At 45.1% G+C, this 230,686-nt stretch carries 253 protein-coding genes and 2 tRNA genes (2 of these 255 only partly in view); 69 read left to right on the forward strand and 186 right to left on the reverse strand.

Going from position 1 to position 230,686, the window contains the following annotated elements; translation table 11 throughout:
- From ACY2IG_RS09375 to ACY2IG_RS09385, 3 genes are all read left to right on the forward strand, one after another.
- Positions 1-112, forward strand: the final stretch of a protein-coding gene (locus ACY2IG_RS09375) for an SDR family NAD(P)-dependent oxidoreductase (RefSeq protein WP_329468551.1). The gene continues 656 nt to the left of window position 1, outside the view; 112 of the gene's 768 nt are visible here — the last part of the coding sequence; its start codon lies off the left edge, out of view; its stop codon occupies positions 110-112.
- A gap of 62 nt (positions 113-174) precedes the next feature.
- Positions 175-972 carry an SDR family NAD(P)-dependent oxidoreductase gene (locus ACY2IG_RS09380; protein WP_462617799.1) on the forward strand — a complete coding sequence of 266 codons (798 nt, stop codon included), beginning with the start codon at positions 175-177 and terminating at the stop codon, positions 970-972.
- A gap of 26 nt (positions 973-998) precedes the next feature.
- Positions 999-2,024, forward strand: a complete 1,026-nt coding sequence (locus ACY2IG_RS09385) for a phosphotransferase enzyme family protein (protein ID WP_462617800.1) — start codon at positions 999-1,001, stop codon at positions 2,022-2,024.
- 17 nt (positions 2,025-2,041) lie between these two features.
- Here the strand turns inward: ACY2IG_RS09385 and ACY2IG_RS09390 are convergent, their stop codons facing one another.
- Positions 2,042-3,289: a polysaccharide deacetylase family protein gene (locus tag ACY2IG_RS09390; RefSeq protein WP_329468558.1), complete on the reverse strand. Its 1,248-nt coding sequence runs from the start codon at positions 3,287-3,289 to the stop codon at positions 2,042-2,044.
- 192 nt (positions 3,290-3,481) lie between these two features.
- On the opposite strand from ACY2IG_RS09390, the gene ACY2IG_RS09395 reads away from it, so the two are divergent.
- Together ACY2IG_RS09395 and ACY2IG_RS09400 are read left to right on the forward strand one after the other, a co-directional pair.
- The gene (locus ACY2IG_RS09395; protein ID WP_462617801.1) at positions 3,482-4,897 is read left to right on the forward strand and encodes an NAD-dependent succinate-semialdehyde dehydrogenase; all 1,416 of its coding nucleotides are present in this window, start codon (positions 3,482-3,484) and stop codon (positions 4,895-4,897) included.
- Positions 4,898-5,054: 157 nt separating this feature from the next.
- Positions 5,055-5,510, forward strand: coding sequence for an NUDIX hydrolase (locus ACY2IG_RS09400; RefSeq protein ID WP_313490656.1), 456 nt, complete (start codon positions 5,055-5,057; stop codon positions 5,508-5,510).
- An 11-nt stretch (positions 5,511-5,521) separates the two neighbouring features.
- Here ACY2IG_RS09400 and ACY2IG_RS09405 read toward each other — a convergent pair whose 3' ends face one another.
- Positions 5,522-5,941, reverse strand: coding sequence for a carboxymuconolactone decarboxylase family protein (locus tag ACY2IG_RS09405; RefSeq protein ID WP_035407609.1), 420 nt, complete (start codon positions 5,939-5,941; stop codon positions 5,522-5,524).
- A gap of 119 nt (positions 5,942-6,060) precedes the next feature.
- Between ACY2IG_RS09405 and ACY2IG_RS09410 the strand changes: the two genes are divergently transcribed.
- Positions 6,061-6,492, forward strand: coding sequence for an Lrp/AsnC family transcriptional regulator (locus tag ACY2IG_RS09410; RefSeq protein ID WP_035407606.1), 432 nt, complete (start codon positions 6,061-6,063; stop codon positions 6,490-6,492).
- Between the two features lie 52 nt (positions 6,493-6,544).
- On the opposite strand, the gene ACY2IG_RS09415 is transcribed toward ACY2IG_RS09410, so the two are convergent.
- Positions 6,545-8,560, reverse strand: a complete 2,016-nt coding sequence (locus tag ACY2IG_RS09415) for a Na+/H+ antiporter (RefSeq protein WP_462617802.1) — start codon at positions 8,558-8,560, stop codon at positions 6,545-6,547.
- 56 nt (positions 8,561-8,616) lie between these two features.
- Entirely contained in the window at positions 8,617-9,525 is a 909-nt protein-coding gene (locus ACY2IG_RS09420) for a helix-turn-helix transcriptional regulator (RefSeq protein ID WP_462617803.1), read from the reverse strand.
- 82 nt (positions 9,526-9,607) lie between these two features.
- On the opposite strand from ACY2IG_RS09420, the gene ACY2IG_RS09425 reads away from it, so the two are divergent.
- Complete coding sequence (locus ACY2IG_RS09425) at positions 9,608-10,132, forward strand: dihydrofolate reductase family protein (protein ID WP_462617804.1); 525 nt, start codon at positions 9,608-9,610, stop codon at positions 10,130-10,132.
- Positions 10,133-10,185: 53 nt separating this feature from the next.
- Here the strand turns inward: ACY2IG_RS09425 and ACY2IG_RS09430 are convergent, their stop codons facing one another.
- The 4 genes from ACY2IG_RS09430 to ACY2IG_RS09445 form a co-directional block, all read right to left on the reverse strand.
- Positions 10,186-11,406 (reverse strand): cation:proton antiporter, encoded by a 1,221-nt coding sequence (locus tag ACY2IG_RS09430; RefSeq protein WP_462617805.1) that lies wholly within the window; start codon positions 11,404-11,406, stop codon positions 10,186-10,188.
- A gap of 3 nt (positions 11,407-11,409) precedes the next feature.
- Positions 11,410-11,910, reverse strand: coding sequence for a cation:proton antiporter regulatory subunit (locus tag ACY2IG_RS09435; protein WP_214728206.1), 501 nt, complete (start codon positions 11,908-11,910; stop codon positions 11,410-11,412).
- Positions 11,911-11,936: 26 nt separating this feature from the next.
- Complete coding sequence (locus ACY2IG_RS09440) at positions 11,937-12,155, reverse strand: AbrB/MazE/SpoVT family DNA-binding domain-containing protein (protein WP_035407592.1); 219 nt, start codon at positions 12,153-12,155, stop codon at positions 11,937-11,939.
- A 269-nt stretch (positions 12,156-12,424) separates the two neighbouring features.
- A complete protein-coding gene (locus ACY2IG_RS09445; RefSeq protein WP_462617806.1) occupies positions 12,425-12,994 on the reverse strand; it encodes a GNAT family N-acetyltransferase in 570 nt (189 codons plus the stop codon).
- Between the two features lie 130 nt (positions 12,995-13,124).
- Between ACY2IG_RS09445 and ACY2IG_RS09450 the strand changes: the two genes are divergently transcribed.
- Positions 13,125-14,336 (forward strand): MFS transporter, encoded by a 1,212-nt coding sequence (locus ACY2IG_RS09450; RefSeq protein WP_462617807.1) that lies wholly within the window; start codon positions 13,125-13,127, stop codon positions 14,334-14,336.
- Between the two features lie 16 nt (positions 14,337-14,352).
- Here ACY2IG_RS09450 and ACY2IG_RS09455 read toward each other — a convergent pair whose 3' ends face one another.
- The 3 genes from ACY2IG_RS09455 to ACY2IG_RS09465 all read right to left on the reverse strand — a co-directional run bounded on the left by ACY2IG_RS09455 (position 14,353) and on the right by ACY2IG_RS09465 (position 18,390).
- Positions 14,353-14,910 carry a ribonuclease FAU-1 family protein gene (locus ACY2IG_RS09455; protein WP_462617808.1) on the reverse strand — a complete coding sequence of 186 codons (558 nt, stop codon included), beginning with the start codon at positions 14,908-14,910 and terminating at the stop codon, positions 14,353-14,355.
- A gap of 105 nt (positions 14,911-15,015) precedes the next feature.
- Positions 15,016-16,473 (reverse strand): 6-phospho-beta-glucosidase BglA, encoded by a 1,458-nt coding sequence (gene bglA, locus ACY2IG_RS09460; protein WP_290750871.1) that lies wholly within the window; start codon positions 16,471-16,473, stop codon positions 15,016-15,018.
- 24 nt (positions 16,474-16,497) lie between these two features.
- Positions 16,498-18,390, reverse strand: a complete 1,893-nt coding sequence (locus ACY2IG_RS09465) for a beta-glucoside-specific PTS transporter subunit IIABC (protein WP_462617809.1) — start codon at positions 18,388-18,390, stop codon at positions 16,498-16,500.
- A 166-nt stretch (positions 18,391-18,556) separates the two neighbouring features.
- On the opposite strand from ACY2IG_RS09465, the gene ACY2IG_RS09470 reads away from it, so the two are divergent.
- Both ACY2IG_RS09470 and ACY2IG_RS09475 read left to right on the forward strand, forming a co-directional pair.
- Complete coding sequence (locus ACY2IG_RS09470; protein ID WP_035407572.1) at positions 18,557-19,267, forward strand: GntR family transcriptional regulator; 711 nt, start codon at positions 18,557-18,559, stop codon at positions 19,265-19,267.
- 18 nt (positions 19,268-19,285) lie between these two features.
- Positions 19,286-19,741, forward strand: a complete 456-nt coding sequence (locus tag ACY2IG_RS09475; RefSeq protein ID WP_035407569.1) for a hypothetical protein — start codon at positions 19,286-19,288, stop codon at positions 19,739-19,741.
- An 86-nt stretch (positions 19,742-19,827) separates the two neighbouring features.
- On the opposite strand, the gene ACY2IG_RS09480 is transcribed toward ACY2IG_RS09475, so the two are convergent.
- Entirely contained in the window at positions 19,828-20,169 is a 342-nt protein-coding gene (locus tag ACY2IG_RS09480; protein WP_462617810.1) for a hypothetical protein, read from the reverse strand.
- 324 nt (positions 20,170-20,493) lie between these two features.
- Between ACY2IG_RS09480 and ACY2IG_RS09485 the strand changes: the two genes are divergently transcribed.
- Complete coding sequence (locus tag ACY2IG_RS09485) at positions 20,494-21,879, forward strand: MFS transporter (RefSeq protein WP_035407564.1); 1,386 nt, start codon at positions 20,494-20,496, stop codon at positions 21,877-21,879.
- A 42-nt stretch (positions 21,880-21,921) separates the two neighbouring features.
- Here the strand turns inward: ACY2IG_RS09485 and ACY2IG_RS09490 are convergent, their stop codons facing one another.
- The 5 genes from ACY2IG_RS09490 to ACY2IG_RS09510 all read right to left on the reverse strand — a co-directional run bounded on the left by ACY2IG_RS09490 (position 21,922) and on the right by ACY2IG_RS09510 (position 25,541).
- A complete protein-coding gene (locus ACY2IG_RS09490; RefSeq protein ID WP_462617811.1) occupies positions 21,922-22,554 on the reverse strand; it encodes an HAD hydrolase-like protein in 633 nt (210 codons plus the stop codon).
- Entirely contained in the window at positions 22,551-23,045 is a 495-nt protein-coding gene (locus ACY2IG_RS09495; RefSeq protein WP_035407558.1) for an AAA family ATPase, read from the reverse strand. Before ACY2IG_RS09495 ends, ACY2IG_RS09490 begins: the two co-directional genes overlap by 4 nt.
- On the reverse strand, positions 23,042-23,854 hold the full coding sequence (locus ACY2IG_RS09500; protein WP_308101667.1) for an MBL fold metallo-hydrolase: 813 nt from the start codon (positions 23,852-23,854) through the stop codon (positions 23,042-23,044). The genes ACY2IG_RS09495 and ACY2IG_RS09500 overlap by 4 nt, the downstream gene beginning before the upstream one ends.
- A gap of 529 nt (positions 23,855-24,383) precedes the next feature.
- Entirely contained in the window at positions 24,384-24,812 is a 429-nt protein-coding gene (locus ACY2IG_RS09505; protein WP_056061808.1) for a hypothetical protein, read from the reverse strand.
- 327 nt (positions 24,813-25,139) lie between these two features.
- Positions 25,140-25,541, reverse strand: coding sequence for an RrF2 family transcriptional regulator (locus ACY2IG_RS09510; RefSeq protein WP_462617812.1), 402 nt, complete (start codon positions 25,539-25,541; stop codon positions 25,140-25,142).
- A gap of 289 nt (positions 25,542-25,830) precedes the next feature.
- Between ACY2IG_RS09510 and ACY2IG_RS09515 the strand changes: the two genes are divergently transcribed.
- The 8 genes from ACY2IG_RS09515 (at position 25,831) to ACY2IG_RS09550 (ending at position 32,812) form a co-directional block, all read left to right on the forward strand.
- Positions 25,831-28,146, forward strand: a complete 2,316-nt coding sequence (locus tag ACY2IG_RS09515) for a sensor histidine kinase (protein WP_308101670.1) — start codon at positions 25,831-25,833, stop codon at positions 28,144-28,146.
- Positions 28,136-28,441, forward strand: coding sequence for a hypothetical protein (locus ACY2IG_RS09520; protein WP_035407545.1), 306 nt, complete (start codon positions 28,136-28,138; stop codon positions 28,439-28,441). The genes ACY2IG_RS09515 and ACY2IG_RS09520 overlap by 11 nt, the downstream gene beginning before the upstream one ends.
- 12 nt (positions 28,442-28,453) lie before the next feature.
- Positions 28,454-29,008, forward strand: coding sequence for a cysteine hydrolase family protein (locus tag ACY2IG_RS09525; protein ID WP_462617813.1), 555 nt, complete (start codon positions 28,454-28,456; stop codon positions 29,006-29,008).
- A 2-nt stretch (positions 29,009-29,010) separates the two neighbouring features.
- The gene (locus ACY2IG_RS09530; protein WP_462617814.1) at positions 29,011-30,150 is read left to right on the forward strand and encodes a M14 family metallopeptidase; all 1,140 of its coding nucleotides are present in this window, start codon (positions 29,011-29,013) and stop codon (positions 30,148-30,150) included.
- Between the two features lie 83 nt (positions 30,151-30,233).
- Positions 30,234-31,115 (forward strand): manganese catalase, encoded by an 882-nt coding sequence (locus ACY2IG_RS09535; protein WP_462617815.1) that lies wholly within the window; start codon positions 30,234-30,236, stop codon positions 31,113-31,115.
- 5 nt (positions 31,116-31,120) lie between these two features.
- Positions 31,121-31,339: a hypothetical protein gene (locus tag ACY2IG_RS09540; RefSeq protein WP_056061826.1), complete on the forward strand. Its 219-nt coding sequence runs from the start codon at positions 31,121-31,123 to the stop codon at positions 31,337-31,339.
- Positions 31,332-31,625, forward strand: a complete 294-nt coding sequence (locus ACY2IG_RS09545; protein ID WP_056061829.1) for a spore coat protein — start codon at positions 31,332-31,334, stop codon at positions 31,623-31,625. The genes ACY2IG_RS09540 and ACY2IG_RS09545 overlap by 8 nt, the downstream gene beginning before the upstream one ends.
- 74 nt (positions 31,626-31,699) lie before the next feature.
- A complete protein-coding gene (locus ACY2IG_RS09550) occupies positions 31,700-32,812 on the forward strand; it encodes a hypothetical protein (protein WP_462617816.1) in 1,113 nt (370 codons plus the stop codon).
- 44 nt (positions 32,813-32,856) lie between these two features.
- On the opposite strand, the gene ACY2IG_RS09555 is transcribed toward ACY2IG_RS09550, so the two are convergent.
- Complete coding sequence (locus tag ACY2IG_RS09555; protein WP_056061834.1) at positions 32,857-33,246, reverse strand: thiol-disulfide oxidoreductase DCC family protein; 390 nt, start codon at positions 33,244-33,246, stop codon at positions 32,857-32,859.
- A gap of 188 nt (positions 33,247-33,434) precedes the next feature.
- Here ACY2IG_RS09555 and ACY2IG_RS09560 point away from each other — a divergent pair, with 188 nt between their 5' ends.
- Complete coding sequence (locus ACY2IG_RS09560) at positions 33,435-34,184, forward strand: SDR family oxidoreductase (protein WP_156358985.1); 750 nt, start codon at positions 33,435-33,437, stop codon at positions 34,182-34,184.
- A 55-nt stretch (positions 34,185-34,239) separates the two neighbouring features.
- Here ACY2IG_RS09560 and ACY2IG_RS09565 read toward each other — a convergent pair whose 3' ends face one another.
- The 4 genes from ACY2IG_RS09565 to ACY2IG_RS09580 are packed head-to-tail and all read right to left on the reverse strand — an operon-like array spanning position 34,240 to position 35,978.
- Positions 34,240-34,698 carry an NUDIX hydrolase gene (locus tag ACY2IG_RS09565; RefSeq protein ID WP_035407531.1) on the reverse strand — a complete coding sequence of 153 codons (459 nt, stop codon included), beginning with the start codon at positions 34,696-34,698 and terminating at the stop codon, positions 34,240-34,242.
- Complete coding sequence (locus ACY2IG_RS09570) at positions 34,670-35,395, reverse strand: alpha/beta fold hydrolase (RefSeq protein WP_290786623.1); 726 nt, start codon at positions 35,393-35,395, stop codon at positions 34,670-34,672. Before ACY2IG_RS09570 ends, ACY2IG_RS09565 begins: the two co-directional genes overlap by 29 nt.
- Positions 35,385-35,798: an RDD family protein gene (locus tag ACY2IG_RS09575; RefSeq protein WP_056061846.1), complete on the reverse strand. Its 414-nt coding sequence runs from the start codon at positions 35,796-35,798 to the stop codon at positions 35,385-35,387. The genes ACY2IG_RS09570 and ACY2IG_RS09575 overlap by 11 nt, the downstream gene beginning before the upstream one ends.
- 12 nt (positions 35,799-35,810) lie before the next feature.
- Positions 35,811-35,978 carry a hypothetical protein gene (locus ACY2IG_RS09580; RefSeq protein ID WP_308101675.1) on the reverse strand — a complete coding sequence of 56 codons (168 nt, stop codon included), beginning with the start codon at positions 35,976-35,978 and terminating at the stop codon, positions 35,811-35,813.
- A gap of 120 nt (positions 35,979-36,098) precedes the next feature.
- Between ACY2IG_RS09580 and ACY2IG_RS09585 the strand changes: the two genes are divergently transcribed.
- Complete coding sequence (locus ACY2IG_RS09585) at positions 36,099-37,022, forward strand: zinc-dependent alcohol dehydrogenase (protein ID WP_462617817.1); 924 nt, start codon at positions 36,099-36,101, stop codon at positions 37,020-37,022.
- Here ACY2IG_RS09585 and ACY2IG_RS09590 read toward each other — a convergent pair.
- Both ACY2IG_RS09590 and ACY2IG_RS09595 read right to left on the reverse strand, forming a co-directional pair.
- A complete protein-coding gene (locus ACY2IG_RS09590; RefSeq protein WP_462617818.1) occupies positions 37,004-37,600 on the reverse strand; it encodes a hypothetical protein in 597 nt (198 codons plus the stop codon). The two genes, ACY2IG_RS09585 and ACY2IG_RS09590, sit on opposite strands and share 19 nt — an antisense overlap.
- Entirely contained in the window at positions 37,601-38,332 is a 732-nt protein-coding gene (locus ACY2IG_RS09595; RefSeq protein WP_462617819.1) for a DUF5694 domain-containing protein, read from the reverse strand. It lies immediately after the preceding gene.
- A 109-nt stretch (positions 38,333-38,441) separates the two neighbouring features.
- On the opposite strand from ACY2IG_RS09595, the gene ACY2IG_RS09600 reads away from it, so the two are divergent.
- Positions 38,442-38,795 carry a hypothetical protein gene (locus ACY2IG_RS09600; RefSeq protein ID WP_462617820.1) on the forward strand — a complete coding sequence of 118 codons (354 nt, stop codon included), beginning with the start codon at positions 38,442-38,444 and terminating at the stop codon, positions 38,793-38,795.
- Positions 38,796-39,141: 346 nt separating this feature from the next.
- Here ACY2IG_RS09600 and ACY2IG_RS09605 read toward each other — a convergent pair whose 3' ends face one another.
- A complete protein-coding gene (locus ACY2IG_RS09605) occupies positions 39,142-40,494 on the reverse strand; it encodes a phenylacetate--CoA ligase family protein (protein ID WP_462617821.1) in 1,353 nt (450 codons plus the stop codon).
- Positions 40,495-40,666: 172 nt separating this feature from the next.
- On the opposite strand from ACY2IG_RS09605, the gene ACY2IG_RS09610 reads away from it, so the two are divergent.
- The gene (locus ACY2IG_RS09610; RefSeq protein WP_462617822.1) at positions 40,667-41,521 is read left to right on the forward strand and encodes a GyrI-like domain-containing protein; all 855 of its coding nucleotides are present in this window, start codon (positions 40,667-40,669) and stop codon (positions 41,519-41,521) included.
- A 55-nt stretch (positions 41,522-41,576) separates the two neighbouring features.
- Here ACY2IG_RS09610 and ACY2IG_RS09615 read toward each other — a convergent pair whose 3' ends face one another.
- Both ACY2IG_RS09615 and ACY2IG_RS09620 read right to left on the reverse strand, forming a co-directional pair.
- The gene (locus ACY2IG_RS09615; RefSeq protein ID WP_462617823.1) at positions 41,577-42,926 is read right to left on the reverse strand and encodes a phenylacetate--CoA ligase family protein; all 1,350 of its coding nucleotides are present in this window, start codon (positions 42,924-42,926) and stop codon (positions 41,577-41,579) included.
- A gap of 249 nt (positions 42,927-43,175) precedes the next feature.
- Entirely contained in the window at positions 43,176-43,565 is a 390-nt protein-coding gene (locus ACY2IG_RS09620) for a hypothetical protein (protein ID WP_035407503.1), read from the reverse strand.
- Positions 43,566-43,725: 160 nt separating this feature from the next.
- Here ACY2IG_RS09620 and ACY2IG_RS09625 point away from each other — a divergent pair, with 160 nt between their 5' ends.
- Together ACY2IG_RS09625 and ACY2IG_RS09630 are read left to right on the forward strand one after the other, a co-directional pair.
- A complete protein-coding gene (locus tag ACY2IG_RS09625; RefSeq protein WP_308101682.1) occupies positions 43,726-45,150 on the forward strand; it encodes an NAD(P)H-binding protein in 1,425 nt (474 codons plus the stop codon).
- Positions 45,151-45,271: 121 nt separating this feature from the next.
- The gene (locus tag ACY2IG_RS09630) at positions 45,272-48,859 is read left to right on the forward strand and encodes a dynamin family protein (RefSeq protein WP_462617824.1); all 3,588 of its coding nucleotides are present in this window, start codon (positions 45,272-45,274) and stop codon (positions 48,857-48,859) included.
- A gap of 60 nt (positions 48,860-48,919) precedes the next feature.
- Here ACY2IG_RS09630 and ACY2IG_RS09635 read toward each other — a convergent pair whose 3' ends face one another.
- The 3 genes from ACY2IG_RS09635 to ACY2IG_RS09645 form a co-directional block, all read right to left on the reverse strand.
- Entirely contained in the window at positions 48,920-49,828 is a 909-nt protein-coding gene (locus ACY2IG_RS09635; RefSeq protein WP_035407494.1) for a LysR family transcriptional regulator, read from the reverse strand.
- A gap of 12 nt (positions 49,829-49,840) precedes the next feature.
- The gene (gene corA, locus ACY2IG_RS09640; RefSeq protein WP_462617825.1) at positions 49,841-50,791 is read right to left on the reverse strand and encodes a magnesium/cobalt transporter CorA; all 951 of its coding nucleotides are present in this window, start codon (positions 50,789-50,791) and stop codon (positions 49,841-49,843) included.
- A 95-nt stretch (positions 50,792-50,886) separates the two neighbouring features.
- Positions 50,887-51,435 (reverse strand): hypothetical protein, encoded by a 549-nt coding sequence (locus tag ACY2IG_RS09645; RefSeq protein WP_035407488.1) that lies wholly within the window; start codon positions 51,433-51,435, stop codon positions 50,887-50,889.
- Positions 51,436-51,719: 284 nt separating this feature from the next.
- Between ACY2IG_RS09645 and ACY2IG_RS09650 the strand changes: the two genes are divergently transcribed.
- Positions 51,720-52,838: an NAD(P)/FAD-dependent oxidoreductase gene (locus ACY2IG_RS09650; protein ID WP_035407485.1), complete on the forward strand. Its 1,119-nt coding sequence runs from the start codon at positions 51,720-51,722 to the stop codon at positions 52,836-52,838.
- Between the two features lie 39 nt (positions 52,839-52,877).
- Positions 52,878-53,201: a hypothetical protein gene (locus ACY2IG_RS09655; protein ID WP_056061877.1), complete on the forward strand. Its 324-nt coding sequence runs from the start codon at positions 52,878-52,880 to the stop codon at positions 53,199-53,201.
- Between the two features lie 84 nt (positions 53,202-53,285).
- Here ACY2IG_RS09655 and egtD read toward each other — a convergent pair whose 3' ends face one another.
- From egtD to ACY2IG_RS09680, 5 genes are all read right to left on the reverse strand, one after another.
- A complete protein-coding gene (egtD, locus tag ACY2IG_RS09660) occupies positions 53,286-54,242 on the reverse strand; it encodes an L-histidine N(alpha)-methyltransferase (protein WP_056061879.1) in 957 nt (318 codons plus the stop codon).
- Positions 54,242-55,522 carry an ergothioneine biosynthesis protein EgtB gene (gene egtB, locus ACY2IG_RS09665; protein ID WP_056061882.1) on the reverse strand — a complete coding sequence of 427 codons (1,281 nt, stop codon included), beginning with the start codon at positions 55,520-55,522 and terminating at the stop codon, positions 54,242-54,244. The genes egtD and egtB overlap by 1 nt, the downstream gene beginning before the upstream one ends.
- Positions 55,523-55,646: 124 nt before the next feature.
- A complete protein-coding gene (guaC, locus tag ACY2IG_RS09670; RefSeq protein WP_035407471.1) occupies positions 55,647-56,630 on the reverse strand; it encodes a GMP reductase in 984 nt (327 codons plus the stop codon).
- A gap of 158 nt (positions 56,631-56,788) precedes the next feature.
- Positions 56,789-57,295 (reverse strand): NUDIX domain-containing protein, encoded by a 507-nt coding sequence (locus tag ACY2IG_RS09675; RefSeq protein WP_329468639.1) that lies wholly within the window; start codon positions 57,293-57,295, stop codon positions 56,789-56,791.
- Positions 57,282-57,839: a GNAT family N-acetyltransferase gene (locus tag ACY2IG_RS09680; RefSeq protein ID WP_329468641.1), complete on the reverse strand. Its 558-nt coding sequence runs from the start codon at positions 57,837-57,839 to the stop codon at positions 57,282-57,284. Before ACY2IG_RS09680 ends, ACY2IG_RS09675 begins: the two co-directional genes overlap by 14 nt.
- Positions 57,840-57,981: 142 nt before the next feature.
- Between ACY2IG_RS09680 and ACY2IG_RS09685 the strand changes: the two genes are divergently transcribed.
- The 6 genes from ACY2IG_RS09685 to ACY2IG_RS09710 all read left to right on the forward strand — a co-directional run bounded on the left by ACY2IG_RS09685 (position 57,982) and on the right by ACY2IG_RS09710 (position 62,709).
- The gene (locus ACY2IG_RS09685; protein WP_056062036.1) at positions 57,982-58,239 is read left to right on the forward strand and encodes an RNA polymerase sigma factor; all 258 of its coding nucleotides are present in this window, start codon (positions 57,982-57,984) and stop codon (positions 58,237-58,239) included.
- 257 nt (positions 58,240-58,496) lie between these two features.
- Positions 58,497-58,697, forward strand: coding sequence for a cold-shock protein (locus tag ACY2IG_RS09690; protein ID WP_023468529.1), 201 nt, complete (start codon positions 58,497-58,499; stop codon positions 58,695-58,697).
- An 82-nt stretch (positions 58,698-58,779) separates the two neighbouring features.
- On the forward strand, positions 58,780-59,145 hold the full coding sequence (locus ACY2IG_RS09695; protein ID WP_035407460.1) for a nuclear transport factor 2 family protein: 366 nt from the start codon (positions 58,780-58,782) through the stop codon (positions 59,143-59,145).
- A gap of 124 nt (positions 59,146-59,269) precedes the next feature.
- On the forward strand, positions 59,270-60,334 hold the full coding sequence (serC, locus tag ACY2IG_RS09700; protein ID WP_329468650.1) for a 3-phosphoserine/phosphohydroxythreonine transaminase: 1,065 nt from the start codon (positions 59,270-59,272) through the stop codon (positions 60,332-60,334).
- Complete coding sequence (locus ACY2IG_RS09705; protein WP_056062043.1) at positions 60,335-61,492, forward strand: phosphoglycerate dehydrogenase; 1,158 nt, start codon at positions 60,335-60,337, stop codon at positions 61,490-61,492.
- 14 nt (positions 61,493-61,506) lie between these two features.
- On the forward strand, positions 61,507-62,709 hold the full coding sequence (locus tag ACY2IG_RS09710) for a DUF1015 domain-containing protein (protein ID WP_462617826.1): 1,203 nt from the start codon (positions 61,507-61,509) through the stop codon (positions 62,707-62,709).
- Between the two features lie 55 nt (positions 62,710-62,764).
- On the opposite strand, the gene ACY2IG_RS09715 is transcribed toward ACY2IG_RS09710, so the two are convergent.
- Positions 62,765-64,537: a glycoside hydrolase family 13 protein gene (locus ACY2IG_RS09715; RefSeq protein WP_462617827.1), complete on the reverse strand. Its 1,773-nt coding sequence runs from the start codon at positions 64,535-64,537 to the stop codon at positions 62,765-62,767.
- A gap of 209 nt (positions 64,538-64,746) precedes the next feature.
- Between ACY2IG_RS09715 and ACY2IG_RS09720 the strand changes: the two genes are divergently transcribed.
- Positions 64,747-65,460: a YebC/PmpR family DNA-binding transcriptional regulator gene (locus tag ACY2IG_RS09720; RefSeq protein WP_308101692.1), complete on the forward strand. Its 714-nt coding sequence runs from the start codon at positions 64,747-64,749 to the stop codon at positions 65,458-65,460.
- 243 nt (positions 65,461-65,703) lie between these two features.
- Positions 65,704-65,997: a hypothetical protein gene (locus tag ACY2IG_RS09725; RefSeq protein WP_035407444.1), complete on the forward strand. Its 294-nt coding sequence runs from the start codon at positions 65,704-65,706 to the stop codon at positions 65,995-65,997.
- Between the two features lie 39 nt (positions 65,998-66,036).
- Here the strand turns inward: ACY2IG_RS09725 and ACY2IG_RS09730 are convergent, their stop codons facing one another.
- On the reverse strand, positions 66,037-66,288 hold the full coding sequence (locus ACY2IG_RS09730; protein ID WP_056062056.1) for a hypothetical protein: 252 nt from the start codon (positions 66,286-66,288) through the stop codon (positions 66,037-66,039).
- Positions 66,289-66,645: 357 nt separating this feature from the next.
- Between ACY2IG_RS09730 and ACY2IG_RS09735 the strand changes: the two genes are divergently transcribed.
- From ACY2IG_RS09735 to mnhG, 7 genes are read left to right on the forward strand one after another with little or no spacing between them, the layout of a single operon-like run.
- Complete coding sequence (locus tag ACY2IG_RS09735) at positions 66,646-69,051, forward strand: Na+/H+ antiporter subunit A (RefSeq protein WP_462617828.1); 2,406 nt, start codon at positions 66,646-66,648, stop codon at positions 69,049-69,051.
- On the forward strand, positions 69,048-69,488 hold the full coding sequence (locus ACY2IG_RS09740; RefSeq protein ID WP_462617829.1) for a Na(+)/H(+) antiporter subunit B: 441 nt from the start codon (positions 69,048-69,050) through the stop codon (positions 69,486-69,488). Before ACY2IG_RS09735 ends, ACY2IG_RS09740 begins: the two co-directional genes overlap by 4 nt.
- A 1-nt stretch (position 69,489) precedes the next feature.
- Complete coding sequence (locus tag ACY2IG_RS09745) at positions 69,490-69,831, forward strand: Na(+)/H(+) antiporter subunit C (protein ID WP_023468540.1); 342 nt, start codon at positions 69,490-69,492, stop codon at positions 69,829-69,831.
- Entirely contained in the window at positions 69,824-71,311 is a 1,488-nt protein-coding gene (locus ACY2IG_RS09750; RefSeq protein WP_462617830.1) for a Na+/H+ antiporter subunit D, read from the forward strand. Before ACY2IG_RS09745 ends, ACY2IG_RS09750 begins: the two co-directional genes overlap by 8 nt.
- Positions 71,312-71,314: 3 nt before the next feature.
- Entirely contained in the window at positions 71,315-71,791 is a 477-nt protein-coding gene (locus ACY2IG_RS09755) for a Na+/H+ antiporter subunit E (RefSeq protein ID WP_308101697.1), read from the forward strand.
- A 47-nt stretch (positions 71,792-71,838) separates the two neighbouring features.
- Positions 71,839-72,075 carry a Na(+)/H(+) antiporter subunit F1 gene (locus tag ACY2IG_RS09760; protein WP_369792030.1) on the forward strand — a complete coding sequence of 79 codons (237 nt, stop codon included), beginning with the start codon at positions 71,839-71,841 and terminating at the stop codon, positions 72,073-72,075.
- The gene (mnhG, locus tag ACY2IG_RS09765; protein ID WP_035407423.1) at positions 72,059-72,433 is read left to right on the forward strand and encodes a monovalent cation/H(+) antiporter subunit G; all 375 of its coding nucleotides are present in this window, start codon (positions 72,059-72,061) and stop codon (positions 72,431-72,433) included. The genes ACY2IG_RS09760 and mnhG overlap by 17 nt, the downstream gene beginning before the upstream one ends.
- 54 nt (positions 72,434-72,487) lie before the next feature.
- Here the strand turns inward: mnhG and ACY2IG_RS09770 are convergent, their stop codons facing one another.
- The 22 genes from ACY2IG_RS09770 to gltB all read right to left on the reverse strand — a co-directional run bounded on the left by ACY2IG_RS09770 (position 72,488) and on the right by gltB (position 99,039).
- A complete protein-coding gene (locus ACY2IG_RS09770) occupies positions 72,488-72,931 on the reverse strand; it encodes an Rrf2 family transcriptional regulator (protein ID WP_035407421.1) in 444 nt (147 codons plus the stop codon).
- Between the two features lie 220 nt (positions 72,932-73,151).
- Positions 73,152-74,057 (reverse strand): glycerophosphodiester phosphodiesterase, encoded by a 906-nt coding sequence (locus ACY2IG_RS09775; protein WP_462618721.1) that lies wholly within the window; start codon positions 74,055-74,057, stop codon positions 73,152-73,154.
- A gap of 156 nt (positions 74,058-74,213) precedes the next feature.
- On the reverse strand, positions 74,214-75,470 hold the full coding sequence (odhB, locus tag ACY2IG_RS09780; RefSeq protein ID WP_462617831.1) for a 2-oxoglutarate dehydrogenase complex dihydrolipoyllysine-residue succinyltransferase: 1,257 nt from the start codon (positions 75,468-75,470) through the stop codon (positions 74,214-74,216).
- 35 nt (positions 75,471-75,505) lie between these two features.
- On the reverse strand, positions 75,506-78,346 hold the full coding sequence (locus ACY2IG_RS09785) for a 2-oxoglutarate dehydrogenase E1 component (protein ID WP_462617832.1): 2,841 nt from the start codon (positions 78,344-78,346) through the stop codon (positions 75,506-75,508).
- 313 nt (positions 78,347-78,659) lie between these two features.
- A complete protein-coding gene (locus tag ACY2IG_RS09790) occupies positions 78,660-79,388 on the reverse strand; it encodes an amino acid ABC transporter ATP-binding protein (protein WP_035407405.1) in 729 nt (242 codons plus the stop codon).
- On the reverse strand, positions 79,385-80,029 hold the full coding sequence (locus ACY2IG_RS09795; protein ID WP_035407403.1) for an amino acid ABC transporter permease: 645 nt from the start codon (positions 80,027-80,029) through the stop codon (positions 79,385-79,387). Before ACY2IG_RS09795 ends, ACY2IG_RS09790 begins: the two co-directional genes overlap by 4 nt.
- A gap of 31 nt (positions 80,030-80,060) precedes the next feature.
- On the reverse strand, positions 80,061-80,828 hold the full coding sequence (locus ACY2IG_RS09800; RefSeq protein ID WP_035407400.1) for a transporter substrate-binding domain-containing protein: 768 nt from the start codon (positions 80,826-80,828) through the stop codon (positions 80,061-80,063).
- A 202-nt stretch (positions 80,829-81,030) separates the two neighbouring features.
- Positions 81,031-81,114 (reverse strand) — tRNA-Leu (locus tag ACY2IG_RS09805).
- Positions 81,115-81,156: 42 nt separating this feature from the next.
- A complete protein-coding gene (locus ACY2IG_RS09810) occupies positions 81,157-82,089 on the reverse strand; it encodes an alpha/beta hydrolase (RefSeq protein WP_029341930.1) in 933 nt (310 codons plus the stop codon).
- A gap of 21 nt (positions 82,090-82,110) precedes the next feature.
- Positions 82,111-82,452 carry a hypothetical protein gene (locus ACY2IG_RS09815; RefSeq protein WP_023468553.1) on the reverse strand — a complete coding sequence of 114 codons (342 nt, stop codon included), beginning with the start codon at positions 82,450-82,452 and terminating at the stop codon, positions 82,111-82,113.
- A 15-nt stretch (positions 82,453-82,467) separates the two neighbouring features.
- On the reverse strand, positions 82,468-83,478 hold the full coding sequence (locus tag ACY2IG_RS09820) for a S66 family peptidase (protein WP_462617833.1): 1,011 nt from the start codon (positions 83,476-83,478) through the stop codon (positions 82,468-82,470).
- Between the two features lie 187 nt (positions 83,479-83,665).
- A complete protein-coding gene (locus ACY2IG_RS09825) occupies positions 83,666-84,028 on the reverse strand; it encodes a DUF779 domain-containing protein (RefSeq protein ID WP_023468555.1) in 363 nt (120 codons plus the stop codon).
- Positions 84,029-84,050: 22 nt separating this feature from the next.
- Positions 84,051-85,571, reverse strand: coding sequence for an aldehyde dehydrogenase (gene adh / locus ACY2IG_RS09830; RefSeq protein ID WP_056062075.1), 1,521 nt, complete (start codon positions 85,569-85,571; stop codon positions 84,051-84,053).
- A 196-nt stretch (positions 85,572-85,767) separates the two neighbouring features.
- The gene (locus tag ACY2IG_RS09835) at positions 85,768-86,292 is read right to left on the reverse strand and encodes a TraR/DksA C4-type zinc finger protein (RefSeq protein ID WP_462617834.1); all 525 of its coding nucleotides are present in this window, start codon (positions 86,290-86,292) and stop codon (positions 85,768-85,770) included.
- 68 nt (positions 86,293-86,360) lie between these two features.
- A complete protein-coding gene (locus ACY2IG_RS09840; protein WP_035407387.1) occupies positions 86,361-87,158 on the reverse strand; it encodes a hypothetical protein in 798 nt (265 codons plus the stop codon).
- Positions 87,159-87,404: 246 nt separating this feature from the next.
- Complete coding sequence (locus ACY2IG_RS09845) at positions 87,405-88,547, reverse strand: mannitol-1-phosphate 5-dehydrogenase (RefSeq protein ID WP_462617835.1); 1,143 nt, start codon at positions 88,545-88,547, stop codon at positions 87,405-87,407.
- Positions 88,548-88,549: 2 nt separating this feature from the next.
- On the reverse strand, positions 88,550-88,987 hold the full coding sequence (locus ACY2IG_RS09850) for a PTS sugar transporter subunit IIA (protein ID WP_200934376.1): 438 nt from the start codon (positions 88,985-88,987) through the stop codon (positions 88,550-88,552).
- A gap of 34 nt (positions 88,988-89,021) precedes the next feature.
- Positions 89,022-90,452, reverse strand: a complete 1,431-nt coding sequence (locus ACY2IG_RS09855) for a PTS mannitol transporter subunit IICB (RefSeq protein WP_035407382.1) — start codon at positions 90,450-90,452, stop codon at positions 89,022-89,024.
- 194 nt (positions 90,453-90,646) lie between these two features.
- Complete coding sequence (locus tag ACY2IG_RS09860; RefSeq protein ID WP_290786595.1) at positions 90,647-92,659, reverse strand: BglG family transcription antiterminator; 2,013 nt, start codon at positions 92,657-92,659, stop codon at positions 90,647-90,649.
- Positions 92,652-92,945 (reverse strand): PTS sugar transporter subunit IIB, encoded by a 294-nt coding sequence (locus ACY2IG_RS09865; protein ID WP_462617836.1) that lies wholly within the window; start codon positions 92,943-92,945, stop codon positions 92,652-92,654. The genes ACY2IG_RS09860 and ACY2IG_RS09865 overlap by 8 nt, the downstream gene beginning before the upstream one ends.
- 158 nt (positions 92,946-93,103) lie before the next feature.
- Positions 93,104-94,570 (reverse strand): glutamate synthase subunit beta, encoded by a 1,467-nt coding sequence (locus tag ACY2IG_RS09870; protein ID WP_462617837.1) that lies wholly within the window; start codon positions 94,568-94,570, stop codon positions 93,104-93,106.
- Positions 94,567-99,039, reverse strand: a complete 4,473-nt coding sequence (gltB, locus tag ACY2IG_RS09875) for a glutamate synthase large subunit (RefSeq protein ID WP_462617838.1) — start codon at positions 99,037-99,039, stop codon at positions 94,567-94,569. Before gltB ends, ACY2IG_RS09870 begins: the two co-directional genes overlap by 4 nt.
- 294 nt (positions 99,040-99,333) lie before the next feature.
- Between gltB and ACY2IG_RS09880 the strand changes: the two genes are divergently transcribed.
- Positions 99,334-100,176 carry a transporter substrate-binding domain-containing protein gene (locus tag ACY2IG_RS09880; RefSeq protein ID WP_035407369.1) on the forward strand — a complete coding sequence of 281 codons (843 nt, stop codon included), beginning with the start codon at positions 99,334-99,336 and terminating at the stop codon, positions 100,174-100,176.
- A complete protein-coding gene (locus ACY2IG_RS09885; RefSeq protein ID WP_035407367.1) occupies positions 100,176-100,856 on the forward strand; it encodes an amino acid ABC transporter permease in 681 nt (226 codons plus the stop codon). The genes ACY2IG_RS09880 and ACY2IG_RS09885 overlap by 1 nt, the downstream gene beginning before the upstream one ends.
- 83 nt (positions 100,857-100,939) lie before the next feature.
- On the opposite strand, the gene ACY2IG_RS09890 is transcribed toward ACY2IG_RS09885, so the two are convergent.
- A complete protein-coding gene (locus ACY2IG_RS09890) occupies positions 100,940-102,781 on the reverse strand; it encodes a putative bifunctional diguanylate cyclase/phosphodiesterase (protein WP_462617839.1) in 1,842 nt (613 codons plus the stop codon).
- Positions 102,782-102,926: 145 nt separating this feature from the next.
- On the opposite strand from ACY2IG_RS09890, the gene ACY2IG_RS09895 reads away from it, so the two are divergent.
- Entirely contained in the window at positions 102,927-103,556 is a 630-nt protein-coding gene (locus ACY2IG_RS09895) for an FMN-dependent NADH-azoreductase (RefSeq protein ID WP_462617840.1), read from the forward strand.
- Here the strand turns inward: ACY2IG_RS09895 and ACY2IG_RS09900 are convergent.
- From ACY2IG_RS09900 to ACY2IG_RS09930, 7 genes are all read right to left on the reverse strand, one after another.
- Complete coding sequence (locus ACY2IG_RS09900; RefSeq protein WP_462617841.1) at positions 103,553-104,428, reverse strand: helix-turn-helix domain-containing protein; 876 nt, start codon at positions 104,426-104,428, stop codon at positions 103,553-103,555. The genes ACY2IG_RS09895 and ACY2IG_RS09900 overlap by 4 nt on opposite strands.
- Before the next feature lie 28 nt (positions 104,429-104,456).
- Entirely contained in the window at positions 104,457-105,323 is an 867-nt protein-coding gene (locus ACY2IG_RS09905) for a helix-turn-helix domain-containing protein (protein ID WP_462617842.1), read from the reverse strand.
- A 36-nt stretch (positions 105,324-105,359) separates the two neighbouring features.
- A complete protein-coding gene (locus tag ACY2IG_RS09910) occupies positions 105,360-106,241 on the reverse strand; it encodes a helix-turn-helix domain-containing protein (protein WP_462617843.1) in 882 nt (293 codons plus the stop codon).
- An 83-nt stretch (positions 106,242-106,324) separates the two neighbouring features.
- A complete protein-coding gene (locus ACY2IG_RS09915; RefSeq protein WP_056062100.1) occupies positions 106,325-107,215 on the reverse strand; it encodes a helix-turn-helix domain-containing protein in 891 nt (296 codons plus the stop codon).
- A 7-nt stretch (positions 107,216-107,222) separates the two neighbouring features.
- Positions 107,223-108,110, reverse strand: coding sequence for a helix-turn-helix domain-containing protein (locus ACY2IG_RS09920; RefSeq protein ID WP_290751079.1), 888 nt, complete (start codon positions 108,108-108,110; stop codon positions 107,223-107,225).
- A gap of 88 nt (positions 108,111-108,198) precedes the next feature.
- Positions 108,199-108,269, reverse strand: a tRNA-Thr gene (locus ACY2IG_RS09925).
- Positions 108,270-108,354: 85 nt separating this feature from the next.
- A complete protein-coding gene (locus tag ACY2IG_RS09930) occupies positions 108,355-108,552 on the reverse strand; it encodes a hypothetical protein (RefSeq protein WP_035407347.1) in 198 nt (65 codons plus the stop codon).
- Positions 108,553-108,708: 156 nt separating this feature from the next.
- Between ACY2IG_RS09930 and ACY2IG_RS09935 the strand changes: the two genes are divergently transcribed.
- Together ACY2IG_RS09935 and putP are read left to right on the forward strand one after the other, a co-directional pair.
- Positions 108,709-109,884, forward strand: coding sequence for a MalY/PatB family protein (locus ACY2IG_RS09935; protein ID WP_462617844.1), 1,176 nt, complete (start codon positions 108,709-108,711; stop codon positions 109,882-109,884).
- Between the two features lie 260 nt (positions 109,885-110,144).
- Positions 110,145-111,617 carry a sodium/proline symporter PutP gene (putP, locus tag ACY2IG_RS09940; RefSeq protein ID WP_290751086.1) on the forward strand — a complete coding sequence of 491 codons (1,473 nt, stop codon included), beginning with the start codon at positions 110,145-110,147 and terminating at the stop codon, positions 111,615-111,617.
- A 53-nt stretch (positions 111,618-111,670) separates the two neighbouring features.
- Here putP and ACY2IG_RS09945 read toward each other — a convergent pair whose 3' ends face one another.
- Positions 111,671-112,462 carry a class I SAM-dependent methyltransferase gene (locus tag ACY2IG_RS09945; protein ID WP_462617845.1) on the reverse strand — a complete coding sequence of 264 codons (792 nt, stop codon included), beginning with the start codon at positions 112,460-112,462 and terminating at the stop codon, positions 111,671-111,673.
- A gap of 40 nt (positions 112,463-112,502) precedes the next feature.
- Positions 112,503-112,817, reverse strand: coding sequence for a hypothetical protein (locus tag ACY2IG_RS09950; protein WP_023468579.1), 315 nt, complete (start codon positions 112,815-112,817; stop codon positions 112,503-112,505).
- 202 nt (positions 112,818-113,019) lie between these two features.
- Here ACY2IG_RS09950 and ACY2IG_RS09955 point away from each other — a divergent pair, with 202 nt between their 5' ends.
- The 3 genes from ACY2IG_RS09955 to ACY2IG_RS09965 all read left to right on the forward strand — a co-directional run bounded on the left by ACY2IG_RS09955 (position 113,020) and on the right by ACY2IG_RS09965 (position 114,756).
- On the forward strand, positions 113,020-113,502 hold the full coding sequence (locus ACY2IG_RS09955; RefSeq protein ID WP_035407341.1) for a GNAT family N-acetyltransferase: 483 nt from the start codon (positions 113,020-113,022) through the stop codon (positions 113,500-113,502).
- 126 nt (positions 113,503-113,628) lie between these two features.
- Positions 113,629-114,327 carry a queuosine precursor transporter gene (locus ACY2IG_RS09960; RefSeq protein WP_035407338.1) on the forward strand — a complete coding sequence of 233 codons (699 nt, stop codon included), beginning with the start codon at positions 113,629-113,631 and terminating at the stop codon, positions 114,325-114,327.
- A 57-nt stretch (positions 114,328-114,384) separates the two neighbouring features.
- The gene (locus ACY2IG_RS09965; protein ID WP_035407335.1) at positions 114,385-114,756 is read left to right on the forward strand and encodes a PilZ domain-containing protein; all 372 of its coding nucleotides are present in this window, start codon (positions 114,385-114,387) and stop codon (positions 114,754-114,756) included.
- Between the two features lie 52 nt (positions 114,757-114,808).
- Here ACY2IG_RS09965 and ACY2IG_RS09970 read toward each other — a convergent pair whose 3' ends face one another.
- A complete protein-coding gene (locus ACY2IG_RS09970) occupies positions 114,809-116,479 on the reverse strand; it encodes a glycoside hydrolase family 13 protein (RefSeq protein WP_462617846.1) in 1,671 nt (556 codons plus the stop codon).
- Positions 116,480-116,704: 225 nt separating this feature from the next.
- Between ACY2IG_RS09970 and ACY2IG_RS09975 the strand changes: the two genes are divergently transcribed.
- The 3 genes from ACY2IG_RS09975 to ACY2IG_RS09985 are packed head-to-tail and all read left to right on the forward strand — an operon-like array spanning position 116,705 to position 118,647.
- Entirely contained in the window at positions 116,705-117,322 is a 618-nt protein-coding gene (locus ACY2IG_RS09975; protein ID WP_290786570.1) for a hypothetical protein, read from the forward strand.
- Between the two features lie 51 nt (positions 117,323-117,373).
- Positions 117,374-118,168 (forward strand): thymidylate synthase, encoded by a 795-nt coding sequence (locus ACY2IG_RS09980; RefSeq protein WP_029341960.1) that lies wholly within the window; start codon positions 117,374-117,376, stop codon positions 118,166-118,168.
- Positions 118,165-118,647, forward strand: coding sequence for a dihydrofolate reductase (locus tag ACY2IG_RS09985; RefSeq protein ID WP_290775028.1), 483 nt, complete (start codon positions 118,165-118,167; stop codon positions 118,645-118,647). Before ACY2IG_RS09980 ends, ACY2IG_RS09985 begins: the two co-directional genes overlap by 4 nt.
- A 46-nt stretch (positions 118,648-118,693) precedes the next feature.
- Here the strand turns inward: ACY2IG_RS09985 and ACY2IG_RS09990 are convergent, their stop codons facing one another.
- Entirely contained in the window at positions 118,694-120,211 is a 1,518-nt protein-coding gene (locus ACY2IG_RS09990) for a diguanylate cyclase (RefSeq protein WP_462617847.1), read from the reverse strand.
- 81 nt (positions 120,212-120,292) lie between these two features.
- Positions 120,293-121,687 (reverse strand): class II fumarate hydratase, encoded by a 1,395-nt coding sequence (gene fumC / locus ACY2IG_RS09995; RefSeq protein ID WP_035407319.1) that lies wholly within the window; start codon positions 121,685-121,687, stop codon positions 120,293-120,295.
- Positions 121,688-121,802: 115 nt separating this feature from the next.
- Between fumC and ACY2IG_RS10000 the strand changes: the two genes are divergently transcribed.
- Positions 121,803-123,107 (forward strand): hemolysin family protein, encoded by a 1,305-nt coding sequence (locus tag ACY2IG_RS10000; RefSeq protein WP_035407316.1) that lies wholly within the window; start codon positions 121,803-121,805, stop codon positions 123,105-123,107.
- Between the two features lie 22 nt (positions 123,108-123,129).
- Here the strand turns inward: ACY2IG_RS10000 and ACY2IG_RS10005 are convergent, their stop codons facing one another.
- From ACY2IG_RS10005 to ACY2IG_RS10015, 3 genes are read right to left on the reverse strand one after another with little or no spacing between them, the layout of a single operon-like run.
- Complete coding sequence (locus ACY2IG_RS10005) at positions 123,130-123,531, reverse strand: reverse transcriptase-like protein (protein WP_035407314.1); 402 nt, start codon at positions 123,529-123,531, stop codon at positions 123,130-123,132.
- On the reverse strand, positions 123,524-124,483 hold the full coding sequence (locus ACY2IG_RS10010) for a CobW family GTP-binding protein (protein WP_035407311.1): 960 nt from the start codon (positions 124,481-124,483) through the stop codon (positions 123,524-123,526). The genes ACY2IG_RS10005 and ACY2IG_RS10010 overlap by 8 nt, the downstream gene beginning before the upstream one ends.
- Before the next feature lie 11 nt (positions 124,484-124,494).
- On the reverse strand, positions 124,495-125,685 hold the full coding sequence (locus tag ACY2IG_RS10015) for an HD domain-containing protein (RefSeq protein WP_214854342.1): 1,191 nt from the start codon (positions 125,683-125,685) through the stop codon (positions 124,495-124,497).
- A 142-nt stretch (positions 125,686-125,827) separates the two neighbouring features.
- On the opposite strand from ACY2IG_RS10015, the gene ACY2IG_RS10020 reads away from it, so the two are divergent.
- Positions 125,828-126,313, forward strand: a complete 486-nt coding sequence (locus ACY2IG_RS10020) for a hypothetical protein (RefSeq protein WP_368914744.1) — start codon at positions 125,828-125,830, stop codon at positions 126,311-126,313.
- A gap of 270 nt (positions 126,314-126,583) precedes the next feature.
- Here the strand turns inward: ACY2IG_RS10020 and ACY2IG_RS10025 are convergent, their stop codons facing one another.
- The 11 genes from ACY2IG_RS10025 to yvfG all read right to left on the reverse strand — a co-directional run bounded on the left by ACY2IG_RS10025 (position 126,584) and on the right by yvfG (position 136,285).
- Positions 126,584-127,150 carry a deoxycytidylate deaminase gene (locus ACY2IG_RS10025; RefSeq protein ID WP_290775019.1) on the reverse strand — a complete coding sequence of 189 codons (567 nt, stop codon included), beginning with the start codon at positions 127,148-127,150 and terminating at the stop codon, positions 126,584-126,586.
- A 49-nt stretch (positions 127,151-127,199) separates the two neighbouring features.
- Positions 127,200-128,408, reverse strand: a complete 1,209-nt coding sequence (locus ACY2IG_RS10030; RefSeq protein WP_035407301.1) for a toxic anion resistance protein — start codon at positions 128,406-128,408, stop codon at positions 127,200-127,202.
- Complete coding sequence (locus ACY2IG_RS10035) at positions 128,395-129,138, reverse strand: 5-bromo-4-chloroindolyl phosphate hydrolysis family protein (protein WP_035407298.1); 744 nt, start codon at positions 129,136-129,138, stop codon at positions 128,395-128,397. Before ACY2IG_RS10035 ends, ACY2IG_RS10030 begins: the two co-directional genes overlap by 14 nt.
- 254 nt (positions 129,139-129,392) lie before the next feature.
- The gene (locus ACY2IG_RS10040) at positions 129,393-130,736 is read right to left on the reverse strand and encodes a sodium-dependent transporter (protein ID WP_035407296.1); all 1,344 of its coding nucleotides are present in this window, start codon (positions 130,734-130,736) and stop codon (positions 129,393-129,395) included.
- Positions 130,737-130,907: 171 nt separating this feature from the next.
- The gene (locus ACY2IG_RS10045) at positions 130,908-131,780 is read right to left on the reverse strand and encodes a diacylglycerol/lipid kinase family protein (protein WP_056062134.1); all 873 of its coding nucleotides are present in this window, start codon (positions 131,778-131,780) and stop codon (positions 130,908-130,910) included.
- Positions 131,777-133,294 (reverse strand): ABC transporter permease/substrate-binding protein, encoded by a 1,518-nt coding sequence (locus ACY2IG_RS10050; protein WP_056062137.1) that lies wholly within the window; start codon positions 133,292-133,294, stop codon positions 131,777-131,779. Before ACY2IG_RS10050 ends, ACY2IG_RS10045 begins: the two co-directional genes overlap by 4 nt.
- Entirely contained in the window at positions 133,291-134,022 is a 732-nt protein-coding gene (locus ACY2IG_RS10055) for an ABC transporter ATP-binding protein (RefSeq protein WP_035407287.1), read from the reverse strand. Before ACY2IG_RS10055 ends, ACY2IG_RS10050 begins: the two co-directional genes overlap by 4 nt.
- Positions 134,023-134,210: 188 nt before the next feature.
- The gene (locus tag ACY2IG_RS10060; RefSeq protein WP_035407284.1) at positions 134,211-134,834 is read right to left on the reverse strand and encodes a 3D domain-containing protein; all 624 of its coding nucleotides are present in this window, start codon (positions 134,832-134,834) and stop codon (positions 134,211-134,213) included.
- Positions 134,835-135,185: 351 nt separating this feature from the next.
- Positions 135,186-135,395 carry a hypothetical protein gene (locus tag ACY2IG_RS10065; protein ID WP_023468601.1) on the reverse strand — a complete coding sequence of 70 codons (210 nt, stop codon included), beginning with the start codon at positions 135,393-135,395 and terminating at the stop codon, positions 135,186-135,188.
- 60 nt (positions 135,396-135,455) lie between these two features.
- Positions 135,456-136,067: an NUDIX hydrolase gene (locus ACY2IG_RS10070; RefSeq protein WP_035407281.1), complete on the reverse strand. Its 612-nt coding sequence runs from the start codon at positions 136,065-136,067 to the stop codon at positions 135,456-135,458.
- A complete protein-coding gene (yvfG, locus tag ACY2IG_RS10075; RefSeq protein ID WP_035407279.1) occupies positions 136,064-136,285 on the reverse strand; it encodes a protein YvfG in 222 nt (73 codons plus the stop codon). Before yvfG ends, ACY2IG_RS10070 begins: the two co-directional genes overlap by 4 nt.
- An 88-nt stretch (positions 136,286-136,373) precedes the next feature.
- Between yvfG and ACY2IG_RS10080 the strand changes: the two genes are divergently transcribed.
- Both ACY2IG_RS10080 and ACY2IG_RS10085 read left to right on the forward strand, forming a co-directional pair.
- Positions 136,374-137,948 carry an FAD-dependent monooxygenase gene (locus ACY2IG_RS10080; RefSeq protein WP_035407276.1) on the forward strand — a complete coding sequence of 525 codons (1,575 nt, stop codon included), beginning with the start codon at positions 136,374-136,376 and terminating at the stop codon, positions 137,946-137,948.
- 33 nt (positions 137,949-137,981) lie between these two features.
- The gene (locus ACY2IG_RS10085; RefSeq protein ID WP_035407272.1) at positions 137,982-138,299 is read left to right on the forward strand and encodes a hypothetical protein; all 318 of its coding nucleotides are present in this window, start codon (positions 137,982-137,984) and stop codon (positions 138,297-138,299) included.
- Between the two features lie 43 nt (positions 138,300-138,342).
- On the opposite strand, the gene ACY2IG_RS10090 is transcribed toward ACY2IG_RS10085, so the two are convergent.
- From ACY2IG_RS10090 to recU, 7 genes are all read right to left on the reverse strand, one after another.
- Positions 138,343-138,897, reverse strand: a complete 555-nt coding sequence (locus tag ACY2IG_RS10090) for a nuclease-related domain-containing protein (RefSeq protein ID WP_462617848.1) — start codon at positions 138,895-138,897, stop codon at positions 138,343-138,345.
- A gap of 128 nt (positions 138,898-139,025) precedes the next feature.
- The gene (gene gpsB / locus ACY2IG_RS10095) at positions 139,026-139,340 is read right to left on the reverse strand and encodes a cell division regulator GpsB (protein WP_035407267.1); all 315 of its coding nucleotides are present in this window, start codon (positions 139,338-139,340) and stop codon (positions 139,026-139,028) included.
- Between the two features lie 5 nt (positions 139,341-139,345).
- On the reverse strand, positions 139,346-139,906 hold the full coding sequence (locus ACY2IG_RS10100) for an SLOG family protein (protein ID WP_035407264.1): 561 nt from the start codon (positions 139,904-139,906) through the stop codon (positions 139,346-139,348).
- Complete coding sequence (locus ACY2IG_RS10105; RefSeq protein WP_462617849.1) at positions 139,903-141,087, reverse strand: ribonuclease H-like domain-containing protein; 1,185 nt, start codon at positions 141,085-141,087, stop codon at positions 139,903-139,905. Before ACY2IG_RS10105 ends, ACY2IG_RS10100 begins: the two co-directional genes overlap by 4 nt.
- Positions 141,088-141,104: 17 nt before the next feature.
- Complete coding sequence (locus tag ACY2IG_RS10110) at positions 141,105-143,369, reverse strand: DEAD/DEAH box helicase (RefSeq protein ID WP_462617850.1); 2,265 nt, start codon at positions 143,367-143,369, stop codon at positions 141,105-141,107.
- Positions 143,370-143,466: 97 nt separating this feature from the next.
- Entirely contained in the window at positions 143,467-146,163 is a 2,697-nt protein-coding gene (locus ACY2IG_RS10115) for a PBP1A family penicillin-binding protein (protein ID WP_462617851.1), read from the reverse strand.
- A gap of 20 nt (positions 146,164-146,183) precedes the next feature.
- Positions 146,184-146,810, reverse strand: coding sequence for a Holliday junction resolvase RecU (gene recU / locus ACY2IG_RS10120; protein ID WP_035409519.1), 627 nt, complete (start codon positions 146,808-146,810; stop codon positions 146,184-146,186).
- A 74-nt stretch (positions 146,811-146,884) separates the two neighbouring features.
- Here recU and ACY2IG_RS10125 point away from each other — a divergent pair, with 74 nt between their 5' ends.
- The 4 genes from ACY2IG_RS10125 to ACY2IG_RS10140 all read left to right on the forward strand — a co-directional run bounded on the left by ACY2IG_RS10125 (position 146,885) and on the right by ACY2IG_RS10140 (position 148,923).
- On the forward strand, positions 146,885-147,187 hold the full coding sequence (locus ACY2IG_RS10125; RefSeq protein ID WP_023468613.1) for a DUF1798 family protein: 303 nt from the start codon (positions 146,885-146,887) through the stop codon (positions 147,185-147,187).
- A 173-nt stretch (positions 147,188-147,360) separates the two neighbouring features.
- Complete coding sequence (locus tag ACY2IG_RS10130) at positions 147,361-147,492, forward strand: hypothetical protein (protein WP_285801428.1); 132 nt, start codon at positions 147,361-147,363, stop codon at positions 147,490-147,492.
- Positions 147,493-147,725: 233 nt separating this feature from the next.
- A complete protein-coding gene (locus ACY2IG_RS10135; RefSeq protein ID WP_462617852.1) occupies positions 147,726-147,926 on the forward strand; it encodes a hypothetical protein in 201 nt (66 codons plus the stop codon).
- Between the two features lie 196 nt (positions 147,927-148,122).
- On the forward strand, positions 148,123-148,923 hold the full coding sequence (locus tag ACY2IG_RS10140) for a hypothetical protein (RefSeq protein ID WP_462617853.1): 801 nt from the start codon (positions 148,123-148,125) through the stop codon (positions 148,921-148,923).
- Positions 148,924-148,941: 18 nt separating this feature from the next.
- On the opposite strand, the gene ACY2IG_RS10145 is transcribed toward ACY2IG_RS10140, so the two are convergent.
- From ACY2IG_RS10145 to ACY2IG_RS10375, 47 genes are all read right to left on the reverse strand, one after another.
- On the reverse strand, positions 148,942-149,625 hold the full coding sequence (locus ACY2IG_RS10145) for a peptidoglycan-binding protein (protein WP_462617854.1): 684 nt from the start codon (positions 149,623-149,625) through the stop codon (positions 148,942-148,944).
- Complete coding sequence (locus tag ACY2IG_RS10150; protein ID WP_462617855.1) at positions 149,625-150,143, reverse strand: phage holin family protein; 519 nt, start codon at positions 150,141-150,143, stop codon at positions 149,625-149,627. Before ACY2IG_RS10150 ends, ACY2IG_RS10145 begins: the two co-directional genes overlap by 1 nt.
- Positions 150,144-150,228: 85 nt before the next feature.
- Positions 150,229-150,375: a hypothetical protein gene (locus ACY2IG_RS10155; RefSeq protein ID WP_462617856.1), complete on the reverse strand. Its 147-nt coding sequence runs from the start codon at positions 150,373-150,375 to the stop codon at positions 150,229-150,231.
- A 34-nt stretch (positions 150,376-150,409) separates the two neighbouring features.
- Complete coding sequence (locus ACY2IG_RS10160) at positions 150,410-150,697, reverse strand: hypothetical protein (RefSeq protein ID WP_462617857.1); 288 nt, start codon at positions 150,695-150,697, stop codon at positions 150,410-150,412.
- A 15-nt stretch (positions 150,698-150,712) separates the two neighbouring features.
- Positions 150,713-152,941, reverse strand: coding sequence for a pyocin knob domain-containing protein (locus ACY2IG_RS10165; protein WP_462617858.1), 2,229 nt, complete (start codon positions 152,939-152,941; stop codon positions 150,713-150,715).
- A gap of 16 nt (positions 152,942-152,957) precedes the next feature.
- Complete coding sequence (locus ACY2IG_RS10170) at positions 152,958-153,584, reverse strand: hypothetical protein (RefSeq protein WP_462617859.1); 627 nt, start codon at positions 153,582-153,584, stop codon at positions 152,958-152,960.
- A 17-nt stretch (positions 153,585-153,601) separates the two neighbouring features.
- On the reverse strand, positions 153,602-154,771 hold the full coding sequence (locus ACY2IG_RS10175; protein WP_462617860.1) for a baseplate J/gp47 family protein: 1,170 nt from the start codon (positions 154,769-154,771) through the stop codon (positions 153,602-153,604).
- The gene (locus tag ACY2IG_RS10180) at positions 154,771-155,124 is read right to left on the reverse strand and encodes a hypothetical protein (RefSeq protein WP_462617861.1); all 354 of its coding nucleotides are present in this window, start codon (positions 155,122-155,124) and stop codon (positions 154,771-154,773) included. Before ACY2IG_RS10180 ends, ACY2IG_RS10175 begins: the two co-directional genes overlap by 1 nt.
- Positions 155,121-155,465, reverse strand: coding sequence for a Gp138 family membrane-puncturing spike protein (locus ACY2IG_RS10185; protein WP_462617862.1), 345 nt, complete (start codon positions 155,463-155,465; stop codon positions 155,121-155,123). The genes ACY2IG_RS10180 and ACY2IG_RS10185 overlap by 4 nt, the downstream gene beginning before the upstream one ends.
- Positions 155,465-156,352: a phage protein gene (locus ACY2IG_RS10190; protein WP_462617863.1), complete on the reverse strand. Its 888-nt coding sequence runs from the start codon at positions 156,350-156,352 to the stop codon at positions 155,465-155,467. The genes ACY2IG_RS10185 and ACY2IG_RS10190 overlap by 1 nt, the downstream gene beginning before the upstream one ends.
- Complete coding sequence (locus ACY2IG_RS10195) at positions 156,339-156,713, reverse strand: phage baseplate plug family protein (RefSeq protein WP_462617864.1); 375 nt, start codon at positions 156,711-156,713, stop codon at positions 156,339-156,341. Before ACY2IG_RS10195 ends, ACY2IG_RS10190 begins: the two co-directional genes overlap by 14 nt.
- 28 nt (positions 156,714-156,741) lie before the next feature.
- On the reverse strand, positions 156,742-157,308 hold the full coding sequence (locus ACY2IG_RS10200) for a LysM peptidoglycan-binding domain-containing protein (RefSeq protein WP_462617865.1): 567 nt from the start codon (positions 157,306-157,308) through the stop codon (positions 156,742-156,744).
- Positions 157,308-160,751, reverse strand: a complete 3,444-nt coding sequence (locus ACY2IG_RS10205) for a phage tail protein (protein ID WP_462617866.1) — start codon at positions 160,749-160,751, stop codon at positions 157,308-157,310. Before ACY2IG_RS10205 ends, ACY2IG_RS10200 begins: the two co-directional genes overlap by 1 nt.
- 13 nt (positions 160,752-160,764) lie before the next feature.
- On the reverse strand, positions 160,765-160,887 hold the full coding sequence (locus ACY2IG_RS10210) for a hypothetical protein (protein WP_462617867.1): 123 nt from the start codon (positions 160,885-160,887) through the stop codon (positions 160,765-160,767).
- A 64-nt stretch (positions 160,888-160,951) separates the two neighbouring features.
- On the reverse strand, positions 160,952-161,224 hold the full coding sequence (locus ACY2IG_RS10215) for a hypothetical protein (RefSeq protein ID WP_462617868.1): 273 nt from the start codon (positions 161,222-161,224) through the stop codon (positions 160,952-160,954).
- 92 nt (positions 161,225-161,316) lie between these two features.
- Positions 161,317-161,709: a phage structural protein gene (locus ACY2IG_RS10220; protein WP_462617869.1), complete on the reverse strand. Its 393-nt coding sequence runs from the start codon at positions 161,707-161,709 to the stop codon at positions 161,317-161,319.
- Between the two features lie 22 nt (positions 161,710-161,731).
- Positions 161,732-162,721, reverse strand: coding sequence for a DUF3383 family protein (locus tag ACY2IG_RS10225; RefSeq protein WP_462617870.1), 990 nt, complete (start codon positions 162,719-162,721; stop codon positions 161,732-161,734).
- Positions 162,722-162,736: 15 nt separating this feature from the next.
- A complete protein-coding gene (locus tag ACY2IG_RS10230) occupies positions 162,737-163,192 on the reverse strand; it encodes a phage neck terminator protein (RefSeq protein WP_462617871.1) in 456 nt (151 codons plus the stop codon).
- Entirely contained in the window at positions 163,192-163,554 is a 363-nt protein-coding gene (locus tag ACY2IG_RS10235) for a head-tail adaptor protein (RefSeq protein ID WP_462617872.1), read from the reverse strand. Before ACY2IG_RS10235 ends, ACY2IG_RS10230 begins: the two co-directional genes overlap by 1 nt.
- An 11-nt stretch (positions 163,555-163,565) precedes the next feature.
- On the reverse strand, positions 163,566-164,057 hold the full coding sequence (locus tag ACY2IG_RS10240; protein WP_462617873.1) for a hypothetical protein: 492 nt from the start codon (positions 164,055-164,057) through the stop codon (positions 163,566-163,568).
- A 21-nt stretch (positions 164,058-164,078) separates the two neighbouring features.
- Positions 164,079-164,438 (reverse strand): head-tail connector protein, encoded by a 360-nt coding sequence (locus tag ACY2IG_RS10245; protein ID WP_462617874.1) that lies wholly within the window; start codon positions 164,436-164,438, stop codon positions 164,079-164,081.
- A 2-nt stretch (positions 164,439-164,440) separates the two neighbouring features.
- Entirely contained in the window at positions 164,441-164,686 is a 246-nt protein-coding gene (locus tag ACY2IG_RS10250) for a hypothetical protein (protein ID WP_462617875.1), read from the reverse strand.
- Between the two features lie 23 nt (positions 164,687-164,709).
- Positions 164,710-165,675 (reverse strand): phage major capsid protein, encoded by a 966-nt coding sequence (locus ACY2IG_RS10255; RefSeq protein ID WP_462617876.1) that lies wholly within the window; start codon positions 165,673-165,675, stop codon positions 164,710-164,712.
- A 20-nt stretch (positions 165,676-165,695) separates the two neighbouring features.
- Positions 165,696-166,346: a hypothetical protein gene (locus ACY2IG_RS10260; RefSeq protein WP_462617877.1), complete on the reverse strand. Its 651-nt coding sequence runs from the start codon at positions 166,344-166,346 to the stop codon at positions 165,696-165,698.
- 94 nt (positions 166,347-166,440) lie between these two features.
- A complete protein-coding gene (locus ACY2IG_RS10265; RefSeq protein ID WP_462617878.1) occupies positions 166,441-167,361 on the reverse strand; it encodes a phage minor head protein in 921 nt (306 codons plus the stop codon).
- Positions 167,361-168,812, reverse strand: a complete 1,452-nt coding sequence (locus ACY2IG_RS10270) for a phage portal protein (RefSeq protein ID WP_462617879.1) — start codon at positions 168,810-168,812, stop codon at positions 167,361-167,363. Before ACY2IG_RS10270 ends, ACY2IG_RS10265 begins: the two co-directional genes overlap by 1 nt.
- Before the next feature lie 12 nt (positions 168,813-168,824).
- A complete protein-coding gene (locus ACY2IG_RS10275) occupies positions 168,825-170,087 on the reverse strand; it encodes a PBSX family phage terminase large subunit (protein ID WP_462617880.1) in 1,263 nt (420 codons plus the stop codon).
- The gene (locus ACY2IG_RS10280; RefSeq protein ID WP_462617881.1) at positions 170,084-170,521 is read right to left on the reverse strand and encodes a terminase small subunit; all 438 of its coding nucleotides are present in this window, start codon (positions 170,519-170,521) and stop codon (positions 170,084-170,086) included. Before ACY2IG_RS10280 ends, ACY2IG_RS10275 begins: the two co-directional genes overlap by 4 nt.
- A gap of 102 nt (positions 170,522-170,623) precedes the next feature.
- Positions 170,624-171,061, reverse strand: a complete 438-nt coding sequence (locus ACY2IG_RS10285) for a hypothetical protein (RefSeq protein ID WP_462617882.1) — start codon at positions 171,059-171,061, stop codon at positions 170,624-170,626.
- Positions 171,062-171,697: 636 nt separating this feature from the next.
- A complete protein-coding gene (locus ACY2IG_RS10290; RefSeq protein ID WP_462617883.1) occupies positions 171,698-172,201 on the reverse strand; it encodes a hypothetical protein in 504 nt (167 codons plus the stop codon).
- Between the two features lie 33 nt (positions 172,202-172,234).
- Positions 172,235-173,191, reverse strand: a complete 957-nt coding sequence (locus tag ACY2IG_RS10295; protein ID WP_462617884.1) for an SH3 domain-containing protein — start codon at positions 173,189-173,191, stop codon at positions 172,235-172,237.
- Positions 173,192-173,381: 190 nt separating this feature from the next.
- On the reverse strand, positions 173,382-174,095 hold the full coding sequence (locus ACY2IG_RS10300; protein ID WP_462617885.1) for a hypothetical protein: 714 nt from the start codon (positions 174,093-174,095) through the stop codon (positions 173,382-173,384).
- 39 nt (positions 174,096-174,134) lie between these two features.
- Positions 174,135-174,557, reverse strand: a complete 423-nt coding sequence (locus tag ACY2IG_RS10305) for a replication terminator protein (protein ID WP_462617886.1) — start codon at positions 174,555-174,557, stop codon at positions 174,135-174,137.
- A 74-nt stretch (positions 174,558-174,631) separates the two neighbouring features.
- Complete coding sequence (locus ACY2IG_RS10310; RefSeq protein ID WP_462617887.1) at positions 174,632-175,075, reverse strand: hypothetical protein; 444 nt, start codon at positions 175,073-175,075, stop codon at positions 174,632-174,634.
- A gap of 23 nt (positions 175,076-175,098) precedes the next feature.
- A complete protein-coding gene (locus ACY2IG_RS10315; protein ID WP_462617888.1) occupies positions 175,099-175,257 on the reverse strand; it encodes a hypothetical protein in 159 nt (52 codons plus the stop codon).
- Positions 175,233-175,469: a hypothetical protein gene (locus ACY2IG_RS10320; RefSeq protein WP_462617889.1), complete on the reverse strand. Its 237-nt coding sequence runs from the start codon at positions 175,467-175,469 to the stop codon at positions 175,233-175,235. Before ACY2IG_RS10320 ends, ACY2IG_RS10315 begins: the two co-directional genes overlap by 25 nt.
- Positions 175,466-175,699, reverse strand: a complete 234-nt coding sequence (locus ACY2IG_RS10325; protein WP_462617890.1) for a hypothetical protein — start codon at positions 175,697-175,699, stop codon at positions 175,466-175,468. Before ACY2IG_RS10325 ends, ACY2IG_RS10320 begins: the two co-directional genes overlap by 4 nt.
- Positions 175,700-175,710: 11 nt before the next feature.
- On the reverse strand, positions 175,711-176,610 hold the full coding sequence (locus ACY2IG_RS10330) for a helix-turn-helix domain-containing protein (protein WP_462617891.1): 900 nt from the start codon (positions 176,608-176,610) through the stop codon (positions 175,711-175,713).
- A gap of 10 nt (positions 176,611-176,620) precedes the next feature.
- Positions 176,621-177,505 carry a recombination protein RecT gene (gene recT / locus ACY2IG_RS10335; RefSeq protein ID WP_462617892.1) on the reverse strand — a complete coding sequence of 295 codons (885 nt, stop codon included), beginning with the start codon at positions 177,503-177,505 and terminating at the stop codon, positions 176,621-176,623.
- A 2-nt stretch (positions 177,506-177,507) separates the two neighbouring features.
- Complete coding sequence (locus tag ACY2IG_RS10340; protein ID WP_462617893.1) at positions 177,508-178,485, reverse strand: YqaJ viral recombinase family nuclease; 978 nt, start codon at positions 178,483-178,485, stop codon at positions 177,508-177,510.
- Between the two features lie 12 nt (positions 178,486-178,497).
- Positions 178,498-178,632, reverse strand: coding sequence for a hypothetical protein (locus ACY2IG_RS10345; RefSeq protein ID WP_462617894.1), 135 nt, complete (start codon positions 178,630-178,632; stop codon positions 178,498-178,500).
- Positions 178,629-178,877: a hypothetical protein gene (locus tag ACY2IG_RS10350; protein ID WP_462617895.1), complete on the reverse strand. Its 249-nt coding sequence runs from the start codon at positions 178,875-178,877 to the stop codon at positions 178,629-178,631. The genes ACY2IG_RS10345 and ACY2IG_RS10350 overlap by 4 nt, the downstream gene beginning before the upstream one ends.
- A 52-nt stretch (positions 178,878-178,929) precedes the next feature.
- On the reverse strand, positions 178,930-179,079 hold the full coding sequence (locus ACY2IG_RS10355) for a hypothetical protein (protein ID WP_214857962.1): 150 nt from the start codon (positions 179,077-179,079) through the stop codon (positions 178,930-178,932).
- 102 nt (positions 179,080-179,181) lie between these two features.
- On the reverse strand, positions 179,182-179,481 hold the full coding sequence (locus ACY2IG_RS10360) for a hypothetical protein (RefSeq protein ID WP_462617896.1): 300 nt from the start codon (positions 179,479-179,481) through the stop codon (positions 179,182-179,184).
- Entirely contained in the window at positions 179,468-179,761 is a 294-nt protein-coding gene (locus ACY2IG_RS10365) for a helix-turn-helix domain-containing protein (RefSeq protein ID WP_462617897.1), read from the reverse strand. Before ACY2IG_RS10365 ends, ACY2IG_RS10360 begins: the two co-directional genes overlap by 14 nt.
- A gap of 16 nt (positions 179,762-179,777) precedes the next feature.
- The gene (locus ACY2IG_RS10370) at positions 179,778-180,455 is read right to left on the reverse strand and encodes a BRO family protein (RefSeq protein WP_462617898.1); all 678 of its coding nucleotides are present in this window, start codon (positions 180,453-180,455) and stop codon (positions 179,778-179,780) included.
- Between the two features lie 35 nt (positions 180,456-180,490).
- Entirely contained in the window at positions 180,491-180,727 is a 237-nt protein-coding gene (locus ACY2IG_RS10375) for a helix-turn-helix domain-containing protein (protein ID WP_268024257.1), read from the reverse strand.
- Positions 180,728-180,917: 190 nt separating this feature from the next.
- On the opposite strand from ACY2IG_RS10375, the gene ACY2IG_RS10380 reads away from it, so the two are divergent.
- Together ACY2IG_RS10380 and ACY2IG_RS10385 are read left to right on the forward strand one after the other, a co-directional pair.
- Positions 180,918-181,313 (forward strand): helix-turn-helix domain-containing protein, encoded by a 396-nt coding sequence (locus ACY2IG_RS10380; protein WP_462617899.1) that lies wholly within the window; start codon positions 180,918-180,920, stop codon positions 181,311-181,313.
- A gap of 509 nt (positions 181,314-181,822) precedes the next feature.
- The gene (locus tag ACY2IG_RS10385; protein WP_462617900.1) at positions 181,823-182,455 is read left to right on the forward strand and encodes a DUF4352 domain-containing protein; all 633 of its coding nucleotides are present in this window, start codon (positions 181,823-181,825) and stop codon (positions 182,453-182,455) included.
- Between the two features lie 57 nt (positions 182,456-182,512).
- Here the strand turns inward: ACY2IG_RS10385 and ACY2IG_RS10390 are convergent, their stop codons facing one another.
- Positions 182,513-182,701 (reverse strand): hypothetical protein, encoded by a 189-nt coding sequence (locus tag ACY2IG_RS10390; RefSeq protein WP_462617901.1) that lies wholly within the window; start codon positions 182,699-182,701, stop codon positions 182,513-182,515.
- Between the two features lie 45 nt (positions 182,702-182,746).
- On the opposite strand from ACY2IG_RS10390, the gene ACY2IG_RS10395 reads away from it, so the two are divergent.
- Positions 182,747-183,670, forward strand: coding sequence for a hypothetical protein (locus ACY2IG_RS10395; RefSeq protein WP_462617902.1), 924 nt, complete (start codon positions 182,747-182,749; stop codon positions 183,668-183,670).
- Positions 183,671-183,828: 158 nt separating this feature from the next.
- A complete protein-coding gene (locus tag ACY2IG_RS10400) occupies positions 183,829-185,085 on the forward strand; it encodes an ATP-binding protein (RefSeq protein ID WP_462617903.1) in 1,257 nt (418 codons plus the stop codon).
- Between the two features lie 275 nt (positions 185,086-185,360).
- Here ACY2IG_RS10400 and ACY2IG_RS10405 read toward each other — a convergent pair whose 3' ends face one another.
- Entirely contained in the window at positions 185,361-186,989 is a 1,629-nt protein-coding gene (locus ACY2IG_RS10405; protein WP_462617904.1) for an SIR2 family protein, read from the reverse strand.
- 278 nt (positions 186,990-187,267) lie between these two features.
- Here ACY2IG_RS10405 and ACY2IG_RS10410 point away from each other — a divergent pair, with 278 nt between their 5' ends.
- Entirely contained in the window at positions 187,268-188,389 is a 1,122-nt protein-coding gene (locus ACY2IG_RS10410; RefSeq protein WP_462617905.1) for a tyrosine-type recombinase/integrase, read from the forward strand.
- A 47-nt stretch (positions 188,390-188,436) separates the two neighbouring features.
- Positions 188,437-189,327 carry a DUF3800 domain-containing protein gene (locus ACY2IG_RS10415; RefSeq protein ID WP_462617906.1) on the forward strand — a complete coding sequence of 297 codons (891 nt, stop codon included), beginning with the start codon at positions 188,437-188,439 and terminating at the stop codon, positions 189,325-189,327.
- A gap of 39 nt (positions 189,328-189,366) precedes the next feature.
- Here ACY2IG_RS10415 and nth read toward each other — a convergent pair whose 3' ends face one another.
- The 13 genes from nth to bshA all read right to left on the reverse strand — a co-directional run bounded on the left by nth (position 189,367) and on the right by bshA (position 202,316).
- Positions 189,367-190,023, reverse strand: a complete 657-nt coding sequence (gene nth / locus ACY2IG_RS10420) for an endonuclease III (protein ID WP_023468615.1) — start codon at positions 190,021-190,023, stop codon at positions 189,367-189,369.
- A gap of 4 nt (positions 190,024-190,027) precedes the next feature.
- Positions 190,028-190,606 carry a DnaD domain-containing protein gene (locus ACY2IG_RS10425; protein WP_023468616.1) on the reverse strand — a complete coding sequence of 193 codons (579 nt, stop codon included), beginning with the start codon at positions 190,604-190,606 and terminating at the stop codon, positions 190,028-190,030.
- Positions 190,607-190,681: 75 nt separating this feature from the next.
- Positions 190,682-191,980, reverse strand: coding sequence for an asparagine--tRNA ligase (gene asnS / locus ACY2IG_RS10430; protein WP_462617907.1), 1,299 nt, complete (start codon positions 191,978-191,980; stop codon positions 190,682-190,684).
- Between the two features lie 20 nt (positions 191,981-192,000).
- Positions 192,001-193,182 (reverse strand): pyridoxal phosphate-dependent aminotransferase, encoded by a 1,182-nt coding sequence (locus ACY2IG_RS10435; RefSeq protein WP_290774998.1) that lies wholly within the window; start codon positions 193,180-193,182, stop codon positions 192,001-192,003.
- Positions 193,183-193,196: 14 nt separating this feature from the next.
- Positions 193,197-193,664: a hypothetical protein gene (locus ACY2IG_RS10440; RefSeq protein ID WP_056062159.1), complete on the reverse strand. Its 468-nt coding sequence runs from the start codon at positions 193,662-193,664 to the stop codon at positions 193,197-193,199.
- Entirely contained in the window at positions 193,661-193,831 is a 171-nt protein-coding gene (locus tag ACY2IG_RS10445; protein WP_012370646.1) for a YpmA family protein, read from the reverse strand. The genes ACY2IG_RS10440 and ACY2IG_RS10445 overlap by 4 nt, the downstream gene beginning before the upstream one ends.
- Positions 193,832-193,893: 62 nt before the next feature.
- A complete protein-coding gene (gene dinG, locus ACY2IG_RS10450) occupies positions 193,894-196,707 on the reverse strand; it encodes an ATP-dependent DNA helicase DinG (RefSeq protein ID WP_308101722.1) in 2,814 nt (937 codons plus the stop codon).
- A gap of 104 nt (positions 196,708-196,811) precedes the next feature.
- Positions 196,812-197,195, reverse strand: coding sequence for an aspartate 1-decarboxylase (gene panD / locus ACY2IG_RS10455; RefSeq protein ID WP_029341994.1), 384 nt, complete (start codon positions 197,193-197,195; stop codon positions 196,812-196,814).
- A 2-nt stretch (positions 197,196-197,197) separates the two neighbouring features.
- Positions 197,198-198,028, reverse strand: a complete 831-nt coding sequence (panC, locus tag ACY2IG_RS10460; protein ID WP_462617908.1) for a pantoate--beta-alanine ligase — start codon at positions 198,026-198,028, stop codon at positions 197,198-197,200.
- Positions 198,025-198,864, reverse strand: coding sequence for a 3-methyl-2-oxobutanoate hydroxymethyltransferase (panB, locus tag ACY2IG_RS10465; protein ID WP_035407228.1), 840 nt, complete (start codon positions 198,862-198,864; stop codon positions 198,025-198,027). Before panB ends, panC begins: the two co-directional genes overlap by 4 nt.
- A 248-nt stretch (positions 198,865-199,112) precedes the next feature.
- A complete protein-coding gene (locus tag ACY2IG_RS10470; protein WP_290751195.1) occupies positions 199,113-200,084 on the reverse strand; it encodes a biotin--[acetyl-CoA-carboxylase] ligase in 972 nt (323 codons plus the stop codon).
- A complete protein-coding gene (locus tag ACY2IG_RS10475) occupies positions 200,054-201,187 on the reverse strand; it encodes a CCA tRNA nucleotidyltransferase (RefSeq protein WP_462617909.1) in 1,134 nt (377 codons plus the stop codon). The genes ACY2IG_RS10470 and ACY2IG_RS10475 overlap by 31 nt, the downstream gene beginning before the upstream one ends.
- Entirely contained in the window at positions 201,174-202,316 is a 1,143-nt protein-coding gene (gene bshA, locus ACY2IG_RS10480) for an N-acetyl-alpha-D-glucosaminyl L-malate synthase BshA (RefSeq protein ID WP_035407220.1), read from the reverse strand. Before bshA ends, ACY2IG_RS10475 begins: the two co-directional genes overlap by 14 nt.
- 170 nt (positions 202,317-202,486) lie before the next feature.
- On the opposite strand from bshA, the gene ACY2IG_RS10485 reads away from it, so the two are divergent.
- Entirely contained in the window at positions 202,487-203,374 is an 888-nt protein-coding gene (locus ACY2IG_RS10485; RefSeq protein WP_035407218.1) for a YitT family protein, read from the forward strand.
- Between the two features lie 41 nt (positions 203,375-203,415).
- Here ACY2IG_RS10485 and ACY2IG_RS10490 read toward each other — a convergent pair whose 3' ends face one another.
- From ACY2IG_RS10490 to prsW, 26 genes are all read right to left on the reverse strand, one after another.
- Complete coding sequence (locus tag ACY2IG_RS10490; protein ID WP_035407205.1) at positions 203,416-204,096, reverse strand: zinc metallopeptidase; 681 nt, start codon at positions 204,094-204,096, stop codon at positions 203,416-203,418.
- Between the two features lie 44 nt (positions 204,097-204,140).
- The gene (locus ACY2IG_RS10495) at positions 204,141-204,743 is read right to left on the reverse strand and encodes a DUF1405 domain-containing protein (protein WP_035407193.1); all 603 of its coding nucleotides are present in this window, start codon (positions 204,741-204,743) and stop codon (positions 204,141-204,143) included.
- Positions 204,744-204,797: 54 nt separating this feature from the next.
- The gene (locus ACY2IG_RS10500) at positions 204,798-205,589 is read right to left on the reverse strand and encodes a menaquinol-cytochrome c reductase cytochrome b/c subunit (RefSeq protein ID WP_035407183.1); all 792 of its coding nucleotides are present in this window, start codon (positions 205,587-205,589) and stop codon (positions 204,798-204,800) included.
- A gap of 40 nt (positions 205,590-205,629) precedes the next feature.
- Entirely contained in the window at positions 205,630-206,301 is a 672-nt protein-coding gene (gene qcrB / locus ACY2IG_RS10505; RefSeq protein WP_012370658.1) for a menaquinol-cytochrome c reductase cytochrome b subunit, read from the reverse strand.
- A 3-nt stretch (positions 206,302-206,304) separates the two neighbouring features.
- Complete coding sequence (locus tag ACY2IG_RS10510) at positions 206,305-206,811, reverse strand: ubiquinol-cytochrome c reductase iron-sulfur subunit (RefSeq protein WP_035396830.1); 507 nt, start codon at positions 206,809-206,811, stop codon at positions 206,305-206,307.
- A gap of 104 nt (positions 206,812-206,915) precedes the next feature.
- Positions 206,916-207,356, reverse strand: coding sequence for a DUF2487 family protein (locus ACY2IG_RS10515; RefSeq protein WP_035407181.1), 441 nt, complete (start codon positions 207,354-207,356; stop codon positions 206,916-206,918).
- Positions 207,357-207,539: 183 nt separating this feature from the next.
- Positions 207,540-208,070, reverse strand: a complete 531-nt coding sequence (locus ACY2IG_RS10520; RefSeq protein WP_035407179.1) for a ReoY family proteolytic degradation factor — start codon at positions 208,068-208,070, stop codon at positions 207,540-207,542.
- A 28-nt stretch (positions 208,071-208,098) separates the two neighbouring features.
- Positions 208,099-209,385, reverse strand: a complete 1,287-nt coding sequence (locus tag ACY2IG_RS10525) for a tetratricopeptide repeat protein (RefSeq protein WP_231496842.1) — start codon at positions 209,383-209,385, stop codon at positions 208,099-208,101.
- Between the two features lie 11 nt (positions 209,386-209,396).
- The gene (gene aroA, locus ACY2IG_RS10530; protein WP_462617910.1) at positions 209,397-210,653 is read right to left on the reverse strand and encodes a 3-phosphoshikimate 1-carboxyvinyltransferase; all 1,257 of its coding nucleotides are present in this window, start codon (positions 210,651-210,653) and stop codon (positions 209,397-209,399) included.
- Positions 210,644-211,705: a 3-dehydroquinate synthase gene (gene aroB / locus ACY2IG_RS10535; RefSeq protein ID WP_035407175.1), complete on the reverse strand. Its 1,062-nt coding sequence runs from the start codon at positions 211,703-211,705 to the stop codon at positions 210,644-210,646. The genes aroA and aroB overlap by 10 nt, the downstream gene beginning before the upstream one ends.
- Positions 211,702-212,856, reverse strand: coding sequence for a chorismate synthase (aroC, locus tag ACY2IG_RS10540; RefSeq protein ID WP_462617911.1), 1,155 nt, complete (start codon positions 212,854-212,856; stop codon positions 211,702-211,704). The genes aroB and aroC overlap by 4 nt, the downstream gene beginning before the upstream one ends.
- Before the next feature lie 19 nt (positions 212,857-212,875).
- On the reverse strand, positions 212,876-213,652 hold the full coding sequence (locus ACY2IG_RS10545; protein ID WP_290774980.1) for a CheR family methyltransferase: 777 nt from the start codon (positions 213,650-213,652) through the stop codon (positions 212,876-212,878).
- A 192-nt stretch (positions 213,653-213,844) separates the two neighbouring features.
- Entirely contained in the window at positions 213,845-214,261 is a 417-nt protein-coding gene (gene ndk / locus ACY2IG_RS10550) for a nucleoside-diphosphate kinase (RefSeq protein WP_035407166.1), read from the reverse strand.
- Between the two features lie 93 nt (positions 214,262-214,354).
- On the reverse strand, positions 214,355-215,317 hold the full coding sequence (locus ACY2IG_RS10555) for a polyprenyl synthetase family protein (protein WP_035407163.1): 963 nt from the start codon (positions 215,315-215,317) through the stop codon (positions 214,355-214,357).
- A 1-nt stretch (position 215,318) separates the two neighbouring features.
- The gene (locus tag ACY2IG_RS10560; RefSeq protein ID WP_035407160.1) at positions 215,319-216,026 is read right to left on the reverse strand and encodes a demethylmenaquinone methyltransferase; all 708 of its coding nucleotides are present in this window, start codon (positions 216,024-216,026) and stop codon (positions 215,319-215,321) included.
- Between the two features lie 22 nt (positions 216,027-216,048).
- Positions 216,049-216,627 carry a heptaprenyl diphosphate synthase component 1 gene (locus ACY2IG_RS10565; RefSeq protein ID WP_035407157.1) on the reverse strand — a complete coding sequence of 193 codons (579 nt, stop codon included), beginning with the start codon at positions 216,625-216,627 and terminating at the stop codon, positions 216,049-216,051.
- A gap of 140 nt (positions 216,628-216,767) precedes the next feature.
- A complete protein-coding gene (locus ACY2IG_RS10570) occupies positions 216,768-217,040 on the reverse strand; it encodes an HU family DNA-binding protein (RefSeq protein ID WP_012370671.1) in 273 nt (90 codons plus the stop codon).
- A gap of 85 nt (positions 217,041-217,125) precedes the next feature.
- The gene (locus ACY2IG_RS10575) at positions 217,126-217,860 is read right to left on the reverse strand and encodes a hypothetical protein (RefSeq protein ID WP_035407154.1); all 735 of its coding nucleotides are present in this window, start codon (positions 217,858-217,860) and stop codon (positions 217,126-217,128) included.
- Positions 217,857-218,033, reverse strand: a complete 177-nt coding sequence (locus ACY2IG_RS10580; protein WP_023468644.1) for a DUF2768 domain-containing protein — start codon at positions 218,031-218,033, stop codon at positions 217,857-217,859. The genes ACY2IG_RS10575 and ACY2IG_RS10580 overlap by 4 nt, the downstream gene beginning before the upstream one ends.
- A gap of 39 nt (positions 218,034-218,072) precedes the next feature.
- Entirely contained in the window at positions 218,073-219,098 is a 1,026-nt protein-coding gene (locus tag ACY2IG_RS10585; protein WP_035407152.1) for an NAD(P)H-dependent glycerol-3-phosphate dehydrogenase, read from the reverse strand.
- A gap of 14 nt (positions 219,099-219,112) precedes the next feature.
- Positions 219,113-220,423: a ribosome biogenesis GTPase Der gene (der, locus tag ACY2IG_RS10590; protein ID WP_029342014.1), complete on the reverse strand. Its 1,311-nt coding sequence runs from the start codon at positions 220,421-220,423 to the stop codon at positions 219,113-219,115.
- A 123-nt stretch (positions 220,424-220,546) separates the two neighbouring features.
- The gene (gene rpsA / locus ACY2IG_RS10595; protein WP_056062180.1) at positions 220,547-221,680 is read right to left on the reverse strand and encodes a 30S ribosomal protein S1; all 1,134 of its coding nucleotides are present in this window, start codon (positions 221,678-221,680) and stop codon (positions 220,547-220,549) included.
- A 102-nt stretch (positions 221,681-221,782) separates the two neighbouring features.
- Entirely contained in the window at positions 221,783-222,382 is a 600-nt protein-coding gene (locus ACY2IG_RS10600; protein ID WP_035407149.1) for a lysophospholipid acyltransferase family protein, read from the reverse strand.
- On the reverse strand, positions 222,379-223,053 hold the full coding sequence (gene cmk / locus ACY2IG_RS10605; protein ID WP_035407146.1) for a (d)CMP kinase: 675 nt from the start codon (positions 223,051-223,053) through the stop codon (positions 222,379-222,381). The genes ACY2IG_RS10600 and cmk overlap by 4 nt, the downstream gene beginning before the upstream one ends.
- A gap of 76 nt (positions 223,054-223,129) precedes the next feature.
- Positions 223,130-223,786: a flagellar brake protein gene (locus tag ACY2IG_RS10610; protein WP_035407143.1), complete on the reverse strand. Its 657-nt coding sequence runs from the start codon at positions 223,784-223,786 to the stop codon at positions 223,130-223,132.
- A gap of 19 nt (positions 223,787-223,805) precedes the next feature.
- Positions 223,806-224,483, reverse strand: a complete 678-nt coding sequence (prsW, locus tag ACY2IG_RS10615) for a glutamic-type intramembrane protease PrsW (RefSeq protein WP_056062183.1) — start codon at positions 224,481-224,483, stop codon at positions 223,806-223,808.
- A gap of 167 nt (positions 224,484-224,650) precedes the next feature.
- Here prsW and ACY2IG_RS10620 point away from each other — a divergent pair, with 167 nt between their 5' ends.
- Positions 224,651-225,619 carry an asparaginase gene (locus ACY2IG_RS10620; protein WP_056062186.1) on the forward strand — a complete coding sequence of 323 codons (969 nt, stop codon included), beginning with the start codon at positions 224,651-224,653 and terminating at the stop codon, positions 225,617-225,619.
- A 51-nt stretch (positions 225,620-225,670) separates the two neighbouring features.
- Here ACY2IG_RS10620 and ACY2IG_RS10625 read toward each other — a convergent pair whose 3' ends face one another.
- The 5 genes from ACY2IG_RS10625 to ACY2IG_RS10645 all read right to left on the reverse strand — a co-directional run.
- Positions 225,671-226,660 carry a YpdA family putative bacillithiol disulfide reductase gene (locus tag ACY2IG_RS10625; RefSeq protein ID WP_056062188.1) on the reverse strand — a complete coding sequence of 330 codons (990 nt, stop codon included), beginning with the start codon at positions 226,658-226,660 and terminating at the stop codon, positions 225,671-225,673.
- Between the two features lie 130 nt (positions 226,661-226,790).
- Positions 226,791-228,056: a Glu/Leu/Phe/Val family dehydrogenase gene (locus tag ACY2IG_RS10630; RefSeq protein WP_035407132.1), complete on the reverse strand. Its 1,266-nt coding sequence runs from the start codon at positions 228,054-228,056 to the stop codon at positions 226,791-226,793.
- Between the two features lie 146 nt (positions 228,057-228,202).
- Positions 228,203-229,135: a D-alanine--D-alanine ligase gene (locus ACY2IG_RS10635; RefSeq protein ID WP_056062191.1), complete on the reverse strand. Its 933-nt coding sequence runs from the start codon at positions 229,133-229,135 to the stop codon at positions 228,203-228,205.
- 139 nt (positions 229,136-229,274) lie between these two features.
- Positions 229,275-229,865 (reverse strand): adaptor protein MecA, encoded by a 591-nt coding sequence (locus ACY2IG_RS10640; protein WP_462617912.1) that lies wholly within the window; start codon positions 229,863-229,865, stop codon positions 229,275-229,277.
- Between the two features lie 57 nt (positions 229,866-229,922).
- On the reverse strand, positions 229,923-230,686 hold the 3' portion of the coding sequence (locus tag ACY2IG_RS10645; RefSeq protein ID WP_035407123.1) for a MerR family transcriptional regulator. The gene runs 121 nt beyond the window's last position; only the last 764 of its 885 coding nucleotides appear in the window; the start codon falls outside the window, past its right edge; its stop codon occupies positions 229,923-229,925.

Raw genomic sequence — 230,686 nt, forward strand, 5'->3', positions numbered from 1 at the left:
TGAATTAGAAGAGCTCGTTGGTCCAGTTGTCTTCTTATCATCTGCCGCTGCCCGTTACGTGACGGGACAAACACTTTATGTTGATGGCGGGATGACGATTAAAGGTTTTTAAAACAGAAGAAGACGGATGCGCATCTGCCCATCCGCCTTCTCATATCTGAAAGGAGTTTCATCATGCCAAAACGTATTGCACTCGTAGCTGGTGCCTCCCGTGGCGCCGGACGTGGCATCGCTTATGCTTTAGGTGACGCCGGAATGATTGTTTACGTCACGGGACGAAGTACGAATGAACAGACGACGGACAATCGTAGCGAGACGATCGAAGAGACGGCTGCTGGTGTCACGGCACGCGACGGACTTGGCATCCCGGTCGTTTGTGACCATACAAGTCTTGATGATATCGATCGTCTCATTCAGCAGATCCAACATCAACATGGTCGAATCGATCTCCTCATCAATTGTGTATTCGGTGGTTCGGAAAGCCACTTGCCGTCCGGAACCGGACGACGGTTTTGGGAGCGACCACCGGAACATTGGGACGCGATGATGTCCGCCGGACCAAAAGCGTATTTGTGGACGATTCGGGCTGCGATGCCATTACTGCAACAGAGTCCAGCCGCGCTCGTCATCAATTTGACGTCATTCACACCAGATCAGGTGGCCGGAAATCTTTATTATGATTTGGCGATGCAAACGATTAATCGGATGACGCACGTCATGGCGCAAGAGTTAGCTCAAACAACTATCTCTGTCATCGCGCTCTGCCCCGGTTTCATGCGGACCGAACGGGTTGTCGATGCCGGTTTCGCGAGTGCCGCGACTGAATCGACGACCTATATCGGACGAGCCGTTACAGCGCTGATGGCGGATGACGATGTTAGACGTTATTCTGGACAAGCCGTCTTCGTTGCCGATCTCGCGAAGACCTATCACTTTACGGATCAGGACGGGACGCAGCCACTACCGTTTTGACCTATACCGTCAGAGGAGTGTAAACTATGTGTCCTGAAGATAATCAATTGATTTCGCTCGCTTTATCACGATTTGGGATTTCATATGATTCTGCTCTAGATCATTCAATCTCTTTATCGACTTTCGGAATTCATGGTGACAAACATTATCGAATAATCTGTAATAGTAACGCTTATTCTTTACGCCTTCTTGCGGATGATCGATATAGTTCTGAGACAGAACTTGCCTCTGCATCTGATTTGAATCAGCAATTATACGTAACTGATAGGATACGTGAACACGGACTCCCCTTCATGAAACGCGTTCAACCGACAACTGACTCAAATACATTTTCAATGATTCAGGATGATGCTGGTCAAGCATGGCGCTGTGTCCTCTTTGATTGGATAGACGGCACACATATTACTGCACAAACCAAATCATCAGCGTCAAAAATGGGTGCGTTGCTAAGACAACTACATGATATACCGGTCGATTCGCAATTTTCTTTTCCGGTCGTTGACCATACCGTCGCCTATCAAAAATGGCATCATGATTTATCAAAGGTGGATACTGTCATCACCTCAATAGAACAACAAAGGTTAGGTAACTATCTCGATCTCGTCCAGTTTCATATCTATCAGGCACAACGCAGATCGAAGAACGATATGCTACCTGTTTTATCAACAGACCTCAATGCACTAAATATCTTATGGAGGAACGATCATATCGTCGGAATCATTGATCATGAACATATCGGTTACTCTGATCGTATACAAGACCTCGCATGGATCCTTAAATGGTATGCACGAAATGAAGGGATTCATTCTTTTAGCGTGTCTCCTGAACTAGTGCAAGCGATTTTAGAAAACTATGACATGAATATTTTTGATCACGATGATTTTGTTCGACTTGAATCCTTACTCTGGCTTTCGGGTTGTTTCAATTTCCATTTCGTTCAACAAACATTCAACCTTTTATCTGATTCTATCGTTACAAACGAGGAATTGAGCAATCACCTAGAACGTTACCTTCAAAGAGGAAAAGCTCTCGTCTCACTACTAGCAAGATGATCAATCGAAGGACCAGGTCACTTCCGTTCCGGTCGTACTGAATCAAAGACCTCTTTCGCATCAAAGAATGGATCGAGTACGCTCGTCTTTCCAGCAACGGCTTGGCGTAAACGAATCCCATCAACGTTGATCCGGGCTTGGCGGAAGTAGTCGGGACCAATTTGCTTCCACGCATGTTGACTCGCATCGACATTAAAGAAATAGCGGAACCCGCTATCGATGAGCAAACGATATTTCTCACCCGAATAATCGTGCCAATCCCCGACATCACTGCCGTACGGATAAATCAATTGCGTCGTTTTTCCGATCAGCGGTGCAACGTCTTGTTTGTAGCGTTTAAGATCCGCGCGAATCGTCGTGACTGATTCTTTCCCGACCCAAATATGTCCGTACGTATGACTCGCGAACTGCCAGCCGTCCTGTTTTAATGCGACAGCGGTCTGCTTCGCTTGATTTCGTGCCGTTTCAACCTTTTCATTGTGTCCGTATTGATTGTAGGAGGAACGATAACCGAGCACCCCGTTGTAACCTGTGATGCCGAGCAACCCTTTTGCTCCTTTATAGGAAAAGTCAGGATGAGACTGGACGAACGCATCAACGAGCGGTACGAGATCATAAGCACCATCCGGCTTTCCGACCATCTCGTTGACGATTTTACCATCCTTCACTTTCAAATTCTTCGCAAATCCATCCCCTTCCATGTATTCATAATAATTGACGTCGTCCTGAGAAAGAACGAGCGGTTGTTTTCCTTTTGGTAAACGGACGGGTGTCTCGACGATCTTCCCGTTCATCTCTTTTGCTAAATCCGTCGGTCGGACGAGTACATAGTTGTTTTTGTACAATGCATCCAAGATTCGTTCGAACTCCTGTTGCGTCACCATGTAATCATCGTATCCTGCTTCCTTCCGGTCGCCGTCAAATGCTCGTTTTGGATCGGCAATCAATGAATGGAAAAAGAGATGCGGCACAGGTTTCGTCACAGGCAGGAGCGCCTGCTTTTTCTGTTCGTATTCTTTCGTTCTTTGTATCGTCTCTTTTGTGCGTACAGGTTTTAATACCTTGATTGCTCGCTCATAATCGTACTGGGCAGCGTAACGCTCAGCACGCTGTATCGTCTTTTCTATGTATGCTTGCTGAGTAGCTTGCCTTTTTTGTTCAGTTTCTCGTGGTTTTTCAGACTTTTTCTCGGCGACTTCGCTTCCCCCACATCCACTTAGTAGTAAACTTAGCACCACACCGCTAATGATCCAGTTCCGTTTCATGTCTTTCGACTCCTTCATTAATTTTGACATTTTCATTCTCTATTATTTTAACTGTTCCCGATTGTTCAGTCGATTAACTATTTTTCGAGTCATTCCGTTTCGTTATGACTGTCCATCCAAAGCGGAACTTCCGTTCACTCGTCTTGAGGTGTTTAATAAAGAACGTAACGAAATTCACGGAGGTGCAACAAGATGATTGAAAAGAACTTAATTAATGGGGAATGGTACGATAAGTCAGAAACGATTCCGGTCTATGACCCAGCAACGAAAGCGTTACTCGGACATGTTCCGGCCAGTTCAGCGGAAGACGCACAACGTTCCGTTGATGCAGCGAGCGAAGCATTCGTGAAGTGGTCAAACGAAACCGCAGACATACGTGCGAATTTAGTCGACGCCTGGTATCGCTTGATCAACGAACACCGCGAGGAACTCGCCCGAATCATGACGACGGAACAAGGGAAACCGTATGTCGAAGCGCTCGGTGAAGTCGATTACGGCAATCAATATGTCCGTTGGTACGCTGAAGAAGCACGTCGGATTTACGGTGAAACGATTCCGGCTTCCGTTCCAGGAAAGCGACTGTTCGTCGAAAAAGAACCGGTTGGTGTCGTTGCAGCAATCACACCGTGGAACTTCCCGGCAGCGATGATCACACGTAAACTCGCACCGGCTCTTGCAGCAGGTTGTACGATCGTCCTTAAACCATCGGAAGAGACACCGTTTACGGCACTTCGCCTCGTTGAACTAGCACAAGAAGCAGGTATCCCCAAAGGTGTCATCAACGTGCTAACAGGTGATGCAGCAACCATTAGTGGCGTCTGGCAAGCAGATTCCCGTGTTCGCAAAATCACGTTCACAGGTTCAACAGCCGTCGGGAAATTGATCATGCGTCAAGCAGCCGATACGATGAAAAAACTATCACTTGAACTCGGTGGTCACGCACCCTTCATCGTCACGGAAAATGCGGATCTCGATAAAGCTGTCGAAGGGGCAATGCGTTCAAAATTCCGCAACGGTGGTCAAGCGTGTGTCGCGACGAACCGTTTCTATGTGCAAGCATCTGTCCTTGATGCATTCACGGAAAAATTCACAGCAGCCGTCAAACAACTACAAGTCGGGAACGGCATGGACGCTGACTCGACAGTTGGTCCATTGATCAATGCGAAAGCCGTTGCAAAAGTCAAAGCACACATCGATGACGCTGTCGCAAAAGGAGCAACGATCCTGACTGGTGGTACGATTGACGAATCGGTCGGCTACTTCGTCACACCGACCGTGCTTGCGAATGTCACGGAAGATATGCTTTGCATGCAGGAAGAGACGTTTGGTCCGCTCGCACCGATCTCTGTCTTTGAGACACTTGATGAAGTCATCGAACGGGCGAACAACACACCATACGGACTTGCGGCTTACGCGTTCTCTGAACGCATCGATGAAGCATTGATGCTCGGAAAACGACTCGAATACGGGATCGTCGGTCTGAACGATGGTGCGCCATCAGCTGCACAAGCCCCATTTGGTGGCTATAAAGAGAGTGGTCTTGGCCGTGAAGGTGGCGTCTACGGCATCGAAGATTATCTCGAAGTCAAATACTTGTCGCTCGGTTAATCCATCAGACATTTCGTTTGAAGCGAACCATCTTTATTCATAGGTAACCCCTCATTTCTAAATCGAAATGAGGGGTTTTTGTACGGCTGATGCTTACATACTATTTTGTAAGGTATGATTGAATTCAAATGATTATACGAAAAGGAGTGATTAAACAATGGATGTCATCACCTTCGGGCAGAAAGAACAGAATCAACACTACATCACGAGATCTGCTGTTTATGCGGTCATGTGCGATCCTCAAACAGATAAAATCGCCGTCATTCAAAAAAAGGACGGCAAGTTGTTTCTTCCGGGTGGCGGTATTGAAGCCAATGAGACGCCAGAAGAATGTTTAAAAAGAGAGGTACTTGAAGAAACGGGAATGGACGTCAATATCGGTGATTTCATCGGACGAGCCAATCAATATTTCTATTCACAAAATGAAACGACATATTATTTGAACGAAGGGCAGTTCTATCGTTGTGATGCTGGAGAGGAAGTACAAAGTCCAATCGAGGATGATCATGTCTTACAATGGATCGATCCGGCTGATGCAATCGATCATCTATTTCATGAACATCAAAGATGGACTGTTCAGAATGCACTAAAGAAAAAATATAAAAGTGTGTAAAAAAAGTAAAATCAGGGACTATCAATTGGCTGTAAATTCATGATTGCTCCGTAGTATTGAGATGCTGTACAAAACGTAATGAATGCACATAATTCACTGATTTCTGGAATAGTAAATGTTTCATTCATGAGTAAAAATATTGAATCAGGGATATTTCCTTTCACCTTTAAAAAAAGATCTGCAAATCCAGTTGCTAAAATCATTTTTTCATCCATCATTTTTTTCTTTGGCTTTCCTTTTGCCTTGCAATATGCACATCCATTTGATTGCGCTAATGTTCTTCTAACTTGTTCTTTCACATCCGAACTTAAGGCTCCCTCTTCAATCAAATCTTTTTCTAGCCTTGTCCAACTGGATAAGATTTTAGGATTATGACCTAGTAATTTTTGAAATGGTGTTTCTCCTATTTGGGATAAAGGTATTTTTGTCATTTTATTCACTCCTTCTACAATAATTTTATATAATGATTAAAAATTATCACATTTCATTTGAAACAAATATCGAACTAATACTTTATATCCAACAACTTATTTTGAAGGAGGATTTACATTTGAAAATCGATATGATTGATCGACAAATATTAAATGAACTGGCTCAAGATAGTCGACTGTCGATGCGTTCATTAGCTAAACGAATTAATTTATCAGCTCCTTCCGTAACAGAGCGTGTCCGACAAATGGAATCTTTTGGACTCATTAAAGAATACAGTTTAAAAATCGATTACGAAAAGCTAGGTTCTCCTATTGAATGTTTAGTAGAAGCAACCATTAAAGAAGGACGGTACGATTCATTTAAAAATCATATTCAGCAACTTACTAACGTTGACTTTTGTTATCGAATATCTGGTGATTCTTGCTTCATGCTAAAATTACATTTCCAAACGTTTCAAGAGGCAGAATTTTTTATAGAACAAATCCATCCTTATGCGCATACAGTTACTCGTTTTATTTTTTCAGAAGTTGGCACTCAAGTCGTGATATAAAAAAAGACAAGAAGAGCATTAAAAGTTTGCTCTTCTTGTCTTTTTTTAAATATTATTCAACGTATTCGTAGAGAACGACACTCTCGATATAGTGAATGAAGCGGCGTAACTCCTTCTCCTCTTCGTTCGAGAGATCCCCTTCTTTTGACATATTGGCGATTTCAAGACGCTGGACTTCGATGGCTTTCAAGCAGAGCTCTTCCTTCTGCTGATCGACGTCCTTGCCACCGATTGGTGATGACCAACGCGTATGTTTGAAACGAAGTCGTTTATAGAACTCAAGCACACTTTGAACGACGTCTGGTGGATAAGACGTGCGGCAATTCTCGAGACGTTCGATGACTGTGCCCATGACCTTTTCATACAGATCATGCTCGACTTGCGTCATTTGAATTAACGCATCCGACGACATGTTCGATCGTTTCCGTTTCCACCACAATTTACGAATCGGCTGGACGATCTGGAAACGCGAATCCTTACCGATCGCCTTGCGACGATTTTCAATCGAGCGGAAAACATCCTTTTTCAGCAGATCCGGCACCTTGTTCTCAGCGACGAAACGTTTTGATTCTTCCTTTTCCCACTGGACGGCTTCAAGACGAAGTGCCTTCAACTGATCATTGAATTGATCGAGCTCTTCTTGACTTTTTTCCTGCGCGCGCAACAACCGGAGCATCACATGATACTCATTGAGTAAATCAAACGCAACGACCGCATTGTCTTCGTCCGTCACTTGTTTGATCTCTGAGATCGCCCGGCGAATCATCCGTTGTTTTTGGGCATTCAGGTCGAGTGCGATCGGCGTTGCCGCCTCACCACGGTTCAATACCGGTAAGAGAATCGTCGCGAGAACGAGCGTATAGATGATGACACCCGCTGCAAGGAAGATAATCAATGAGCGTTCCGGGAAGGCTTCGCCGGACTCCGTCAAGAACGGTAATGACAAGACCCCGACCATCGTGATCGTTCCGCGAACCCCGACTAGTGTCGTAATCAAATCCTGCTTAAAGACCGGTCGACGATGATCGCGGTCCTCTTTTTTAAAGAACCGATGATCGAACCAATTGAAGAACATCGTCCAGACGAGACGGATCGCGAGAATGAATGAACCGATCTCGATGACATATAGCATCAGACGCCAGTTGTTGATCGCGTCATCCGCAAAAATCTCGCGTGTCGCTTCTGGCAACGTCAAACCGAGCAATAAGAAGATAATCCCGTTTAACGTATACGCAATCATCGTCCAGATGTTATCCGTCAACGTCTGCTCTTGCGCAAAGAACGTTTCTGTTCGTTCTTTGATCAAGGCATGCAAGATACCACCTGTGACGACGGCGATGACGCCTGATGCATGAAATCCTTCTTCAGCAACGAAGAAGATGATAAATGGTGTCAGGATTTGCAGTAAAGCGTAGAAGACGACATCTTCAATACCCGCTCGACGCAAGCGTACCTTGAGAAAGTTCATCGTGAGCGAAATCAACAATCCGATCAAGGCTCCAACGAAGAACATGTAAAAGAACTCTGTTGTCGCACTCTGAATCGAGAAGTAACCCGTGACAACAGCGGCAACAGCATAACTGAACGCGACTAATCCCGATGCATCATTAATCAGCGATTCTCCGCGAACGAGTGTCAAGATTTGTTCTGGAATCTGGACACGTTTTGCAATTCCGTTGACGGCAATTGGATCCGTTGGCGATAAGATTGCGGCTAAGGCAAACGCAGCAGCGACTGGAATGACCGGAATCAACCAATTGATGAAGTACCCTCCGATGATCGTCGTCAACAAGACGAGGATGATTGCATTACCGAAGATTGCTGTTCGCATCCGCCATAAATCTTCACGCGGAAAATGAGAACTATCGTTATAAAGTAACGGAGCAATAAATAACAGGAGGAACCATTCGGATTCGACCTCAATCGTCAAGCCACTCATCAGGAGAGCGGCGACGGTTCCGGCAATGATTTGGATCAAAGCCGTTGGGATGAAACGGATGTAATGTCCGACGACTTGCGTCAGTAAGATGAGCGCAAGCATCAATAAAATCAGTGATAGTGTTTCCATGGAAGACCCCTTCCTCTATTGTTTCTTTCTAGCTATATCGTAACATAGTTTTTTGATCAATTCTGTCCGAACGGCTTATCGGACTGTTGCACAGCAATCATTTTTTCTGCTTGACGAATCAATTGTTCGCGGAGATCCTGCGGTTCTATGACTCGAACTTCCGGACCGAGCCGCATCAATTGTCGTCCTAAAAAAGTGAGCTCGCGAATCGGAATTTGCCATGTTCGGTCACGACGAAGAGGTAAAATGCCTTCGAGCATTCGTTCACCTAAAGAAGTTAATTCTAGTTTCACCGTCGTCATCGGTACATGTGTCGTGTTCTTTTCTAAATCAGAAAAGGTCAAATCAGTTGCTGGCAACTCATGAAGCGATACACCTAGAACTCGGTCGACACGGAACTGCCGAAATCCACGGTCAGTCCGTCCATAAAAATACCAACGATTGTGTTCGAACGATAAGCCGATCGGATCCACTACGATCGACTTTTGACCTTTTGTCGTCTCATAGAGAATATTCCCCATACGTCCGCTCTCTAAAAGGTCGAGTAACGCAGGATTTTGCGGTGACGGTGGTGTATCGACCGCTTGAAAGCGAAAGCGGTCTTTCCATTTTACAATCTGTTGCTCCGTCATCTTCGGTAACTCGTTCGCATAGCGTTCAGCGACTTCCTGGCGGATCGTCCCGAACGGAAAATCTGGAATCTGACCGACCCATTCGAGTAGCATGAACAAGACAATCGTCTCTTCATTTGTCAAAACGAGTGGCGGCATGTTCCGGTGCGGCAGCATCCGGTAGCCCCCGGCTACGCCCGGTTCACTGTAAATCGGATAACCATTTGCTTCAAGTACCGTCATGTCTCGTTGAATCGTCCGGATCGATACCTTACATTCTTCCGCCAGCATACGTGCAGAAAAGTGTTCCCCCCGGTTTAATAAACGGACCAAACGCCATTGTCTCGTATTCATAAAGTTCCTCCTCAAATGACGACATCTTTTGTCGTCATTATACGCTAAGATGAAGTCACACAAATCTTAAGGAGGAATTTTAATGTCTCAATCTACGACCGTACTGTATATCGCTTGTAGTCTTGATGGAAAAATTGCTAGACACGATGGTTCCCTCGACTGGTTATTTGCTGTTGCTGGAGACGGTGATAATGGCTATCAAGCTTTTTATGAACAGATTGGTGCCGTCATCATGGGTCGAAAAACGTATGAGGAAGTCCTTCAACTCAGCGAGACGTATCCATACGCGGATATTCCAAGTTATATTTACAGCCGGACGCAACGAACGTCAGAGACGGTCACCTATACGGATGAACCGCTCGATCAATTACTTGAGCGGATCACACCGACAATTGATGGCAAGGTCTGGCTTGTTGGTGGCGGCGAATTGATTCAAGAAGCGCTACGGTTACAGTGCGTCAGTTCAATCGAACTCGCGATTGCCCCTGTCATTCTCGGAACGGGTATCCCGTTATTCCCAGAAGGAACCGTTGAAACGAAACTTCACTTGAAGGGCAGTCGTCAATCGGGACAATTCCTGATGGCGACATATGATGTCTTGACTTAAACAAAACAACAGCCAGTTCGAGAAATCCGAACTGGCTGTTCGTTTACATCGTATTACGCATTTTTCTTTGTCTTTTTCTCTTTCGGTTCCGTCCATTTGAAGATTTTATTCATGAAGTTGTAAATGCGTTTCGATTCCTTCGTCATCAACGGTCCAAGAATCGCGAGAATCAAGACATATAAGGCAGAGAATGGTGACAAGATATCCATCAATCCACCGGCGATTCCGAGATTTGCGACGATGATCGAGAACTCCCCGCGCGAGACAATCGTCAAGCCGATGTTCGAGGATGCTTTGTGTGACAAGCCTGCTTTACGCCCCGCAATCATTCCCGCGACATAGTTTCCGACAATCGTGATGACGACAGCACCAAGTGCGAGCCAGACAGCATCTAAGAGCATCGTCGGATCGATACTCAATCCGAAACTAAAGAAGAAGATGGCGCCGAAGAAGTCACGGAACGGTACGACAAGATGTTCAATCCGCTCTCCTTGATCGGTTTCCGAGAAAACGAGACCGAGTAACAAGGCACCAATTGCTTCTGCGACATGAATCGTTTCCGAAAAACCAGCAACGAAGAACAGGGAAGCAAAGACAACGATGATGAAGACTTCATCCGAAGCGATTTTTAGCATTTTGTTCAAGAGTGGTGTCGCTTTTCGAGCAATGATGAAGAACAACAACATATACCCAAGAGCAATCAAAATCGATGTGACAGAAGACATTAAGGTTGTTCCGTCACCAAGCAAGAGTCCAGATAAAACAGACAAGTAAACTGCTAGGAAAATATCCTCGAACATAATGATTCCAAGGATCAATTCTGTCTCCGTATTACCAGTCCGACGTAAGTCGACTAAGACTTTTGCGACGATCGCACTCGAGGAAATCGTGATGATTCCAGCGATGATCAACACTTCGTAAAGTGGGAACCCGGCGATGAATCCATAGAGTAGACCACCCGTAAAGTTAATGGATAAATAAATCGTTCCACTCGTAACGATTGATTTCCCAGACCGGATCAATTTACCAATCGAGAACTCGAGTCCGAGATAGAATAAAAGGAACAGGACACCGATTCGTCCGAGAAAACTGATGAACTCAGCACTTTCGATGAACTTGAAGTCTAGTATCCCGATTGTCGGAGCGTGCGGTCCAACAATCATTCCTAAAACAATTAAAAACGGAATGATCGAGAAGTTAAGTTTGTTCGCGAGCAACGCCGCGATCGCCACTAAGATAAGCGCGGTACCGACTTCAAATATGAGATGATCCATATATTATCCGCCTCCTTCGATTGAGAATAATGCTTTCGTGATGTGACGGACGTTTTGACGCTCACCTGATAAGACGATCGTATCTCCCACTTCAAGACGCGTTTCTGGTCCAGGATTCAGCGATTTTGAACGGTCATGCTTGAGCACGGCAATAATCGAGATATCATACTGGTTGCGGACATCGAGTTCTCCGATCGTTCGATTGTTGACTTTTGAATCCTGACCGACTTTAAACCATTCGATCACAAGATCATCAAATGCTAATTCGATTTTTTCGAGATCTTTCGGCTTATAAGACAGTCCTCCGAGAATTCCTGCCATTTGACGAGCTTCTGCGTCATTAAACGTCACACTCGAGATGCTCTCATCAAAATCATCGTCATCATAATGATGGACCTCTCGACGTCCGTCGTCGTGAACGATGACGACCACCTTATCTCCTCGTGTCGTGATGCCTTCGAACTTCCGCCCGATTCCTGGTAAATCTACTTCTCGCATATCCATGTTATATTTCCTCCTATTTTTAAATTTTACAAATGGTGATTCGCTTTGTGGATGAGCGCCTTGAACGTCTCATCACTCAATATATCTTGAAGATCATGCAGCTGTTTCAAATCCGCTTTCGCCATGATGACAAATCCGTCCTCCTCAATGAATGCCACGCGATCTCCTTCCTCCACTTGCAAGGCTTGCCTAATTTTTTTAGGAATGGTGATCTGTCCTTTTGACGTTAACTTTGATAGCTCCATTACGAACTTCCTTCTTCCTGTGTTTTTCTTGTATTCCTTACTTCCTTACTTTTCTTATTTCCAATATATCATAAAATTAAACTTATTCCGAGTGTTTTGCTTTGAATTAAAATTTAAAAAATGCATAAAGAAAAAACGCATCCTAAGCTGAGTGGATGCGTTCGTTCTTCATATCGTTCTATTAGAAGGAATCGAGCAGGCTCTATTTCCGGTAGTAACATAATCAATCGTTGTCCGATATAGGCATGCATTAGCCGTGAACCCATCTCTTACCTTCCTTCATAATCACTACGTATGATCGCATAAATCTTTAAATCCCAGAAACGCTCTTTAACGTACAAAGCACTCCGAGAGACGCCTTCAAATGTCATGCCGATCTTTTCCATGACACGAGCTGATCCGTCATTCGCAACAAAACAGCGTGCTTGAATACGTTCAAGACCGAGCGTCTCGAAACCGTACTGCACAAGACGCGCTGCTGCTTCCGGTATCAAACCCTTTCCCCAGTAGTCGCGCGACAGCGCATAACCGAGTTCTGCTTGGTGTTGCTCAAACGACACTTTGATGAAATCAATCGTGCCGATAACTCGACCGCTTGCTTTGTCTTCAATCGCCCAAGGTGCAGGATTACCTTGTTCGTATTGTCGGAGGATGTATTCGACGAATTTCTCCGAATCCGCGAACGTCTCATGGGCATACCAGCTGACATATCGTGCCGTCTCTTCGTCTTTCGTATAGGCATAGATATCTGCTGCATCTTCTATGCGAACTGGACGCAAACGGAGTCGCTCTGTTTCAAGTACAGGTAATGCTCGATATAAGCCGAGGGTTGATATCATAAACAAGTCCTTCTTTCTTTGATTTTTTCCAAGTATACCCACTCATCAGTAAAAAGTATAGAGATATACGAAAACGTTATCAGAATTTTCTGGTACACTATTGGGAAATGATGTAAGGAAGGATGATGTCATGTCTTCTCGTGAACGGACGCTCCTAAGCGCTCTCGGTATCTCACAGTTCGGCGACTTCATTTATCTTGTTGCGATTAACGTTTATATTTATCGCTTAACCGGCTCCGCGTCCGCTGTTGCTACGCTTTGGATCATCAGCCCGGCCGTCTCACTCGTCATCAAGTCGTTCGCAGGTAGTTGGGTCGACCGATCCGACTTACGTCGCTTATTGATTCAGACCGATCTACTCCGTGCAATCTTGATTGGCATTTTGCCATTTCTACCACTATCCATGCTCTACATCAACTTGCTTGCCTTAGCCGTCATTAAATCTATCGTCGAACCAGCGACCTTAACCTATATCACGACGCTTGTACCGAAAGACGACCGGACATCATTTAATGCCTATCGTAGTCTGATCACGTCTGGTGCTTTTTTAATTGGTCCGGCTCTCGCTGGTGGACTCTTATATGTCGCTTCTGCTGACGTTGCGATTTGGCTCAATGCCGTCTCATTCCTCGGATCAGCGGTTCTGTTGATGCGGTTGCCGCGTTTTTCCGCTTCGGTCGATCGAGGGATGCAGCTACAAGACATCCTGTCCGATTGGCGGCTTGTCTATCAGTTCAGTAAAGACGCGCATTACGTGACTGGATTGTATGTCCTCGCGATGCTAATGATGATTGCGACGCTTGCACTCGATACGCAAGAAGTCGTCTTTTTACAGCGAAGCATCGGCTTATCAGAAACCGACTACGGCTTACTCATGAGCCTGACGGGGATTGGTTCTGTTGCCGGTAGCTGGATCGTCGCTCGCTACGCTAAAACCCTTTCCGTTCGGACGATGCTGACGATTGGCTATACGTTTGTCGCTATCGGTTATATGCTGTACGCAAATGCAAATTCGTTTTCAATCGTCTGTATCGGTTTCTTGTTACTCGGTTGTTTCCACGCATTTGCGGGGACCGGTTTCCTAACGTTCCAACAGACGAATATTCCACTACACTTAATGGGACGCTTTACGAGTCTTTACGGAGTCGGTGTCAGTCTGCTACAGATTCTAGCAATCGTCGCGATCGGTCTGCTCGGTGACATCTGGTCGATTCGCTTCAGTACGATTCTATTTGCCTGCCTCCTCGTGATCGTGACAATCTGTTTTCTCGGATTGGTTCTCCTCCCGAGCAAGCAACGGTACTTTACGACGAACGAAGTTGAAGCAGAACGACACGCTTAAAAAACAGGGAACCCCGTCAACGCGGTGTTCCCTGTTTAAATTGCTGTTCTAGCCGTTCTTTTATCACTTCTGCGTGTGTGACGAGCAGAAAAGTTCCATTTTGTAGTTGTTTCTGCAATTGTTTAGCTTCCACCCAAGCGAGCGTGTATTCCGCTTCTGAGATAATCCCTTGCTCCTGCGCTGCTTCCAGTTCGTCCGCATCGACTAATAAGACTTCTCCTGATGGCAAAACGATCAGATCGAGAAACAGATCCTCCCAGTAGACTCGTCCGTCCTCCACTCCGGTACGAAGACAAATATCGATATAGGTTTGTACCAACTGACTTGTGGCGTCAAACATCGAGGTCACGGCATGATGAGCATCGCTTGGGAATTGTTGTACCCAGACGTAACCAGCGTCAGCGATTCGAATCGTTTCGTCACCATAACGGACATCTAACGGTGAAGCGACTTCAATCAGTTGAAGAAGTGTCACATGTCCGTTAAACACTTCGTTTTCTACTTGTTCATGAACATAGTGTCGTTGTGTGATGCGACGCCAGTCATGTCGATCGGCATAGCGTTTTTTGATCATTTACCGGTCCCCCGTTTTTTCCTTAGTGTGCCATACCCCACTACTTTTTCATTCTAATTCTTAAAAAAAAGAGGCAACGGATTTTTTCCGTTACCCCTTACATCATCATTTGGCCGTCTCTGAACTGTGTAACGCAGCACCGTTCGTCTCGATGACGTGACGGTACCAATCGAACGAATCCTTTTTCATCCGTTCCATTGATCCTTTGCCCTCGTTATCCCGGTCGACATAGATCATGCCGTAGCGCTTTTTCATCTCTCCTGTCGTAAAAGAGACAATGTCGATGACGCCCCACGGCGTGTAGCCGATCAATTCGACGCCATCTTCGAGCACGGCTGCTTTGAACGCTTCGATATGCGCACGCAAGTAATCGATTCGCGCCGTGTCATGAATCTGACCATCCTCGATTGTATCAATCGCACCAAAGCCGTTCTCGACGATGAACAACGGAATCTGGTAGCGGTCATAGAGACGATTCATCGCATAGCGCAGACCAACCGGATCAATCGCCCAGCCCCAGTCGCTCGACTGGATATATGGGTTCTCGACACCATTCGCGAGACCACCGTTGACGATGTTGCCCGTGTTATTGACGACAGCATCATGTTTGACGGTCGTCGACATGTAGTAACTGAATCCAAGATAGTCGACCGTACCGTTTCGCAAGATTTCTGAGTCACCGTCTAGGATCGGAATATCATACCCTTCCCGTTTGAACTCATTCAACGCATAAGACGGATAGTAGCCGCGGACTTGGACGTCCGGGAAGAAATAGCGCTGACGCATCGATGTCTCAGCGAGCAAAATGTCTTCCGGGTGCGATGAGTACGGATAGATTGGTACGTGCGAAACCATTGCTCCGATCTCGAAGTCTGGGTTGATCGCTTTCCCTTTTGCGACGGCAAGCGCACTTGCGAGCAATTCATGGTGTCCCGTTTGATACATGACTTCCATCGCGTTTTCTTCCGGATCGAGGAGGACACCTGAATTCGTCCAAAGGAACAGTGGATTGCTGACATCCATCTTGTTATTGATCTCATTGAACGTCATCCAGTACTTGACCTTGTCTTTATAGCGCGTGAAACAGACTTCTGCGAATTTCTCGAAGAACAATGCTACTTTCCGATTACGGAAACCGCCATATTCACGCGCAAGGTGAAGTGGCATCTCAAAATGCGACAATGTAATAATTGGCTCAATGCCGTATTTCAGTAATTCATCGAAGACATCATCATAAAACTTCAGTCCTTCTTCGTTCGGTTCAGCTTCGTCTCCATTCGGGAAAATCCGACTCCAACCGATCGATGTCCGAAGACACTTCAGTCCCATTTCAGCGAACAATGCGATATCTTCTTTATAACGGTGATAGAAATCAATCGCCTCGTGGTTCGGATAGAATTCATTCTCCTCTACTTGATCCGTGATACGTCGTGCGACGCCGTGTGCTCCTGCCGTCAATACATCAACGACGCTCGGTCCTTTGCCACCAGCGTTCCAGCCACCCTCGAATTGATGCGCTGCTAGCGCACCGCCCCATAGAAAATCGTTTGGTAATGTCTTCATCTTCATGTCCTCCTTCTTTTTCTCTTACTTGATGATCGTCAAAATCTGTGTATTTGCCGTCGTGACCGTCTCGTCCGTCGGTAGAATTTGCGCATAACTCTGTGTGTTCGTAATGATGATCGGCGTAATCGTCTCGAGTCCATGTGTCTCAATCGCTGTCGTATCAAACGTCATGAGGAGATCACCTGTCGTCACCGCCTCACCTTCTTTGACGTGAAGTGTAAACGGTTTGCCGTCAAGTGTCACCGTCTCAAGACCGACATGGATCAAAACTTCGACGCCACTCGTTGACCGTAGCCCGATTGCGTGACCGGACGGGGCAATCATGACGATAGTCCCATCAAATGGTGCGGTTACCACATTGCCAGTTGGACGAATTGCTACTCCCTGACCCATTGCCCCCGAAGCAAAGACGGGATCCGGTACATCCGATAAGGCAACAATTGTTCCTTCAAGCGGTGCACGCAGCGTCTCTTCGTTCGTTAGTGTCGCACTGACTTCTTGTTCAGCAACAGGGGTCGCTGTCGTTTCCGTTGCGACGACAGGTGATGCTTGTTCACCGAAACCGAATACTTGAATCAAGACAATCGGCAGGATCAAGGCAATCGCTGTTCCAATCAATAAACCGATGATGGACGACGGGTAGTCGGAATCGATTCCGTTGACGAGCGTCAATGGTCCCGGTAATCCGGCGTAAGCAAAGTAATACGGTTTAAAGAAACTCGCCGTGACGGCGCCGATCGCACCAGAGATACAACCGTAGATGAATGGTTTCTTAAAACGAAGCGTCACACCATAGATGGCTGGTTCTGTAATGCCGAAGATACCTGTTAGTCCTGCTGAGATACCAACTTTTTTCGTTTCTTTGTTGCGTGCTTTCAAGATGACGCCGATGACAGCACCGATTTGCGCGATGACGGCAATCGTTTGATACGCCTGGAATGAATCACGACCATATTGTTCGAAGTTCGCAAGCACCATCGGCGTGACACCCCAGTGGACACCGAAGATGACGATGACTTGCCAGAAGCCACCAATGATGAGACCAGCGACCGCAGGAGCATTCTCTGCTAGGTAGTTATACCCGTTTGCAATCCCTTCTGCACCAAGTGTCGTAATTGGTCCGATCAAGAGAATCGTGAATGGAACCATCAACACCATACTAAAGAATGGCACGAACAATGGACGAACGACTTCGTGGATCGTCTTGTTCAGGAATCGTTCGACGTAGGACAAAATCCAGACGAGGAATAATGGAGGTAAGACCGATGATGTATAAGTTGTTCCGGATAAAGCAATTCCTAGAAACGTGATGGATTCACCTGCAGTAATGCGCGCCGCGATGTCTGCCCATGTTGGACTGACCAGTGCCGCACTACACGCAACGGCAATGAATGCATTGACTTTAAAATGGTTCGCTGCCGTGATGGCAATGAAAATTGGCAAGAACGTAAAAGGCGCCCACGAGATAAAGCTGAAGACTTCATAAGTGCCCGTCTTCGCGAATGCCGGAAAAGCAAGTGTCGCTAAAATCAATGTTCCCTGCAGAATCCCTGCTGCAGCTAAGATATAAACGAACGGTGCAAATACGGCTGACATCGTCGCTATGATTCGGTTAAGGACCGTCCCTTTCGGTGCCTCTTCCGTGTCCGGTTGCTCTAGATCGACGAGTTTCACAAATTCTTGATGGACTTCTCCAACGTGTTGACCAATGACGATTTGAAATTGCCCGCCAGACTCAACGACTGTAATGACGCCAGGTAATGCACTGACCGTTTCTTTGGCTACTGGATCTGAACGTTTTAAGACAAGACGAAGTCGTGTAGCGCATCGAACAGCACTGATGATATTCTCTTCTCCTCCGACCGCTTCTAAAATCGAGTGCGCCAGTTTTTGATAATCGCGAACCTTGCCCATATTGTGTACCTCCCCTGAATATGACGCGTTGAATACCCTTTCATTTTAATTGTACATGCACAATTAATCAATACATAAATAATTTAATTAACTATTCTATTTTGGAGACATCAATAATATGCTAAACTCACATTAGAAATCAGTTCGTGAGAAAAGAAGGTGTCCTATGCTGAAATACCAGCAAACTGCCGATGAAATCGAGCAATACATAGAAAAACATGAGTTAAAGCAAGGCGACAAACTACCCATCCTCGAAGAACTAATCCGGCAGTTCGCTGTCAGTAAAACGACGATGACAAAATCACTCGAATTGCTTGAACGAAAAGGCATCATCTTTCAAGTCCGTGGAAGCGGGATTTTTGTCCGTAAGACGAATCGGACCGGCTATATTCGACTGTTCTCGACTCAAGGATTCAAGCAGAATCTCGTCGGTCATACAATTGAGTCAACTGTTCTCGTACTCGAACCAATCGATGCAACGGATAATATCGCGAAGAATCTTGGGATCGAATCGGGTGAAACAGTCTATTACGTTAAGCGAATCCGTTTCATTGACGGCAAAATCCTCTGTCTCGAAGAGTCTTATTATCGTCAATCGATCGTTCCGTACTTAAATCGCGAAATCGTCGAACAATCGATCTTCGAATACTTAGAGACAGCACTCCAATTGAACATTGGATTCTCGGATATGTACATGCACGTCGGGAAATTAAGCGCAGAGACGGCTCGTCATCTGGATCTCGCCGAGGGCGATCCTGGATTGACGATCGAGACAGTCTTTCACTTAACGAATGGTCGTCCGTTCGACTATTCCGTCATCACCTACCACTACGAACATTCACACTTCGTCGTCCAGGCGAACGGACTATATTTATGAGGAACGGAGCAAACTTGAATGAATCGTGAACTTATTCAATACTATGGAATGCTCATCCTCGGAATCATTACACTTTTTGGCGGCGTTTTTTTTACGATTAGTACATGGAAAGACTCAACAGAATCATTTAAAACCAAACTTCAATTCATCTTGATCACGTTATTTGGAGTTGGACTACTCTACTGGACGGTTCCTAGCCTTACGCAGATCGTTTTCAAGAACCATGCTGTCATCAAAGGTGACTGTTATGTAGAGGAAAACTCGGGCAAGACTCACTCCATTTCTATTATTTTCGACTCAACAGAGGATTATGAGGATTTCACCTTCCTAGAAAATCCGGAATTAGGAGCGTACGGAGAAGACGTGCCCTATTATTGTCGCGTCATTTCAACGAAGAATCATCAGTTCCCGATTTCCTATAAAATTTATGATTCTAAGACCCATAAACAACTCTCCTCTTCTAAAGACGATTAAAACAAAAAGGATTGCATGAGCCAGTGCCATGCAATCCTTTTGAAGTTCTTACAGCAATGATCCAATCATGGCCTCATTTTGTGATTTTATAATCGAATGTCTTCTTTACTAGAATTTTCGAGGTACAGTTCCCCATCAAATGTCGTCAAGGCAACCACTTTCCCTTCTTTTTCATACCACGCGGTTGCGCCTTCACGATCAAGTTCTTCCCAACCGGCTTGTCGGATCCGAGTTCTATACAGTAAACCCGGTCCATCGGTTTCCGAGACAAGTCGAGTTTTGATCTTCCACTCACCTTGTTTTTCAATTGCCGTAGCAAATCGCGGCACCGGAAAACCAGATACTTGTGATTCTTTAAAACTGACATACCAACCACCAATTATTACAATGAGACCGATAACCAGAATTGCGATCCATTTCTTTTTCATATGTACTCCTCCTTCACTTTTCCATCTGAGTTTTTAACTTACCAAAATATGGTCCTCCTGCCCTCCTTCTATAGGCGGATTACTGATTTTTTAAATTATGAAAACACATGAAAATTGTTTCGATTTTAAGAAAACATCTAAAAAAATTTCAATTTTTTTCATAAAAAATGCACACCCCTGTTCGTCCTTAGAGCATCAACGGTTTGACAACCCCCGGCATAGAGCCGTTTTCAGTCATTTTCAATTGGTTAAGCACATTGGTAACTTGACTTCATTTCTCCCTATGGTACGATACAAACTTATCAAAGGGAGTGAACAGAACTTATGAAATTCAGAAAAGAAAAAGTCAATGTCGTTGACATGCAGCAAACCAAAAAGAGTGTCTACGCGACCGGAATTGGGAATGCGATGGAATGGTTCGATTTTGGTCTTTATTCCTATCTCGCAATCATCATCAGTCAAAACTTCTTTAGCGCTGTTGAAAATGATGAACTGAAGCTTGTCTTTACTTTTGCGACCTTTGCGATCGCTTTTTTAATGCGACCAATCGGCGGAATCGTCTTTGGACGCATCGGAGATCGACTTGGACGGAAGGTCGTCTTAACGACGACAATTGTTATGATGGCCGGTTCAACGCTTATCATCGGATTATTACCGACCTACGATCAAATTGGAATTTGGGCACCCATCCTTTTACTATTAGCCCGCATCTTACAAGGGTTCTCGACTGGCGGAGAATATGCCGGAGCAATGGTCTACATTGCCGAGTCGTCACCTGATAACAAACGGAGTGCTCTTGGAAGTGGTCTTGAAATCGGAACACTCGGTGGGTACATTCTTGCCTCATTACTTGCTACAACACTTTTTGTCACTTTATCAGATGATCAAATGGCATCTTGGGGATGGCGGATTCCATTCATCCTTGGAGCACCACTCGGTTTATTCGGTCTCTATTTACGTCGTCATTTGGATGAGTCGCCAATCTTCGAAAATGAGATTAATGAAAATACAGAAGAACCCGCGACATTCCGCGAAATCTTACGCGATCATAAGCGTGATATCATCCTTTGTTTCATTGCCGTCGCGTTCTTCAACATTACGAACTATATGCTCTTGTCCTACATGCCATCATACCTTGATGAAGTCATTGGTATGTCAAGTTCGACAAGTACGATTCTCATCACCGGTGTCATGGTGATCATGATTCCACTCGCTTATTTCTTCGGAAAACTAAGTGATAAAAAAGGCAATCGCAATATCGTCCTCTTCGCGTTAGCAGGACTATCGTTGCTTTCGATCCTGTCGTTCTTCTTGATTGGTCTTAAACCACTCTTGTTCGTCGGAATCGGAATCTTCATCCTCGGATTCTTCTTGGCGATCTTTGAAGGAACGATGCCTAGTCTCCTACCAAGTATCTTCTATACGGATGTCCGCTACCGGACACTATCCGTGACGTTCAATGTCTCGGTCTCGATCTTCGGTGGAACGACGCCACTCGTTTCGACTTGGCTCGTCCATGAGACGCAAAATCCGCTCGCTCCTGCTTTCTATCTAACAGCAGTCAGCGTCATCGGGTTCGTCACGTTCTTCTTCCTCTTTAAAAATACAGCCGGTAAAGCACTTAAAGGATCGCATCCGACTGTATCGAGTGAAAAAGAAGTCGCGTCGATCGCAAAAAAACCAGACGATGCCCTTTGGTGGGCAGAATAATTGCTACAAGTAAGAGCCGTCTTCCGCAGAAGACGGCTCTTTTTAGTAGACAGCACTCAGCTCTGTTACGATTCGGTCCGCGACTACGAGTTCCTGCTCTTGCGCAAAATCGAACTGGCAACCGATTGCTACTAGTCCGTTCGCTTGCGCCGCTTTGAAATCGGACAATCGGTCGCCGACGACGTATCCGGACGAGATGTCGTGCGTCTTACAAATCTCTCGTACGAGTGCTGATTTATCGCCGGAACGAATGTCTTCAATGCTATAGACATGATCGATATACGCCTCAAGACCATACGTCGTTACGATCGCTGATAGGTAGGACGGCCACCCGTTACTAGCGATATAGACCGAGTGACCCGCTTGTTTCAAACGAGCGAGCAACTCGACCGTTCCTGGATATAGACAACCATGCCCGGACTTGACTGCCTGCTCTAAGCTATGTCGAAACTTTTGATCCACAACCTGTTGGTCTGCGGCTGAAAAATCCGGAAGTAATGTCTCCCATACTTTCGGTAGCGAGACGCCCATGATCTTCTGATAGAGCGCGAGTGGAGTCTCTCCTTCCCAGCGCCCCGTCTGACGCAATTCATGAAAGCCCTCTTCTAACGTATGCGCAAGCACAGCATTTGTTTGAAACAATGTTCCATCCATGTCAAAAATATAGTGTGTCATTGACTCTCTCCTATCTGCTCACGCTTTATTATCTGAATCATGGCTTCTATGGATCTATCCTCAGCAATCAGACGATCCGTCGGGCGGTGATCCTGATCAATCCACCAGCGTTTCATATCCGTCTCAGAAAACTCCGTCGGCTGGCGCATTGCGTGGCGACGAACGGTTTCTTCGAATGAAACGTCAAAATAATATGCCACGTACCGTGAAGTAAAGCGTCGTTCCAACCGGTCAATCATCTCACCGTACCAATCCTGTGCGAGAATTCCTTCTAGTAGAATCGTCGCATGACGTCCGTCAGCAAGTCCAACCAACTCCTCGATCCAGCGAATCGTCGGATTTCCTGGTCCATCTTTTACGTTCAACATTTCTCTACGGATGACATCTTGCGAAAACAGGATACTATCCGGTAAGACCGATCGTAATGCCTTAGCTAGCGTCGTTTTTCCACTACCGGAGTTCCCGCGGATGACAATCAAACGCGACTTCATGTCGTGAACCAGTCTCCGTTCAAGGCAGCAATGTACCGCTCTGCAGAGCGCGCTACAGCTTCAGACGCACCGGTTTCGATCTTCCGATAAAAGGCGTCATATAATTTTTCAAAGCGAAGCGGGCGTATCGTTTCTGCCATGCGCGCGACCGTCTTTGCAGGAAGCGGAATCATATTCGGATAACTGTACATGAAACTGACCCATGCCCGATCGGCAACGATTCGAATGATGTCTCCTGTCAACAAAAGTCCTGCTGACGCATCTTTTCGTTCACAGATGACTGCTCCTTTGAAGTGACCACCGACGCGATGTAACATCAAATCTTCCGTTAACTCCAAGCGTTCACCACTCCAGAATACGATGCGCTCACTTGGTCGCGTCACGAACGACGCATCGTCTTCATGAATATAGATCGGTACGTCAAAAGCCTCTGCCCATTCGACTTGTGTCGCGTAATAATGCGGATGTGATAAAGCGATCGCCTGAAGCCCGCCTAATTCGTCAAGCTGCTCTTTCGTTGCGGAATCAAGATATGTAATGCAGTCCCATAACAGGTTAAACGATTTTCCTTGGACGAGATATGCCGTTTGACCGATGCCGAATGCTGGTGTCGTCTGAATCGCATAGACACCTGCTCCGTCGTCCATAATGATATTTTGGTACGTTCCTGACGCTTGCATGGCAGCGAGTGTCGTCCATGTTTGACCGGTCGGATTGACATACTGTCGTTCTTCTAAGCAAATCGGACACGTTTCGCGATGCGGATTGATTTGTTCGACACCACACGTCGTACAGATGATGGTTTCCATATCATCATTCCTTTCCAATTCGTAAATGATTTTCCTGATACATCATAACATATTCCAATTATAGGGATTAAGATGTGCTCGCTGAAATGAACATGTATGAAAAATGAAGCATGAGATTATTATGTCGATTTCGTTTCCTCTCATTGTGCACTGTTTGAACACTGTCTTTTAGATGTAAAACGTTTCGCCGCTTGGTATCACTAGTTACTTCAGCTGCCGTTTGATTCGTTATGTGTCACGTCAACTGTCTATAATAATCCCTTCGAAGGTCCAGCTCGTTTAACGCTCAATGATCACACGAATGACGCAATAGATCGACATCCTCCTTCACCACATGCCTTGTTTAATTATTATACGACGGACATTGATGCATCTTATCAGTTCGTCCGACCACTACAAGCATTTATCATTTATGACATTAAATGTTTCGATGATTTTGCTTACTTTATTCCAACGGCAACGTCTTAATGCTCTGCAGAAGATAAGACAAAAGCAGGTCGAACCACTGATGTGGCTCGACCTGCTTTATTTAATAAGACGTTCGATCGTCATTTATGACGCTTTGAAAATGTTCTGTGAATCGATTGATCGCTTCTTCTGTATCAAGATTTCCAGAAAACCAGATCTTTTTGTCTTCTGAAAATGTAAGATGCAATGAGTCGTCTATTGTTGACTCCACTTTAAGTGTAGCAATCGTATCTGACTTCATTAATGTCTTTTGTGATAGAGTGACCAGTTCATTCGTCAACGTTTCGCGTGTATCTTCTGACGTCTTTTCCTGGAGAAGATCAACTGTCTTATGAAGCAATACGGCTTTTGAGACTCGCGATAGATTCAACTCTCGAATTTCAAACATGTAGGCGTTCTCATGTTCATGCTGACGCTGGACGATGAATCGTGGAGAATGCACTAAATGTTGAACGAAGTGAACGAACATTTCGATGGTCATTTCGGACATACCGAAACCCTCCCTTTTGCATGGATCAACGGACGAATGCCTTTAATCCTTTATGTGAATGGACAGTAAGAGTCCTGTATGAAATCAAGCAGGTGAATTGGGGAAAAAACCTCCCTTCTGTAAAGTTATACCACAAAAACAAGTACAAAGTGTACATGTTTATGTTTCAAAACTAAGATTCGAATAGCCTCCGAATCTTGTTTATAGTAACATAAAAGATACTAGTTTTAATCATAATTAACATACTCATTTGATAAAAAACTATATGACTGAATTATGTACACGGATGAAGAGTCAGAGATCATCTATCCCTCTCTGACTCTTACATCAGTCATTCATCGTTGGCGCGATTAAATCTTGTAACGTGTATGCCTGCAGCGCATCCGTAAAGGACGTGAATGCTTGATCGAACGCTTGTCGTGTGTTTTGCAAACTACCATTTTTATTTGGAACTGTCACATTTTCAAGATAGGATACTTCTTCAAATAAATGAACGATTTCTCCTAACGTAATCGTTTCTGGGGATTTTGCTAATTTGAAACCTCCATTACGACCTTGTACGGAAATGATGAGACCAAACCTGCTCAATGAATGGACAATCTTCATCAAATGATTTTTAGAAATATCATAATGGTTTGCCACTTCTTGAATTTGTACGAGTCGAGTCGGATGCGACGCTGCGAAAATAAGCACACGAATGGCATAGTCCGTAGAGCGAGTCATCTTCATCCATTTCACCTTCTTTTTCTTTCCTTTATATAGACATAGTACAGAAGCTCACTCATTTTCACAATCAATAGTATGGCTTAAAGTGTCGTTCATAGTGATTTTGCACATATGTATATCTTTTATCTTAAAGGATATGAAGTGTCAAAATCTAGGGATTTCTCGGAAAAAGTAAAATGATATTTTAATTCGATGAAGTAAATCATTCAGACTATTCAATGTCTATGATAAGATTCTTTTAAACATGTACGTTTCAAGTTTGTTTATATATTTGTTAGAAAGAGGTTTAGTCATGAAGTGGCTCTCATCAAGTATGTTCCACCGGTTTTATATTTTATTGTTTTCAAACTTCTTAATTTTTGCAAGCATCGGCGTCTTGACATTTTACTTCGCTCAAAAAGAGCTAGAGCAACACCGAACTTCATCACAGAAGATTACATTACAAAAAACGCAAGCTCGCACGCTTTGGAATGAAGCACAACAAGTCAATCTCCAAGTCCAACAAATCGATTTTAATGATCAAGATGATCTTAAGCAGGTCAATAAAAGATTGAAACGTTTACAAAAAAACGTTGAATCGTTCAGTCAACGTTATTCAGATCCATCAGACGACCGATTTTCGCATCAACTCGTTCAATTTTCAAGATTTTTGGAACAGGAAGTCACTTTGCAAATACCTACGGATAATCAAAAGCTGGTTCAGCAGTCTGACTTCGTCGTTAACGACTACTTTCGAATGATTCATAATGAAGAGAAAAACGCACAGCAGTCGCTACAACAAAGAACCGCTGAAGTATTACGCTACGCCTTTGGTGTGATGATCATCGCTTTTTGTCTTCTCAGTTACTTGATTTTAAGACTTGTGCGGTCTTTTCGAACAGATTTACTCGATCTCGTCGATCAAACGAAACAGCCTGATCGATTGGAACAGAATGATTTTCAGAACCGTTACGATGAGATTGGTACACTTGGGCGATCGATGCAACAAATGACGACGTTGCTCGCATTTGAACACCAGCAAACACAAGTTGCTAATTTACAACTTCAAGAGTCTTTATACCAACAAAAAACAATCGAGCGACAACTTCAATTTCAAAATCAGTTAGCCACTCAAATTTTGCGTCATCAATCTACTTCAGGTCTTCACACCTGGCTACAAGTAATCGGTAGTCATTTTCGGGCGGCTCATATCTATTTTTCACCGCAGTCGGAGAATTTTGAACCTGTCCATATCGCACTATCAGACGAACCAATTTATGACAAAGAACGGTTGGAGTTAGAAGCGAAGACCGAGCTAGATACATCCATCCATCTAATCGAGAAGGAGCAGTTGACGTTATGTGCTCTCCCTTTACACAGTCCGTCAAAATTCATTGGTTCATTGACGTTACAATTTCATCATCGTTTTACTGAGACTGTCGCACTTCAGAAAACGACTCATTTATTAAATATCGGGTTGATGCGATTGCTTGATGACATCCGTATAAAAGAACACCATCAATTGATTCAGCGCATTTTAAATGGTTTACGAGAAGCTATCTTATTCGTCGATGTGACGAATACGAATATCTTTACGAATCGCGTGTTTCATCAATTATTTCCGAACTGGTCACCTTCTGAAAACCAATCTGAAAACTTAGCATTCGTCATCGAAGCCTTCGAACCGTTGATTCTCGAAACAGAGGCGTTATATGCATATGTCGAACAAATCAAAGCAGGCTTTGACCACGCATCAGTTATTCCAGCTCAGGATTTTTCAATGCCAGACGATCGTCATTTACGACTTTACACAGAATTTTTACCCGAACGTCAAGGTATTCTATTTGTTTTTCGTGAACGCACAGTTGAAGTCAACCATGCTAAAAAGGAGCAAAACTTCATTTCGGTTTTATCACATGAGCTTCGAACGCCACTTGCATCCATCGAAGGGTTCAGTGAATTAATGTTACACCGGTCGTTATCTCCTTCAAAACAGCGAAAATATTTAGAAACCATGCGGAGTGAGACACAGCGACTCAGTCAACTGTTAACCGAATTCCTAGATTATCAGCGACTTAGTCATCAAAAAGAATCCTATCAGTTAGAATCATTTTGCATCGAACATATGCTCATCGAGTTAACAGAGTGGTTGAACGTTGCGACATCGACGCATCATTTACAAATCCAAACTGACGGTCCTTGCCTGATTACGGCTGACCAAGAAAAAATCCGGAGGGTCTTATTAAACATCTTAAATAATGCGATAAAATACTCTCCCGTTGATTCAAATATCCAAATCTCGTTAGCGTGCTGTGAAGCTGAAATCGTCATCACCATTAGCGACGACGGATATGGTATCCCAAAACAAGATCTTCCCTACCTCTTTGATCCGTATTACCGTGTCGAACAAGCAGACCACCTCCAAGTTCAAGGAACAGGTCTCGGTTTACCGATTTGTAAGGAAATCATCGAAGCGCATGGTGGGAGAATCACCGTTCATTCAGAAATCGGAAAAGGATCTGACTTTTTTATCCGTTTACCTCGTGATGAAGAGTGGAACACAACCAATAACATGTACAATAACAGTATGAATAATCTACAACTAGGAAGTGAAGAACGTGGAAGCTGATTTAAATCAAATCGTTCACTGTTTAAATCAAGATTTTAAACAGCATAAAACTGTCTTCAGTGCAATGGCACTGAAAGAAACCAACCCCTGCATCGTCTTGATGGAGGATCACCGCAAAAGACGATTGAATGATGCTTTGTATCAATACTCTGATTTCATCGCTGAATTGGAATCACTTATTTATCGCTGTTTAATTGATGTCCGGGGAGCCCGTGAATCAGCCTCCCCTTCCGAGATTTTTATCTCTAAAGCCCAACTCTATTCGCCTTATCATTATTTGATTACTTTTTTATGAGAGGAGTCCACCATGACTGTTCAAGAAAATACAGCATTGTTGATTATTGACGTCATTAATAAGATGGATTTTGAAGGAGCTGAGCAGTTAATGCAACAAACGCTCCCTATCCTCTCACCACTCACAAAATTAAAACAACATTGTAAACGTCAAAATATTCCCGTGATTTACGTTAATGACAATTTTGGTCTGTGGCAGGAAAACGTCACTCAAATCATTGATGAGTGCCGCGGGGGTCTTGGGGATGTACTCATCGAAGCACTGCATCCAGAAGAGCATGATTACTTCATCATCAAGCCCAAGCACTCAGGTTTTTTCGGTACTCAGCTCGATATTTTATTGAAGCATTTGGATGTCTCGCGTCTTATCATCACCGGTCTAACGACCGATATGTGTATCTTATTTACAGCAAATGACGCCTATATGCGGGAATATGCCATTCATGTCCCTGCAGACTGTACGGCAGCAGAAACCGCTGTCGCAAAAGATCATGCCTTAGAAATTCTCAGTTCGACATTATCACTGGATTGCTCCTCGAGTTCATGCTTGATGAATAAGGAGGAATAACCATGCTTCATTATTTTTCTGGAACGTATGAATCAGCACGCCAACGTTTCAATGAGACTGCACAGTGCATTCTTTCTCAGCATTATCCGAAGCTAACGCATGATTCACTGGAACAACAAGCGTCACTCTATTCCGATTGGTGGCACGGCCAGTCCGGTAATAATTCAACATTACTGATCTTAACCAGTGGATTACATGGAATCGAAGGGTACGCAGGGAGTGCCATGCAGCTTCAGTTTTTATCAGACCATATGAAACAGGTAAATACGGGAGAAGTCGATATTTTGCTGATCCATGGTATTAATGCATATGGGATGAAACATCATCGAAAAGAAACACAGCATAACCTCAATTTAAATCGAAACGCGATTCACGATTTTTCAAAGGCAGATTTACGCAATCCGGGTTTTGATGAGTTGCAATCTTTGTTTATAAAACGGTCAGGTTCAGGACGGCGTCTGGATTATATACCGTTTACACTGCATGTCTTATACGACTTGCTTCGTCTAGGTCCACACGCTTTTTTAAAGGCTGCGACACTTGGACAATTCAAGCATCCGACCGGATTCTATTATGGCGGACATACGCAAGACGCTTACTTCTCCGATGTGTTAAGTCGGCTCGTCGATACACTATCTGCTTACCAACATGTTGTGATGCTCGACTGCCATACGGGTTATGGACCAGCGGGTCAAGTCCAACTCGTCATGTCATCGGAAGATCCACGACACGCTAAGGAGGTAGAAGCATACACACGTTATCCGATCGTCGATCAACCACGAGATCAACAGTTTTATGCAATCGAAGGAGAATGGTTAAATTATCTGTATGAAGAAACAAAAAAGCGGCACATCGGTTTTTTAGGTTTAACCGTAGAATGTGGGACGCTTGGAAAGCACCCTTTTGCCCTACTCCGAACGTTAAAAGCAACGATTGATGAAAATCGTCTCTTTTTCAATCAAGCAGTTGCCCCTCGACGGATTAGAGAGCGATTCGACACACTTTACATCCCTAAAAGCAAGCAATGGCGACGGTCCATCTTGAACGAGACATCCTTCATCTTTAACAACATCACTGAGTGGATCAATGATCCTAAAAGTCATTCTTTGATTAAACGTTCACTTCAACCTATCGAAAAATAAGGTAAAACAGGTTTGAAAGAAACTGATTAAGGTATATAACATGTGTAACTCGCATATGTTTAAAACTTAAAGGGGGTCTTTTCATGTTTCGCCATCAAAAAGAATTACAATTCGAAGTCAAGGTTGATCGACCCGATCCAAAGCTTGCTCGGGCCGTGCAAGAGGTACTCGGTGGACAATTCGGTGAGATGACGGTCATGATGCAATATCTTTTCCAAGGCTTCAATTGCCGTGGTGAAGAAAAGTACAAGGATATGCTGATGGATATCGGGACGGAAGAAATCGGACACGTTGAAATGCTGTGTTCCCTCATTTCTCAATTGCTCGACGGGGCGTCACCGGATGATCAGGCAGAAGCTGCCAAAGATCCAGCGACGGCAGCAATTCTCGGGGGGATGAATCCACAGCATCTTCTTGTCAGCGGTCTCGGTGGACTGCCATCGAACGCCAACGGCATTCCGTGGAACGGATCTTATATCGTCGCGAGCGGTAACTTATTGGCAGACATGCGTTCGAATCTACATGCTGAATCACAGGGTCGTCTTCAGGTCGCTCGCCTCTATCATATGACGACGGATGAAGGCGTTCGCGCTACCTTCCGTAAGATGCTCGCTCGCGACCGGTATCACCAGTATCAATGGATGGCTGCGATCGAAGAACTGGAGACGAAAAACGGAGTTGTCGTGCCTGCTACTTTCGCACCGGAAGATGAGATGGAAGCGCAACCGCATGCTTATGAGTTCTGGGACCTATCGGAAGGCACAGCTTCAAAAGAAGGTCGCTGGGCTCAAGGGGAAGCGCAGGATGGAACCGGTGAATTCGTTCATCTAGAAAATCCTGCACCGCAAGGAAATATTCCGAATATGAAGGTACCGGCACACAAACTTCACCACGACCTAGCAGAAAAAACAGGAATGCAAAACGTCAAAGATACTGTCAAACGTATGTTACATGATGAGGAGTGAGATCGATGGCTAAATCACCACTTGCAATCCATGAAACACTCGAAATCCATGAAATCATGACGATGAAACAAGCCTGTCTCGTTAAAGCTGTTGCCGTACGTTCTTTCGTCAAAGATGAGACGCTTGAAAAATTGATTGCTCAAGACATTAAAGATAGCGAACAAGCATTAAACGATTTACAAAAGCTATTGGCAGATCATGAAGGAGGCGGTTTGCATGAATGAAGCTCTTCAATCCATTAGCCGTCCCAGTAAAAAACGCGACGAGTTGATTGCGACAGACTTCTTGATCAGCAGCAAATCACTTGTCCGCGCTTATGCTGTTGCAATTACGGAAACGGCTTCTCCTGACGTTCGAAAAGTCTTGACTGAACAGTTGAACAAAGCCATTCAGACTCACGCAGCAATCGCCGGATACATGATCGATCATGAGATGTATCACGCGCATGACTTGAAAAAACAATTAAAACACGATCAAGAAAAACTAGAAGTCGCTAAAGGCTTACTATGACGTTCCCCCTTCCCTTCTGATTTTGAAGTGGAAGGGGTTTTCTTTCAGAATTCGTGTAAGGAGCGATCAGTCTCATGATTGACATCAATCATATTCAAATCAAACAAAGTGGAGAAACTGTTTGCCTCACCTGGGAAGGGACAAGTAACGTCCGTCTCTTATTAAATGGTAGACCGTGTTTCATTCAGAACTCGAATAGCTATCAAACGGAGACACTTCCTTTATTTGAGCCTTTGTCATTCGAACTGATCGATTCAGATTCGAAGACACGTATCGTCACCGCTCTTGTCTCAAGTACAGATGATTTGTTCTGGAACCGAAAAATGACTGTCCTGATCCAACAAGATCATGCTGTCCGACTGTTGTGGGGTGAAATCCCAGAGGTATCGCATTATACGGTATTTCAAGATGGGCATCGATTAGGTCAAACTGCGTCACCTGAATGGCAAGGAACGATTAACCCTGAACAATTTACACGTTTCGAAATCCGGGTGCTCCGTCCTATTTCCAGAAAATCGATGCCGTTCGCACGGATGATTGAGACGTTCGCCCGCGTTACGAATCAGATAAAACAGGAACAAGACCGGGAACGAGAATTCGAACAGTTCGTGCTCTATTTTTCTTTGTACCCGCTATCCGCTTCACATACGAAGGTTTCTTCTTACCGATTGCGTGTACTGACGTTCATTGCTCCTCCGATTCTCATGAACCCGAATCCGTTTTCTCCGCATCGTTATTTCGAAGGCGATGCGCGACAATATTCGCCTTTTTCAAAAGAGTATCGTACCTTTACAGAAGTCCTGACATTTGATGGTGAAACCACTCATCAACTATCAAAACAAGCAAACCCTACCCGATCTTTTGATGCTCGTCATCAGTTATATCGAGAAGATGTAGCGTCGACTCAGCGGGTCTATTTATCAGATCAATCAAAAGCACGATATACGCTCCACCACTCTGTCGGCAATCCGCTCGTCGTCTCACCTAATATCGACTACGAAATCAAGGTAGCGCATCATGCAAATCTTTGGCGTATCGCAGGAACACATCTCCAATCACCGCACCATGAAGTATATCTGGATGAAGGAGACGATTGTTTTGAAACAATCCACCAAGCCCATGACTTAGGTTTAAGTTTCCTCGGCAACCCGTTGCCAAGTTGTCACTGGTTGCATGTGACCAACTAATGAACAGAAGAAAACCGCGACCGATTCGTCGCGGTTTTTCATATTTAGTCGTGAAATCGAGCACGTGTCTCCGGAGACGGCAGTGCACACTGCTGCTTTTGTCCAAACCAACGATGACGATTGTTTGCAACGAAATCATAGATGCGATCCCGGAGTGAACGTGGAACAATGCGAAGCACTCTCAACAGACGCCATCCACCTCCTAAATGACCGGCAATCCGTAACGCAGCATCCGATTTGATATACGGTACACCCCGGTCAATTACGACGACACTGTCAATCGTTTCCGGGAGATGGTGGCGCTTTACGAGTTCTTGCCCTGTCTCCCCTTGTAACGATGCAAAATCATGGTACCCCTGGTCTCGTTTTAAGATGAACTGGACGCTCGCGTCACAGAGATTGCATTCTCCATCGAATAAGACGATTGCTTTCATGATTGATTCACCCTTCCCTACCTGTTTAACGAATGATTTTGTACACTTTTCCTTTACCACACTTTGGGTATAAACATGCAATTATTTAGTATGTTAAATCATGATAACGCTTTCTCTTCTTCTCTTCATTCCGTTATACTGATTCTGTAAACATTTGATTTTTACAAATCCATCTACTTAAAAGGAGCATATATATGACAAAACGATCGATTGCCATCGTGACCGGTGCCAGTCAGACACGCGACATCGGAGCTGCAATCTGCCGCCAACTTGTCTCTTCCGGACATGACCTGGTCTTTACTTATTTTAAAGCAACAGCGGATTGGGCGGCTAGTTTTACAACCGAACTCGAAAATCAAGGTGCCCGAGTCCTTGCGATTGAACTTGATTTAAGTCAATCAGATGCTGCTGACGAGTTATTCGCACGCATAGAAGATGTTGGAGCACCAAGCATCCTGATCAATAACGCTGCTCATTCGACAATGACAGATTGGCAAACGCTCGATGCAGCAAGCCTCGACCAACACTATGCCGTTAATCTCCGGGCACCGCTATTACTCGCGACACGTTTTACAAAGCGATTTGCTGAAGCACATCTAACTTCCGGTCGTATCATCCAATTGACGTCCGGACAAGACCTCGGTCCAATGCCTGACGAGATTGCGTACGCTACGACGAAAGGTGCATTGTCAACATTTACGAAGACGTATGCGGCAGCCGTAGCACCGCTTGGTATCACCGTTAATGCCATCAATCCGGGTCCGACTGACTCGACTTGGATGGATGAAGCAACACGGACAGCGCTTAAACCTAGTTTTCCATTTGGGCGAATCGGTGCGCCGGAAGATGTTGCACGATTGATTCAATTCCTCGTTAGTCCAGACGGTGGCTGGGTGACCGGACAAGTCATTCATTCCGAAGGCGGATTCGAACGCTAAACGTGTAGCATGCAAAAACATCCCTCTGACGTCAAAATCAGAAGGATGTTTTTCATTATCGAAAGACCGGACCCATTTCCGTCAAAAAATCGTTCCAGGCGACTTGATGCAAGTCGCTATAGAGTTCTGGCATCTGGTCTCTTTCAAAAAAGGCAATGTCCAATGATTCATTGGAGTCGATCGTTAACTGTCCTCCATTGACTTGGCAAACAAAAAAATGAACGATTGGTTGGGCGACATCCCCATTCGGATAAATCTCTTCGTACTGCGAATAAACACCACTCAAACGTTCAATCGCGACATGAATTCCGGTCTCTTCGAAAATCTCACGCTTGGCTGCTTCGACAATCGACTCTCCGAGTTCCAGTGCGCCGCCGGGAAAGCCCCACGCTTGTTGCTGCCGCCGTTTTTGTAGAAGAATGCGTCCCTCTTCGTCGAAGACGATGCCACCTGCAAAGTTCAACATCACTTTTTCCTGACCGACCTTACTGCGGAGAAAACGTATATAGTCCATCTGTCGCCCCTTGAAGTTTGACTTGCTTCACCCAGACAATCAGTTGTTCGATCATCGCCTCCGTCACAGTATGATTCACACCCGGAAAAACACATAATTCAGTCGTTTGCGTCATACCTGCTTGAACTGCTGTTACGTGATAGTACTGCTGGATTGATAGTGGAATAATGTCATCAGCATCCCCGTGCAGGAGCAAACGCGGACGCTCATCCATCACATCGATCGGATCGATCTTCCATGGTACATCTGTTTCTTTGATAGCAGGTCGTCCGTCGCGCGTGCGGAATTGATGCTCCGCTTCAAGAAAGGCGCCGCCCCCATTGATCGCAATGAGCGCTTTAATCGGCAAACGCGCCATGATTCCGTGGGCAATGAACCCACCCATCGAGACGCCGATCGCGATCACATCTGAAACATGCCAGCCTGATTGTTCGATGATAGCTGTCGCTTCCTTGATCGATTGTTCAACGACCGTCCAAAAATAGGTCGTCGATACTTCTGGATCAAACGGATGATCAAACGGTTCACGTTGATCGTGTCGAATAAGTTCCGGGATAAAGACATCGAACCCTTCTTCAGATAATTGTCGTGCAAACTCTAGATAAGAAACAGCCGTACCGCCCCAACCATGGTAGAGTAGAATGGCTCCTGTTGGGTGAGAGGAGCGGACGCTATGGACATGAAAATCAAGCTTCATTTTTTAGCTTCTCCTGATTCAAGTGGACGATCGTTCTCGCAAAGTCATCTTCCGGTAATCGTTGTCCGTTCTCGAGAAAAGGTTTCCAGTACGGTCGAATCTTAAACAACGAAACCGTATCGCGATAAACTGTTCGACGGACGATTTGTTTCGTCGTCAACGGCAATCCGTTCTCGCTCTCGACCTGAATACCACAGATCTGACCACCAATCGTTTTTCCGTTCAACAGTTTTAATTGCGCGACTTCTCCTAGAAAACTGATCGTCGGTTGTGTCACGACGGCGTGAACGACTTCTGACTTCACACGTCGTAATACCGTTTTTTCGATGACGACGGAAAGTCCGAGATAGACAGCCTGGTTGATGATATACGCACCGATTCGTCGTTTTGTTGTTGAGTGCATGGATGATCCTCCTTATACGTTAAAATAGACGACAGCGCCGAGTGCACTGACAGCAATCAAATAAAAGACGATCGCGAGTCGTTTGTTTGCGGTAGAGATATCTTTTCGGACGAGGATTTTACTATACCGATACGTCAAGAATGCGAACACGAGCAATGCCAAAATCAATAATGGTTCCATTCGACCTCCCCCTTCCCTTACTTATTCTACCTCATTTCTGGTTTCGAATTGTTATATTTTACAAGTAAATTGAGGTATACTTACACATATTTGATTCTTTATTGAAATGGGGTTTGCATTTTGAACACTACAACGACCTGCTGTCTCGTTGAGCTGAAGAAGCCTGGTTATCTCGTTCGGAACCTACCGCCGCTCGGCATCCATGACGTCCACGTCCGCACCCTTGCCGGTGCCATCAGTATCGGTGCTGAACTTCCGCAATGGCTTGAACAAGATATGACTGAAACCGATTATGGCTATCCGCTCGAGACCGGATATGAAAGTTACGGTAAGGTGCTTGCTGTTGGTGACGCGGTCCAAACCGTCAAACCCGGTGATCGGGTCGTCGGCTTCTATGGTCATCAAGATCAAGCGGTCGTACCTGAGTCGAAGGTCATTTTGGTTCCTGCTTATGTCTCACCACGTGAAGCCTTGCTACTGATTCTATCTTGTGACGCGGCAAAAGGCGTCCGAAAACTGACATTGACGCCCGACACGAGAGTCTTAGTTTCTGGAATGGGTACGATCGGTTTGCTGACGGTACATTACTTACGGCATTACGTTAACGTTCGCCAGACAGATATCATCGAGCCGCTCGCCTCCCGAGCTGAATTAGCACGTCAATTAGGCGCACACATCGTCACGCCGGATTCAGATACGTATGACGCCGCCATCGAATGTTCCGGACGTCAAGCGGCCTTTGCCGAACTTCAATCCGCTGTCCGTCCTCATGGTGCAATCTGCGTCTTATCGGACGGCAACCGTGAATCTTTGACGTTGACGCCCGCGTTTCACGCAAAGGAACTTCAGATCATTGCATCGAGTGACGGTTGGAACTACCGGCAGCACGCAGACTGGCTTTTTTCCAACGATTGTCACGCAACATTACCCGATTTGTTCGAACAGGAAACTTCGTTTTCGGAGCTCGCCAACTGCTTCGCTGCCTTAATGGCATCGACCGATCTCCCGATCAAAGTCTTCATTGATTATGAGCAGACGAGCTGAACACCGTTCGGATCCGTGCCTGCTAGCGATCCGTCGGAAAAGACTGCTTCTTGCAAGACGGTCTTCTCCCCGCGGACGGTTTGAATTTGCGGAACCGGTTGATCGAACAGTTTCGCTAAATCCGCCTCTAATCCTTCGAGCGGCGTCGCTAGGATCAGACGCTCAAGTGTCGTTCCATCCGTATCCGCAATCGCATCTTCATGGATTTGCAGTTCAATCCGTAATCCGTATGGTGTCTGCAAGAACGTCCGACGCTCATTCGGTTGGACTGTAAACGAAAGTGTTTCTGCACGGTCAAGGATCATTTGCAAGTCATCTGATTGAATCAAAAATCCGATGTGGTCGAAGCGAATGACCTTCCCGTACCCGATAGTCACGTTCACTGCCCCGCGTTTCATTTCAATGATCCGAAACACAATCTTATCCGTTCGAAAATCGTTCCATGTCAGAGGTGGATTAAACGAAGAAAATTCTCCATTTTTCTTCCCAATGCGCTGGGAAACGTGAAATCCGCGTGCTGTATACCAGGCTTCTGTTTCCTCCAAATGTGGTGTCCAAATATGGTAGTGAAATAGCATTTACATACACTCCTTATCGTTGTTCCAATCGCTCCATGTCATCACTACAACTTGGTTCGATTCATTTAAGTATTGTCTTAATAGCGGAAGATGCGCAGCACCGTACAAACAGACGATTCGCTCGGTCGTCTGGGCAAGTTGCAGTAGACGATCGGCAATCTTTTGATTACGGGCATGCCAGTAGCATTCGATCCAAATCCGCCCGTTTTCCAGCTGTTCGATTTGATCGTAGACCTTAGCGGACGCTGCAATCGTCTCTTCAGCGTGCAATCGATCGAGCCATTCGGAAAAGGATAACTGCTCCATCGCGTTCTCTAACTGTTCAGTCCGCTCCATCTCAGCAGTGACGATCGTCTCGAAAGCTTCCGGATGATGTGAACGGACTATTCCTAAATCCGGTACGCCTGGTACGATTTCGTTCCAATCGATTCCATGCAATTGTGCTAATCCTGCCATCCGGGCTAGGCGAAAGCCGATTTGTTGCCGTTCATTAGCGGTTAAATCACTCTCGTGTTGATAGGTGTCATATGTATGTTGCAGGTCACTCATGCGTTCAGGTGACGTTTCAAGAGCAATGCAAGTCGGTTGAAATCTGTTCAATCGAACAACGACTTCCTTAACTTCCTGTTGCCGTCTCTCTGATGCGACATCAAAAATTACTGGACGAATCAGATCACCATTTGCCGGTCGATCAAGATGGAACATGCCTAACAGTAAAATCTGGGGCTTCATCTACATTCCTCCTTTTCCTTATTTTACCTTATATTTGGTAAAGGAAGCGACCTTTACCTATTATGAATTTACGTTACCATTCAACAAATACTCATATAAGGAGGTTCCGATGAAAAGGATATTCATCATTGTGTTCATTGGATTTTTATTCGGATGCAATCAAACCGGTATAGAGGATGAAACTAGTTATGCCATGATCGTCATTGTGAACAATAAAGAATATAACGGAACAGAAGCTGAATTGGACGCATCTAAACAACAAGGAGAAAAAATTAGTACGATACTAAAGAAAACAAAAGCATACGAAATGCCCCAAGCGAACAGTCAATCGAATCTCTTTTCAGTCGGATCCACCATCTATGCTGTTAAAGGAACAGAAGATTTCATCATCGTAAAAGACAAAGAAAATAAAAAATGGCTTTTACAAAAGGTAAGGGATATCGAAAAAAATCTAAATCAATGAGGCACTTTAACACTTTTAACGTGGTACATCTTTAGAAATACTATCAGCGGAGATGTTTTTTACTTTTACACGAGGTATGGTGAGAAGAAATTAGAAAGGGGCTGACTCAAAAGTCAGTTTCTACAAAGATAAGGGTGGTAAAATAATGATCTGCCACCCTTATCTCATAACCAAAAGAATGACGCGTTTCACGCAACTCTTACAGGAAAAAGCGCATCTTTGCGCTGTCAGAGACAAACAAGACCCGCTTTCCTGCTTGAATGAAACAGGAAAACTGGCTCGTGTCTCGCCTGAAGACAGGGCGTGAAAAGACACGTCATTCTTTTTTTGGGTCAACCTCTTTCTTTTATCCTGTTAAGCTTGATTTAATGAGCAAAATCTTTCCGCTTTCCTCAGCATCGATATATGAAACGGCTTGGACATCAAGTTTGATATCACGACCAAATAAACGGTACAGACGCTCCATCAGAAGGTGTTCGTCTGATTGGCTGAATCGCTCCGCGTCAGGAACGTAGTAGATCGATACGCTATCCGGCGTCGATTGGACATATTGAATACGCTCGATATTGTTTGATAAATGTTTGACGATACTCGACAGTTGCGCTTCAAAAATCTTTTGACCATCCGGTTTTTGGATGAACGCCCGCCCCCTTCCGTCAATTGATTCGATGATTGGTCCCGGGTGACCACAGGAACAGGTGCACTGACTGAGCGTCATCCGATCTCCGACCCGGTAGCGAATGAGGGGGGTGCCGTGTGTATCAAAACTCGTCACGAGAATCTCCCCGTCTGTATCGAGTTCGATGATCCCCATCTCATGATGCAGATGTTTTTGACCAAGTCGACATTCCGAGACGATTGGTGCTCCTTCAGACGATGCATATTGATCAAAAACTGGTCCATGAAACACTTCTTCGATGACCTGGCGCTCTTCAGCGTCGATTCGTTCAGCCGTTGGAAAAATAGCAATCGGTTGACATTTCAAGCGGATCCCTTCTCGCTTCGCAAACCGGGCGAGTTCAATCATCGCTGACGGAAGACCATCGATTGTTTCTGGTTGAAAACGTTCGATGGCTTCAAGATACGCTGCCATCGTCCGTGGGGATAATCGTTTTACCGTGAATAAGAGTTGATTCGCCGCTCGATTCATCCGCCAGTAGACGTCCGTCTGTTGACGCTCGGGTACGAGATCCTGTGCCGTAAAGCTGATCCGTCGCATGCCACGGTAGACATTGTGGGTCGTCTTAAAATAATCCAGATGGGCCATTCGAATTTGCATATCCGGTATCGTATATCGTACTTGCAGTGATGTGCCTGTTGTTCCGCCCGTTTTCCCTATAATTGGCGCAACAACATCTGTTTGAATGTCCTCCATTTGCGTTCGTAATATTTCTTTTGACAGTACAGGAATATGTTTTAGTTCGGATAGGTCCTTTAACGGTAAAAGAATGCCATGCAAAATGAAGAGCTGACGATAATAGGAACTGTGTTCAATGCAAAAGCGAAGGAAGTCATTTAAACGGTCAAGTTGTTCCGCTTTGACGTCGATCGTCGATTGTTCTCGTTCGAGGAGCATCCGAAACCGTTCTTGATAGACCGGTCCATAACGTTCGCGATGCAATTGATACCCATAGAGGGTTGTGAAGAGGTGCTGGAGAAATAGAGGAGAGCGATTGTAGATTTGCTCTTTGATACCCATGTCATCACGTCCTTTCGCAAGGGAAGTAACGGTTTCGATGTCTCTACGATAGCCTATGTACCTGACAAGAATATGACAAATACAAGGGAACATGCATCCTGACAAATTGATATCACCTTGGACAGGCCCGATGATCAACGCTCTACTATACTGAAAACAAGGAGGTGACAAGATGTGGCTCGAATCGATTCAACGCGTCATTGACTATATCGAAGATCATTTAGAAGACTCGATTGATCTCAACGTTTTGACAAGCGTGGCTCAGATGCAAACGTATACTTTACAACGAACGTTTTCCTTACTTGCGATGATGACCTTACCGGAATACATCAGAGGGCGACGTCTGACGCTTGCTGCGCAACAATTGACACAGACGGACGAAAAAATCATCGATCTTGCCTTACGTTTTGGTTATGAGACACCGGAAGCTTTCACAAAAGCTTTCAAACGTCAGCATGGTTGTTCCCCGACGTTGATGAGAAACGAGCGACGTCGGGTTCACGCCTATAACCGCCTGAGCATTCAGGTGACTTTGAAGGGACTGGATCAAATGGATTATCAACTCATCGAACGACCTGCTTTACAGATTTCAGGATGGCGAAAACATTTCCCTACGCAAGATGGTGCCCAACAACAACTGATTCCATTGTTTTGGAATGATGTGAATCATTCCGGTCAAGATGCTACCTTGTTCAAACAAAATGACGGTCAGATTGATGGTGTGGTTGGTGTCTGCTCCAATTTCACCGAAGCATCGATGGATTATTGGATCGCGACGACGACAACGGAAGTCCTGCCCGGTCAGGAAACGATGACGATTCCGGCGAGTCTTTGGGCGACGTTCCCAGTTGTCGGTCCGATGCCGCACGCCATTCAAGAGATGTGGCACCGCATCTACCAAGAATGGCTTCCGTCACATGGTTATGAGCCGTTACCTCATGCAGAACTCGAAGTCTATTCGGCAGGCGACCCGTCTGCCGCCGATTATCAATCTGCCATCTGGATTCCGGTGCGTCCGCGCGACTGATGGTTTCAGGACATACGAAAAGGCGAGATCATCGGCGATCTCACCTTTTCGTATGTCATACATACTGTTGCTTAATCAGTAGCGTCTTTCCACTGATTTCTTTCGGAATTTCGGGTACGGCACGCATGACGACATTCAGTTGTCCTTCAAACAATCGGTCAAGAACGAAAAAGAGTTTCTTCTCGTGTTCTTTTTCGAAGCACCGTTCATCTGGTACATACAATAACACAATCTCATCCCGCGTCTCTTGAATATATTGCACACGTTCGATACAGTTCGGGAACGCTCGAACGATTCCTGAGAGCTCCCCTTCAAAGACACGGTGTCCATTTCGTAATTGGATGAAACTTCGTCCTCGTCCGTCAATCGAAGCGATGATCGGACCTTGGTGACCACAAGGACACGTTTCCTGGCTGAGCGTCATGCGATCTCCAACTCGATAGCGAATAAGTGGTGTGCCGTGCGTATCGAAGCTCGTCACGAGAATTTCGCCATCCTCATCGCGTTCAATGATTCCCATCTCATAATGTAAATGTTTTTTGCCATACGGACATTCCGCGACGATCGGAGCCCCTTCTGAAGACGCATACTGATCATAGATTGGCGCATGGAAAACATCCTCGACAAGTGCTCGCTCTTCTGCCGTCATCATCTCAGCCGTCGGAAAAATCGCTTTTGGACGAAATGTGCAAGTCAAACCATATTTTTTAGCGTATCGTGCAACTTCGATCATTCCTGAAGGCAAACCATCAATTGATTCCGGCTGAAACCGATTGAGTTGTTCAATATATGCAGCTGCGGTTTTCGGATTGATGTTTTTGATCGAGAACAACATTTGATTGATGACTTTATTTGTCCGCCAATAAACCGGTGCCTTTTGTTGAGGCGAGGCAAGCATTTGACCGGTAAAACTCGCACGGCGCATCCCTTGATCGACGCCATGTGTCCATTTGAAAAAGTCGAGATGCGCCATGCGGATTTGCATGTCTTCTTTCGTGTAATGGACTTGAATCGATTTGCCGGTCGTACCGCCCGTTTTCCCGAGAATCGGAGCATGGACGCGCGCATGGACATCCTCATTTTGTTGTCGTAAGATTTCTTTCGTCAAAGGAGGAATTTGTGTTAGTTCGTCAATCGATCGTAGAGGGAGCTCTAACGCAAGAGAGGAAAACAATTCCTGATAATACGGACTATGCGTTTGGCAAAAAGAAAGGAAGTCGTTTAATCGATGCAACTGTTCCGCCCGTATGTCATTCGGTCGTCCTAACTTCTGCTTCAGTTCTTGTAGGCGTTGTTGATAGGCTGGACCATATCGTTCGTGGAACAGGCGACGTCCTTGTAAAGTCGTCAACAAGTTTTGGATGAAGATCGGTGAGTGAAAGTAGATCGATTCTTTGAGCTGCATGATGTCACTCCTTCCATAGATAAACCACCTTTTACTGATACTTTCATCTTATTTCCAGTCGTCGCCCACCTCAATTAGTTCTTCGTGAATAAACTTAGCTTTTATTTTCAGGACGATTTATTTTATTGAACTCTGATTTACGAACATCTTCTCATCGATTCTTGAACTTACAACTTTTCTTCCATCATAAAAAATCCGACCGACGAATCAGGAAATCTCTTCGTTGATCGGATTCATATACGTGTACCATTACGATTTCGCGACTTTTTGTAGCATCTGACACCCGTAAGCCCGTAATTTAATCGATTCGAGTACAAGCGACATCTGTTGTTCATCCAATCGTTCAATCAACTCGATGATCGTTATCGTCGTTCGCCCATTATATAATTGTACGATCAAGTGGATGATTGCTTCTAACGCTGGACTTGGATAGGGTTCTGACAGAAATTCACGATCAAAAAACTCACCACTATCCGGAAAGAAATAATCCGAGAATCGTTCGAGCACTTGTGGCTGTCCTGTTGCGAGATACAGCATCGAGACCATCGCTGCATCTTCTCGTTGTTTCGGCTTTAAGCGTCTCCACAACAGATCGAATCGTCGTTCATGTTCCGCTTGCATGAATTGTATCGTCTGCATGGTTGAAGCCTCCTTTGTTTTTCATTCTTCCTGTTGATTCTTTTCCTTATATTTTTATTCCCTATTCCATCCAACTGAATCATCTCAGCGTATCCTCTTGCGATTGAACTGACACGATTGGGGGTACATTACAACAGATATAAGAGAGGAGTTTACATCCATGCCAACGCGCCTAGCTTTAGCCGGAGCTACCGGTTACATCGGTCACAATCTACTGAACGAACTGAAGAAAAAATATGACGTCATTGCCCTTTCTCGAAACGGCGATGATAAGGACAATGAGGAACGTGTCGAATGGCGATCGTGCGATCTCTTTTCTCTAGACGATACGATTGCTGGTATGAAAGGAGCGGACATCGCTGTCTATCTCGTTCATTCGATGATGCCTTCTGCTAAATTGACACAAGGATCGTTTGAAAACATGGACTTATTGTTAGCCGATAACTTTGCCCGTGCAGCAAAAGAAAATGGTATCCGACAAATCATTTACTTAAGTGGTATCATTCCTGAGGAAACAGAAAATCTATCGCGTCACTTAAAGAGCCGACTCGAGGTCGAACGCGTTCTTGGTGCTTATGGCACACCGGTGACGACGATCCGTGCCGCATTGATTGTCGGTCCAAAAGGCTCATCTTTCCCAATCTTATCGAAGCTCGTCAAACGCCTCCCCGTCATGGCACTCCCACGATGGACACGTAACAAGACACACCCCGTCGCTTTACCGGATGTCATTCATGCACTTGGTGAAAGTGTCGATCGCGATGATGTTAAAGACCGGGCAATCGATATCGGTGGACCGGAAGCGATGACCTATAAAGAGATGATCCTTCGAACTGCTGACATCATGGGAAAACGACAACCGACCATCGATATTCCTTTATTGACCGTTAAATTATCTCGACTTTGGGTGACGCTCGTGTCTGGAGAACCAAAAGAAACCGTCTATCCACTCGTTGAAAGCATGGTTCATGAGATGGTTGCAGATCCAGAAAAAATGGTTCCAGGGATCAGTGACGGAAAAATTACATTCGAACAATCGGTCCGTGATGCGCTAAAAGAGGAGGAAGAAAAAAAAGGTTCTTCTTCCTCGTCGTCTTCAACACCAGACGCCCTTGACGTTCGTTCAGTTCAACGTGTTCTTTTGCCGAAGGATCGCGATGCCGACTGGGCAGCTGACGATTACATGGATTGGTTATCTTCGTTTGCGCGTCCTTTCCTATCATCAACTATGAACGATCAAGTCGTTGGAATAAACATTCCATTTTACGAACAACCCCTACTTGAATTGACGAAGGAACCGGTTCGTGATCGACAAATGGCGACATACCGGATTACCGGCGGACTGTTCGCAAAAGTCGAGGAAGATAGCCGGGGTCGGATTGAATTTCGGCAAATTCCCGGTACACAGGAATGTATCATTGCCATTCACGAATTCGTCCCTGCTTTACCGTGGATACTCTATAAGGTGACGCAGGCGAACGTTCACTTGCTCGTCATGTATCTCTTTAAATTACACTTATTGCGTCGAATTCATTCGACGGAACAAGAATCAACACACGCAGACGAAATCGTTCCGTCATCTTGATCCCGATTAAAACGATCCGCCTCTTCCTTGGCGGATCGTTTTTTGTCGCTTGCAGAAGGATGACGAAACTAAAAAAATCGTGATACACTGAACGATGACTGAAAGAAAGGGGTTTCATTGCATGCGCTCATTTGAGGAACGATTATCGAACCAACTCGAAGCGACAGCTTCACTCGCCACGTTGATTCAACCTTCAACGGATCAACTCCGTTTAGATAAACTAGATAAATTCGCTATGAAACTATTGAAACGAGAGTTCACGATTGCTTTCGCTGGTCATTTCTCGGCTGGAAAGTCAAGCATGATTAACGCCTTGACGGGTGAATCGGTCTTACCGACAAGTCCGATTCCGACGAGTGCGAACATCGTGACACTTCAACAAGGGGACACTGATTCAGCGATCGTTCACTTTCATGAACAGCCTTCTGTTCGTCTGACAGCAACAGAGCAAGAGGAGCATCTTAAAACACTTGGGAAGAGTGGTGATGTCCGTCAAATCGATTTGACGCATGCTGCGTCCGATCTGCCTCCTGGTCTCGTCTTGATGGATACACCAGGCGTCGACTCGGTCGATGATGCCCACCGTGTATCAACGGAATCCGCCCTTCACTTGGCTGACATCTTGTTTTACGTCATGGACTACAATCATGTTCAATCTGAATTGAACTTCATGGTGACGAATGAATTACAAGCTGCCGTACCGGAACTATATTTAATCGTCAATCAAATCGATAAACATCGTGAAGATGAACTATCATTCGACGCCTTCCGCCGCTCGGTCCATGCATCTTTCGCTGAACATGGTGTCGCGCCGAAAGGGATCTTCTTTACAAGCCTGCGGAAACCAGATCATCCGTATAACGATTTCATGGAAGTCGAACAGCTCGTCAAACAAAGCATTCGTGATGCTCAACCGAAGTTGTTGGCTTCTGCCGCTTTAACGCTTGAAAGTCTTCATCAAGAGCATACACGTTATCTCACACGTCTCGTCTCAGAAGCCCACGAGACGATGGCTGAACAATTGAATGACGCTGAACGACGTGATCCAGAGACGATCGAAACCGAATTAGCCCACGTTTCGCAACAATTAGAAGCACGTCAGCCGGACCGCTGGGTACAGACGTTTTCGTTGCATCGAGATCAACTATTGAAAAATGCGACATTGATGCCGTTCGAATTACGCGAGAAGATGCGTCGTTTCCTCGAGTCACGCCAACGCGACTTCAAGGTCGGATTGTTCCGAAGTACAAAAAAAACGGAAGCGGCTCAAGCAGAGATTGCACAAGATGTGTTGCGTGCCTATCAGACGGTGACCGCTTCCGAGATTTCGCTCCATTTACGTAACTTGATGAAACAATCGTTACGCGACCTTGGTCTCCTGCAGGATATGCATATCGTCGCGATCGATCAGCTTTCACTCGCCCCGCCGCTTTCCGTACTCGAGAGTGCCCTGCCGACTGGCATTACGATCACGGGTGAATCGGTGCTCCAGTTCACGAATCGTGTCGCCGAACAGACACAAGCTTGGTTCGTCAAGGAAACGAATGCGTGGCGGGAGCATGTTCGACTAGAGTTGACATCAACTTTCCCGAAAGAACAAGCTGAGCTATTGCAACAACAAACGTCACTACAGCATAAATGGGACAACGTTCAAGCATGGCAACAGGCTACCGTAGCACTCGAGCGATATGAGTATGGAGTTGCCAATCCATCTGACCAACAGCTCGAACAGGCTCGGACACAAGTTTCAGTCTGGGAAGAGCAATTGATTCAGCAAGAAGCGACAATCGTTTCCTTTACCGGGTATGAATCGGTGACAGAAACAACTGCGTTTGAGCTCGCGAAGACGATCAGTGAGCAACAATCCGTCCGGTTTGCACCAGAAGATGTTGCTCAAATCCGTCAGCAGCTGAATGGTCTACAGGGCTTTGAAGAAGCCGTCGCTTATTTAAATGACAAATTGGATCGACTGACACACCAATCGTTCACGATTGCCTTATTCGGTGCCTTCAGTGCCGGAAAATCATCGTTTTGCAATGCTTTGCTCGGAGAGAAGGTACTACCCGTCTCTCCGAACCCAACGACCGCGTCCATCAACCGGATTCATCCCGTTGACACTACACACTCGCACGGCGTGGCAGAAGTCACATTCAAGTCGGAAGCAGCGATGCTTGAAGACTTAAATGAAGCGATGGTCGCAACGATGACGTTCGAGTCAACGAAACAGGCATACGATACGCTCTTACCACGTGCCGCATCGCTGACGGATCCGTTCTTGCGTGCTTTCTTGACAGGATTCCCAACCGTTCAATCATTCATCGGTACCGTCCAGACGGTCGATCAAGAAGCTTTTAAACAATATGTCGCACAGGAAGAACGAAGCTGTTTCGTCGATGTCATCGATTTCTATTATGATAGTCCCTTAACTCGTCTCGGCGTGACACTCGTTGATACACCAGGAGCGGATTCAATCAATGCCCGTCATACCGATGTCGCCTTCGATTACATCAAAAATGCGGATGCAATCTTGTTCGTCACGTACTTCAACCATGCCTTTGCTCGCGCTGACCGTGAATTCTTGATTCAACTCGGTCGTGTCAAAGATGCATTCGAACTCGATAAGATGTTCTTCCTCGTCAATGCGATTGATCTCGCTGCTTCAGAAAGCGAACGTCAAGATGTCTTGAACTATGTCGCTACGGAACTGCAACGCTTCGGGATTCGGTCGCCCCGACTGTATGGAGTCTCGAGCTTACAAGGACTCGCCGAAAAGCAGCAAGAGCGAACGGATTCAATTTCCGGTTTATCCGAGTTCGAGGAAGCATTTCATCAATTCCTAGCGGAGGACTTGACCGGTCTTGCTAAAGTATCGTTGTCTGAGCAGACGGAAAAGACCGTCGAGCGCCTCGAACGGTTCATCGTTGCGACTGAAGCAAACCTCCTGCGAAAAGAAGAACGGCTGGCTGAACTGTCTACTTTAGAACAGCAGGTCACCGATCGTTTCGAGGACAATCGTGCTACTTTGATCGAACCTGCACTCAAAGCAGAGATTCATGAACTGTTGCACCATGTCGTACAACGCATTTATTACCGTTTCCCTGACTTCTTCAAAGAAGCCTATAATCCCGTTCGTTTTGCTCAGACGAGTAAAGGAGTAGCACTACAGGAGGCCTTGACGGAACTGTTGACATTCCTACGGTTCGACTTTGAGCAGGAGCTCCGGGTCACGCATTTCCGCATCGACCAATGGCTCGAAGCGGCCTTAGTCCGTCGTCAGCAAGAGGAGCAACAGTTGCTTGAGCAATGGAACGAATCCTTCCAGCTCGCGCCTGTCACGGTCTCTCGGTTGAAAGAAATGACGTTCGACGGACCCTTCGAGGATGCAACCCCTTATATTGGTGTCAAACGCCACTTCCGGAATGCGAAAGCCTTCTTTGAGAAGAATGAGAAAGAACAACTGAAGGAAGAACTGGCGACGTTAACTAAACAAGAAGCACTCGCATACACTACTGCTCAACAAGAGCGTTTGCTGACAGTCGCGACGGCACATCTAGATGTCTCTTTAACATCCCTTTCAGAGCACCTGTTACGCCAAGCACTCGAACAACTCGAGAGTGAACGTGCGACGTTACAGGCACAAGAGACACTGACACCTTATAAACAAGCTGCCGCAAAGATTCGCAATCTGACGCAGCACGTCACGTCATGAAACATGATCAATCCATACAAAAGACCGGAGCGCGACGCGTTCCGGTCTTTTGTATTTTCTTCACCGCACAGGCGTTGGCCAGAACGATTGAAAATAGTGGACGATGTATTGATGGACGTGCCGGACGACTGGGCGTAATTCTGTCCCGACAAGTCGGTTCAACGAGACATCCCATAACATCGGCGGCTCGAACGGGATGATTTTAATGTCATCCGCATGATGAAACCGCAGAATCGGTTCCGGTAGGATCGAGATGACGTCGAGTTCTTGAACCATCCCGATCAACAAGTCCCATGCACCAGACATGAAGAAGATATTCGGTTCTTGCTGCACTTTGCGAAACTCCGATAGTATTTGATGATGTAACATGAATCGATCATTTAAGATGACGAGTGGTTCATTTCCGATATCACTATAAGATAGAGCTTCTTTTGCTTGAAACGGATGATTTGGGCGAACGGCAACGACGACTTCATCTTCAATCAATCGAAAACGTTCAATGCCATAGGATTCACCTGGTTCGATCAAAATAGCCAAATCGAGTTCTTCAAGTAGCAGTCGACGTTTGAGTTCAAACGCCCCTTCTTCGATGATTTCGAGTTCAATCCCAGGATGTTCCGCCATGAACTTCGGGATTAACTGTGAAAATAACACAGGGAGAATGACAGGCGGGATTCCGAGACGGACTTTCCCTCGGACGACGTTTGAGCGTTCGCGCAGATGCCCCATCAATGCTTGATGACGTGTCAGAACGATCTTCGCATCTTCATACAATTGACGTCCCGTTTCCGATAACCCTGTCAACCGTCCGTGCTTTCGAATGAATAGTTCCACTTGCTCCAGCTGTTCGAAGTCGCGAATCATCTGACTAAGCGCCGGTTGCGAAATCGACAAGTGTTTCGAAGCACGCGTTAAGTTATAGCCTTGCTCGACAATTGTCGTAAAAAAAAGTAACTGTCGAATATCCACTTACATCTCTCCTTATTCATCAAACCAACGATTTTTTTTGAAGAACAGAATCATCACTAAAGCAAGGAGTCCCATTGCCCCTAACGTCACGAAATAACCATACCGGGTGGTCAGTTCTGGCATATGTTCAAAGTTCATGCCATATATACCAGCGATGAACGTCAACGGCATGAAAATCGTCGTAAAGATCGTTAACGTCTTCATGATGCTATTCATCCGGTACGAATTGAGGGAAATGAAGTTATCCCGAAACTCAGATGTCATCAATCGGTTGTATTCAATCATTTCGGATAACTTTAGTAAATGATCATACAAATCGCGAAAGAATGCTTGCTTCTTCGGATGAATCGATAACCGCTTCGATTCGACGACCCGATACAATAAGTCCCGCATCGGCATGACTGTCCGCGAGATTCGAAGTAACTGCGCTCTTAGTTCGAAAATTTCTTCCATCAACCGACGATCGTTTCCGCGTGATCGATAGCGTTCCTCAAGCGCAAACAATTCATCTTCTGTCGCATGGACGATCGGAAAATAACCGTCGACGATCTTATCCATGATTTTATGTACGAGATCGACCGTTTCTTGTGTGTGTAGGCAATGACTGTATTGTTCAAACACGACGTCAATTTCCGGCGAGGATTGCTCATGGTAGCTAACAAGATGCCGATCACTTGCGAACAAATTGATTTCACGACTCATCAACGTTCCTTCATCAAGTGTATGAAGGACAAAAAAACTATGATCCGCATAATACTCGAGCTTCGGACGTTGTAAATAATGAAAACAGTCTTCAATCGCCAGCGGATGAAAATCAAAGGCATCGATCAATTTTTGCTTTTCTGTATCTGTCGGTTGATTAAAATCAACGAAATAGCGTTTGATACCCGGCTCTTGTATCCGAAATATATCATCTGTCAAAATGATCGTATCGTTCGCATCGATCAATATACAACGAATCAAGTTCCTCTCCCCCCTTTTATTATTTAAGCGTACTATATTATTTCAAATGCAACAAAAAAGGATTCCAGAAAGGGAATCCTTTTTCTTATAGACAATCAACCATGTTCAATATAAAAACCGCTCCAATATACTTGACGATACGTAAATTCTTTACCGCTTTTCGTCGTTACAAGCATTTCATCTTCTGCCATGACGGCGATTTTAATCGGAACTTCACCGTGATCCGTCAAATAATTGAGGATCTCAAGGTGTCGATTCAACCAGAGACGACGACGGAACCATCGAAAACGACTAAACGCTGCACTGAAGTGGAGTAAAGCGAGTGACAGAATAATCAAGGCAAATGGAAGTGGAATATCGAACAAAGCAATCAAATATACATCTGCGATGAGTAAAGATAGCGAGAGACCCATTTCCGTCATCTCCATAAAAGATGCTTTATAGGTCGCGAAGTAGGTCATCACGCGAAACAACAAGATGACCGTTAGATACGGTACGAAATACATTTGAAACACATGGTCCGTGCCACTGTTGACGAACATGAGCAGTGGCAGGAAGAATAGCAATTTCCAGATTAGGATGGCGGAATAAAATAAAGTATGATCCGTGTAGCGTTTGCGTACGATGGCTTGACTCATATTCATTGCCTTCCCCTCCTTCATGATGGACCGTTTCAAAGTCAATGATGACAGGACATGATGCCTATAAGGGTATGTTTCCAAATTCAACTGTTTCTAATCATCTAATTCACAGTTTATAGAAACTGTATATTTAGTATACGTGATTGGTTTCGAAAAAGTTCACTTTCCCCATCATTTCCCATTATTCGATGTGCTACCGATCCGATTCTCACTCTTGCTAGTCGCCCGGATCTTCTACTGCTACAATATAAGATATTCCAATTGAATAGAATCGAGTTGAATTTTTCATGTACACCCATATCATTGTCGGTGCCGGAATTCTTGGTGCCTCGACAGCTTATCATTTATCAAAGGCTGGTGAACGCGTCTTACTCGTTGATCGGAAGGAACCCGGTCGCGCCTCCCATGCGGCAGCGGGCATCATCTGTCCATGGATGACACAACGACGCAATAAAGCATGGTACAAGTTAGCGAATAACGGTGCTCATTTTTACAAGACATTGATTCCTGAACTCGAAGCACTCGGCGAGACGAGCACAGGTTATCAGCAAGTTGGAGCGATCGCCTTACACGAAACATCAAAAATCGATAAGATGGAGACGATTGCGCAAAACCGCTTTCCAGAAGCCCCTGCCATCGAACGGATCGAACGACTCGATCAAGAACGTGTCAAAACGCTGTTTCCGCTCGTTGAACAGATCGAAGATGCCTTATTCGTCTCTGGCGGTGCACGTGTTGATGGACGTGCCTTATGTGCCGCTATGATCCGTGGGGCTGTCGAACACGGTGCGACTGTACTAGAAGGAGATGCTTCTCTTGTCGTAGACAAAGGAGTCGTCACCGGTATAACCATGGAAAACGAACAGTACTCGGCAGACCACTTCATTTTAACGGCAGGCGTTTGGTTGAATGACCTTCTTCGGCCGCTTGACCTTAAAATCGATTTGCACCCAGAGAAGGGACAAATCCTACAACTCGACTTGACGGATTCTACATCAACGACGTGGCCTGTCGTCATGGGACAACGCGGATTGTACCTGGTTTCGATCCACGAAAAGAAACTGATCGTCGGTTCGACACATGAGAAACAGACCGATTACAACTTAAAGCCGACCGTCAAAGGAATGCATGCTTTATTGAATCGTGCTTTACCTGTCTTACCAAGTCTCGAGGAAACGACAATTGATGAACTCCGTATCGGCTTACGTCCCTATACAAAAAACTCGTTACCAGTAATCGGACCGCTTCAAAATCATCCAAACGTGTTCTTAGCAAACGGACTCGGCGCATCCGGTTTGACGATTGGACCTTATCTCGGTAGCCAATTAGCGAAGCTTGCAAATCATCAAACGCTTGATATCGAATGGCAGACCTATGAGCCGACATACGTCTCTTTCGACTCCTAACTCACTTTATGCTTTTTGAAAGGAAGTACGTCATTGTCCATGAAACCAGTAGTTTCACTTGAATTATTTGATGCTTTAGATATTCGTGTCGGTACGATCCAGTCGATTTCGAATCGCACGGATGGCTCAATTCAGCTTGAGCTACAATTCGACGGATTTACACGTTCTTTTTCACTCGCTTGGGATTCACTACGACCTGATGTCCACGAGCTGCTTGGAAAACAAGCGATTGCTGTACTCAACGTACCTGGTCGTACGCCAGAAGAGTCCGGACGAGTGCTTGAGATTGGGCGTTCAGAACAATGGATGCCGATTCTCGTCGTGCCGGAACATCCGATACCTGAAGGTGCACGGATCGAATAAGACACTTTAACCTATGAAAAACACTCCCCAGTCATGCTTTTAACGGAAGCTTACGTGTAGGAGTGTTTTTTAGTTATGACGCCGTTACATTTTTTCTAAATAATGCACGCTAAATCGTTTGTCATCATCAATCCAGCAATTGACCGGATGAAAACCACTTTGACGAGCGAGAGTCTCAAACTCTTCTTTACTGTATTTATAGGAGTTCTCCGTATGAACCGTCTCCCCCTGTTTAAACGGAACCGTCACGTCTCCGACTTGTACTAATTGATCAAGTTGACTCCGAAGATGCATTTCGATTCGTCCTTTTTCTTCATTATAAAAAGCATGATGTTTAAATCGGGTCACATCAAACGTTCCATCGAGCATCTGGTTCAAGTGCGTCAACATGTTCAAATTGAATGCTGCCGTGACACCGGCTGCATCGTTATAAGCACGTTCAAGGACATCGGTCGATTTTTTTAGATCAACGCCGATCAAGAATCCATCTCCACTTTCAAGGATCCGCGATGAATGACGTAAAAAGTGCATCGCTTCCTCCGGTTCAAAGTTCCCGATCGTCGAACCCGGGAAAAAGATGACCCGTTTTTGAGACTCCTCTACCGGTAAGGAAATGGCTTGTGAATAATCACCACAAACAGCTTTAATATGCAATGCAGGATACCGCTCCGATAATTGACGAGCAGATTCCATCAAAAAGTCTTTTGAGATGTCGATCGGCATGTACGTATCCAAGTGCGTAAACGTCTCAAGCAACATCTGGATTTTACGACTGCTTCCACTTCCATATTCGATCAGCGTATGCACATCCCCAATACTCTGAGCGATTTCCGCTCGGTGTTGCTCCAAGATAGCAAGTTCCGTTCTTGTCGGATAATATTCCGGTTGTTGCGTGATCTGCTCGAACAACTGGGAGCCGATATGATCATAAAAGTATTTCGCCGGTAAGACTTTTTGTTCGCGCATCAGACCTTCGATGACTTCTAAACGCATGTTTTGTTGTGGAGTATATAAGTCGTAGCCAATGACCGTCTCGCGCATCACATGTCACCCGCCAATCGGAAGCCGCCAAATAACCAGCGTTTATCGGGTGGGAAGAAGTTTCGGTACGTCTCGCGAATATGATCGTCAGGCGTCACGCACGCTCCTCCACGTAGTACCATTTGATTACACATGAACTTCGCATTGTACTCTCCAAGTGCTCCCTCAAGTGGTTTACTGCCTGGGTACGAACTATAAGGACTTGATGTCCATTCCCAGACGTTACCGAACATGCTCGCAAGTGTCGTCTCTGACTCTTTGACTACGACTGGATGAAACGTACCATTTCCCATCATGTTGCGCTTCGTAACGGAATCGACTTGACGAGAAGCCCATTCCCATTCCGCTTCTGTCGGCAAACGCTTCCCTTTAAAACGGCTGTAAGCATCCGCCTCATAAAAGCTAACGTGACAGACTGGTTCGTCGAGCCGCAATGGTTCGACGCCATTCATCGTAAAGATCGTCCATTCTCCCGCGTCATCCTTCATCCAATATAATGGCGCTTTCCAGCCTTCTTTTTGAACCGTCGCAAAGCCATCAGATAACCAATACTCTGACTTTTCATAGCCACCTGCTTCAATAAATGCCAAATACTCCCCGTTCGTGACAGGACGTGTCGCTAATTCAAACGGATGCAGCCACGTTTTATGGCGCGGACTCTCGTTATCAAACGCAAAACCGTCTCCTGTATGACCAATCTCGACGAGTCCTTCCTCAAATGGGATAAAGGATGTTTCCATGAGTGCATTTTCAGGCACGTCCGGTTCTAACGACTTTGACTGATAGGCAGGTAATAACGGATTCGTGAAAAAGTTATACTTCACGTCCATCAAAATCAATTCCTGATGTTGTTGTTCGTGTTGTAGTCCCATCTCGACCAATGCTTCGATTTTTCGTTGGTCTTCTGGAGTCCGTTCTTCTTTCAAGAACTCGATCATTTGTCCATCGACATATGCCCGGTAAGCGATGATGTCCTCGACGGTCGGACGTGACAACATTCCCCGTTGTTGACGAGGTTGATAAGGTCCGATTGAATTGTAGTAAGAGTTGAACAAATAATTGTATTTCGGATGGAAGACTTGATAGTTTTCACTATATTCCTGTAGTATCATCCGTTCAAAAAACCAAGTCGTATGGGCAATGTGCCATTTTGGCGGACTCACGTCTGAACTAGCTTGAATGATGAAATCCTCTGCTTCGAGCGGTTCGATTAAGGCAATCGTTTGGTTGCGAACGGTAGCGAATTTTTCGATTAAGTACGATGTCGTTTCAAATAGCATGTCAATCACTCCCTATCCAAAATATTCCGAATTTTTCGGTCCATTTGACTTATACCCCTCCTATGGAAGAGTTATGCTAAGGAAACAAAAAAAGTCCGCTCTGTTAAGAGCGGATTCATCATACTTAAAATACTTTATCACCGTTGAAAATCGAGTTTTTGACGACGACGTAGTCGACCGTCCGAATCGCCTTCAATTTATTTCCACCAGCGTATGAGATCGCTGATTGCAAATCTTGCTCCATTTCAATCAATGTATCTGCTAGACTTCCTTTATGCTCGACGAACATCTTTTTCCCTTCAACATTCTTGCGTTCGCCTTTTTGGAACTCAGAAGCAGAACCAAAATATTCCTTGACGAGCACCCCGTCCACTTCATGTGTCTCACCAGGCGATTCTTCATGCCCTGCGAAAAGTGAACCGATCATGACCATCGAAGCACCGAACCGAACCGACTTCGCGATATCCCCATGCGTCCGAATACCACCATCGGCGATAATCGGTTTGCTTGCTGCCTTCGCACACCAACGAAGTGCTGCGAGTTGCCAACCACCTGTACCGAAACCTGTTTTAATTTTCGTGATACAAACTTTACCTGGTCCAATCCCGACTTTTGTTGCGTCTGCTCCTGCGTTCTCAAGTTCGCGTACCGCTTCCGGTGTACCGACGTTTCCAGCAATAACGAAACTTGTTGGCAAAAGCGATTTGATGTGGCGAATCATCTGAATGACTGCTTCCGAATGACCGTGTGCGATATCAATCGTGATGTATTCAGGAGTTAGTCCCTCTGTCGCAAGCTGTTCGATCAGCTGATATTCTTCTTCCTTGACACCGACGCTAATCGAAGCGAACAGTTGACGCTCTTGCATCATACGAACGAACGCTAGACGTCGTGCCGGTTCGAATCGATGCATGATATAGAAATAATCGCCTTCAGCTAAGAACAAAGCAATCGATTCATCAATGATCGTTTGCATGTTTGCGGGTACGACCGGAAGCTTGAAACGACGACCGCCGAACTCGACTGACGTATCACATTCCGAACGACTACCAACGATTGATTTTGCTGGAATTAATTGAATATCTTCATAATCGAATACTACATCCATGAATAACACCTCTAATTACGAATATTTTTTATATATCGGCGATAATCATTCGCCCATTGACTACTATAACGAACTGTTATCATAGTGTCAAAGAAATTTTCGTGTTTTTAAGGTTTTTCATGAACTTTTTTAGTTAACAAAAAAATAATGTTCGGATTTTAACAATATTGTTGTTGTAAATCAGTCAACCACTGCTCTTCCCAATCGAAATAACTCGATGCCTCCGATTTCTCAAACACTTGATCAGGATAAGGCAAGGCAAGTGGCGGACGCTCATTTTTTGGAAAATAAGCCAGTTGCTTAGATTCCCCATCAATGGCCTCGAGCTTCCCACTGACTACCTCACATTCGAACATCGTTGCTACATACTCGACCTCGTTTCCGTCAGGATACGTAAGTCGAAACGATTCCCCACCAAATGTCGCGATTAGTCGGACGGGTCGAACGAATAGACCCGTTTCTTCATAGACTTCGCGAATGACTGCTTGTGCAGGGGATTCTCCTAGTTCAATCGCCCCGGCAGGCAAACTCCAAAACGGACCACCTGGATCCTGGAAAAGGATATGCCCTGCTTCGTTTCGAATGATTGCTGCGACGCATGGTGTAAACAGACATTGTGTTCCGACATGTCGCCGTAGATTGGCATAATAATCAGAGATTGGCATGACCTGACTCCTCCCGGTCTTCTTTTAATAGAGCAAACAAAATAAAATCTTCCCAGGCATCATTGATGAAGAGGTTTTGCTTCGCGATTCCTTCTTTACGAAATCCGACTTTTTCAAGAACACGAATCGATCCGACGTTCGCCGGCATGACCTCAGCACGAATACGGTGGAACTGATGGACATCAAATAGATGGTCTACGAACAATCCGACCGCTTGAGCCATATATCCTTTTCCACCATAGACGGCATCTAACTGATAGCCGATCATGCACGTCTCGGCTGGTCCACGCTGGATGAACATCGCTGAGACATCGCCAATCAATTGATCGGTCTCTGATAAAAAAACACCGTAAGCATAATAAGCATCTTGTTTCATCAACTCTTGATGACGAAAAATTCGTTCCCGCTGCCCCTCTAACGTGTACTGTTCGGGTAAAGGCTTAACTGGCATCCAGTATTCGAAGTGTTCACGATTTCGTAAGTTCATCTCAAGAATAACTGCCGCATCATCTAAGACATACGGGCGAATATATATAGGTAACATCATTTTTCCTCCTTTTGATTATTATCTTTAGTTCAAGAAGTTTGGGTGTTTCATAATTCATCCAGCGGGAATCTACATAATAGTTTCATTACATTACTGTGACAGCATACTATAGAGAAAACTGTCGAAGAAGGAGTGACCTATGTATTCAGACACTGATTTGCTCAATCAAATCAAACAGCGTGATTCTGTCGCGCTCGAACGATTATACGATCGTTACGAAAAAACACTCTTTCTTTTATTTCGTCGTACACAGGTCGATGAAGCACTTATTCATTCTGCAATGACCGAATTATTCCGAACTGTTTGGGAACAACCGACACGTTACCCGAACTTCCAAGGATTCATTTTGCATACATTACGACAACTCAGTAGTAAAAGAGAACATATTCCGACTTAATTGAAAGAATCAGTTATACTCTTTCGACACAGGTAAAATGAACCCTTTAATTCAATGATGTATTTAGAGAAGAACAGCTTACTTTGTTTTACTTTGTTCTTTTTTTGTTTTGTCCTTTCTTTTTCGATACGGGCATGCTATATTATTAAGTAATTATTGTTGTTCGGTGGAGATACGAAGTGTTTCACTTTATATTCGATGAAATTGATCACGGTAGTAATAATCAGTGTGCCAGTCACACGCAGGAGGCAATACACATGGAACAAGGTAAAGTAAAATGGTTTAACGCAGAAAAAGGATTCGGCTTCATCGAGCGCGAAAGCGGAGACGACGTATTCGTACACTTCTCAGCAATCCAATCTGAAGGTTTCAAATCACTTGACGAAGGTCAAGAGGTTTCTTTCGAAGTTGAAGAAGGTCAACGCGGACCACAAGCAACTAACGTTGTAAAACTTTAATTTCTTTTAGACCCTGCTCCGGCAGGGTCTTTTTTTGTTTAAATATGCTACACTGGCGATTCAAGAAGAAAGGAGATGTAACATGACACTCGAACAAACCGTGCAACACCTTAAAGATGCTATGCTAAAAGGAGATTCATCACAAGTTTCACATCTATTATCTCCCGAATTCACGTTCATCGATGCGTTAGGGCGATCGTTCGACGCCGAAACGTATCTTGATCATTACGTTGACCCTGCGAATATCCGCTGGTTATCCCGGACCGATGATTTTTCATACATTGATCACTTTGAAGATACAGCGATTCAGTATAGTTTAATAGAAGATCGTTTTGAATACGGGGCAACTCAATACGTAGGACGTTTCCGGATCGTATCAATCTATCGTGCTACGTCAGATGGTTGGAAATGGCACTTTGGTCAATTAACATCTCTTGATCCGTCGTGACGGATTCAAGAGATGTTTTTGTTTTCATTTTCCATTCATCGTTAGTTAGAATTGCTTCTCATTTTTCATTCCGTTACACTTGAGTGGTACATATTTTCTGAAAATTCAAGAAGGAGTGTATCCCATGACGGTTTATAACTTTTCTGCCGGTCCTGCAGTCCTTCCTGCCCCGGTCTTAATGAAGGCTCAATCCGAGCTACTTAATTATGAAAATTCAGGACAATCGGTTCTTGAAATGAGTCATCGTTCGCCAATCTTCGAATCGATTCGAGATGCAGCCGAACAATCATTGCGAAGGCTCATGTCGATTCCTGATACGTACTCCGTCTTGTTTCTTCAAGGTGGAGCTACACTTCAGTTCGCGATGTTACCCCAAAATTTAGCGACGAAGACCGGACGGATTGATTTCATCGATACCGGTGGCTGGTCGACCAAAGCAATTACGGATGCCAAACAGTATGCGACGGTTAATGTCCTCGCCTCTTCTGCTGATCACGGTTATCGCTTCATCCCAGAAGGTCCGTTCGCGTCATCAGCCGACTATTTGCACATCACTTGGAACAACACGCTCGAAGGAACGACGTATCACACACCGCCTCACGTCGATGCGTCACTCGTCGCCGACGTTTCTTCTTCCATTTTGTCTGAATCTTTGCCAGTCGAGGCATTTGATGTGTTGTACGCCGGTGCTCAAAAAAACCTTGGCGTCGCCGGTTTGACGGTTGTCATTGTAAAAAATGAGCTACTTGATCGTGTTCCGGATACGATTGGTACCTATTTACGGTATGACATTCATGCAAAACAACGGTCTTTGTATAATACACCGCCGACATTCAGTCTTTACATGACGAAATTAGTACTCGATTGGATTGAAGAGACGGGACTCGAGACGATTGAGGCAAGAAACGTCTCACAAGCGCGCATGTTATATGAAGCAATTGATCAATCCGATCTATTTCATAACCATGTAGCCATCAAGGATCGAAGCCGGATGAACATTCCATTTTCGACCGGAAGTGAGACGGAAGACGCTGCTTTCTTGACCTTCGCTGCGCGTCACGATCTAATCAATCTTGCCGGTCATCGTTCGATTGGTGGAATGCGCGCGAGTCTTTACAATGCGATGCCGACCGAAGGGGTTACGGCACTGATTCACATCATGCACCGTTTTGAACAGGGGGAACGTTAAATGTATCAAGTCCAACTATGGAATGATCTATCGGATAAAGGATTAAAACGATTCACAGACGACTATCACGTCCAGCGAGAAACGGAGCAGCCAGACGCCTTTCTCGTCCGCAGCAAGGATTTACATGACATGCGCTTTCCGGACAGTCTTAAAGCCGTCGCCCGAGCTGGCGTCGGCGTCAATACGATTCCACTCGATCAACTTGCGAACCGCGGGATTCCCGTCTTTTCGACACCAGGCGCTAATGCAAATGCCGTCAAGGAACTAGTCATCGGCAGTTTATTCCTGACGGCGCGAAAGCTCGTCCCTAGTCTGCTTTGGACGAACAACTTACGCGGACCGGATATTCCGGAGCGGATTGAAGCGAACAAAAAACAATTTGTCGGAACGGAGTTGCTTGGGAAACGAATCGGAATCGTAGGACTTGGAGCAATCGGCGCGAACTTAGCCAACACTCTCCATGAGCTTGGCATGACCGTTACAGGCTATGATCCACATATGTCCGTTGAGTCCGCTTGGCGCGTCTCAAATCAGATTCAGCGGGCAACACAGCTCGAGGATCTGCTCGCGACAAGCGACTACATCACCTTGCATCTTCCGCTCGTTGACGCAACGACAGGTTTACTCGATGCATCACTCTTGTCGAAGATGAAACACGGCGCGACTTTGCTTAACTTCTCTCGTGGCGAACTCGTCGATGAACAAGCGTTAGCCGATGTACTCCGGTCTGGTCGTCTGGCCAATTATGTGACGGATTTCCCGAATGCCTTCATCTTGTCCCTTCCACGGGTCATCGCTTTGCCACATATCGGGGCATCAACGAGTGAAGCGGAGGAAAACTGTGCCATCATGGCGGTCGATCAACTGCGTCTGTTCCTTGAGACAGGAAACATCCGTAATGCTGTCAATTTCCCTGCTGTCGAGTTACCGTTCACCGGAAAACGACGGATTACGATTGCTCACCATAACATTCCGAATATGGTCGGTCAAATCGCCTCCGTGTTAGCACAAGAGTCGATCAATATCGCGAATATGATCAATGGTAGCAAAGATGCTATTGCCTATACGATCATCGATATCGATAACCATGCGGATGAGTTGATTTCGCTCGACCGACTGAATCAGATTCCTGGCGTCTTGAAAACACGTCTACTTTAAAAGGAGTGATCCCCATGCCAACGTTTGAACCTTTTGCGGCGTTACGACCGGATTCAAAATATGCAGCAGACTTTGCCGCCTTACCGTATGATGTTTATTCTCGCGATGAAGCACGATCTGAGATTCGTCGTCATCCGCTGTCTTTTTTACGGATCGATAAAGCAGAAGCCACGCTTCCGTCATTAATCGCTGAAGATGATCCACGCGTTTATCAGCAAGCAGCTCTTGCCTTCGAAGAGAGTCAAACAAACGGCATCTTACAGCTCGACACGGACGAGACGTATTACATTTATCAACTGTCTGACGGGACACATATCCAATCCGGTTTCGTCGGATGTGTTTCCGTTAACGATTATGAAACGAATCAAATTCGTAAACATGAGTTCACGCGTCCGGACAAAGAGCGCGATCGTGTCCGACATGTCGAACATCTAAATGCTCATACGGGACCGATTTTACTTGCCCATCAAACGGATGCCCAGCTTCAAGAAATCGTCTCGACGATTACTGCAGGTGATTCTCTATACGACTTTACTGTCGATGGAATCACACACCGAATTTTTAAAGTCATCGATCGCCATCATCTGTTGACGATCGGAAGCCAGTTCGCGCGCCACGACGCCCTCTATATCGCTGATGGTCACCATCGTGCTGCAGCGGCAGCCGTCGCTGCTAGTCGGACGGATCAGGAAGAAGCCCAACGCTTCCTTGGTGTCTCCTTTCCGCAGGAACAATTACGAATCCTCGGCTATCATCGGGTCGTTGAAGATTTGTACGGTCAATCCGTCGTTGATTTCATTGAGCGATTAGCCCATCGCTTTACGATCACAAAAGGACGTGCCGAACAAACAAAACGTCACCAAATCGAGATGTATCTCAACCGGCAATGGTATACCCTTTCGTACGATTCTGAACGAACAGGGACGAAAGCGAATCTCGACGTGTCGATTTTACAAGAAGAGTTGTTGACACCGTTACTCGGTATCGAAGATCCACGGACGGACGCACGTATCCAGTTCGTCGGTGGTCATAAGGGGTATGCCGGTCTTGAGCAAATCGTGGATTCCGGACATGCCGCGGTCGCTTTTCACTTGCATCCGACTTCGATCGAAGATTTAATGGCTGTGGCTGATGCGGGAGAAGTAATGCCGCCGAAGTCGACTTGGTTCGAACCGAAGCTTCGGAGTGGTTTACTGATCCATCCGTTTGATTCGTAATGCACACGCACTAAAAAAGCAAGTCGTGGATATCGTATCCGCGACTTGCTTTTTCTTAAACGTGTCGTAAAAGAAGAGCCGACACAGCTTCTACTTGAATAGTTCCCGACAACGTCGTTGCATCTAACAGACTTTCATACGTCCCTTCAAATGAAAGAGATTGTTCTTCTTCACTTAAGTTGACTACGAGCAAGTAAATATTTTCGCCTTGACGTCGCTCGACGACAAATGTCTGTTTTGTATCATCGATCCTTTGGAAATGATACGTTCCGGCATTTGCTAAAACCGGATGCTGTTTTCGAAGAGCGATCAACTGTGCAGCGTGATCGAACAACTCACGGTTCTGCTTCGTCTCATCCCATTCCATGCATGCTCGGTTGGCCGGGTCTTGTCCGCCCATCATTCCAATTTCATCACCATAATAGATGACAGGCGTACCCGGAAACGTCAACAGTATAGTGAAGAGCAATTTCATCCGCTCGATATTCCCCTTCGCACGCGTTAAAGCACGCGGCGTATCATGCGAATCAATCAAATTGAACATGACCTCGTTGACATTTTGAGAATGCCAGTTTAAATTCCGGCTGACCGCATACGAGAAATCACGAACGCTGGTCTCGCCCGTCGCAAAACAAGTCAGGAAGCTCTCTGTCAAACCGTAATTCATGACGGCATCGAATTGATCGCCGAGTAACCACGGTTGTGAATCCGTCCAACATTCGCCGACGATATAACACGTTCCGTTCGCAGCCCGGACTTCCTTTCGAAACTCACGCCAAAACGCATGATCGACTTCACTTGCAACATCCAGACGCCAGCCGTCGATTCCGAATTCCTCAACCCAATAACGTCCGACATGAAGCAAATATTGTTTGACGTCTGGATGAGCGGTGTTCAACTTTGGCATGTTCCGTTCAAATGCAAACACTTCATAGTTCGGGATTGATGGATCGACCGGGAAGGAGTCAATCGTGAACCAGTTGACATATTTTGAGTCTTGTCCCTTTTCTAATACATCCTGAAATGCGGGGTGATCTTCACTAATATGATTAAAGACGGCATCGAGTAATACGCGGATACCATTCTCATGTAGCACATCTATCATCTTGCGGAATGTTTTCTCGTCACCAAAGGCAGGATCAAGCTTTAAGTAATCAAGCGTATCGTATTTATGATTCGATGGTGCTTCAAAGATTGGACAGAAGTAGACACCGGTGACGCCGAGACGTTGTAAATGATCGACGTGATCGATGACCCCTTGAAAATCTCCACCGAAGAAATTCTGAAAAGCTGGTGCTTCACTTCCCCACTCCTTCGCTCCCGCTGGATCGTTCGTTGGATCACCATTTGCGAATCGTTCTGGGAAAATTTGATACCAGACCGTATCTTTTACCCAATCCGGTGTATCAAAGACGTCCGTCGCATGAACATATGGAACAGAAAAATAATAGCCCGGATGATCGAGTGGCGCTTCGTCATACCAACCGCGTTCGGTCAAAACGGCTGTGGTTTCGCCATGAACCTCGAACCCATATCGTACCCGCTTTCGTTCTGGACGGATTGCAATGAACCAATAGTCATACGTCGCGTCACTTCCATTGTATTGCATCGACTTCTGTTGCACTTTCCAGGATTTTTCTTTCTCCGGATCAAAATTCCAATCTCGGTCTTCTTCTTTTTCCGCTTCCCATTCATAAGGATCACCATATATCAATTCAACTTTTTCAATATCGTCTTTAGCCGTCATGAGTCTAATATGAACGGTCTCTTGATCATAGGCATAAACGAATGGTGATAATGCGCGATGAACTACTCCAGCCTGGTTCAAATACTGTCACTCTCCCTTAAATTGATATTTCTCTAATTGATATTTCTCTATCGGTAAAGTTCCTTTCTTCCGCATCACTTAAACGCATTTAGTAGAAATTCAACTGTTCGACCGACATTTTAGTTCAGTCTATCAGGTAGTTTAAGGTATACTGATAACGCATAAGAAATCATGGATTTCTGACATTACGGAAAGAGAGTGGATACGAAATGGGTCGTAAATGGAATAACATTAAGGAAAAAAAGGCATCAAAAGACAAAAATACGAGTCGGATCTACGCAAAGTTCGGTCGTGAGATTTATGTAGCGGCAAAACAAGGCGAACCAGATCCAGAATCTAACCAAGCGTTAAAGGTCGTACTCGAACGAGCGAAGACATATAACGTTCCCCGTGCCATCGTTGATCGAGCGATTGAAAAAGCAAAAGGTGGAGCGGAAGAAAACTATGATGTACTTCGTTATGAAGGATTTGGTCCAAGCGGTTCAATGGTCATCGTCGAAACATTGACGAACAACGTCAACCGGACGGCTTCTGACGTGCGTGCTGCATTTGGGAAAAATGGCGGAAACATGGGCGTTAGTGGATCCGTTGCTTACATGTTCGATGCGACTGCTATCTTTGCGTTTGAAGGAAAATCTGCGGATGACGTGCTCGAATTGATGATGGAAGCGGATATCGATGTTCGCGACATCCTCGAAGAAGACGATTCTGTCATCATCTACGCCGAGCCAGAACAATTCCATGCTGTGCAAGAAGCGTTGAAAGCTGCAGGAATCACCGAATTCTCGCTTGCCGAACTCGTCATGCTCGCTCAAAACGAAGTCGTGTTATCTGAGGACGACGTTGCACAATTCGAGAAAATGATCGATGCACTTGAAGATCTTGAGGATGTACAACAGGTCTACCATAACGTAGAGTTATAATCAAAAAGACAAGGGGATGGTCGTAACCATCCCCTTGTCTTTTTGATTATACAGTTTCTATATCGGTTAACGCCCGTAATCGGTCACGCACCGTCTATCATCATAAAGTATGAAACGCGTTTCATAACAAGAATAAAAAAAGATTCATTTGTGATGTTTATTTCTTCAATTTTATGGGAACAGTAATATTCGGAGTTAATTATAACTTATCTTGTTTTGAAGAAATAAAGGGAGGAACGAACGATGACATATTCTTTAATTGAAACATTTAAGCACATCGTAAGCGAGGCGACCCGTTTCAAACGTGTTGATTTCGGAGGTTACGATATTTATATGCAGACGACGGATGGACGAACGATTACGGCACATATCCGCTATGACGGTGGTGGCACTGATTTTAATGAGGCTTATTTGATGCTCGAATCTAGCACTGGACAGCGTCGTACAGCAACCTTAACGCTTTATCAGTTCGAACATCTCTCTTCTTATACCGCACACAGTGAACGGACACGTGCCCTTGTCACAACGAGTGCTTGATGATCAAAAAACACGCCTCTCATGCGAGAGACGTGTTTTTTAGTTTTCTTCTCGTTCTAAGCGTTCGAGTTCTGCGTGCGTTTGTGGGAATCCATTCGCTTGCCAATCTGCCCGATGAATGGAATCAAGCTGTGTCAGTCCGACTTCAGCCGGATCGCGTTTCGCGTCGACGCTTGGTCGATGATCAATATCGTTAGACGTCGTTTTTCGTTGTTGGTATTGTTGATAGGCGATTGTCGCAATCGCCGCTAAACCACCTAAAATGACACCTGTCTTGAATGTTGCTCTCATGAAAGTTCCCCCTCTATGATCATTAGTCGTGCTCTAGATAGATGTACCCGGGTTACTTGATTTTGAATCATTCTTCGCATGGATCAACGTGTTTTTGAAAAAAACAAAAAAAAAATTTCAACCTATTTCTGCCGTGTTCCTACATATTTAATAATCAAGAGAGAAAATGGCTCTATCCCTTATGCTTCAATGCTTCACGTCATGCAAGAAGGAAAAAAGTACGCTATACTTGATTCAGAAACATCTTCGACGAACAAAATGAATCGTGTTTTCTACTGGACAGTTCCGAGCTTCAACAGCTTGCGTTCGCGTCCCTTTTTCATTTTTGGTCGTCGATGTCACAAAGGAGGGAATTTCGTGTCCGTGATGCACGGGGCTATTCTACTGCCCATATTGATCAGTCTTTTCATTCCGCTTCTAGCGAAACGCCTTCCGAACATTCATACTGGTTGGTTTGTACTTGTAGTACCTGTACTGCTCGTTTCGTATTTCAGCCACTTTCTCCCTGGTACGATGTCAGGTGAGACCTTTACGGCACGGATGCCGTGGATACCATCGCTTGGAATCGATTTCGTCACGTATCTCGACGGACTCGGCTTATTGTTCGCATTATTAATCACAGGAATCGGCACACTCGTCGTTCTCTATTCCATTTTTTATTTAGATGCGAAAAAAGAAGCACTCGGTACATTTTATGTCTATTTATTGATGTTCATGACCGCCATGCTTGGGGTCGTACTGTCAGATAACATGATCGTCCTCTATCTGTTTTGGGAATTAACGTCGATTTCGTCGTTCTTATTGATCGCCTACTGGTACGAGCGGGAACGTTCTCGTTACGGTGCTCAAAAATCGATGCTCATCACCGTCTTCGGTGGACTAGCGATGCTTGGGGGAATTGCGATTCTCTCTACACTCAGTGGATCGTTAAGTATTCGTGAGACCTATGCGTCGCTTGAGTCGATTCAAGGTGAACCCTTCTTTACGGTCGCCCTTGTTTTGTTCTTGCTAGCGGCATTCACAAAATCTGCTCAATTTCCGTTCCATATCTGGTTACCGGATGCGATGGAAGCACCGACCCCTGTCAGTGCCTACTTGCACTCGGCAACGATGGTCAAGGCAGGATTGTATCTTGTCGCTCGCTTCAGTCCGATTTTCGCAGGTGAGTCGCTTTGGTTTTACCTCGTCTCATCTGTCGGAATATTCACCTTATTCTGGGGTTCACTCAATGCGGTGAAACAACATGATTTAAAAGGGATTCTCGCCTACTCGACGATTTCTCAGCTTGGATTAATCATGTCCTTACTTGGACTCGGGGCCGCCGCCCTGCACGTCGACGCGTTAGACGATGGACTGTACACGATTGCAACAGTTGCTGCAATCTTCCACCTGATCAACCACGCGACGTTTAAAGGCAGTCTCTTCATGATGGCGGGAATCGTCGATCACGAGACTGGTACTCGCGACATTCGGAAGCTCGGTGGTCTTGCGCAATTGATGCCGATCTCGATGACGATCGCAATGATCGGGACCCTTTCGATGGCTGGAATTCCGCCGTTCAATGGTTTCTTAAGTAAAGAGATGTTCTTGACGGGTGTTCTTCAAGTATCAGGATCAGACTTGTTCCACTTACCGTCTTACGGATGGATCATTCCTGTTCTCGCCGTCGTCGGAAGCATTTTTACATTCGTCTACAGTCTCTTGATCGTCCGGAGAACCTTCTTCGGTAAACGCCAAGACGACCAGTTGCCGAAAACACCCCATGAGGCACCGATTGGTATGTTGATCCCACCACTCGTCCTTGTCTCGCTCGTCGTCATCATCGGACTTTTCCCGAATATATTGTCGAATACGTTGATTCGACCAGCAGTCGAAGCGATCTTACCTCAAGTCGTTGATGCGGGTGGGAAGATTGATGTGCACATTACGATGTGGCATGGATTCCAACCAGAATTTTTCCTGACGTTACTCATCTTTACAGTCGGGTTCATCTTGTATAAGACACTCCCACGCTGGCAGTCGCTCTATAATCGGATGCCTCGTGCAGTCTCCTTGAATCATCAATATGACGCTTTGTTACGCCGTGGTGAACAGACCTCGACAAAGATCCATGATACGGTCATGACCGGATACATGCGGTCGTATCTCATCTACATCTTCGGATTCATTGTCATCTTGATTTTGACAGCACTATACGGGTTCGACGCTTTCCGCTTCGCGGTAGACTCAATTAGCTCGATTCATGCGTACGAGATCATTCTCGCGCTCGTTCTTGTCTCAAGTGCTCTCTCAATCACTTTTGCACGATCGCGGCTGACATCGATCATCTTACTCGGTGTGACAGGTTATACGGTTGCTCTGTTCTTCGTCTTGTTCCGAGCTCCAGACCTTGCCTTGACGCAACTCGTCATCGAGACAGTATCGGTCGCTCTATTCCTACTCGTTTTCTATCATTTACCGGAAATCAGCCGGAAAGAAGAGCGAATTCCGTTCAAGCTCGGCAACGCCTTGATTTCGGCACTCGTCGGATTGACAGTGACCCTTGTTGCACTTGCTTCTCTTAGCCAACGATCGTTTACTTCAATCGCCAAGTATTACATCGATAATGTCGCTGATCTTGCCGCTGGCGGTAATATGGTCAACGTCATTCTTGTCGACTTCCGTGGCTTCGATACGTTGTTTGAGATTGCCGTTCTCGCACTTGCCGGAATCGGTATTTACACGATGATTAAATTCAGACGAACAGGAGGGATGGATAAATGAAAAAGCAGGCAAAAAAGCATACGAATGACGTCATCTTAGAGTCAGCAACTTCCTTTATCACGTTCGTCATCTTCCTGTTTGCTGTCTACTTGTTTTTCGCCGGGCACTATACACCAGGTGGCGGTTTCATTGGTGGTCTCGTGACGGCGTCTGCTCTCGTCTTGATCTTACTTGCTTATGATATCAAGACGTTGCGCCGGATTTTGCCATTTGATTATAAATGGATCACGGCGCTTGGCATGTTGATTGCCGTACTGACGGCTTCAGGAGCGCTTATCTTTAACGTACCGTTCTTTACACATGCCCATGACTATTTTAACCTACCGTTGTTCGGTAAGACATCGCTACACACCGCGATGTTGTTCGATCTTGGCGTTTATCTTGTCGTCGTCGGTGTGACGATGACGATTATTCAAACGATTGGGGAGAGTGAATAATATGGAAATCATCATGGCGATCGCCGCAGGCATCCTGACGATGTGTGCCATTTATCTCATTCTTTCAAAAAGTATTCTTCGTATCATCATCGGAACAGGACTGCTCAGTCACGCTGCCCATCTGCTCGTCATGACGATGGGTGGATTAAAACGAGGCGCGGCTCCGGTCTTAAAGGACGGCGTGACTTCCTATACGGATCCACTACCGCAAGCACTCGTCTTGACCGCCATCGTCATCAGCTTTGGTGTCACTGCCTTTTTCTTGGTGCTTGCGTATCGCGCTTATCAAGAGCTCGGGACCGATAATATCGAAGAGATGAAAGGAACCGATTCGAATGATTAACTTACCGCTATTACCGATCATCATTCCTTTGTTGACCGGTGTCATCTTGATGTTTTTCCCGCGATACCTCAAAGGACAACGGATCGTTTCCATCATTTCGACGATTTTAACTGTCTGTGCTTCCATCTATCTAGTGATGACCGTCCGTTCGAATGGCATTTTAACCGTCACACTCGGTAGCTGGCCAGCACCTTTCGGGATTACACTTGTCTCTGATATGCTGTCTGCCCTACTCGTCACGGCGACGAGCATCCTCGTCCTTTGTATCATCTGGTATGCCATCGCCTACTTGAGCGACGCCTATCAACGGTACTACTATTTCATTGCCATACAGTTCCTGCTCGTTGGGGTCAACGGTGCGTTCACGACAGGTGATATTTTTAACATGTTCGTCTTTTTCGAAGTCTTCCTGATTTCGTCTTATGTCTTAATCGTTCTCGGTGGAAAACCGGCCCAATTACGAGAATCGCTCAAGTATCTTTTGATTAACGTCATCTCGTCCGCGTTATTCGTCATGACGGTCGCTTTCTTATACGGGATCATCGGTTCACTCAGCATGGCGGACATCAGTCAGAAGATCACAGAGATTGGACAACCAGCGATTCTAAACGTCATCGCCTTGTTGTTCCTGATCGTTTTCGGATTAAAAGGCGCGATTTTCCCACTCTACTTCTGGTTACCTGGTTCTTATCAAGTACCACCGACACCTGTTCTTGCCTTGTTCGGTGCCTTGTTGACGAAGGTCGGGGTATATGGAATTTTACGGACGTATAGCTTGTTCTTCTCAAACGAGATCGGAACAATTCATCAAATCTTAAGTGTCCTTGCCCTTAGTACAATCATCATCGGTGTGATTGGTGCGTTAGCGACACGGGATGCGAAACAGATCATCATTTACAACATCATCGTCGCAGTTGGGGTCATCTTATATGGGGTTTCCCTTATGACACCACAAGCACTAGAAGGAGCGATTTTCTACCTGCTTCACGATATGGTGATCAAAGCCGCGTTGTTCTTACTCGTCGGTATCATGGTCGGGATTGCAGGTTCGAGTAAACTGAAGGATATGGGTGGTATGATCAAATCCTATCCTGTACTCGGTTGGACATTCTTCATCGCAGCGTTATCGCTTGCCGGCATTCCACCGCTTAGTGGGTTCATCGGGAAGTTCTTGATTGTTCGTGGCGGCATTGAAGCTAGTGAATTGGTCGGACCGATCATCGTTCTACTATCCAGTCTGCTCGTCTTGTATTCGGTCGTCCAACTGTTCATGCGTGCTTTTTGGGGGACACCCAAACCGTACTCAGGTGAGAAGCAAGCGCTCGTTTCTCGACTGCTTGCACCTGCGATTGCCTTAGTTGCGCTTAGCGTCCTCTATGGCTTAGGCGCTGAGGCGATGCGTCCACTGATTCAACAAGCCGTTGAACCTCTGACGAATCCAACGCTCTATATCGATGCCGTACTCAAAGGAGGTCGTTAATTCATGGCATTTCAAGTCTTGCTCAACTTATTTCTTGCTTTCTTGTGGATGTTTCTTGCGAATAATTTCTCGGCCTCCGGTTTCGTCATCGGCTATGCATTAGGTCTGATTGCGATGTTCGCTTTCCGTCGCGGCTTTAAGGGTCGTTTTTATCTCGGACCTGTCGTCGCACTCGTCTTGTTGTTTTTCCGCTTTCTCTATGAACTTGTCGTAGCGAACATCGATGTCCTAAAAATCATCTTAAAGCCGAAGTTAGATATTCAGCCTGGTATCTTTGCCTATGACACGGAACTCGATCAACCGTGGCAAGTCACATTGTTATCGATGCTGATTACCTTGACACCTGGAACACTTGTCGTCGATATCTCAGACGATAATAAGACACTCTATATTCATGCGCTCCATATGCCAGAAGTCGACGAAGCCGTCGCATCGATTCGCGATAGTTTTGAGAAAGCCATTCTGGAGGTGAGTCGGTGATGTTCGATATTTTAATCTATATCGCACTCGGGGGTGTCTTCCTCTCGATGCTTGGTCTATTTTACCGTGTCATTAAAGGTCCAAGTGTTGCGGATCGTGTCATCGCCTTAGATTCGATTGGTATCAGCTTGATTTCAATCGTTGGTCTTGTCTCAATCATCTTACGGACGAGCGACTACCTCGAAGTCATTCTTTTGATTGGTATACTCGCCTTCATCGGTACGGTTGCCTTTTCAAAATATATCGAGAAAGGAGAGATCATCGAACGTGATCGCAATCAATGAATGGATCGTCGCGGTCTTTGCCTTGCTCGGTATGGGATTTAGTCTCGTTACCGCGCTCGGTTTGATCCGCTTACCCGATGTCTATACGCGTGCGCATGCCGCATCTAAAAGTGCGACATTAGGCGTCATGTCGATTTTGATCGGCGTCATTATTTATTTCGTCACTGAAGATGGATTTTTCTCCTCTCGTGTCGTGCTTGGTATCCTATTCGTACTCATCACGGCACCGATTGGTGGACATTTAATTGCGCGTGCTGCTTACTATAGCGACGTGCCATTATGGAAATCGTCTGTCCGTGACGACCTGTCTAAGAATAAAGAACATGTGGAACCGAAGAAACGCCAAGATGACATGTGAGTATATCGACATGACAAAACCCTCGCTTCCGCTTACGGAAACGAGGGTTTTTGATTAGGAACGCTGTAAGGGTGAAGCAGCAAATAAGAGCGCCAACTCATCACGATTATCAAGCAACTCTTCTAGTGTATGCTGTTCCAGTTCTCGGATAAAGGCTCGCAATGCTCGCCCAAGCACACCTTTTAATCGACACCCCGGTTCGATGACACAATGACCGTTGCTTCCGAAACATTCAACGATATCCATCGGTTCCATTTCACGAACGACTTTTCCGATGTTAATGTCCTTTGGATCACGAATCAAACGGAGTCCCCCTGAGCGACCTCTCGTTGATTCGACATATCCAAGTTTCGCTAACTGTTGTGTCACTTTCATTAAATGGTTGGATGAGATGCCATAATGCTGGGCAATCTGCGGCATTGGTGTGATAACATCCCGGTGCACACCGAGATACATCAACACGCGTAAACCATAATCCGTATACTGTGTAATTCTCACAATCCTCACTCCATTCCTTCCCAAAACTGCACTGTTATCGTAACATGAAACACTCTAACGACTACATAGTTTTGTCTCACTATTCATCTCATAATTCGAATTTGTCATCATGCTCTACACAGATTACGTATGGAAGGAAATATTGGATTTGAAATACGAGTTTTTATCAAAAAAGAGCAATTCCTTATTTCGCATTCGAAACGAGGAATCACTCTTTGAATTATTTTGAAATTTTTTTGGACGATTCTTTAATGACTGCATTAAAGCGATCCGCGTAGTTCGTGAAGACACCTGTAATACCATAGTCAAGCAAGCGAACCATTTCGACTTTTTCATTTACTGTATACGGATGCAACAGCAAGCCCTGTTGACGAATTGCTTTAACATTTTCACGTGTCAATGCTTTATATGAAGGACCGACTCCAACTGCGTACTTACGGATTTCCTTTAATTTCGTGTCGGTTAAGGAAGACACCTCCTTTGCTTCCATCAATTGAATCAACGGGACTTTTGAATCGATGGATCTGACTTTTTGAAGACTTTCTGCACTAAACGACTGAATCAAGACTTGTCCTGATTTCACACGATCACTAGACAATCCGTTCCGTTTCAATAAATCGAGTAATTTCTTTTCCATTCCTGGATATACTTCAGGGGACTTCGTCTCAATGTAGTAATTCGCATGTTTCCCGTACTTATTCACGACTTCTTGGAGTGTAGGAACTTTTAATCCTACATATGATTTTTTAGCGAGTGTTGGATTTGCTTTATTAAACCAACTACCCGCATCAAGTTTCTTGATTTGAGCTAATGTCTTCTCTTTGACAGCACCCGTTCCGTTCGTCGTCCGATCGACGGTTTCGTCATGCATCGCAATCAAATGACCGTCTTTTGTCATCTGTAAATCAATTTCGATGTAATCTGCTTTAAATTTCTTATGTCCCATTTCGTAAGCTGGCATCGTATGCTCCGGCGCATAACCTGAAGCTCCACGATGAGCAACGTTAATGATTCGATTTGAATCGAGTAACGATTTGCCTTTTGATTGTGCACCGACATCTTCTGTCGGAAGTCCTGTACTTAATACGGCTCCCGCTACCATCGTCAATCCGATTTGTTTCAGCATCATCTATTCCCCCTTGAAATATTCTTACAACACTTATCTTAAATTATTTGTATGAAGATGATATAGAGAAGCTGTTAACGTCATTTCTTGATTTGATGACAAAACGATATCATTCCATAGAAAAAAGACCCGCATCTAAAACGGGTCTTTTAATGATTACGCTTCGAAAATCAATGACTCTGGATCTTCAAGAAGATCTTTAATGTGTTTCAAGAACGTAACAGCTTCTTTTCCATCCACGATCCGGTGATCGTAAGAGAGAGCAACATACATCATCGGACGATTTTCCATGCGTTCTGCATCAATGGCAATAGGGCGCAGGTTGATTGCGTGCATGCCGAGAATCGCGACTTGTGGACCGTTTAAGATCGGCGTCGACATGAGTGAACCGAACGTACCACCATTCGTGATTGTGAACGTACCACCCGTTAAGTCAGATAGACCAAGTTTATTATCACGCGCTTTGACCGCTAATTGAATGATGTCCTTTTCAATTTCAGCGAAGTTCTTTTTGTCCGCATCACGAACGACTGGAACAACGAGACCGTCTGGTGCTGAGACGGCAATGCCGATATCATAGAATTTCTTCAGGACGATTTCATCGCCTTGAATCTCAGCATTCAAGTATGGCATCTTTTTGAGTGCTGCGACTGCTGCTTTCGTAAAGAATGACATGAAGCCGAGTTTAACTTCGTTTTCTTTAACGAACTTTTCTTGACGGCGTTTACGGAGCGCCATGACAGCAGACATATCGATTTCATTGAATGTCGTCAACATCGCTGCCGTTTGTTGAACTTCAACAAGGCGATTCGCAATCGTCTTCCGGCGACGTGACATCTTGATTCGCTCTTCTGGTTTCCCAGGAGCAGCCGCTTGAGCTGGTGTCGGCGCAGCAGGCTTCGTAGGAGCAGGTTTTGCTTGTTCACGTGGCGCTACTTCAAACGTCGCGACATCTTGGACACGGATCCGACCAAGTGGATCTTGCGTCGCCACTTGTGCTAAATCAATTCCTTTTTCACGAGCCAATTTACGGGCAGCAGGTGAAGCAATCGGACGATCTGCAACGGATGTACTTTCCGTCGCTACTGCAGCCACTGGTTGTTCCGCTTTTTCTTCTGCTTTTGGTGTCTCTTTTGGAGTTTCTTGTGCTGTTTCTGTTGCAGCCGGTTTTGAAGCTTCGCCACCAGCAGAGATGACAGCAATCGTTTCCCCGACGCGGACTGTATCTCCCTCAGCAGCCATTACTTCCGTTAACGTACCCGCTTCATCTGACGGTACTTCGATGTTGACCTTATCTGTCTCGAGCTCAACGATGGCTTCCCCTTTTTCCACGTGATCACCTGGTTGTTTTAACCAAGATGCCACCGTTCCTTCAGTAATTGATTCGGCAAGTTCTGGTACTTTGATTTCCATCGTATTCTCCCCCTATGACTCGTTTCTATCTTACGTTATGATGTGTGATTCGATACGTGTGATGGTGCTGTTGGTGTAGAAGCCGTTGCTGTGAGCGCATCATTGATGATACGTGCTTGCTCTACTTTATGACCTGCCGGGTCACCTTCTGCTGTACTTGAACGGCGACGACGACCAATGTAACGAACATTTTGAATTCCGTTCGGTGCGACTGTTTCAAGCCGTGGTTCCATAAAGGACCACGCCCCCATGTTTTTCGGTTCTTCTTGCACCCAGACCATCTCTTCGACGGATTCATAGCGCGCAATGACTTCTTGTAAGGCTTTCGCTGGGAACGGATACAGTTCCTCAACCCGGACGATTTGTAACCAGTCGAGATTCTCCTCTGATTTCGAGACCGCTTCCGCTAAATCAATTGCCATCTTACCAGAACAGAACACAAGACGTTTGACATGATCTGGTGCTTCTCCAAGTCCCGCTTGTTCAATGACACGACGGAAACTACCCTCCGTCAATTCAGAGACGTCAGATGTCGCAAGCGGATGACGCAAGAGACTCTTTGGTGTCATGACCACGAGCGGTCTAACTTCCTCTTTTCCGAGGATTGCTGCTTGTCGACGCAACAAATGGAAGTACTGCGCAGCACTCGATACGTTCGCAACTGTCCAGTTCTTCTCACCGGATAACGTCAAGAAGCGCTCTAAACGACCACTCGAGTGTTCTGGTCCTTGTCCTTCATAGCCGTGCGGAAGCAACATAACGAGACCTGACGTTTGTCCCCATTTGGCTCGGCTCGCAGAAATAAACTGGTCAAAGATGACTTGACCTGAGTTTGCGAAGTCTCCGTATTGCGCTTCCCATAAGACAAGCGTTTCTGGTGCAAAGACATTATAGCCGTATTCAAAGCCAAGAACACCCGCCTCAGAGAGTGGACTGTTATAGACCGAGAACGAAGCTGTTGCCGTTGATAAAGCATGAAGTGGCGAGAATCCTTCTCCCGTTTTCACATCATGAAGATTGATATTCCGTTGTGCAAACGTTCCCCGTTCAGAATCTTGCCCGCTCAATCGGATTGGTGTTCCATCCGAGAGAATTGAAGCGAATGCTAATGTTTCGGCATGTCCCCAGTCAATCCCGTTCTTCGTCGAGAATGCATCTGTCCGGCGCTTCAGGACTTTCTCAAGTTTATGGAACACTTGGAAGCCATCTGGCCACTGCAACAATTCTTCATTGTATGCAGTTAATGTTTCGATCGCTACTCCTGTTTCGATCGTCGGAACGCCTTTAAAGACGACGTCCGGCATGACCCCACCATACTCTTTCTCTACATTTGGGACTTTTTCTCGAGCCGCCTTCATGTGATCATTGATTGACGTCTCAATCGATTGAATTTCCTCAGCTGTCGCATCCCCGTTCGCGACAAGCGTCTTTCCGTACAAGACACGAATCGGATCATGCTTATGGATCAAATCGTATAAGACCGGGTTTGTATTCATCGGTTCATCCATTTCGTTGTGTCCAAAACGACGATATCCGATTAAATCGATCATGACGTCTTTCTTGAATGTTGCACGGTACTCGCTCGCGAGTAGCGCAACAGCGAGACAGCTTTCAGGTTCATCGGCGTTGACGTGGAAGACTGGAATCTCATACCCTTTAGCCAGGTCACTCGAGTAACGCGTCGAACGCGAATCTGTCGGTTCCGTCGTGAAGCCGATCGTATTGTTCGCGATGATGTGAATCGTTCCGCCTGTGTTATATCCTTTGAGGTTTGCTAAATTCAAGGTTTCAGCAACGATTCCTTGACCTGGGAACGCTGCATCCCCGTGAATCAGGATCGCAGCAGCGGCTGCCTGCTCTTGACGTGGTGCGCCTTTTTGGGTCCGGTCATCTTGTGCCGCACGCGTGAAGCCCTCGACGACTGGGTCGACGAACTCTAAGTGCGACGGATTGTTCGCGAGCGTCATCCGGATGTCACGTGTCTTTTGCTCGAGTTTCCGGTTTAGTCCGAGGTGATACTTCACGTCGCCCGTCCAACCGTATGTGATACCGATTGATCCTTCAGACGGTACGAGATCATGATTTGGTGCATGCTGGAACTCAGCAAAGATCATTTCATATGGTTTACCGAGTACATGAGCTAAAACATTTAATCGTCCACGGTGCGCCATTCCGATATTGATCGTCTCCGAGCCGTTCGAAATGAGGTGTCCGACGATCGTATCGAGCAATGGCACCATCGCATCGAGCCCTTCGATCGAGAATCGTTTTTGACCGACATATGTTTTGTGCAGATATTTTTCGAAAAGGTCCGTTTCAGCCAAGCGTTTGAACAATTGTTTCTTTTGCTCAGCATCAAGCGTCGCCGTCAAAGCACCTTGTTCGATTTTTTGACGGAGCCATTTCTTTTCCTCTAAGTCATCAACATGCTGGAACTCAACAGCCGCTGCTCCCGTGTATTGCGCTTTCAAGTGCTCGATGCCTTCAAATGAATCTTGAACACCCGCTGGCGGCTCAGGACAGACGAGTGAAACCGGCATTTTCCGAAGATCTGCCTCTGTCAGTCCAAACTGATTTAGTTCGAATAATCCTGTTTCTCGCGGATGGTCCTTCAGCGGATAGATATCCGCCGCAAGATGTCCTTTTGCACGAATTTGTTCCGCTAAACGATTCGCCGCAAGATATTTTTCGAAATCTCCCGTCTCGACTTGCATCGGTACTACTGGTTCCGTCACAGGTGCACCATGCTCTTCGAAATAAGTACGTGTCTCCTCATCGACGGATGTTTTGTCTTCTAAAAAACGCTCGTACAATTCAATGATGTAGCCAAGGTTCGGTCCATAAAATGCTTGTTGATCTTGCTCGTGGCCTGCCATGTACGGTTCCCCCCGTTTCTATATTTCTCCCCTCACATTTAGCATCGGCTAAATGTGTTTCCAGCCCTCTACCTGTTAGCGCTTTCAAAAGAAATTGCATGAATGATGCGCTAAAACGTCATGAGAAGGAACGAACGTGCCATTCTTCCATGAAAGTGCCTTCGTTACTATATTACTACTCTTTTCCTGCGTGTGCATTTCGAATTCCCAAATTCTCTCGCTTAAATGTATAAGTTTTTCTTATGAGCGCTTAGCCAGTAATTTATGAATAAGCAAAAAACCGGCGTATCTGCATTTAGATACGCCGGTTTAATCATAAAACTTTACTGAGGAACGATTGCGTCCGTTCATGCTGTGGAGAATCAAAGAGCGCTTGTGGCACATTCTCTTCGACGACATACCCACCATCCATAAACAACACGCGGTCTCCGACTTCACGAGCAAATCCCATCTCATGGGTCACGACGACCATCGTCATCCCTTCGAGAGCAAGTTGTTTCATGACGGCAAGCACGTCCCCGACCATTTCCGGGTCAAGCGCTGACGTTGGCTCGTCAAACAACATGATTTTCGGATTCATCGCGAGCGCTCGGGCAATTGCGACCCGTTGCTTTTGACCCCCGGATAATTCACCTGGATAATTATTCGCTTTTTCCCGTAACCCAACTTTATCGAGTAGTTCCAAAGCTCGCTTTTTCGCCTGGTCCTTATCCGATTTACGTACTTTAATCGGTGCGAGCGTGACGTTCTCAAGCACGGTCTTATGCGGGAAGAGATTAAAATGCTGAAAGACCATTCCAACCTCTTCCCGAACTTTGTTGATATCGACCTTCGGATTTGTGATGTCGAAATCATCGATGATGACCGTTCCACCCGTAATCTCTTCCAGTCGATTCAAACAGCGTAAAAACGTACTTTTCCCAGATCCCGACGGACCAATGACACACACAACTTCTTTTTCGGCTATCGAGACGTTAATGTCTTTTAAGACTTCGTTCGAGCCGAATGATTTCTTTAGATTCTTCACTTCAATGATACTCATCGTAATGTAAACCTCCGTTCCAAGAACTTCGCCACTAATGACAAGAGATAAATGATGACGAAGTACATCAATCCGACGACAGACCAAACGATGAATGGCTCAAACGTCGTCGATTGCTGAACTTGACCTTGTTGCGTCAAATCAGCGATGCCGATGATCGATAACAACGATGTATCTTTTAAACTGATGATCGATTGATTCGTAATCGTTGGTAACATCCGTCGGAATGCTTGCGGTAAAATGATTTGAACCATCGTTTGACGTCCTGTCATCCCGAGTGAACGTGCGGCTTCTGTTTGTCCCTTATCAATCGACTGGATACCTGCTCGAATAATTTCCGCGAAATAAGCACCAGCATTGATCGCGACCGTCAGTATCCCTGCATACATCCGGTCCATCGATAACCACTCAAGCGAGTTGAGTCCAAAGTAGATGAAGAAAAGCTGAACGATGAACGGTGTACCACGAATGACATCGATATAGATGATCGCGATTGCGTTCAAAATCTTTAACGGTGACAACCGCATCAATGCGACGACTAAGCCAATCAGAAAGCCGACGATGACCGCAATGATGAAAATATACAATGTGACTTGAAGCCCTTCCAAGAAAAATGGAAATGCGGTTTTGACCACTTCCATTGGCTATCCCACTCCCTTATCGCCTTGCGACTTATTTCAGATACGTGTCAACGATTTTATCGTATTCACCGTTTTCTTTCAGATTCGCAAGTCCTTTGTTGATTTTCTTCAGCAGATCCTTATTCTCACCTTTTAAGACAGCGATCCCGTAGTTATCACCGTTGAGACGATCACCGACAAGTTTCAATCCAAGGTTTTGTTGTTTGTTTGCATATGAGATGACCGGATAATCTTCAATCAAGGCAGCTGCGTTACCGTTCTTTACTTCTTGGAACATCGCTGGACTGTCATTGAACTGTGTAACAGTGAAGCCAAGTTTATCCGCGTTGTCCGTTGCATATTTTGCACCCGTCGTTCCCTTTTTGACGGCTACTTTTTTCCCTTTAAGATCGTTAACGGATTTAATACCATTCTCATCTTTTTTGACGACTAAAATAAGACCAGCTTTGAAATATGGGTCTGAGAATGTGACGACTTTTTTCCGTTCTGGTGTAATACTCATACCGGCAATGGCAACGTCCAATTGGTTTGCTTGAAGTGCTGGAATGATACCGCTGAAATCCATTGCTTCAAATTTAATCTTGAAGTTTTGATCCTTAGCGATTGCTTTCATAAGATCGATGTCGATTCCTTTGTACGTGTCCCCGTCTTTGTACTCAAATGGTGGATACGTGACGTCGATACCAACTTTATACGTCTTTCCTTCTGAAGACCCTTCATCCTTCGAACCGATACTACATGCACCAAGTACGAGAATACAGCTCATCAAGAGCGCTAGCAAAATACTTCCTTTTTTCATGTTTGTTTCCCCTCTCCTATGTGTTAAAGATTGTCGACTCCACCTAGTACTTTCCCTGAAGAGTACCCTCTTTAAAACGTATTTTACCAGAAAAGTTCTAAAAAGATAAACATTTCTGAATTTTTATTCGATGCAACCGTTTTCTATTCATTATCAAAAAAGGAGGCAACCCCTTGATGGGATTGCCTCCTTCAATCATTTATGCCGCCGAGAGGACTTGAACCTCCACGGTGTTGCCACCACTAGATTCTGAGTCTAGCGCGTCTACCAGTTCCGCCACGACGACGTTGATTTATGATATTAATATAGCGGGTAACGAACTGAGTTGTCAATCATTTCGCAAGATGTTCCGGACGAACTTCTCAACGACGTCATCATACAATGCCGGATCCTCGAAATATGCCATAGCGTGTGCGGCATTCGGAATGACGACCAGTTCCTTTTCCGTTGGACAGGCTTCGTACAGCTCATACACCATATCTGTCGGTACGAACGTATCCGCACCACCATGGATGAAGAGAATCGGAACCTGTGCCTTTTTGACCTGTTTCAGCGCTGATGCTTCACGGAACGTATAACCTGCCTTTAGCTTCGTCAATACGCTGGTCATCCCTAAAAACGGGAAGTGTGGTAGTCGATACATCCGCTTCATCTGATACGCAAGAACAGCATTGACGGACGTATAGGCACAATCAGAAATGATTCCTTTGATTTGTGGTGGAAGTTGTTCGCCACTCGTCATCAATACGGTCGCCCCTCCCATCGACACACCATGTAAGAACAGTTTCGCATCCTGTCCAATCCGTTCAATCAGATAGTTCGACCAACTGAGACAATCTTCACGATCATGCCATCCGAATCCGATATAATGACCGTCACTCATTCCGTGTCCTCGATTATCGGGCATCATGACATGGAAACCGGCCTGATGGTACAGATAGGCGAATCCGGCTAAATCCGTTCCGACGCCTCCGTATCCATGCACGAGAATGACAATCCGGTCTGACGGAACAGGAGACGGGAGGAAATGTCCGCGTAACGTTAAACCATCTTTTGCTTCAATCTCGATCCGCTCGAGCGGCTGCTCCTTGATCCATGTCTGTCCAGGTTGCATTAACCGGACCATTTCATCACTCAAATCCCGATTATTCGATAAGAACGGCTTCGGATTCGTGGCGATTGCCATCTCATAAAAATAATAACTCGCTGCTACTAATCCGGATCCGATGACTCCGATTCCAATTTTTGTTCTGCGACGCATCTGCCCCACTCCTTCTTTCCGTTATAGCTCGATCTTCAGTTGAGCAGCATGGTCATCCTCTTCATCCTGCAAGACTTGTTGACGTAATCGTTGTTCCTGTTGCTGACGCCGGTAGGCAAACTCTTGGACAAGCTCTGTACCCGTGAATCCATCTTCTACGAGTTCACTCAATAAATCCGTTTCTGTCTCGACAACTTCCCCCGGACGACGCATGACTAGAACATCTCCGACTTGTGCAATCAGCAATTCATCTTCTAGACGAAGTGCATCGTAAAACGGTTCCGGTAACGTCATTCGACGTGTTTCCGGGTTAATATGGACGCGTTTGTAAACGCCTAATGCTTGAAACTTACGACGTGCCATTGCGTGCTCTCCTTTTTAGTTGAACGTAAGATCGATTCGTGAATCTTTTCCTTGAATACGAACCGTACCCGTCGCTCCATTGATTAACGTTAACTGTGGTGGCTGATGACCGATGTCAAGATCATATAAGACTGGTAAGCCCGTTTCATCGGCTAGATAGTGATACACGTCTAGCCATGTCAGATCTTCTGTAATCCTTGCAGACGTACGGCCAAATAAAAAGCCAGCCGCATGGTCGAACCACCCAGCATACGCCATTTGTCGAAGCGTCCGATGCACCTCGGCAGAACTCGCTTCAGACACCTCGAAGTACCAGAGAATCGGTTCTCCGTTGATCTCTTCATGTTGGAAGCGCTTCACATCTCCGTACGGTGTCCCAATCAGATGGCGAATCGTCTCCAGACAACCCCCAAGTAACCGTCCGGTCACTTCTGTTCGCTCATCAAGTGCTTTCCATTCTGTCGCTTCCGTCAGCTGAAATAACGAACCTGCTGGACGTTCTTCGTCTGTCCACGCGGTTTGATAACGATCGGAAGCCCACTGTGTGACGGTTTCTCCAGATGGCGTCGCGAGAACCCGTCGCCAGGCACTTGTCGTCTCGTCCCATTCTTTACTCCGAAGCTCAACGAAGTTCGGACCATGTGCTGTCGCAATTCCCGTCTGAAGCGTCAAACTGAGCAATAACGTACTGATATCGGAATAGCCAAGCAACCATTTTGTTTGGTAAGCAGTTGGTGTCAACTCGGGTAAAAGATCAATGGCGCGTTCCCCACCAAATGGCGGGATAACAGCATCAATCGTCTCATCCGTCATCATGTGATTGAATTCTTCGGCGCGTTGTTTGACCGGTGCACTCTCAGCAAGTTGATGCGACCAAATCGTTTCACCTAAACGGACGTTCATTTGCCGTGCTTGTACCTGTTCAAGTGCTCGTTCGACCCATTCCTGTTGCTGTTCACGTAATCCGGAGGAGGGCGCCGTCACTCCGATCGTGTGACCTGTCCAACCTAAAAATGGATATTTCATGGTGACCCCCTATAATGTCATAGTGTGAAAAAATCTTCTCGTCAAAATATGAGTTCATTATACCGTTCTTATGCCGCATTACCAACTTTTATCCTGTTAGAACGCTGTAATACGAACAAAAACACGATTCTGTACAAGCGACCTGAATGAACAAGTCGCCTAGACAAAATCGCGTTTATATCCTTCATTAACTTGATGCTGATAGTTCAGCGTATTCCTCTTGCGTGAACGCACGGGAGCGTGTCAAAAAACGTTTCCCTTCGACACCCTCAAGAGAGAACATTCCGCCTCGACCATCCACGACATCAATGATGAGTTGGGTATGTTTCCAGTACTCATATTGATCTTCATGAATATAAAACGGGCAACCACCGATCTCTCCTAGTTTTTTATCCTGATCTCCCAGGAATAAATCGCCCTGCGCAAAACACATCGGGGAACTGCCATCGCAACAACCACCAGATTGATGAAACATCAACGGACCGTGTTTTTCTCTCAACTGGTCGATCAACTCAAGACAAGCTGCTGTCGCCTGAACACGTTCCACCATTTGCATCCACGTCCTTTCCGACTTAGAAGAAACCGAGTTTATTCGGGTTATAGCTAACGAGTAGGTTTTTCGTCCGTTGGTAATGGTTGAGCATCATCTTATGGTTCTCGCGTCCGATCCCTGACATTTTGTAACCACCAAACGCCGCGTGAGCTGGATATTGGTGATAACAGTTCGTCCAGACGCGCCCTGCTTCGATCGCACGACCAAACCGATAAGCACGGTTCATGTCACGTGTCCAGACGCCGGCACCAAGACCATATAACGTATCATTCGCAATTTCGAGTGCTTCTTCTTCCGTCTTGAATGTCGTGACCGATAGAACCGGTCCGAAAATTTCTTCCTGGAAGATGCGCATCTTATTGTGTCCTTTAAAGATCGTTGGTTGAATGTAATATCCTTCTGCGAGATCTCCTTCGAGCATGTTGCGCTCTCCACCGATTAGACACTCTGCGCCTTCCGACTTACCGATTTCAAGATACGAAAGGATTTTCTCCATCTGTTCGTTCGAAGCTTGAGCACCCATCATGACGTCGGCATCAAGAGGATTTCCGATTTTGATGGCTTTGACGCGCTCTAAAACACGTTCCATGAACGGTTCGTAAATCGATTCTTGAATCAAGGCACGCGACGGACACGTACAGACTTCCCCTTGGTTCAACGCAAACATCAATAATCCTTCGATTGCTTTATCAAAGAATGCATCGTCTGCCTGCATGATATCTTCAAAGAAAATGTTCGGTGATTTCCCACCGAGTTCGAGTGTGACCGGGATCAAGTTCTGCGAAGCATACTGCATGATCAAACGTCCTGTCGTCGTCTCACCCGTAAAGGCGATTTTGGCGATTCGTTTGCTCGACGCGAGCGGTTTCCCTGCCTCAAGACCGAATCCATTGACGATGTTGAGCACACCTGGTGGAAGTAAATCTTCGATGATCTCAACGAGTACCATGATGCTCGCTGGTGTTTGTTCTGCTGGTTTTAAGACAACACAGTTTCCTGCTGCGAGAGCTGGTGCTAATTTCCAGACAGCCATCAGGAGCGGGAAGTTCCACGGAATGATTTGACCGACGACGCCAAGTGGCTCATGGAAGTGATACGCAACCGTATCTTGATCGAGTTCGCCGACCGAACCTTCTTGTGCACGAATGACCCCAGCGAAATAACGGAAGTGGTCGATCGCGAGCGGTAAATCGGCGTTAAGTGTCTCACGAACGGCTTTTCCGTTCTCAAGTGTTTCCGCATAAGCGAGCATCTCGAGATTTTCTTCCATTCGATTGGCGATCTTATTTAAAATATTCGAACGTTCGGTTACAGATGTTTTTCCCCATGCTTCTTTTGCCGCATGTGCTGCGTCAAGAGCGAGTTCGATATCTTCCTTTGTAGAACGAGCGACTTGGCACAACACCTTACCAGTAACAGGTGTCACATTATCAAAATATTCTCCCCCGACTGGTGCCGTCCATTTTCCATTAATGTAGTTTTCATACCGTTCCTTGTACTGTACTTTTGACCCTTGCTTGTTCGGAATGTCATAAATCATGCGTTATATCCTCCCTCAACTAAAATGGTCAAGCAGTGAGACGGATGCTTGTATGCGCTTACATTTTAATATAGGCTAAAAACAGTCCTCTCAATACCATCGTACCAAAATTATATGAAAAGTCAAAAAATTCTGGTAAATACCCGTGATATTTTTCGAAAAAAAACATCTCCATTTTCGGGAGATGTTTTGCTGGTCAAGACCGTGTCGGATCGATTCCATCTTCTTGATCAGACGGTGTATCAGAACTACCAAAGTCACTCACTTTCGAGAATCCGTCCGTATCACCGTCGATGTCTTTCCCGCGAGCTGTGACAGATGGATCTAGTACATCTTCTTCGCTTGGTCGCGAATTCGGATCGTTCTCGTTTTGTTCTGCTTCTTCTTTTGCATGCTCAATGCATAATAGGGTTTCTGGAATGATATCAAGACGTTCGATTTCAATCTCTTTTCCACAGACTTCGCAAATGCCATACGTTTCGTCCTCGATTGCTTTTAAGGCGCGATCCACATCTGATAGCATATCCTCTTGCATATCCGTGATTGCTTGATCACGTTCCCGCAAGAACAATTCATCGCCGGAATCGGCAGGATGATTATCGTAACTCGACAATTCACCTTCATCGTAATCGGTATCGCGTTGTTCGATGTTTGATGTCGTCTTTTCTTTTTCCTTCAATAACCGTTGCTTAAATTCTTCCGTCTGTTGTTTAGATAACATGATTGTTCGACTCCCCTTCGTTAGAACCTCTGTTAAGAATGTAGCCTATTCGAAGAAGAGTTAAACCATCACGAACACTTATAAGACCGAATTGATCCATGAAGATCACAGATAACCGTCATGCATTCATTCCCATCGTTAAAACAAATCTGATGTGATCGTCCATTCTTCGATGTCGTGATGTCATCAATCCACAGTTGCGAAGCATCTGCTGAAGACAGCATCGCGATTTTGTCGCGAATCATGAATAAATCAAACGGTAACAGATTCAAGGATTGAATCGTCAAACCATGTTTACGGAAGAGTGGATCAAGCTGATATTGCGAGAGACTGTACAAACACTTCTCGGCTCCACCAATCAACAACTGAATCGAATGGGAGGGTTCATGACTATCGATTCGCTCCTTATGCAGGATAATTCGTCCTCGAACACCAGACTCATTGAAAATTCGTTGCGTATCCTCTTGTGAAAGGCGTGGTCCACCTTCCTTAACCTTTAAGACGATGTGAGCGAATTCCGCGAAATCCGGTTTTCCGATTTCAAGCGCTGGGATATGACGAACTTCTTCACGTTCAATGATTTCAATCAAGTCACGCTCGACTTGGATGCTGACCGTATCTGTTGAAAAGACACGGACGTCGATCACGAATTGATCAAGTACCGCATTTACTTCGATCGTATACGTTAAATCTAGGTTTTTTTCTTGCTCAACCAACAATCGATTCAAGATAAGTTGATGCAATAAATGGACTGGTGTACGTGAAGAAAACTGACTCGAATAAATCAAATGCTTCGGTCCGGTTCCTTTTGTTGCTTTTGGTCGTGCTCCGTTTAATCTATATACATTCACTTTATAATTTAACATATAATCACCTTCTCTTACCTGAAAAATCGGAATAGAGATGTTCCGTTCATATAGCGTACAATGTATTTTAATCGCTAAATATTCGTTTTCGAATATTCCAAATTTAATATACAAATTGTAATCAAATTGTGATAGTAAGATTTTTAGAAACTGCTTTTTTCGTTGATACCAAGACATATTTAAATCGCAAACTAAAAACACCCTCCACAGATATGAAAGGTGTTCGGCTTACAGAGTTATTCATTCTTAAGCAATCGAATTGACTTGTTGTTGCATCGCTTCATAATGCTCAACGATCCGAGATCCAAGTGGATCCGTTGCTGACAGTTGTAGATATGCGTTCAGCGCATCTTCGATTCCATGTTTCGTAATATATGCATTTAATTCTGAAGATTCTGAATCATTTGGATCGAAATAGGTTAGGGCTGCTGCGATCCCACGTGCTAATCCATCTGCTTCGATCCCACGCTCCATCAATTCCTTCGCTGGTTTGACAAGTCGGTCACTTGGACTCAATTTACGAATCGGTGAACGGGCGACACGAATGATTTCATCATGAATTCGCGGGTTTTCAAAGCGTTTCATATTCTTTTGGATGTACGCACTATGATCGACCGGATTAAAGCCGTACTTTTCAAGTAACAACCACCCTGTTTCGTAAAGTGCCGTCTGGACACCCCGACGGATGCGTGGATCCGTTAAACTTTCAGCGATCGTCTCTTTATGAAATAGTGCTCCGAGGTATGAAGCAATTGCATGTCCCGTGTTGACAGTGAACAGCTTCCGCTCGATGAACGGTTCGATATTCTCGACATAGGTGACGCCGTCGATCCGTGGATAGGCTTCCGGTAGTCCAGTCGTTTCGATCACCCATTCGAAGAATTCTTCCACTTCGACGTACAACGGATCTTCGTGATGCTGAAGTGGAACGATCCGATCAACTGCTGCATTCGGGAAATACCAATTCTCCGCTACCGGTTGATATTTCGCCACCTCTGTTTGTAAGTGTTTTGAACCACCAATCATGTTTTCACACGCAATGACGTAGACAGGTGTCTGTTGATCCCGTTGACGTAACCCTTCCGCGATCAAAGGAGCTACTTTCGACAACAAGCTCGGTCCGACAGCTGTCGTGATTACATCTGCTTCACGAATCGCTGCAATGACCTGATCTGGTTCAGATAAACTGTTGAGTGCCGTCACGCCGTCGACCCGTTCACGCCCTCCTCTTTCAGAGGCATAACCCACCTCATAGGTATGTCGTGCTTTTAATGCATCGACGACCGTCGTATTGACATCTACGAAACAGACTTCGTAACCCGTCTTGACAAGTTGTAAGCCGATGAAACCACGTCCGATGTTACCGGCACCAAAATGGATGGCTTTCATGGTTACACCTCCGCTGTCAATAAGGCGATGATTTCTTCTTTTGATGTCGCTGCCACGATGCGCTCGACGTTCTCCTCATCGGAGCAAATGACTGCGATATTTGAGAGCAACTCGAGGTGTTCATCACCGACGCCAGCGATGCCGATGACGAGTCGTGCTTGTTCCGTTCCGAACGCTACGCCTTGCGGTACTTGTAGAATCGATAGCCCCGTTTTCTTGACTTGTGATTTAGCCGACTCTGTTCCGTGTGGAATCGCGACATGGTTGCCAATATAGACCGTTGATAAGGCATGACGTTCCTGCATTGAATCGATATACCCCGCTTCGACATATCCGTGATCGACGAGGAGTTGACCGGCAGCCGTAATGGCTGCCGTCTCGTCTGCGAATTGTTGATCAAGTAATACAAGTTCCGGTGAAAGGTTCATTGTCGTTGTCATGTTTATTCCTCCTTGAGTGTCTCTATCTTTATCTTTAAGAAATCTTATTTCTTGCTGTTTCGATCTCGTGGACGAGTTGATCATAATATCCGGCATTTAAGAAATTATCGACTGATCGGTGTTCTGCCGTTGGTACCTGTTCCTTCGCCCGCTCCGTCAAATCACGATGCGTGATGATCAGTTCGGCGTTTTGCGGCAATTGACTGATCGACGTATTCGTCACTTTGATGGGTAAGCCCGCTTTATTGATCTTATTGCGAAGGACGGATGCTCCCATCGCACTCGATCCCATACCAGCGTCACAAGCGAAGATGATATGTTCGACTTCCGCAAGTGGTTTGGCATCAGCTGAAACGAGTGTCGAGGCAATCGATTGTTTTCCTTTCATCGCACTGACGTTCGCGCTCGCCTCTTCAAGCGACGTTTCTTTTGCCTTGCTAGTTTTTAGCAGGACAGTCGAGACAACAAATGTCACAGATGCTGAAACAAGTACACCTGCAATCAATCCGACGTAAGAACCGCGTGATGCCATTGCGAGGACCGCGATGATACTACCTGGTGAAGCGGGTGCGACTAATCCGACATCAAACAGGACGAAAGTGAGGATACCACTCATGCCACCTGCAATCATCGCAAGCAACAAGACTGGCTTCATCAAGACGTATGGGAAATAGATTTCGTGAATTCCACCGATGAATTGGATAAATGCTGCACCGGGTGCTGTCTTCTTCGCTGCACCAGAACCGAAGAACGAGTAAGCAAGTAACAATCCAAGACCTGGACCTGGGTTGGCTTCGAGTAAGAACAGAACTGATTTACCCGCCTCGTTTACTTGGTCGAGACCAAGCGGGCTTAAAATACCGTGGTTGATCGCATTATTTAAGAACAAGATTTTTGCCGGTTCGATGAACAAACTCGCTAATGGTAGCAAATGTGCGCTGACGATCGCACCAACTGCTGCGGCCATGATGTCGTCAAGACCTGTCATGAGTGGTCCGAATACTTTGAATCCACCGAGCATCAACAAACCACCGATGATTCCGACTGAGAAGTTATTGACGAGCATCTCGAGACCTGGTTTGACTTTTCCTTCAATCAACTGATCGAACTTTTTGATGACGTATCCACCAAGTGGTCCCATGATCATGGCACCGAGGAACATCGGAATCTCTGTTCCGACGATAACCCCCATCGTCGCAAGCGTCCCGACAACGCCTCCCCTGACGTCATGCATTAATTTCCCGCCCGTGTATCCAATCAGCAACGGTAAGAGATAGGTGATTGTCGGACCGACAAGTTCACCGAGTTCCTTATTCGGTGCCCATCCAGTCGGGATGAAGAGTGCCGTGATGATCCCCCAAGCGATGAATGCACCGATGTTCGGCATGACCATACCGCTTAAAAAGCTACCGAACCGTTGAACTTGTACACGGATACCCCGTGCTCCATTTTGAGCTGTCGCCATTGCGTTAGCCTCCATTTCGTGTATGAGTTGATAAGATGATTGCTTTGCTATGCCCTTATTGTAAGATCATTGCAAGCGCTTACTCAATCTTTCCTAGTTCAGTCTTTGTCCAAGAAGTTGGACAGACTGGAAAGAAGCCTGCCTGATCCAAGAAAAAATCCCTGCCACTTCAAGGATCAAGTGACAGGGGTTTTTCAAGTATTGCCTAGGAATTGATCAATTACCGTTCGAAACGTTCGATTTAAAAGCAGACGAATTGCATGTTCCTCTCCGAACTCAAATTGATCCATTTGTTCGGGACTTTCAATGATTGCGGCACTAATCGAACTGAGTAATTCAAGCAGTTCGTTCGAGGTCTCTTCCGGTGCGACAAGGACAAGAAGCCTTTCGACGGATTGCAACTGTTGATCCATCCCGAGTAAGTCGATTGGTTCAGGCAATTCAAAAATGAGAAATCCTCCTCTTTGAATTGTCGCATCACGTCCGTGGAATAAAGCAAGCCGTGTTCCTGGAATACCAAGACCCGACATCTCATGACGACGCAACAATTGCGCCGAGAGTGAAACAGCTGATTTTGCTAATCCTTGATCGACCATTCTTGTGCTGATCTCAAATAATAACGATTCAATCCCATCGTCCACACGCTCCAACCGTTCCATTTGAAATCCGTTCGACACTTGAATCGACGATGCAACGAGCCGATGCAATTGCTCGAGATCGAGCCATTCTGTTTTCGTCTGCCGTGGTTCTGGTTGGAAGGATTTTGGTAAGGCAAGAATCAATTTTCGGATCCGTTCGACCTCATCCTGAGGGAGCAACGGGTTGACAAGAAGATGTGGTGGGCGGATGTCAGGCAACGGCACGGTCGATAAAACGAAGTCATACGATTCAATCGGTAACCGTTCAATGCCAAACAGCGACGAGTTATCGATATGTTCAAGTTCAGTAAATTCTTGCCGTAACCGATTCATCAATAACTTTGAAGAGCCGAGTCCAGCAGAGCAGACGACTAAAACGCGATATGGTAGTTTAGGTGTCGGTTTGCTGAGAACAGCCCCGAAATGCATGACCCAAAATGCTAAATCCACGTCTTCAAATGTCGCATCTGTGAAGATCGACAGCGCTGCTTGTTTGACCGCATCGAACAGACGTGGATACTCCCGTTCAATTTGTTTGATGACATAGGACGGATTGACGCTATTTTGACGCGTATAGGATTGAATATGCGAAACGAGCCCCCGCTCCAAAGCATAATCTTTCGTAAAGTTCGTTCCATATAATAAAGAGACGTGTTCAATCAATCGTTTCACACGGAGGCGTGTGACGAGTTCTTCCGTATCTCCTGCGTCCGATTGAAAAAACGCGCGCAACTCTTCTGATAACCATTGACGTTCGGCAATCGACAATGTGTCAGGTAATCGCTCTTCGACGCGTTCCACCCATTTGAGAATTTCGACTGGGTACGCTTTTAACTCGTAACGCATCGGAAACTGATCTTTGCGCAACGCTTGTAAAGCTAAGCTGAGTGTGGCACGCATGATTTGTCGGTCATTGAGACGTCCTTCTTTCGTCAACGGTGCAATGACTGCATACGCTTGATTGATCATCTCAAGCCATGATGTTCGGTTCATTTGTAACAGATGGGGTAACTGATCGACATCTCCTTGCAACAACCGATAGAAAGCAAGAACATCCCATTGTGTAAAGATCAATGAGATCAATAAGCGTCGTTTGTTGATCTCTTCGCCGATGACTTCGGCACCAATGCCTTTTTTGCGCTTGATTTCAAGGTCATATTGCATAAACCACTCATCAATCCGCTCTAAATCCTGGCTGATCGTACTCGGTGCCACGTACATCGCATGGGCGATCGCCTGTAATTTGACCATCCCGTCTTCTTGCAGTAGCCGATACGCTAACTCGACTTGGCGATCCTCAGCAGTCGGTAATTGTTTGTGTGACAACAATAATTGGTCCCGTAGTACGTGTTTGGCTTCATCCGTTCCCTCAATCAACAGACCTCTGCCGCGGACATATGTCAAACGTAACTCATGGTCTTCTAAAGACTGGGCAAGACGATCCCGTTCACGCTGAATCGTTCGTTCCGATGTCTCGAGCGTTTCCGCGATTTCTTGTATTTGAACAGGTTCCTCACGTGATAAGAGGAAAAATAAGATATCGTGTTCCCGTGGTGTGAATTCAGTCATGTAGCCTCACTCTTTTCCGCCAAGATTCGAGGATGACGTCATATGCAGTCGGATCCAGAATCCGATCGACTGGATGAACAGAGCGATACGCTTTCCAGACGTGTCGATGGATAAGTTGTGCTTCTCCGACGATAAAAGATGCGTGATCAGGAAGATCTACGATTCGACATGTCTTGACGTCTGTCGTAATCCCACACTCAAGTAAGCGTTTTCTAAAAATCGTAGCCCCTATGACACTACTTGCCATTCCACTCTCGCATACGAAATAGATGATTTCTGGATTCATCCGTCATTCCTCCCCTTCATTTTATAAGAATATCAGAAATAGTTTCGGGGTTTTACCTTGAAACAAAATCAATAGTTATTTTTGAACTGACAGATTTCCTTGCCAAACACAAAAAAGCCTGGATTTCTGAAGATGCCAGAAAATCCAGACTGCGTGATTTAACCAGTTTGTTGCATTGTTCTTAAATATTGACCGACGGCTTCCGCCACTTCACGACCTTCTCGAATTGCCCAGACAATGAGCGATTGACCGCGTCGTGCGTCACCTGCGGCAAATACACCTGAACGATTCGTCTCATAACGAGTCGTCTTGATTTTTCCGCGTTCCGATGCAACCGCTAAATGCTCGAGTATACACTCTTCCACACCGCTGAATCCGATAGCGATCCAGACTTGATCGACCGGGAAGTAACGATCGCTCCCTTCGATTTCCTCAAAGATCACCGCACCCGATTCATTTTTTGTTTTTGTCGTCTGAATCGTCCAGACACCGGTGACTTGACCCGATTCACTTGTCGTGAATCGCTTGATGGCGATCAAGTATTCACGGGGATCTCGACCGAATTGTTGGAATGCTTCCGCATATCCATAATCGATCGAATAAAGCAAAGGTGTATCCGGCCACATGTTTCCTGTTGCACGTGTCGTACCTGGTTGTTCATGCTTGCCGAATTGGACGACGGAGCGGCAGCGTTGACGGAGCGCCGTCGCTACACAGTCTGCCCCTGTATCGCCGCCACCAATGACAAGAATATCCTTATCTCTCGCATCGTGATCAGGAGACAACGGTTCTTTCGAGAGCACGTGGCGTGTCACTCCAGTCAGATAATCCATCGCATAACCGACTCCTTGCGTTGGTGCTTCTGTCAATTTTCGTGGTTCCGTCGCACCGACACACAAGATTACAGCATCATACTCTGCTTCAAGTGTCTCGAGCGTGATATCTGCGCCGATCGTAACATTCGTCCGAAAGTGGATTCCTTCTGCTTCAAGCAAATCAACACGACGCTGTACGACCTCTTTATCGAGTTTCATCGCTGGTATACCGTATGTCAAAAGCCCGCCGACGCGGTCCTCTCGTTCAAAGACGGTGACCTGGTGCCCTGCTTGATTCAGCTGATCAGCAGCTGCAAGACCGGCAGGACCAGATCCGACGATGGCAATAGAATGCGACGAACGTATCATTGGAATTCGAGGCACGACCCATCCTTTTTCAAACCCGATATCAATGATCGATCGTTCAATATCCTTGATTGCAACTGCAGGTTCATGAATTGATAACGTACACGATCCTTCGCACGGCGCTGGGCAGACGCGACCCGTGAATTCAGGAAAATTGTTCGTCTCAAGCAGTCGATCGAGGGCCTCTTGAAAACGTCCTTCTTCTACAAGTAAATTCCATTCTGGAATTAAGTTATAGACTGGACAACCGATCTTCACTTGATCAAATACTTCCCCTACATGGCAAAACGGGGTGCCACAATCCATACATCGACTTGCTTGTTGACTCGCTTCCGCTTCCGTCAAAGCCGTCTTGTATTCACTAAAATCCCCCACCCGTTCGCTTGGGTGTCGTTCCGCTCCGCTTGAACGAGCAACTGTCATGAATTGATCGCGTCGTTTCATCGTACTCCTCCTGTTCTTCGACCAAGATGTGTCTCGAATGCGAGTAACATCGCTTCTTCAGTGTTATGTCCTTGTTTTGCGAAATCAGCCATCAATGTCGTCACTTTCTCGTACGTCGATGGAATGACGCGGATGAACGAATGGATGACATGATCCCAGTTCGCTAGAATCGCATCGCCCTGCTCACTTCCGGTCCGTTCGACGTGCCGCTCGATGAACGTCTTCAGTCGCGTGATCTCTTCGGCATGCGTGACGGGTCCAGTCGAGACGAGTTCGCGGTTGACACGTTGTAAAAATTGTTCGGGATTACGCGGTAAGACATAAGCGACACCGCCTGACATACCGGCTGCAAAGTTTTTTCCGATATCGCCAAGGACAACGACAGATCCACCGGTCATATACTCGAGTCCATGGTTGCCGATTCCTTCGACGACGGCAACGGCTCCACTGTTTCGAACCGCAAATCGCTCACCTGCCTGACCGTTCACATAGAGTTCTCCACTCGTCGCCCCGTAAAGTGCGACGTTACCGATGATCGACTGATCGGACGAGACGAACGAAATCGAACGTGGAGGATGAACGGCAATGATACCGCCGGACAACCCTTTCCCTACATAATCATTCGCTTCTCCCGTGACATCAAGCGTCATCCCACGTGGGAGATACGCACCTAAACTTTGCCCGGCAGATCCCTGCAGTTCAAGTTTCAATCGATCCGTCGGAAGACCAAGTGCCCCAAATCGTCTGGTCAGCATTGCACCGGTCTGCGTGCCAATCGCACGGTCTGTATTTTGAATCGTTAAACGTAGTGTCTGTGGCTGACTGAAATCTGCCGACTCTAAATACGGTGCGACTTCACGGGCGTCAAAGGAACGCTCAACGTGATGCTGTTGTTGTTCAGCCGGACCGTGTGACACATGAACGAGGAGACGAGAGAAATCAAGACTTTTCGCCTTCCAATGCGTTCGTTGTCGTTCCGATGGTTCGAGTAAATCCATACGCCCTACGAGATCTTGCAACCGTCTCACACCGAGCTTTGCTAAATGTTCTCGTACTTCCTCAGCGATAAATGTCATGAAATGGACGACGTCATCGGCAGATCCGGTAAATTTCTTGCGGAGCTCTGGATCCTGTGTCGCGACACCAACAGGACACGTATCGAGATGACAAGCACGCATCATGATACAGCCGACAGCGATAAGTGGTGCTGTCGCAAACCCATATTCATTCGCTCCGAGCATTGCTGCGAGGATGACATCACGACCGGTCAATAGCTTTCCGTCCGTCTCGAGAACGACACGCTCGCGTAACCCGTTTAATGTCAACGTTTGATGTGTTTCAGCAAGACCAAGTTCCCATGGCAGTCCGGCATGTTGAATACTCGTCTTAGGTGAGGCGCCCGTTCCGCCGTCATGACCACTGATGACGATAACATCTGCTAACCCCTTCGCAACGCCAGCAGCAATCGTTCCAACGCCTCCTTTGGCGACGAGTTTGACGCTAATCCGGGCTTGATCGTTCGCACGTTTTAAGTCATGAATCAACTGGGCTAAATCTTCAATTGAATAGATATCATGGTGTGGAGGTGGTGAGATCAATCCAACACCAGGTGTTGATGCACGTACACGCGCGATCCATGGATAGACTTTTTCACCAGGCAATTGACCACCTTCACCGGGCTTCGCACCTTGTGCCACCTTGATTTGTAATTCATCGGCATGTACCAGATAATGACTCGTCACTCCAAAACGACCAGAGGCGATTTGTTTGATTCGGCTCATCCGGAAATCGCCATTTTCATCGTGTTCGTATCGTTCTTCTTCCTCCCCACCTTCACCACTGTTACTTTTACCACCTAAGCGGTTCATCGCAATCGCGAGTGTCTCATGCGCTTCTTTTGATAACGAGCCGTATGACATTGCACCTGTTTTAAAGTATTTGACGATTTCGCTAATGGGCTCGACTTCTTCGATCGGGATTGACGTCGTCTCCTTGAATGTCAACAGATGTCGTAGCACCGTTGCTGGTTCCTCCTGAATGCGTTGTGCGTACTTTTGATAGAGCCGGTAATCATTTGTGCGGCATGCGTGTTGCAGCAAATGAATCGTCGCTGGATTAAACGCATGATGTTCTCCTGCTTGACGGTACCGGAAGACACTGCCGGACTCTAAATGAATCCGTTCATCTGCAACCTGTTGTGCTCGTCGGACTTCTTCTTCCATCAGCTCAAGCGTCATCCCACTCAATTGAGAGACCGTGCCAGTGAAATGCTGTTCGATGACAGAGCGATCGATTCCGACTGCTTCAAAGATTTGAGCACCCCGATAACTGAAGATCGTCGAAATGCCCATCTTCGACATGACTTTGACGACGCCTTCCGTGACTGCTTTTTGATAACGTTTGGCTACATCCGTAAAACGATCCCCTACTGCTTCTTCAAGCGTCGCATATGCCAGGTACGGATAAATCGCATCCGCACCATACCCGATCAACGTGGCGACATGATGGACTTCACGAATTTCTCCACCTTCAACGATCAAGCTGAGATTTGTACGTAATCCCTTACGGATCAGCGCATGATGAATCGCACTCGTTACTAAGAGGATTGGCATCGGTAATGTTCCAGGGCGAACGAGACGATCCGATAACGTCAATAATTCATACCCGTTTTGTGCAGCGGTCACAGCCTCATCAACGATCATGTCAAGCGCTTCTTCAAGCGAGTCGGTGAACGTCGTTGAGATCGTTTTCTGCTTAAGTCCACATTGTTTAAGCACATGGGCTTCGTCTGGTCGCAGGATCGGCGTCTCTAAGCGAACACGACGACAGTTCGCACGGTTCGGCGTCAGCAGCTCCCCTTGTCGACCAAGCCATGTTAGCGTCGAGGTGACGATCTCTTCGCGTAACGCATCGATCGGTGGATTCGTGACTTGTGCGAATAGCTGTTTGAAATAACGGAACAAGGATTGAGGACGTTCACTTAAGACCGCTAGCGGTATGTCCGTTCCCATCGCGCCTAACGGATCCTTTTGTTCTTCGACGAGTGGAATCAAGTATTGATCGATATCTTCACGCGTGTATCCAAAATGCCGCTGTTTCGTTCCAAGTTCAATGAGTGTTTCCTTGAAGTCGTTACTTGAGAGGGAAACGACTTCTTGAGCGAGCCACTCCGCGTAAGGGTGACGTGTCGCTAGCTCCCGCTTGATCTCTTCATCTGCGATTAACTGACCGGACGCAAAATCGAGTAAAAGGAGTTCACCCGGTGCTAATCGTTTTTTGTACAAAATGTCTTGTTCACGAAGAGGGAGTACTCCTGCTTCTGACGACAACATGAAGTGACCATCGCGTAACAATACATATCGCGCCGGGCGTAAACCGTTTCGGTCAAGCGTCGCACCAATCTGTTTTCCGTTCGTGAAGACGATGGCAGACGGACCATCCCACGGTTCCATCATGCTACTGTGATACTCATAGTACGCGCGCTTCGCCGGTCTGATTTCGGCATGTTCGAATGGTTCCGGCACGAGCATCAGTGCTGTCTCAGCGAGAGAAAGACCTGACAGATGAAGAAACTCAAACGCATTATCAAGCATTGATGAGTCGCTACCTGTCTCATCCAATATCGGCAACACTTCCTCTGCCCGATTACCGTACGTCGTCTCAGCAAGTCGACGTTCTCGACCGCGCATTGCCCGAATGTTTCCTTGCAACGTATTGATTTCGCCATTGTGAATCAAATAACGGTTTGGATGGGCACGTTTCCAACTTGGGAACGTGTTCGTACTAAAACGTGAATGTACAATACCAAAGCCTGACTGATAGCGTTCGTCTCGTAAATCATCAAAGTACGCACGTAGTTGATCCGTCGTCACGAGTCCTTTATACACGATTGTTTCACTCGAGCTACTCAAGACGTATTGCTCGAGACCGAGTTGCTCCGATTCACGTTCAAACGCTCGTCGAATCAAAAAAAGTGTTCGTTCAAATGTCAATCCTTCCATCGCCTGTGCACCAATGAAGCATTGACGAATGACTGGCTCCGTACGACGTGCACCTGATCCAAGCACTTCGGACCGAACAGGTACGGTCCGCCACCCTAATACGTCTTGTCCTTCTGTCAAAATGATTGACTCTAACGTTCGTTCGAGTCGCATCCGTTCCCGTTCCTCACGTGGCAAGAACATCATGAAAACGCCATAATCCCCTTTTTTAGGGAAGGAAATGTGCCGAACCGTTTCACGAAACAACCGATCTGGTAATTGCGTTAAAATACCCGCCCCGTCTCCAGTCTTCGCATCACTCCCTTGTCCACCACGGTGTTCCATTTGACAAAGCATGGCCAATGCATGTTCAACGATTTCATGACTCGCTCGTCCTGTTTGATGTGCGTAAACCCCGATCCCACACGCATCATGTTCCATACGAGGGTCGTATAAGCCCTGCTGTTCAGGGTATTTATGAAATGTCATAGTAGCACTCTCCTTGCCTTCTTAATTTTCTGTATATTCAGTTAAGTTACACTTTACACCCTTTTATGTTTATTCGCTACTATGCATAATCACCATCTCGTCCACCCTCAGGAGGTAGAATTACCATATATCAACATTGATAACGCTTACATATACTTGGATATTCATTCAATATTTTTTTTAATTAAATCCAACACTTTATGCGCGTATTGCTTTGCCCGAACATGTGATTCCGTGGTATTTTTAAGTAGGAACAGCGTTACTGATTACGGAAATAAAGAGAGGAATAATACGATGAAAAAAACAATGCAATGGACGGGACTCTTGATTGCAGGAAGCTCGATTCTATTAAGCGCATGCGGTCAACAAGACGAGAAAGCAACCGCATACGATAAAATCCAAAAAGAAGGCACAATCGTCGTCGCAACAGCAGGTACACTTTACCCGACGTCCTATCATGATGAAAAAAGTAATAAATTGACGGGGTTTGACGTTGAAGTCGTCAAAGAAGTAGCCAAACGGCTTGATTTGAAAGTAAAGTTCAAAGAGATGTCTTTCGACGGTATGTTGACAAGCGTTAATACAGGTCAGGTTGACCTTGCGGCTAACGACATTACGATCACCGATGACCGTAAAGAAAAATTCGCTTTCTCAAAACCATATAAATATACGTATGGTACGGCAATCGTCCGTAAAAGTGATTTGTCAGGCATCAAGTCTCTAGAAGATCTAAAAGGAAAAAAAGCTGCCGGAGAAGCAACAACGACATATATGCAGATTGCTAAAAAATACGGTGCAAAAGAAGTCACTTACGATAATGCGACGAACGATCAATATCTACGAGATGTCTCAAATGGTCGCACAGACGTCATCTTGAATGATTATTACTTGCAAACACTGGCTGTCGATTTCTTCAAAGACTTCGATATCACGATTCATCCGGACATCGCCTATAACCCGAGCCAAGTCGGTTTAATCATGGATTTAGACAATAAAGAACTTCAATCCAACATTAACGAACAACTCGATAAAATGAAGGAAGACGGTACATTAAAAGACATTTCGAAGCAATTTTATGCCGGAAAGAATGTTTCCCAAATGCCTGACGTCAAAACGACGATTGTCGATGTGAACTAATGATGTCATCGATTGATTGGCGGTCCGTCTTCAATCCTGAATTGGCGGTTGATTCGTTTCCATATATTTTAAGTGGACTTGGACAAACATTATGGATTTCTTTGCTCAGCATGGCGATTGGTCTTGGAATTGGGTTAATTCTTGCGCTTTGTCGTCTCTCTCATTTTCGAGTATTGCGTATTGGAGCGAGCGCCTACATCTCATTTATGCGTGGTGTACCCATCCTTGTGCTATTGTTCATGTTGTATTTCGGGCTGCCAGTCATCAATATTCAACTGAACGCGTTGACTGCTGCGATTACTGGTTTTAGTTTAAATAGTGCGGCATACATGGCAGAAATCATTCGTTCTTCCTTACTCTCGATTGATCGTGGGCAGGAAGAGGCAGCGGCGTCCCTCGGTTTATCTAGGTATCGGACGTTTGTTGGCATCATTTTGCCGCAAGCGATTCGAATTGCCATCCCACCGCTTTCGAACGTCTTGCTAGATCTTGTCAAAGCTTCGTCGCTTGCTGCCATGATTACTGTCCCTGAAATTTTTCAAAAGGCAAAAATCGTTGGTGGGCGTGAATTCGACTATATGACCGTCTATTTTGTCGTTGCGTTCATTTACTGGGGTATATGTTCATGTATCGCAGTCATCCAAGAGATTCTCGAGCGTCGTTTTGCCCGGTATCTCTGATTTATTATCTCGTATATGGTAATACAAACAGGCGATGGACATGATCCTTCGCCTGTTTGTATTTTCAATTGTTTGATATCTGTTTAGCCTTCTCGATACATGGCTAAAAAATGTTCTAATTGTTGCGGCTGTAGCGGTCGATAGAATAGATATCCTTGCAACGTATGACACCCCATCTGTTCGAGCAATGTTGCCTCTTCTTCAAGTTCGATTCCTTCTGCTACGATTGTCATATTTAATCGTTTTCCTAATTGAATGATCGTCTCGATCATTGCTCGTTTCCTTTCAGAATGAATCGCTTCTTGAACGATTTCTTTTGGAATTTTCAATTGATCGAACGGTAGTTCCACGAGTGGTTGCATGGATGAGAATCCAGTTCCAAAATCATCAAGAGCGATTCGAATGCCATACAAATGGAGTGCGTTTAATGTTTCGATAATTTGCTCGGTTCCTTCGATAAAGATATGTTCTGTCATCTCGATTTCAAGTAGGGATGGAGGAAAACCTGTTTGCTTTAATATAGTGAGCACTCGATTCGTAAAATCAGCTTGTCGTAATTCCCACGGTGAAACATTAACCGAAATCGTCAGAGGTTCCTTCCCTTCCTCCAACCAAGCTTTTCCTTGAAGACAGGCTTGACGCATGACCCATCGCCCTAATGTCTCAATAAATCGTGTTCTTTCCGCGAGTGGAATGAACTCAACTGGTGGAACAAGACCGTATTCCGGATGATTCCAACGAATTAAAGCCTCTACACCTGTAATTTGACGCGTTCTCGCATTGACTTGAGGTTGAAATAAAATAAAGAAGTCTCGATCCAATTCTGCATCATATAAATCGCGCGTTAACTGGAGTGCTCGCTTCCGTTCATTTTGTGTTGCTAAGTCTGTGATCGCATACGTGTTCTTTCGATTTGCTTTGGCTGTAAATAATGCAATCTCCGCGTCATTGATGACATGGTCCGTCGATTCATCATTAATATAGGAAACACCAATACTCGCAGTAACATTGATTTGCTTAAAGTCGATTTGTACACGTTCTGATACACTTGATAAAATATCGTCACAGAGGACTCGTGCATCATGATGATAAGGCGCATGCAGTAAAAAAGCACTACCGCTCGCTTTCGCAATCGTACAATCTGAAAAACGATTCATCAATCGTCGACCAATGATGTGTAATGAACGGTCACCAGTTCGGTAACCGAATGCATCATTTACTGTTTTGAAATCATCCAAATCCACGAGACAAATCATATCGCCATCTTGTTTTTTCTTATCTACTTCAATGACAAACGAAGAGCGGTTTGGTAAACCTGTCACGGGATCCGTAAATGCTTGTTCCTGTAAACGGGCTAAGTATTCAATATTTCGTTCAAGACGGGTAACATATTGATTATGGATCAGTAAACTAATGATCGTCGCAATCAAGATAAGTCCAATACGCGCGATGTGATCGGATACAAACATCGAAGTGTTTTCAAGTGATGGAGTTTGATACCAAATATAAAGAAGAGAAACCGTCGTGATGCTTGTTGCGTACAGTAGCATCGTTCGGTTGATGACGACTAAGGAAGCTAATATGAATAGAAGGGCACATGCCCAAACTGTCTGGACTCCCTTACCGATGAATGGATGATAAATATATGGAATCAATAAAAAAACGCTAGACATCATATGTGGCTTTAGTCGGTCTGATAATGTACTTTTACCGATGAAGTATTGAACACTCCCAGCACTCGCAATGACAAGTGCACGTATCCAATCCTCTCCTTTCAAACCATAACTACTAAATGTATTGGCAACGATATATAAAACGGCACCACAACTCGTCAAAATAAAAATGATCATCCCGAACAATTGATAATTTGCCCGAATTTCTCGATGATATTGCTGACTATTGGAAGAACGTCGCTGTGTATTCATCGCCATCCCCTCTTTCAAGTTCCTGTCGTTTATTTTCCTTATCAGAACCAAAATAAAACTTGAATTTTCTAAAAATAATAAAATAATGGGAAGTCATGATTTTAAGTAAAATGGGAATAGATAGGTATAGAAAGGAGCGATCACTATGTCTCATTTACTATTCATCGAAGCAAACGATAGCACGCATCAAAAAAAAGGCATTAGTTCTGAATTAAACGATGCCTTTCTGAATACTTATCGTGAAAATCATCCTGAGGACAAAATTACGGTTTTGAATTTATTCGAGGAACGTCTTCCCTTCTTTGATCTAAAACTTGCGAACGCGGCAGGGCGGCTATTTAAAGGGGAAGAATTAACTGGAGATGATGCGACTCATGCACAACGGCTTCAAGAATATTTAAACGGATTCTTAGATGCCGATAAAGTTGTCTTTTCATTTCCGATGTGGAACTTAACGGTTCCGGCACCGCTTCACAATTACATGGATTATCTCGCCCAGGCTGGTCAAACGTTTCGTTATACAGCCGAAGGTTCGATCGGACTTGTTGAAGACAAACAAGTGCTGTTGATTCATTCACGCGGTGGTGATTACTCGACAAAAGAGAAAGCCCCAAGTGAACACGCGGTTCGCTATATGTTGGACTTGTTAGCATTCTTTGGGATCAATGATGTATCAACTGTCATTTTAGAAGGACATCAGCAATACCCAGATCGTGCATCTGAATTGATCGAACAAGCGCTTCAAGAGTGCCGACAATTCGGTCGTTCGTTTTAAATTGGGAATAGAACATACTCTGCATATCCTTCCAGAAGACGTTTTTCATGAATCGGCATATCAAATGCACAAAATAAGGAATAGGCCATCGTAAAATCACGCTGGATATCTGAGAGATCACCATTTAATTGCTGCTTAAAGTACCCCCTTTGAAAGTAAAAGTGACCTAAGAAATGACCGTCTTCCAATTGAAGACTCTCCTGAATACCTTGTTCGGTGATTTTTAGACCAGCAAGGTATTTTTTTTGCAGTGAAAGTTGTTGTCCATAATTATATAAAATCTTGATTCGAACTTTTTTTAATTCGATCGTTTCGTATTTTGCTTGAATCAAATTCTGAAAAAGATCATCCGCTAATTCAAAGTCACCGTGTTCGACATACAGATTCGCCATCCCCATCTGAATCCGTAGATACAAGGTAGCTGATTCAAACCAGAGTTGTTCTTTATTTAGTAACCGTTCGAGCGATTGAACAGCTTTTAAGTAATGAATTTGACCACTTCTTTCCTGCACGATGACTTGATAATATCTTGCTAAATTACGTACCTGTTCATATTCAGTTGTAGACAGTACGTGTTCGCTCAATTTCAGAGCATCTACATATTGATTAGTACGTAACAAGTCCGCTAATTGTTCATCATATGATTGAAAGACATCACTTCGTAAATGATCTTGAAACAACATCGATAATGGTACTTTCAGCCGTTTTGCCACTTGTTGGAGTAAATCAATGGTAGGTGAATTTTTACCGTTTTCGACTTTACTAATTTCAGCTTGGCTACAGATGCCTTCACATAATTCTGCTTGTGTGATCTTTTTTTCTTTTCGAAGTCGCTTGATTTCATAGCCAATGGAGACGGGTAAATGATTCAAATTATACTCCTTTCTTTTACTTCCATGATTACATTTGAAAGTAGAGAAACTGGTTTTTTCCTTTTAATACTAGCGCGGCATGATTTTCATTACCAAAAGCAGTAAAAAGAGAATAGGCGTAGGTAAACGCGTCACGAATATCACTTTCTGCGTAACTCAATTCTTCATAGAAACATCCCTTTTGATAAAAGAAGTGTCCTAACATCGCTGTATCTTTTCGCTCAACGGATAAGGCGATTCCTTTTTCAGTAATCTCTAACCCTGTTACAAAATCATTTTGAAAATAGAGCTGTTGCGCATGATTATATAAAATTTTACATTGTAACTTTTTCAGCGTATCCGTCGAGTAATCATAGGTTAGTAATTCTTGATAAATTTTTCTCGCGTACGGATACTGACTGTTTAAATAATAATAGTTTGCAACAGACATCCGGATACGTAAATAAAGAACAGGGTAATCTGTTTCCATTTGTTGTTCATCCGATAACCGAAGCAACTGTGAGATACATGTTCGATAATCGATATCTTTTTTCCCTTCGCGAGCGACCCATTCAAAATAACGAATCAATAACTGAACGGAAGGAGGAAGACTAGTTGGTAAACATCTCATGAAATCAAGCATTTCATCATAACGACGTTGTCTAGAAAAGTCCGCTAGTTGTACCTCATAGCGCTGAAATAGTTTTACTTCATTTGAATCGATGAAAATCTGATCCATTGAAATATGTAACTTTTGAGACAAACGCTGAACAAGATCAATTGTTGGTATAGTTTTCCCATTTTCAATCTTACTTAATTCAGCTTGACTGCATACATCCTTCGCTAATTCTTTTTGTGTCAACTTCCTCTCGATCCGTAGTTGTTTGATCTGTTTACCAAATGATTCAATACGCAACGTTTCTCCTCTTTTCTCGTTTGTTAAGCAATGACCTCATTCAGGTATAGACTGCAAAAAAGAACGTTTCACCTCTAGAACGATGTCAGCATATTGTTTCATCTGAAAGGCAGAGAATAATTCGTAGGCCATCGTATAATCATGTTTCGTCTGCAAGATATCTACACCCATTCGCTCATGAAATTCACCACGTTGATAATAGAAGTGCGCTAAATAGGATGTCTGTTTCAATTTTCGACTGAGCAGTATCCCTTCCTCGATGATACGAAGTCCCTTTTCTGACTGATTAACTTTATATAATAATTTCGCATAATTATAAAGAATCTTAAGTCGTTCTTCTTTTAAACCGCTAATTTCTGTCGTGAACTGTAATACGTCAGTATATATTTTTTCTGCTTGTTGATACTGTTCGCACTCCGCATATAAAATGGATAGTGCCATCTTGACTCGAAAGTAAAGAATCGGATCCTGCACCTGTAAACCTTCTTGATCGATCAATCGTGCAAATAAGACTGAGGTCGTTCGATAATCAACGTGCTGTTGCCGATAGGCGATCACGATTTCATAGTATCTCACTATTCGCCTTACTTCGTCAGAAGATCGACTGGATGAGACTTGTTTCATTACACGAAGGCATTTATCAAATTTATTTTCTCGTACTAACTTACGAAGTGCTTGGTCAAGAATACGAGCTTGTTCCAAACGATGTTCAGCACCATCTTTAACGAGTTCGGACATAGGAACACAAAGTTTTATAGCAAGTTGCTGTAATAATTCAACGGTCGGCATCACCTTACCGTTTTCAATTTTACTAATTTCAGCCTGACTACAGATCCCTGTACTAATGTCTTTTTGTGATACGTTGTTCAAACGTCGATAAAATTTCAGTGTCTCCCCAATTGGATGTACGTTTTTCATCTTATCACCTCTCACTACTCATTTGATTGCACTTTTAATAAAAAAACCTTCTTGTTTGGCAAGAAGGTTACGCATCCTATTTATCACTTCTCAAAAGTAAATAACATATACTTTTCCTTCATGCGAAGAATCATCTGTTTTCGAACATCATGCTCAAACGCATGGAACAACACATATGCGATGGAATACTGTTTTTGAAGTGACATTTCATCTTCACCCGATTGTTCGTGGTAGTGCGCGAGTTGATAATAAAAATGTCCAAATAAAAATGTATGGTTATGCAGCAAACATAGTTCGTATCCTTTCTTAGCGATGACGATACTATCCTCAGACTTTTCTTGGTATTCAAGAATCTGACAATGATTAAAATAAATTTTCAGTAGCGCATTCAGATGAGCAGTCGACTGGAGCGCTTCAATTTCTTTTTCTAATTCCTGGTATACGGATTCTGTTAAATGAAATAGATCCTGTTCTGAATACATATTCGCAATTGCCATTTTGATTCGAATGAACAATTGGATGGAGTGCGACCACACTTCTTTTTCATTCAACAAGTTACTGAGTAGGCTCGCAGCTGTTCGAAAGTCAATCCGATTTTGTTTTAGATCAATGATCGTTTTAATGTAATTTTTTAAAATATCGACTTCAGTGATCATATTTTTTTCTTGTTGATTAATTCGCTCCATTGCTTCTTCGTACTTCTCTTCTCGAAGCAAATCGGATAAGAATTGATCAATTTGAAAAAATTGTTCTTCATCCGTATGTTCTTGAAATAATAAAGAAATGGGCACCTTTAACCTTTTGGCAATTTGTTGCAACAAATCGACAGTCGGTGAATTTAAGCCGTTTTCGATTTTACTGATTTCAGCTTGGCTACAAATATCTTCACATAGTTCATTTTGTGTCATCTGCTTCTCAATTCGCAGTTGTTTGATTTTTGTACCAATCGATGAAGTTAATGCAGTGATCTCCATCGTTTACTCACTCACTTTCATTAAGCGGAAATAAGAGATGTTCGGAAAAATACGTTTCAAGGATTTTTAAATAAGAGTGATTCTGAGTCGCAACAAAAAAGGAATAGGCGGTCGTATAGGCTTCCGTTGTATCTCGTTCCGATGCTTTTAATGCCTCTAACAAAATGCCTTTTTGAAAATAAAACTGTCCAAGATACGTTAAATCTTGCAATTGTTTCGTTTCTTTAATTACCTGCTCAACTTTCTGCAACCCTTCTTCGAATCGTTCAAACTCTACTAAGTTACGAATGAAATTATACATGATCTTCATTCGAATTTTTTTGTATTCTCTCGTTTGATAAGGTAACTCTAATAATGCCTTGTAGATTTGATGAGCACGATTATATTCTTCATGGTTCGTATAAAGTACCGCTATCACCATCTGAATTCGTGTATAAAGTAAAAATGATTTTTCTTCCACCCGTTCCTCACTGACAACTTGCAACAAGGACGCAATACAGGTCCGAAAATCAACATTTCCTCTTTCATATTCAAGTAATTCTTGATGATAACGAATTAAAATTTGAGTTTCGACAGCGTTTTTTGATTTTTCATATAATATTAAGTCCTTTGCCATATCTGAATATGTTTTTTCGCGTAAATGACGAATCATTCGTTGATCAATTTCGTTTAACTTATGTGACACGATTTCATCTTCAAAAAACAATGAAATCGGAATGCGCAGTCTTCGACAAATTTGCTGTAGTAAATCAATCGTCGGAGAATTTCGACCATTTTCGATTTTGCTGATCTCAGCCTGACTACAAATTCCTTCACAAAGTGCTTTTTGTGTCATTCCTTGTTTTTTTCGTTCTTGCTTGATCTTATCGCCAACAGAATGAATGACTGGATGCATGAAGTTCACTCCTCAATCAAAGATGAATCCATCATAAAAAAAGTCTTTCGTTTCAAGTATATATCACTTGAGACGAAAGACGCGTGTATGCTTCCGGCGAGAATCGAACTCGCACTGCAGCATTACCATTGCTGAGGTCTGCCATTAACCTACGGAAGCTTGTAAAATCTGTTTCTAGTATAACTTATAAAAAAAGACAAGACAAGAAGTCGACGTGATTTCCACGCAACTCCTTGTTACTTTTTTACAGTGTCGTTTTTGTTAATGAATTATCATAGACGACTAAAACCGAATAATGTTCATCCGCTTTAGACGCGACGAATGTTGAAAACTTCAACGTAATGATGGCGTTTGACCCAACACCATTGTTCTCAAAAAATTCGTTCAATCGTTCTTCTAATTCTTCAGGCGTTCGCCCGACAACTACTTTAGAATGTAACATGATCATCACTCCGTTCTGTTATGGTAGGTTCGAGTTAAATAATTGCCTGATCGAATAAATGTTAAACCTTTTATTTTCCGACTTGCTCCTTCCTCTCTTTATCCGCTATGGTGAAATGGAGTAGTTTAACTTAAAAAGAATAGGAAGTGAAGTCTGATGGAACAGATTAATTTCGATGAAACGATTGAGAAACGAAATACAGGATCCGTCAAATGGGACGGACTTCATTCACTTTATGGATCCGATGAGCTGATTCCGATGTGGGTCGCCGACATGGATGTCCGTCCACCGCATCATCTCACAGAACGGTTGACAAGACGTGCTGCTACAGGTCATTTCGGTTACTCGATGTTTGAAGAGGAAGCAAAACAAGCGATTCAGCATTGGTTTCTGAAGCGATATGACGTAACGATCACTACCGATTCCATTCTTTATTCGAACGGTGTTGTTCCAGGACTTGCCCATACAGTCCTAGCGCTAACTGAACCTGGTGATTCAATCATCATCCAGACACCTGTCTATCCACCATTTCATCAGATCATCCAGTCTAACCAACGGCAGATCGTTGAGAATCCACTTCTTTTAGAAGAAGAGACGTACCGGACGGATTTCTCGCTTCTCGAACAACAAATGCAGACTGCGCAGATGATGATTCTGTGTAGTCCTCATAATCCAAGCGGAAAAGTCTTTCCTAAAGAGGAATTACAGCGCATCGTAGCACTCGCGAAACAACACGATGTCTACCTTGTATCCGATGAAATTCATGCGGATCTCGTCTATAAGGGTTCTGTGCACACACCAATTCTTGCCTTAGATTATGAAAAAATCATTTTGGTCAGCGCACCATCCAAAACATTCAATATTCCTGGACTTTACGCGTCTTATTTGGTCGTACCAGACACTTCGATTCGTCAACGGATCGAGGGTGTCCAGCAACGTCATTTTGTTCATCCAAACGCATTGGCTTCAACTGCTATTTCGGCGGCGTACGGAGATCATGCGAGTGAGCAATGGTTAGCGCAACTCCTTGTTTATTTGGAAGACAATCGTGACCATGCCGTCCGTCGTATTCGTCAAGAAATGCCGAAATTAAATGTCATCATTCCAGAATCTACATTCTTGTTGTGGATTGATTTCAAAGCACTTAATCTCGATAGCAAAACGCGCGCCGATTGGCTCGTTAAGGAAGCAAAACTCGCTTTGACACACGGTTCTTCATTCGGTTCCCATGGAGAAACGTTTGAACGCTTAAATATCGGTTGCCCTCGCGCACAGCTCGATCAAGCTCTAGACCGCTTAAGCGCTGCGTACGAACGATTTTGGAGCAATTAATTTGACTCGAATGACCTTAAATCATTAAGGTCATTTTTTAATGCAGTGAATTATTCGGAATATTTCGATTAGAAGAACTTTAATAGGGACTAAAACCGTTTCAATCTCTTGAGGCACTAGGCATGGTGGCACTTTTCCTGAAAATGAAGTGGCTTGCAAAGTCGTTTTATCCTCTGTAAGGTGGGGAACATATCATTTGGCGAACAGGTCAATGTATGCTTGATCGTAAAAAAACTATTGTATTTGGAGGATTTAACTTTATGACGCAAGAATGGATTTCAATCATTCTGTATCTTGTTCTCATGTTGGCAATCGGTTATTTTGCCTACAAACGAACGACGAACACAGAGGATTACATGTTAGGCGGACGCGATCTCGGTCCTGGTGTTACAGCACTTTCTGCTGGTGCATCGGATATGAGTGGATGGATGCTCATGGGACTTCCCGGCGCCATGTACGCGACAGGTGTTTCAGCACTCTGGCTCGCACTCGGATTATTGATTGGATGTTACGTAAACTATTTAGTACTCGCTCCACGTTTCCGACTCTATACGGAAATGGCAAATGACTCGATTACAATTCCTGATTTCTTAGAGAATCGTTTTGAAGACAAATCACGCGTGCTTCGTACTGTGTCAGCACTCGTCATCATCATCTTCTTCACGTTCTACACATCAGCTGGAATCGTTTCAGGCGGAAAATTATTTGTCAGCTCATTCGGATTTGATTACCACTATGGTATGCTCTTGACGATTGCGGTCGTAATCGCCTACACCTTATTCGGCGGTTTTCTCGCAGTTAGTTGGACCGACTTCGTCCAGGGCTGTATCATGTTCATTGCACTCGTGCTCGTTCCTGTCGTTGCATTGACCGACGTCGGCGGAGTCGATGGTGCATTCAACTATGCTGAAAAATTAGACCCTTCGTTGTTTGATCCATTTAAAGGGACAACAGTTCTTGGAATCATCGGATTCCTTGCTTGGGGACTTGGTTACTTTGGTCAACCACATATTATTGTTCGTTTTATGGCAATTCGCTCTGTCAAGGACTTAAAAAGTGCTCGTCGCATCGGTATTGGATGGATGTTCATCTCTATCATTGGTGCCATGATGACAGGTCTAGTTGGAATTGCCTATTTCGAAGGACAAGGGAATGGACTAGGTGATCCGGAAACAGTCTTTATCCGTTTCTCGGACGTACTATTCCACCCGTATATCACAGGGTTCTTGATGGCTGCGATTCTCGCGGCAATCATGTCGACGATTTCCTCACAATTACTTGTCACATCAAGTGCGTTGACAGAAGACTTTTACAAGACGTTCTTGAAAAAGAATGCAACAGATAAACAACTCGTCTTAACAGGTCGAATTGCTGTTCTTGTCGTAGCTATCGTTGCGAGTATCCTCGCTTGGAATCCGTCAGCGACAATTCTTGCACTTGTCGGTTACGCTTGGGCTGGATTCGGTTCTGCCTTTGGTCCGATCATCTTGCTTTCCCTCTACTGGAAACGGATGACGAAACAAGGCGCATTAGCAGGTATCATCTCAGGTGCCTTGACTGTCATCATTTGGGTGCAACTCGGGCTTAGCACGACGCTTTACGAAATGGTACCTGGATTCTTCACCAGCTTGATCTTTACGGTCGTCGTCAGCTTGATGACGAAACAACCGGTCAGTGCCGTTCAGGAAACGTTCGAAGAGATGGAAGACGAATTAAAAGACGCTATTCAATAATCACTATCAACAGTGAGACCTCTGCCGCAAAATCGGCAGAGGTCTTTTTTGACTTACAGTTCAATCACGCCATAATGCAACTTCGACGTCTTACGCTTGGATCGTTCAAATCCAAAGCGCTCAAACAGCGGGCTCTCATAATGTGCTTTTAATACGATGCGCTGACGTGCCACACGCTTCGCCTCAATCATCGCTTCAACAGATAAGGCTTCATAATTCGCAAGTTTTCGTAAAGCGTCTAGATGTGTCGATTCTTCAACAGTCTGTTCAAACATGGGATCAAAGTAGATGACATCAAAGCAATTATCCGGACATTCTTTCAAAAATGCGTGATGGTGTCTGACTTTCACTTCGATTCGTCGCATCGCCTGATTGATTGGTTCGTAAGATTCTTCCCAGCGTTTTAATCCGTCCTTGACGACAAAGGCTGTCTCAGTCTTGCTTTCTAGACCGATGATCCGCCCCTGCTCTCCAATGGCATGACTCATGACAATCGCATCTGCACCTAAACCGAGTGTACAATCTAACACATGCATCCCTTCTGATAGGCGTCCCATCGCAACGAGAGGATCTCTTCCACCTGCATCAATTTGTTTGATGCGAAAGACCGCACTTGAAGGATGGAAAAAGAACGATGTCGTTTCGCCTAGTGGGTATAAATCTAGTCGTTTCTTATCGACGACTAATACCGGCAATCTCGTCTCCTGTTGTAGGTGTTCTATGCTTTTTTTTTGCCGCGCGATATAGACGAAGTGTATCGTCTCATCCGCTAACAACTGCTTCACACGATGATGCACGACGTCAGTCGGACGAAGACACGTCGTCAGTCCAATGGTTGGTTTCATACTTCTTTCCCCCATAAAAAATAAGCCAGCCGCAGCTAGCTCATTTCTTTTTCTTCAATAATCCTTCAATATCTTCGATCAATGCTTTTTTCGAAATCAGGTCTTCTTGCTTTTCCTGTTCGACTTTTGCATCGACCGTAGTCCGTTTCATGAGAGCTTGAAGTGTCTCATCGATGCTTGACTTCAAATGATCACGATCTTCTTTGTTAAGAGAAAGATCATGTTGTACTTCATCCCCTTGTTCATCTAATTGGCGTAAGCGTTCCGTCAATTGTTTCGCTTCACGATTCAAGTCCGAATACAATCGTTCGATTTGCTCTAAACGCAATTTGATTCCGTCACGTTCTGTGAACACGTTTCCAGCCCCTTCCAGTATGCAGTTGTCTACATCATTACTTTACCATATTTCGAGGTAATTAAAACAATCACAAGATGATTACAAAATGATTTTTTTAAATTTCTTCCTGCGGATCGGTTCCAGTTAATTTTTGCAATTGCAAGGAGGGTATCGCTATAATGTAAACGAAGCATCAATTGGGATGAGGGAGGATTTTGTGATGGAATTAAGACGTCGAGCATTACGTCATGTCGATCAAGCTGAGTACGACCATTTCTTGAAGTATGGCGAGCAAGCATATGGGCTGTCTCCGCAAGAAATCAAAGGGTATGACCATGAGCTTGGAGAAGAGCGAGCTTTTGATTCCGTCGAGCACAGTTATCCTGAAGATTACTACTTTGATATCGTTGAAGCAGATACGATCGTCGGGCGGGTTCTACTTTTGAAAATGGGTCACTATTTTCAACTCGACTTTATGGTGTTTGATCCTTATACACGACGTGGTATAGCTACTCAAGCAGTTGCCGAAGCATTAAAGCATTCGGGAGTACTAGATCGTCATGAAGTACGCGCGCGTGTTCTCGATCAATCACCACACGCTTTTTACGCGAAACGTATTTTAGAAGCAAATGACTTTACGTCGATTGAGAACTATTACGTCAAAGGGAGACGACGTCGATATTCTTTACAACGACTCGGTTGAACACTATTTGAAAGACCATGAGATTCATGGTCTTTTTTATATTGGTCACATGTGTAACTCACCTTTGACAGGCGATCGATTTCAGCGTACAATTTTCATCTGTATGAACAGAAAGGAGTCTACCTCATGAACGAATGGTTATGGATCCCTTCCATTTTATTAACGATGGGATTATTGATTTTCAGTTATTATCTATTTGGAAAGACCGGATTGTTGATGTGGATTGCCATCGCAACAATCATTGCAAACATTCAAGTCACACAAACCGTCGATATTTTTGGTTTCGTCTTCACGTTAGGAAATGTCGTTTATGGCAGTTGTTATTTAGCGACGGATATTCTCAATGAGAAATATGGCAAACAGGTCGCTCGAAAAGGTGTCTATATGGGTTTCTTTTCCTTGATCACGACGACCGTCCTCATGCAATTCAGTCTCTTGTATACCCCACTCGCCGATAAAGCAGCACTCGAAACATCTGATTCTTTACATCTACTATTCGGACTCCTGCCATGGATTGCTGTCGGTAGTCTTGCCGCTTATCTCGTGTCGCAATTGTTTGATGTCTTCATTTATTCGAAGATTCGTCAAAAGACAGGCGAACGAAAACTTTGGTTACGGACGACGGGATCAACTGTATTAAGCCAATTGCTCGATACGTTGACATTTTGTGCGATCGCCTTTCACGATATGCCATTCTCTATTTGGTGGCAAATCTTCATTACGACATATCTCGCAAAATTCGTCGTCGCCTGGTTCGCGACACCATTCATGTATTTAGCAAAGCGCATCCATCCGACGAAACGATCAACAGATGCTGCAGCCTGATAAAAAAGACTAGAAGAGTTTTGCGAATTGTCGGATAATGGGAATGGAGGTGCCTAGATGAAGATTAAACGTAATGAACCGTTTCGCTATACATTGAAAACACCCGTAACGGGCGAGTTTTATTTGCTGAAAAATGAGCAACGGACACCAAAAGGCTTGATGAAGATTCATAACATCTCACCAAATGGAATCGCAATCACTACTGCATTAAAACTGCCTCTTCAAAAATCAATGAAAATCGTTGTTGAGTTCTCGTTAATCGAAGGGCACGAGCCGCTCTGCATCGATGGATTTTTATTGCATGAGAAGCCTTCTGGTCCTGAGCGGTTGTACGGTATCCATCTTAATTCGACAATAACTGATCGCGAAAAAATTATTTCACAAGTGAAACAGATCGTGCAATTAGAACGGTCACTTCATAAAGACTAAAATGGCATCGCCCTACATTTGTAAGGGCAATGCCATTTTTTAATCAGAAAATTTAAGCGTCAAACGTTCGGAAAACGACAGATTCATATGGCCGTAATGTCAAGCCATCCGATGTATTGGTGTCAGCGTAGTTACCAATCACGTGATCCGTTGTCGCGTGAGAAATCGGTACATGAATGTCATGATCTGCAAACGAACAATAGATATACCACGTTTCTCCTTCAAGCGTCCGCGAATACGCGTAGACTTCCGGATGATCTTCAAGTAAGAGTTCATAGCGACCGTATACGACGAGTTCATGATCATGTCGTAGTCGAATCAATTGCTGGTAGTAATAGAAGATGGACTGTTCATCGGCAAGCGCCTGTTCCACATTGATGTCTGGATAATTCGGATTGACCTTCAACCATGGTGTTCCAGTCGAGAAACCAGCATTTTCCGATGCATCCCACTGCATCGGTGTCCGCGCATTGTCGCGTCCTTTGATATGGATGGAACGTAGTAGTTCCGCTGGTGATGCTCCTTGTGCCGTACGTTCTTTCCACATGTTCCGAATTTCGATATCTTCATAGTCCGTAATGTCTTCAAACGCGACATTCGTCATTCCGATTTCTTCGCCTTGATAGATATATGGCGTTCCTTTTAGAAGGTGTAAGAGCGTAGCGAGCATTTTAGCTGACTCGACGCGATACGTCGTATCATTACCAAATCGACTGACGACTCGAGGTTGATCGTGGTTGTTCCAATAGAGGGAGTTCCAGCCTGTTTCATGCAACGCTGTTTGCCATTTGGTGAAATTTTGCTTGAGTTTAAGCAAATCAAACGGAATGACATCCCATTTTCCGTTCGGACCTGAATCAAGATCCATATGTTCGAACGTAAAGACCATGTTGACCTCTTTACGTGCCGGATCCGTGTAAAGAATGGCATCATCTGTTGTTGCTCCCGGCATCTCACCGACTGTCAGGACATCGTACTTTCCAAACGATGCTTCGTTCATCTCATGTAGAAATTCATGGACACGCGGTCCATTGATATAGTGTTCTCCACCATCTCCATACAATGCTCCTGGATGGACCGTCGCATCGGGTAATCCAGGTGTCTTTGAAATCAAGTTGATGACATCCATCCGGAAACCATCGATTCCTCGATCTAACCAACGACGGATCATCCCATAAACCTCTTGACGCATCTGTTCATTTTCCCAATTCAAGTCAGGCTGTTTTTTCGAGAATAGATGTAAGTAATACTCATTTGTTGACTCATCATATTCCCATGCAGGACCAGAGAAAATCGAACCCCAATTGTTCGGTAATGAACCGTCTGGATTTGCTGGACGCCACATGTAATAATCCCGATACGGATTGTCCTTGCTTTGACGCGATTCCGCAAACCACCGATGTTCATCCGACGAATGATTGATGACGAGATCCATGACAATTTTGATATCTCGTGCATGCGCTTCATCTAGAAGACGATCAAAATCATCCATTGTTCCGAATTCCTTCATGATGGCTTCATAATCTCGGATATCATATCCATTGTCGTCATTCGGTGAATCATAGACTGGACTTAACCAGATGACGTCGATGCCAAGTGTCTTCAGATAATCCAATTTTTCAACGATTCCGTTTAAGTCACCGATTCCATCTCCATTCGAATCCTTGTAACTACGAGGGTAAATTTGATAAACGACACTATCATGCCACCATTTACGTTCCATCTTCTACACTCTCCTCTTTTATGTACCTGTCGTGCTACATATTGAGCAAACGATTGCATCAATTTGTAAAAGCGCTTTCAATTCTCACAACCTCATCTTAACATGTCCATAAGAGGGTGCTCAAGTGAGAACTTTTACTTATTTGATATCATGGAATATGAAATAGGGGCGTTTACCACATCTAATATAATGGGAAAGAACGGTATGAGAAAGGAGTGTGGGCGAATGTATCGTCGGTATTTGCTCTTCTTGGTCTGGGCGATTGCCATTGTCTTTATCTTGTTATTTGGAAATAATCGTGTCTTTCCGGAAGGTTTCTTAATTTCATTTTTACGTTTCGATCAAAGTCAATTTGATACTTCCGCATTAAGTTTGTTTGCTTTACTTGGCATTTATCCATTTGCTTTCTTTTTATTATTTTTAGATGAAAAACGATTTATGCGACCAGGACCGCTCGTTGCAAGCATAGGGTCGTTCTTCTTAGGTGCATTCGTTTTAATGCCCTATGTCGCACTCGCTATTCCAAGGAAAACCTTTTTACCGTTTCAGCGTCGAGGTTGGATTCCAACTGTCGTCGCTTTACTGAGTGTCGTGACGACATTATTGCTTTGGCTTGCCCTCGCACGTGCCGATTGGAATATTTTCCGTATTTATTTCGAGACGAATCAATTTGTTCGAACGATGACAGTCGATTTATTACTGTTTTATATTCTTCAGGTTTATTTATTACGACGCATTCGTCTTCGAAATGAACAATCATTGCAATGGCAAGACGGCATTCCTCTTTTTGGTCTATTCCGCTATCTGTTCACAAGACATCTGCCAGCTTCCTCAAAATCGTGATGGTTTATGGTACAATGGAAATTGGATTTTTTTAAAAGGAGCTGTCATCCGATGGAACAATATCATGCACTTTGCGAACACATTTTGGAACACGGAACAAAAAAGGAAGACCGGACAGGAACGGGAACGCTGAGCGTGTTTGGTCACCAAATGCGCTTCTCCCTTCAAGATGGCTTTCCGCTTATCACGACGAAAAAGCTACATATGAAATCAATCATCCATGAGTTGATCTGGTTTATTTCGGGTGATACGAATATTCGTTACTTGCAGGAAAACGGAGTGCGCATTTGGAACGAATGGGCAGATGAGAATGGGGATTTAGGACCTGTGTATGGGGCACAATGGCGTTCTTTTCCACGTCCTGACGGAACAACGGTCGATCAACTCGCACAAGTCATCGAACAAATCAAGACGAATCCGGATTCCCGTCGTTTGATCGTCAGCGCTTGGAATCCTGGACAAGTCGATGAGATGGCGTTACCTCCATGTCATCTCTTGTTCCAATTTTATGTCGCTGACGGAAAACTGTCCTGTCAGCTGTATCAACGTTCTGCCGACGTCTTTTTAGGCGTACCGTTCAATATTGCATCCTATGCCTTACTGACACATATGATTGCTCATGTGTGTGGACTCGAAGTCGGTGACTTCGTCCATACGCTCGGAGATGCCCACATCTACTCGAACCATGTGGAACAAGTCAATCTTCAGTTGACACGTACCCCTAAAAAATTACCGACGCTGCGCTTCGCTCGAACAGTCGATCGTATTGAAGACTTCCGCTTCGAAGATATCATCATCGAAGGATATGATCCTGATCCGCATATTAAAGGTGTAGTGGCTGTATGATTACACACATCGTAGCGTACACGAAAAATCATGTCATCGGACGCGATAATGCCATGCCGTGGCACCTTCCATCTGATTTAGCACACTTTAAGCGTACGACGCTTGGTAAACCGATCATCATGGGGAGAAAGACGTTCGAATCAATTGGACGCCCGTTACCTGGTCGAGAGAACATCGTCATCACGCGTGATCAAAATTATGTAGTAGATGGCGTGACAATTTGGCATGATTTATCTACCTTACACCCATATGTTGATTCAGAGGAAGAAGTCTTTTTGATTGGTGGAGGAGAATTATTCGCTCAAACGCTTCCTCTCGTACGGCGCATCTATGTAACAGAAATTGATGCGACGCTTGAGGGAGATGTCTATTACCCCGAGATCCCGTCTACTTTTCAAATCACGTCTGAAACGCATTATGATGCAGTAGAAGGAAATGATTACTCCTTTGTCATTCGTCAATATGATCGATCATTATAAAACCAGCCTCTTCCATCCGAATAGCGGAAGGAAAAGGCTGGTTTTTTTACGGTATTTGCATAATCCACTCTGTGATCCATTCTTCCACTTCTTGATCTACATGAGTTACCATCACATAATCGGTAGCACCTCGAGATAAGGCTTCTGCAAGACGATCATCTTCTTGTTCCGTCACGACCAAAACATCAATGATTGAATCTCGTTGTTTTCTCCATTCTTCTAGTCGCAGAAAGTTCTCGATCGCTAATTGATCAAGCGAAAGAATTGCCAGTTGTAGTTGTGTTGTCTGCTGATCGTCTAATGGAACCACTTCGAAGTGGTATTTGGGATGATCGGGTAGATCCAACTGACGGACTTGTTTAAGCAATCTTTCCTCGACACGGATAGACACAGATAATTTTTCAATCGATATTGCCGTAGAGTAGGAAAGGACTTGGTTACGTCCATTACGTTTTGCTTGATATAACGCTTCATCTGCCTCCGCCGTCGCTTGAGCAAGCGTCGTATGTATATCAAATGAAAAGGATAGACCAATCGAAACAGTAATTTTTAATCCATTCGCAAAAACATGTCGTTCGATACGTTCACGTATTTTATTCATATTAGCGATTGCTTGAGGGAATGTTTCTGCTGAAAACAGTAAAATGAATTCCTCACCACCGAAACGAATGAACTCATCGTCGAGACGAGCCGCTTGTTGAACGACGGTCGCTAGTTCGGATAGGACTAAGTCTCCTGTCGGATGTCCATGTAAGTCATTGATTCGTTTGAAGTGATCAAGATCAAAAATCGCTAATCCAAATGTTCGTTGTTCACGTTCTAAACGTGCTGTGCGACGATCAAATGCATTCTGAAGGTATTTCCGATTATAAGCCCCTGTCAATTCATCGACCAAAATTGTTGACGATACAACTCTCAGTTTTCGTAAAAGTCGCGCAAGGCGGACATGACGTTCTTCATTCCTCACAGTTTCATCCCAATAATCATCGGCCCCCATCTCATAACTACTTTGTCGGACTTCTGATTGGCTCGGACCGACGATGATGATCGGAACGAATGCGGATTCCATCTGCTTCATGAGCTTTTTGAACACTTCCACTGAATCAGTGATACATGCATAATCGATGATGACGGCGTCCATCGTAATGTCGTGTGACATTGATAAGGTATCTTCTACCGAGCTAAAAAAGCGTGACATATAGCGCGCTTGTTCCAGTGACTTTTTCCATTTAATATTCTCAAGAAAACGTTTTGTCACAGTGACGACTAATTCCTTTCGGACCCGGTTAGCACGTGAGCGCTCTGATAACTGATCGACGATAGGTTGCAATAATTCTTTGACGCTTGACTGATCAATGACAACGTCTACTCGTTCCCAAGTAATTTTTTCATGGCTTACTTGATCGGCGAGTCCCTTAAAGAGTTCCTCTCTGCCGAGTCCTTCCATCCAGCTCGCCAATGCAAGCAATTCTGATCGTGGTACAGCCGGCATCCGAAGTAATGTCTCTACCATGTTGATCGTTTGCTGTAATTGTTTTTCTGCCCGCTTTCGATTTTGCTCCATGCAATTCCCTCTCTTTCTATAGATCCGAATAACGTTTCTCGGATAAAGAGAAAGCGAGGGAATATCCCCCGCTTTTTCAACTCATGCTTTTAAGTTCGGACGAACCATGTCTGCTGGTACAATCCATTGATCATATTGTTCTTCTGTTAGTAATCCTGTCGCAAGTGCCGCTTCTTTTAATGTCGACCCTGACTGATGCGCCGCTTTCGCAATTTTTGCCGCATTCTCATATCCGATATGCGGATTGAGCGCTGTTACGAGCATCAGTGACCGTTCGACGTTCTCAGCGATGACGGACTGCTCAGGTTCAATGCCGATCGCACAATGGTCATTGAACGAATGCAAGGCGTCTGTAAGTAAACGAACGGATTGAATAAAGTTATACATGATGACCGGCTTGAAGACGTTTAGTTCAAAGTTACCTTGACTTGCAGCAAAACCAATCGTTGCGTCATTTCCGAGGACTTGCGCAGCGACCATCGTCAATGCCTCACTTTGAGTCGGATTGACTTTTCCTGGCATGATTGAGCTCCCTGGTTCATTTTCTGGAATCGTGATTTCACCGATTCCTGCTCGTGGACCAGATGCAAGCCAGCGGACGTCATTTGCAATCTTCATCGCGTCCATCGCTAGTGCTTTGACAGCACCATGTGTGAAGACGAGTTGATCGTGGCTTGTTAAAGCGTGGAATTTGTTTTCCGCACTCGTGAATTCATAACCCGTCTCTTCACTCATCTTCTTCGCTGCCAAATCACCAAACTCAGGATGCGCATTAATCCCCGTACCAACTGCCGTACCGCCGATTGCTAGTTCCGTTAATGGATCAAGCGTCCGTTCGATCATTTGCTTCGAAAGCGCAAGCATCCGGACCCAGCCGCTGATTTCTTGACCAAGTGTGATTGGTGTAGCATCTTGCAAGTGTGTTCGTCCGATTTTAACGATATCCGCAAAAGCCTTTGCTTTTTCATCAAGGGTCGCATGCAGAGCATCGATAGCTGGGAAAAGTGATTCCAATAAGACTGTTTTTGCCGCTAAATGCATCGCTGTTGGATATGTATCATTTGAACTTTGTGATTTATTGACATCATCATTCGGATGAATCGTCGTTTCACTGCCTTGTTCCTTTAATTTGCGTGTCGCGACCCGAGCGATCACTTCATTGACGTTCATATTAGACTGAGTACCTGAACCCGTTTGCCAAACGACAAGCGGAAACTCATCATCGAATTTCCCCGCGATGATTTCGTCACATACTTCAGCAATGGCACCAGCTTTTTCTGTCTCAAGCACACCTAAGTCGCGGTTCGCAAGCGCCGCTCCTTTTTTCAGGACTGCAAAGGCACGAATGACTTCAATCGGCATTTTTTCCGTTCCGATCTTAAAGTTTTCTAGACTACGTTGTGTTTGTGCGCCCCACTCCTGCGCTTCCGGTACACGAATTTCCCCCATCGTGTCACGTTCTACACGGTATTCCATAAACAAATTCCCCCTTTTGATTACTTCTCTTCTAGTTTACCGGAAAGCTCGCAGAATGGGAATGAGGGAGACAGTTTTGGGGAATAGTTTATTATCGAAAAGGAGTGAAGATTTCATGTGGTTAATAAATTTAATAATTGTTTTATTATTGATTCTGGCGAACGGTATATTTGCGATGACCGAACTTGCTTTGCTCTCTTCCAAACGATCGAAATTAGAAAAAGCAATGGATGATGGTAAAAAATCAGCCCATGTCGCATTAGAGTTGCTGGATCGACCGACTGACCTGTTATCGACTGTTCAAGTCGGCATCACGTTAATTGGAATCGTCAATGGTGCATTCGGTGGTGCCGCGCTCTCCGGTCCTGTCATCAATTGGCTCGCACAATTCGGATGGATCGCTCCTTATGCCAGTACAATTGGTTATATTCTTGTCGTGACAATCATCACCTATATTTCGCTCGTCATCGGTGAACTCGTTCCTAAACGTGTTGCTCTTGTCAGTCCAGAACGAGTTACGATGTGGCTCGCCCCACCGATGCGCTTCTTCTCGATCGTTCTTCGACCATTCATCTGGGTTTTGAGTAAATCGACGAGTTCCATCTTCCGCTTGATTGGCCTCGATCGATTGCAGACGAAAGACGAGACGGAAGACGAAGTCCGGCAATTACTAATTCGTGGCACGAAAGAGGGAACATTTAATCGTTCAGAAGCTGAGCAAGTTTCTCGTGTCTTTGATTTTCATGATTTATATGCATATGAACTGATGGAGCCCAGAACGGTTACGGAGTGGATTGACTTAGCTGATGAACCCGACACGATCCTACAAGAGCTCCGACAAGCGCGACACCGAAACTTACCGGTCGGTCACGGGGATTTGGATCATTTTGTCGGATTCATCGATGCAAAAGAAATACTATCAACGGAACATCCTGTCAAAGAACTTGAACGATTAATTCAATCTCCACTGATTGTTCCCCGCCAACTGAAAGCAACCGTTTTACTTGAACGGATGCGGAAGGAAACTGTATCGATTGCATTCGTTTTAGACGAGTACGGTGGTTTTCTTGGCATGATCACCTTGTTCGATATTCTCGAAGCATTCGTCGGCGAGATTTCAAGCGTCGAGGAAGAACCGGAACTCGTCATGCGGAAAGACGGTTCGTTCCTAGCGGACGGATTATTGCACATCGATGATTTAAAACGAACGCTCGGCTATACAGATGACTTACCCGGTGAACAGTTAAACGCCTATCATACAGTTGCCGGTTTAATCCTGTATATGTTAGGTGATGTACCAACGCGTGGAAGTGCTGTCGTGATTGGATCATACCGATTTGAAGTCGTTGACTTAGACGGACGTCGCGTCGATCAAATCCTGATTGAGCGAATCGAACATGAACAAACACCCCTTCCATAAGGATAGGGGTGTTTGCCTTCAATTATGCTTCGTATAATCGTAATGCCTCGCGTGCGACGCGATCTGCTTTATTCTCAGACCGCGGAATCCACTTCACGAAGGCGAGTGGTAAGAGTTGATAGCGTTCAAAAGCAGGATCAAAGATCGTCTGCGTTCGTTTATTCTTGACGAATTCACGTTCGACCGCTAATGCAACCGCTTCTGAATCCGTCCGAAACGAAATGACGCTTTCTCCTTGAGTAATTAGTTCGTGCGCCCACTCGACGGCTTTTGCAAATGCGATGAATTCTGCTTCATGATTATTAATTGCTTGAATTTGATACATTTTTTCTGTGACTTCGCCCTCGGAGCTTTTGCTAAACAGTCCAACCGCTGCTTCGTCGTTTGAGGGACGGACCGTTCCGTCAAAATAAAGTTCAACCATGTTCAATTGCCGCCTCGATTCCTTTTCGTATCGCTTGCTCATCTAGCCCTTTTCCAATGAAGACGAGCGTCGTCTTTGGTTGTTCGCTAAATGGTTCTCGGATTGCTGTTCCGTAAATCATCCCTGTCCCTTGTAAGATTACTTTTCGTTCTGTATCTGCAAAATGGATGATCCCCTTATAACGATAGAGATCTTCCGCGTAGGCTTCTAACACCTCACGTAGGACCATACCGAATCGATTTCGATTCAATGGTCGTTCCTCAACGATCGTTAGTGCCGTAAAATCTTCGACGGATTGATGAATCTGATCTGTTTGTTGGCTGAGTCGCACTTGTTCTTCTTTTGGAAAATGGAATGTTTCAAATAGTCGATTTGATTCCAGTTGTCCCTGTTCCGTTTCAATGATGGCTGCAGATGGATTTCGTTCGCGCAGCAAAGCAATCAACGTTTCGCGTTCTGATGCTTTAATTAAATCCATCTTATTTAATACAAGTACATCAGCAAATCCGATTTGTTTCACATTTTCTTGGAACGTCAATTGTCGTTCTAAGTGATACGCATCGATGACTGTGACGACACTTGAAATCTGATAAGACTGTTCAACGGCTGGTTCAAAATAAAATGTCTGAAGAATCGGTCCTGGATCAGCGACACCAGTCGTTTCGATCAATAATCGATCGAATGATAGTTCCCCATCACGGCGACGTTTGGCAATCCGTAGCAATGCATCCCGTAAATCACCTCGAATAGAACAACAGATGCAACCATTTGTCAATTCGATCATCTCTTCATCGCTTCGCTCAATCAATGCTTCATCAATGTGAACAGAACCTACTTCATTGACAAGCAACGCAAACTTCTCTGTCGGTTGAGAAACAAGATGGTTGAGTAACGTGGTCTTACCAGCACCTAAAAAACCAGTAATGACGGTCGTACGTATTTTGTCTTGCATGATTTCACTCCTTAGCGTCCTTGTTGCTGACGCCATTTTTCTTTTCGTGCATCGAGCAGATCAATCGCATGAAGATACCAGGCATCCGCCGTTTGCGGCGTAACACTTGATCCCCACTCGCGTTTCCCATGGTGTGATAATACCATATGCATGAGACGGTGATAGACCGCTCGTGGTAACCGAATATCTTCTTCTCGAAGCGTTTGTTCGAGCACGAAGCATCCGTATGGCATATGTCCTATAAGAACACCATCTGGATCAAGCGCAATACCTGCTAGTTCTTCTTCTTCTTCGGTTACGTGTAACAGTCTCGAAAAACGATCTGTCGATGCACCTGCATGTGTATATTCCCATAGTTTACCGATATCGTGCAATAAAATACCGAGCAACAATTCATTCGGATTCGGTCGTTGATCTAACAGAGCAATTCCTTTTGCTGCTTGATAAAGCGCATCAAAGCTGTCATCCCAAGAAAATTGACGCATCTCTCGTTCAGATGCTTGGAATAGTTCATTTTTGTGATCGGCCTCTGCTTCTTGGATACATTTCAGCAATGTCAAATACGGTTGTTCACTATCACAGATTCCTTGACCAATCGTCATCATACAGGCAGTATGTTTTAATAATCCACCGATATAGGCATGGTGATGAAATAAGGCAGCCGGTCGCGTTGAAAAGTCCGCCCAGTACTGTCTCAGAATCGATAGTGCGATTTCTCGGTAAGGCGTATCTAGTTGATCGATCAATCCAAGTAACTGATCACGATACGTTTCAAGCGACTCCTCTGACGGTAGCTGCGGCAAGAACTGCGTAGGTGAAGCATCATAAATCGGTGTGACGCGTTGAACCGTCAATGATTTATTACCGGATTGCGGCGGATACTCTTCTACTTTTGCTTCGACTCGAACAATTCGTGTCTCGAGATATGGACGGAGTGCTTCTTCTGCTGTTCCTTGATTGATCCATTGTTTTCCTTTACAAGATCCAGCAGGCGAGTTGAATGTAAACTGTAACCACTCTCGTCCGGTTTGACCTGTGCGAATTTCACCCGAGGCAACGAGTAGTACTTCTTCGATTCGCTCACCAGGAACAAGTGTATCTAGCGAAAGTCCAATCGGTTGATTTGATTGATTGATAGAAAAAGCGTCATTTTCATTAGAAGGCATCGTCACTTCTGGAAGCGCCTTGAATAATTGTATCACTTCATCTCACTCCTTTTTCTTCATCCATATCATAGCAGAGACGATTTCATCACGACTACTATCAAACATATATTGTAAGCGTTTTCTAAATGAATTATGATGAACGTGGAAGTCAATTTTTATGCTTAAAGGAGGAGAAACGATGATTCGACCACTTACTCATTTATACAGCGAAGCTGTCGTCACACACGATCAATTGGATCCATCCAAAATCGTGACACGCGACCAGATTCGGCAAGCTGTTCAATCGTATGATCCGTACCAATCGCATACGTCGCATGCACTGGAAGAGTTGTTGCTTCATGAGTTACGTCAGGCATGTCATTGTGTTAAAGAAGAAGGACTATCCTTGGCTGATATGCAGACGGAATTGTTGATCCTCTCTGCTTTCCAATGTGATGCAGGTTATTTAGCAGAAGAAATTCAACATATGTCACCGACCGCTATCAAACGACATCTTTCTACACTTGATGCCGCTTTCAATCGACTATTGCATCAACTGTTTTTACATCAGTCGCAACCAGACATTCTTTGTCAACGGTTTATGACAATCCTCGCGGGTGCAGTCGCTACAAAATGTAAAATCCGTGCTAAGCGTCTCAAGGAAACCATGCTTATTCATCCATAACAAAAAAATCCTGACTCGTATGAGTCAGGATTTTTCATTCAACGACCTGGCATTCCAGCTCCTTGATTGGTTTTGTATGAAAATGCGGCGTTCCGCTTCGTCATATTCTATTGTCATCATGCCAAACTATTCAAGTCTTGTCAATTCTTTTCTAAAAAAAGTGGACCGATTTTCGATTGAAAATCAGTCCGAATGGAAGAGTGAATAATTACCATGGCAATGCTTGATTTCATCATACAACGCCATGGAAGCGTTTACAACCCTTTTCCGTTAAATTTTTTCAAGAAAATATTCGTTTGCGAGTGGTAAGTGGATGACTTCGATTCCACTTTGTCGCATCAGGTTCAATCCGTCCCCATATTCATATCCTGTCGAATAGACGACACGATCAATTTTAGAGGCAATGAGCGCTAAACTACACGCATGACACGGACTATGTGTGACGTATGCTGTCGCATGACGCGCACTCGTCGAATCGGCAGCTAGCTTACCGAGTGCATTGATTTCAGCATGAATCTCATGCTGCTTCGACCACTCATGATGTTCCTCTTGATTTTCACAACGATAAAAGAGAATCCCGTTTCGTTCAATCGACTCTTCAGTAATCGGATGGTCGGATCTTGATGTATAGAGAATACCCTCTTGCTTTAAGTAAATTTCATTACAATTCACATGCTGACTGGGTGTTCCGTTTATCCCGATCGAAATCGGCTTTTCGTCTTTGACGATGACACAAGCAACGGATTTTGAGGCACATTTTGAATGACGATCTGCCATCATCCGCGCAAATAATAACCATGTTGTGTCCCACTTCAATTGCTTCTCTACTATATTCATTTAAAATCCTTCCTTTCATGAAGGAAAGGAACACGAAAATTCGTGTTCCTTAGTATGGTCGATTCGGTAATTCTCTACTTTTTGAGGCAACTTCGATGACTTTTTGTTTCAATTCGTTTTCCATTCGTTCTAATTCATGCTCAGCGTCGCGACGTTTTTGTTTTCCTTCTTGTTGAATGCGTAATGTCTCATCAAGTGTCTCAATCAAGTTTTGGTGTGCCACTTTTAATGATTCGACAGAAACAATTCCTTTTTCGTTTTCTTCCGCAATTTCAATCGACGATTCTTTCAGTAACTTCGAATTTTGCTCAAGTAGCTGATTCGTCGTGTTGGTGACATCCTTTTGCATTTCGAGTGCTGCTTTTTGACGTGATAAACTTAAGGATAAGACGACTTGGTTCTTCCAGAGCGGAATCGTATTGACGACTGCCGATTCGATTTTTTCCGCTAATATTTGGTTGTTTTGTTGAATGACGCGAATTTGCGGCGCCATTTGCAAACTGATCGTTCGTGATAATTTTAAATCATGGATTTTCTTTTCGAAACGGTCCGTCAATTGAATCAAGTCATTTAATTCCTGTAACTTCGTCTGATCCCGAGATATCTCGACTTCTGTCCGTAGCGGTTCGATTTCATGCTGACGCACATGAGCGATTTTCGTCTCGCCAGCCGCAATATAGACGTTCAATTCTTCAAAATAACGTTTATTTTTTTGATACATTTGGTCGAGTAAAGTGATGTCTTTCATCAATCCAAATTTCGATCGATCAAGATTGTGTACGACTTCTTCGAGATAAGCACTCATTTTCTCATACTGCAAGAAATACGTTTCTGCTTTTTTCTTTGCTCGCCCAATAACCGGAACGTTCGACCAGAAACTCTTTTTTTCTTGAAGTGTGTCTGGATCCATTTGACGTACACGTTGCATTAAATCACTCAGCAGTTTTCCTGCCTCCCCGCCGTCCTTCATTTTTACTTCACTTAAGACTTGATCGGAGAATTGAGAGAGTTCACGCTGGACGGGTGCTCCAAATTGCATGACGGCATCCGTCTTTTGAAGATCGATTACTTGCAGCAAACGTTCGATCTTTTGTCGTTGTTCTGCTGGAACATCCGAAGGAATCATCTCTTCGACAGGGCGTGCCGGCATTTTAGGAGGTGTCTCCGCTATATTTAGATCGACCGACGGATCGGAGATCGTTGGTTGATCTTGCTCATCAGGCCATTGTTGCCACGTTTCTTTATCAGAATGGGTCATGTCGGTAACTCTCCTCCTGTTTTTGTTGTTCGGTCTCTTGTGCTAGAACCTTTTCAATCGTCAAGAGTTCCCGTTCTAAATCAACGGTATCCCCTTCGAGCAATAAGGTTTGTTGTTGTTTTAATTTTTGACCAATCATTTTCAAATTCGAAATCAGTTGATTTTTCGTATCAACTTGAACTTGGGCACCTCGGCGTTCCAGATCGGCGTATTTTTCTGAAATCGATAATAAGGAATCTAGGTAGAATGTAAAGAAGTCTCGGACTTTTTTGACGTCTCGTGGACTTTCATATAACTCTTCGAACAATACATGGGCTTCGCGTGAAACCATTCGCATCTCACTTCTAATTTCACCATCTCGTATGGAGGGAACGATTTGATCATACGTCTGGATTTTCACAAATCCTTCCTCAATCGTCCGTTGCAAGACTTGAAGTTCTAAATCATCCGTCTCCTCAAAGCGTCGTGTCGCCCGCTCGGGTTTTAAGATGACACTGCCCACAAACTCATCTTCGTCATCGAGTAGTAGTTTCTTTTTGACATTTTTCCGCTTGATTTCGGTCGATTTTCGTTCAGTCCGATATCGTCGTCCTGGTTTAGTCCGGTAACCACTCCAAATGAACCATAACCCAAGTGCGATGAAGATTCCCGAAAAGTTGAACGTATCAGCCAATTGTAAAAATACGAACATCATACCGATGGAGCCAAATATCCACCATGAAGACTTCATATCATCCCCTCTTCCTTCTTGCTGATTCTTTTATCAGGTCTACGTGTCTTTATTTTAACATTACGTAACGTTTAACAAAAAGTTTCCCGTTTTCCCGAAATGTTACGCCTCGTATATTTATATTTCAACATACTTTTGCAGTAATGACATCAGACCGAAGAACGAACTGTTCGCCTTTTTTTATATCAACTCTTACGATAAAGAAGGTAGTCGACACACGTTGTCGACTACCTTCCGAGAGTTTTATTTATATATCATCCAAAAATTGGCCAGATGAGAATAATCAAAATCGCAATCGGACTCAAGTAGCATACGCTTACCCGCCACACAGGAACGATTTTTTTCATGAATGGACTTGTTACTAGCTCCTGCTCGATAAGAGTTCGGTCGAGTTTGTAACCGGCAAAAATTGAAATCAATAATGCACCAATCGGCATTAGAATGTTTGAGACGAGGAAATCAACACTGTCAAAGAATGTTTTCCCCATGAATTGTGCATCACCTAGAATTCCAAACGAGAGTGCAGATGGAATCCCGACGATGGCGATTGCGAGTGTCGCAAGCCAAGTCGTCCGCTTTTTATCGCGCATCGTCGCGTTTTCTTTTCGATCCGTCAAGGAAGCAACGACGACCTCAAGCATCGCAATCGATGAAGTGATCGACGCGAAAGCGAACAACAAGAAGAATAGTATCAAGAACAACGAACCAAATTGAATTTGGCTGAAGACGGTCGGCAAGACGATAAAGAGTAACGCTGGACCTTCTGCCGGGTCAAGACCTGAAGCAAAAACGGCTGGGAAAATCGCAAATCCTGCTAATAATGAGACGGCTACATTCATCGCAACAATCCATGCTGCCGAACGGTTAATTTCTCCACGTTCCTTCATATAGGATGCATACGTCAGCATCGCTGATACACCGAGCGATAAGGAAAAGAACGCTTGCCCAAGGGCACTCAGGACAGAAGTTCGGTTGAGCACCGAGAAATCAGGCTGAACGAAAAACTTGACGCCTTCCATCGCACCATCAAGCGTTAACGATCGTAAGACTAGAATGATGAAACACACGAATAATAATGGCATCATGATCTTACTCATTTTTTCAATACCAGATTGAACACCACGTAAAACGATCCAACATGTCAGAGCGAGGAAAATCAATTGCCCCGAGATGACATAAAGCGGTGAGGCTGAAATCGTTCCGAACAATTCACCGAGTGCTCCACTATCCATTGTCGTTAACCGACCTGTAAAACCAAGAATGGTATAAATTAAGACCCAGCCTCCGATGACGCTGTAGAAAGAGAGCAACAAGAAACAGGCGATGACACCCAGGACACCAATGAACGTGAACTTCTTATGACCAAGCGCCGAGAACGCTTGAAGTGCCGTTTTCCCACTCGTTCGACCGATTAAAAACTCAGCAATCAAGACAGGCAATCCAAGTAGCAAGGTAAACACGAGGAATAAAAGTAAAAAGGCGCCCCCTCCGTTTGTTCCAGTCGTATACGGGAATTTCCAAATGGCCCCCAGACCAATGGCGGATCCCGCTGCTGCTAAAATAAATCCAACTTTTGAAGCCCATGCGTTTCCTTTCATGGTGCTCCACCTCCTTTTCAAAATACTTTTTCATTGTACAGAAAGAAATCATGAAAGTCATCCTTTATCAAATATTTTCTTTAAAGCGTCAAAGCATAACCGCATATACGCATTGCATGAAAATAAAAAAAGGTCGAATATTATCTCGACCTTCTCTCGACTCAATTTGTATTAATCAGTGCCACCATACATTCGAAGATATTCCGGTAACACTTTGACGGTAATTGGCGTATGGATGGCTTTTTCACCATCTGTATCAATGACTTTTGCTTCTTTTGTCTTTAATTGAAATCCGCTCGTCAAGATATGGGTAAAAGATGGATCATTGGCGAGACCAATTTTTTGAAGGATGACGTCCCGGATTGTCGTCAGATTTACCTCATCAACAATTACCAAATCTAGTTTTCCATCATTATAAGCTCCATCCGACAAATTCGTCTCGATTCCACCCAGTGATTCTCCATTTGCTGCCAGAATCAATACTGCTTCACCTGTCATATGACGACCTTCATCTAAAATTAATTCATATTCGAATGGTTTTGCTTCTAAACTCGAGCGAATCGTCGATAAATAATACCCCATCTTCCCAAGACGCGCTTTTTCTTCTGTATCGATCCCAATCGATGCTTCGGCGACGAGACCGACACCGAGAAAGTTCAAGAAATAGCTATCTCCGACTTGCCCAAGGTCGACTTGAACGACATGTTGCATAGCAATTGCTTCTGCTGCAAGCCGTGGCGCCATCGGTAAGCCAAGTGTTCGTGCGAAATCATTACACGTACCTCCAGGAATAATGCCAAGTATCGGGCGATTTTCTAATTTCGCTACACCATTGATCGTCTCAAAGACCGTCCCATCTCCACCGATGACGACGACAGCGTCAAACGCGGATGATTCTTCCGCAAAATGCATCGCATCTCCTGCTTGTTTTGTATTTCGAATGACGATCTCGTCGAACAACGTACTTAACGGTTCGATGACTTCTCCAAGTAATCCTGAACCATTCGTACCGGCTGTCGGGTTACTGATCAGTAATAGTTTCATTGGATGATGCCTTCCTTCTTCAAGTAATCGCGGGCGACCGCATTTGCAGTTTTTCCACCATACGCGACAGCTTCGTTCATTTTCGACATCTCTTCATCGGAAATCTTACCCGATAATTGCTCAAGCGCTTGTTTTACCTCTGGGTACTCATCGATTGTCTCTTGACGAAGTAAAGGTGCTCCTTCGTACGGTGGGAATAATTGCTGATCGTCTTTTAAAACAAGCATGTCGTATTTCGCAATCTCTGGATCGGTCGAGTACGCATCAATGACATCGATTTCACCAGATTCAATCGCTTTATAACGCAATTTCGGTTCCATCGTGACGACCTTATTGAAATTGACATCATATTTATCTTGGATTCCTTTATAACCATCTTGGCGATCCTTGAATTCTAATGTAAATCCAGCCGTCAGTTGATTCGCGACCTGTTTTAAATCAGAAATCGTCTTTAAATCGTAGCGTTCCGCTAATTTCTTCGGAACGGCTACAGCATAGGTGTTGTTATAGTTCATTGGTGGCAATAAGGTCAAATCTTGTTTTTTTAGACCGGTTTTCGCCTGTTCGTATACTTCTTTTGCATCGTTTGATTTTGGTTTTTCATTCGTCAAACTAGCGAGCACCGTTCCTGTGAATTCTGGATAAGCATCAATGTCTCCTGACTCAAGTGCTTTATAAACGAATGTCGTCTTCCCGAAGTTTGGTTTGACTTGAACCTTTAAATCCGTCTCATCTTCGATGACGATTTTATACATATTCATTAAGATCTCCGGTTCCACGCCCAGTTTTCCGGCAACGACGAGATCTGGTCGTTCGCTACGGCCGAATGCGAAAGGTGCGATGACGATTGCGACCATTAAGACGACTGCCGTCACGAGACGTGCCGTCTGCCGCTTACGAGTTGCGACTTCCGTTTGGCGTAGTAAACCGTCAAATAGAAGAGCAAGGAGAGCTGCAGGAATCGCACCAAGCAAAAGGAGATAGTTATCATTACGGTCAATTCCAAGGAGAATGATCGACCCTAGTCCACCAGCACCGATCAAAGCGGCAATCGTTGCCGTACCAATGATCAATACCATCGCCGTTCGAATTCCGGCCATCATGACAGGCAAAGCTAACGGAAGTTCGACTTTCCATAGACTTTGCATCGGGGTCATCCCACATGCGCGTGCCGCCTCTTTGATTGAAGGATCGACTTCGGCGAGACCTGTATATGTGTTTCGAACGATTGGTAATAAAGAATAGAGAACAAGTGCAATGATAGACGGGACTGTACCAATTCCGACAAGTGGAATCATCAGACCAAGTAGCGCTAATGATGGAATCGTTTGAATGACGGAAGTCACACCAATCGACCACTCACTCAGACGTTTATTCCGTGATAAGTAGATCCCAAGCGGAATGGCGATGATACATGCGATAAGTAACGAAATGACCGATAGTTGAATATGCTCAATTAACGCTTGAAGCAATTCACTTTTCCGATCTTGATACGTTTCAATCAGGCCGTTCATTCGACTTTCCCCCTGACTTGACGCATGAACTCTTGAACAAATGGATCATTACTCGCTAGTACTTCTTCCTTTGTTCCGATGAAAGCAATCTCCCCAGCATTCATCAGACAAATGCGACTGCCCAGTTTTAATGCCTCGTTCATATCGTGCGTAACGAATAAAATTGTTTTTCCAAGCTCTTCGTTTAGATGCAACAAATCATTTTGTAATTGTTCACGTGAAATTGGATCAAGGGCGGAGAAAGGTTCATCCATCAAGATGACGTCTTGCTCTGCTGCGAGCGCACGCATGACACCGACACGTTGTTGTTGCCCCCCCGAAAGTTCACTCGGATATTTCTTCTTAAGCGATGTGTTTAAACCTGTCAGACGGAATAATTCATCGACTCGACGCGCCACCTTTTCTTTGTCCCACTTTAATAATTCTGGCACGACACTGACATTTTCTTCGATCGTCATATGTGGAAAGAGGGCAATCTGTTGTAAGACGTAACCGATTCGCCGCCGCAATTCATGTTCGTTGATTGACATGATCGGCTCACCGTCGATCCAAATTTGACCCTCTGTGTGATCGATCAATCGATTGACCATCTTCATCGTTGTTGTTTTTCCGCAACCCGATGGACCAATCAAACAAAAAATCTCACCCTGATCAACGGTGAAGTTAACGTGTTGCACCGCTTTTGTTCCATCCGCATACGTTTTGCCGACATCTTTGAACTCAATCACTCCTCATCCCTCGTTTCCCCTGTTTATTATCTTTGTAAAATTCCCCTTTCTCTCGTATTCTAAAACCTATTTTGACCAATTGATCTCTCGTTTCCTAAACAATTTGTTTTACAACCGAATACTGATTCATCTTTACTAACACAAAAAAAGACGATGGAGTTTACCCATCGTCTAGTCTCGATATTCATTTATTCGAACGTTACCGTCACTTGGCGGCGTCCCCATTCTAGTGCTTCTTGTTTTGATCCTACTAGAAGGTCCATGATTCTTCCACGAATCGCACCACCTGTATCGAGTGCGATTGCGTCACCAAAACCTTCTACATGAACTTTTGTTCCAAGCGGCACGATAGATGGATCAACAGCCACGATCCGACGACCTTCATATGTAATCGTATTCGTGACGTCATAACCTGATGCCGTTAAGGCACGACCATTATACAAGCGGCTTCCATTGTTTTCTGGATTTGTCGTATACGCTGTCGTTTCAAATGTTACCGTACGTTTTGATGAACGATCCGTCTTCACTTGCTTCCGGCTTTGCTTCGCAGCTTGTCGTGCTCTCTTTTTAGCATTTGCTTTCTGCTCCGCTTCTGCTTTTTGTTTGGCTACGGCTTGTAATCGAGCTCGCTTTTCTGCCTCAGCTTGTTCCCGCTTTTTTTGAGCAGCTTGACGTTTCATCTCTAACGGATTTTGTACGATCGTCTTCTCTGTTCCAATCCCGATTTGTGCCGCTGAAGCTTCATGATGCGGCAAAAGAATAAATATGAATCCCGCTAAACAGAGGGATAATAGGAATGATGTTCGTTTCATGTTGGTGCCAACCTTTCTCGCCGTTTTACGACCCGCACACCGTATCACGGCGACAAACCGTTTGAAAAGCGAACACCATGATTTGAAATATATCTGTCAAAAAGTAACGAAATGGTTACACGCTTACAAAAAACGCTCTCATTCGTTGTGTAGCAACGTTTTTATATTTTGTAACCGTTCTGTTACGATTTATCTTTTGTTACTCTTTTGTAATAAATGTATCTTTTCGATGTTTTCAGTCATTTCGATTGACCTATCAATACTCCAGCCAATATCATATTTCATTATTATTCATTTTTTTGAATGAACATAAAAAAAGCACACCATAGTAGCTTGGTATGCTTTCATGTATTATTTTGTTTTACGTTCTAACAATTCGATCTCTGACTTTAACAAGACTTGTTTTTCAAATTCTAAGCCGAGTGCCTCAAAGTTTTTCGTATGGGATACATCACCGACGACCGTATTTGTCAATACAGCTGTTACTTCCGCAACCCAGCCTTCTTTTGTTTTTACCATATCACCAACGATATAATCGAATAACTCTTCTGTTTCTTCCATTTGACTCATCTCCTGACACGTTCAATTACAGTTAATCATATAAAATAACGACCAAAAAAGCTAGTCACGCGTCAATTGAGCTAAGAACTGGCGCAAGATTTTAGCGGTTAATCCCCAAATTAGATAATCCCCGTGCTCATAGAAATGCTCCGTGACTGTATACGTACGATCGAGATATGCTTCTCGATTCGCCATTCGTTCGGTCGGCACTTCCTTACCAGGGCGTATCCGCCACTCCATGTCCCCTTTGATTGGTTTAGAAGTCATCAATTCTGTCAAGGATACGAGAAAGACATGATCGACTTCTGCCGGTGAAGGATTAAAATCCGTTGCATGTAGAATACCAAGATACGGATAAATAATTGACCGGTTCGGTGTCACGAGTGGTTCGAGCGTTCCAATCACTTCAATCTCGGAAGCACTGACATTTAATTCTTCAACCGTTTCACGGATGGCTGCTGCTTTCGGTAATTCACCAATATCGATCCGACCACCCGGAAAAGCGATTTCCCCTGGTTGCGAACGTAGGGTTTTGGCTCGTACTTGAAATAACAGATAGACTTCGCCATCCTGTTCAACCAAAGGAACGAGTACGGCTGCTGCATGTCGAGGTAAACGTTCTTCTGAATCTACATAGTGTTTTCGGATATCGGCTAAGTTCACCTGCTTCATCGCCCTTCTTGTGCAACATGATGATACGCTTCTTCAAGATGGCGCATACGAACGATCAGATCCGCATTTTTAGCGATCCGGTCCGATAAAATCGATCCCGCTACCGTCTTGTAGTAGGCGTTTAAAGCATTGCGCTTTGTCAGATGAGCCTCGTTCTGACGGATATATTCCTTAAAATTCGCAATCAATCGTTCTGTCGTAAAAAGTTGTTCGTTCACAAGTTTCATCCTTTCACACGTCGAGCGTGTCATCAATAGTTTAATGGTAACGAGTTTTGGCTAAGATGTAAATTAAGGGGGGTTATCCGTGAATAAAAAATTAGATGTCCTCATTATTGGTGCCGGACCAACCGGTTTAACACTCGCACTCGCACTCTCGCGCTATGGATTATCCTTCCGCATCGTCGAACGTGCAAGTGGACCATCTGTCGTCTCCAAAGCCATCGGCATTCAAGCACGTTCCCTTGAATTGTTCGCAAGACTTGGCGTGGCAGAAGATTTAATGGAAAATGCGATTAAAATCAATCAAGGAAACCTCTATGTTAATGGTGCATGGCAGGCAAAGCTTGATTTTACTGATTTAAATACACCTTTTCCGTTTGTTACGCTCTTGCCTCAAAGTGAGACGGAACGGATTCTCGAAGCACGACTCGCCACTTACGGACATACCGTTGAACGAGAGACGGAATTAACAGGATTCGCTCAATTCCCAACGTTCGTTACTGCTACCTTACAACATAAAGGAGAGACAGAGACGGTAGATGCTTCCTTTATCATCGGAGCTGATGGCGCGAATAGCTTTGTTCGTCGAGAACTTGGACTTCCATTTAGCGGAAAATCGTTCAAAGAGTCGTGGGCATTGGCCGATATCGAAGTCGACTGGCCACTCTCTTCCGAAGAGGTCCACATTTTCTTCTCTGATCATGGGGTCATCGAGTCTTTCCCACTTCAGTCGAATTTATTCCGCATTACGGGCAATCTAACGAGCGGACCTGTTCCGACTGATCATAAAGCGATTGATGATTTTTTACAAAATCGAGCCAAAGTACCGTTCGAGCTAAAAAAAGTCCATTGGTACTCCATGTTCCGTGTCCATAATCGAATTATCGAGAAATTTGGTCACCATCGAATTTATTTGATTGGGGATGCGGCACACATCAATTCCCCTGTCGGTGGTCAAGGAATGAATACAGGGATTGCTGATGCGATGAACCTTGCTTGGAAACTTTGGTGTGTGCATCAGTTCAAAGCGAGTTTTCCGTTGCTTGATTCTTACAGTGTCGAACGCCGCGAAGCGGCACAAGGTATCTTACGATCAACGAATTTAGCAACCGAACTCTTGCAGATCAACATTCCGTTTTTGTTGCCTCTACAAGAAAAAGTCATTCGAAATAGTCTCAAGATCGCACCCTTACATCATTTCGTGACAAATCGAATTGCTCAACTCAACAGTCACTACCCAGCAAGCCTGACCTTTGTCACGCAAGGACACTTCAGTCCATTGACACCTAAGCCGGGTGAACCGATGCCCTACAGTGAAGTCGTACATCCGCGGACGAAAAAAAATGAACTCTTGTTACGTCGCGCGGATCGAAATTTCTTATTACTGTTGTTCTTACCAAAAAACGCAACTGACGATCTTCTTGAGCCATTTAAGGAACTCGCCTATACCTATCCAGATCTATTTGAGACAGTACCCATCCATCAATCCCTTAAAGAGGATGGCGTCGTCGATCAAGGTGGCGAACTCGCACGACGCTTCGGCATTAAGCAATCCGGACTATATTTGATTCGCCCTGACGGTTATATCGCGTATCGCCAGCAAGGTTTAAAAAGTAAATCGTTCGCCCGTTATGTTGAACGTTTACTTTATGCGCGCTAACTCGGTATGATAGAAGATGAGGTGAAGGCAGATATGGATATACAACTGATTCGAACGATTTTGATCATTCTTCTGATTGTGGCATTTCTTGTCATCGTCAGTAGACGAGCGAAGGAAAATCTTCGATGGTCGCTTCTCGGAGAAGCATTCGGTGAAAAAGGAGAAGATTTATTGAAGGATGCTGCTCGACTTGAGGCAGCTGATCTAGACATTCGAGTCGAACGCGGCGTCAAGACTTCGTTTTTATTCCGACGCTTCAGTAAAGATTTAGACGATCGCGTAGCGGTGTATGTCTTAAAAGAAGACATGGATCAAGCCGAGAACATCCTTGCGTCTCGACCAAGACGATAAATTTAAATAAAAGGCAGTGAAGCGTTCGCTTCACTGCCTTTATTCATTCCTGTTGCTGCGCGAGATAAAACGCGACTTGTTTTCGTTCTTGCTCTTGAACAGGAGAGGATTTCTTTGAAACAATGAACGCTCGCACATCTTTGAATGTATGACCCGTCGGAAATTTAATTCGTTCCGTCCGCATCTGTGGTGCATTCGGAAAAAGTGTGATGCCATGAATCGGTATGACGATCCCTTGTTTTTTTAGCGTTTTTCGAACCATTTGGACAATTCGTTTCGATTGATTAATCGGATGGGGTGAAAACACCTTTTTCCCATGCATAGGATCGATGACATGACAGGATTCTTCCGTCATCCATTCTACGACTGCATCGTTTTGCAACACAAGAAACAACCCTTTTGGACCAATCAAAGCAAAGGGAATGATAATCGTTTCAGTTAGACGTATACGTTCAAATAACATCCAATCAAAACGACATACCTGACGGATTTCATTGCAGAGCGCATCTGTTTCATGCGTCATCGTATTCACTTGCTTACTTGCAAAAAAGCGACGGCGTGGTGGTGCCGGAACAGAAGCAGTCATGACTTGTAACATGATTCATCATCCTTTGTAATATGTATTAGTAGTTATCTTAACACCGTTTTCGTATACATGACGATTCTTTCAAAAAGAAGGAAATCAAAAAAGACATTTCTGACGATTGGCAGAAATGTCTTTTTTCATTAGTCTTGATGAGGGCGACCGAAAACCGCCTTCTCAAGATTCGAAATACGACGTAACATATCATAATTGGATGAACTCGACACTTGTGGTTCAACGTGTTCAACACGACGCTCTTCCCGTTTTTCTGGTTGAGCAGGTGCTTGTTTCAACGCCTCATTCTCTTTCTTCAGACGCTCGATTTCACGTTCGAATCCTTCATAGTCTTTAATGATTTGATCCAAGTATCCATCGACATCCTCGATGACATAGCCACGGAGGCCGGTCTTGAATTCCTTTTTGTAAATATCGTCCGCTGTCAACAATGGCTTATACATCCTCTTCACTCCCACTGATCATTGTATTGTAATTCTTGTTCGAGCCAAGATAAATCATCTTGTGTAATCAAAAATAACTGATAATCGGATTGTTCCATTTCCATTCTAGCACGCTCTACTAAAAATTTCGCTGATCCTCCATGCTCTTCATCAAAAACCGACAACAATCCTTGGCTTTTTTGGATCATGAATTCAGTTTTATTGCGCAACTGCGATGGATCCGTATACGGTTTCTGACTGATTGCTTCGACAAAGTCAGCTTGTTCAAGAATCGAAAGATACTGTGCTTGGACTGGTTCTTTCCAGCGCGCTTCCTGTTCTAAAAACGGCAAGAGGATACCAAGATGAATATCTGGATACTCTTCTTTTAATTCAAGAACGACCTCGCATGCCCAGATTTCGCATCCAGGCGAGGCATTCGTAATGAACCACTCTGTTCCACGGTCTTCAATCAAGCGAATCATCCGCTCTCGGTATGCTGCCTTTAAGACCCGGATACCCGGGTGTTTTTGATCAAAGATGCCTAGTTCATTTGGTTTGTATCCTGTGATGGCGACTACTTTCACGAGTTACACTTCCTTTTTAACCGACGTTCTCGATGATCCAGTTCAGCTAATATTCGTTCTTTTTTAGTGATTAACCAATGATGCCGTTCGACGTGTTGTCGTGCTCGTTCCGTATAATCATAAGCAAGCACAGGATTTTTTGCAATGTGCTCTGCCCACTTCGCAAGTTCGAGATACCCCAAGTAACTATCGCTTTTTAAAAAGCAGTCTCTAGCTTGTTCATGGTTCTTCATTTTTTTATGCAAATACCCTTGGCGTAGCCATCCTTCTGCTGATAATTCTTTAACCTGCTGAAAATGAGCATGGGATCCTTCATGGATTCCAAGATCCGCTAACCAAATCGCGATGTTCTCTTGAATAGGAGAAGGTGCTCCCGCCCGATGCGTGACAAGACGGTTACACGCATCATACAGTCCAACGAGCGTTAAACAGTCATCTAGATGATGTTGTAAGACGCCCGTCATGATTTCCGGTTGCTGATGTTCAACATATTGGAAATAATGCATTGGTGCCAAAAAACCAGGTAGGTCACCTTCCCGCTCGAATCCAATCCGCTCTTCCATCGCTGTCAATCGATACGAGTCATACATTCCTTTAAAAATGCGCCGCGCAACATGGAGTAAATCAAGATGACCGACTTTCGGTAATCGTGGAACACGTTCCCGAACGAAAACGTGTCGTGTCTTGATTTGCGGCCAATCAAAGCTTTTTCCATTATAGGTCACGAATCGGACATCATCCCCGATATCATGCAGGAAGTGATGGTAAAAGGCAGCCTCAAAGTGCGGATGCGGTAAGAAATATTGTCGCATCAACAATCCTCCCTGCTCAAAGCGCGCAAACCCGAGTAAAAAAATCGTCGTTCCGGCTCCCCGCAATCCTGTCGTCTCCGTATCAAAGAAGATGACCTGCTCAAGTGGGACATCCAGCGCAAGTGGTGGATGAGGAAGCTGTAAAGACTCATACACTTCGGCAAAACTCCGGTCTCCATGCCGGTCCGTCAAAGCATAGCGTTTGTCGACCCTGACAATCCACTCTTGTTCGAATGTTAAGATATCCGCCCCACGATCAATCCAGGCTTGTTGCTCTTCAGTCCATCCGCTTGTTGGCTTTAGCGTTTCCACTTCGAGGACAGAAGGCTCTATATTCTCCGATGAGACGTCTGATGTAGATTTTAGCATTCGTCTAAGACGATTTTTCATGATAATTCCTTCTCCATTTCTGCTAACAACTGAATCGTTCGTTCTTTCTCGTCTGCTACGCCGACCATGCCGATACAAGCAGGACAACCGTCCTGGCAAGGACATGTGACAATCGAATCACGCGCTGCGCGTAGCATGACACCGCGTTGTTTGTAGATTGATTCCGCGAGACCAACGCCTCCAGGATAACGATCATATAGATAGACGGTCGGTTGCTGCGTGTGTGTCGCCTTGACTTGCGGCACGACGAAGACATCACTAGCGTCACACATCAAATAAAGCGGAGCAACACGTCGTAAACTATTCGCGACACCTTCCAACACTTGTTCAAGCTCCGTCGAGGAGCGTGCATGATCGGGTAAGGTGAACCAGACACCTGTCGTATGAATCTCTCGTTCTGGTAAGTGAATCGGACCAGACCCGATGTTCTCATGTGTTCCGAACTTGATTTTCTTGAACATCGTCGCCATCCCCCGAACACTGACATCTCCACGCGCAACACTGTATTCTCCCTCTGCATACTGTTCATCTTCTTCGAGAACGGAAAGGTCGACTGAAAAATTAGCATCTGTATAATAATCAACGTCTACTGCACGGACGAATGCTTTTTTCTCCTCAAAATCCAAGTACTCGACTTGGTATTGATCGGCCCCATGCAAATAAATGGCCTCGTCATGTAACAACGTCATTGCACTAAAGGTATCCATCTCGCCGATGACTCGATTCGGTACCTCGGTCTGATCGACGATGATGACATTCTCTTGATCACTGGACCGTAGCGATATCCCGTGTGCTGGAAACGCGTCATTCATCCAATAAAAGCGATTGCCTCGCTCGTGCAGGACACGCTCTTCGACTAAGTACTCGAGGATGTCTTCCGTCTCAAGCGTTCCAAATGATTCGCCTTTCGTAAAAGGCAGTTCAAACGCCGCACATTTGACGTGATCGACGGCAATGATCAAATTATCTGGATCAAGTCGCGCTGCTTCCGGGGATTGATTCAAGAATAACTCTGGTCGTTCTGCAACATATTGATCGAGCATACCAGATGAGGCGACAAGAATGATTAGTGCATCATCTTGCCGACGCCCCGCTCGTCCTGCTTGTTGCCAAAGTGAAGCAATCGTACCTGGATAGCCGTTCATGATACACACTTGCAGTTGACCGATGTCGACACCGAGTTCAAGAGCATTTGTCGAGACGATACCTGTGATTTCTCCTTGGCGTAACCGTCGTTCGATATCGCGACGTTCACTTGGTAAATAACCTCCCCGATACCCTTCGATGGATCGAGGACCAAGCTCGTGCGGATAGATACTTCTCAGATACGTCAGTAAGACTTCGACGCGGACGCGAGACCGAGCAAAGACGATTGTCTGAAACTTGTTCTTGATGAAGCGCATCGCTAATTGTTTTGTCTCAAGTGTCGCCGAGCGTCGAATACCGAGTTGTGCGTTGACGATCGGTGGTTGATAGACGAGAAAATGTTTACGTCCTGTCGGCGCACCATTCTCATCAATTAGTCCGACTGTTTTCTCCGTTAATCGTTCGGCTAGTTCCTTTGGATTTGCAATCGTTGCACTTGTCATGATGAAGACGGGATTACTGCCATAATACCGACAAATCCGTCGTAAGCGACGAATGACATTCGCGACATGACTGCCAAAGACACCGCGATACGTATGAAGCTCATCGATGACGATATATTTTAAGTTCTCAAATAGTTCGATCCATTTTGTATGATGTGGTAAGATTCCGGAATGTAGCATATCTGGATTCGTAATGACGATGTTCCCGGCTTTTCGTACTTTTGTTCGAATCGTCGGTGACGTATCTCCGTCATATGTGAAACAACGGATTGGAGCCTCTAATTGATCGATCAGTTCGAGTAACTCACTATTTTGATCTTGTGCCAGCGCTTTTGTCGGGTACAGATACAACGCTCGTGCGTTTGGATGTTCGAGCAAGTGTGATAAGACCGGTAAATTAAAACAATAGGTCTTTCCCGAGGCGGTTGGTGTGACGATGACCGTCGACTCGCCTGCTTGTACGCGTTCATACGCCAATCCTTGGTGACGGTATAACTGAGTGATGCCACGTGTCCGGAGGGCTTGGCGCAAGCGTTCCGGTAACTGTTCTGGAAAATCGACATAGCGTCCCGCTGTCGCTTCCATCGTTTTCATATACGTAATCCGCTCCATGAATGAACGGTCCTGTTTCAATTCTTCAAGAAATGCAACGAGCGTTTGTTTCGCTTGCATGCCTTCACTTCCTTCCACTTTTCATTATACAAAAAAAGAAGCAAGACCAAAGAACGATCTACTCGTCTTTGGTCTTGTCTTTCTTTACAAGTCGTGCTTATGGTGTTGTAGAATTCGTAGCGTCGTTTCCACGACCATTATTTCCATTATCATTCGAGTTGTTTCGTTCCGTTGAACCGTTCGAATTGTTTTGTGCATTCGCACCATCATTTGAATTCGGTGTATCTGTTGACGGTTCATCCGTCGTTGGTTCGTCTGTCGTTGGCTCGTCCGTTGACGGTTCGTCCGTCGTTGGCTCGTCCGTCGTTGGCTCGTCCGTTGTTGGCTCGTCCGTCGTCGGCTCGTCCGTCGTTGGCTCGTCCGTTGACGGTTCGTCCGTCGTTGGCTCGTCCGTTGACGGTTCATCCGTCGTTGGCTCGTCCGTTGACGGTTCATCCGTCGTTGGTTCATCCGTCGTTGGCTCGTCCGTTGACGGTTTTTCTTCTTCAGGATCGGTGACCGTTACCGTCGTCGAGACTGGTCCCGATTTTTCTCCTGACGCTTTCGCTACGACTTGGAATATCGAGCGACCTGGCTTTAATCCACTGATACTGATTCGATTCGTCGTACTCGTTCCGACTGTCGATGATTTACCATCAGCATCTGTCATCTTTACTTCAAACGATACATTATCATACCCATTGGCACGAAGCGCAGCGTCATTGTAGTTCCAAGTCAGTTCACCGCTCTTTTTGTCTTCATCGTAAGATGCTTGTAATCCAGTCGGAGCGGGTACCGTCTTTTTTTCAACGACAGGTTCCTTCGTCCCTTTCACGTATAATTCGTTTCCGATACTGAGGACAGAACTTGGTTGTTCAAATGGCGCTGGCGTTCGATCGCGTGTTTTCGTGATGAAATCTTTCCAGATTTGCTGTGCCATCGTACTGTTATATGGACCACTGAGTCCGGATCCATTGTTGTTTCCTGATTTCGTTGTTCCTGTCCAGACACTGATCGAGACATCAGATGTATATCCTGCAAACCAGACATCTTTATAAGCATTAGTTGTCCCTGTCTTACCGGCTGCATCAAACGACAACCCAGCACTTGGGAACGTACCGCCTGGTTTCAAGACATCACGAAGCATATCCGTCAACATATAAGCTGTGTAGTCTTCCATCGCCTTTTTCGATTTGATTGGTGACTTGATTTTAGATCCGTCACTGTACTCAATCGATTTAATGACGTGTGGTTTGATATAATCGCCCCCATTACCCAGTGTTGCATAAGCTCCTGCCATCTGAGTCGTATTAAAACCATGCTTCATCCCACCAATTGCATAAGCTGGTGAAATCGACTCATCGTCTTTCATTTTCAAGCCAGACTTTTCAGCGAATGCTTCGACTGCATCCCCACCAATTTCTTGGAACGTTTGAATGGCAGGTGTGTTAGCCGAGATTTTCAACCAATGACGAATCGTATTCGTACCACGATATCCATCATAATAGTTTCCAATCTCTTTTCCGTTGACTTCTGTCGGCTTATCCGTCAATTGTTTCGCAGTCGACCATTTGTCATTTTCGATGGCCGGGCCGTATGCGAAGAATGGTTTTGCCGATGATCCCGGTTGATGGGGTTCATTTGCATAGTTTCGTCGCGCTGTTCCTTTACCTGGATTTTTACCATCGACGACTGCAAGAATTTCTCCGGTTTGCGTATTAATTGCCGTAGCAGCCGTTTCAGCATATTCCGGTAATTGAACGATTTGATCTTTTTTGATCGCTTCGTTCATATAGTCATGCATCGGCTTATCAATCGACGTATAGATCTTTAACCCTTGACCATAGATATCTTTTCCTTCTAGACCAAAATCATCTTCTAACTCTTTTGATACCATGTCGAAGATGACACTATCATATGATTCATCCTTCGTTGACTTCGGCGCCGGATTGATTAATTTCGAAATTGGTTGTTTGACCGCTTTATCTCGTTGCGCTTTTGTAATGACGCCTGTCGTTTGCATCGCATTGAGGACTTGTGTCTGACGCCATTTCGTTAGCTTCGGATCTCCTTTGATTGGATCATAAGCTGTCGGACGTTGCGGTAATCCTGCGAGCATTGCAGCTTCCGCATAATTCAACTTATCAACTGATTTATTGAAATAGGCTTTTGAAGCGGTCTGGATGCCAAATGAGTTTTGACCATAGTAGTTTTTATTCAAGTACATCTCTAAAATCTGATCTTTCGTATAATCCTGCTCTAAGCGGATCGCAAGCCATTGCTCTTGGACTTTCCGTGTGATTGTTTTATCAAAGCTGAGGAATGATTGTTTGACGACCTGTTGCGTAATCGTCGAAGCACCTTCAGAACCAAATCCATCAGTGACGTTCGCGATGATGGCACCTCCGAGACGGCGGAAATCAATCCCGTTATGCTGATAAAAACGACGGTCCTCGATCGAGATGAATGCGTCCTTGACGACTTCTGGTACTTCATCGATCGACACATATTCTCGGCTCGTTCCACCTTTTGTGATTTCCTCTTTATTACTGGCATAAATCTTTAACGGTAAAGCATCACGAAGCTCTGCTTCATCAAGCTCAGGTGCCGTAGCAATCGCATAAGCCGCAAATCCGCCTCCGATCAACATCATCAAGATGAATAATCCGGTAGCAATCAACAATAACTTTTTCCAGAGTGGACCTTTCCCACCGGATCCTCCACCTGATTTTTTCTTTTGGGGACGTTTCGTCCGTTTCATCTTTTTCTCAGATGACTTCGTCTCTTCACGACGTGCGACACGACTTCTTTCCATATGCTATCCTTCTCCTTCAATCAAAAAGTGTCTGAATTGAAATATAGTTCGTCCACTGCCTTTAAATAATCGATAGCAGGGTACGCGCCAGTCTCGACTTTGATACCGTCTTGTTCGATGATCGTCAGCGGAATGGATTTCCGTCCGCTTTCGAGTTGATCCCACCAGGGGAACACGTGCTCGACTGAAAGCACATATTGCACATTATACAGACTGAATCGAATGATGACAAAACAAATTCCTCCATGTTCGACACATTGACGCATGTGTGCGATTTGATGGGGGTGAAAATTTTTTATCGGGAAGGACGTTTTATTTGTCGTCTCCTTCGCTTCGAAATCAATATATTTTCCGCGGTAGACACCATTATAATCGGTCGTCGATGGTTGCTTAAAATAAGCTTCTTTGACGACAGCTGCAGATCGCTTTGGATAATCCACTTGAACGATTTGTAACGGAGTGGGTTTCTTGTGAATGATTGCCCGATTATGAGTCAGATAAAACGTATTACTTTCATTCAATAATTTTTCGAGCGTCATCCCACGATTTGAAAAGGTTGAATCGGTTGATCGTGCCTTCTTGATTCGGGTTCCGTGCGACTCGAGTGGCTTTTGAAATTTTTTCCCATTCGGGTAATTCAAAACGATTCCCCTCCTATCGCGTTTATTGTACCATGATATGTGATTGTACCGTATCGGCCGAGAGGAGTAGTTAAAAACCAATGACAATTGAACCGTTATTACAAGAGATTGAACGTATATATCAAGAAGGACGTGCCGGAACCGAATATGACTTCAATCGAGACGTCGTACCGTTCGTCGAACGAGCAGATCAACTGATTGCGCAGTGGCAAACGAATGCCCAAGATAGTCCTTACTTACGTCCGAGTATGGTCGAAAGTGCTGTGGATCAACTGAAGCAGATTTCTGTACAAGCCTTTCAGCCAAAGACGAGTCTGAAACGTTTCAATGAAACGATTAAATCCGTCCGCTATATCGATCGATTGATGAATGGCGAAGAATAATAATTAAAAACAGGAATTATCTTCCTTGAGTCGAACACCTAATCTATAAGGGAATGTTTCACCGGTTTCACTTGCCAGGCTATAGCTTTTCAGTCGCCTAGCGTGTAAAGTGGCATCAAGAGCATTTCTTTCTTAAAGACTGTGTAATTATCGTGCAATTGGAGGAGATTCATTTGAACAAACGGGTACAATCGAACGTCAAAGGCGTTGATGTCAAAGGATTTCCTAAGAACTCAACCCCTGCCCCGAAGAAATACATCATGTTCGTTGACGAGACGGGGAAACTCCAATTGCCTACTATATAATAGGAAGTTACGCGAAACTGTTCTCAAACATGATTGATTCCGCGTCACTTTTAGATGTATTGCTAGTGTGAAATCAGGTGTGCAATCGCACGTTTTTACTATAAGTGTGCAATGAGGTGTGCAATTAAAAATTGCACACCTCATTGTGTTTCTAAGTATTCTATAGGTGGTAAATACCCATAAATTTATGTAATTGTGCAGCTGCTCGTCGTGGGAACGGGAGGCAAAAAAAGATGAAGATTCTATTACTCGGAGAAAATCAACTAGCGATCACTGGGGACGTTACTGAAATCAAACGCGTCGTCGATACACTCACGACAGGTAGTCAAGTCGACCTACTGCTCAAAACGTCTTGCATGAAAAAAATCAATGTCATCCTTCCAAATAATCGAGATATCGTTACGAATGAGCAAGTTGCATTCGTCTTTGACTAATAAAACGGGAAAGGGGAGGTCCCCTTTCGCGAATTCCAGTCGTCACACCCTCCCGACTTCGCCCGACCTCTCCCTGGATTCCCTTGTGGGGAGTCTTAATCATATCACCAATTATCCATATTTACCCATTTTTAAATCATTGTATTTTTCCTCCTGTTTTATTATTGTGATATTTATGATGAAGAGGAGGAGAAGTATGGCGTTCAGCGTTTGGATTGATTCAGCAGCTGCAATTGCTGCGGCAGTTGCTGCCGGTTTTGCAGGTTGGTCTGCTACAGTAAGTAATAAACAGTTTGAAGCACAAAAGAAAGAAAAAGAAGAATCAGAAAGACCTCGCTTGTTACCTGTAAATAAAAATATTTCAGTTGAAGTTACTTCTATTTTTACTGATTGGGATTTGAATAAGATCAATCTAACTCCCATTAAAGATAAATTCGTAAAAGCGCCTATCGAGATGATTAATACAGGCAAGTCATTCGCTGTCAATATCGAATATAGCTATCGTTTACTTGATAACAGTAGTGAATTTAAAGATTTTGATGACGAATACTCAATAAAATTCATAAAATCGCATGATGGTATTTTGACGATAAGTGCTAAAAGCGAATTTGAAAATATCTATTACAGAACTGATGGAAATGATGTATTTAAAAAGACTAATGTTAGAAAAGATATGAATGTAATACCTTATTTAAGATATCATCCTCTTCTTAAAAGTGAAGAATCTGCTTTTCTTTTAGTACCAAATTATTTCGTTGTACTTACAAACCATTACATATTTCAACACTCAAGGTTAAATGAGGACGGAATAAAGTTACCTAGATTATCACTGAGGATAAAGTATAGTGATCAACTTCAAAATGAGTACGTTGATATTTATGAAATGATTGCAAGTACCAAACAGATACAGACGAATGATCAGCGATACGAAGGCTGGATTGATTTTCACCTATTGCATAGTGAAGCACCTAAAAAGAAGTCTCCTCGTTATTTCTGAGGAGACTTCTTACGGTATTTAAAACAACATATTCCAAGTAGCTAGTCCGACGACACCATCAACATCAAGCTTCTTTCGCTTCTGATACGCTTCGACGGCTTTCTCAGTCGCTATGTCATACTTGCCAGTGACTGAAGACCCGACAGCGCGCTGGATGCGCTCAATATCCTTTTTGATCATGCCTTTCGCTCCTTTGTAGAGCGGTTTGCCTGGATACGGAACAATCGCTTTCCCGTCACCTTGTGATGGCTTCGGTTTAGCTGCAGGTTTTGAAGCTGGTGCGGATCCGAGTACCTTGTCCGTGCCGTATCCTTTGTACTCATACTGCAGGTGTGGTGAGTCGATGAATGTCTCATCCCGTTGGTTTCCGTCAGAGTCCCAATCCCCGCCCCATGTGAATCCGAGACGCTGCGCTTCCTTGATTGCTTTCTGGATATTTGCAGCATTATAACCATTCCATACTGCTTTACCATCTTTGACCGGTACGAAATCGAGTGCTTGGCCAACGATATGATACGAGTACATCGTCTGTGATGCACCGGATGCTACATTGGCTTTTTGTTCTGCTACCGTACGGCGAGCATCGTATATCAATACTTCAATGCCGTTCTTGACAAGGTACTCGTACCATTTGAGTGCGAGTCGTTTTGTATTTGGTGCAAGTTCGTTCAAAGTAGCGCGGTTTCGTTTATCGTATAACATTATTTTGCCTCCTTTTGTTTTTCATCCGATTTCACTTCTGCAATGCTTACTTCACTTGAGATGGGTGTAACCTGTTCTTCTTCCGCTGCGGCATTCTCGATGATTGAATCGATTGCTCGCGGTTGTTTCTCTTCTTGAAGTTGCGTCAATACATCCACCAGTTGTTGCGGCAACGGAACGCCGAACAGAGCAAAATTTTCAGTGACGGACAATGCTTCTCGTGCAATGTAGTAATAAAGAACGAGCGTCCGCATAATCGGTAATCCATTGTTGATTAGCTCATCTACCAGTACCGCAATGATGACCACAATAAAAACGACACCCTTTCGAACGCCGCCCCAAAACATTACATCAGAATTGACCTTCTTCAATTTATAGGCTGCCAAGAAGCCACTCATGTAGTCGACAACCATCAAAACCACTAAAATTTTCAGCGCTGTGTCCCACCCTCCCATCAACGCTGTTATGACTGTGCCGATAACAGCAATTGCCCCTTCAAATAGATAATGAGTCTTCAATTCAATCACTCGCTTTCTTTTGTACAGTTTTAAAAAAATAAAAAAACGTCTTCATTTCTGACGTTTCCAAATAGTGATCATTTAATTAGACAATCGGATTTTGCGGTGTTGCTAGAATGGCGTCTACTTCTTCTGGCGTTAATCGCTTCACTTCGACTTGATACTGGATATAGGCTTCATCGACGCGACGTTCTTTCCACATTTTTAGAGCAAAATTATACATAAGACTCATTTCCCTCTCTCCTTTTGGTTTCGATTCATCTATGTTAAAACGGCATAGTCAGAATGACGATCATATCTTCCAAATATGCAACGTTGGATGCTAGTTTTTCATTGTCTTGTTGCAATTTCTCCATTCGTTCTTCGATCGTCGGTGGTGGTACTACCGCTTCCGGCGCATGACCGGTTTCGATCCATTGCCCATCTTGCCACCTTGCTTTATAAAACGACGGCGGCGGAATCTCAACGCAATCAGATGGCATTTCTCCACCTTGAGGAATCACGACAGGTTCGATATAAAAACCTTCCTCGTCCATTCGGTAAGCTTGTTTCATGCTGTCACTCCTTCCTTATACTAAAAAGTTGATGGTGGATAGGTCGATTCTCGATGTACCGCTTTCAATAGAAAGTGGTCTCATGGTTCCGTCTTGACCAATCAAAACAGTTGCTATCTTGCCCGCTGAGGCAGTACCAAAACCACCAATCGCAAATATTTGAGATTGTGCAGGACGATATCCCGCTGGTAGAGTTGCAAATACTGTATCTACAACTGCATTCGAAACAGTCCCAGCACATTGCACGTTATGCCCCCAATATTTCATTTTCGGTGTACGTCCGCCATCCGTCGCCCCGTTCTGCAAGGTCAATGTTAACTCCGTCAATGCGGGCACGTTGTTCCAGATTCCTGTGCTTAATTCGACTTCAAGTTCGGCATAATCCGTGTTGATGGTGCTGGCTGTCATGCCGTTTGAAGGTTCTGCGTAGGCGATGAAGTGGACAAAGCCGTTAGCATCAATTTTGTTAACGATTTGCGTAAATCCGTAAATCAGCTTGCTTACACCTGCATTGGTATGTGTGATATTCGCTCCTGCATAGTTTCCTGTATCAACAAGAAAAACAGATACAGTCGCCTTGTTTCCGGTAGGGCTTGCTCCATTACCCCACCAGTTGAACGCCATTCTTGATAAGTTTGACTTCAGCCATACGACCTTATCCACTGTCATTGCGCCGGGGATGGTGCCGTATGTGCGTTCGACATGGGCAATCAGATCAAAGGAAAAGAGTTGTTGCGAAATAGCACCATTCGAATTTATAGATGTTGTATACGATGTTCCGTCTAACGTTGATAATTGTCCATAAGCTAACCCCCCGCCGTTAATTTCCGGGATAGGGGCACTCGGCGTCTGTAAAGACGTGTAAGGTGTAGAACCCGTAGCTTTTACTGAATGCGGATTAGCGGTCGTGCTTCCAGAAACTTTGCCTACAAAATTCGCAAGAGATTGAGAATTGAATTTATTACCTAGTAATGTGTTTACAAAAGACATATCATCAACCGCTCGCCGCCATGAAGACCATTTACCCGAAATCCAAGCACGAGTAAAAATGATTCCGCTACCGTTCTGCTGGAAAATTTGTGTGTAGTTTGTTGAAATCCTTGCAATGTGGATCAGTACACCAAAAGTAAAACCGGTCGGCTGATTCAAAGCACTTCCATCGACCATATAAATACCTGTTTCCGTAACGGCATTTAGGTCATTGCTATTCGCGGGTAACGTTTTGGCAATGCCGGTATCTTGTGTCAGTTTGAATTTTTGGACTAAATCAACTTTTGCCTGTGCCCCTTCTGTTGTTTCTACTTGCGACCAAATAGACCAAGTGGAGCCACCATTTGAAGATGTACGGTTGTAGCGGCTATTACCAGAAACCTCCCAGTATTCTTGGAAGAAGTGAGAAGAAGTGCGACGTTGTACAAGCAATAAACCGACTGCTGTTGATGGTGCGTTTGGTGTACTTGATGGTACGAGGAAAACACCGACGGTCAATGCTGCATTGACATCTGTCACTGTTCCTTTAGGACCTCCATCAGTTGCAGTTAGCGGAAATAGTTGCGCCCCATCCCACTTCGCCCGTTCTTGCGCTGTGATATGTTTGACCGTATCCGAATTGTGGGCATCAAAGTCATCGTGTACCTCGTTGACCGCTGCCGTAACGCTAGCTTTATTCGCTGTTTTAAGAGCGGCAAGAGAGCCGACCTTCACATCAGTTGCGAGATCAGTGTTTGTGATTGATCCGTCCGTGATTTGAGCGGAACCGATTGCCGGAAGCTGCGAGGCGGTAAGTTTGCTATCTGTTCCAAGTGTAGCGACACCGTTTGCCGCTCCCTTCTCAGAATTCGGGATTTTCGCATCCGCGGATGACTTCACTTCATTTACCGCTGCCGTGACGGATGTTTTAGCGGTCGTCGCCAGTGTCGTGAGTGAGCCCACCTTGACGTCCGTTGCAAGATCGGTGTTCGTGATACTGTTGTCTGTAATCTGCGCCGATCCGATGGCTGGTAACTGTGAAGCGGTCAACTTGCTATCAGTGCCGAGGGTGGCAACCCCGCTTGCTGCGCCTAATTTCTCAGTGTGAACAGCATTTGTTTGCAATTCTTGTAAGGCATAGTACGTGTTGTACATCCACCAGTTCCACCACCCGGCGGGTGGCTTGTCACCTATCGCCCATCCTGAATCGATTTTCGACTGTGGCGGTTTTGTTCCGGCGTTTTTCCATTCTGGAAGTGGCTTTGTGTAAGGCATGATTTAACCCCCTGTTTTAGATTGGCAATACAATTTCATCGTCTGGATCAAACGCACCGGACAATGTGCCGCCTGTGCTTTGGTTCAGTGGTGCAAATCCTGTTGCTGCATCGTTTTCTAAGACATCATACTGTGAGGAATAGGCAAACGTACCGCTCAAATCAATGGCAGCCACCCGGACACCAGAAGCGACGACACGTTGCGTGATTTTACCGAACTGAACGGCACTCATGCCCGATTGGTTGATGACTTCGATCGGCAACCCAGTAATGATAATAGCTGCTGGTTCGGGTGCAAGTGCATCACTATAAAGTTCTTTGATGCCGAACTGATCGGGTGTCGTGTTCAATGTGATTGCCAGGGATTGAATGATCCCGTCCATCGTGCCATCTGACAGGTTACGGGCAACCCGAGCGCGAATGAGAATGCGCAAGACTTCATTTGTCGCAAGCCCTCGCATCTGTCCGACATTGGCGGCGATAAGGTCCAACGTCTCACCTTCAGCTTGGTTAATGTCTCGCCAGCTTTCAACTTTTTTCAACGTTTCATCCAAGTCTTCCATTTGACCAGATACGAGCAAGATCAACTTTCCTATATTGCTGTTCGGTTTTTTTGTATAGGATTCAGCCAGACTCCTCATCATGTTTTCGAAGATGCCCATTAGATCACCGTCACTTTCCCTGTGTCGGTTTGAGCCACCTGGTTATCCGCAATGACAAGGTTTGCGGTTCCGAGTGTACCGGCGCTTGTTCCGATTCTTACTTTCGCATCGTCGATACCAGTAATGTTGAATACTGCCCGTGTCAGCTGTGACACAATGACGTCTTCCCCCATTTGAGAGCCGACATAGATTGTGCCGTCGCTTGCGGTACCGCCGATCAATTGCACGATTTCATCTTTTACCAGGGTGATGCCATCCACCGGGAAACCAGCGTTCGTTGTCACATCGACTTCCACATAAATATTGACTTGCGTTGCATAATCAAACCGCACCGTTTGAGCATTACCGGAAGCATCATACACGGTTCTGACTTGCGTTCCCATCGGTTTGATACCAGCGGCTTTCTTTTCGTAAATGGCTTCTACAATGGACTGGGCGTCGCCACCGAGCACATACGCATGAATCGACTTTGGGTCATTGCCACCAACTGCCGTATTTTCATTGTTTTCAATGACCGATACCGCCCGGACGTTTGGAACTTCCAGGATGGCAGCGCGAATTGAACTGGTCGTACCGAAACCGTTCCCCGCGGTTGAATCAAGCAACCGGGCGACCAGTTCAGCGTCGGTCTCGATGTCTCGTCCTTCTGATGATCCGAGCGGGTTTGTTACCGTCAAGACATCGGCGGATGGTTCCGCTTGAATCGTGATCGTGTTAGCAGGAACGTTGCCGAACGCGCCAGGGAATAACGCAACGGCGGACCCGCTACCGACACCCGAGGCATTCAATAGAACGTCTTGCGTCAGTACAAAATAAATATCATTGTCCGTGGTGAACTGTGTACCTTCCAGGATGGTGAAATTCGGTGTTCCTGTGAATGATAGATCAACGATAGATGATTGTTCCGGGTTACGTTGCGTGTTATAGAGCGGCGTTAGATAGTCCAGTTGCACACCTTCTGCCTTGCCGACAAAAGCGGAATTATATACCTTTTCCGCTAATTCCCACCCCTTCGAATGGAACCAGGCGAACAAACGAATGAGAATACCAAGCGGCGACCGTTCAGAAGTGTTGATGTCATCCCCGAACAGTTCGCGGGCTTTAATATCCATCTCTTCATAAATCTCACTGTAATTCTTCTTTTTGAATCCTTTCGCATCAAGCCCCATTAGATTTCAACTCCTCCCAGTTGGACTTCTTCACCATTCGTTTTAATCAGTGTCATCGATACCGACAACCGGCGGGAATTAAAGTCCGGCACTAGTTCCAATCGATCAACTGCCTGAATCCGTCCATCTGCGGTTGCCGCTTCGACAATCGCAAGCCGCGCCGATTCCTCGTTGAATGGTTTTGTCTCGAACGGTTCACGATCCATACCGTAATTTAAATCTAAGAACCATTCTCCTTGTGCCGCTTCAATGTTCATACGGACCGATTGCGCTAGTTCTTCGTCTTCCTGGATCATAGCGAAATCGCCGTTGTTAATAACTAAATCACCGTTTGTGACTTTAAGTGTTCTCATAGTTCCAGCACCCCCAATACAACCGCATCTCGAATGTCGTGCATCCTAGAAGCATCGGGATCGAACGGTTTAGTTTGAAGATTGTCGAGCGCCCTTTCAGCAAACGCGACAAAAACGATATCATTTTTAGAAAGTGTTCCGATATGTTTTAGGCATGGCGCCCCTTCAATGAGTGGGTACCGTTCCGTTGAACCATCCTTATACACGGTCATGAATAGCAATTCGATGTCCGCTTCTTTCTTTCCGGCGTTATAACTGACCACTCGAGCAGGTGCCGTCGTATGGATTCCTAAGCGGACCGATCGTTTCAGTTCATCGAAAAATCGTGCATGTTTTGACATTAGATCATCTCCGCTTCTGTGTAGAATCCATCCGATGTAGCAATGTGCTTTCCGCGGACAACACGATACGTTCCGTTTGCCGTGGATGATTTAACTGTCACGATGCTTGCGACCGTGATTCGGTGTTGTAACAACATTTTCATTCTGATGCCTCGTTCCCCGTCATCCTCATAGGGTTCGGGTGAAGCAATCAGACCAGTTTCCTCACTCACTGTGAACCGTTCGTCAAATCCTTCCCGTAACGGACGAACAACAAGACGACCACGCCGATAATAGAGGATCGACCCGCAATCCCGCACGACTTCTTCCAAGTTGTTCAGAATCAGTCCCGTGACGGTGTAGCCTTTCTTATAAATCTTGTCGCGTGTCAGTTTCGGTGGTGCTGCTAACTTGATGCCGAGCACCTTCACCAGTTTATTGATGATGACGGAACCTTTCGTTCCCTTCTTGAACGCAATTTGCAATTTCCGTTCCTTGTCCTGTCCTTTTTTCTTACCGGACGTATATTTTTCAGCAGGATCAGCGTTTTTTGACGTAACTTTGATCCGGGAAAAGTCATCCCCTTCTAACACGAAAACGGATGTAACCTTATTAACGCCCTCACGCTTCGTGAAAGACCTAGAAACAATGCCGGATGCCAAGACCCCGACTTCTCCCCGGTAGCCCGCCTGTAACGTACAGCGGACGCCTCGTTTGATTTTGGACGTACTATCTTTCGATAAGTTAAACAACTGAATTTCAGTTTCGTTCGGCTTCGAATCGTCATCAAAAGGATTTTCGAATCGGATTTCCAGCCCGTCATCTCCTTCATTGGTGTATGTCGCCTTATAGTTGCCACTTTCAAAAGAAACCCGTTTGACCCGTCCGAATTGTTCAGTCCGTTTCATCCGCTTCCTCCTCCCCGCTACCGTCCGCAATATAAAGAAAAACGGATTCCCCAAAATTCTCATAGGAAACCCGTTTGGCATTCATACCTATATCGAGCGGAATCAGTGTCGGTGCTGGTAGATCAACACGGGAAACGTCTGCCCATAACGGACGACCCAGCATCAACTTTTCACCCGTAATGATCGCAACGTCTTCCCCGCTGTCACCCGTTGTATACAAGTCGATGGTGAAAAAGTCACCCGTCTCATTGTAGTTGACTTGCATCGTGAACAATTCATCCGCTAAATCAATGTCGAATTGTTCTGGAAGTGCTGTCTTATCAATCGGAATGATATCGTAAACTTCTTGTGCTAATCCCATTTTTTCACCTACTCCCTAATAAGCATGATTATTTCACTCTTAATTTCACACCAATCGGAATTCTCCGGTCGGGGTACTTGTTCCATTTCCTTAATTGAGAAATGGACGTCCCGTATTTGATGTTCATGAGCCAATACGTTTCCCCACGCTTTACACGGTGATACCGTTTCGGGCTTGATCGTGGTTTTTTCGATGCGGGTTTCTTTTTTCCGCCCCGAGTCACGGGCTTCTGTGCTTTCTTCTTAACCCACGGGCTTTTCGACAAGCGGATTTTTTGAAGTTTAACCGTAAGGGCAACTCCGTTCGCAATCTGTGAATTATAGTCCCTGTCAATCGACGTAATCAGTACCGCGGTTGCGGCGGTACGACCGACATAGTTCACGATCGTACCGTTATTCATATAATTTTCTAAGGTTCTAAGTCGAGTTGAATGATCTTTGCCAAGCAAGTAGGCAGTGAATGTGTATTGTGGTGACGTCTTTTCGACGTGATCTGAAATCGGCGCCCCTTTTTCAACCGGGTATTCCGTCACCCGGACCGCCTCATTCACGTTCTCGTTTTCAACGTGAATGAGTACCTTTCCGAGTTTAGCCATTAATAATCAACCTCCTCTGCGAACAAATCTTGCAAGTGGCTGAACATGTCGTCATTCGCTTGTTTGATCTGTTCTTTAACGGATGCGCCGTCACTATCATTACTTACCGTGATGTTGTATGTCGGATTGAAGTCGATTCGAACAGTCTTGTTGTTGCTGGTTGTGCTCGCACCGTAAGCGGAACCACCGCCCATCCCTTCGTTAGCGACCGTTAACATGCTTTGAGTACGCATGAGCGGCGCTGGAATTGGATTCGGTAGAGTCGGCATTCTAGGTGTTGGCGGGATAGCTGCTGATGCGACCGTTTTAGACATCTCGCGAACCATCCGCAAGTTGTCTTCCATACCAAGCGCAAGACCTTCCGACGTCCATCCGCCGTACTCGATCATGACTTTCGAAGGGGATGCAATGCCGAGAATTCCGGTGATCCCATCTTTCACGGTATTGGCAATGTCACCAATCGTTCTAGCGACCGAACCCGCCATGCTCGAAATACCACCAATCAGACCCTCGATGATGTTTCGACCGATACCCGCTAAATCAATGCTAGATAACGTGTCCATGATGCTCGTTCCGATACTCATAGCGGCTTCTCCGACTGCACCGAGCAATTGCAGAATCCCATTTATTAACGCCTGGATTAATTGGACGCCTGCTTGAAGCAATTGTGGTGCGCTGGAAACGAGCGCTTGAACCAGCGCAACAATCAATTGAAGTGCCGCCGCTACTAATTGTGGCAACATCTGAATGATTCCGTTAATCAGCGACGTCAGGATTTGCACTCCCGCATTGATGATTTGCGGTAAATTCGCAATGAGTGTGTTCGTCAGCTGCGTAATCAAGTTGACTGCCATCGTCACCAATTGTGGCAACATTTGCGTAATGCCGGTCACTAATTGTGTGATGACTTGCATCCCGACCGTTATCAGTTGCGGCAATAGGGTTGTCAATGTCGTGACCAGCTGCATGATGATCGTCATCGCTGTGGTCAAAAGTTGCGGCAGTGCTTGCATGATTCCGTTGAGTAATCCGGTCAAAATTTGCATCCCGGCGTTCAATATCAAAGGCAAGTTGACCATGATTCCATTCGCAATTGCCATAATGATTTGAAGCGCTCCGTTTAGAATCATCGGCAACGCCTGTATGATTCCTGTAAGCAATCCCTGGATCAATTGAAGCCCTAACGTTAAGAGTTGGGGAATCAAGGTTAAAATTGTGTTGACTAGCGTTGTAATAATCTGCATGGCAACCGGGATCAGCGTCGGTAAAAGCGTTAGAATTCCAGTGATTAATGCTTGCAGGATGCTAAATGCGGTTGTAATCAGAATCGGTAAAAGCGTGACGATTCCAGCAATGAGGGCTTGTAAAATCTGCATTCCCGCTTGTAAGAGAACCGGCAGCAATTGACCAATGCTCGATACCAGCATCAAGACCACCTGTGATAGCGCGGTGACGACTTGCGGAAGCGCCTGTGCGATCCCCTGGACTAGACTGGTGATGATTTTCACGCCTTGATTCACGAATTGTGGCACTTGCGTGACTAGGAATGTCGCAATACCTTGGACAACTTGTCCGATCGTTCCCGATAATTGTGTGGCATTCGACGAAATGCCTTGTGCGATTGCTGGAATGAAGCGAGAAGCAGCAATGATAAGACCAGGAATCCCACCGACCAAGAAACCGATGATAGACGGAACGATTTGTGCAAAAATCTCACCAATCTTGCTGAAATCTCCCTTGAACGCGGCAGAAATAGCAGATGCGAATGCCGTTGCTTGTTGAACCAACTGGTTGAATACCGGCGCCAGGAATTTAGCAAGCCAACCAAAGACCGACTGTGCGACCTGTTGAATGCTTTTCCACGCTGAATTCACGGCATTGGCAAACATCTTGTTGTTTTGATAAAGCGTTGTCAGTGCGACACCGAGCGCAATCAGACCACCGATGATAAGCGGGATCGGTCCAAGTGTAGCAAGCAAGGCACTACCAAACGCCAGGACTGCCGGTGACGATAGGGCAACCATGACGAGTTTTGCCGCGATACCAAGCGCTAACAATCCTTGCACAACCCTGTATAAGATCGGGTGCGCTTTCTGGAACGATACTGCGAACGCTTGAATCCGTGTGACAACGTTGAACAGAAATACGAACAGTGAAGCAAATGCGTTTGTCAGAGCACCAAACACCGTGACGATCGCATGACCGACCGCCGTCATGGCTTTCAGGAATCCGCCACCCATTTTGCTTGTAAGCGAATCGACCATTTTTGCAAATGCTTCGTTTTCTCGATACGCTTTTCGGAATCCAGAGACCAGACCGACGATAGCCGCCGCGACGAGATAGACCGTTCCTGACATGGCAGCAAGACCAGTGACGAGCGGACCAATAAGCATCCAAGCAGCAGCAAACGCCGCTTTCATCCCCATGATTAGACCGATACCGATTGTAAGCGGTGAAAGGATCAACGTGAGCGCTGGAATAAGCATCAAGAACCCTTGAAGCATTCGAGCCGTTGCCGGATGCGCTTCGTTGAATGCTGATACTAGATTAGCGATCGTCGTAATGAAGTTGTAGATTTGTTTCATGACCGCGCCAAACACCTGCACCATCGGTTCAAACGCTTTTCGAACAGCGCTTTGCATCCGGTTAAAGGCTTCCTCATAACCCGCAACGCTTTTCATTGCGGCTTTGTGTAAGGAGGAATAGAGAAGTGCCGATGTAACTGCGGCGGCCATTGCGACCATCTGCATCCGCATGAGACCTTGCGAAATCATCATGGACATTTCATTTAGCTGCTTCATGTTTGCCGTAGGTCCGAGCATTTGAAGTGCCAATGCTGCCGGTTGCCCCTGCATCGCAATACGGTTCATGCCGTCTGCAACTGCAAGTGCCCCTTTATTGACCTGATAAAGTGGATTTCTCATACGGTCAAAGTTGGCCGCAATCTTGTTTGCTTGTGTGGATCGTGCGAGCATTTGTCCGACACCCTGGATAAAGCCCATTTTCGCCATTTTATCGGCTGCCATCATAGCGTCGGTAATTTTTTTGTGTGCCAGCCCTGCTTTTTGAACTTCTCGCATAAATTGGTTCGTTGATCCGCTATATGTATCAGCGGCTTTTGTCAGCTTGAACATGTCATATTCAGCTTTCATTAACTGATTGCGGAACGGAATCATAGCCGCTCGTTGGGAATTGTATGCATCGAGCATTTCCCGTTTCATTTGTAATGCTTCCTGCGACATGCCCCGTGTTTGCATCATCATCCAGTTCGTCGAGTCACCCATGCGACGATAACCGCGAGTATACACACCCGTTGTCTGGTTGATGTTGTCCGCCATATCCCGGGTGTTCTGTGTAACCTCGTTGATTCGGTGGTTAATCTCGCGCAATGGATCGGCGTTCGCCAAAATATCGACGATAATTTGATTCTCACGCAATGCCATGTCTAGCACCTCCCTATTTTTTCTTTTTCGACTCCTTTTGTTCCAACTTGCGGTATTCTTCGAGCGCAACGGCAGCCATTCGGATTTCGTGCGGGTCCATCATAGAGACTTCCGTATAAGTGAATTTCTCACTCATGATTAGCTGCCAAAACGCCCAATCCCGAGCGACTTCCCGAGCATAGACCGCTTTCGGGAACGGTTTAACCCATAAGAAAGTCAGAAGCCTCTTTCATCAACTCGTTGAAAGCTGTGTTTCCGATTTCTTCGACCGTTTCCCAGCTCACCCGCGGTTCGACAATGACGTGTTTCATGTATTCTTCGTACAATTTTTCTTCGACCAATTGACCGTTCATATTCTTTGCGCGGTCACGGATGCGGACACCCTCTCGAACGCCTGGATGTTGCAACGTGAATTGTTTTTGTTCATCACCGATTGTTACTGTCTTTTGTGTTCCTTGTGCTGTCTTTGCCATTTTGAGCATCTCCCTTTTACTAGCCATAGTTTTTTGTCACCCTTTCAATACAATGAAATACGCCGAGAATTTTTCCCGGCGCATCCTGTCTCTTATTGATCTTTGTAATCAAACACACGGATTTCAAATTCACGGTCCTCGATCTCGTCACTTAGTCCACCAGACGGCGACTTGACGAACATTGCTTGTGTCCCACCGATTTTTTCGTCTGGCGTCGTAATCCAGATTGGAAAAACGGTACGAGCGTTTGCAAGTCGTTTCAATTGCGCCAAGTTAGGCGATGTCTGCGACAACGTGAGGGTGATTGTACCCGTGTTGTTGTTCGTAATCGCCACCGCTGTATCTCCGAGCGCATCTGTTTTTGAGTTGAAGTTGTCCTCGTCCTTTTCCCACTCGACGAATGACCCTTCTGCAAATCCTGTAACGAATCGGTTATTGATATTGACTGATGTTTCTCGTGCATCAAATGTGCGAACTTCCGGCATGATTCTTTACCCCCTCTTTTAATTACAATTCAATTTGTCCGTACACTTCAACTTCATGGATTGCGCCAGCGTTAGCGAATCGGAATGAAAGACCTTTATACACGCGGTTTGCGCGGTCTGTCGGATCGGATTCACCGCGAGAAAGTGCCGTGATTGTGTAGTCCGGTAACTTTTCTCCCGTTTCTGCAATGATTCCTTGTGTGTACGCCCGTTGAAGCGCGGTTGTAGCGGCTGCCTCGATTAATCCAATACCACGGTTATCATAAGGAACTTTCGGTGCATTCTGTAATGCAGTTTGAATCTCATTTTCCATCGTCACTTTCACGAAATCTTTCCCGTGAAGGGCATCGATGTATTCACCAGAACCCGTGATACCGTTAGACAGTTGCCCTTTTCCTGCTTTGACTACATAAGCCATGGCATTGTCCGTTTCGATTTCCGCCAACTCACCTGATGAAAGATGACGCGCTGTGATCCCAGCAAAACCGCCTTTGAACTTCCATGTGATTGAACCGACTGGAAGGGAACCGAGGGAACCGACCGCGGCTGCATCCAAATGTTCATTTGCAATCGGGTGATCGAATACCAGAGTGCGTTTGTAAGTCTTTAACGCTTCACGCCCTGCATCATCGTCAACGAGAGCCGCGAAGAACTTGAAGTCTAGTCCGTCGATGAATTGAGCGACTTTGACTTGTTCTGCTGACGCCCCGCCAACAAGAATAGCGAAATGCCATTCACGATCAGCGTATTGAAGCAACGCTGAATCTGGTGCGCCTGTCTCATACGTCGCAACCGAGATTGCTTCCGGGTGGTTAGCTTGCTTAAAGATCGTTTCCGCTTTCGCATATGGTTCTGTTCCTTCCGCAAAGTCTACCGCAAGCGTATCAAGCGAATAGTATTCCTTGAATGAAGGTGTACCGACTTTTTCAACGAGCAACAACGGACGACCGAGACCGATCATCGGCGCTGGTGATGCTAGATTAATAACTACATTCACGTCTTTTAGTGCCATGATTTATTTTCCTCCCTATTGCGGTATTTCTACCGACTCGATGTTTTCACCGTCTGAACCTTCTACATAGCGGACGCGGAACCGGATATCTAATCCGTACCGCCGTTCGTTATCCACACTTAGGAACGTGTCACGGCTTTGAATCCCTTCGATCTTGACGAACACAATGCCCTGGTCACTTAACACCTGTCGATGTTGCGACAATTTAAACAACATAGCCGTTTTATGCGAGAGTGTTTGAACTTCTGTCGCCCTTTCCGAATGCCAAGTGAACGAGAAGACCAGTTCGATGTCCTCAATCAACTGTCCGTCGATTTCCGCGGTTGCTTTCGGTAGATACGGTGAAGTCAGGGTGTAGGCACAAAACGGATAAGCGGGTTGACTGTCGTTCGACGCTTGCAAGATGACAAGATGCCCTGTGTTGTCTCGAATGTGCTTAATGATGATCCGTTTGATATTCTCGTAATCCATCATTCCACCACCTTATCGAATGAACTCACATATTTGACGGTATAGGAATTGAAATCCCCATACGTCTCATGTGGATTGACGCGCAAGACATGATAGATTTTATCTTCGTGTCGGATGCGTGTTCCATTCTCTAATTTCGCACCGGTGAAATATAACGTTCTATCGGCTTCAGTGAGCGTTCCGCCGCTTTGAGTAATCTGTCTATCCCCTAAAGGAACTAACGCCCCTCTAGCGTCCTTCCAGACCGTTTCGGCGGTTTGTTTCTCCCCGATATCGTCATAATAACTAGCGCCCACAATCTCGATAGAGAAAGGGACGCTGTATTTATCAATTAATCTTTTGAAACGATAGATGATCGACACAACGCCACCCCCTATTCAATCTTATGGTCCATCGAATTAATCATGTTGCCGGTATCGACCAGCGGATTACTAGAACCCTTCTGATCGACTGTTAAACCGACGTTTGCAGGATCGCGTAAATCACGGGCGAATTCCTGCAACTTGCCTTGTGCTTCGAGTGCCAGCGCGGAAAGTAAAGCTTCTGGTGACACTCCGTTCATGATCGCGGCACCGATTAGTTCGTTATACTTGCGCACGATTTCTGGTCCGTGTTGATCCCAACCCGCTCGAATGAACGAACGTTCTGGAATCTTGATCTGTGTCGTCGATTTCTTCAAGCTGATACCGAACTTGAACCGGAAGAATCCCCGCATTTTATCCGTGACGGGGATCGTGCATCCGAATTCGTGAATGTCCGCTAACATCTGTGTGAATCCCTCACCGAAATAACCGACCCGAATCCGCTTGCCGTCGAATGCTTCTGCGCTCGAGATAGCTTGCGGTAATCGGTTTCGGTCTTTCACACGAATCCGCGCCCTCATGGTTCACACCGGAAAGAAGCGGATTGCCGAATGATAGGGCGCCCAATGACCATACGCGCCACGGAACGCCTGTGTTGTGTCATTAGAGAACGTTTGAGACATGCCCGCCATTGATTCGGAAACCACGTCGCCACGTTCGCCCATTTCTTGCGTTGCTTTGACCCATTCTGAAATCCCTAGCTTTACGGGACCCGGCAAGACGAGTTTTCCAGTGACAGGATCAATCAACTTCATGAAATCCAGCTTGTCGCAATGTTCTTGTGCTGCAAGCAAGCCGGATTCAAGGAAAAGCGCCAATCTGACATCTTGCGTCAAATCATCAAGCGGAATCCCTAACAGTGCTTTTAACTCGTCTAGGTTCATGATTACTCACCCTTTTGTTCCGTGGCAATCAGATCATCGAGCAAGGCGCGTAATTCCCCGACCTTTGCTTTCGGATCGAAATCCGCTTCACGCTTTTTCAGTTCTTCGATGACTTCCGGTTTCGTCAATTCCTTGACTTCTTTCCGCACCCAGCCAAGCGGCTTATAAAACAGGCGGAATCGACGTTCATCAATTTCAAGTTCTTGACCGTCACGCTCGATGACGATTAGTTCATCTTTTTCAGCCATTGTATGACCCTCCTATCTATCGATTAAGGTGTTACGTCTGGTGTAAGAACCGCGAACGCTTCGTCTTTCAAGACCATGAATCCGACATACATAGTCACGCGAAGCGCAACCATATCACGTTCCCATAGGTTGATAACTTCGCCGTTTTCGTCTGTGATTGTCGAGATTGTAGCCTGTGTTGAGATGTCATATTCCATGTCTTGCGGAATACCGAAACGAGCCATGTTCCAGTCGCCTGTCATGGCAACCGCTTTTGTTTTGTCGAATGATTTACCGCTAACGTAAGAAAGTGGCAATCCGAGAATGTCGTCCGGTGCTGTGCCGTCGCCTTTTGTGAAGATCGGGCGTCCTGCTGAATCCAATTCACCGCGGAATTTCTGTTTGAGCGAACGAACTGTAACGATTCCGTCAGGATCAATCTCACTGTCTTCGACAAGCCCGAGCAATCCGTTTAATTGCGTGTAAAGCGGCGCGGAATCATCAAGCGCAACTGTGTTCCCTGCTTCTGTCGCAGCTGCAAGGATGTTATGTCCTGTTGCATACGGTGAATTCGTACCGAACAACGCTGCCTGGTCGAACTTCGTGTAAAATGCTTCCGCGATCTTAGGACGCATCATCTCGAAGAACGTCGGCAAGTTGTAACGCAAGAACTCTTTAGATACAGGAAGGATGACCGCTAGTTTCTTGGCAACCAGGTTAGCTTTTAACCAAGTCGCTTTCGAAGTCTGGATGCGTTCCCCTTCACTTACCCAGTAAGCCCCCGGACCTTCTGCAAGGTATGTGATTTCTTTTTCGAGTTTATCCATTTGCTCGAATTCCGCTTGTTGCATGACCGCGGATTGTGCCACGACTTCACCGATCGTTTCGACTGCGTATTGTTTCGGTACGCTCCCTGTCATTGCGTCAGACATCAACACGTTATCCGGTGTAAATGTCGGTTTTGCGAAATACTGGATTGGTAATTTAAGTGCGAATTTCGATTTTTCCATGAGTGTTGTACCCTCTTTCGTTATTTTTTAATTTGATTCTTGCGGATCGTTTCAATGAGTGATGTTGAACCACTAGCATTACCACCCGTGTTTCCGTTCCCCGGATTGTAACCCGCTTCTTTGAACTTCGATTGAACTTGTTCAGCAACTAGGGTGTTAATGACATCCGTTAGGGTTTGGATTTTACCGTCCATATCAGCTTGACGGGATTCCTCGTCTTCTCCTTCTGTTGTCACGACGAAATCAAGCAAGCGGGCATCTAGCTTCTGCTCGTTCAATTTCTGTGAAGCGTAGAACAGTGATTTATCACGAATCAGTTCCTTTTGCGCTTTTTCGAACTTCTCTTGTGCTTGTTGTGCCAGCTGTTCTTTCGTCATGCCCTGACTTTTGAGTTGTTCAATCGTCTGTTCTAGTGATCTCGTGCGGTGACTCCATGTATTCGTGACGGAATCTTTCGCCTTTTCGATTAGGGCATCAATTGCTTGCTGTTGCTCCGGTGTGAACAGGTCTGTAGTGCCGCCAGCGCTTTGATCTGTGCCTGAATTGGCATTGCCTGTGTCACTGCCTTGAGTGCCAGCGCCGCCCGTATCTCCATCAGCGCCACCGCCTGTATCAGCTGAAAAGAATTGGATTGGTAAACGTAATGCGAAACGTGGTTGATTGATGTTCATGGTTCATTCTCCTTTATGCGTTTCACCACCCTAACCCGCTTCCGCCCCGTAAACCGTTGCTTTCACGTCCTAGACCTGATGACCCGCAAGAAATTTATATTGCCTTGCTTTGTTGCCATTCCTTGTACCGCTGTTTCACCGCCGCTTCACCGTCTGCAACACCGATCGTTTTAATACCGACGACCTCATAACGAGCAAAGCAGCGGCAACGGATGTCATTGTAAGCCGTACCGCTGTTTCCCGGTGTCATGGTACTAATACCATTACCGAGATCAAACGGCGCGTCTAACGCCCGTTTCTGCCCTTGTAACACGCGGTGATTCGCCTTGCGTGTCTTGCGCACTCGTTCATCACCCATGTTCACCCAATACTTGACCATCTCGACGCCCTGTGCGTTTGCGTTTTGGGCGCTTTCGAATGAACCTTGCTCCCGAATGCGGTGGACTTCTGTTTCGCTAATCATCAAAGCGCGGTTGTAATCCATCGTGAACACACGTTGAATCTCTGCCGCCATCTGGTGAAGGTCTTGCCCTTGTGCCAATCCCTGTGAGATCGCCGCTTGGATATCAGCGGTGATCTTGACGCGGGACTTTTCGAGTGATTTGCTTAACCGTAATTTTTCAATCTGGTTCTTCTGTGTGAGCGCCAGCAATTCCGGTGTCCGCGGGGATGCACCCGCAAGCGTCTTGTCAATCGCCTTTTCGATGCCGAATGACATCCACGAATACGACAAGCTATATGAATCATCAAGCAGCTTTTGAATGGCATCCCGATTGAACTTCCCTAATCGGTTTGCCTGTGCGAATGCCTGTTGTTGCAAACGCTGAATGTCTCTATAGGCGACGATATCCATATAGGACAATTTACCGTCCTGGATTTTGGCGAAGATGCCACCTAACTCTTTCACTAGGTCCGACACTACCTGTTCATACTCACGTCGAATCTGAAGCAAGGTGTCTTGTTCCCTGCGTGTCAGCTGCTTGTATAAGAAATCAAAGAACTGAATCCAGTTCATTACTTATCAACTTCTTTCGGCTGTGCCGGCGGCGTCGGTTGTTTCGGTGTTATCGGATCAACCATCAATGCGTCGTTGATTTCACGGTCTTCCTCCATCAATTTGATTTCATATTCGACATCATCAATGAAGGTCGCTTGCGCTAGTCGTGTTTGTTCCGACACGCTACCTTTCAGTTTCGTGAGGACATCCGCTTCATTCAGCAAGTTTTTCGGGAAGTTCCGTTTGAATTCCGAGAAGACTTTAAACGGATCAATGACGATGTTTTCGATTGCCCATTTAGATGCCAAGACTTCAAACATGCGGGTGTCTGCTGCCTTAAACTTCTGTTCGAAGCGAGCGCATTTAGTTTCCATGCCGAACAACTTGAATTTGAGTGATTCCCCGCTTTGATTTCCGCCGAATGCTTCATCTGCCAAGTCAGGTGTACCGCTGAAACGGTAGATGGCATCATGTAGGCGGTTCAAATGGTTCTCGATTGCCCCATCATTCAAGTTCTTTTCAAGGAAACGGGCGTCGATCTTGTCGCCACCTAAACCAGGAATGTTAAGTGCTCCCGTGTCCTTCATGTTTGTGATCGCTGCTTGGTCCACCGATGCACCCAAGATTAAGAGATACGCCAAACGGAACGCTTCAATTTCGCTGTTCATGTCCGATGTCGTGCGGTCGAACGCATCAATGAGCGTGAGCACCTTTTCGGGATCGCCCATCAATTCATCGTTGTTCGGATAACCGATCATCGGGCATTTCTTAAAGCCATGTATCTTTTCCTCGATCAATTTAAGTTCGTCGCCGTCCTGCTCGTATCGGTACCGCATCTCATTATCGTAAAAGTGAATGATGTATTTCCCTTCTTCACCGTAATAGCGAATGGCGTATTCGGTTTCGATGATATTTCCATCCTCGTTCAGCAAAATCACCTGATGCCCCGGAATGTACATCATCCGATCCCGTGCATCTAGATCGATATAGAGTAAGCGGGCGGAATAGCCACCAATGGCACAATACTTGGTCGTTTCCATGTTCACATCTGCAATGCGGTTGCGAATCAGGAATTCCGACACCAGTTCATTTGCCATGTCGAATTCAGGTCGCTTCTTGTCGTAACTGTACGCCGCTTGTTTCCCAGCGAAATAACCTGTCTTCATATCCACGATCTCCGAGAAATAGTCATTGTTGATTCGGTTATCGATCGTGACATCCCGTTCGAAGACACGATGGAAGATCGGAACACCGCTGACATCAGTCTTGTATCGACGGTAGTTGTTCAGCATCCGTAAACGATGGGGTTTGTGCTTCTCGATTAGCTTCAAGATGACTTTCCGCCGTTCTTCATTGTTTTTGAGCGCCACGATTTCTTCTGTGTAGTCTGGAACGTCGAATGAATATCCTTGATTGGTACCAACGCCACGTAATTTACCACCGCGTTCCCAATCATTTGCATGTGACATATCCTCACCTCCTTAGAATTTCAGTGCTGCCGCTTGTGGTCGCATGTCTCGCTCGAATGCGTAGCGGGTTGAATCGATACTGTGGTTGTTCTTATCTTCCAGACGCGGTTTCGGGTTGCCGTCCTTGTCCGTCTGATAATCAATATCTTCGAATTCTTTTGCCGTGTGTGGCGTCCGTTTCGGATCAATAATGATTTCTTCCAGATCGTCTAACCAACGTTCGCCATATTCCACGCTGTCAGGACCTTTCTTTGCACCCTGTATGCGCGCGACGCCGTAACCGCGTATCTCTGCTATCGATTTCGGTTCCGCGCTATCAGCGATAATCTCATGCGTCTGATAACCCTTTGCTAATATCCATTCCACCAACTTGCGGTTCGAGATTTGAACACCGTGTAATTCGTCCATCAAATACAGGCGTTTGTGTGTCTTGTCGTAATGCCAGCGGACATACGCCAGCGGATCGGTCGCATAACCAAAGTCAACGCCTTGCCGGATGTTGTCGAATGTAGACATTTCTTCGTCTGTGATATGCCGGAACGTAAGGTTATTGAATGGTACAACGCCGCTCCCGATTGCTTCACCGAGATATTCCCACCGGTACCGCAATTCGTTTCGTGCTTTCGCCGCTTCCGCTTCTGCGATGAACTGCTTTGAGATATGCGGGTTATCGAGGTATGTCGAGTGATGCACGAACGTATTCTCTGCTACGAATGCCGACTCATATTTCTTGTTGACCCACGATTGTTTTCGTTTCGGCGGGTTATAGCTGTAAAAGAACTTATAAAAAAGACCATCGTCCAGCTCTCCACGTAACAAAGAGTTGGTAATGGTCGTGACTTCATCTTCTGTTTTAAATTCTGCTAATTCCTCGAGCCAAGCAAATGCAAATGGGAAATTAGCGGACTTGAGTGATTTAATTCGCTCCGGTTCCTGAGCTCCACGGAAGACCATGTAATTCCCACGTGGGATGTAGGTAATCCGCATCGGTGATTTATTGACCTTAAACAAATGACTGACACCTGATACCTCGATGGCCCATTTCATTTGTTCAAAAATGGATAGTTCAATTGTGTTATCAATCTTACGAATGCCTACTCCATTGACCGGATACCGCATCAGTAGCTGCGCAATGATAATGGCAATATCAGAAGACTTACCGGAACCACGGCCGCCCTTTTCAATGATGTTGAGAATGTTTGGATCAATGGCAGCTCTCCAGCTGTTATGAAATGCTTTTGGCAGCAACTCTGATAAACGAACCTGCTTCTTCAACTCGTATCGCCACCTGAGATGTCGTCAATGAACTCAACGGCACCAGTCAACTGAATCTCTTGACGATCCGTGAACAGTTTATAGTACTTGCCAAGTATCTCGGCCGCGCGGATCTTCTCGGTATTAGTCGGCGGCACCTGCTCCACTTCCTGCGCTCCCTGTCCTACTCCTACGAGTGCCGTACCTTGTTCCTCTCCCATTACGATACGAGTCAACAATTTTAAGATGTCGTCCTGATCGGCGATGAGTGCAGACTCTTTCTCCGCCAGTCGTTCTTCCAAATAAGATTGGATTTTAGTATTCTTTAGTAACTTGTCTGCATTCTGCCCTACATAGTTTCCTTTGTATCCTGCTTTTTTAGCAGCATCCGTTGCATTCAAGCTAATCAAATATTCATCACAAAAACGCTTTTGACGTGCGTTCAAAGAAGCCAACTCATCACCTCCTCTCTCTTATGCTTTCCAACGAACCGACTAGGTCAATCTCCATCAGCTCGTTGCAAGGCACAAAAAAAGCACCCCGAAGGATGCTTAGAATTAATCCAAAGTATGGGAAAACACAGAATCAAGATCATTCGGACGAATAACGTCTTCGTTTTTTGTATACCCATCTTCAGTTAAATATTGAAATACTCCACCATCATACCTCGGTTCAATGGAGACATAAGGTACTACTCTTGCTCTCGTTCCGCGAATACTGTCTACGCTTCTAATGTCAACACATCCGCCGTCTCGATTGTAGTGAACCTGGAACCCTTTTTCTTGACCACCGACTAAAGGCAATAAGTATTCAAAAGTATCACTGTTGATCGGATTGACCACTAGCTCGCCTGCCGAGCCAGAGTACTCCTTCAAATCTTCTTGTAACACTTTAATTTCTTCTTCAACATATTTTCTAATACCATCAAACGTAGTAGTAGATTTTAAAAACATATTTTTTGCTATGCTTTGTCCTACCGCTTTTCTCCAACTCAACTAAATCAACTCCGTATCCAAGATCGGCTGCGCCGTCCTAAATATTGTATCATCACATTCTTTATTTTCCTATTTTTACATTATCCTGAAAAGAACGCACGACCACTCCACCCTCGTGTTTGATTCACGTTCTCTCTTGGCTGCGTCATACGTTGTTGGCAAGAAGCGAATCATCTCATTCGCTCGAGTTCTTTCTTCCAAAGATACTTCAACCAATCACTTTGCGGGATTTTCCTGACAGCTCCTGTTCGTTTGTCCTTACGATTCTTATCTACCTTCCAGCAGATCACGAATGGCTTGCTTTCCATAGAATCACTCTCCTTTATATGTACAAATATCCGGATGAGAACGACAGCTGCAGGCATCTGGGGAATGGCAGGGAGCTATCGTAATAATGATCGAGGAGGTCATCACCTCACCCGGATACTTCTGCATACAAAAAAGACGCCCTGTCCGTTACAAGGCGTCTGGTATGTGAGTAATGCTTATGTCCTGTAGAACAATGCAACCGTCGTCGCACCCGCTTCGTCTACATGGAAAGAATATCACGTATTTGGCAAGTTTTTGTATCAAGATTGTATCAAAAATGTATTACGTTTTTTAGTTAAGAGATTATGTGTTTAAAAATCATATTTATCAAATAGAGTTTTTATTTCCCCATCTTATTTTATTTCTTTTTATTGATTTATCATAAGGAACACCAATTTCTCTTTTTGTACTTTCCATTACATACTCCAATCTGTTGAGAAATTCTCGATTTAAATCGTATACCTGATCTTTATAATCATCTATCGGTAAATAATCTATCGATTCTCTATTTTCCCATTGATAGTTGTATAAAATACCATATAGGCTTTGATCGACAAGATGAATTTTTTTTCTTATAACCTTTATCATCGAATCTATTTCATCAATACGTAGACCGACATACTCGGCATCCATTATCGCTTGCTCTTCTATAGTAATCATTAACGGAACATAAACTTCTATTAGTACCTCTTCACTATACTTCCTTTTCGCAATAGCACTTTGATTTTGAGCATTAGCAAACAATGCAATTGTAGCACCAACTATGGTAGAAGCTATTGTTGTGATTGAGGCAATAACTTCTTTAGACTGGATGATACTAGTTATAGACATTCTATAACTCCTTTTATTAAACGTTTATCACGCTTAGTATTTTTTAGTCGTATATTTCTCTGAAATAAAAGAATTTTTTCCTTTAAATATAATTGTATACCACCCGTTTTTTGATGCCTTTACAGTGACAATAGTTCCAGCTTTTATTGCTCCTACGATTTTTCCATTCGCGGATGCTTGTGATCGGACATTCAATGCGTCAGTCGCTTTAACTTTGAATTCTTTGAACACAACTACTTTTTTAGTGTAGGCAGATGAGATGTATGCTGTTTTTCCTTTATGAATGATTTTATACCATCCGTCTTTTGAACCTTTTATCGTTACCTTAGTGCCTTTCTTCAAGGTTCCAACAATTTTACCTTTAACTGATGGGCCGGACCGTACATTCAACGAACTGGTCGTTTCGACTACAAAATCAGAAAATACTTGATCCACGTTCACCTTATCAATCCAGCGATTTTTTCCTTTGTAAGTAAACGAATAACGATTTGATTGTTGAGACTTTACTTCAATCTTTGTTTTAGATGGTAGCTCAGCTATTTTTTTACTAGCTTTAGAAACTCCATCCCAAACTATTGTTTTTTTATTTGTAATCCCTTTGAATGGCTTAAAAGTAGGAACAGGTTTTTTTAAGTCGTTAATTGTATAAAAAGTGATATAAGCAGTTACATATTTTTTACTCTGTGCTAATGCAATTTCACGGACCTGACCATTCTTCACTTCACCAGTATATGCACCTGATACTCTAAAGATTTTTGCAGTCGGAAAGTAGTATCCATCAATCTCCGGTTCGCAATCACCAGTCGCTTTCGCAAAATTATCTCTAGTATTCTTACTAGCGTAAATTGTCATACTACATGTTGTAATATAATCTTCCATATTAGCTGCTGATACTGACGTTGTTATGAATGATGACGAGATCATTATCGAGGTAACACTCAGTTTTAACATTTTGGTTTTTAATAATTTTTTGATGAATGGTTTAATCACATAAACTCCCCCGTTTACAATTTAATACAACTTCCTCCTGTTAAATCACTATTACTTATCGGAATGTAATTAACCAATGTTAAGTGAAATTATTTTTCTTTAATAAAATTTGTTAAATAAATAAAAAATTTTAAGCAACATAAAAGATGCCAGTTTATGAACTGACACCTCTTGTATTTGATTCATTTAATTAAGCTATAATTGTTAGTTTATTTGTTTCTTTATATTCAAAAAGCTCTCTCATCAAGTAATCTTCGATGTTCCGGATGGCTTCGTTCTTCCATGCACCACCATCTGCTTCGAATAAAGCGACACGCGGACCGTTCTGCATCCGAAGGACGAACTTACTCTCCGGCTGGTCTACTTCGATGAACGTCCGGTATGGTGCGAGGGATACTGGATTGACGACTTTCACGTCAGCGACCGTAGCAACACCTGTTTTCATCGTGACAGCTTGCGAGATACCGTCGTCTCCTGCTGTCCGGACATTGTCCTCTTTGATATTACCAACGATCTTCAGAATCAACGCCTGATCCTGATTCGGAACGAAGACGGATTGTAGCTTGATGTTGATGTCTTCTGCATCGTAGTACGAGTCGAAACGGAACGATGGGATGTAAGCGGCAGCTTGGATGTAGTGATTCCGATTTTGATCACTGTTGAGTTTGCTCATGACCGTGACCGTCTCCGGGTCCTTGATATGGATGAGCAACGGTTCGTTCGTGTCGAACTCACTCTGGATGTACTCGACGAGTGCCGTCAGTGTATGAACTTTCAACGCGCTTGCTGTCGGTGCTGTGATGGCGTGGAGATCACGGTCGGAAACCGTGCGACCGTGTACCTGAGTTGTTTGGAATTCACCGTGCTCCTTGATCCAGTTGAATGCGTCTTTGAGTAATGACATATGAACAGCTCCTTTGATTGTTTTGGTTAGTAAGTTAGATTATGCGCGTGATGATCGTGCGTCTCGCAAGTCGATGACACCTTCGTTCGAATATTCCGGACTCTCTGCGATTGGGACTCCAACGTCATCCGCGATGTCACCGCTCTCCGTGATCATCATCTGACCTGGCATGCTCGACTTAAGTTCCTGACCGACCGCGTTTCCTTCGAAGTCGACGTCGATGACAATCTTCGATCCGATTGAGCGCGCTGGCGTCAACGTCGTCTTGACGCTGATGTCTACCATCGCAAGGTCACGCTGTTCATCTGCTGATAACGTCATCGAAATCGTCACTTTCCGCTTCTTCGTCGGATCCGTGTTGAGGTCAGCGATGTTTGCATAGACTTCCTTCAGAGCATTGTTGACACGTTCTGCGAATGCGCCTTCCGCGAATTCGTTGAGATTGATTTTAGGTTGTGGCATGTGATTCCCTCCGATTAATTAGTTTTAGTTTTGTGTTTACGATAGTCGAAATGTTACGGTCCTCCTTCCTGTGGTTAATCGTAGTCATCCCACACACCGAAGCGATCCGCGACGATACCGAGTAGCTTGTCTTTCGCTTCGTAATACGTGTTCCGGTTGCCATACCTCATCATCTCGATGACGACATTGTCCGTGTATTTGAACTTCGGACGGTACCGAAGATTCCAGATCTCGTTCAAGTCTGGATCCGTCTCTTCGAGCTCCTCACGAATCCGGAGCAAGAGTCGTTGTTCCGCTTCCGCCTGTCGGAGTTGTTCGAGTAACATGACAGCTTTCTCAACGTTGCTTGACGGACGACTATTTCTCTGCACCTCACTTGGTTGATAGCCAGCTGTAATCGACGGGGCAGAACGTGCCTTCAATGACTCGATACGAGCTGGAAGCGTGTAAAGACTTTTCAATTTGTTCTCGACAAGGACACGTTGTGCTTTCGTCAGCTTATGTGCGATATATTCCATTCAGTGCCGTCTTCCCTTTCATCTTAGAGTCGGATCGGTCGCCACCCGTCCTTGATCATCTTCTGCGTTTCATGCTGCGTGGCTTCTGGGATGTACAGCACTATGTACTGTTTCTTTTCGTAACGCTCGAATAGTTGTGGCTTCGTGCCGCTATATTTTATACGTCGAGTTGGTCTGGCCATCGTCGTGTCACCTCATGTTCATCAAGAGCACGACCTTCAAGCATCCAGTCCTTCCGTTCCCTCGAGAGCATGACCGCGATGCCGATCGGTCGTAGACCTTCCTCGATCTTGACCAATCGTCCTTCCCTTAACGTATGGCGACGGATCTGATTCGAGATGAACAGGACTTCTTCACGATTATCGTGCTTCTTTCGAAAAACGAGTGTTTTCATCGTTCAATCCCCTTCCTTGGCTTTCGTTCTGGGAGTTCCATCACTGCGACATAACGAATATATTCATTTCGTGAAACGAACGAGACACGACCAGAGAATTCATCCTTCGAGAACTGCTTACTACCTTTTACGAATTGATCCCGCCGGACGAGCCGGGCGCCGCGGTTCTCGTGGTCCGCGATACGCCGGTCAAGTCCTGCCTCACTGACATCCGTCAATTTGAACTGCATGTAGCATCCTCCTAGTCTTGATGGAGGGAACGAAGAAGTTCCTCCACTTCCGCATCATCCGGAACGTTACTTTCGAGTTCTTGCTTTCTGCGTTGTTCGAATGCTTGTTGATCTTCCTTCTCTTTGGCGAGCCAGGCCGGTTCTTTCATCTCGGAATAGCTTCGACGATTGCGACCGTATCCTTTCGGCGCTTGTGAATTGCTCCGCTTCGCTTCGTGCAGCTGGATTGCTTCGAGCGTGAACAGTTTCTTTTCTGCAAGCTTACGAATGATCGCTTTGGCATACTTCCAGTTCCGTACGTCGTTGAGAACGGATTGTTCGAGAGCGTATTGAATGAGCTCATAGGATGTGTCGTTGAGAGTATGCTTGATATCATCAATGACGTAACTGGATGCCAGTCCGATTTCTTTTTGAAAGAAGCTGACCAATTTCGAAAGATCATCGAGATTATTTGATACGTCCTCTGATGATGATGAATTACTTAAAGGATTATTCTTAAAGGATTCTTCTTCGTAGTCGCCTGGCGACTGGGGACCAGTCGTGTGACGACCGGGGGCAGGTCGCTTCGTGATTGGGGGGTGTCGTGTGACGACCGGTGCAACAAAATTCTCGATAGTATATAAATTTGAGGTTTGTGCTCCGTTTTTATTCACTCTTCCTTTTTTCGTAATCAAACCTTTTTTCACTAAACTTTCTATACAACTTTTAACCTTAGTAACACCACATTGTGCTTCGTCAGCAATTGTTGGATAAGATGGAAATGCTCCCGTTCCGTTACCCGCATGACTCTTCAGAACGAAGTAAACCATCTTTTCGTAGATATCCCCGAAGGTCGCATTATCGCGTACGACCTCGTGGGGAATCATCGTGAAAGGTATAGTATTACTGTCGTGAATTTGATCTTGGCTCATGTTCCTCACCTCACGCATCGAACGGGAACTGTTCCCCCTCGGACGACTCGTCTTCGACTGGTGGCGGTACTTGCTCCGACTCTTCTTCCGTGAACTCAGCATCCGTATAGTCGATTGCTACTGGATCTGACGTGATATCTTTTCGAACCGTTTCATCTTTCGATACGTTGTCCTGAATCTCGATGGAGATCGGCAAGTATTTGAACATGCGACGAATGACGGTTTTCTTCGCCATCTCTTCGTAATGATCTTTCCAAGGTCCATACGTTCCAGCTTTCGAACTGCCTTTGATCCGTTCGATTTCCGTTTTACTCATGATTTCCATGTGATATCCACCATCTTTGAAGTGTGCGACCCCGTAGACATAAATCAATGCACCTCGGTCACCGATTGCTGGCTTATGATGCAACTTTGGTTCGAGTCCGAGTTCATACTCGAACGCATCATTCTCGTGGACCGTATAGGCATAGATGTTTTTCATGTGTCCGGACCGTCGTGCGAGATCAATCATTCCCTTGTAACCAATGAGGAACTGGACGTCCTTCTGCCATACATCTTTACCATCGATTTTCTTTTTGTTGTTGAATGGAACGAAGTAGCAATGACCAATCAACCCTGGCTCGAGTCCGAGCTGCGCGGCTTGGACAACCGCCCCTAGGAGGGACGGGATGGTGCATTCCAGTAATTTTGGATTGGAGCGAATCACGGTCAATGCGATGTTCGTCATTCGTTCTGGTGTCATGTGAGACGGTAATGCCTTGGAGATATCCCCTTGCATGCTCTCGAGGTAATGTCTGACCTGTTGCTTAGGTGTGAGTTGTGATACATCCTTCTTCGCTACCGTACCGTTGGCTTTATTGGCGAGTGCTGCTTTTGTGTCGTTGACGTTTGCCATGATTATTTCGCTCCTTTAATTTTCTTGATCCCGAATCGACGTGAGACGGATGGCTTGATGACTGCTTCGTAGACATCCGGATATTCCGTTTTTAACAGCTTGCTGTCGACTCGGTTCGAAATCGTCGACTTCCATGTCACGATATGATCCGATGCTTGCCCCGTCTCCATGTCTCCCATCATCTGCTTCAACCGGTTCTCGTACGTCTTGACGAGTTCATCGATCTTCTTCTTCGATTCTTTCGCTTCTTCCAGTTCACCAATCAATTCATCTGCAGCATCATCGAGCTCCATCTCGGAACCCGGTTCACCCCGGAACATGTTCGAGAGAAAGCCGGTAGAGGCATCGGAACCATCGATTGCCGGTGCGAACCCGGTCATCACGTGGTTCTCCCAGAAATCCTTTTCGATGGAAATCAGATGATCAATGACCTCTTCATCCCGTTCGATGCGTTTATAGACGAATTTATTTCCTCCGATCAGGACGGCGAACCAGACCGCTTTCGCACCCGTGACTGCAAGATAATGCATCCCTTGGATGTAGTATTGTTGAGGAAGCTCTTCTCCTTCCCACTCACCCTTGAGATATTCGGATGCCGTCTTGCATTCGAGAATCTCATTGGTCCCGACGACGCGACGATCGATGTTCGCAAGCATCCATGGGTATTTAGGATGCGCCATCATGCGGTTATCCCGTCGAACCTTTAACTTGGAACGGAGCGTGAACTCTGCGGCCACTTTCTCCTCGTTCGCATTACCGAAGTATGCTGCTTCGCTGCCACTCAGAAAGGCACCGTCTTCGTCCGTGACGTAGACTTCATCCGACACGACCTGACCTGTCTTTTCAAGGAAAAGCGTGAATGGAGACTTATACTTATTCAGCCCAGCGACGACGGCTGCATCACTTCCTCCGATTCCTTTGTTACGTAGTGCGAGCCATTCAGCGCGCTCCATGTGTTTCGTATTTGCAATGACGTTCATTCCAGTTCCTCCTTATAGGACGGCGTTTCGATAATCGCTCAGCTGTTCCTTAAGTTCCGGATCCAGTTCGAACGTATCAAAGCCTGTTTCAGTAGTTTCATCTGTCTCATGATCTTCGATGAAATCATCCCAGTGGTTAGTCGTCATTTTGACTCCTCCTTCACCGTATCTAAAGCAATTTTCAACGTCTCGATTTGGTTTTGAAGCACCTGGACAAATGAATAAGCCGGTGCATATGTGCCGAGTACGAATCCTAAACGAGACAACGTCTGCTCTATATCAGCGATGGTCTGGTCGACAGATTCTGCAGCATGGTCGAGTTCAATGTCCGCCTTCTGCTTTTTGATGAAGAGCAGCCGCCCGATCCGTTGCGCTCGATTAATCGTGTTCATGGTTTTCCTCCTGTCCGGAGCGTGATACACTTAAGTTCCTACGCAAAAGTGGTCATCGCTCTCTCGAGTGATGGCTTTTTTTCATTTCTTTCCGCTTGTCTTCAGCACGTTCTGCCCGGTGCTCAAACCACATGGCTGGAGTCAAGAACACAACGCCGATCACCCAAGCGACTGAGAGCATGTACGTCAGTTCCGGTGACATTTCCTCACCTCCTTTCCCGTTTGCTCTTCCGTTCGTCCCACCACCAGCCACCGAACGCTGTCAGTACAGCAATTGATGCAAAACCATAGATGATGTACGCATTCATTTCAGCTTGATCGGTGGGTCCATTTGAATCAGATGCATTTCGAATGTGTCTTCCATCAGATGCAGAACATGCTGTTTGTTGATGGCGTCAATCACGATGATCGGATCATTCTTGACCATCTGGTTGAAATGGACCATAGCATCCTGCTCTGATTCCTCGACCATCTCCCGTGTCACATCGACTAGGATGTTCGAGATGACGTCCTCGACATTGATGAGCGGTAAGAGTGTCGGGTTCTCATAAAAACGATCCACAAGCGTATTGGCTAACACATCGAGATTTTTATACAGTGGCATGTCGTTTCACTCCCTCGATTGATTGATTCCAGTTATTGCACTCGACCCGCTGATCGAGCCATTCGTTCAGATGTTCGCGACGGATGATGATCTTGCCGTCGACTCGAGTAATCGGTAGTCCGTTCTCTCGAATCTGTTTGTCAATCATGCTGCGGCTACAGCGGAGTTCTTCGCATACTTCCGGAACCGTCAGATATTCGCGTTTACGAGCGATGGCTGCGAGTGACTCTGCAATCCCGTCTGCGATCATGCGCTTGAATTCTTGCTCGTTGAATAACATGCCTTTCCTCCTTTCTTCAGATGAGCGCTGGGCGCCAATGCTTGACGTACGAGAGTGCTTCTTCGAATTGGTTCTGACGGATGTCACGGTAGGATGAGACGGCAAAGGCCCGCTTGATGTCACTACCGAAACGACCGTAAAGTTTGCCCTTCGTGTCATACAAATCAGATGGCTTTTCGGTCAATTCTCTCCATAGTTCTTCCGCTCGACGTTTCTTAGCTTGTTCGATCGCCAGCTGTTGTCCGTAATCGAGAGTCATGCGTAAATCAATCTTTTCTGTGAGCACCGTGATTGCGCTCTCTGTTTCCTCTTGCTTCTCGAGTAGTTGAGCGGTCGCTTGAAACAATTTAGCGAACGGGATGTCCTTCGGGACTTCATATGATCCCGTACTACGGATTGAAGGTAGGACATCTTCCATAATCCAGTTTTCGAAAGCTTGTGCTGCAGGTAACTTCGAGTTAGTGACAAGTCGATAAACATCTGGTTCTCGGATCACTCTCGTTTCTTGTGATCTACCAAGGTTATCGATGACGGGATGAAACATCCCTTCACCCTTGCAATGTCGATTCACCGCCTTATGAGGTTCTTTGTAACCAAGTGCTTTTGCAACGTCGGTGGCGACAAATAGTGGTGTCTTACTGTCACCAATCATGCGTATGGTGTTTCCGTTAAAAATCTTAGTTAACTGGTTCATTTCATTCCTCCTATTTCAGGGTATAAATTAATAAATTATTCTTTAGTTGCTTTTACGCAACCTTTATTTAAAAAAATTTGCTGTTCCACATCTTTCTCCATTCCAAGTAAACTGATCACTCTAAAAATCTCTGAAGCCGTAAATTCAGTCTTACCGGATTCTTTTCTATAGTATGTTGATGTGTTGACATCAAGCTGTTGAGCCACTTCACGTCGAGTAAGCTTACTCTTTTTTCTTCTAAACTCTATTAGAGCAAGAAATGCGTCATTCACTTCCTCACCTCCTTTCGGTTGCGTATTTGCTAACCTTGAACCAAATATACAACATAAGTTGCTTAAACGCAACGTTTATTTTCAAAAGTTTCCAAATATCTTATTGCATATCTGCAACAAAAGTTGCCACGTCGGTTATACTATTTATGGTGATGTACTATTTAATTTAAAAGATGGTGGTGATGACTAAATGAAAAATTCTTCTATAACATTTACAGATAGATTTGAGGAAGAACTTAAGAGAAGCGGTTTGTCAAAAGCAGCTATCGCTGAAAAAATTGGAGTAAGTAAATCTACAATATCAAGATATGCCGACGGTACAATGGGACCAAATGCTTCTTCGATTGCAAAACTTTCTTTACTTTTCGGTTGTAGCTCTGACTACCTACTTGGTCTGACTCCAGAGCGTAACAATTCATCAGTTCCTTCAGTTGGGGAGTCAGATATCTATTATGAGGCAGATGAAAATATACGAAAATTATTAAAGTTAACCGAAGAAGAGCTTGAAAGTCTTTCTAGAAAACAAATAGAAGAAATTTATGCGTTTATTGAATTTCAAATTGAAAGAAGCAAAAAAGGCGACTGATAAGATCAGACGCCTTTTATTGTTCAATTTTTATATTCTCCCACTTATCTCGATTGAATACTTCTTCAAGTGTAAAGTTCATTCGAATAGTTCGCCCATCTTTTTTCACAGTCACATGTCGCTCTTTCAATAGCATTAACTTATATGAATTTAATTCGAGCGTTGACTTTGCTTGCAAAACGAATCCCTCCAAATGCGAACTAACGTTCCTTATATTGATTTTAGTATGCCTCAATTACTTTTTATTTTCAAGTATCATCCTATTCTTTACAATCGTAATAATTCGACAATTTATGACATTTTACTCTGAATTATAAATCTGTTTTTCAAAACTGTGAATCCTTACTGATACAGATATTTGTCGAATGTTTTTCTATTTCAACAGAATCCATGTGTCGAATTATGTCATACGATAATTTTACATAATTGCCTTTTTGTTAAAAATATACCTTCTTACCTATCCAAACATTGGTAATATTATACGGATGACTATAAAGGGAGGCACTATTATGAAACACTTAGTAATTGGAACATCTATCACTGCAGCATTATTACTTGCGGGATGTAGCGAAGAAGCACAAAACGGACCTAAAACCGAAGTGAAAGCAGATGATAAGAAAGAAACGACGGAAACAAAAGCTGAACCAAAGAAAAAAGAAGCGAAAGAAGAATCTTCAAAAGTTGAGAAGACTGAAGCAGGCGAGAAAACTACATACTTCACGAATAAGAACGTAAACGAGAAAACGAAGCTTGGGCCGATCAACTTCTCCGTCAACAAAATTCAGACATCACGCTTTAAGGTAGCGGATTCATATAAAGAAGCTTTCGGAAACAAAGACGAAGTCACACTTGTTATTGTAGATGTAACTGCAGAGAATACGAGTGACGATACGATCAACTTCCATCCGAACCAGGCAACGATTACGACGAACACGGGCGAGCAAATTCAGGCGGAAATCTTTATATCAGACGATGTTGGTGGTGAGTTCATCGGCAAGGTCAAAAAAGAAGGCAATATCTTCTTTACTGCCAAATCACTGCCGAAAGAAATCACTAGCATCAAATACATCGTCGATGGACCATCGGATTCAAACTTCCAAAACTTAGCTGATCGCTATACAGTTGAGATTTCTACAAAATAAGATTTAACTTCCAGAAACAAAAAGACGTTGCCGTCAGCAACGTCTTACAAAGTTTATTTAAAATTTACCATTACGAAGAGCATCGAACCAAGGACTTTGAGAAACGGTATTCGGAAGATCATCTGATTTTTCATTCGCTCGCTGATTAAATCGCTCTTGCGCTGCTGATTGAAAATCATCATAAGCTTTATCGACTTTTTTACTGTGTTGTTCGAAAGCTTTCTTTTCCTTTTTGTAACGTTTCAACAAGTTCATTTAGTTCACCCTTTTCGAAATAAATTGGAGGAAATCATGTCAAAATCATCAAAACAAAACTCGTCTGGAGCTCATCAAAATAAGCCAATGCAACATTATTTATACGCAGATATGGATTTTATCAATTCTTTTCTAGCGCAAAGCGGTAAAGGTCTTCATCTTACTTCTCGTCAAACAAATTCTAACACAAACGGTAAGAAAGAAGATAGAAGTACTTCATCCATAACAGCACAAGGAAACGCTCTTAAAAAAGGTAGCCCGACGTTAGAAGTAGGTGCGTTTGGTTCTAAATTAGGTGTTGGTGGTGATGAAAAGAGTAATGGGGAATTAACGGTAACTATCGAAGGACTTGAACGTGGAGAAGACTCCCTTGTTTATACAGAACAAGCAATAGAAGTTGCTTTACATGATTATGCGATTAAAATGTTTATTGAAACTGTCACTGATATAACGAAGACATCTAATGGCCAAAGTGATTATTTCTTAGCATTAGATAAAGAATGGAGTTTGCTTGATTACTCAAATACGTTATCGGAAAAACTAGACGCATACGCTGAATTGTTTGGAACCGGATTAATTGAGGATGCTGAGAAAACTTTAGACGTCATAAATACAATCTCACCACAAGCAAAAGCCATATTAAAAGTTATGAATTCAACTTTCCCAACACCATATGCGATTAGAAGAAAAAATAGACATGGAGTGTTAGATGAAAAGTGGATGAGATATTCTATGAAGTTTTTAGTTAATGATTTCGGAATGACACCTAAATTCAATGTTTTGGGTATTAAAACAACAAATAACAAAACAGTTGTAAGTGATGAGGTATTAGATAACCCTAAAAAACTAATGAGTAACTTATCACAATTTCTGGATCAAAGTTTTTTGACAGAAGTTACTGAGACTAACTCGGGCGACTATATGTTTAGACCGATTGTTATCTATAGAACCTTAAATTAATTTTTTTCAAATCAGAGCATCCGACTACTGGATGCTTTTTTGATAAAGTCTGTATACCAGCTATACGGAATCATCTTGACAAACATATAATAATTCTAGATCTATAAAAAGTCATCTATACAATGGAGGAGTTTGATTTGTACGATAAAATATTAGAGTTGTTAGAAGTCGGTGGAGAAACAAGAAACATAGAATTTAAAAAAACTTATGATTGGACAGATTCCCAACATAAAGCAAAGATAGTGAAATGTATTCTTTCAATGTGCAATACAAAAGACGGCGGTTACTTAGTTTTAGGTATTGACGATAGCAAGACACTATTAGAAGAAAAACTTTGTGGTATGACTTTTGAACATTATGAAAACATGAACTACGACCACATTATAGTTCAAGTAAACAGATTTGCAGATCCGCCTATTTCGTTTCAAATGCATCCAGTTGAACAAGAAGGAAAGTATTTCATTTTATTCAAAATACCGGAATTTGATGAATTACCGATTGTCTGTAAACAAACTGGTGAGCAAGGTCTAAAAGAAGGAGCACTTTTCTCTCGTTCAAAGTCTAAACCGGAATCTGCCATTATCAGAACTCAATCCGAAATGAGAGAATTAATTGATGCAGCAATCAATAAAGGTATACGTAGCTTTTATTCAAGAATAACCGATACAGGACTTCAAGTTATAGATGAAAGTTCCTCTCAATATTATGATTCAGAGTTAGATGGAATTGAAACTAGTGAAATTTTTACCGAAATTAAAAGAGGCGGATACTGGAAAATTAACCTAAGACCGACTTCTTACGTCGAAAACCGTATAATCTCTCCTTCAAAATGTGAAGAATATTTACGTAGTAGTAAAGTAAGTTTAAGAGGATGGGACTTTCCACACATTAGAAATTTACAGAGCGCTCAAAAGTTCATCCAGTCTGCTGAATCCGTTGGTGGACATAAGGAATTTTTTAGATTTTTCAAGAGTGGGCAATTCATCTTCTATAAAGCAATGCCTGAAGAATCTATGGAAACATCATACCAACGAAGAGTAAATGGAAAAGGTTTAGAAATTATCACCACCCTATTTTTTATCACTGAAGTGTTTGAATTTGCCTCCAGAATTTTTGATGTTGAAGAAATGGGAAATCACTTTACTATTGAAATAGAAATCTTCGATATCAAAGATCGACAGTTGTTTTTTTACGATGCTTTAAGAAGTCTACATGACGGATATATTTCTCGAGTTGACGATAATATTAAAATAAGTAAAGTTGGACGTCTTGAAAATTTAATTTTAGAGAAAAAAGAATTAGCTATTGAAGTTTCGAGAGAGATTTTCGAAGCATTTGGTTTAAATTCAAACACATCCGCTTTTGATAGTTACTTTAAAGAGGAACAAGAAAAGCTTTTAACCAGAAGACTTTGAAGATATTTCGGTTTAAATTTTTTGCTAACCATCCTAATATCAATAATTTTGACCATCTTCCTTTAGTTTGATTGATAAAAATAATGATGCTACTTGTATGTAACCTAACTAAATTGATAAAGCGACACCTGATAAGATTTGAACGAAATGACACACAATATTAAGCTAAGATTTTGAGTAACCAATTGTTAGAAAGCTATAAAAATGCTATAATAAATTCATAGAAAGGACCACCGAAAAAACCGTCAGGGTTTTTAAGTCGGAGGTCCTTTTCTTTAGTTAAAAGTATGTTTTTGGTGCATAACAAAATCATAAATACATGCCAGTCTTTTAAAATCTGAAACATGAGTGGTGTTCATTTTATCATAATTATAAAATTCTTTTTGAAGAAATTCTTTCACATACTTCATATTTTTATTTCCAAGAGCAGTCTTTATCATTTTCACATATGTAACATAAGCTTTAGTTTCAAATTTGTAATTTTCTACGATTTCTTTCAATATTTCAATAGTAGGAATCTCAGCAGTCCTCATCCGTGATTTGTAACTACTAGTTAAAAAAGAATTTGCCGTATTTCGATCACGTGCATAGTTAACAACCTTATTAAGCTTTTTTACTTCCTGTACTGGTAATTCACTAATATACTTGTGTATTGGAACTAAATGATTTTTTTTACATATGTGTTTTTCGAATGTCACTTGAACTAATTGTTTTGATTTAAAAGTTGTTTTTTCAAATATAATATCTTCTATAATAAATTTTATATCATGAATTCCATACCCATACTGACTTATTTGATGAGTTGGTCCAATTGCAACTGCGATTCCTTCCGTCGAGTCAATCTTATCTAAATCATCCAACATCACAGCAATTTGAGACTTCTTATTTTGATTGACATGGTGCGATTCAACCGTATCCAATACTATTTCATTAATTAATCTTTTGATTTGCCGAACTAACTTTAAATTTAAAGTAGGTTTAAGTTTAAATAACTCTTCATAGATTAAAGCATAGTTATCAGTCGACAAAACGGTTACTGGGAAAGCAACTGAGTGACCGTCATATGAAGTAGCATTAAACGTATGTGTCTTCTCTAAAACTTCCTTCTGTCCTTCCGAATATTCCACCACATAAAAATGTTTATTCAATTCCTCTACTTGTGAACGATCTAAACAACTGACCAGATCTTTTAAGACATTATGCACATTTGGATCATTGATTGAATATCCAATAAAAATTACTGGATTCTCTGACATAAGAGTCATTAATTTTGCTGTGAACAGTTTAGCAGTCTGCTCGAATCTATTGTAATCTTCGTATGAAATGATTATTTTTTCTGGTTTAGATATGCAACCATGCAATTTGTAGACTTCTGATAGACCACTAGATTTAGGGCTGAACAACTCAGGTTGACCTACGAATGTACTATCATATGAATAGGAAAATATCTCTTCAAGCATGCAATCGTAGTTCGTAGTTATAGTTGCAATTATTTTACCATCCAATTGCTTAAGTAACTTCAATTCGTTTTGAAGGCTTTCATCTTCTACATAATCGTTTTGTTCAATAAGATATGCTATACATTCTCGAAAAGGATTTTTCCCTTCTAATATCCACTCTTCTTCGTGAGGATCGAGTTCTTTACTATAAAATTTATTATTGAACTGTATTTCTAGGTGAGAAGCAATAAGAGCATAAATCTCCCAATCTTGCTTAGATTTATTTTCAGGATCTTGTGAAACTTGTGACTGTAATTTTCTAAAATCAGTAACCACGTCTACATACTCGGCAATTTGTTGTAAAAGTTGCGACCAATCTGGAGCATTTTTATATCTTCTAGTTAATCCTGATCCTACGAATAAAATCGGTAGCCGTTCACCAGCAGTTAATGACTGAAGCGACACATTTACCCCTCCTTAATTTATACAAATTATTAATTTCAATATAACATTAGAGATGTAAAAATTAAACATTAAAAAGAACAATCTAACTTTAATTACAGGCATACTTTTTTTTACCCAAATGTATTTTTAGATAAGATTTACATATGCCTTTATACTAATTTAATCAATCTCAATTCTTGTATATCCAATATATTTACAGAATGTGATATAGAGGCAACTCACATTTGTTAAGATAGTATTTAAGAACCGTCTTTGGTCAAGCAGGAAGGAGCAACACCATGACGAATATTAAGAAGAATCCGAAGACTGGCAGATGGGAAACGAGAGTCAGCCTAGGTTTTGATGAACGAGGAAAACGAATCCAACGCTTTAAAAGCGCGGATACGAAGCGAGAACTGGAGTATTGGATGGCCAACCTACTCAAGGAACGCGAGGATGGATCCATCAAACGGCGACAAACGAAGATGAAGGTAGCAGATCTGATTGCGGTCTATTACGAACGTCGTGCTCCTCAGCTTGCAAAAGCAACACTCTACAACCGTCGTAAGATTTCAGTACTGCTCGAGAAGGAACTCGGTAAGATGTTGCTCGAAAATGTTCGGACACACCATCTAGCGGATGTCATGATGAAATATGCGGAGTTGCGGGAGTGGAACGCAAACAGTTATAATACGATGCTCCAACAAGTCCGCGCCTTCTTCCGGTATGCCGTCGAGATGGAGTACCTCAAGGAAGATCCAAGCGCTGCTCTTGCACAGGACCGTCGTCGTGCCGTCAAGAATCATCAGGTATGGAGCCAGGAGGAATGTGAGCTCTTCATCGAGACACATGAAAAAGAACTACGCGCCCTTCCAATAATCTTGATTCTGCATACTGGGATGCGGATCGGTGAAGCTATCACCTTGCGTTGGTCGGATATCGATTTTGAGGAACGTACGGTACTCGTGAAGCGCTCCGTCTCCGACCACAACCGTTCGGCTCATCAAAACGAGAAAGCGCCTAAAAACGGACACTCTCGTCTCATCGTACTCAGTGATTCTGCAGTCGATTACCTGAAGAGCATGAAACGAGTCCAAGCATCGCATCAGTTGAGCAAAGGTTACCGGAATGACGAAGACTATGTTTGCCTGAATACGCTCGGAAGACCATTCAGTTCGACGATCGTCCATCGTTCGTTCAACTGGTTGACGGAGCTCGCCGGTGTTCCACGGATCCGGATCCACGATCTGCGTCACACACATGCCACCCTCCTGCTCGAGCAGGGTGTGCATCCGAAAGTTGTGCAAGAAAGACTCGGTCATGCGAGTTATACGATAACGATGGATTTATACAGCCATGTCAGTGTAAAGTTGCATCAAGAGGCTGCCGAAATGCTCGTTTTCAAAAAAAGTGTGCAATAATTGTGCAATCGGAGGAGATTTGATTGAATAAGAGAGAAACAAAAAACGTGAAATACGTTGATACAAAAGGGTTTCCGAAGGTTAACAACACTGTTCCTAAAAAATATGTCATGTTCGTTGACGAGACAGGAACACCTAAGGGGAATACACAATTCAATCTAACAGGTGTCTTGATGGAATATAAATATGCCATCGATTCGGATGAGACGGGCGAACCGAGTCCGCTTCGTCAACGTTTGATGGACTTCAAGGCAAAAGTCTTTGAGGATCCACATATTCCGCTTCATCTCAAAGAAATTTTAAAAGCCGAACATCCATATGGAAAAGAAGACGGGATCACGATCGATATGTTGCGTCACTTCTGGATTGCCTTACCGGAATTTTTAGTCGATATCGATTGTACGATCGTCAGTGTCGAAGTCGATAAACAGAAGCTGCAAGACTTCTTCTCGACACCGAAGGATCCGTATGTCGTTGCCTTCGCTCATCTGATGAAATCGTTCTATTCCTTCCTTGATGAGACAGAAGCGACGAGTGCACGTGTTGTGCTTGAAAGTCGTGATGATTATCAGAACTTGCTGATTCAAAAGGCATTCTTCGATATCTTCAATTCAGGAACGGTCCATCTCGACGTTGAAAAAAGCCGTCAAAAAATCAAGGGCTTCATCTTTGCTGAAAAAGACAGCGACCTCTACCAATCTGGTCTTGAGATTGCCGATTTGGTCTGCTTACCTTTGTCCCGCGTCCGTCGTGGTGTCATCGAGGTAAAACCACGGTTTGTCCATTATGGGGACGAAAACCGGATTTTTAAAGCCATCAAAGATAAAATTTACATTCGCCGCGATAGCCCGGACCAAGATTTCCGAAACTGGGGTTTCAAAAAAGTACCGATCACGAAAAAGCGTCGTGAATGGTCCGATACCCCTTGGAATGGTTGATGACTCAAAAAAAGTGGATCCGATAGGGATCCACTTTTTTTATGGTGTCGCTAATCCTTTTGTCCGCTTTTTCCCTTCTCGACACATGTCGAGTAACGGGCAAGCTTCACAGTTCGGACGTTGTGCCTTACAGTGATAACGTCCAAAGAAGATGAATTGATGATGGAGTTTTGACCAACGTTCTCGTTTGAAACGGCGCATGAGTGTCGCTTCAACCTGTGTGACATTATCCTTCCACCGACAGATTCCGAGACGTTTCGAGACGCGCTCGACATGTGTATCAACCGCAAATGCCGGGACATCGAAGGCGACAGACAAGACGACGTTCGCCGTTTTACGCCCGACACCAGGTAATGCTTCAAGTCCGGCTCGTTCCGTCGGGACTTCACCGTCGTGTTGCGCAAGAAGTTGTGCCGCCAGTGCCTTGATGTTTTTTGCTTTATTCCGGTATAATCCAAGTCGTTTGATCTTGTCCTCGATTTCCTCAACCGGTGCCGCAGCAAGTGAAGCAGGATCCGGATAAGCAGCAAATAATCCAGGCGTCACCTGATTGACGAGTACGTCGGTCGCTTGCGCACTCAGTGCGACCGCGACGACCAGTTCAAACGGATTGCGGTGAATCAACTCGCAAAATGCATCCGGAAACATCTCTTCTAACGTCGCTTCAATCCGATCGATTTCTGCTTTCCGTAACATCTACTCAGCCTCCTCGCCCAGCAAGATCCTCAAGTGTCTTGATGCCCTCGCGTTCCCATGTTCGTAAAATTTGATTGATATAAGTCATCTTGCGAACGTTATGATAGACCGCTTCTCGAAGTGCGGCAAGTACCAGCTCTTCCGAAATATTTTCGATCGTCAACCACTGAATGATTTGCTCCATCTGAAATGGGGACATCATGCCCAGTTCCCGTTCGAACTGTTGGAAGACGGACGGGTTGATTGTATCAAAGTTCGGTGCTTCCTGTTCCGGTGGTGCCATCAGTTTTTCGTAAAGTGGCACAAGCGAATAACGTTCTGATCCGTTGACATTCTCCATCGCTAGTAATCCTTTTTGTAATAAACCGAGTGTCGTCTCGATCGTTTCCGTCTCTGATAGTCCAAGTCGATTACTTAACTCTTCCGGAGACGGCATCTCCATGCCTTCCGCCCGACAGGCAAACAGTTGACCAATTAACGTGAACTCGACAAAACTGATACCTAATCGTTTCGCCTCTGTGAACAATCGTTTTGGTAAGACGACCGTCCCTTCCTCGAATAATTGCACTAAATTATGATTCATCGTAATTCCTCGATTCTCTAGTCTAAACAAGAAATCGACCCGTCGAGACGATGGGTCGATGTTTTTCCTTACTGCTTATGGATAGAGGCGGTTCAGCAGACGTGGGAACGGAATCGTTTCCCGAACGTGCTCGACGCCTGTAATCCAAGCAACTGTCCGCTCTAAACCAAGACCGAAGCCACTGTGTGGAACAGAACCGTATTGACGTGTTTCAAGATACCATTTATAGGCACCCGTCTCATCAAGACCATGTTTCTTCATCTCAGCAAGAAGTTTCTCATGATCTTCTTCACGTTGTGAACCACCGACGATTTCCCCGTATCCTTCAGGGGCAATCAAATCATCACATAAAACGAAGTCTGGGTTTTCCGGATCTTCTTTCATGTAGAACGGCTTAATTGCTTTTGGCCAATGCGTGATGAAGACAGGGCGCGCAAAGCTGTTTGCGATCGCTGTCTCATGTGGTGCACCAAAATCATCCCCGAATTCGATATCGTCGAATCCTTGCTCTTTGAGCATGTCGATTGCTTCTGTATACTTGACGCGTGGGAACGGTGCTTTAATGTTTTCAAGGACCGTCAAGTCACGTCCAAGCAACTCAAGCTCCGCACGGCAGTTCTTCAGTGCCGATTGCACGAGGTGCGAGACGTAATTTTCTTGGACTTCGAGGTTCATCTCGTGATCGTGGAATGCCATCTCCGGCTCCATCATCCAGAATTCGATCAAGTGACGACGTGTTTTTGATTTTTCAGCACGGAACGTCGGACCGAACGAGAAGACCTTTCCAAGTGCCATTGCTGCCGCTTCCATGTAGAGCTGACCAGATTGTGAAAGGTATGCATCTTCATCGAAATATTTCGTATGGAACAATTCTGTTGTTCCTTCTGGCGCACTACCTGTTAAGATTGGCGGATCCACTTTGATGAATCCTTCTTGGTTGAAAAATTCATACGTCGCACGAATCAATTCATTCCGGACGACCATGACCGCATGCTGACGCTTTGAACGTAACCAGAGGTGACGGTTATCCATCAAGAAATCCGTTCCGTGTGCTTTTGGTGTAATCGGATAATCGATCGCTTCATGGATAACTTCGATTTTTGAAATTTCCATTTCATGACCGATCGCTGTCCGACCGCCATCTGATTTGATGACGCCTGTTACCCAAAGTGATGATTCCTGTGTTAAGCCTTTTGCTTGTTTAAATAAGTCTTCGCCGACCGTTTCTTTAACGACGACACCCTGCATGAATCCAGAGCCATCCCGAAGTTGGAGGAAGGCGATTTTACCACTCGAGCGTTTGTTTGCTAACCAACACCCAATCGTCACTTCTTCTCCTACATATTTATTTACATCCCGAATCATTGTTTTCAACAGTCAACATCCTCTCTCTATTAAACGGCTGTATGGGCCGTGATGAATCCTTCAATCCGGTCGAGTGCTTCTAAGACACGTGCCGGATCCGTTGCATAAGATAGGCGGACATAGTCCGGTGCACCAAATCCTGAACCTGGAATCAAGGCAACCTTCGCTTCAGATAAAACAGCTGTACACCAGTCATCGACATTATCGAATCCACACATCTCAGCAGCTTGCTTTGCATGTGGGAACAAGTAAAATGCCCCTTCCGGCTTCAGACACGTCAATCCTTTAATCTCGATGAGTCGTGCGTAGATTTTTTCAAGTCGTTCTTCAAAGATGACACGCATCGCTTCGACCGGTGCATCACCCTCTGCATACGCAGCAACCGATGCTGCTTGCGCAATCGATGTCGGATTCGACGTTGAATGGCTCGCTAAGTTCGTCATCGCTGCGATGATCTCTTTAGGTCCAATCGCATACCCGATCCGCCAGCCTGTCATCGCATGTGATTTTGAGACACCATTGATGATGACCGTCCGTTCGCGCATTTCTGGTAAGGACGCGATCGAGATATGTGTCACACCGTTATAGAGCAACTTTTCATAAATCTCGTCACTGATGACGAGTAAATCGTGCTTGATTGCAACATCTGCTACCATCTCAAGCTCTTCTTTCGAATAAACCATCCCCGTCGGATTCGATGGTGAATTCAAGACAAGTGCTTTCGTCTTCGGAGTGATATGTTGCTCGAGCAATTCCCGTGTCACTTTGAAGCGAGACGATTCGTCCGTCTCAAGAATGACAGGGACACCGTCACTGAGTTTAATTTGCTCTGGATAACTGACCCAGTATGGTGCTGGGACGATGACTTCATCGCCTGGGTCGAGAATCGCTTGGAACAATGTCGAGAGCGCATGCTTTGCGCCAGAAGCGACCATGACTTCTGAACGTTCATATGGCATCCATAAGTCACGGCGTGTTTTTTCAATGATCGCATCCTTCAAGGCAACCGTTCCGCCAGACGGCGTGTATTTCGTATCGCCTGCTTCTGCTGCCTCGAATGCTGCTTGAATGATGAATTCCGGTGTATTGAAGTCGGGCTCTCCCGCACCTAAACCGATGATGTCTTGACCTTCTTCACGTAGTGCCTTAGCTTTCGCAGTGATGGCTAGAGTCGTAGATGGTGTCAATTGTCGTACGCGTTTCGATAACATGTCGCCCACTCCCTTTACTTAATTCGTAATCGTTTGATGAAAGAACCTTCTTGATACGTGTAATACGAATAATCATAGCCTGTCTTCGTCTTTGAAACGATCTCAATGACAGCACGGTCCTCAAAACCGTATTTAGCAGACACGATATCTCCGAGTTCCGGATGATCCGCGATGACCGTTTTAATGGCAATACCATCAGCAACTGGTCGCGTCTCAATCGTTCCTTTTTCCGGAACAAACGCCCGTACCGCCTGTCCACTCTGCTTCATCGTAAAAACGACATATTGGCGTTTTCCGCTAAAGACAGATTCGAACCGGACGTCTGTCGGCTTTAGTTCTTTTTTCAGACGCGTCTCTGCTTGTTCCGCGACGCTCTGTTCTCGGTCTTTTGCCTCAGCGATCGTCACCTGATAAACAGCTGTTCCAAGAACAGCCAAGATGAGGAGTGCACTCAGTAGAGCAAGCGTGACTTTCCACTTCATGTGCGATAGATGGTGAAAACCATCTGCTCCTTGTCTTTTTCATCGAGAGCAAGACCGAACATTAAATCTTCCGTTTTCAGCGTCCGGTTCAATAAGTCGACGATTTTATACGTATCGTCATGGCGGTTCACTTTGACGGTCGCAAGTGTTTCAATTTTTGAATCCATCTGTATGTCCTCCCTCATTTTTCTCTATCTATTATAATGCGATAGGGTTTATCTGAATAGACTCAATCGCCATCATTCAAGAACAATTCAAGTTCTGCGGTCAGTTCATCAAGCGGTTTTGATAAAACAGGCACTTTCGGCAGACTCGTAACGAATCGTTTTCCGTATCTCGTCGTCTCAATCCGGCGATCGAGCACGAAGACAACACCACGATCGTTCGTCGTCCGGATCAAGCGACCAAACCCTTGTTTAAAGCGAATGATTGCTTGCGGTAGGCTGTATTCGAAAAATGATGATTTTCCGAGTTTTTCGATCCGTTCCGAGCGTGCTTGGACAATTGGTTGATCTGGTGGCGCGAATGGTAGGCGGACGATGACGAGACAACTGAGATCATCTCCCGGGATATCGACCCCTTCCCAAAAACTAGCCGTCCCGAACAAGATACAGGCATCGAGTTGCTTGAACTGTTTCATCAGTCGTTGCCGTGAACCTTGCGTGACCCCTTGCGAGAGTAATGTAAACCGGTCTGGCAGCAACGGCTTCGTCGCCTCATGCGTCAGTCGTAGCAAGTCGTTCGAGGTAAATAAGACAAGCATCCGTCCCTCCGTCACCTCTGCGATTTGTAAGATTGCTTCCGCAATCGTCTCCGCGAATTCTGGCAATGGCACATCCTGTAAGAGTGGGAGATCCGTCGGAATCATCAGTCGCACATTATCGGCATATCCGAACGGCGACGGCACGACGAAACGACGAGTCTCAAAAGCATCGAGTCCTAATCGGTTCTCAATGAATTGGAATTTGTTCGAGACAGTCAACGTCGCAGACGTCAGGATACACGTGCGTTTTGAAAAGACATCGCGTCGTAATCGCTCTGAAATATCAATTGGTTGTGTGTATACGCGTGTTAGCTTCCGGTTCTTAACGGACGTCTCGATCCAAGATACCGTCTCATCGTGCGGAGCAAGCATCGTCTCGAAGATCGCGAGCTCTGCTTCTTCGATTTGTGCCGTGATCGCTTTTAAATCCGCGACGAGCGAACGCTCCCGATAACTCATTTGCTCCCGATGTTCATGGAACAGTTTATGAATCGCACGAATTGCTTGACGCAAACGCCGCAACACCAATTCAACCCGCTTGGCACTCTCTTGGACGGCACGCATCGAACGATCAAGTCGCTTAAAGCGAATGCTGACCATTCCTTCCCGTCGTGCTTTGCGGGAAGCCAGTTCGAGCCCATATGCTTGAACGATCATCAGTAGGCCGTCCGCTTCTTCGAGCAACGTCGTCAGTGCTTCATCGACCGTCTCACTATGGGCTTCAACCATCTCGGCAATATCCCATTCTTCCGACAGATCAAGCAAACGGTGCAATAATTTTTTGTCAGATGAATACCCGAGTTGGCGGAACAGACGATCAAACGTATGACCATCAAAAACGAGACCAAAATGATGGCTCGCGACTTCTTCGATTTGGTGTGCCTCGTCGAGAATCAACGGGCTTCCTTTCGGTAAGACCCCTGCTTCGAACTGCAGATCACTAAACAACAACGCATGGTTCGTGACGATAATCGTCGCATCTTTCGCTTGGCGAATCGCATGCTGGAAGAAGTCCCGACTGTACCAGGGATCAAACCGTCCAAGCTGCGATTGACTATCGGATTGAATCAATTGCTTGATTCCGATATTGCCTTGCGCTGCACCACCCGGTAAGCTGACTTCCTCTAAATCTCCTGTTTCCGTCTCCGTCAACCATACGAGAAGAATCGCTTTCGCGAGCGTAAAGTTATAGACATCCTCTTGATCATTCAAGAAAAACTCGAATTTCCGTAAATCGATATAGTTACTTCGTCCTTTAAGCAATGCAATCTGGACCGGTGCCTCGAACAGCTGACGCAAGAGCGGTAAATCACGCGCGAACAATTGCTCCTGCAATTGAATCGTGTGCGTACTGACGACGATCGGGACTTCATGTTCGAGCGCGTAATGCGCTGCTGGCACGAGATAACCGAGCGATTTCCCGGTCCCTGTTCCCGCTTCGACAAGTAACGGCGTTTCTTGATCGAGCGACTGATAGACATGACGCATCATCTCGAGCTGCCCACGCCGTTCTTCATATCCTTCAAATAGACGAGGGAACGTCACGGCATTCAATTCATCAACGAACGGTCCGAACGGTTCAAGAATGGGCGGATGTGACAAACGTTCTATTGTCTGACGCTTTTTCAAAGCGATTTTACGAAAACGATCGAATCGCTCATCCTCTTCGATGCCGACTAAACGAATCGCATGGTCGATTTCCTCTTCGATGGCACTAAATAGACGTGGTGATAACCGTCTGAGATGTTTTAATGTCTCGAGCGGCAACGTATGTAGTCGCTTGAGTAGTTCAAGTAACAATTCAGCCGTCGCCGAAGCATCACTTCCTGCCCGATGTGCTTCTTGATGAGCAAGATGCAATGATTCTGACAGATGCGACAACGCATGGCTTTCTGCTGTTGGAAGTAAGATTCGCGCAAGTTCTACCGTATCAATGACGGGACCTGTGTACGGCAAGTATCCTTCTTCTTCTAACGCATCGTTTAAGAAGTTTAAATCGAACTGCACATTATGTGCGACGAAGACGCCACCATCGAGCAATGATAAAACTCGTGGTGCGATGACATCGAACGTCTCGGCATCTTTGACATCTTTATCCGTGATGCCCGTCAACTGGGAAATGAATGGAGGAATCGGTTGGGTCGGACGGACGAATGCAGACAGTTGTTCTGTCAACTGTCCATCTTCAATGACCGCCATTCCGATCTCAATCATCTCATCGCCAGCCTTTATGGAATGACCTGTCGTTTCCAGGTCGACTACGACGTACTTTTTCTTCAACACTGATCCTCCACCTTTAATCCATCCTATCCATGATTGGATGGCATCTCATTCTTCATCTTAACAAAAAAGAGACCCGCTGACATAATCGGGTCTCTAAAATTTCATAAGATCGTGTGGGCGATTTCTTGAGACAACATTTGTTTGATGTCATTCTGCTCATTTAGAACAGCCACTTTTGGGACATGTGTCGCAATTTCTTCCGTCGACAATTGCGCATACGCCATGATAATGACCTCATCTCCAACTTGAAAATGGCGTGCTGCAGCACCGTTCAAACAGATGACACCTGAGCCGCGAGCCCCTTTAATCGCATACGTTTCAATCCGCGCACCATTCTGATTGTTCGTCACTTGGACTTTTTCATTTTCAAGGATCCCGACAGCATCGAGTAAATCCTCATCAATCGTAATCGACCCAACGTAGTGTAAGTTTGCCTCGGTGACCCGGGCCTTGTGTAGTTTAGCATGCATGAATGTGCGTAACATCGTCATACTCCTCTCGTATATAGTAAATTATCGATTAAACGTGCCGATGCGAACTGCACGGCAACAGCTAAGAGAATCGTAGTCGTTTGTTCAGTGGCAGGTCGTAGTGATGGATAGTCGACAGCTTCGACGTAATCAATCGTCGTCCCCTCAAATTGAAGTGCTGCGCGCGTCTGTTCGAGAACCTTTTCAACAGGCACTCCTTGATCGAGTGCTTGTTTCGCTTGTTGCAACGCCTGTTGAATTCCCGGTGCTTGCGTGCGTTCCGTCTCCGAAAGATAGACATTTCGTGACGATTTCGCTAGACCATCCGCTTCGCGAATGATTGGGCAACGGACGATTTCAACCGGAACGAAGTAATCAGCGACGTACGCTTCGATCAAGGCGAGTTGCTGTGCATCCTTTAAACCAAAATACGCACGCGTTGGATGAACGACATTCAATAGTTTACTGACGACCGTCAAGACACCGTCAAAATGTCCTGGTCGTGACGCTCCGCATAAGACATCATCACCAGACCGTACTGTGACCCGTGCCATATCAAGCGGATACATCGTCTCGTTCGTCGGATAAAACAGATAATCGACACCTTCTTCCTCCGCGATCTTCTGGTCGTGTTCCACGTCTCGTGGATAACGATCCAAATCTTCGTTTGGTCCGAATTGTGTCGGGTTGACGAAAATACTTAAGACGACGACATCATTCTCTTGTCGTGCTTGTTTTAGCAATGAGGCATGCCCTTCGTGCAGGAAACCCATCGTCGGTACAAATCCGATTGAACCGGCTCCCGCTAGACGTTCTCGTAACGTCTGAATATCTTGAACAATCTTCATTCCTTGTTTCCTCCATAAAGCGCACCGATCAGTTCCTCGTCCATCTGGAACGAATGTGCAAGTTCAGGGAAAGCACCGGCCTTGACATCTTTGACGTAAGCAGCGATTGCTTCTGTTCCTGAAGTATTCCAGTCCGTATACGCTTTGACGAACTTCGGTAAACGTCCGACGCCATACGTCAAGATATCATGATAGACAAGTACTTGACCGGCGACATCTGCACCGGCTCCGATGCCGATGACGGGAATCGAGAGGAGCTCTTGAATTCGTTTCGCGAGCGGATGCGGCACACACTCAAGGACAAGCATTTTCGCTCCGGCACGCTCTGCTTCCAAACTATCTGCAATCAGTTGTTCGGCTGCTTCTAGTGATTTCCCTTGGACCTTGAATCCTTCAAGAACTCCAACGGATTGTGGTGTTAGTCCGAGATGTGCGACGCAAGGCATCCCAGCGTCCGTCAAACGACGAATCGTTTTTAAGATCTCCCCTGCCCCTTCTAGTTTCAAAGCATCCGCCTGTGATTCTTGGAAAATACGGGCCGCTGATTCAAGCGTGCGATCAAATGAACCATGATAACTTGCGAACGGCATATCGACGATCATGAACGTCTGTGGTGCGCCACGGCGAACAGCACGCGCATGGTGGACCATGTCGTCGACCGTGACGGCAATCGTTGAGTCATAGCCGAGGATGACGTTTCCGAGGGAGTCCCCGACGAGTAACATATCTACCCCTGCTGCCTCTGATAATTTTGCTGAAGGATAATCATACGCCGTCAACATGACGAGCTTCTCTCCAGCTTGTTGTTTTTTTAATAATGGACCCATTGTGTGCATCGTGTTCTCTCCTTACGTGTGTAGGGAGGACAAAAGGAAAACGCCTTCTTCTCCAAAATAAACGCATGCGGAAAAGAAGGCGGAATAATTGAATATCGTCCTTCTGTCCCTGTCCGTTAAGATCAAGGCAGTTGAAACAGCTAAAACTGGCACCTGTCGATTCGGTATGATTCCGACGAGCGGATACCATCCGTGGCTTTATTATACATGACGGGAAAAGCTCTCTGCAAACCGTCTGATTTAAATCCTCATTCTTTTTCCCAGTAAATCAGCTCTGCCGAATGGAAACGGGTCTCGCCTGCATCCGTCTCAATCCGGATCGTTCCCGTCTCGTCAATACCGAGCAATGTTCCGGAAGCGGTCGCTTGACGTGTCCGTAGCGTCACTTGTTCATGTAGGCGATCAGCGAGTGTTTCCCATTCGAATACGAAAGGTCCGAACCCTAGCTCGACCCACTGCGTATATAGTCGTTCAAATCGATTCAAAAAAGCTGCGACGACTTCCGCACGTCGGAAAGTTCTTCCTGATTCTCGGACAAGTGAGGTAGCACGATCTTTGATCCCTTCCGGAAACTGTTCATGATGCACGTTGATTCCGATGCCGATGATGACTGAACTGATCCGGTCTGCCTCGGTCTGCATCTCTGTTAAGATGCCAGCTACCTTGCGACCGTTGATCAAGATATCATTCGGCCATTTGATTGTAACCGGAACATCGAATGTCCGGAGAGACTGCGCAAGCGCAATACCTGCTACGAGCGTCAATTGTCCCGCTTGGTGCATCGGTACATCCGGGCGGACGAGCAAACTCATCGCGATCCCCTCATTCTTCGCCTCATGCCAAGTCCGTCCCAGTTGTCCGCGACCATTCGTCTGATGATCACATACGACAAGTGTTCCCTCCTGCGCCTGCTGTTGTGCTTGTTCATGTGCGATCCGTTGCGTCGTGTCCAGTTCTTCGAAATGAAGGATGTGTCGACCGAAACGCACTGTTGTTAATCCGTGCTCAATTGCAATCGGTGTCAACAAGTCACCTTCATCGACCAATTGATAGCCTTGTTTTTTATTGGAGATGATCTGGTATCCTTCTTCCTTTAAGGTTTGCATATGTTTCCAAATAGCGGTACGTGAAATATTTAGTGTCTCCGCTAATTCCTGTCCGGAATACCACGTCCGCTTGCGCAGTGCTATCAAGATTTGTTCTCGGACTGTGTGTGCCATCGCTCTACCTCCTTCATCAATACCGTTCGGTCGTTTGGACAAGACCGTATGACGACGCTGTACTCCAAGTGCAAGAGTGCTTCTTTAATCTGTTGCTTTCGAAGACCAAGACGAATCATGTCTTTTCCGTCAACAGCGAGCTCTTTGCGACCGCGAATCGGTAAATCCGATCGATCCGGATAATCCATTCCAGTCATCTCCCGCAGAATCGCCAGTTCTTCATCCGACAATTGATAACGATCCCAGTCCTGTAACGGTCGGTATAACAGAGGGACTAAACGCACAGCGAGCTGCATTTGATGTTTCGATCGTTTCCAGCGTGTCAATTGATCGCGCGTTAGACCGGCATCAAGTACGAGTGTCCAGACGGCATCCTTTGAAACACCCCGAAACGATTGCTTGGCGAGTCTCTCGAAGATTTCTGAAGTCATGCCGGGTAGATAGCGTTCGATCCCTGTCCGGAGCATCGCCTGTAACGCCTGCTGTTTCCCTGGACCAAGTAAGAGTTTCTCAAACTCGGTCGCGATCCGCTCAATCGCAACGGCCTCTAGATGCGGAGCGAGTTCAAAGATTGCTTGCTCGGTCGTCTCCTCAAGCGAAAAATCAAGTTGACTCATAAAGCGGAACGCCCGCATCATACGGAGTGCATCTTCATTAAAACGTTCGACTGGTTCACCGACCGTGCGGATGATCCGCTCTTCGATGTCGCGCGCTCCGCCGAACAAATCCACACGTCCGGATGGTCTGAGTGCCATCGCGTTGATCGTAAAATCACGCCGGGTCAAATCCTCTTCCAAACTAACGCCAAGCGTCACCGCATCCGGTCGCCTACGATCGCTATAGGTTGCTTCCGAGCGGAACGTCGTGATTTCGTACGGTACGTGGTTGAGAACAACCGTTACGGTTCCATGCTCGAGCCCTGTCGGAATGACGACAGGGAATAAGTCGATGATCTGTTCCGGTAACATCGAACTCGCTAAATCATAGTCTCCTGGTGTCCGGTCGAGTAACATGTCGCGAACGGCACCACCAACGATATAAGCCTCACCACCCGCTTGTTCGATCGTCTGAATGATATGATGCGCGCCTTCAAGCAAGTTCATGACGCGCACACACCCGTTCATAGACTTGTTCATAACGACGGACGATCTCATTCGAATCAAAACGACGACGAGTATCGCGAATACCCTCTTCTGCCATCCGTTCTCGTAACAACGGATCATCCGCAAGTTCACCGATGCGCGCCGCAGCGACCTTAACGTCGTAAGTCGGAACGATATATCCTGTCACGCCGTCCTGAATGACTTCTGGTAATCCACCCGCTGTCGAGACGACACTTGGGACACCAATTGCCATCGCCTCGAGGACGACGAGTCCAAACGCTTCTTTTTCCGACAGCAACACATGAATGTCACTGATGGCGAGCAGCTGCGCGACATGTTCCTGTTTACCAGCGAAAATGACTTTGTCGTCAATGCCAAGTTCCTTCGCACGCCGTCTCGTTTGTCCCATCTCTGGACCATCTCCGACGAGCAACAGACGCATCTTCCGATCTTTTGCCGCGATTGCGAATGCCGCGACTGTATCGTCAATTCGTTTGACCGGTCGGAAGTTCGAGATATGGATGACGACGACTTCATCCGATTCGATACCGTAATGCCGCTTCAATCGTTCATCCCGCATCGGATAATAGACACTCTCATCAATCGAGTTCGCGATGACATCGATGTCGTAATGGGCGTTAAGTGTCGCATTCGTCTCAAGCGCAAGACTCTCAGAAACAGCCGTGACCGCATCCGATTGTTCGATACCATACCGAATGGCCGGTTGCATCTCTAAGTCCTGACCGATGACGGTGATGTCTGTTCCATGTAATGTCGTGACGACGGCGACGCCTTTTTTCTTCGCCATGTTTCGTCCGAGTTCTGCACAAACGGCATGCGGAACAGCGTAATGGGCGTGGATCACATCGAGATCGAATAAATCAATGATTTCTGCGACTTTTGACGCTAACGTAATGTCATAGGGTGGATATTTAAAAACAGAATACTGGTTGACCTCAACCAAATGGACCGTGATGTTTGGTCGATATTCCGTCAGCCGAAACGGCATGCTCGATGTAATGAAGTGAACGTCATGTCCACGATCTGCTAGCTTCATACCAAGTTCAGTCGCGACAACCCCACTACCGCCGACTGATGGATAACAGAGAATCCCAATTGCTTTTTTCATGATAAAACCACACTCTCTTTATGACTTCTATTCGTCTCTATTCTAAGCAATATCGATCAGAATGACCATACTGATCACTTTTCGACTGATTTTCGTAGGAAAAGCTAGTCTTTTTCCGACCGTGCCGTTACCCTAGAGAAAGAGTCTTGATTTGAAAGGAGCACACGGAAATGGCACCTCCATTCCAGTTTCCGATTCGGGTTCAGAACATTCTCTGGATTTTAGTCGGGTCATTCATCTTTGCTTTTGGTATTTATCATTTTAACGTCCAAAACGAATTGGCAGAGGGCGGTTTCACCGGAATCACGCTGATTCTAAAAGGACTGTTCGGGTTATCACCATCGATCACGAACTTAGTGCTGAACGTTCCTCTCTTTTTCGTCAGCTATAAGATTTTAGGGCGAACGACGTTCGTCTATACGTTGATTGGTACATTCAGTTTTTCCTTTTGGTACGGAGTGATTGCGAAGTATTCACCACTCGTGATTGATTTACGAGAAGACATGGTCCTTGCTGCCCTGTTTGCAGGTGTGTTCATCGGGGTGGGACTCGGAATCATTTTCAACAATGGCGGAACGACGGGTGGTGTCGATATCATCGCGCGTCTGACGAAACGCTACTTTGGTTGGTCGATCGGTCGAACGTTCTTAGTCTTTGACTTCTTCGTCATCGTTGCTTCTTTGACGTATCTCGATTATAAGCAGGCAATGTATACGTTACTTGCCGTCTACGTCGGTGCCCGTGTCATCGATTGGATGCAAGAAGGCACTTACGCTGGTAAAGCGGCGATGATCATCAGTGACCACCGGACGGAGATCGCGGACGGCATCCATGCGACGATGAACCGAGGTACGACCCGTCTGATTGCGAAGGGTGGATACTCGGGACGCGACCTCGAAGTATTATATGTCGTCGTCGCTCGAAACGAGATCAATCGCTTGAAGACACTCGTTAAAAGTGTCGATCAGCATGCCTTCATCACCTTGCATGATGTCTATGAGGTGACGGGGGAAGGTTTCACGTTCGATGAGAATCGGATTCCGATCAAAGAAACGTAAAAAACACGGATCGCTCGTTTGAGCGATCCGTGTTTTTCGTTTTAGTCATCACTTGACGGGTTGAAGACGATTAGTGCGAGACGAAGGAACTCGGCGACGGCAACGAGTGTTGCCGCGACGTATGTCCAAGCGGCTGCGTTCAAGACACGGCGTGAACCACGTTCTTCTTCCGCGTCGATGATTCCGTGATCTGTCAATTGCGCCATTGCTCGGTTCGAAGCATCGAACTCGACCGGTAACGTGACGAGTTGGAAGATGACCGCTCCAAGCATCAGGACGACACCTAGCATCGCAAGACCAGTGAACCCAGCGAATAGACCAATCAACAACAGAGGGAACGATAAGTTCGACGTGATTGAGGCGACAGGTGCAATGCGGTGCCGGACACGCATCATGTTATAATCCGTCGCATCTTGGATGACGTGACCAATTTCGTGTGCCGCAATCGAAACGGCTGAGACCGTCGAACCGTAATAGACGTCTTCTGAAAGCCGGACGACTTTATTTGTCGGATCATAATGATCGGACATCGTTCCACCAATCGGCTCGAGCCGGACGTTCGTAATCCCGTTCTGCTTCATGATGAAGTCAGCGACCTGTGCTCCTGTCACCCCACTCTGAATCGGAACATCTTGATATTTTTTATAGGTGCTCCGCACCCGCATCTGAGCCCAAATCGGGACGATCATGATGATCGCGAGATAAATCAAATAGTTTGCCACGAGACATCGTTCCTTTCTTTTTTGTTTATAGGTCTATTTTATGTTCAAGCGACCTTATTGTCAATTGAATCGCGTGCGACAAACAGATATCCCATCAAAAGACATAATCCAGTCAACCAGAAAGAACCGTATCCGATCCATTTGATGTGCTCTGCAAGCGCCGGGTAGCGGGGCCATTGCCCAAGGACATAATCGACGACATCGTTATGAACGACCCAAATCGCAACGAGAACAAGTTCCTTGATGCGAAATGTCATCAAAGGACTGAATAACAACGCCTGAAACGCCATCGCTCCGTGCGACACCATCAGCATCAGTGCCATCGTTGTTAAGTAGGCGTTTGATGTGCCGAGTTCGTTCAACATCAAGGCATTCATGACGACCGCCCAGACACCATATTTGATCAATGTCACGAATGCGAGCGCTTCAAACAAGCGGGAACGTCGTCCGAAAATCCATAGAAAAACGATGATCGTAAAGAACAGCGATGCGGTTGGGCTATCCGGAATGAACGGATAGAAGTACCACTTCGATGTCGCGAGTTGTGGTTCATACCAGTAGTAGCCGTATAAGGTGCCTGCTAAGTTGATCAATCCGACGATCCAAAGCACGGCTTTATGACGGAGTAAAGTAAATATTCCTTGCAATCGTTTCACCTCATCATCGACAAAAGCCGGAGGATTGCTCCCCCGGCTTTTGGCTTATTTATTGTTTTCGCCGCCTTCACCGTATGAAGCGATGAATTTCGCAAGTTCTTTATGATCGGCATCTGAGCCTTTGAACTGACCAGCCGGCATCGAACCGACACCTTTGACTGCGATATCATAAATCTCTTTTTCAGTCTTTTTCGTTCCGACGAGCGCTGGAGCTGCTGCTCCACCTTCGAGGTTCTTACCATGACAGTTGACACATGACTGGTTCGAATAAATTTCGTATCCTTTTGCCGATGTATCAATTTTTGGTCCTTCGTTCATCGTCAACTCACCTTGCTTGTGGATGGTATCCCAGTGTGTCGTTTGAACAGATTCCCATGTCAAGAAGACGATCGAGACGACTGCGAGGAGCATCATGCTGACGGCGACTGGCCGTTTCGCAGGACGGCGTTCAAGACCTTGGTCGAGCCATGGCGCGACGAGAAGTGCTGTGAACGCAAGACCTGGAAGGATGACTGTTCCCATCAAGATGTATGGACCTGCAGCGAATTGGTATTTCAAGAGCTGATAGAGGAATAGGAAGTACCAGTCCGGAAGTGGAATGTACGACGTATTCGTCGGATCGGCAATGTTTTGAAGTGGTGCTGCTTCTACGATTGTCAGAGTCATGAAGCCGATCAAGAAGACCGCTCCAACCATCCATTCGCGAAGTAAGAAGTTCGGCCAGAACGCTTCCGTTCGACCTGGATATTCCGAATAGTCTTTTGACTTGTTCGGCATCCGGTTATTGATCGACACCCGTGAATCGGTGACGAATTTCATTCCTTTACCACGATGCATCGTGTTCTCCCCCTTTTTTGTTGTCTAGATGATAGTCGGTTTAAAGTGGTCCAGAGATCCCTTGTTTACGGATCATCATGAAGTGGGCCCCGAGCAAGACGAACAATGCTGCAGGAAGGAAGAAGACGTGAATCGCAAAGAATCGAGCGATTGTACTTGCGCCGACGATTTCTCCACCCGCAAGGAGGGTCTTCGCGATACCACCGATGACCGGGATACTTTCAGCAATCTGAATCGTAACTTTTGTCGCGAACAACGCTTTCATGTCCCAAGGCAATAGGTATCCTGTCAGACCGAGAGCTAAGACGACGAAGAACAAGAGAACTCCGACGACCCAGTTCAATTCACGTGGTTTTTTGTATGAACCAGTGAAGAAGACACGTAATGTATGTAGGAACAACATTACGATAACGACAGACGCACCCCAGTGGTGCATACCACGAACGATTTGTCCGTGTGCGACTTCGTTTTGTAGATAGTAGACGGACGCGTGTGCGTTGATGATGTCCGGTACATAATACATCGTCAAGAACATCCCCGAAAGAATCTGGATGACGATCGTAAAGAACGTCAATCCGCCAAAACAATAAACGAAAGCTGAAAAGTTATGTGCCGGGTTGACGTGCTCCGGTACTTCATGATCAGCGATGTCTCGCCAGAGCGGCGTAATATCAACGCGCTCATCAATCCAATCATAGATTTTTTGCATCATCGCTTACGCACCTCTTTCGACTGGTTTACCAAGGTAGAGGTAACCATCTTTCTGTTGCATTTCATACTCATCGAGTGGTTTCGTTGGAGGCGTACCAGGTACGTTCGTGCCATCCTTCGTATACCGTCCGAAGTGACATGGGCAATAGAATTGCTCCGGGTGCGTTGGATCTGCGCCGAAGCTGACTTGGCAACCTAAGTGTTTACAAATCGGTGAAAGGGCCAAAATTTCTCCCTTATCATCTTTGAACACCCAAGCCGACAACGTTTCTTCGAACTCATACCACGCATCTTGCGTTTGTTTCTTGAAGTCGACCCGTTTTGGTTCTGTCGTGATATCCGACAACTTCATTACTTTTACTTTATCGCCTGCTCCTGATTTCTTCAGGACTGGATCAACTGCGAAGTTGACCATCGGCATGACCATTGTCGCAGCCATGAAACCGCCGACGCCTGTCAATGTATACGTCAAGAATTGACGACGTGTTACGTTAGACCCGTTTTGAGCCATCTCGATCCCCCCTTGTGATGTACGCTGTGCCCCAAGACGACAGTACTTCACACAAATTTCTCACATGGTAATAGTATCTTAATAAAATCATTGCGTCAACCGCTTCATAGCGCGGTCCAACGGTTTCCTAACTGTTCGAGAACTTGTCCAACAAAATTCCCGACCATCTGACCTTGTTGGTCACGACTCATCGTCTCAAGAGCTAGACGTGGCACGTAGATAATCTCTTCTGCGGCAGTCTCCTTCCACCTTAAATCAGCGGTGATGAAGGTGATGAAACGGAATTGCCCGGAAGCAGCCGCTTGACGCCATCCTTCCAACTGTTCGATCGACGGTACATCGATGTAGGTCATGGCAGGTAAGAGCAACGCCCGTCCAGATAGCTGGCGTTCGACTTCGGACGCCACCGTCAATGTCATGTCTGCGCATTCCGCATAAGCATGCATCGCCTCATCGAAACCGATCGGAAGCAAAGGCACGATTAGCGTGTCGATATACGCTTGCTCGCTTCGTGTCCGCTGTACGTCGGATGGTTTGAAACGCAAGTCATTTCCCCCTTTCTTTCTTACTTACAATTCGTCACATTTAATGTATCATATCCACATTTCCTCCTGCTCTCTTAATGTGAACGTTTTATGAAATTCCACCCTATTTTTCTTCATATTTTGCACAAATCTTCACATACGAAAAAGACTCTATCGCCTGTTATAAGCAATAGAGTTCTTTGATTAAGGGAGTTGATTTCGAACGAGACGTAACTGTTCGGAAAGGGAGTGGAATCGATGTTGATCGCGTGCATCAAGTGCTTCATCGATCAATCGGACCAACCGTTCTTCTTCTTGTCGATTGACCGTGACAGCGATGAAATGAGTCGCTTCATCTGCTAAACGCGGTTCAACAGCGACTTCCGGACGAAATGGATTTTCTTCCAGTAAAGACAAGTATTCATCGTCCATCATCATGCCTTGGAAGTTTAGCTCGATGTAGATATCTTCCGATGTCAAACGAATGTCATGATACGCTTTTTCTGGATCTAGCGTCGTGACGTCCCCTTTTTTAAAAAGAAACGGTTCCGCATCGAATCCATATGTCGTCATGATGATGGCTTTCGGAGCGAAAGTCGCATTTTGAACGAAGTGTACCTGCTCGAGTTTTGCCTCGTTACGCAACCAGTAATCGATGATCCATTTTGCTTCCCGTCGCTTTAACGTGTAATAGGTCAAGATGCGGCGTAAGAATCGCTGCTTTCTCTCTATCATCTCAATCCTACTCCCTTCTCCCGTGAAGTCATCCATCCATTCGTTCAACATAGTCGACGAGTTCGTTATCCTCTGGTGTCAACTGTGCAGCGCGTCGTAAGAGACGTTGTCCCTCTTCACGCCGTCCTTCCTCGACGAGTGCAAAACCATACTCTTTCAAGAAAAGCGCGTCTTCCGTGAATGCGCCTTCGACTATCGCATAGTTCTCCATCGCTTGCGTGTATTCCTCTAACGCATATAAAGCGCGCGCCCGGTACCATGTCAGAATCGGAGCCGTGACATGTTCTTCAATGGCTGAGATCGTCTCAATCATTGCTTCATGATCCTCGTCTTCTGCCAGTAACGAAAGCAAACGTTCCGCTGCGACGATTGATTCCGGGTTTAAAGCGAGTGCTTCACGTAACGCTTGAACACTTCCTGCGCGATCGCCGAGTTTGAGAAGGAATAAGGCTTCCATCGTCCGTAACTCGTCATTATAATCATCGCGCTCCATCCCTTGCTTGATGACGTTCAGTGCTTCTTTCGTCAGCCCAAGTTCGGCTTGGCTTTCCGCGTACGGTACATACGCTGATGTATAATCCGGATCCTGCGCAATCAATTGTTGGAATGTCTCGACTGCTTTTTGGTGTTGACCGACACGGTGAGCCGTCATCGCAAGACCAAACAGCGTATGCAAGTCGGAACGTTCTGCGACAGCACGTTCATACAGTGGAATCGCATCCTCAAATTGTCCTGTCATCGCGAGTGATTCCGCGTACAGGGCATCGAGCGGCAATTCAGCACGTAACTCTGGACGCTCTGCGATTTCAGCGAATAGTGGTACCGCTTGATCAAACGCACCGAGCGTCATGTAGAGCTCGGCTAATCCGTATGCCAGTAATGGTTCTTCAGGAGCGAGATTACGTGCTTCCTTCAGCTTCGCTAATGCCACTTCGTCAAGACCTTGTGACTGATAGAGATCAGCGAGTAATACGAGAGAACGGGGACCATATTCCATGTCCGTTGTGTCGACCTGCTCAAGGACAGAAATCGCTTCCTCTTCCCGGTCCAAATCGATATAACATTCTGCCAGTAACAAGGCGACTCCGGCGTTACCTGCGTATTCGACGTAAAGCGGTGCCAATAGATTAACTGCTCGGTCTGATAATCCAAGTTCGATATAGAGATCGGCAACCGCGAGGCGATCCTCATCCGTCCCTGTCTTTTCGAGTTGTTCTAGTGTCGCTAAGGCTTCCGAGGTATGGCCGTGTTCTAGTTCTTCGATGATGCCGTTCAATACTTGTTCATTCAAGGCAAACGCCCCACTTTCTGTCATCCGCCTATTTCTTACTCAGATCGGTCGGATTGAAGTTTCTTTAAATCATCATAGAACGTTGGGTAGCTGACTTCAACTACTTCGCGTCCATGCACTATAATTTCCGGGTTGATTGTCGCCGCGATCGTCAACATCATCGCGAGTCGGTGATCACCTGCACTGTCGACTTCCGCTGCTTGCAAAGGTGTCGGTCCTTCGATAATCATACCGTCATCCGTCGCCTCGATATTCGCCCCGAGACGCCGTAACGCCGTCACGACCGTCTCGATCCGGTCCGTCTCCTTGACACGGAGCTCTTCCGCATCGCGAATGATCGTTCGTCCCTCTGCTTGCGTCGCAAGCAATGCAAGTAACGGGATCTCATCGATCAAGGAAGGGATTTGTTCACCTTCGACCGTGGTCGCTTGCAACGATGTCGTCTCGACGGTCACATCTGCCGTCTCCTCTCCACCATCTTCTGAGCGGTGATCGATTTCGACACTTGCCCCCATCTGGCGCAACGTCTGTAAAAAACCGATCCGTGTCGGATTCATCAAGACGTGCGTCGTCGTGATCCGACTATCCTGCCCGATCGCTGCTGCCGTCCACCAAAACGCTGCTGACGATGGATCCCCCGGGATGTCGAGTGACGTCGCTTGTAAATGTACAGGACCTTGAACACGAATATGTCGACCATCTTCGTAGTCATCGATCGATACGTCAACGCCAAACTGTGGCAACATGCGTTCCGTATGGTCCCGTGATAGAATCGGCTCGATGACCGTCGTCTCGCCCGTCGCTTGTAAACCTGCGAGTAAGACGGCACTTTTCACTTGCGCGCTTGCGACCGGTAACGTATACGTCGTTCCGACAAGTGGCGTTCCCGTAATGTGAAGCGGCGCCGTCTCACCTGTTATGTTCGCTCCGAACAAGGCAAGTGGTTCCGTGATCCGTTTCATCGGACGTCTGCGCAAGGAAGCATCTCCATCGAGTACATACGTTGCTTGACCGCCTGCTAGAATCCCACATAAAAGACGGATCGTCGTTCCCGAGTTTCCGCAATCGATCGTTGCTTCTTGAAACGTTTCCGTACCGGTGATGCGAATTTCTCCTGCTGTTCGTTCGACGTGTGCCCCAAGCGCTCGCATCGCTTCTAATGAAGCGAGACAGTCCGCTCCTTCGAGTGCATTTCTGACATGTGTCGTTCCTTTAGCGATCCCACCGAACAGAAAAGCACGGTGTGTCATTGATTTATCGCCCGGTACTTGTACTGTTCCTCTTAATCCCATTCTAAACACCTCATTGTTTGATTGAACGCTTGTTGCAATCGTTCTTCACTGATTGCCTCTAAGTCAAAACGTCCTTCTTTCTCAAGGACGAATCGGATCGTAGTTTGGTGATTCTTTTTGTCGCGACGCATCAGTTCCAGATATGTCTCGAACGATTGTCGGTCCGGCAATCCGGTTCCGAGACGGTGGAGCAACCGTCCGAGTTGTTCCGCCTGTTCCTCATTTCCTTCCAAAAACTTGACGAAGACGAGTCCGATCCCTACTGCCTCGCCATGCGACAGACCCAGGCTCGCATATTCAACGGCATGCCCGAATGTATGCCCATAATTCAAGAAGGCACGCATCCCTTGCTCCGTCTCATCTTGTTCGACGATATCCCGTTTAACGTTAATCCCTCGTGCGAGCCAGTCTTCAAGATCAAGCCCTTTGATAGTATCCAACGAGACATCGAGTAACGTATCTGCAAACGATGGTCGTGCGAGGAATCCATGTTTGACCAATTCAAAGAAGCCGCTCCGCCATTCCCGATCTGGTAATGTCTGAAGAAGCGTTAAATCATACACGACACCGCTCGGTTGATAAAATGCCCCAACCAAGTTTTTTCCAAGCGATAAATTCAAACCGACCTTTCCACCTACACTCGAATCATGTGCTAAGAGTGTCGTCGGAATTTGAATGAACGGGATGCCGCGCAAAAAAGTCGCTGCAACGAATCCCGCTAAATCACCTATCATGCCACCACCAAACGCAAGGATGATACTATGTCGTGTCATTCCATGACGTATTCCCTCTTCCAATAAAGAACCGTAGACCGCAAGTGATTTACTCTGCTCCCCAGTTGGCACAGTGCTGACATGAATGCTTGTTGATTGAGATATAGACCCTAATGCCTCTTGCAACGTGTGCAAGTGCAAGTCTCGAACCGTCTCATCCGTAATGATCCAGATGCGATCCGCCTCGTTCAGCGCCGAAAGATGCGATAAACGTGCTAATGCCCCATTTCCGACAAATACTGGATATGACGTTTTTAACCGGATATCAAGCTCGATCAAAACGTTCGAACCTCCTCTGTATAAGCGGCAACGGCAGCTTGAAGACGATCAATCGTTGATGTTCCGAACATTTCAAGGATAGCGACCGCAATCTCAAACGCAACGACGGCTTCTAAAACAACAGATGCGGCAGGGACGGCACAGGCATCACTTCGCTCGATTTGTGCCGTGAAGGCTTCCTTCGTCTCAATATCGACTGATTGCAGGGGACGATAGAGAGTCGGAATCGGCTTCATCGCGACCTGGACGCGAATCGGCATCCCTGTCGACATCCCTCCTTCGATTCCACCTAGATGATTCGTCCGTCGATGATATCCGGATGCATCATGGACGATCTCATCTTGGACGGTACTTCCTTTGCGACGACCGAGCTCGTACCCGTCACCAAAACCGACTGATTTCATCGCATTGACGCTGATGACAGCTTGCGCGATTCGGCTGTCGAGCTTTAGATCGTTTTGGGTAAAGGATCCAATGCCTGGCATCATGCCCGTCACGACGACTTCGATCTCACCGCCGAGTGTATCGCCTTCTTTTTTGGCAGCATCAATTTCCTCCATCATTCGTTGTCCTGCAAGTTCGTCGGCACAGCGAACAGGTGAAGCATCAATGGTTTCCTGATATTCTACAGGATCTTTCCAAGGGGCATCAATCCCACCGATCGATCGTACATGCGAGAATACTTCAATTCCGAGTTCATTCAGTAATTGTTTAGCGAAGGCACCGACGGCAACACGTGCTGCTGTCTCACGCGCTGAAGAACGTTCCAGCACATCGCGTAAATCGCGATGACCGTACTTCAATCCTCCGACGAGATCCGCATGTCCGGGACGTGGACGCGTTAATGTCCGTGGGCGTTCCAACTCTTCTCCGAGCGGTTCCGCCTGCATGACTTGTGTCCAGTGCGTATGATCCTTATTCTCGATGAACAAACTGATCGGTGATCCCGTCGTGTATCCGTGGCGAATCCCACCACGTGCATCAATCTGATCTTGTTCGATTTGCATCCGTCGACCTCGTCCATATCCCCCTTGACGACGCGTCATTTCACGCTGAATGGCTTCGAAATCAATCGTGAGTCCTGCCGGCATCCCGTCAATGATGACGGTCAATCCTTTTCCGTGCGATTCTCCTGCTGTCATGTAACGCATTCGCTTCATCCCTTCCTGTTCAACCGATTTTTTCGTAAAAGAAGCTTTGTTTCATCTTTAATCCAAATCGTTCTGGTTGGAAAATTTGTTCCGTTCCTCCAACGAACAGAATACCGCCTGGTTTTAATGCCTCGACGAACGAACGATAGACATGTGCTTTCGCTTCTTCCGTAAAATAAATCAGTACATTACGGCAGATGATTAAATCAAAACCGGTATCGTACCGGTCGCCTAACAAATTATGTTTACTGAAACGAACAAGTCGTTTGATTTCTGGAACAACTTCGAATGTCTGCTCCTGCTCGATGAAATATTGCTTTTTCCGCGCTTCTACGACCTCATTCAATGCGGAAGCTCCGTATCGACCAAGCTTCGCTTTTTCAAGGACAAGCTCATCCAAATCCGTTGCTTGAATCGTAAAAGCCGACGAATCGAGTCGTTCACTTAAGATCATCGCTAGGGAATACGGTTCCTCTCCCGTCGAACAGGCAGCACTCCACGTTCGAATTCGTCCATGTGCACGTGATTCCAAGACCGGTAAGATGTCTTGCTCCAATTGTTGCCAACGTATCGGATTACGGAAGAATTCACTGACATTAATCGTCATCCGATCTAAAAATTCTTCGTATAACGAGGTACTTTTGTCCATTGCCTGCATATAGGACGCAAACGTACTGTACCCTTTTTTGTCACGTAACGCCGTCAACCGTCGTTTCATCTGTGCTTCTTTATACTGACCGAGATCAATCCCTGATTTGGTCTTGAATCGTTGTATGAAAAGTTCGTAATCTTCCAATTGGCACACCTCGCTCACTCTCGATATCAAATGGTCATCTCTTTGACCGGTTCAACTTATTTTCTATAGTAGCATAAAGCTATAGGCATTCCAAAAAGCAATTAACCAATCCGGTCAGTCCGTTTTACAAAAATACGACAAAAGGGATTCGATCGAATCGAATCCCTCCCCGCTTGTCCTACTATTCATGTATTAGACATTAACTGGCTGTCCTTGAAACCAAAGACCAAGCTCACGCTCCGCACTTTCGATACTGTCTGAACCATGAATGACGTTCTCACTCATCGTGTTCGCAAAATCACCACGGATCGTTCCAGGTGCTGCTTCAAGTGGTTTTGTTTTTCCGATCATCAAACGAGAAACGGCAACGACGTCTGCCCCTTCAACACGCAAAGCGACGACAGGACCTGACGTCAGGAAAGTGACCAACTCTCCAAAGAATGGTTTCTCCGCATGTTCCTCGTAGTGTGCTTTCGCGAGTTCTTCTGTGACGTTCATCATTTTCATTTCACGAATGATGAATCCTTTGCGTTCGATCCGTCCGATGATTTCCCCAATCAATCCACGTTCTACGCCATCCGGTTTGACCATTAAAAATGTCTGTTCCATCTCTAGTTCCCCCTATGAAATGCTTTTAGAAAAGCGCTTACATAGTCAGTTTACTGGCTTTTTAGAAGAACAGCAAGAAATTTTTGACAATCTTTATCCTTTTCGTTTACCAACGTAGCGCGCCACTTCTTCGAGCGATCGTTTAGCGGAAGATTTAGGTAAGGGTTCGAGCCGGTTGATGGCACGACGAATGTAAAGATCGACCGTTCGTTGTGTTCGTTCGAGGGCACCTGAAGTTTGAAGAAATGCTAGCAATGGTGCAACTTCTTCGTGGGTAGGCATCGTCTCGATTTTCGAAAGACTTTCGTAAAAGGCAGCATCTTCCGCTCCATAAAAGACGGGTAACGTCTTATGTCCATGACGTAGATCCTCTGCCACTGGCTTACCAAGTTGCGTTCGATTCGCTGTGAAGTCAAGCAAATCATCAGCAATCTGAAAAGCGAGTCCGATATCTCGTCCAAACAGTCGTAACGCTTTCGTATCGGCCGCTGAACAATTCGCAACGATTGCACCTAGATGGCAACTTGCTTCAATGAGAATGGCTGTTTTTCGTTCAATTCGTTTGATATAACGTTTAATCGACTGTTCCCAATCATATTGATCATAGATCTGTTCAATCTCACCCTCGCAAATTTCACGCATCGTATGGACCATGACTTGGACCAGCTCTGGTTTTCCGACTTCTCCAATCAACCGAATCGCTTCCCCAAACAAATAATTGCCTGAATAAAGCGCCACTTCTTCATCGAAGTATTGCATAACGGTCGGTTTTCCTCGTCGTAGTTCAGCGTCATCAATGACATCATCGTGTACAAGCGATGCCATATGGACGAGCTCAAGACTTGCTGCTACACGGATCAGTTCATCTCGATCTGCCTCACCGAATTTAGAGGCTAACAATACGAACGCTGGTCGAATCCGTTTTCCACCAGCTTTCAGCAGTTGTTTTCCTGCTGCATCAATCGTTGGTTCCTCCGAAGCGATATGACTGATCAGAAAACGATCGACTAAATTAACTTCCTTCGTGACATCACGGTAGATGGAATGCAGTGACATCTCACCACTTCTTCCCAAGGTGCATCGCAGCAGCCCCACCCGCGAATGCTTTGACTTCCACTTGCATAAAGCCTGCCTGTTCGAAGAGTTGTTTCAGTTCGACACGGTCGAGGAACACTTCCGTTGATTCTTGTAACCAGTTGTATTGATCATACGATTTAGCAAGCAAACGACCTACTTGTGGCATGATTTTTCCAAAGTATAGCGAATATGCTTCTCGGAAAATCGGTGCCGTCGGTTGACTCGTTTCCAGACAGACGACCGTTCCACCTGGTTTTAAGACGCGATGCATCTCTTTAATGACCTGAAGGTAATCAGGAACGTTCCGTAAACCGAAACCAATTGTCACGAAATCAAATGAGTTGTCACCAAACGGTAAATCCATCGCATTTCCGTGAATCAATTCGATGTTTTTCATATCGAGCGCTTCTACTTTCTCCACGCCGACTTTTAACATGTTCTCTGAAAAATCAAGTCCCTTGATGACACCAGTCGGACCGGCTGCTTTTGCCAGTTGAATCGTCCAGTCTGCCGTTCCACAACAGAGATCAAGACATTTAGCACCTGGGAAGACTTGCATCCGGCGCATCGTTTCGCGTCTCCACAATTTATGCAGTCGGAAGCTGATGACTGAATTCATTTGATCATAGTTCGTTGATATCGATTGGAACACTTCATACACTTTTTTTTCTTTATCTTTTGTCTGCACACTGCTCACCCTTTCCAAGATCTCATGCTACCGCCATCTGTTCGAGATGCGATAACAGTAATTTCTGTGCGACCAGATCTAGCTGCTCTGCCTGTTGTTGAATGATCTGCCGTCCTTGTCGTGTCAGCCATTCTCGTTTGGTGATTGCCGCGAGTCCTTGCATTAATCCGAACTCTGCTGTTAACCATAAGAGAACCCGTTCTTCCGTTGATTCATAGTTCATTTCATGTAAGGCACACTTCGCTTCATTGACACGTTGAATGGTCCGTCCGAGTGAGACAAGAACCTCTTTCGGCAAACCCGCTAATTGTTCGAAGAAGTAGCTCGAGAAAAGATCTCCAGCTAATACAAGAAGCTGTCTTTCCTTCGAACCGCGTAATGTTTTACTGACGCGTTCATGCAGACGTAAAGCGACTTGTGCGAAATGAATCGCTTTGACGAGTGCTTCTGAATCTAGCTTGTCATGTTGAGCGACATCAATCAACCAACGGATCTGTTCACGATCGATGGAAGGGAAATCCACATGTCGAGCCAATCGTGTCGTTTGTTTAGTGGTGAGTGCAGTGATGATTTCATCCACGCGCAGCTCATGTTGTTCCATGCTTTTACCCCCCGATCTCCAGTGCCATCTCGTTGATGGACGTTCTTCTTTTTTAATATACCATAATCGGCGGGCTTTCACGCTTCTGAATGTCCACAAAAAAGCCGCCCGAGAAAATCTCGGGCGACTATGTAGCCGGATTACTTCACAGCATCTTTCAATGCTTTACCTGGTTTGAAGGCAGGTACTTTGCTTGCTGGAATCTCGATATCTTCTTTCGTACGTGGGTTGCGACCTTTACGGGCTGCACGCTCACGGACTTCGAAGTTACCAAATCCAATCAATTGGACTTTCTCTCCAGACTGAAGTGTCTCAGTGATCGATTCGAATGTTGATTCAACAACTTTCGTCACGTCTTTTTTTGTAAGACCTGATTTTTCGACGACTGCTTGAATGAGTTCAGTTTTGTTCATTACTTTCACCCCCTCCCAATCACTTCTTCGAGGGTAATCATACCCTATAAACGTTGCTATTACAACATTTTCGTGTAAATAACGTTCAATTTTCAGATTCTTCGCTCGATTTCTCTGAAAACACAGGTTCGCCTTTTTCGTTTATCGTGTAGCTTTGAGAATAGGCAGGAACAAATGGTTGATCTTCATAAAGCAAATACCGAATATCCTGACCGACTTTCGGCTTTTTCTTCGCAGTTTGTACAGCTTTCTTCAACTCTGGCAAATAGTTGATGAAAAGACGACCTTGACCATCGACATAGATCGATAGCTTTTCATCTGAGTACGGACTTGGGACAGTCGGTTCTTTTTTGATGAATAACTTTTTATAGTCAAGGGTAAACTGATTTTTTCCGATGGAGCCTTTAAATGGGTACTTATCATTCTTCTTGCGATACGCATCAATTCGGACTTGAAGCTTCTGTAGTTCTTCCGCGACAAGCAAATCCATCAATTTGACAGTCGGCTTCGTCTCAACGTCGACCAACAAATAGATGAATGTTCCCCCGCCTTCGAAACTGTTCGTTGGTGGATCACTCATATAACGAGGTATCAGACGGCCCAGTTCGATTTGATAACGTTCCATGAGTGGCGTATCTGCCTCCATCGTTTTGATCGGCAAAACACCTGTGTCTTTCTGGTATGCATCGACGGCATCCTGAACGGTACGTAATTGTTGCGGATACGGCACGCGGTTCGACGGTTTCTGGCTGTCCGGAAAGAGACAACCTGATAATAACGTCACCGGAATGAGCATGAGTAGTACGAACCACTTTTTCATGCGCTCGGTCCCGCCATGACGATAAATACCATGATGATCGACGCAACGATGAAACAAACGAATGCCAAGGTTGACACGAGAATCTGCCAAATCCCTTTCAACTTCGTCCGACTGACCGTGACCAGCAAGACACTGATCGCAAAGAGTCCGATGCCAGCGAACGAAATCCACATTTTTAATAATCCTGGACTCAAGGTTTCCACCCCACTCCGTTAATCTTTCGTCGTGAAGAGATGCTCGATCTCATTTTTTTGTGGTCGTTGCATCAACTTTTTGACTTCTTCTTCCGGTGTATGACCGTCAAAGAGAACATGGTATAAAGCAGAAGTAATTGGGAGTTCACATTGTTTCGACTCTGCTAGATCATATGCAGCTTGTGTCGCACGAACACCTTCTACGACCATTCCCATGTTTTCAAGCACTGTCTCTAGTTTTTCTCCTCGACCGATGGCATTTCCCGCACGCCAATTTCGGCTATGGACAGAAGTACAAGTGACGATTAAGTCACCCATTCCTGTCAAGCCGGTGAACGTCATTGGGTTTGCCCCAAGCATCGTTCCAAGACGAGCCATCTCGACCATTCCACGCGTAATCAAGGCTGCCTTGGCATTGTCCCCGTAACCGAGACCATCTGTCATACCCGCAGCAAGTGCAATGATATTCTTCAGTGCTCCACCGAGTTCTGCCCCGATGATGTCCGCATTGAGGTAGACACGGAAGTTTTCATTCGTAAACAATTCCTGCACACGACCAGCCTCTTCTAAATCATCCGATGCAACGGTCACCGTCGTCGGTTTACGTAACGCAACCTCTTCAGCATGTGAAGGACCTGTCAAGACACAAACCGCTTTACGTTTCGCCGGGTCGACCTCTGCTTCGATCAACTCAGACAATCGAAGATGTGTCTTCGGTTCGATTCCTTTTGATGCATGAATCAGGACGACTGGTTCTGTCAATAGTTCATTTAATTGACGAGAAACCGCACGAATCGCAGATGACGGTGTCACGATCAAAATATGTGTCGCGCCTTCGACCGCCACTTTGAGATCCGTCGTCGCCTTCAATGATTGTGGCAACACGACGCCCGGCAAGAATTGCGCATTTTCATGATGCTCATTGATACGGTCGACATTTGTTTGTTCACGACCGTAAAGAATGACTTCCTGATCATTATCGGCTAAGACGAGCGAGAGCGCTGTTCCCCAGCTTCCTGCTCCGATGACAGCGATTTTGGTCATACTGAATCACCTCATTATTGTTTTTGACGAGCTAAAATCCGGATTGGTGTACCTGTGAAATCAAATGCCTCGCGAATCCGGTTCTCGAGATATCGTTTATAAGAGAAGTGAAGCAACTCTGGATCATTGACGAACAAGACGAACGTTGGCGGACGCGACGCGACCTGAGTCGCATAGTTAATCCGTAAACGAACCCCTTTATCTGTCGGCGCAGGGTTCATAGCGACAGCATCGACGATGACATCGTTCAAGACACTTGTCTGAATCCGTTGCGCATGACTGTGCGCTGCTTGCTGAATGACTGGTAATAACGTTTGTAAACGACGTTTTGTTTTTGCTGAGACGAAGACGATTGGTGCATAGTCAAGGAAACGGAATTCTTCCCGAATCTCTTCTTGCATCTTTTTCATCGTCTTATCATCTTTTTCAACAGCATCCCATTTATTGACGACAATGATGACCGCGCGACCTGCTTCATGGGCATATCCTGCTACTTTTTTATCTTGTTCGATGATACCTTCTTCACCATCAAGAACAACACAGACGACATCTGCTCGTTCGATTGCTTTTTGAGCACGCATGACACTAAAGCGTTCTGTCGATTCATAGACTTTCCCGCGTTTTCGCATCCCTGCCGTATCGATGATGACGTATTCTTGTTCATCCCGCGTAAATGGTGTATCGATTGCATCACGTGTTGTACCAGCGATATTCGAGACGATGACACGCTCTTCACCAAGAATCGAGTTCGTCATACTTGATTTCCCGACGTTTGGACGACCAATCAAGGCAAACTTAATCGTACTTTCGTCATATTCCAACTCTTCTTTATCTGGTGCTAATTCAAGGACACGGTCGAGTAAATCACCAAGTCCAAGACCATGTGTACCAGAAATCGGGAATAAGTCCCCGAATCCAAGAGAGTAGAATTCATACATTAAATCACGCATCTCAAAATTATCCACTTTATTGACAGCTACGACGACTGGTTTGTTCGAACGGAACAACATGTTCGCGACTTCCTCATCCGCTGCTGTGATTCCTTCGCGTCCGTTCACCATGAAAATGATGACGTCCGCTTCATCAATGGCGAGCTCCGCCTGATGACGCATCATTTGAAGTAGGGGCTCATCCCCAACTTCGATTCCACCTGTATCAATCAAATGAAAATGACGATTCAGCCATTCTCCAGTTCCGTAAATACGGTCGCGGGTAACGCCTGGCTTGTCTTCTACGATTGAAACCCGATCTCCAATCACCCGGTTAAAAATCGTCGACTTTCCGATATTTGGGCGACCTACGATCGCCACGACTGGAATTGCCATCCCAACACCTTCTTTCTCTTCTCTCGCTTCATAGCCGTTCTATTGTATCAAATCAAACTCTCATATACCATAACAAACCGCATATAAAAAGCGGACACGCTTGTGTCCGCTTTGTGTCATCCTTTATTCTTTCGTCTCTGAATCGTCTTCTGTCAAGTCAGCGACAGAAAATCCTTCTGATTGATTCGAGTAATCCGAATAGTCCTCAGAAGACCCTTCTTCCTCTTCGAGAACACGTGTCGAGAGCGAGATCTTGTGCTCATCAAGACGCACTTCGAGTACCTTCGCTTCAATTTCTTGTCCTTCTTCAAGTACTTCTGAAGGCGATCCGATATGACGGTTCGCGATTTGTGAAATATGCAAAAGCCCTTCTACCTGCGGTGCAAGCTCAATGAAGGCACCGAACTGGACAAGACGACGTACACGTCCTTTGACAATATCCCCAGCTTCGATTTTCCCTTCCATCTGTTGCCATGGACCCGGTTGTGTTTCCTTGATCGACAACTTAACCTTTTCTGTATCACGGTCGACGCCAAGTACTTTGACTTCGACTTTCTGACCTTCCGTGACGATGTCCGAAGGACGTTCGACACGATGGTGTGCCATTTCCGAGATATGAACGAGACCATCGACGCCACCGATATCAACGAAAGCACCGAAATCTGTCAATCGTTGGACTGTTCCTTCTAGAACTTGCCCCACTTCTAGATTTTCGAGTGTCTCTTTTTTCTTCGCGTTCAATTCACCTTCAACGACGGCTTTGTGCGAGAGAATGACACGGTTCTTCTCTTGATCGAGTTCAACGACCTTGACGTCAATCGAACGACCGATGTAATCCGAGAAGTCCTCGACGTAATGCCGCTCGACAAGCGACGCTGGGATGAATCCACGGACACCGATATCAACGACGAGACCACCTTTAACGATGTCTTTCACGACAACTTCAAAGATCTCACCTGATTTATACTTCTCTTCAACTTGCTCCCACGCTTTAAGTGCATCAATTTCTCGTTTTGAGACGACGACCTCTTCATCCGTGATTTTCTTGACCTTCACTTGTAGTTCATCTCCGACGTTCAACACACCACGAATATCATCGAGATGAAGACTCGATACTTCGCTGATCGGTAAGATGGCTTCTGTTTTATATCCGATATCAATGAGTGCTTGCTTGTCTTCAATTTTCACGACCATTCCGGTAACTACCTGGTCCCGATGAATTTCAAAATCAGGCATATCTTTCATTTCTTCGACCATTCCAAAACAACCTCCTCACGATGAGTACAAGAAACGCCTGACACGTGTCAATGCGTTTATCCTGCTTCTAACTTCTTACAATTCTGACTATTTGTCAAGGTATTAAGCGTGATTGAAGTAGACGGATTTGATTTCGTCCATGATTCGATCAGAAATCGCTTTCGCAGCACCACGTTGATCACGTAAATCCGAAATATCGACCGGTTTTCCGATCGCGACGCGCATTCGTTTGAAAGGGCGATACGATCCAATGATGGCAATCGGTAAAATCTGAGCATTCGATCGTAAGGCGAAGAACCCTACACCGGGTTGTGCTGATGTGAATTCTCCTGGAGCAGAACGCGTTCCTTCTGGGAAAATGCCAACAGTCTCATCCGTATTTAACAGCTCGATCGTCCGTTTCAAGGCTTGACGGTCCCCTTGACCACGACCGACAGGATAGGTTCCTGCCGCAATCATCAGCTGCTTTAAGGCAGGGACTTTAAACAACTCCTCCTTCGCCATATAACGAACCGAACGTTTCGGTGGAATCGCACTGACGAGGAAGACGGGATCCCAATTTGAACTGTGGTTGGCACAGATGAGTAAGGAACCGTCTTTCGGAATATTCTCTTGCCCCGTCACCTTCAATCGGAAGACTGTTTTGGCTATGACCCAGACGACAAACCGCGCAATCCGATAAACGGTATCTTGACGTTTCATTTTAGAACACCTTCCGCTAGTTCCATCAGGCGAACAACGACTTGATCAATCGTCATCTCTGTCGTATCTAGATATAATGCGTCGTCTGCTTGGCGTAGAGGAGAGACTTCACGTTCACTGTCCCGTTTGTCCCGTAGCGCGATTTCTTCTTGAAGAACTGTGATATCGCTATCCATCCCACGCGCGATGTTCTCCCGGTGCCTTCTAGCTGCACGCTCTTCCACAGTTGCCGTCAAGAAAACTTTTAATTCAGCATCAGGTAATACGACTGTACCGATGTCACGACCGTCCATGACGATGCCACCCTGATCTGCTAATTTTCGTTGCGCCGTGACGAGTGCTGCTCGAACTTCTTTTTGACGAGCGACGAACGATACATTATTCGTGATTTCGATGGAACGGATCGCATCCGTCACTTCGCGATCACCAATAAAGACACGTTGCCCGTTTTCGCCTGGTGTTAAACGAATATCAAGCGATTTCATCAATTCGCCAAGCACTTCTCCGTTGTTCAGATCAAGCGATTGTTCGAGTGCTGCGAGCGTAACGGCACGATACATCGCCCCTGTATCGATATATACATAGTCAAGGCGTGCCGCCAGTTGTTTTGCGATCGTACTTTTCCCAGCACCTGCTGGTCCATCTAATGCAATTTGAATCTTCTTCATCATCCATCCAATCCTTCCATCTTCCCCATATTTGATGGGGATTCATTCTTCCGAACGTTATCATAGCAAAAAAATGCGGTCAGGTGAATGGATTCATGCCCCTTCTTGAACTTTTCATTTGCATTTGATAACAGTGACGCAATACTAGCTCACGACTTCTGTCAGGAATCATTGTAAATTGGAATGCGAGTTCATACCGTTCTTCCCGTCGATCGATACGGACGAGCTCAGCAATAACATCTAAAGTACTCGAAATACCGTCACCAGTAGGTAGAATGAATGTCATCTCCACCTCTTCCTCTTTTTGAATCGGTAACTGATCCGACAAAATCATCATGCCACCAGCCGATAAGTCAAGCGTCACCGTCGTAAACGGATCAAATTGTGTTTTATGCGGATGAACGGCGACATCGAGCATTTGTGGTACTCGAACGAATTGACGTCGTTGGATGCGCTCGATTTGATCATCACTCGGTCGCTTTAAGGCGTACCGCTGACCACGAAGTGGATCATTTTGTCGTTCCACGACGACCGTATCAAACCCAAATAATTTACCTTTTTCTTTAAAGAAGTAAAAAGAAACTTCTTCGTGATCTGACAAGATGAACGTTTTTAATGTCGCGACCTCACTTGGCGCCTCGATCCAAATCAATCGATTCGTTACGGCTGTTACTTTTGACCGTCCTTGTCGATCTTCACTATTCGAAAGCATTACTAAATCCCCGATTTCCATCATCCTACTTCGCTCCTACTTTCTATTCGATGCCATCTGAATGTTGTTTTTTTCGTTTGAATCGACGATTCAAACGGTTGGCACCTCGTACTTGAAATAATCCGATCGTCCATAAAATGATCATGAAGACGATTGGCAAAACAGATATACCACCATTTTCCAATATTAACAAATTAAATAAGATATGTGCAAATACCGGAATCGTTATCGATAAGGACAACCACCGATACGGGTGAGGTGAGAATTTCGCCATTCCCATGAAGAAACCCATGATGACAGCAAACAAAGCATGACCGGATACCGGTAGTAACGCTCGGAATAGCATGTGTTCGACCGTTCCATTCACCATCAGATATAAGATGTTCTCAAGGGTAGCAAATCCAAGCGAGCACGCTACGGCATAGATGATCCCATCATAATAATCATTAAACCGTTGATGGATATACACGGTATAAAAGACGACGAACCATTTTGCAAACTCTTCTGTGACTGCTGTTCGAATCAATTGCACCTCTTCACGCCCACCAAACTCCGTTTGAACGATGTAGTCGATGAACATCAAGGGAAAAACGAGTAAAATTCCAAAAATGAAGCTTCGAAGGATATATCCAACGGGCTCTGATTCATGTTCGTGACGTAGATAAAAATAAGTTAGGAGTGCGATGCCTGGGGCAACTCCGGAGAAAACGATTTGAATCACGCTTCCTCTCCCCCTTTCTTCCTCTCCATAAGAATAAAGGTTTCTTGGAAAAAAGAAAACGTCCTCGTTGTTTCGGGAGGGAAAAAGGTTACAATATGGAAGAACTAATTGAATATGCTATAGAAAGTAGGTGAAGGTCTTTTGTCTTTTGACACAGACCATTTAGAATGAAATCATTATTATTAATTCATACGGGTGGAACGATTGCGATGGCGCAAGATCACTCTGGTCACGTCTTACCGAATGACATCAATCCACTGGATGCTTCACTACCTCGAGCGACGGATATCGCAAACATCACAACGCGTCATTTTTCAAATTTACCTTCTCCACATATGACGCCCGACATCATGCTACGTTTGGCACACTTCATCGAAAGTGAACTTGCTAAGGAACACTACGATGGAGTCGTCATCACCCATGGGACAGATACACTTGAAGAGACCGCTTATTTCTTACATTTGACAATTGGTGCACCTGTTCCGATTGTTTTGACTGGAGCCATGCGTTCATCCAACGAAGTCGGATCGGATGGCGAGTTTAATTTGATCACGGCACTCCGTGTCGCAGTCAGTGAAGCAGCGCGTGAAAAAGGTGTTCTCGTCGTCTTTAATGGTGAGATTCATTCGGCATTCAACGTCACGAAAACGCATACGTCATCCGTCGATACGTTTAAATCGGTTCACTTCGGAAATCTTGGCATGGTGACGAAAGATCACGTTTACCTATTCAACACGCCACTTCTGAAGCAAACACATATGGTAACCTCGCTCTCTAAACGTGTTGCTGTTTTGAAAGTATATGCCGGAATGGAACCAGATTTATTACTAGCCGTGAAACAACTCGGTTACGATGGACTCGTACTTGAAGTTCTCGGTCAAGGGAACGTCCCTCCGAGTATCGTCGATGCCATTGCCGAATTGATCGCAGTCATGCCGATCGTCATCGTTAGTCGATGCTTCAATGGAATCGTGCAAGATGTTTATGGATATACAGGTGGCGGTCAACAGTTAAAAGAGATCGGTGTCATTTTCTCAAATGGACTGAACTCACAAAAAGCACGACTTAAATTAATGATTGAACTCGAAATCAATGCGACCCAATCAGAACTCGAAGAGTCATTCAGGGTCGAATAAATGAAAAAACCTCTTGACTCGGAACTCATCATTCCGAATCAAGAGGTTTTTTTAGACGTGAATTGATAGACCACGTAATCGTTCGACGAGATGATTCGCGATGTTCGCGCCATGAAAACGTCCGTTTTCAATGAATATCTTATTGGCATCGTATCCTGCTGCAACGACGCCGGCAATATAAATCCCAGGAACATTCGACTCCATCGTCTCTTCATCATGACTCGGAACACCTGTCTTGCGATCGATCGCGATACCAGCATCAGCGAACAAGCCGACGTCTGGTGTATAACCCGTCATCGCAAATACGAAATCTGCTCGGACAGTCCGCTTGTCTCCCTCCACTCGGTAAACGACTTCTTGGTCCGTGATTTCCTCGATCATCGCGTCAAACACCATCTTGACCTTTTCCGAACGAACGAGTGATTCGAAGTTCGGCAAGACCCATGGTTTGATCGATGGACTATACTCGGGTCCACGATAAAGTACAGTTACGCGTGCTCCTGCTTTTTCAAGCTCGATTGCTGCATCAACACTTGAATTCTTCCCACCGATGACGACGACATCCTGATCAAAGTATGGATGCCCTTCCGTAAAATAGTGCGATACGTGGGGTAACGTTTCTCCTGGGACGTCCATTCGGTTCGGTAACCCATAATAACCTGTCGCAAGCACAACAGATCGTGCTTCTCGCTGTTTCTTCACTCCAGAGCGTTCTGAATGGATGATGAAGCGATCCGCCTGACGTTCAATGTGCTCGACCGTCTCAAATGGACGAATCGTCAACTGCTTTCGTTTGACGACTTCTCGATAATAGACGAGTGCATCGAGACGACGTGGTTTTAATTCCTTATTGATGAACGGCACGCCACCGATTTCTAATTTTTCACTACTTGAAAAGAACGTTTGATGCGTCGGATAACGATAGATCGCTTCAACGATATTTCCTTTTTCGAGCACTTCGACGTCTAGTCCTCGATCTTGCATTTCGATCGCTGCCGATAAACCACATGGTCCTGCACCGATTACGATACAATCTAACATTCGAATATCTCCTCTTCCGGTTGCTTTTTTTATATCTTAGCAAATCTCATCAAGAGACGAAAGAAATTGCAATAGGAAAACACCCGCTCCTCATCTAGAGGAACGGGTGGTACGTATTTTTAACGTTTAATTAGACCCAACCACGGAAACGGGATGCTTCTGCCATTTTCCGCACACCTACCATATAAGCGGCGAGACGCATATCGACATTTCGCGTCTGTGCTGTCTGATAGACTTGATTGAATGAGTTCACGAGGACCTTTTCGAGTTTCTCGTGGACTTCCTCTTCCGTCCAGTAATACCCCTGATTATTCTGTACCCATTCGAAGTAAGAAACCGTTACGCCACCACTCGAAGCAAGAACATCCGGAACGATCAAAATGTCACGTTCTGCAAGAATTTTCGTCGCTTCGTTCGTCGTTGGACCGTTTGCTGCTTCTACGACGATCGCTGCGTGGATATCATGTGCATTGTCTTCTGTAATTTGATTCTCGATTGCCGCAGGAACAAGAATATCACATTCGAGTTCAAGCAATTCTTTATTCGAGATCGTATTTTTGAACAATGTCGTAACCGTTCCGAATGAGTCGCGACGGTCCAGTAGATATGGGATGTCGAGTCCGTTCGGATCATGAAGTGCACCGTAAGCATCACTGATGGCGATGACTTTTGCACCTAAGTCATACATGAACTTCGACAAGAAGCTACCTGCGTTCCCGAACCCTTGAACGACGACGCGTGCTCCTTCAAGTGTAATGCCTTTTTTTGCTGCCGCTTCTCGGATCATGATTGCGACACCTTTCGCCGTTGCTGTTTCACGACCGTGTGAGCCACCAAGAACGAGCGGTTTTCCTGTGATGAAACCAGGAGAGTTAAATTCATCGATCCGGCTGTACTCATCCATCATCCAAGCCATGATTTGTGAGTTCGTGAAGACGTCAGGTGCTGGAATATCCTTTGTCGGTCCAACGATCTGACTGATGGCACGGACATATCCACGGCTGAGACGTTCGATTTCGCGGAAGCTCATCTCACGTGGATCACAAATGATCCCGCCTTTCCCGCCGCCATATGGTAAATCAACGATACCTGCCTTCAGACTCATCCAGACGGATAATGCTTTGACTTCGACTTCCGTCACGTTTGGGTGGAAACGAATTCCCCCTTTTGTCGGTCCAACAGCATCGTTATGTTGCGCACGATATCCTGTGAAGATTTTCGTCGAACCATCATCCATTCGCACCGGAATCCGGACTGTCAACATCCGGAGTGGTTCTTTAAGTAATTCATACATTTCGTCTGGATACCCTAATTTCCCTAGTGCTTCCTTGACGATTTCTTGTGTTGCTTCCAGTACGTTCTTGCGATGATTCGCATGTTGTTGGTCAGTAATCATTCCAACGTTCCTCCCCATAAGTGGCATCCCCTATGCCGTTTCCTTGTTCGGATAAAGTATACTCTTTTCTCGAACGTAATGAAAGGGGTTACGCCCATATTTGTAAGCGCTTTCTCACTTCTTTTCCTAGGATATCAATGATTGGATTACTTGATTTGGGCGTGGCGTTCAATCGCTAATTCCATGAAATACTCGACCAATTCCGGATATTCGATACCAACTGCTCGTGCTCCGTCCGGGAATAAACTCGTTGATGTCATACCTGGCAATGTATTCGTCTCTAAAATAACTGGATTTCCGGACTCAGGAACAAGGAAATCTGACCGGGAATACCCAGCACAACCCAGTACTTGATGTGCTTTGACGGCCCACTCCTGAAGTATTGCTGTCGTCGTCTCATCTAGTTCGGCAGGGCAGATATGCTCTGAACCTCCTATTGCATATTTCGATTCGTAATCATAAAAGGCATTCTTCGGAATGATCTCGATGACCGGTAATGCTTTTTCTGCACCTTTATGACCAACGACTGGAACCGTCACTTCGCGTCCTTTAATGAATTGTTCGACGAGAACCGCATCATCGGCTTCGAACGCTTTTGCAATCCCCTCACGTAACATCGTCTCGTCTTGTGCGATTGTCAATCCATTCGATGAACCTTCTTGTGCTGGTTTAACGACACAAGGGAATTGACCATTCCATTCTGCGATTTTCGCCTCGACATCATCTTCACGCTCTAATAATACATCACGTGCAATCGTGATACCCGCTTTATCAAAGTGAACTTTTGAACGTGCCTTATCCATCGCAAGTGCTGACGCTAACACACCTGAACCTGTGTATGGAATATTCGCAAGTTCAAGTAACGCCTGCACGCGTCCATCTTCACCAATTTTCCCATGAAGAGCGATGACAGCCACATCTACATCCAGCTGGAAGAGTTCATGTGCTCGATCAGGATGGAAATCAACAGCCGTGACTTCATGTCCTTTACTGTTTAACGCTTCCATGATTGATTTTCCACTGTTTAATGAAACCTCCCGTTCACCTGAAGTCCCACCATATAACACTGCCACTTTCATCCTACTTCACTCCTTCTTCTTACGTTCAATGATTATCATACCATCCTTCTGACCACGAAAAAATACAAAATGGTGCCACTTCTGGTAGAAGATAAAAAGGTGCGACATTGCCTGACGAGGCAATGTCGCACCTGATGTTCTAAATGTGGAATTGTTCCGCAATCGTGGCAATGGCTTGTTTCGATTGAATCGTTTTTCCGTACTCTGACATGACGAGCGGACTTTTCGGGCTCGGTTCCCCGTATTCTGACAAAATCGTCGTCACCGTACGCTCGAGCGCGTCATTCATTCGTTCCTGGAAATAGAGATAATAGCTGCCTTCGAAGAAATAAAGACTACCGCCTGTCTCCGTGTACGACATATGTCGTAATAACCCATGGCTCGCTTGAATGACATCTTCGAGCGAATTCAAGGCATACAAGACATGATGGACGATGTCGACCGTCATGCGAATTTCGACTTGATCAAATTCGTCATTTATCTCTTCCGGTAAATCACCTTCACGACGCACATCAACGAGCATGCCGTCATTCGGAAAGAATGTGACGAAAAATTCGAGTGTTCCTGCTGCCTGAAAACCAAAATTCGATTCAGCTTCCTCTAATAAATTGCGCAATAGAGCTTGTCCCTTCCCAACGGCCAACGTTTCTGGTCGGACATCGTGAAGTGATAACTCTTGCTTCGTAATAAAGACACGAAGGTGTCCTTGTTTCATTTGTTCAAACCTCATATAGACTCCTCCAGTCAAGACCGGAAACATAGGTGTCTCCGTTCGCTATGAACCATACTATACACCAGATACCGGAGTGAGTCGACTTAACCAACTTTTCCACGATTGATCGTCCGCACCAAGTAAGTGTGGTCCGTATCGTTCCGGAAGCTGATCGACCGCGTATCCTCCAAGTCCAATTTCAAGATTCGGAAAATCAGCCATCAAACAGTCTAATGCTTCATCAAGCAATGGTAAATGATCGGATAACGTGCACGATAAGATGACAGCTTTCGGTTGCAATTGATGTGTCACGGCTACTAAGTCCGGCACCGGAATACCAGAACCGAGGAAAATCACATCAAAACCCGATTGCCGCAAGTAGAGTGTGAAGAAGAGTAGTCCGAGCTCATGTTCTTCTTCTGGTGCACAGACACAAACGATTCGCGGCAAGAACGGATTGATCGGCATCTGTAGTGATAACGTCGAAAGACGGGCTCTTAAGAAAGCTGTTGCAAAATGTTCATGCGCAATTGTAATCTCTCCTGACTCCCATTTCAGTCCGATTTCATGTAAGAGTGGACCAACGATATCTTGAATGACTTTATCGAAACTAAACATCGAGAACGCTTTATTCATGATGTCATGCGCGTGTCGTTCTTCGAAGTTCGTCAATGCACGGAATAACTGATCTCGTAGTTCGACTCCGTAATCATGGGGCACTTCAGCTCGATTGACAGGCATCTCATATAATTGAATTGCCTTTGAAACCGACAATCCTTCTTTTTGTTTATCGACGATCCAACGCAATTTCGCAACGTCACTATCACTATAAATGCGAT

This window comes from Exiguobacterium sp. EF_C8, from assembly GCF_054956715.1.

Excerpts from the sequence above, each read along its gene's own strand:
- ACY2IG_RS09380 (WP_462617799.1), top strand. The coding sequence starts at position 175 with ATGCCAAAACGTATTGCACTCGTAGCTGGTGCCTCCCGTGGCGCCGGA.
- ACY2IG_RS09385 (WP_462617800.1), top strand. The coding sequence starts at position 999 with ATGTGTCCTGAAGATAATCAATTGATTTCGCTCGCTTTATCACGATTT.
- ACY2IG_RS09390 (WP_329468558.1), bottom strand. The coding sequence starts at position 3,289 with ATGAAACGGAACTGGATCATTAGCGGTGTGGTGCTAAGTTTACTACTA.
- ACY2IG_RS09395 (WP_462617801.1), top strand. The coding sequence starts at position 3,482 with ATGATTGAAAAGAACTTAATTAATGGGGAATGGTACGATAAGTCAGAA.
- ACY2IG_RS09400 (WP_313490656.1), top strand. The coding sequence starts at position 5,055 with ATGGATGTCATCACCTTCGGGCAGAAAGAACAGAATCAACACTACATC.
- ACY2IG_RS09405 (WP_035407609.1), bottom strand. The coding sequence starts at position 5,941 with ATGACAAAAATACCTTTATCCCAAATAGGAGAAACACCATTTCAAAAA.
- ACY2IG_RS09415 (WP_462617802.1), bottom strand. The coding sequence starts at position 8,560 with ATGGAAACACTATCACTGATTTTATTGATGCTTGCGCTCATCTTACTG.
- ACY2IG_RS09420 (WP_462617803.1), bottom strand. The coding sequence starts at position 9,525 with ATGAATACGAGACAATGGCGTTTGGTCCGTTTATTAAACCGGGGGGAA.
- ACY2IG_RS09425 (WP_462617804.1), top strand. The coding sequence starts at position 9,608 with ATGTCTCAATCTACGACCGTACTGTATATCGCTTGTAGTCTTGATGGA.
- ACY2IG_RS09430 (WP_462617805.1), bottom strand. The coding sequence starts at position 11,406 with ATGGATCATCTCATATTTGAAGTCGGTACCGCGCTTATCTTAGTGGCG.
- ACY2IG_RS09435 (WP_214728206.1), bottom strand. The coding sequence starts at position 11,910 with ATGGATATGCGAGAAGTAGATTTACCAGGAATCGGGCGGAAGTTCGAA.
- ACY2IG_RS09440 (WP_035407592.1), bottom strand. The coding sequence starts at position 12,155 with ATGGAGCTATCAAAGTTAACGTCAAAAGGACAGATCACCATTCCTAAA.
- ACY2IG_RS09445 (WP_462617806.1), bottom strand. The coding sequence starts at position 12,994 with ATGATATCAACCCTCGGCTTATATCGAGCATTACCTGTACTTGAAACA.
- ACY2IG_RS09450 (WP_462617807.1), top strand. The coding sequence starts at position 13,125 with ATGTCTTCTCGTGAACGGACGCTCCTAAGCGCTCTCGGTATCTCACAG.
- ACY2IG_RS09455 (WP_462617808.1), bottom strand. The coding sequence starts at position 14,910 with ATGATCAAAAAACGCTATGCCGATCGACATGACTGGCGTCGCATCACA.
- bglA (WP_290750871.1), bottom strand. The coding sequence starts at position 16,473 with ATGAAGACATTACCAAACGATTTTCTATGGGGCGGTGCGCTAGCAGCG.
- ACY2IG_RS09465 (WP_462617809.1), bottom strand. The coding sequence starts at position 18,390 with ATGGGCAAGGTTCGCGATTATCAAAAACTGGCGCACTCGATTTTAGAA.
- ACY2IG_RS09470 (WP_035407572.1), top strand. The coding sequence starts at position 18,557 with ATGCTGAAATACCAGCAAACTGCCGATGAAATCGAGCAATACATAGAA.
- ACY2IG_RS09475 (WP_035407569.1), top strand. The coding sequence starts at position 19,286 with ATGAATCGTGAACTTATTCAATACTATGGAATGCTCATCCTCGGAATC.
- ACY2IG_RS09480 (WP_462617810.1), bottom strand. The coding sequence starts at position 20,169 with ATGAAAAAGAAATGGATCGCAATTCTGGTTATCGGTCTCATTGTAATA.
- ACY2IG_RS09485 (WP_035407564.1), top strand. The coding sequence starts at position 20,494 with ATGAAATTCAGAAAAGAAAAAGTCAATGTCGTTGACATGCAGCAAACC.
- ACY2IG_RS09490 (WP_462617811.1), bottom strand. The coding sequence starts at position 22,554 with ATGACACACTATATTTTTGACATGGATGGAACATTGTTTCAAACAAAT.
- ACY2IG_RS09495 (WP_035407558.1), bottom strand. The coding sequence starts at position 23,045 with ATGAAGTCGCGTTTGATTGTCATCCGCGGGAACTCCGGTAGTGGAAAA.
- ACY2IG_RS09500 (WP_308101667.1), bottom strand. The coding sequence starts at position 23,854 with ATGGAAACCATCATCTGTACGACGTGTGGTGTCGAACAAATCAATCCG.
- ACY2IG_RS09505 (WP_056061808.1), bottom strand. The coding sequence starts at position 24,812 with ATGTCCGAAATGACCATCGAAATGTTCGTTCACTTCGTTCAACATTTA.
- ACY2IG_RS09510 (WP_462617812.1), bottom strand. The coding sequence starts at position 25,541 with ATGAAGATGACTCGCTCTACGGACTATGCCATTCGTGTGCTTATTTTC.
- ACY2IG_RS09515 (WP_308101670.1), top strand. The coding sequence starts at position 25,831 with ATGAAGTGGCTCTCATCAAGTATGTTCCACCGGTTTTATATTTTATTG.
- ACY2IG_RS09525 (WP_462617813.1), top strand. The coding sequence starts at position 28,454 with ATGACTGTTCAAGAAAATACAGCATTGTTGATTATTGACGTCATTAAT.
- ACY2IG_RS09530 (WP_462617814.1), top strand. The coding sequence starts at position 29,011 with ATGCTTCATTATTTTTCTGGAACGTATGAATCAGCACGCCAACGTTTC.
- ACY2IG_RS09535 (WP_462617815.1), top strand. The coding sequence starts at position 30,234 with ATGTTTCGCCATCAAAAAGAATTACAATTCGAAGTCAAGGTTGATCGA.
- ACY2IG_RS09540 (WP_056061826.1), top strand. The coding sequence starts at position 31,121 with ATGGCTAAATCACCACTTGCAATCCATGAAACACTCGAAATCCATGAA.
- ACY2IG_RS09545 (WP_056061829.1), top strand. The coding sequence starts at position 31,332 with ATGAATGAAGCTCTTCAATCCATTAGCCGTCCCAGTAAAAAACGCGAC.
- ACY2IG_RS09550 (WP_462617816.1), top strand. The coding sequence starts at position 31,700 with ATGATTGACATCAATCATATTCAAATCAAACAAAGTGGAGAAACTGTT.
- ACY2IG_RS09555 (WP_056061834.1), bottom strand. The coding sequence starts at position 33,246 with ATGAAAGCAATCGTCTTATTCGATGGAGAATGCAATCTCTGTGACGCG.
- ACY2IG_RS09565 (WP_035407531.1), bottom strand. The coding sequence starts at position 34,698 with ATGGACTATATACGTTTTCTCCGCAGTAAGGTCGGTCAGGAAAAAGTG.
- ACY2IG_RS09570 (WP_290786623.1), bottom strand. The coding sequence starts at position 35,395 with ATGAAGCTTGATTTTCATGTCCATAGCGTCCGCTCCTCTCACCCAACA.
- ACY2IG_RS09575 (WP_056061846.1), bottom strand. The coding sequence starts at position 35,798 with ATGCACTCAACAACAAAACGACGAATCGGTGCGTATATCATCAACCAG.
- ACY2IG_RS09580 (WP_308101675.1), bottom strand. The coding sequence starts at position 35,978 with ATGGAACCATTATTGATTTTGGCATTGCTCGTGTTCGCATTCTTGACG.
- ACY2IG_RS09590 (WP_462617818.1), bottom strand. The coding sequence starts at position 37,600 with ATGCTATTTCACTACCATATTTGGACACCACATTTGGAGGAAACAGAA.
- ACY2IG_RS09595 (WP_462617819.1), bottom strand. The coding sequence starts at position 38,332 with ATGAAGCCCCAGATTTTACTGTTAGGCATGTTCCATCTTGATCGACCG.
- ACY2IG_RS09600 (WP_462617820.1), top strand. The coding sequence starts at position 38,442 with ATGAAAAGGATATTCATCATTGTGTTCATTGGATTTTTATTCGGATGC.
- ACY2IG_RS09605 (WP_462617821.1), bottom strand. The coding sequence starts at position 40,494 with ATGGGTATCAAAGAGCAAATCTACAATCGCTCTCCTCTATTTCTCCAG.
- ACY2IG_RS09610 (WP_462617822.1), top strand. The coding sequence starts at position 40,667 with ATGTGGCTCGAATCGATTCAACGCGTCATTGACTATATCGAAGATCAT.
- ACY2IG_RS09615 (WP_462617823.1), bottom strand. The coding sequence starts at position 42,926 with ATGCAGCTCAAAGAATCGATCTACTTTCACTCACCGATCTTCATCCAA.
- ACY2IG_RS09620 (WP_035407503.1), bottom strand. The coding sequence starts at position 43,565 with ATGCAGACGATACAATTCATGCAAGCGGAACATGAACGACGATTCGAT.
- ACY2IG_RS09625 (WP_308101682.1), top strand. The coding sequence starts at position 43,726 with ATGCCAACGCGCCTAGCTTTAGCCGGAGCTACCGGTTACATCGGTCAC.
- ACY2IG_RS09630 (WP_462617824.1), top strand. The coding sequence starts at position 45,272 with ATGCGCTCATTTGAGGAACGATTATCGAACCAACTCGAAGCGACAGCT.
- ACY2IG_RS09645 (WP_035407488.1), bottom strand. The coding sequence starts at position 51,435 with ATGAATATGAGTCAAGCCATCGTACGCAAACGCTACACGGATCATACT.
- ACY2IG_RS09650 (WP_035407485.1), top strand. The coding sequence starts at position 51,720 with ATGTACACCCATATCATTGTCGGTGCCGGAATTCTTGGTGCCTCGACA.
- ACY2IG_RS09655 (WP_056061877.1), top strand. The coding sequence starts at position 52,878 with ATGAAACCAGTAGTTTCACTTGAATTATTTGATGCTTTAGATATTCGT.
- egtD (WP_056061879.1), bottom strand. The coding sequence starts at position 54,242 with ATGCGCGAGACGGTCATTGGCTACGACTTATATACTCCACAACAAAAC.
- egtB (WP_056061882.1), bottom strand. The coding sequence starts at position 55,522 with ATGCTATTTGAAACGACATCGTACTTAATCGAAAAATTCGCTACCGTT.
- guaC (WP_035407471.1), bottom strand. The coding sequence starts at position 56,630 with ATGGATGTAGTATTCGATTATGAAGATATTCAATTAATTCCAGCAAAA.
- ACY2IG_RS09675 (WP_329468639.1), bottom strand. The coding sequence starts at position 57,295 with ATGCCAATCTCTGATTATTATGCCAATCTACGGCGACATGTCGGAACA.
- ACY2IG_RS09680 (WP_329468641.1), bottom strand. The coding sequence starts at position 57,839 with ATGTTACCTATATATATTCGCCCGTATGTCTTAGATGATGCGGCAGTT.
- ACY2IG_RS09685 (WP_056062036.1), top strand. The coding sequence starts at position 57,982 with ATGTATTCAGACACTGATTTGCTCAATCAAATCAAACAGCGTGATTCT.
- ACY2IG_RS09690 (WP_023468529.1), top strand. The coding sequence starts at position 58,497 with ATGGAACAAGGTAAAGTAAAATGGTTTAACGCAGAAAAAGGATTCGGC.
- ACY2IG_RS09695 (WP_035407460.1), top strand. The coding sequence starts at position 58,780 with ATGACACTCGAACAAACCGTGCAACACCTTAAAGATGCTATGCTAAAA.
- serC (WP_329468650.1), top strand. The coding sequence starts at position 59,270 with ATGACGGTTTATAACTTTTCTGCCGGTCCTGCAGTCCTTCCTGCCCCG.
- ACY2IG_RS09705 (WP_056062043.1), top strand. The coding sequence starts at position 60,335 with ATGTATCAAGTCCAACTATGGAATGATCTATCGGATAAAGGATTAAAA.
- ACY2IG_RS09710 (WP_462617826.1), top strand. The coding sequence starts at position 61,507 with ATGCCAACGTTTGAACCTTTTGCGGCGTTACGACCGGATTCAAAATAT.
- ACY2IG_RS09720 (WP_308101692.1), top strand. The coding sequence starts at position 64,747 with ATGGGTCGTAAATGGAATAACATTAAGGAAAAAAAGGCATCAAAAGAC.
- ACY2IG_RS09725 (WP_035407444.1), top strand. The coding sequence starts at position 65,704 with ATGACATATTCTTTAATTGAAACATTTAAGCACATCGTAAGCGAGGCG.
- ACY2IG_RS09730 (WP_056062056.1), bottom strand. The coding sequence starts at position 66,288 with ATGAGAGCAACATTCAAGACAGGTGTCATTTTAGGTGGTTTAGCGGCG.
- ACY2IG_RS09740 (WP_462617829.1), top strand. The coding sequence starts at position 69,048 with ATGAAAAAGCAGGCAAAAAAGCATACGAATGACGTCATCTTAGAGTCA.
- ACY2IG_RS09745 (WP_023468540.1), top strand. The coding sequence starts at position 69,490 with ATGGAAATCATCATGGCGATCGCCGCAGGCATCCTGACGATGTGTGCC.
- ACY2IG_RS09750 (WP_462617830.1), top strand. The coding sequence starts at position 69,824 with ATGATTAACTTACCGCTATTACCGATCATCATTCCTTTGTTGACCGGT.
- ACY2IG_RS09755 (WP_308101697.1), top strand. The coding sequence starts at position 71,315 with ATGGCATTTCAAGTCTTGCTCAACTTATTTCTTGCTTTCTTGTGGATG.
- ACY2IG_RS09760 (WP_369792030.1), top strand. The coding sequence starts at position 71,839 with ATGCTTGGTCTATTTTACCGTGTCATTAAAGGTCCAAGTGTTGCGGAT.
- ACY2IG_RS09775 (WP_462618721.1), bottom strand. The coding sequence starts at position 74,057 with ATGCTGAAACAAATCGGATTGACGATGGTAGCGGGAGCCGTATTAAGT.
- odhB (WP_462617831.1), bottom strand. The coding sequence starts at position 75,470 with ATGGAAATCAAAGTACCAGAACTTGCCGAATCAATTACTGAAGGAACG.
- ACY2IG_RS09785 (WP_462617832.1), bottom strand. The coding sequence starts at position 78,346 with ATGGCAGGCCACGAGCAAGATCAACAAGCATTTTATGGACCGAACCTT.
- ACY2IG_RS09790 (WP_035407405.1), bottom strand. The coding sequence starts at position 79,388 with ATGAGTATCATTGAAGTGAAGAATCTAAAGAAATCATTCGGCTCGAAC.
- ACY2IG_RS09795 (WP_035407403.1), bottom strand. The coding sequence starts at position 80,029 with ATGGAAGTGGTCAAAACCGCATTTCCATTTTTCTTGGAAGGGCTTCAA.
- ACY2IG_RS09800 (WP_035407400.1), bottom strand. The coding sequence starts at position 80,828 with ATGAAAAAAGGAAGTATTTTGCTAGCGCTCTTGATGAGCTGTATTCTC.
- ACY2IG_RS09810 (WP_029341930.1), bottom strand. The coding sequence starts at position 82,089 with ATGCGTCGCAGAACAAAAATTGGAATCGGAGTCATCGGATCCGGATTA.
- ACY2IG_RS09815 (WP_023468553.1), bottom strand. The coding sequence starts at position 82,452 with ATGGCACGTCGTAAGTTTCAAGCATTAGGCGTTTACAAACGCGTCCAT.
- ACY2IG_RS09820 (WP_462617833.1), bottom strand. The coding sequence starts at position 83,478 with ATGAAATATCCATTTTTAGGTTGGACAGGTCACACGATCGGAGTGACG.
- ACY2IG_RS09825 (WP_023468555.1), bottom strand. The coding sequence starts at position 84,028 with ATGGTGGAACGTGTTCAGGCGACAGCAGCTTGTCTTGAGTTGATCGAC.
- adh (WP_056062075.1), bottom strand. The coding sequence starts at position 85,571 with ATGATTTATGACATTCCGAACAAGCAAGGGTCAAAAGTACAGTACAAG.
- ACY2IG_RS09835 (WP_462617834.1), bottom strand. The coding sequence starts at position 86,292 with ATGTTATCTAAACAACAGACGGAAGAATTTAAGCAACGGTTATTGAAG.
- ACY2IG_RS09840 (WP_035407387.1), bottom strand. The coding sequence starts at position 87,158 with ATGTTAAATTATAAAGTGAATGTATATAGATTAAACGGAGCACGACCA.
- ACY2IG_RS09845 (WP_462617835.1), bottom strand. The coding sequence starts at position 88,547 with ATGAAAGCCATCCATTTTGGTGCCGGTAACATCGGACGTGGTTTCATC.
- ACY2IG_RS09850 (WP_200934376.1), bottom strand. The coding sequence starts at position 88,987 with ATGACAACGACAATGAACCTTTCACCGGAACTTGTATTACTTGATCAA.
- ACY2IG_RS09855 (WP_035407382.1), bottom strand. The coding sequence starts at position 90,452 with ATGGCGACAGCTCAAAATGGAGCACGGGGTATCCGTGTACAAGTTCAA.
- ACY2IG_RS09860 (WP_290786595.1), bottom strand. The coding sequence starts at position 92,659 with ATGACTGAATTCACACCACGGGAACACGATATCTTATTTTTCCTCTTA.
- ACY2IG_RS09865 (WP_462617836.1), bottom strand. The coding sequence starts at position 92,945 with ATGAATCCAGAAATCATCTATTTCGTATGCGAGAGTGGAATGGCAAGT.
- ACY2IG_RS09870 (WP_462617837.1), bottom strand. The coding sequence starts at position 94,570 with ATGAAACGACGCGATCAATTCATGACAGTTGCTCGTTCAAGCGGAGCG.
- gltB (WP_462617838.1), bottom strand. The coding sequence starts at position 99,039 with ATGACATTTCATAAATACCCTGAACAGCAGGGCTTATACGACCCTCGT.
- ACY2IG_RS09880 (WP_035407369.1), top strand. The coding sequence starts at position 99,334 with ATGAAAAAAACAATGCAATGGACGGGACTCTTGATTGCAGGAAGCTCG.
- ACY2IG_RS09885 (WP_035407367.1), top strand. The coding sequence starts at position 100,176 with ATGATGTCATCGATTGATTGGCGGTCCGTCTTCAATCCTGAATTGGCG.
- ACY2IG_RS09890 (WP_462617839.1), bottom strand. The coding sequence starts at position 102,781 with ATGAATACACAGCGACGTTCTTCCAATAGTCAGCAATATCATCGAGAA.
- ACY2IG_RS09895 (WP_462617840.1), top strand. The coding sequence starts at position 102,927 with ATGTCTCATTTACTATTCATCGAAGCAAACGATAGCACGCATCAAAAA.
- ACY2IG_RS09910 (WP_462617843.1), bottom strand. The coding sequence starts at position 106,241 with ATGAAAAACGTACATCCAATTGGGGAGACACTGAAATTTTATCGACGT.
- ACY2IG_RS09915 (WP_056062100.1), bottom strand. The coding sequence starts at position 107,215 with ATGGAGATCACTGCATTAACTTCATCGATTGGTACAAAAATCAAACAA.
- ACY2IG_RS09920 (WP_290751079.1), bottom strand. The coding sequence starts at position 108,110 with ATGCATCCAGTCATTCATTCTGTTGGCGATAAGATCAAGCAAGAACGA.
- ACY2IG_RS09930 (WP_035407347.1), bottom strand. The coding sequence starts at position 108,552 with ATGTTACATTCTAAAGTAGTTGTCGGGCGAACGCCTGAAGAATTAGAA.
- ACY2IG_RS09935 (WP_462617844.1), top strand. The coding sequence starts at position 108,709 with ATGGAACAGATTAATTTCGATGAAACGATTGAGAAACGAAATACAGGA.
- putP (WP_290751086.1), top strand. The coding sequence starts at position 110,145 with ATGACGCAAGAATGGATTTCAATCATTCTGTATCTTGTTCTCATGTTG.
- ACY2IG_RS09945 (WP_462617845.1), bottom strand. The coding sequence starts at position 112,462 with ATGAAACCAACCATTGGACTGACGACGTGTCTTCGTCCGACTGACGTC.
- ACY2IG_RS09955 (WP_035407341.1), top strand. The coding sequence starts at position 113,020 with ATGGAATTAAGACGTCGAGCATTACGTCATGTCGATCAAGCTGAGTAC.
- ACY2IG_RS09960 (WP_035407338.1), top strand. The coding sequence starts at position 113,629 with ATGAACGAATGGTTATGGATCCCTTCCATTTTATTAACGATGGGATTA.
- ACY2IG_RS09965 (WP_035407335.1), top strand. The coding sequence starts at position 114,385 with ATGAAGATTAAACGTAATGAACCGTTTCGCTATACATTGAAAACACCC.
- ACY2IG_RS09970 (WP_462617846.1), bottom strand. The coding sequence starts at position 116,479 with ATGGAACGTAAATGGTGGCATGATAGTGTCGTTTATCAAATTTACCCT.
- ACY2IG_RS09975 (WP_290786570.1), top strand. The coding sequence starts at position 116,705 with ATGTATCGTCGGTATTTGCTCTTCTTGGTCTGGGCGATTGCCATTGTC.
- ACY2IG_RS09980 (WP_029341960.1), top strand. The coding sequence starts at position 117,374 with ATGGAACAATATCATGCACTTTGCGAACACATTTTGGAACACGGAACA.
- ACY2IG_RS09985 (WP_290775028.1), top strand. The coding sequence starts at position 118,165 with ATGATTACACACATCGTAGCGTACACGAAAAATCATGTCATCGGACGC.
- ACY2IG_RS09990 (WP_462617847.1), bottom strand. The coding sequence starts at position 120,211 with ATGGAGCAAAATCGAAAGCGGGCAGAAAAACAATTACAGCAAACGATC.
- fumC (WP_035407319.1), bottom strand. The coding sequence starts at position 121,687 with ATGGAATACCGTGTAGAACGTGACACGATGGGGGAAATTCGTGTACCG.
- ACY2IG_RS10000 (WP_035407316.1), top strand. The coding sequence starts at position 121,803 with ATGTGGTTAATAAATTTAATAATTGTTTTATTATTGATTCTGGCGAAC.
- ACY2IG_RS10005 (WP_035407314.1), bottom strand. The coding sequence starts at position 123,531 with ATGGTTGAACTTTATTTTGACGGAACGGTCCGTCCCTCAAACGACGAA.
- ACY2IG_RS10010 (WP_035407311.1), bottom strand. The coding sequence starts at position 124,483 with ATGCAAGACAAAATACGTACGACCGTCATTACTGGTTTTTTAGGTGCT.
- ACY2IG_RS10020 (WP_368914744.1), top strand. The coding sequence starts at position 125,828 with ATGATTCGACCACTTACTCATTTATACAGCGAAGCTGTCGTCACACAC.
- ACY2IG_RS10025 (WP_290775019.1), bottom strand. The coding sequence starts at position 127,150 with ATGAATATAGTAGAGAAGCAATTGAAGTGGGACACAACATGGTTATTA.
- ACY2IG_RS10030 (WP_035407301.1), bottom strand. The coding sequence starts at position 128,408 with ATGACCCATTCTGATAAAGAAACGTGGCAACAATGGCCTGATGAGCAA.
- ACY2IG_RS10035 (WP_035407298.1), bottom strand. The coding sequence starts at position 129,138 with ATGAAGTCTTCATGGTGGATATTTGGCTCCATCGGTATGATGTTCGTA.
- ACY2IG_RS10040 (WP_035407296.1), bottom strand. The coding sequence starts at position 130,736 with ATGAAAGGAAACGCATGGGCTTCAAAAGTTGGATTTATTTTAGCAGCA.
- ACY2IG_RS10045 (WP_056062134.1), bottom strand. The coding sequence starts at position 131,780 with ATGAAACTATTACTGATCAGTAACCCGACAGCCGGTACGAATGGTTCA.
- ACY2IG_RS10050 (WP_056062137.1), bottom strand. The coding sequence starts at position 133,294 with ATGAACGGCCTGATTGAAACGTATCAAGATCGGAAAAGTGAATTGCTT.
- ACY2IG_RS10060 (WP_035407284.1), bottom strand. The coding sequence starts at position 134,834 with ATGAAACGAACATCATTCCTATTATCCCTCTGTTTAGCGGGATTCATA.
- ACY2IG_RS10065 (WP_023468601.1), bottom strand. The coding sequence starts at position 135,395 with ATGGAAGAAACAGAAGAGTTATTCGATTATATCGTTGGTGATATGGTA.
- ACY2IG_RS10070 (WP_035407281.1), bottom strand. The coding sequence starts at position 136,067 with ATGAAGCAGGTGAACTTAGCCGATATCCGAAAACACTATGTAGATTCA.
- ACY2IG_RS10085 (WP_035407272.1), top strand. The coding sequence starts at position 137,982 with ATGGATATACAACTGATTCGAACGATTTTGATCATTCTTCTGATTGTG.
- ACY2IG_RS10090 (WP_462617848.1), bottom strand. The coding sequence starts at position 138,897 with ATGTTACAAGTCATGACTGCTTCTGTTCCGGCACCACCACGCCGTCGC.
- gpsB (WP_035407267.1), bottom strand. The coding sequence starts at position 139,340 with ATGTATAAGCCATTGTTGACAGCGGACGATATTTACAAAAAGGAATTC.
- ACY2IG_RS10105 (WP_462617849.1), bottom strand. The coding sequence starts at position 141,087 with ATGCTAAAATCTACATCAGACGTCTCATCGGAGAATATAGAGCCTTCT.
- ACY2IG_RS10110 (WP_462617850.1), bottom strand. The coding sequence starts at position 143,369 with ATGCAAGCGAAACAAACGCTCGTTGCATTTCTTGAAGAATTGAAACAG.
- ACY2IG_RS10115 (WP_462617851.1), bottom strand. The coding sequence starts at position 146,163 with ATGGAAAGAAGTCGTGTCGCACGTCGTGAAGAGACGAAGTCATCTGAG.
- ACY2IG_RS10125 (WP_023468613.1), top strand. The coding sequence starts at position 146,885 with ATGACAATTGAACCGTTATTACAAGAGATTGAACGTATATATCAAGAA.
- ACY2IG_RS10135 (WP_462617852.1), top strand. The coding sequence starts at position 147,726 with ATGAAGATTCTATTACTCGGAGAAAATCAACTAGCGATCACTGGGGAC.
- ACY2IG_RS10140 (WP_462617853.1), top strand. The coding sequence starts at position 148,123 with ATGGCGTTCAGCGTTTGGATTGATTCAGCAGCTGCAATTGCTGCGGCA.
- ACY2IG_RS10145 (WP_462617854.1), bottom strand. The coding sequence starts at position 149,625 with ATGTTATACGATAAACGAAACCGCGCTACTTTGAACGAACTTGCACCA.
- ACY2IG_RS10155 (WP_462617856.1), bottom strand. The coding sequence starts at position 150,375 with ATGAGTCTTATGTATAATTTTGCTCTAAAAATGTGGAAAGAACGTCGC.
- ACY2IG_RS10160 (WP_462617857.1), bottom strand. The coding sequence starts at position 150,697 with ATGAAACAAGCTTACCGAATGGACGAGGAAGGTTTTTATATCGAACCT.
- ACY2IG_RS10165 (WP_462617858.1), bottom strand. The coding sequence starts at position 152,941 with ATGCCTTACACAAAGCCACTTCCAGAATGGAAAAACGCCGGAACAAAA.
- ACY2IG_RS10170 (WP_462617859.1), bottom strand. The coding sequence starts at position 153,584 with ATGATGAGGAGTCTGGCTGAATCCTATACAAAAAAACCGAACAGCAAT.
- ACY2IG_RS10175 (WP_462617860.1), bottom strand. The coding sequence starts at position 154,771 with ATGGGGCTTGATGCGAAAGGATTCAAAAAGAAGAATTACAGTGAGATT.
- ACY2IG_RS10180 (WP_462617861.1), bottom strand. The coding sequence starts at position 155,124 with ATGAGAACACTTAAAGTCACAAACGGTGATTTAGTTATTAACAACGGC.
- ACY2IG_RS10185 (WP_462617862.1), bottom strand. The coding sequence starts at position 155,465 with ATGTCAAAACATGCACGATTTTTCGATGAACTGAAACGATCGGTCCGC.
- ACY2IG_RS10190 (WP_462617863.1), bottom strand. The coding sequence starts at position 156,352 with ATGAAACGGACTGAACAATTCGGACGGGTCAAACGGGTTTCTTTTGAA.
- ACY2IG_RS10195 (WP_462617864.1), bottom strand. The coding sequence starts at position 156,713 with ATGGGATTAGCACAAGAAGTTTACGATATCATTCCGATTGATAAGACA.
- ACY2IG_RS10200 (WP_462617865.1), bottom strand. The coding sequence starts at position 157,308 with ATGGCTAAACTCGGAAAGGTACTCATTCACGTTGAAAACGAGAACGTG.
- ACY2IG_RS10205 (WP_462617866.1), bottom strand. The coding sequence starts at position 160,751 with ATGGCATTGCGTGAGAATCAAATTATCGTCGATATTTTGGCGAACGCC.
- ACY2IG_RS10210 (WP_462617867.1), bottom strand. The coding sequence starts at position 160,887 with ATGAGTGAGAAATTCACTTATACGGAAGTCTCTATGATGGACCCGCAC.
- ACY2IG_RS10215 (WP_462617868.1), bottom strand. The coding sequence starts at position 161,224 with ATGGCAAAGACAGCACAAGGAACACAAAAGACAGTAACAATCGGTGAT.
- ACY2IG_RS10220 (WP_462617869.1), bottom strand. The coding sequence starts at position 161,709 with ATGCCGGAAGTTCGCACATTTGATGCACGAGAAACATCAGTCAATATC.
- ACY2IG_RS10225 (WP_462617870.1), bottom strand. The coding sequence starts at position 162,721 with ATGGCACTAAAAGACGTGAATGTAGTTATTAATCTAGCATCACCAGCG.
- ACY2IG_RS10230 (WP_462617871.1), bottom strand. The coding sequence starts at position 163,192 with ATGGATTACGAGAATATCAAACGGATCATCATTAAGCACATTCGAGAC.
- ACY2IG_RS10245 (WP_462617874.1), bottom strand. The coding sequence starts at position 164,438 with ATGAACCTAGACGAGTTAAAAGCACTGTTAGGGATTCCGCTTGATGAT.
- ACY2IG_RS10250 (WP_462617875.1), bottom strand. The coding sequence starts at position 164,686 with ATGGCTGAAAAAGATGAACTAATCGTCATCGAGCGTGACGGTCAAGAA.
- ACY2IG_RS10255 (WP_462617876.1), bottom strand. The coding sequence starts at position 165,675 with ATGGAAAAATCGAAATTCGCACTTAAATTACCAATCCAGTATTTCGCA.
- ACY2IG_RS10260 (WP_462617877.1), bottom strand. The coding sequence starts at position 166,346 with ATGAACATCAATCAACCACGTTTCGCATTACGTTTACCAATCCAATTC.
- ACY2IG_RS10265 (WP_462617878.1), bottom strand. The coding sequence starts at position 167,361 with ATGAACTGGATTCAGTTCTTTGATTTCTTATACAAGCAGCTGACACGC.
- ACY2IG_RS10270 (WP_462617879.1), bottom strand. The coding sequence starts at position 168,812 with ATGTCACATGCAAATGATTGGGAACGCGGTGGTAAATTACGTGGCGTT.
- ACY2IG_RS10290 (WP_462617883.1), bottom strand. The coding sequence starts at position 172,201 with ATGTCTATAACTAGTATCATCCAGTCTAAAGAAGTTATTGCCTCAATC.
- ACY2IG_RS10300 (WP_462617885.1), bottom strand. The coding sequence starts at position 174,095 with ATGTCATTACTCAAAGACGCATTCAACTGGATCAAGGAGCACGGTGAA.
- ACY2IG_RS10305 (WP_462617886.1), bottom strand. The coding sequence starts at position 174,557 with ATGCCACAACCTAAAATCAATCTCAACGAATTCGCGGAAGGCGCATTC.
- ACY2IG_RS10310 (WP_462617887.1), bottom strand. The coding sequence starts at position 175,075 with ATGGAATATATCGCACATAAGCTGACGAAAGCACAACGTGTCCTTGTC.
- ACY2IG_RS10315 (WP_462617888.1), bottom strand. The coding sequence starts at position 175,257 with ATGGCCAGACCAACTCGACGTATAAAATATAGCGGCACGAAGCCACAA.
- ACY2IG_RS10320 (WP_462617889.1), bottom strand. The coding sequence starts at position 175,469 with ATGAAAACACTCGTTTTTCGAAAGAAGCACGATAATCGTGAAGAAGTC.
- ACY2IG_RS10325 (WP_462617890.1), bottom strand. The coding sequence starts at position 175,699 with ATGCAGTTCAAATTGACGGATGTCAGTGAGGCAGGACTTGACCGGCGT.
- ACY2IG_RS10330 (WP_462617891.1), bottom strand. The coding sequence starts at position 176,610 with ATGAGCCAAGATCAAATTCACGACAGTAATACTATACCTTTCACGATG.
- recT (WP_462617892.1), bottom strand. The coding sequence starts at position 177,505 with ATGGCAAACGTCAACGACACAAAAGCAGCACTCGCCAATAAAGCCAAC.
- ACY2IG_RS10340 (WP_462617893.1), bottom strand. The coding sequence starts at position 178,485 with ATGAACGTCATTGCAAATACGAAACACATGGAGCGCGCTGAATGGCTC.
- ACY2IG_RS10345 (WP_462617894.1), bottom strand. The coding sequence starts at position 178,632 with ATGACGACTAACCACTGGGATGATTTCATCGAAGATCATGAGACAGAT.
- ACY2IG_RS10350 (WP_462617895.1), bottom strand. The coding sequence starts at position 178,877 with ATGAACACGATTAATCGAGCGCAACGGATCGGGCGGCTGCTCTTCATC.
- ACY2IG_RS10355 (WP_214857962.1), bottom strand. The coding sequence starts at position 179,079 with ATGTCACCGGAACTGACGTACATGCTCTCAGTCGCTTGGGTGATCGGC.
- ACY2IG_RS10360 (WP_462617896.1), bottom strand. The coding sequence starts at position 179,481 with ATGCCACTGTATAAAAATCTCGATGTGTTAGCCAATACGCTTGTGGAT.
- ACY2IG_RS10365 (WP_462617897.1), bottom strand. The coding sequence starts at position 179,761 with ATGTTATTCAACGAGCAAGAATTCAAGCGCATGATCGCAGACGGGATT.
- ACY2IG_RS10370 (WP_462617898.1), bottom strand. The coding sequence starts at position 180,455 with ATGAACCAGTTAACTAAGATTTTTAACGGAAACACCATACGCATGATT.
- ACY2IG_RS10380 (WP_462617899.1), top strand. The coding sequence starts at position 180,918 with ATGAAAAATTCTTCTATAACATTTACAGATAGATTTGAGGAAGAACTT.
- ACY2IG_RS10385 (WP_462617900.1), top strand. The coding sequence starts at position 181,823 with ATGAAACACTTAGTAATTGGAACATCTATCACTGCAGCATTATTACTT.
- ACY2IG_RS10395 (WP_462617902.1), top strand. The coding sequence starts at position 182,747 with ATGTCAAAATCATCAAAACAAAACTCGTCTGGAGCTCATCAAAATAAG.
- ACY2IG_RS10410 (WP_462617905.1), top strand. The coding sequence starts at position 187,268 with ATGACGAATATTAAGAAGAATCCGAAGACTGGCAGATGGGAAACGAGA.
- nth (WP_023468615.1), bottom strand. The coding sequence starts at position 190,023 with ATGTTACGGAAAGCAGAAATCGATCGGATTGAAGCGACGTTAGAAGAG.
- ACY2IG_RS10425 (WP_023468616.1), bottom strand. The coding sequence starts at position 190,606 with ATGAATCATAATTTAGTGCAATTATTCGAGGAAGGGACGGTCGTCTTA.
- ACY2IG_RS10435 (WP_290774998.1), bottom strand. The coding sequence starts at position 193,182 with ATGTTATCGAAACGCGTACGACAATTGACACCATCTACGACTCTAGCC.
- ACY2IG_RS10440 (WP_056062159.1), bottom strand. The coding sequence starts at position 193,664 with ATGAAGTGGAAAGTCACGCTTGCTCTACTGAGTGCACTCCTCATCTTG.
- ACY2IG_RS10445 (WP_012370646.1), bottom strand. The coding sequence starts at position 193,831 with ATGGATTCAAAAATTGAAACACTTGCGACCGTCAAAGTGAACCGCCAT.
- panD (WP_029341994.1), bottom strand. The coding sequence starts at position 197,195 with ATGTTACGCACATTCATGCATGCTAAACTACACAAGGCCCGGGTCACC.
- panC (WP_462617908.1), bottom strand. The coding sequence starts at position 198,028 with ATGAAGATTGTTCAAGATATTCAGACGTTACGAGAACGTCTAGCGGGA.
- panB (WP_035407228.1), bottom strand. The coding sequence starts at position 198,864 with ATGCACACAATGGGTCCATTATTAAAAAAACAACAAGCTGGAGAGAAG.
- ACY2IG_RS10470 (WP_290751195.1), bottom strand. The coding sequence starts at position 200,084 with ATGGCACACACAGTCCGAGAACAAATCTTGATAGCACTGCGCAAGCGG.
- ACY2IG_RS10475 (WP_462617909.1), bottom strand. The coding sequence starts at position 201,187 with ATGAACTTGCTTGAAGGCGCGCATCATATCATTCAGACGATCGAACAA.
- bshA (WP_035407220.1), bottom strand. The coding sequence starts at position 202,316 with ATGAAAAAAGCAATTGGGATTCTCTGTTATCCATCAGTCGGCGGTAGT.
- ACY2IG_RS10485 (WP_035407218.1), top strand. The coding sequence starts at position 202,487 with ATGGCACCTCCATTCCAGTTTCCGATTCGGGTTCAGAACATTCTCTGG.
- ACY2IG_RS10500 (WP_035407183.1), bottom strand. The coding sequence starts at position 205,589 with ATGCATCGTGGTAAAGGAATGAAATTCGTCACCGATTCACGGGTGTCG.
- qcrB (WP_012370658.1), bottom strand. The coding sequence starts at position 206,301 with ATGATGCAAAAAATCTATGATTGGATTGATGAGCGCGTTGATATTACG.
- ACY2IG_RS10510 (WP_035396830.1), bottom strand. The coding sequence starts at position 206,811 with ATGGCTCAAAACGGGTCTAACGTAACACGTCGTCAATTCTTGACGTAT.
- ACY2IG_RS10520 (WP_035407179.1), bottom strand. The coding sequence starts at position 208,070 with ATGATAGAGAGAAAGCAGCGATTCTTACGCCGCATCTTGACCTATTAC.
- ACY2IG_RS10525 (WP_231496842.1), bottom strand. The coding sequence starts at position 209,385 with ATGACAGAAAGTGGGGCGTTTGCCTTGAATGAACAAGTATTGAACGGC.
- aroA (WP_462617910.1), bottom strand. The coding sequence starts at position 210,653 with ATGGGATTAAGAGGAACAGTACAAGTACCGGGCGATAAATCAATGACA.
- aroC (WP_462617911.1), bottom strand. The coding sequence starts at position 212,856 with ATGCGTTACATGACAGCAGGAGAATCGCACGGAAAAGGATTGACCGTC.
- ndk (WP_035407166.1), bottom strand. The coding sequence starts at position 214,261 with ATGGAACAGACATTTTTAATGGTCAAACCGGATGGCGTAGAACGTGGA.
- ACY2IG_RS10555 (WP_035407163.1), bottom strand. The coding sequence starts at position 215,317 with ATGTCACTGCATTCCATCTACCGTGATGTCACGAAGGAAGTTAATTTA.
- ACY2IG_RS10565 (WP_035407157.1), bottom strand. The coding sequence starts at position 216,627 with ATGGAACAACATGAGCTGCGCGTGGATGAAATCATCACTGCACTCACC.
- ACY2IG_RS10570 (WP_012370671.1), bottom strand. The coding sequence starts at position 217,040 with ATGAACAAAACTGAACTCATTCAAGCAGTCGTCGAAAAATCAGGTCTT.
- ACY2IG_RS10575 (WP_035407154.1), bottom strand. The coding sequence starts at position 217,860 with ATGAAAAAGTGGTTCGTACTACTCATGCTCATTCCGGTGACGTTATTA.
- ACY2IG_RS10580 (WP_023468644.1), bottom strand. The coding sequence starts at position 218,033 with ATGTGGATTTCGTTCGCTGGCATCGGACTCTTTGCGATCAGTGTCTTG.
- ACY2IG_RS10585 (WP_035407152.1), bottom strand. The coding sequence starts at position 219,098 with ATGACCAAAATCGCTGTCATCGGAGCAGGAAGCTGGGGAACAGCGCTC.
- der (WP_029342014.1), bottom strand. The coding sequence starts at position 220,423 with ATGGCAATTCCAGTCGTGGCGATCGTAGGTCGCCCAAATATCGGAAAG.
- rpsA (WP_056062180.1), bottom strand. The coding sequence starts at position 221,680 with ATGGTCGAAGAAATGAAAGATATGCCTGATTTTGAAATTCATCGGGAC.
- ACY2IG_RS10600 (WP_035407149.1), bottom strand. The coding sequence starts at position 222,382 with ATGAAACGTCAAGATACCGTTTATCGGATTGCGCGGTTTGTCGTCTGG.
- cmk (WP_035407146.1), bottom strand. The coding sequence starts at position 223,053 with ATGATGAAGAAGATTCAAATTGCATTAGATGGACCAGCAGGTGCTGGG.
- ACY2IG_RS10610 (WP_035407143.1), bottom strand. The coding sequence starts at position 223,786 with ATGATGGAAATCGGGGATTTAGTAATGCTTTCGAATAGTGAAGATCGA.
- ACY2IG_RS10620 (WP_056062186.1), top strand. The coding sequence starts at position 224,651 with ATGAAATCATTATTATTAATTCATACGGGTGGAACGATTGCGATGGCG.
- ACY2IG_RS10625 (WP_056062188.1), bottom strand. The coding sequence starts at position 226,660 with ATGTTAGATTGTATCGTAATCGGTGCAGGACCATGTGGTTTATCGGCA.
- ACY2IG_RS10630 (WP_035407132.1), bottom strand. The coding sequence starts at position 228,056 with ATGATTACTGACCAACAACATGCGAATCATCGCAAGAACGTACTGGAA.
- ACY2IG_RS10635 (WP_056062191.1), bottom strand. The coding sequence starts at position 229,135 with ATGAAAGTGGCAGTGTTATATGGTGGGACTTCAGGTGAACGGGAGGTT.
- ACY2IG_RS10640 (WP_462617912.1), bottom strand. The coding sequence starts at position 229,865 with ATGAGGTTTGAACAAATGAAACAAGGACACCTTCGTGTCTTTATTACG.